Here is a 205,199-nt window from a genome sequence, read left to right on the forward strand (position 1 = left end):
CGCTCGCTTCGGAGGAAGGCGAAGGGGGTTCTTTCGGTGACCATCAAGAGATGGTCGTCTCCGTCTATGATGGGGATGTTGTAGATTTTTCAAGTGCAGTCGAACCTGAGAACCTGTCCGGTCTAAAGAAGATGGTGAAATCAGACGGTGAGGATGATACCATCCAAGTTTCTGCAGAGACCCTGTCGGATGGCCGAATCACAATCAGCCGGCCGGTGAACTTGTATGTGGATGGATACGATTCTTTGAGCGGGGCGGATCAGGATAAAGTGAAATTGGTGATCGACCTGCCTGATGAGTTGGAAGAAGACGCAGCGCGTGTGATGACCATCCAAGGATTGCCGGAAGAGTGCGTTCTTGTCCGGAATTTGGGACCTGTGAGCTTATACGTTGTGGGGACGGACGCTGGAGAAGTGTCTGAACCAGCGAAAGAAAGCATACCAGCGGATCAAAATACACCAGCGGAAGAGAGCACGTCCGTGGGCGAAAATACGCCTGCGGAGGAAAGCGCGCCAGCAGGCGGAAACACATCGGTAGAAGAGAGCGCGCCAGCAGGTGAAAATACATCCGTGGAAGAGAATACAGCGCTGGATGAAGGGCAGAATGGGCCGGTAGAGGGCAATACGACCATACCGGAACCGGCAGGAGAAGAGAGCAGCACCCTGGAGGTATCCGAATAACCGATCAAGACAAAGCAGGAATATCCATAGCGGTAAACGGCTTATTGCCACATCTCAAATCATTTTAATAGCGCCTCGCTCTGTTGCAGGCGCTATTTTTTATGTGAGAATCTTTTGGATTCATTGCAGGAGCTTTGGAACGATGCTGGTAACACAGCATTTGAAGATTTATGGGTTTCTGCATGATAAAGGAGTTTCAAAATGCGGCTCTTTATTGCCATCCGTTTCAGTGAAGCTATCTTAGAAGCACTCTGGTATATAGAAAACCAGCTTTGCCAGCAGGCGTTATCTGGAAATTTTACACGGAAAGAGAATTTTCATTTGACCTTGTCCTTCTTGGGAGATGTTACAGAGGTGGATGCCATTCTACAGGTGATGGATCAGGTGAAATTGCCTGCTTTTCCTCTGCGATTAGAGGGGATAGGCTGTTTTTGCCAAGAAAAGGGCGGGGATATCCTTTGGGCTGGAGTCAGAGAGTCCCAGGGGCTCCGCCAACTGCAAAGTTTTTTAGAGCGTGCCTTGCGGCTCAAGGGGTTCCCGCTTGAGCAGAGGGGGTTTCAGCCGCACATCACCCTAGGAAGAAAGGTAAAATTGTGTGAAGGGTTTCCTTTAGCAGCGTTTTCTGCCACCATCCCCCCAGTGGATATGGAGGTTAGAAAGTTTTACCTGATGCGCTCCGACTCTCCACAGGGAATACTTACATATACGGAAATTTATGAGAGAGAGTTGGAGGGATTGCCAGGCCATTCATACGATTCCGACGAATAGGAGGCGGATAGATGCCGGAGAAAGAAAACGGGATTGTTGTTTATATGCTTCAGTGCATCGATGGGACCCTCTATACTGGATGGACCAACCATCTAGAAAAGCGGCTGGCCGCCCATAATGCAGGCCGTGGGGCAAAATATACACGTTCTCGTAGGCCGGTCCACCTCGTTTATCAGGAAGCGCAGCCGGACCGTTCGGCTGCCTTGCGTAGGGAGGCGGAAATTAAGCGTTTGACCAGGCTGCAAAAGCTGGCGCTAATCCACGGAAGGCCGCTTGATTAAGAGAGATGGATTGTGCTATACTTTTGAAAACAACGATCGATAGAAGGAGGAGTTATACCATGCCATGCATCCAGACGAAAGTCAGCGTTAAAATGACGGAACAGCAGGAAAAAGCGATTAAGGCCAAATTGGGGCAGGCAATTTCCCTAATCCCGGGAAAAAGTGAAAACTGGCTGATGCTCACGTTCGAAGACGGTTGCAAGATCTACTTCCAGGGGGACTGTGACAAACCGGCAGCCTTTGTAGAGGTCAAAATCTATGGGAAAGCCAATGGTAGCGTGTACAACCAAATGACAGCAGCCATTACGGATATTTTGAGCAAGGAGCTACAGATCGCCCCAAACCGTATCTATGTGAAATATGAAGAAGTTGCCTATTGGGGTTGGAATGGAAATAATTTTTAAATAGAGAGATCCGATAAGAGAAAAACGCCTCTGCAATTCGCTAAAATCGCGATTGCGGAGGCGTTTTTTGCGTAGTCCAAAGAGGGCCGGGAAATTTCGCTAGGAATTTTTTGAAATGGAGAGCGCCCTTTATAGCACGTGAATGACCATTTGTAATAATAAGGACAATATATACAAATAGTACTTTTATCCGTTGGCAAATACCAAAAAATAGAGTAGGACGAGTGCCCCCAGAATGATCCGATAATATCCAAATGCTTTAAAATCGTGCTTTTTGATATACCCCATCAAGAATTTGATAGCAAGGACGGAAACCACAAACGCTACAATCAGGCCGGTCAAAAGGATGGCGATTTCCATACCGGTATATGTAAAGCCAAACTTGACCATTTTTAAAAAGCTTGCGCCGAACATCACGGGGATCGCTAGGAAAAAGGTAAATTCTGCGGAGACCGTGCGGGATGCACCAAGCAGGATTCCTCCGAGGATGGTCGCCCCAGAACGGGAAGTCCCAGGGATCAGCGCCAGCACTTGGAACAGACCGATACAAAAGGCAGTGCGGTAGGAGAGATTCGAGAGCGTGCGTACTTTTGGCCTACGGCGTTTGTTCCAATTCTCCACTAAGATAAACAGGACACCATAGAGGATGAGCATGATGGAGACCGTTACATAATTGAAAAAGATGCTTTCGATCATATCATCGAAAAGGAGCCCGATCACCGCCGCAGGCAAACAGGAAACAATAACCTTGCCCCAAAGGGTGAATGTATCACGCCTTTCCGTTGGCGTCTTCTTTCGTGAAAAGGGATTGAGCTTGTGAAAATACAGCACCACAACGGCAAGAATCGCACCTAGCTGGATAACGACCAGGAACATATCCTTAAAGGCCTGCGAAGTGTTGAGTTTGATGAATTCGTCTGCAAGGATCATGTGGCCCGTGCTGCTGATGGGTAGCCATTCCGTGATACCTTCAATGATGCCAAGAATGGCAGCTTTGAGGAGCTCCAGTAAATCCATTGATATACCTCCTAAACGGTTGGTCGTTCTGGCAGAGGGCGCCGTCAGATTGGATGCGCCTCCGGCCGCCGTTATCCATTATACAATGGATGACATAAAAATAAAACGATATTTAGCGATTTCTTAAAAGGATGATCCCGTTTATAAAAAATCCGAATAACATCGAAACAGGTCGAAACTGTGCCTCTTTCACAAAGCGGAAAACAACAAAATCAAAAAAGCTTGCTACCTCGTCTATTGAAAACTTTATTCTGCAAGGCTATAATCCAATTATAGCCTAGAGTTTTCAATATGCCTTTGAAAATGTGGATGGCTTGTAAAACTAGGAGGAGGGTTTCGTAATGTTTGAGCAATTAAAAGAAATGATACGGAATTATGTTCAGGTGGCAGATGAGGATATCCACAGGGATTCCCGATTTGTGGAAGATTTGGGATTCAATTCTTATGAGTTTATGTGTCTCGTCGGAGAGGTTGAGGATGAATTCGACATCGAGGTGGAGGAACGCGAGGCGGCAAAGATCAAAACGGTGCAGGAAGCGCTGGATTACATCGCCACTTTGACAGAAGAATGATTTGTACTTGTCCAGTTCCTTTGGAAGGGCAGGAGCACCGGGCTGCCTATACCTTGCTCGCCTGGGCGCTACATCGTCTACACGGCTTTTCTGGCAGGTTGGTTTTGTCACGGACGCCAGAGGGGAAACCGTTCCTACATGATTTCCCAAAAGTCCGGTTCAGCGTTAGCCATTGCACAGGGATGGTTGCTTGCGCGGTCGATTGCGTGGAAACAGGCGTGGATATCGAAGCGGTCCGCCCATATTCCGAACGCCTGACATACCGGTGTTTGGCTCCGGTTGAGCGGGAACAGCTTTTGGGTGATAGCCGGGAGCGGGAAGAAGCATTCTTTCGCTTTTGGACGTTAAAAGAAAGCTATGGAAAAGCGTTAGGGACCGGGCTTGGGTATCCTCTCCGGGAGGTTTCTTTTCATCTGGGGGACCCCCCAAAGAGCAACGTGCCCGGCTATTTCTTTATACAAAAAGTAATAAATAAAAAATTTATACTTTCTGTGTGCAAAAAAGGAATTCCCCCAGAGCAAACGGTAACCGTCTTACGGCATTTGCCAGAACGGATAGGAGGTATTACTTATGAGGATGGATCAATTGCAAAACCTGAAGGATTTGGTTGACTTTTCAGCTGAGACCTATGGGGAGAAGACTGCAATCCGCTATAAAAAGAAAAAGGAGATCATCGACCGGTCCTATCTGGACCTCAAACGGGACAGCGAGGCGTTTAGCCGGACACTGTTGCAGAGAAATCTCCGCGGAAAGCATGTGGCGCTGTTGGGGCCTACAAGCTATGAGTGGATTGTTGCCTATTTTGGAACGGTGAATTCCGGTGGGGTCGCTGTACCGATCGATAAGGAACTGCCGGCTGCCGACATCTGCGACGAGCTGAATCGTGCGGATGTGGAAGTGTTGGTCTATGACAGTAGCTATGCGGATATTGCCGAGCAGGTGCGGAGCGGCTGCCCGCAGCTTATGATCTATTTTGAGATGCAGCGTGCGGAACATGGCGAGGGGACGCTATCCTTTCACCGATGCCTGGAAGAAACGGCGGGGACGTTTGACGAACCTGTGGATCGGGAAAAGCTCAGCGTGATTATGTACACTTCTGGAACAACTGGAAAGAGCAAGGGGGTTATGCTCAATCATCGGAACCTGATTGATAATGTCGTCCATTTGGAAATGGGCATCGAACCTGGATCGGCCGTATTGATGACAGTATTGCCAATTCACCATGCCTACTGTTTTACCTGCGATATCCTGAAAGGGTTACAGTTGGGGTCAACCATCTGCATTAACGATTCCCTGATGCGCATTGCAAAAAATTTGCAGGTCTTTAAGCCAAATACCATGCTAGTGGTGCCAATGATCGCACAGGTTATGTACAACCAAGTCTGTGAAGCAGCGAAAAAGTCCCTGGTGATCCCCAAAAAGGTGATTGCGAAGGCGGCGTTTGGCGGAAATTTACGCACGATCTACTGCGGCGGCGCGTACCTCAATCCGGAGATGATCGAAAAATTCCGGGAGTTGAACATCAACCTGGTGCAAGGGTACGGTATGACGGAGTGCGCTCCCTGTATCAGCCGCAATTCGGAACAATGTGTCAAAGAGGAATCCGTAGGGAAATTGCTGCCTGGCTGTGAAGCAAAGGTCGTGGACGGAGAAATCTGGGTCAAAAGCAGCTCGGTGATGTTAGGATATTACAAGAACGAAGAGGCTACAAAGGAGACACTGGTGGACGGTTGGCTGCGTACCGGCGATCTCGGCTATGTCGATGAGGACAATTTCCTGTATATCACAGGCCGCAAGAAGAACCTGATTATTCTGAGCAATGGGGAAAATGTTTCCCCGGAAGAGCTGGAAAACCGGATCAGCGAAGACCCTCTGGTCGCCGAAGTATTGGTATATGAGGAGGACGGGCAGATTACAGCAGAGATCTACCCCAACGAGGAGTATGCTGCCAAGAAGCGCATCAAAGATGTCCAAGCAGAGCTTTCTGCACGTGTGGATGCCATGAACCGGGCTTTGCCGATGTTTAAGCAGGTACGCAGGATCAAACTGCGGGAGACAGAGTTTGAAAAAACGACCTCCCGTAAGATCAAACGGCACTACGGGACGGCATCCTCCAAATAGAAGCCAATATAAAAGAATCAGGCGGTCCCTTTTCCAGAGATTTCAGGGGGGAACCGCCTGTTTGGCAAAGGGGATTGTAGAACTTTGTCTCTTTTGTTGCACTGCTCTTGTAAAGTCCTCAAACTTACGTTATAATATACAGGCATAGGTTACAAAAACCATCGCCTTTTGGCGATTCAGTCTATTAGGAGAGGCGGCGTAAGAGTGAGGACAAGGGGGATTCTGCTTGTAGGAAACATGGGCGCAGAACGTGACAATTTGCGCAAATGGTTTGAATGTTCCTATCAAATGTTGGAAGCCCAGAGCCAGGAACAAATATTGCAAGACTTGGAAACCGGCCATAACCGGATTGCCGCCATACTTTTGGGTATGGAGGACCCACAGTTGAACGGATTTGAAGTCCTAGAGCTTCTATCCGAATTGCATTGGACGGATCGGATTCCTGTTGTCACAATTGTTTCCCGCCATTCGAAAAAAGTAGATGAAGTTATCTTACGTGGGTATGGTTTGGGAATGGCAGACGTCATTTGTATGCCATGCCCTGCTGAGGTTGCCCAGAGGCGCATACAGAATATGATGGAACTCTATGCGCACCGCCTCTATTTGGATAAAATAGCCACCTATCAGACACGGGAATTGCGCCAGCAAGAGTGTAAACTACGCCGTACCTATACCTTCATCATCGATGCGCTCAGCACAGCGGTGGAATTCCGGAACGGCGAATCTGGGCAGCACATCCGCCGGATCCGTGGGATTACAGAGGTGCTTTTGCGCCATCTGGCGGTGACCCACCGGGAACTGGGGCTGGGTGAAGAACAGGTGGAAACGATCATTTATGCCGCTGCAATGCACGATATTGGGAAGATTGCGATCCCAGATTCTGTGCTGCTCAAACCTGGGAAATTGACGGAGTATGAATATGCCATTATGAAAAGGCACACGCTCTATGGGTGTGAGCTTTTGCAGAGTTTTGTCTATGAGCAGGACGACGCGCTGGCTACCTGCTGTTATGAAATCTGCCGTTCCCATCACGAACGTTGGGATGGGTGTGGCTATCCAGATGGCCTTGTGGGAAACCAGATCCCTTTGGCGGCGCAGGTAGTTTCCCTGGCCGATGTATATGATGCCCTGGTGAGCAGACGGATCTATAAGCCCCCTTATTCACATAGCCAAGCGGTACAAATGATCCAGGATGGGGAATGTGGCGCATTCAACCCGATGCTTTTGAAGTGCTTTATGGAAGTAGAAAAACAGCTATGTGAACAGTTTGCCTTCCATGCAGCGGAGTGCTCGGATGGCAGCCTTCCTGCATATAGAGGTGCGTATATGGAAATACAGGATAAGCACATTTATCAGGGAGGACCAAGCGGAGAAAACCGATCCCCGGAGGAGATGGCTACATACAACCTATTGGATCAACTGGGGATTTCTTATGAACGCCTGGATCACAGCCCGGCAGCTACCATTGCAGATTGTGAAGAGGTCAAAGACCTTTTAGGGGTGGAAATTTGTAAAAACCTGTTTCTCTGCAACCGTCAAAAGACCCATTTCTATTTGTTGGTCATGCCAGGGAATAAGGCTTTCCATACAAAGGAGCTATCTTCCCAGATTGGAAGTGCGCGCTTATCCTTTGCGGGGCCAGAGGCGCTGGAGGAGATGTTGGGGGTGACGCCGGGCTCGGTAAGTATCCTTGCGTTGATGAACGACCCAGAGCATCAAGTGCAGCTCTTGGTGGACCGGGATGTAGCAGAGGAACCTTTGTTCGGATGCCATCCGTGCCGCAATACGTCGAGCTTGAAAATCCGCACAAAGGACATCTTTGAGGTATTTCTTCCATATACGGGGCATTCACCGACGTTGGTAACGCTTTCGAATGAGTGATTGATTTTCAAATGTAGGACGGGAATTCCCGTCCTTTTTCTTTATAGACACATAAAAAGAGATTGAAGCATAGGATACCAACAGACAACCGAATGGAAGGTGGACAATGCGATGGTGACCATCAGTCTGTGTATGATTGTGCGCAATGAGGAGGCCGTTTTGGAGAGATGCCTGCATTCTGTTTGCAATGCCGTGGATGAAATCATCCTGGTGGACACCGGGTCAGAGGACCGTACCAAGGAAATCGCCCGGTCCTATACGGACCGGATCTATGACTTCGCCTGGTCGGATGATTTTGCTGCGGCGCGGAATTTTTCCTTTTCCAAAGCGACGATGGACTACTGCATGTGGATGGATGCGGATGATGTCCTATTGGAAGCGGATACGAAGGCCCTTCTGGAATTGAAGGAGACATTGGACCCATCGGTGCAGGTGGTTATGCTGCCCTATCACATCGCGTTTGATGCACAAGGAAAACCGACGTTTTCTTACTATCGGGAGCGTTTGATCCGGAATGGCCAGGGGATGCGATGGGAGGGGGCAGTCCATGAGGTCATCACGCCGGTCCAACCGATTGCATATGGGAAGGCCGCCGTCACCCATCAGAAGATCGGTCCTGGGGACCCGGACCGCAACCTCCGGATCTACGAAAAGCAGCTTGCGTTGGGAAAAATACTTTCGCCGCGGGAGCAGTTCTATTATGGAAGGGAACTGTATGCCCATGGAAAATTTCAAGAGGCGGCAGAGATATTCCAGAACTTTTTGGATGGCGGGCGGGGATGGATAGAAAATTCTATTGATGCATGCCGGCAGTTGGCATACTGCCAATATGCGCTCGGCAATGAAAAAGACGCTTTGCGTTCCCTGCTGCGCAGCCTGGAGCTGGATGCACCCAGGGCGGAGGTATGCTGTGATATTGGCAAGCATTTTTTGGATCGGGGGCAATACCAGCAGGCGATCTTTTGGTACGAGACTGCGGCGGGCAGGACGCGGGACGATCAATCGGGGGCGTTTGTCCAGCCGGATTGCTATGATTATATCCCGTATTTGCAGCTATGTGTCTGCTACGACCGGCTGGGGGAATTCGATATAGCCAACCAATACAATGACATGGCATGGCGTTGTAAGCCCGAATCAGAGGCTTGCAGAAACAATCATATTTATTTTATAAAAATACGATAAGAATAGATATCAATCTGTATATTTATTAGCTAGTCTATAAAGTTTCTTGCCCTGTTTTATATGTAAAGATCTGCCTGACGAATGCAGTCAAATATTGCATTTGTCAGGCAGATACATTTTTTGAAAAAAGGAAAAAAGAAAAACAATTATTTTTTTGCACAAATAGCGAATTTTTTTACAGGATTGTGGTTTCAGCCTTGTAGTTCCTTTTGAAAAATGATACTATATACAATATCTTAGGGCGTCTATTGTAAATCATTATGCATATCCGCAGAATCTTGACCCAGAGGTCTTTTTTAAGGGATATGACACGGACGCTCTTTTTGGATTTTTATGAAGGAGGAGATGTTTTAAAAAAATTTTGGAAGCGAAGATATGAAGAAGAGAAACCGTTTGAAAAGGAGGTTTGTTCACAAGTGAAACAGAGAAGAAGGCTTCTTGCATTGCTTCTGGCAAGCACGATTGCTATGGGGAGTTTCACCGGCGCGCTGGCCCTCACCGATGAGGACGTGAAGGACAGCACGGCCGCGCAGACCAATGTGGCGGAGGACGCCACAGAAATGGACCGGCAGATTTTATTCAACGATGACTGGAAATTCTATCTCGGGGATGCTTCGGGCGCACAGGAGAAGAATTTCAACGATTCCAGTTGGCGCGATGTCACCCTACCGCACGACTGGAGCATCGAGCTTGACTTTACCAATGGTGCAACCACTTCCGAGATCGGCCACCTGGCAGGTGGTATCGGATGGTACCGCAAGACGTTCACCCTCCCGCCGGAGATGGCGGACAAGCGGATTACCGTCGACTTCGGCGGTGTCTATATGGACAGTTATACCTATGTGAATGGGGAATTGGTTTCCCGCCATCCGTACGGCTATACGCCGTTCTCCTATGACATCACGGACCTGGTGGTCTGCGACGGCGAGACGGAGAACGTAATCGCGGTACGGGCGGAAAACCGGATCGATAGCATGCAAGGCACGACCAGCCGTTGGTATTCCGGCAGCGGCATTTACCGTGACGTCCACCTGACGGTCACGGAACCGGTGCATGTAGCGCGCTATGGCACGAAGATCACCACGCCGGACCTGCAGGAGGAATACACCTCCGGCCAGGATGTTACCGTGAATGTGGCAACCCAGGTGCAGAACGATTCGGAGGATGAAGCGACGGTCACCGTCCGGACCTCCATGGTGGGCTATGAAGACGAGAGCGTCCTCATTGACCCGGTGGAATCGGAGCCCGTCTCCGTTGCAGCCGGCGAAACTGAGACGGTGGAGCAGGTGCTCTCCGCGGTAGAACCGGCCCTATGGTCCGTGGACGACCCGAACCTCTACAATCTCGTGACAGAGATTCTGGTGGACGGCGTTGTTACCGACCGTTATGAGAGCCGCTTTGGATTCCGTTGGACGGAGTTTACCGTCAACGACGGCTTCCTTCTCAACGGCGAGTGGATGAAGCTCAACGGCATGTGTATGCACCACGACCAGGGCGCATTGGGCGCTGTGTCGAATTACCGTGCCGTCCAGAGACAGATGGAAATCCTCAAGGGAATGGGCGTCAATGCTATCCGCGTCACCCACAACCCGGCGTCCAACGAGTTGTTGCAGGTTTGCGACGAGCTGGGCCTGATGGTCATTGAGGAAGCATTTGACTCCTGGTTCCTTGGAAAGAAGAATTACGACTATGGCGTCCGCTTCTTTGAAATGGAAGCAACGGACCCGACGGCAACGCCCGGCCAGACCTGGGCGGAGTTTGACCTGAAGACCATGGTCAACCGTGGAAAGAACTTCCCCTCCATCATCATGTGGTCTCTCGGCAATGAAATTTATGCCACGGACAATGCAAGAGGTCCCGAGACCGCGCAGAAGCTGTATGATTGGACGAAGGAAATCGACGATACCCGTCCTTGCACGATGGGTGAGGACAAGTTCCGTGAAAGAAGTGCGACGGATACCACTTCCACGTACATTCAGGTAGCGGATAAGATGGATGTCGTCGGTATGAACTATGTCGACCGTTATCCGTATAAATACGATACGCTGCGTGCGACCCATCCGGATTGGATCATTTTCGATTCCGAGAGTTCTTCCGCAACCAAGAGCCGCGGGATCTATGCACACCCGGACAGCGAGGGAACCGGAGACTCCGGCAGCCACCCGGATTACCAGCAGTCCTCCTATGACAACGACCATGTGGGCTGGGGCAGCACCGCAACGCAGAGCTGGACCGCAAACCGCGACCGGAAATTTATTTTGGGCGAATTTGTCTGGACCGGCTTCGACTACATCGGCGAACCGACCCCGTGGAACCAGAATGCGTATGCGCCGCCGAAGAATTCCTACTTTGGTGTTGTGGATACCGCGGGCTTCGTAAAGGACGACTATTATCTCTATGAGAGCCAGTGGACCTCCGTTGAGGAGAACCCGATGGTTCATATCATGCCGCACTGGAATTGGGATGACGCTTCCCTGCGCGCCCAGGTGACGGTGAACGGGGAAATCCCGGTCCGCATCTATTCCAATGCGCGCTCGGTCGAATTGTTCAAGGACGGCGAATCCCTTGGCAAGCAGACCTTTGCCACCATCACCCCGTATCAGGATGAAAAGGGCGAGGATGTTGTCTATCAGGTGAACCCGGACAATGCGAGCAAGCTCTATCTGGAATGGCGCATTCCGTACGAGCCCGGCACCCTGAGGGCTGTGGCATACGACGAAAACGATGAAATCGTGGCGGAAGACGTTGTGACGACCGCAGGCGACCCAGCGGCGATTTCGCTCTCCGCAGACCGCCAGGTCATCGAGTCCGACGGACGCGACCTCTCTTACATCACGGTGGACGTCCTGGACGCAGACGGAAACTTTGTGCCTACGGCGGACAACCAGATGTATTTCAACATCACCGGCGACGGCAAGATCGTCGGCGTGGACAACGGCAACTCCCCGAGCTGGGAGCGCTATAAGGACTACGACGGCGTGTGGAAGCGCAAGGCTTTCAGCGGCAAGGCGTTGGTGATTGTCCAGTCCACCAAGGAAAACGGTTCCTTCACTTTGACGGCGACAGGCGACGGCCTTGCCAGCGACTCGATCACCTGCTATACAACGGAGAATGCGGGCGAGGGCAAGGATATCCTGGGTTATGACAATCCTGGAACCGTTGTGACCAATGTCAACGAGCGGCCGGATCTGCCGGAGACTGTTATGGCAATCTATAGCGACGGCAGCAAGGAAGAGGTCCCGGTTGTATGGGATGAGATTCCGGAAGAGCAGCTGGCACAGCCCGGCACCATCACGGTCCGCGGCGATGTGGACGGCGCAACGGTCGAGATCACGGTCATTGTGAAGAGCGTCCTCGGCGTGCGCGATACCCGCATGGTCACCCGCACCGGCACGGTTCCCACGCTTCCGGAGACGGTCAAGGTCGTGTACAGCGACGGCACCGAACAGAGCATGGCGGTTGCCTGGGAGACCATTACCGAAGAGGAAGTTGCCCAGGAGGGGACCATCACCAAGCTCGGCACCGTGGAGGGCATCCCGGAGGATATGAAGGCGACTGCGTATATCCGCGTAGGGGAACAGTCGGTCCCAGGCGCGAATGTGGCCGTCCGTGCAGCAGGAGAGACGTATCCGAAGGCAAATGCTTCCTATAACGTTGGAACCGGGCATAATATGTCCGACAGCATCAACGATGGAACCATCGCCTTTAGTCCCTCTTGGAACAACTGGCAGAATGGCGGCGTCGGCCTGGAGGATTCCTGGGTAAGCGTCGAATTTGAGGAAGCGTACACGATCAGCAAGGTTGGCGTGCATTTCTTCACAGACGGACAGACCAAGGAGCCGAGAGAGCTGATCGTCCAATACAGCAACGACGGCGCCGATTGGACCAATGTAGAAAATCAGAGCAAAACCTCTGGGTTTAATGTTGCACAGGGAGATGTGAACACCGAATATTCGATCACATTTGACGCAGTGAATGCGAAGTTTATCCGCCTGTCCATGAAGGGGCAAGTGCGCGATGCAAGCACCTTCAAGCCGGTGGGTATTTCGGAACTGAAAGTGTACTCGGATATTACAACCGCGCCGGTGCCGAGCAGTGATGCCACCTTGACGGCATTGCAGCTGAACGGCGAGGATCTGGAAGGGTTTGCACCGACCACCTATTCGTATACATATGTGCTCGGCTACAACGATTCGATCCCGGAGATCACGGCAGTTCCCGCAGCAAATGCATCTGCGTTTGTTGTCCCGCCGCTGACCAACGACGGTTCCGCGAGCATCATTGTTTCCGCGGAAGATGGAACAACCAACCGCTACACCATCCAGTTCCAGCGCAGCGACGCGACGTTGGAGAGCGTGGTACTCTCTGCGGATAAGACGGATCTGGTGGAAAACGAGCTGGTTCCGTTCACCTTGACCGCCACCATGGAAGATGGCACGACCCTGTCCAGCGGCAGCTATACGGTGGAATACACCGTCACGGCGACCGACGCGGAACAAAAGGGTTGGGTGAAATTCAATAACAACGGACAGATCGAAGCGCATACGGCAGGCGCCGTGGAAGCTGTGGCAGAGGTCACTTACCGCGGTAAGACGGTCGCTTCCGAGCCGTTGGCCCTGACGATTGCAGCGGCAACCGAGCCGATTGTCGTACAGTTCTATGATGCTGTTTCGGTTACGACCAAGTTGAACACCGCCCCGGTTTTGCCGGAGAAGGTTACCGCTTACGTGGCGAACAGCTTTGCACGGGAGCTTTCCGTGCAATGGGATGCGATTGATCCCAGCCAGTACGCAGCGTATGGCCAATTTACGGTGGAGGGCACCGTCGAAGGACAGGAGCTCAAACCGACGGCCACCGTCCTTGTAAAAGACGCGATTGCGGCACAGCAGGTTTCCGCAGCTACGCCGTATGGCAATACCCCGTCGCTGCCGGAAATTGTTACGGTTTACAACAGCGATGGAACGACGAACACGGAAGTCCCGGTCACCTGGGAGCCGATGTCCGCAGACGACTTTAAGGTCGAGGAAGGAACCGTCGTGCTGGTCAACGGCGTGGCGGAATTGGACGGAACGGAATTGCCGGTTATTGCGAGCGTCCGTGTGACGAGCCAGGATGTGGTCGTCAGCAAGAACTATGCAGAGCTTCAGAACGGCTACGAGCTTCCGTTTGCCATCGCTTCTTATACCAACGACGTCCCCGAATCGACGGACCGTGTGGATAAGCTGAACGATGGAAAGATCTCCTTTGCAACTTCGGATGCAGAGGGCAAGAACATCTGGTGCGACTGGCAGCGCAATGCTGGCGGTACGGAAAACTGGGTTGCTGTTATCATCGGCAACAGCGGCGCCGTTGTGAACCGCTTTGTGGATACCCTGAAGGTTGGCTTCTATGACGAAGGTTCTTCCGGCGGCACGCAGAAGCCTTCCGATTACCGAGTGGAATACTATACCGGCCCGATCGACTTTACCCTGCCGGATGGCCCCACAACCGCACTGGGCCCGAACAACCCGCGCGGCCATGTCCGCGACATGGCGGACAGCCCGCTGAACGACGACAGCAATTGGCAGGAAGTATCCTATGTGGGCGGCAAGCCCGCGGTAAAGACCGGCGAGATGATGGAAATCACCTTCGACCCGGTGGAGACCTGCATGCTGCGTGTGTACATGACCCCGACAGGGACTGCCTGCCTGGGTGTGACGGAATTGCAGTACTTCGGCAAGGATGCCGTCGCGAAGTCGGACTTTGCCGTCAATGCCATCAAGATCGACGGCGAACCGTTGGCAGACTTTGATGCGTCCAAGATGGAATACACCGTAGAGCTCACCTCCGCGGCGGTCCCGGCCGTAACAGCAGAGGCGACCAACAATGCATCCGTTACAATTGTCCCGGCCGTAAGTGCAAACGGCACAGCGAAAGTGATTATCGCGCCGGAGGATGGCAGCGTTGCAAACACAAAGACCTATACCATCCAGTTCCACAGCGAATCTACGGCGGACACCTATCCTGTAGTGACAGAGCCGGTGGAAGGCGCAACCATTACGACCGACCTCCAGCAGGCGCAGGAAGGCCAGACCGTTACGGTAAACATTGCGGACATCGCTGCGGATAAGCAGTTCCACTCCATTACGGTTGTGGATGCAGACAATAACCCTGTTGATACAACCGAAGTGGTGGCTGGCGAACAGTATACCTTCACCATGCCGGCTTCCGCTGTCACCGTCAAGGTGGTTTTGGAGGATAACGACCCGAATCAGGAACATCTCTTGACCGTTTCTTACTCCGGTAAGGATGTCTCCCTGTGGGTGGACGGCGTCCAGCAGAGCTTTGCAGACAAGATCAACCAGTACCGTGTCAACCTGAAGAAGGGCGAAATCATTGCCCTGACCTTTAAGCCGCGCAACGAAGGCAGAGAGTTCCGCGCGATCCTCTGCAATGATGTAGCACAGGAAGTGACCAACACAACCGAGTATCTGTATACCGGCACCATGGACGGTATGGATCAGGCGTTGAGCTTCACGTTTGATATCGTCTATAAGGAGCTTCTGAAGCAAACCATCGATGCGGCCCAGCAGGAAGTGGACGCGGGCAATACGCAGGGCCTGATCCCGGCGGTTCAGGAGGCGTTTGATACGCGCTTCCAGCGTGCAAAAGAGGTTTATGCAGATCAAGAGGCAACCCAGGCGCAGATCGATGCGGCCCATATGGACCTCATGATGGTTCTACACTTCCTGGACTTCAAGTCTGGCGATAAGACCTATTTGAAGGACTTGATCGACACAGCGGAAGCGCTCGATCTGGATCTGTTTGTAGAGGCAGGAAAGGCCGAATTGGAGGCAGCTCTTGCAAATGCGAAGGGCGTCTATGCGGACGAAAGCGCTTTGCAGCCGGAGGTCGACGAGGCGGCGGAAACGCTCCTCGAAGCGATGCTTGCCCTCGACCGCAAGGCGGACTTGTCGGTATTGAATACCGTCATTGCGAAGGCCGAAGAAATCCTGTTGGTCTTGGACGAGGATTACATCCCCGATGAAGAGGCGAACGAGGCATTTAAGCGCTCCCTTGCCACTGCGAAGTCCCTCACGGAAGAGAGCGGACAGAGAGTGGTTGACGAAGCGGCTGTCGATCTTTCCAATAAGATGGCGGCGCTCCGGCTGAAGGCAGATAAGTCCCTGCTGGAAGAGCTCTTAAAGGAAATGCAGGACGTTGACCCGTCCGATTATACCGCAGAGAGCTATACGCCGTTCGCTGCGGTGATCAAGAGAGCGGAAATCATGTACAACAATCCGATGCTGAGTGTGGACGACGAGCCGGAGATTCAGAGCACGGTGAACGAAGCAAGAGCTCTGTTTACCAAGCTTGTACAGAAGAATTCCGGCAGCAGCTCCGGTGGAAGCCATTCGGGCAGCTCCAATAAGCCTTCCGGAAGCGGTACAACGGTTGCCGTCACCTCGCCGGTCATCACGGCGGCACAGAATGTCCAGACGCAGATCTATGTTGTCTCGGATACGACATTGCCGTTTGCGATCAAGAGAGGCAGCGCCTATTGCTTCAAGATGACTGTAGTTGGCAGCACGACAGCTGTTCCCAGCTTTACCGTTGGCAATGGCGATGTGCTCAAGACGCAGTACGTTGCAAAGGTTGGCAACGACTATTACTTCCGCGTATGGGCTATTGGCACGCCGGGCAGCAGCACAGGCGTCTATACGACCCTGCCAGGACAGAACCCGCAGCTGCACTGTGTTGTGACTGTCAAATAAGAATCGGTTTTTTGCTCCCAATGGGTTTGTAACATCCAATCGGGCAGCGGCGCCCCTGGCCAGAAGGAACTGGCCAGGGGCGCTTTTTCTTGAAAATTTGTGAACTACCCGGCAATCTCCATTTGGGCAGAGCGTTAGGGGGATACCCCAAAACGATTGTGAAAACCAGAATGGAATCAAAAGGCGCAAAACGTGGGGAAGATTCGGCCTGTTTTTGTGGCTGTCAACAAGCTTGCCGCGCGTCTATTGACAAATCGGCATTGTATGGTAGAATAATACTTAAAATTTTTTAATTATATGGGATGGATGCTTGGCTACAAAAGGCTGTGGAGGAAGAATGGAATTGGACTTTTGTGCCGGAAATCCATAAGGAGAATCGCCATGTTGGAGCAAACCTTTCGTGAAATCTATACGAAGTTTAAGCTGAATTTTTATAAAAATATTTTCCACACGATGGATCAATCCAACAATCGGCTGAGTGCTACGGAGGCCTTTTCTGTAGAGGTGATCTATGCAATGAAAGGGCCAACGATCCGGGAGTTTGCCGATTTTGTCAATATTTCGCAGCCGAACGCCACGTATAAGATCAATTCCCTTGTGAGGAAAGGCTATATCAACAAGGTCAATTCCGCGTCGGATAAGCGCGAATACCATCTGGAGGTCACGCAGAAGTTCTTGGACTATTACCGTATAAACGATAGTTATATCCATGAAGTGATGGAAAACATCCGAAAACGTTTTGCCCCGGAAGATGTGAAGCGGCTGGAAGAAATTCTGCGAGTAATTGCGGACGAATTGATGTGACGGGCGGCCATTGGTGGATTCATAACTCCCATGCAAACCGGCCCCGGATGCATATTTTTAGATGTGCTTCAAAAGGAAAAATCTATGATGAGAAAATCCTGTTTCAAACATGGTCTTTGAAACAGGATTTTCTATGGGGAAAAATTGTAAGTCATTTGGAACGCCTCTGCCGCAGGAGACGCCGGGAGAGGCGTTTCAAATGGAAGAGGTCTCGTCCAGCTGGCAAAAAGAAATATGAAATTTGTAAATTTAGTTGAAAAATTGTGCAAAATATGTCATAATGGAGTCCCGTTGAATTGTAATGGCGGAATGACAAATAAATAGGAAATGAGGAGGAGCTTTTGTGGAAAAAAGTAGGAGTAGTTTTTCTGGAAGGATTGGCTTTGTGCTCGCAGCTGCGGGTTCTGCCGTTGGCTTAGGGAATATTTGGCGGTTTCCATATTTAGCGGCAAAATATGGCGGAGGTATTTTTCTCCTGGTTTATGTGATTTTGGCGATTACATTTGGTTTTTCCCTGATGATCGCAGAAATAGCACTTGGGCGGAAAACGGGGCTGAGTGCAGTTGGAGCATATCGAGCGTTAAATAAAAAATATTCCTTTATAGGGACGTTAACGTCCGTTGTGCCGATGATTATTTTGCCCTATTATTGCGTGATTGGCGGTTGGGTCGTGAAGTATTTTGCCGCTTTTCTGAGTGGCCAGGGAAATGCGGCGGCAGGCGAAACCTATTTTGCCAATTTTACGGCTCAAACGGCACAGCCGATCGTTTGGTTCTGTGTTTATGCCATCGCAACAGCAGTCGTCGTGTTGCTTGGAGTGGAGAAAGGCGTGGAAAAGGTCAGTAAGATTCTGATGCCCTTCCTGGTCGTTTTATCCATTGCCGTTGCCGCGTATACAGTTTGCATGCCCGGCGCTATAGAGGGCGTAAAATATTATCTATTCCCGGATTTTAGCAAATTTTCTACTACAACGGTGCTGGCAGCTTTGGGACAACTGTTTTATTCGATGTCCTTAGCAATGGGAATTATGATTACTTATGGCTCCTATATGAAAAAGGATGCGGACATGGAAAAATCTGTGGGACAGATTGAGATCTTTGACACGGGAATTGCTTTTTTGGCGGGCCTAATGATTGTCCCTGCGGTCTTTGTCTTCTCCGGTGGGGACCAAGCGCAGTTAAGCGCCGGCCCAAGCTTGATGTTTATCACACTTCCGAAAGTATTCGCCAGCATGCCGTTGGGCGGATTGATCGGCAGCGCTTTTTTCCTGCTGGTCCTATTTGCAGCACTGACCTCTTCAATTTCCCTGATGGAGACGGTTGTCTCCATTTTGCAGGATAAATTCCAATGGAGCCGCCGTATGGCATGTATGATCGTGATCATTGGAATGCTGCTTATTGGAATTCCGACGTCGCTCGGCTTTGGCATTTGGGACTTTATTCAGCCTTTGGGAATGTCCATTTTGGATTTCTTTGACTTTATCAGCAATAGCGTTCTAATGCCCATCGTGGCTTTCCTGACCTGCATCTTTATTGGGTTTGTTGTGAAGCCCGATCTTGTAGTGGAGGAAGTAAGGCTATCTTCCAAATTTAAGAGGGAAAAACTGTTCCGAGTGATGATTAAGTATGTCGCGCCAATTTTTATTGTTGCAATTCTGGTCAGTTCCGTGCTGAATTCGCTGAGGATTATAACCATCTGATTGAAAGAAAAAGGGACGCCGCCCGGAGTCTATCCGGGCGGCGTCCTTCTGTGTAAAAGGCCTGTGTTTGTATTCAGGAATGCGCAGGCAGGGAAGAAGCTACGTTTATGCTTCCAGACCTTCAAACTGCATGTTGTAATATTTTGCATAGATCCCATTTTTTGCGAGAAGCGTTTTGTGATCCCCGCGCTCCTGAATCCCATCGTCGTCCAGGACGAGGATTTCATCCGCGTTTCGGATCGTGGAAAGACGGTGGGCAATGACAATGGTGGTGCGGTTTTTGGCGAGCCGTTCCAGGCTTTGTTGGATATGCTGTTCACTTTCATTGTCCAAGGCGGAAGTTGCCTCATCGAGGATCAAAATTTTGGGGTTCTTTAAGAATACCCGTGCGATGGATAAGCGCTGTTTTTGGCCGCCGGAAAGCCGTGTCCCGCGTTCCCCAACGTCGGTGTCGTACCCATCCGGAAGGCTGACAATAAAATCATGGATATTGGCATTTTTGGCAGCTTCGATGATTTCCTCCATGGTTGCATCCGGCTTCCCATAGGCGATGTTCTCCCGGATGGTGCCGCCGAACATATAGACGTCCTGTTGGACAATCCCAATCGCGCTGCGCAGGCTTTTGAGGGTTAAACTGCGCACATCCTTTCCGTCTACGGACACAGAGCCCTCCGTTACATCATAAAACCTGGGAAGCAGGGAACAAAGGGTGGTCTTCCCGCCGCCGGACGGCCCGACCAACGCGATGGTTTTTCCCGCCTCGATATGGATCTGGATGTTTTGCAGCACATTGCTGGAATCGTCATAGCTGAACGAAACATTCTGATAGTCGATCGTTCCCTGCACATCGGTAAGCTCCTGTGCATCGGGGGCATCCACAATTTCCGGCTGTGTTTCCACCACCTCTAAAAAGCGCTTGAAACCGGAATAGCCCTTTTGGAACATCTCCGTGAACTCAATGAGCACATCGATGGGGTTGATAAAGATGTTGATGTAGAGCGCATAAACGGCCAGGTCCGTCAAGAGGATATCGCCGCGGGCGACAAAGTAGCCGCCGGACACAAGCACGGTGGTAAATAGAATCCCCTGAAAGAAATTATTCCCCGCGTGATAACTGCCCATGCGCCGGTAGTTCCGCTCCTTGGAGTCGAGGAATTCAAGGTTGCTCTTTTCGAATTTTTTCTGTTCCAATTCCTCGTTGGCAAAGGATTTTACAACGCGAATCCCGGCCAGGCTGTCCTGGACCCGTGAGTTGACGCCGGCGATTTTCCGGCGGTTGTCCATAAAGACCGCGCGCATCTTTTTGTTTTGGTCGATGCAAAAGAGCAGCATGATGAGCGTAACCGCGGCCAGAATCAGCGTCATCGGCACGTTGATCCAGAGCAGGAGCGCAAAGGAGCCGAGAATCTTTAACAGCGAGATGAAAATATTCTCCGGGCCATGGTGTGCCAGCTCCGAGATGTCAAACAGATCCGAGACCAATTTGCTCATCATTTCGCCGGTATTGTTGCGGTCGTAGTATGAAAAGGAAAGGCGTTGGAAATGATCGAACAGGTCCTGGCGCATATCGCTCTCCATGCGCGCGCCCATGACGTGGCCCTGATAGGTGATATAATACCGGCCCAGGAAGCGGAGAAAATACATCACCAACAGCCCAATCGCCATCCAGGGGAGAATCCGATAGATTGCCTGCGCGCCGTGCGCAAAGAGATCCTTGGTGGCCCAGTTTAGAATTTGGGGGAATGCCAGGTCAACTGCGCTGACCAGCAGTGCGCAAAACATGTCCATCCAGAAGACGGATTGATACGGCTTATAGTATTTGACAAATTTTTTGAAAACGTGCATAGTACCTCCTCAATGCAAATGAAAACGATCAGAGGGAAAACTCCCGCACAGCTTCCCTCAAAAGGGAAACATATCCCAAATCTGTTCCAGATTCAGGATATGTTTCCCTTTACAATCGATCAAATAGTTTTTTCGTCCCTTAAACTTTTTCCGGTTCAGGATAGGACTCTCCAAAGGTTTCCACTGTAATGGATTTGATGGTCTGCTCTTCATAAGGCCGGTCGCTGTAATCCCGGCTGACGTTTACAATGCGGTCGGCTTCCTCCATACCGGAAATCACCTTGCCAAAGGCGGCATACTGCCCGTCCAGGTGTGGGGCGTCTTCCACCATGATAAAAAACTGGGAACCGGCGGAGTTGGGATTCATGGCGCGCGCCATGGAAAGGACGCCGCGCGTATGCTTAAGGTTGTTTGGGAAACCGTTTCCGGAGAACTCTCCTTTGATGCTGTAGCCGGGCCCGCCCATTCCGGTGCCCTGCGGGTCGCCACCCTGGATCATAAAACCGGGGATGACCCGATGGAAGATGGTGCCGTTGTAAAAACCCTTCCCAGCGAGGGAGACGAAATTGTTCACCGTATTTGGAGCAATTTCCGGATACAACTCGGCTTTGATAACCCCTTCATTGGTTTCAATTGTGATAATGGGATGCTGCATAGTGCTCTCTCCTTCCATTGACCATTTGCACGATTCTTTATACCATATAGAGAGGCCGGATGGCCTCCCGTTTGAACAGAAAACGCCTTGCGGTTTCTGTTATGGTTTCATGTTCTCCTAGGCGTTGGAAGGCGGCGAACTTTCTGTGATGCCGGATTTCATTTGCGCCAGGAGATACCGTGAAGATATTATAACGTGCTTTTCCGGAATCATCAAGGCGGCGCCACTATTTTTCGATATAGAAAAGGATTTTCTTTTTTCGAGCCCCTATGCTATAATGGAAAAAGCTTTTGGAAAGCTATGACTTGGAAACAGGACCGATTAGGGATTGTCTACCAAGGAGAAAGAGGCTTTCCTTTTTAGGAAGACCGTATCAAACCCAGAGGTTTTCAATTTGCTGGAGAATGGTAAAAAATCGTTTTTCCGCGTTAATAGCGTTAATAGATACCTCTAACGCGGACGGATCATAGGAATCGAAATGCTATCAATGAAAGGGAAGATGTATGTTGAAATTGATCTCCTGGAATGTCAATGGCCTGCGGGCTTGTCTAAATAAAGGGTTTTTGGATTACTTCCACGCGGCAGACGCAGACGTCTTTTGCCTCCAAGAGACGAAAATGCAGCCGGACCAGGCGCAAATCGACCTGCCAGGCTACCAACAGTACTGGAATTCTGCGTTAAAGAAAGGGTACTCTGGCACGGCAGTCTTTACCCGGCTGGAACCGCTTTCGGTACAATATGGGATCGGTGCGGAGGAGCACGAAGGGGAAGGGCGCGCAATCACCCTCGAATTCCCCGATTTTTATCTTGTGACCGTGTACACGCCCAATGCACAGCGCGAATTGGCGCGCATTGATTACCGCATGGAATGGGAGGACGCCTTCCGCGCCTATGTGAAAGGGTTGGATGAGAAGAAGCCGGTGGTGATCTGCGGGGATATGAACGTAGCGCATCAGGAGATCGACCTGAAGAATCCAAAGACCAACCGGGGGAACGCAGGATTTTCCGACCAGGAGCGCGGTAAGATGACCGAACTTTTGGACAGTGGTTTTATAGATACCTTCCGGTGGCTACACCCTGATCTCACGGGAGCTTATACGTGGTGGAGTTACATGTTTCACGCGAGGGAAAAGAACGCCGGTTGGCGCATTGACTATTTCTTGGTTTCGGAACGGCTGCGTGACCGGGTACAGGCCAGCGAGATCCATGCCGAGGTGATGGGAAGCGACCATTGCCCCGTGGAACTCCTTCTGCAAGATGCATCCGGTGGGAAAAGGCTCTCTGTATAACAAGTTCATGGCAGATCGGTAGAAAAATAGCCGGGGGCCCTTTATTTTAGGACCGTCCCGGCTGTTTCATCGATGAACAGCGGCTGACGCCGGATGGATTTATTCGGCGTTGCCATCTTCTTTTTTCTTTTTTGCCGCATCGAGTTCACTTAGAATTCGTTCCACGGTGGTGCGGCGTGCATCCGCCTCAATGGAAAGTTCAATTGCCAGGCGGGAAAGACCCGCTTCCCCTTCTGGTAAAGCGGACTCTACGCGCTTGCAGACATCCTGCAACGCGGTACTCTGTGCAGAGCAGAACCGCTCATACATATTGGCGCTGCTGTTGTCCTCCAATAGCCCTTTTAGAAGCATATCAATGTCGGGGATGGCAAGCACCGGTTTTAGCATGCAGATGACCGTCAGCATGGCCAAATGTTCGCGTGAATATTTCTTCTGTTCCGGGCGTGGAAGCACGCCGTCCTTGACGTAATTATTGATCATGCTGGAGGTTAGCAGGTTGGTATCCTCCGTGCGTGCCAATGGCTCCAATTGCTTATTCATATAGGTCAGGACCTGATCCATATACAGATAGATTTCCGGAAGGCGGTCCCACTCTACCGGACGGTATTGTTGAATTCGTTCGATCCATTCCTGGATTCGATCGACAGCTTCGTTCATAGGAACTCCTTTCTGAGAAATGCTTGTAACGGAACGCAGGTCCGCGCAGGAATATCCCCGGTCGGTCGGACATCCCGGTATACAAACAATTAGGATGTAGATTCATTCTTTTTTTGATTCAGATAACGGCTGGGGGGAACCCCCATGTGCCGTTTGAAAACACGCGAAAAATACAGCTGATCGGAAAAACCAGTGGAATAGGCGACCTCTCCTACGGAAAGATTCCCCGCCTTGAGAAGCGCAGCCGCTTTGTTGATGCGGTAGCGCATTAAATACTCGTTCGGCGGCATGGAGACATGCTGCATGAAAATGCGGTACAAGTGGCTACGGCTGATACCAGCGCTCTCCGCAACGTCCTCGATGTCGATGTCTCTCGAATAGTTATAGTCGATAAATTTGATGGCCTTTTGTACGTACTCATAGCCTGTCGTCCGCTGCGTAGAAGCGTTTCCCAAATGGTCGATCAGTTCCGCCATAAAGAGGTAGAGACCTCCCAGCATGCGGGCTTCGGCAGCAGGGGTGGAACCGGATACATTGCAAATATCGGTTAACAGGCCCTCTAGCTTGCCATCATGTTCATAATGAAAGACAGGATTTTCTTCGTTTAACCCCGTTTGATCCACCAGCTGTTTGGCATCGCTGCCATTGAATCCCACCCAGCAATATTCCCATGGTTCTTCCGTATCCGCGGCATAGGAGGCCACACAGGACGGTACGACCAAGAAGCCGTCCCCGACGGAAAGATTGTATTCATTTCCTTTAACAGAAAAAACGCCGCATCCAGAAACGATATAATGAATTAAATAATGATCGCGGATTGCGGGTCCCCAGCTGTGGCCCGCGGCGCAGCGCTGCACACCGCAACTGTACACCGCAAGCCCCAAATTGTTGTGGTGGGGCACCTTAAAGGAACGCCGGAATTCTTCGTTCGTCATGCCAATCCCTCCAATGAAACGCGGGTGTTGGGTATTTCTATTATAATTCCTCGGGCGCTTTTGTGCAATGACTCTGTGGCAATTATCGAAAAAGAAAACCTAAATTATACCAAAAATTCATTGAAATTGGTCTTGTTATCGGTTATAATATGAATTGTTATTTATGAATTTTTTAATACATAGTAAATATATTGTTTAAAATTGAGATATGCCAGATGTAAAGCACTTAAAGGGTGGTTTGTTTTTCGATCCACCCTATTGTATATTATCTTTAAGGAAGAATGGGGAAATTTAAATGGATCCACAAAATGAAGCATTGCTCTCATTAACAATACTGCTGACCGGCCTTGTGGTGGTATTTGCCGTATTGATCTTTTTGATCTTGATTATCAATGTCTATGGCAATATCATTTACAAGGTAACGCAAAAGCGGCACAAAGGAAAAGACAAAACAGAAGATGTTCGTGCGCCTGTTTCTGCACCGGAACCTGCTCCCATTGAGGTAGAGGAGGGAATCCCCAGCGAGGTGGTTGCGGCCATTTCTGCAGCGGTCTATATGACATGCGGCGATTCCGCTCCCGTGATCCGTTCCGTTAAGCGTGCTGCCACAAATCCGCGTTCCCTTTGGGGGGAAGCGGGCAGGCTGGAAAATACACGCCCCTTCTAAAACAACGATTGATTATGTAAGGAATGTTTTTGTAACGGACAGGCCATTCAGCCTGACACAATTTGAAAAAGAAAGGGCTGACATTTTCAGTGCAAATTATCAATGAATTTGTAAATTCCATTTTGGATATTTTGAGAAGTTCCGGTTTTATGACCAACGATTGGCGCAACTATATCATGATCGGAATTGCCTGTATCTTGATCTACTTGGCAATTAAGAAGGAATTTGAGCCGCTTCTGCTTTTGCCAATTGCGTTCGGTATGATGATGGTAAACCTGTATCCAGCGATTATGGCCGAACCGACAGCCACGGCAAACGGAGGCTTATTCTACTACTTATATCAGGGCGTAAAACTTGGTATTTATCCGCCTTTGATTTTCCTGGGGATTGGCGCCATGACAGATTTCGGCCCCCTGATCGCCAACCCGAAGAGCTTTTTGCTTGGAGCTGCCGCGCAGTTGGGTATCTTCCTGACCTTTATCGGCGCGATCTTTATTGGGAATCTTGGTATCCCGAATTTGTCCTTTACGGCACAAGAAGCTGGTTCGATTGCGATTATCGGCGGCGCAGACGGCCCGACGGCAATCTTTGTGACATCCAAATTGGCCCCGCAGCTCTTGGGGCCGATCGCTGTAGCGGCGTATTCCTACATGGCCTTGGTCCCGATTATCCAACCCCCGATTATGAAGGCGTTGACGACCAAGAAAGAGCGTGCGGTGGTTATGGAACAGCTCCGCCCAGTTTCGAAGCTGGAAAAGATTTTGTTCCCGATCATCGTTACCATCCTGATTTCCCTCTTACTGCCCGATGCGGCAACGCTGGTTGGCATGCTGATGCTGGGCAATTTGATGCGCGAGAGCGGCGTTGTTTCCCGTATTGCTAACACTGCGCAGAATGAATTGATGAATATTATCACGATTTTCTTGGGCGTGACGGTTGGTGCAACGGCGAGCGGTGAAGTTTTCCTGAGCCCGCAAACCATTGGCATTATTATCCTGGGCCTGTTGGCTTTCTGCTTCGGCACAGCCGGCGGCGTGTTGTTTGGCAAGCTGATGTTTATCGCCACAAAGGGTAAGGTAAACCCGTTGATTGGTTCCGCAGGCGTTTCGGCGGTGCCGATGGCGGCGCGTGTCAGCCAAAAGGTCGGCCAGGAGGAAAATCCGGGCAATTTCCTGCTGATGCATGCAATGGGGCCGAACGTTTCCGGCGTAATCGGTTCGGCGGTTGCGGCAGGCGTGTTGATCAGTATCCTCGGCTGATGAAATTTGAAAACGAAATAGGTGTTGAACGAACTGTACCCGCACACTCTTAAAGCGTGCGGGTATTTCATTGAGGGGCACAGTTGTGCTCTGTCTAGGACGTTAGGAGTAAAGATCATGAAGGAACAGACAGCAAATGCAATTTTACAGTGGAAGAAAGCGGTCATGGAGCGGGAGTTTTCCCGGATGAACGGTAGGCAAAAAGAGGCGGTGTTCCATACGGACGGCCCCTTGTTGATCCTGGCTGGTGCGGGAAGCGGAAAGACAACGGTTTTGGTCAACCGCATTGCCAATTTGATCCGCTGGGGCGGGGCATATCACAGTACAGCGCTGCCTCCGGAACTTTCGCAGGAGGATTTGGATCTGCTGCAAGCGGCAGCGGAAGAGGGACGGGCCCTGCCCGATGCGATCCGCGAGCGTTTGGCCGTGGAACCCTGCCGCCCTTGGCAGATTTTGGCCATCACTTTTACCAATAAAGCGGCCGGGGAATTGAAAAACCGCTTGGAGACGATGTTGGGACCGGCCGGGGGCGACATCTGGGCCTCTACCTTCCACTCGACCTGCGCCCGGATGCTGCGCCGGGATGGGGAGCGGCTCGGCTATACCAGCCACTTTACGATTTACGACACCGATGATTCCCGCCGCTTAATCAAGGATTGCCAAAAGGCGCTCAACATCGACGATAAGGTTTTGTCCTATAAATCCATCCTTGCGGCGATCTCCCGCGCGAAGGACAATTTAATTTCTCCAAAGGAATACGAACAGCAGGCGGGCAAGGACAACCGGCTGATCCTGCTGGCACAGGCATATAAGCTGTACCAGCAGCGCCTCAAAGAGGCGGACGCCATGGATTTTGACGACCTGATCTGCAATGCCGTGCGGCTGTTTGAGGAATGCCCGGATGTGCTGGAATATTACCAGGACAAGTTCCGCTATGTGATGGTGGATGAGTACCAGGACACCAACCACGCGCAGTATATGCTTGTGAAGCTCTTGGCGCAAAAGCGGCAGAACCTCTGCGTGGTGGGCGACGATGACCAAAGCATCTATAAATTCCGCGGGGCGACGATTGAAAACATCATGAGCTTTGAAAAAAGCTTCCCGCGCGCGGCGGTGATCCGTCTTGAGCAGAACTATCGCTCCACGCAGAATATCCTGGACGCGGCAAACGCGGTGATCTCCAACAATACGGAGCGCAAGGGGAAGACCCTCTGGACGGAGAACCCTGCGGGCGCAAAGATCGCGGTACACACGGGATACAACGAACAGGATGAGTCGGATTATATTGCCAAGAAGGTTTTGGAGGAGGTAGCCGCCGGCCGGAAATATTCCGATTTTGCCGTGCTCTACCGCATGAATTCGCAGTCGAATATTTTGGAAAAGATGTTCGTGAAGTCCGGCGTGCCGTATCGGATTATCGGCGGCTTGCGCTTCTATGAGCGCAAGGAGATCCGCGACATGATCGCCTACTTGAGCGTCATCAACAACCCCACAGATGAAATGCGCTTGCGCCGGATTATCAACCAGCCGAAGCGCTCCATCGGGGACAAGACCATTGCACAGGCTTCCGAGATTGCGGCTACCCTGGGCGAATCGCTGTTTGATGTGATTTGCCACGCGGATTCCTACGAACCGCTCAAACGTACGGCGCCGAAGCTGCTCCAATTTGCAGAGCTGATGCAGTCGCTCATCGAGGCCTCCAACGACCCGGATGTCAGCCTGAACGATCTATACCATCTCATCTTGGATCGGACGAATTACATCGAAGCGCTGAAGGCCGCCGAAAACGACGACGCGCAGGACCGCATCGACAACATCAACGAATTGTCTTCCAATATCATCAAGTATGAGGAGGACAACGGGGACGAGGCAAGCCTCTCCGGGTTCCTCGAGGAGGTCTCCCTGATGACGGATATCGACAACTTCGACGAAACCGCGGATACGGTGGTTATGATGACCATGCATTCCGCGAAGGGCCTGGAATTCCCCGTGGTGTTCCTCCCGGGGTTTGAAGAGGGGATTTTCCCTGGGTTGCAGGCGATTTACAATCCGAATGAAATCGAGGAAGAGCGCCGCCTGGCTTATGTGGCGATCACGCGCGCCAAAGAGGAGCTCTACATTCTCAACGCGGAAAGCCGTATGATCTTTGGCAGCACCTCCCGCAATAAGCCCTCCCGGTTCATTGCGGAGATCCCGGAGGAGCTGATCGAGCGTTCGCGGACGCGCGAATGGAAAAAGCCGAAGCCCGGGATGGTGCTTCCCACCTCTTCCTATGAGGCGCGGGTGGTGTCCGCCAATGCAGCGCGCCACTTTGGGCCTTCCAGCCTGGAACAGGGCCATGCGCCGTCGGAACCCCTGCGCGTGGGCGACCGCGTGTCGCACCGCACCTTTGGCGAGGGATGCATCCTCACCGCAACGCCGATGGGCAACGATACGCTGTTGGAGATCGCATTCGAACAGGTTGGCACGAAGAAGCTGATGGCCAATTTTGCCCGGCTGACCAAATTGAGTGGAAACCAGTGAGCCCCTTTTATGATGCTTTGCACAGCGAAAAGAACGGGGAGGGGCTGCGGCTTCCCTCTCTTGACAAAGCGCTCCGGCGGCTTTTGGGTTGGAAACCTGCCCGCCGGATGATGTGCTTTCCATAAAAGAAACCCGCCGATCGATGGGGCGGGCGTCAAAAACACGAGCCTGTGAGGTCTTTTCCCCACAGGCTCGTATTTTATGCTCCGACATACGGAGCGATGCAAACGTTTTAGTCGGAACTGCTGGGTTTGCGGTTGCGGCAGTCACAGCCACACCCGGTTTCGCCCACCTTGGGCGGGAAGAATTCATCCGTCGGAAATTCAATGCGGCGGAACATATCGCACGGGTTGTCGCTGGTGGTGACGCACTCCTTTTCCGGGATGCAGAAGTCATAGGCCGGGATCAGCATCTGGACGTTGCGCACAATCTGCACAATGGTGAATACGCCGATGGTGACATAGACATTGCGGCAGGTGTTGGTTTCGAACTGGCCGCCAAAGCGCTGGCAGATGCTGTCCGGGATGCGGCAGCACGCGTCGCAGCAGCCCATCGGACGGTCACAAATGCGCGCAGAGAGGCCGATCGGCTCCGCAACCTGCACCGTGGCCTTGGGTAGGACCCGGCCGCTGGTGAGCTGGGCGTCCACCTCATCGCAATTCAAGTCGGAGCTGAACATCTTGACGTTGCCCTCGCTGCCGAACAGGATGACCTTCTTGTTAAAGACGGATACGCCGCTGACGATCACCGGGCCGCCGCTCGGCAGGGAATAGACGTCCAGGCAGACGTTGAAGAAGAAGGTCATGTCGATCGAATAGAAGCCTTTGTTAAAGGGCACGGGCTCCAGGTCGAGATAGACCGTGATAACCTCCACATTGCGGATACGTACATTGGTTGCTTGTTCGATCAAGTCGTGCTTATCGGGCGTGAAGTAAACGCGAAGGTCCTCTAAGCAGTCTTTATCGCTGCAACTATCGTAGATGCGCATAGCGTCGATGCACACCGCTTCTTTGAAATTCCCGCCTGGTTCCTGCGGCGTGGAGTTGCAATTGTTCTCATCCATGGTAAAAATCCTCCTTACATCTGAAAAGTCGGGAAAAAGAACCCGGCGCGCGGCGTTTCAGACGCACGCACAACCTTGTTTCTCCCTAACAGTTTATGGCAGGCCGCTCTTTTTGCTACTGGAATATTTCAAAAGAAACAGAAGGCGGATGCGCAGGAAGGCAGGCGCCGCGCGGAGCCAAGCGCCATGGGCAAGCGGGTGTGCAGATGTGGGGGATGGAGGCGGCGGGCAAAATCAGGTGGGGCGGATATCAAGGAAAAGTCGCACACAAAAAAAGAGCAGTCATTCAAAAATGACTGCTCTTTTTTGTCCCCTGTCGGGGCGTTGATTGTGTTTCATGAACATTCCGAAAGCGATCGCAGGGATGTCCTTTCCGTCCCCTAGCGGGGGATGGATTGTTTCAAAATAGAATTGCTGTAGCAAGACAGTATTACAATGATTTCTCGTCCCCTGGCGGGGCGTTGATTGTTTCGTGTTTAAAATTCGGCAGTGTGAGCTAGTTTCCGTCCCCTGGCGGGGCAGTAATTTTTTCATGGTGCAATGTCTAAACGAGATGCCTCGCATATTTCCGTCCCCTGACGGGGCGTTGATTGTTTCGATGGAAGAGAAGTAATGCGTCAATATTTCATGGCTTCGTCCCCTGGCGGGGCAGTAATTTTTTTCATGGTGCAGTGTCTAAACGAGATGCCTTGGCTATTTCCGTCCCCTAGCGGGGTATTGATTGTTTCTGGATTTATTCCAAAGACTGTCAGCGGCGGTGGATTTCCGTCCCCTAGCGGGGTATTGATTGTTTCGCACCCAGCCCTCGGCGTAGTCCCACTCCTCCAGTTTCCGTCCCCTAGCGGGGTATTGATTGTTTCTTAGTTGCCTAGGGAAGATTTTGTTTTATGTGGGTTTCCGTCCCCTAGCGGGGTATTGATTGTTTCGTCTGACGGGAGGAACCGCCAGACATGGGAAATGTTTCCGTCCCCTAGCGGGGTATTGATTGTTTCACAAGTGCAGCTATAAACAGCGCGTTTGGAAGCGAATTTCCGTCCCCTGGCGGGGCATTGATTGTTTCTATACACGGATGGGATTGACCCGGAACCGCTATTCATTTCCGTCCCCTGGCGGGGCATTGATTGTTTCGATGCTTACCAGAAGAAAGGATGAACACCATGAAGAATTTCCGTCCCCTGGCGGGGCATTGATTGTTTCGGCAAATGTGCATAAAATTCTCCTGTATTTTTGCCAAACACATCAAATCTGTTTTCATTATAACATGCGTTTTGCTTCAAGTAAAGCAAATTTGCATAAAATTATCCATGAAATCCATCGCTCTTTTGTAACAGTATCGGTGCGAAGCGGCTGAAACTGGGCGCCGCTTACCCCTCCCAACAGACAGCTTCGCACTTTGCAGCCCTCTCTCGGCTTGCGGCTTCCGCTCTCCGGGTTCAAGCTTTCCCATTGGCGCATCCCCCTTGTTCCGCGTGGTGCAAGGTGCAAAATTGCTGCAAAAAAAGGATGCAACTAGGAAAATTTTATTAAGGAATTGCAAAAGATGACAAATTGTGCTAAAATAACAAAAACAGACGCTTGAGCCGATGCGTTTTTATGGAAAGCTCAGCGGGGGAGGAGGTCTTATGGAACGAGAACGGTTTGCGTGGAAATGCCTGCTGCATGCCCTGCGGCCGTATGGCCCGCCGGAGGTGTGGCAGTCGTCGTTTGGGCCGGACATGGAGACGGCGCTTTCGGAGGAAGAACAGGCGCTTTTGCGCCGGGCGTCCGGGATTGTCGTTGGCACGGCAAAGCTGGATGCATCCGAGGGCGGCCTGCTTTCCATCTTCGATTTGCTGGACGGAGGGACGCCGGGCCGGATGTTCCGCCCGGATGCGGTGGAGCGCTTCCAATGTCCGGCGGAACAGGCCGTCCGCCCAGCTGAAAAACAGGAGCGGATGCAGCGCTGCTTGGAGGGGCTGAAGGCGGCGGACGGGCGCATCGAACCCGCCCTGGAGGTTTGCAGGCAGCAGCTTTCCTATTATCCTTCCGGCATCCCAGGGGTATCCCTGTATCAGAAGGCGCGCCTGGAGGTCTGCCTGGCGTGCTGTATGCGCGAAGCGGGGCTGGAATCCCCGTTCCTGCTGGTCTCCTGCGGCTTGCCGGGGATTCAGAAGTTTTTGTACACGATTTCCGGCAAAGGGGTTTTGAAATCCCTGCGGAGCCGGTCGTTTTATTTGGATTTGCTGGAAGAACATCTGATGACGGAATTGCTGGACCGTCTGCACCTCTGCCGGGCGCACCGGCTGTATGTGGGCGGCGGGAGCAGCTATGCCGTCCTGCCCAATACGGACCGCACGCGGGAAACCTTAGAAGCCTGCCTGCGCAGCGTCAACCAGTGGCTGCTCAAGCGCTTTTCCGGCGCGCTGCAATTCCTCTATGCCTGGGAGCCCTGTTCCGGGCCGCAGCTCAAAAACGAGGGCGGGACAGCTTACCAGGAGATCTTTGCCCGGCTGGAAAACAAGCTGAACCAAAAGCGCAACCGCCGGTTTGACGCCAGCGGTTTGACATGGCTGAATTCCCAGGAGATGAGCGACCCGGAGCGGGAATGCCGGGTCTGCGCGGGCAGCAGCCTGCCGCTGGATGGGGACGACCTCTGCCCGGTCTGCCGGGAATTCCGGGATAGCTCCTCCGGCCTTGCTGCCCCGGGAAAGGTGGCGGCCGTCTGCCGCGCAGTTTGGGAAGAGGGCGGCACGCCCCTGACGCTTCCCTCGCTGGATGGGCAGGATTGGTTTGTCTATATGATGGACCGGGCGCAGGCGGACCGCCTCCGTGCAGAACAGCCGGGGACCGTCGTCCGCGTTTATGCGCCGGGTGGCGGGGGCAATGCGGATATTCCGCTTCCGCTCGGCGCTTATGCATATACGATCGATGAAAAAATGGCGACGTTTGAGGGCCTTGCGGCGTGTTCCAAAGGCATCCGGCGTTTGGGCGTCCTGCGGGCGGATGTGGACAACCTGGGCCGGGCGTTCGTCAGCGGGTTCCACCGGCGTTTGCAGTCCGGGGAAACCGGTTCCGGCCTCCCTCTGACGGCGTCGCTCTCGCAGCAGTTGACGCAGTTTTTCAAGGTCCACTTGCAAACGATTTTGCAGGGGACGGAGGGACCGGTCGAGCCATTTCACCTTGTGTGGAACGAAGCGGGAAAACGTTCCCCGCGCAAGGCCATCGTGGTCTATGCGGGCGGGGACGATCTCTTTATTGTGGGCGCCTGGAATGAAATTGTGGAACTGTCGGTGGACCTGTACCGCGCGTTCCGGGGCTTTACCGGGGGCCGTTTGACCTTTTCCGCCGGGATTGGCCTGTTTTCCCCGCACTATCCGCTCTATGCGATGGCAGAGGATACGGCGATCTTGGAGGACGCAGCCAAGGGAATCGACGCCGGGAAAAACGGCCTCGCCCTGTTTGGCTTGGAGCTGCTGCCGGACGCCGGTGGATCGGTGCGGCATGTGGCGCGGCACCTGTACCATTGGGATACCTTTATCGAAGAGGTTGTCACGGAAAAGCTCTATTTGTTGGAGCGCTATTTTGAAATGGACCGGAAGGAACAGAACGGCCGGGGGAGTTCGTTCCTTTACCGCCTGAAGAATTATGCGGAGCAGTTGGATCGAACCCCAGGGCAAACGATCAACGTGGCGCGCTTTGCGTATCTGTTGGCCCGGATGGAGCCAAAAAAGGACAAGCGCGAGCTGTCCGATTTGTATCATGAATTTTCGACAAAGCTGTATCAATGGATCAAGGATGCGGAAAGCCGCAGGCAGCTGCTGACGGCGATGGAACTGTATTTGAACTTGATCCGGACATCACAGGAGAAAGGGGAAGAGCAACCATATGGCGAGTGATTGGAAAGACGCGCTGGGAGGTTTGATCGGGAAAACCCCCGAAGAGGTCGCTCGGACGCAACGGCAGCCCGCCGGCCAGAAGGCGTCCTCCGGCAAAGAACCGCCGGCATTTTTCAGCAGGGACGATTATGTAGATTTGGCCGATCAATGTATGCAGCGGCTGGGAAGGCCCAGTAAAAACAAATGGAATAAGGAAAATGAAATCAAACGAAATTATGGGGAGCTGACCAGCAGCCAGATGCGGAATCTCTTTGCGCTTGTTACGCGGCTCTACAACCGAGTGACCATCGGCGGGGAGATCACCCCCGCGGACATCGGGAGCATCAAGGTGCGGATGGTGTACGATGCGGGACGGAAAGCGGATGTGCAGAGCTTTTTGCAGGAGTCGGGGCTTTTAAGGGGCCTCGACTTTATCGGCACGGATAAAGGGCGCTTCCTGCGGTATGCGCGCTATATGGAAGCGTTGGTTGCCTACCACTATTATTACACCGATAAAAAGGACTAAAGGGGTGGAACGATGTATCAGAAATTGATGATTCAAGGGCAGATTGAAGTGCTGACCGGGTTACATATCGGCGCGTCCGACGTCTATGCCGCCATCGGCGCGGCAAATTCCCCTGTGGTGCGGGACCCAAAGACGCAGTACCCCATCATTCCCGGCAGCAGCTTGAAAGGGAAAATCCGGACGCTCCTGGTGCGGGATGCCGTGGAGGGCTATGTCTTGCCGGAACCGAAGGACGATCCACCCCCAATTGCCCGGTTGTTTGGAAAACCAGCTTCCAGTGCAGAAACAAAGGCGGTGGCTTCCCGGCTTCAATTTATGGATTGCTTCCTGGCCAATGCAGACGAGTTGATGGACACCGGCTTTACAGAGGTCAAAACGGAAAACAGCATTAACCGGCTGACGTCGATTGCCAATCCGCGGCCTTTGGAGCGCGTGATCCGGGGAGCAAAATTTTCCTTTGCGATGATCTATAATGTGGAAAATCCGGCGGAAGTAGAGGAAGATTTCCAAACGCTCGCGAAGGGGATGCAGCTGCTGCAATTGGATTATTTGGGCGGCCATGGCAGCCGGGGCAGCGGACGCATCCGTTTTGAGGAGCTCAAGGTCATCCAGGCGACGGGCAAAACGGAAAAGATCGAAACCCTGCAAAAGACGCTTGAGGGTGTGAAAGATGCGAACGTATTACCTTTATAAATTCCATTTTTATGGGGCGCTCCACATTGGGCCGGACGATGGGCGGAATGTCTTGCAGTCGTCTGGGATTCTGCTACATTCCGATACGCTGTTTTCTGCCCTGTGTATTGAGGCGCTGCGGGACGAAACAGCGCGAAACAGCCTTTTGGAAGAGGCTGCGGCAGGGCGGTTCCTGCTTTCGGACGCGTTTCCCTACCGGGCAGACGAGCTCTTTCTCCCGAAGCCGCTGATCCGCACAGAACAAGGGCTCCGGCAGATGCAGGACCCGGGACAGCGGAAGCTGTTCAAAAAATTGACGTACCTGCCAGCCTCCCTTTGGGATGCGTACTTGGACCTCTGGCGGGAGGGCCGTCCATTCGACGCGGCCGCCTGCCTGCAACAGCTTGAAAACCTGTCCTTTTTGGATGAACGCGCCTGTGCCGCCGTGCGCGGCAAGGAGGAGACCGACCCATACCTCGTGCGGGGGCTGCAATTTAACAAGGACTGCGGCCTATATTGTATTCTGGCTTTTGACGATGATCGTGTGCGCTCCCTTGTGGAAGGCCTTTTGCAATCCCTGTCCTTCAGCGGGGTCGGCGGGAAACGGAGCGTTGGCTTCGGAAAATTCCAATTGGAGTGCTGCGGCGAATTGGCTCAAAGCGCCTGCGAAGCGGCCCGGGTTCTGGGGACATACCTGTCCGGAGAACCCGCCGCCCACTGGATGACCCTGAATACCTCGCTCCCGGCAGAGGACGAGCTGGAGGAAGCGATGGAGCACGCGGAATATTCCCTTTGCAGAAGAGGGGGCTTCGTCCATGGAGGGGGCTACAAAAAGCGGACGGTCTATGCGTTTGCGTCCGGTTCCTGCTTTTCCAAACGGTTTACCGGCCAGGTGCGGAATGTTGCGCCGGAGGGACGCCAACCGGCGCTGCGCATGTTAAAACCGATGTTTTTGGGGGTGGATGTATGAAAGAAACCATCCATATGGTGCTGCGCGTCTTGACGCCGGTCTTTGTGGGATGCGGGCAAAAACTCTTGAAAAAGGAATACATCTATATCCCGAACGAAAACCACGTCTATGTGCCGGACCGGGATCGCTTTTTCTCCTGGCTACAGGAACGGAATCTGGTGGACGCATATACGGATTTCATTCTCAGCAGCGACAACAGCCTGTACCAATGGCTGCTGTCCCAGAAGGCGTCGAAGGAAGAGATTCGCGGATTGGCCGCGTATACGGCGCACGGCGGGGATCGAACCATCAACGGAAAGCCGATCCGCCTGGACGATATCCATTCCATGGTAAAGGGGCCGGGCGGAAAACCCTATCTTCCCGGCAGCAGCATTAAGGGCGCTATGCGGACGGCGCTCCTGAACAAGATGGTTGCCAGCAAGAAGCCGTGCCCATTTTCGGAAGAGGCGTTCCACAAGGGCGTGCAGGAGATAGACGCACGTGTAAAATCCGGGAAGGAACCGCATGGCCGTGCCAGCAAGAGCCTTTTTCGCCGGGAAGCCGGAAACATCGAAGAAGGGCAGTTCCACAAATTGCGGCTGATCAACCAAAAGGGGAAAGAAATCCCGAGCTATAATGCGGTCTGCTCCGCCATGCGCGGGCTGTCGGTTTCAGACAGCCTGCCGGTGGATGCATCCTGCCTGACGCTGTGCCAGAAGCTGGACGTGGGGCCCAGCGGCGGGATTTCCTCCCGCGTGCCCATGATGCGCGAATGCTTGAAGCCCGGCACGGAGCTGCACGCCGCCCTCACCCTGGACGACTGCTTCCTGCGGGAGGCGGGGATGGACCGGCAATTTTTGGTCGAGGCAATCCAGGAATTCTATGCGCTGCAAAACCGGCAGTTCGTCGCGAAATTCCATGGGTTCGAACATGAAGCGGAGGAACGCGGGTGCGTGCTCTATTTGGGCGGCGGGTGCGGGTTCCCCAGCAAAACGATCCTCCAGTCCCTGTATGGGGATGCATCGCTCTCTTGCACCGCAGAGCTGCTCACCTTTTTGTTCCCGGATGGCTACCATGAAACCGACGTGGCCGCCGGGGGTTCCCCGCACATGCTGAAATGCACCAAATGGGAAGACCGCCTGGTCCCCATGGGGAAATGTGAGGTGCTGTTTCCATGACGACGAGCATCCGCCTGGAATTGGAGGAAACCCATCGCGCGCCCCTGGTGGCGGAGGACGCCTATTGCCTGTACGGTTGGCTGATGGAGCAGCTTCCACCCGCTTATGCCGCGTATCTGCATGAGGAAGGCGAGCGGCCGTTTTGCCAATATCTGCTCCCGTCGAGGGACGAACGCCATCGGGCTGTGTATCAATGGACGCTGTTTTCGGAGGACGCAGTGCAGATGGTCGCGCCCATCCTGCTGAACAGCACGTCCTTTCCATTCCGCAGCGGTGGGAAGCAGGTCTGCGTGCGAAGGGCGGAAAAAGAGACGTTCCGCTTTGAAGAGGCGGTCGAGCGCTGTTTTACCGCGCCGGCGCTTCCATCTTCCTATCAGCTGCGCTTCCTGTCCCCCACGACGTTTAAAACCGAAAACCAGTATGCGCTGTTCCCCACCGCAGGGCTGGTGGTAAAGAGTGCGGCCTCGCGCTTTGCGCTGCTGGACAGCGGTGTGACGCTACAGGATGAAGAGGCGCTCCGGCAGCTCGTCGAATCGGCGCGGATCATTGGCTATTCGCTCCACACGCAGAGATACAGCATGAAAGGCGCCGTGATACCGGGCTTTACCGGTTGGATACGGCTGGCCATCCATGGACCAACCTCCATGAAACGGCTGTTTTGGCTGTTGATGTGCGCGCTGCCCCATACCGGCGTTGGAATCAAGACGGCGCTGGGGATGGGCGGCTGTACGGTGGAAGAATCTTTCCCAAAAACAGAGGAGGTTTTTTCATGGAACAGATGAACATCAAGTCCCTGCTTCGCAGCAAGCAGACGCTGCTGGAATCCAAGCTAGATGTGTTGATCAACCATCCGGTCACAAAGGGCGACCACTGCGAGGGGGCCTGGATCGACTTTTTCCGGAGCTTTTTGCCCAGCAAATATGCGGTGGATAAGGGGTTCGTATTCGACAGCAAAGGGGCGGTCAGCGAGCAGATCGATATTATTATCTATGATGCCCTGTATTCCCCGCTGATCTTTGGAACCGATGCGGGCGAAAAATTCATCACGGCGGAAAGTGTCTATGCGGTCTTTGACTCAAAGCAGAAGATCGACAAGGAGACGGTGGAGTACACAAACCGGAAAATCGAAAGCGTGGTGAACCTGCACCGGACATCGCGTAGAATGGTTGTCGCCGGTCGGGGGGTTTCCCCCAGAGACCTGCCGCCCATTCTCGGCGGAATTCTGGCCGCGGCATCCGCTGGTTGGAGCACAGTGGAGTCTTATGTGGAGGACAATCCGAACATTGACATCGGATGCGCGGTAAAATCCGGCTCTTTCTTAGTAAAGCGCGATCCGGAGAGAAATTTCTTATCCATGCTGCACAGCGAGCCGGAGGAAGCGGTTCTCGCGTTCTTTTATATGATTCTGGATGAGCTTTATAAGCTCGGGACCGTCCCGGCGATCGATATCCGCGATTATGCCAACGCGACATTGACAAACGTCCACTTAAAAACGGACGAAGAAAATTTGCAGACGGAGTCATCCGAAAAAACTTCTGAGGCAGATGGTTCTGTCTCGGAAGAGAAGGAAAACCAAGAGGAACCGGCTGTAAAATAAATAACATGTAAATCAAACAAGGCGCCTACCCCACGCAAATGGGATAGGCGCCTTGTTTTGTCCCCTGGCGGGGTAAGATTTCTGTCTTGGAATTGATGGCGTTTGGCTGGATGTAGCAGAATTGCCGTCCCCTGGCGGGGCATGGGGTGTAACGGGAGATGGTAATGACGGTCCATCGCTGATTCGCATTTTCGTCCCCTGGCGGGGTGAGGACTGTTATCCAACGATCAGAGGGCTATCACAATCGAGGTCGCATTTTCGTCCCCTGGCAGGGCGTGGTTGTGATGGTTCTCCAATATTCCTAACATCCCATGACATCCCATAGCCGTCCCCTGACGGGGCATGGGTTGTAACTTCCTAATCTAGTAGAGACTGCAAAAGGATATATATTTCCGTCCCCTTACGGGGAATGCGTTGTAACTGCGGTGCCGGCTGGATTTCGCTGGACTACACCACATAGCCGTCCCCTGGCGGGGTAAGGATTGTAACTCATAATCATATGGACCATACGGGATTGTCGTCCCCTGACGGGGCGTGGATTGTAACCGTACTTCTAACCATGAAACTCGCTGTTGTTTGGCTTTCCGTCCCCTGACGGGGCGTGAGGTGTAACCTCGCATCGTTTGCTAGTACGCCCAAAGCTCAAAAGTTTCCGTCCCCTGGCGGGGTTTGGATTGTAACGGGGAAGTGTTCTTCTTAGATTGGCTCTCCTGCAACGTTCCCGTCCCCTGACGGGGCGTGGGTTGTAACTTTATCTTTTCGAAATATCAGCTTATTTTGCAATAAAGTTTCCGTCCCCTGACGGGGCGTGGGTTGTAACTTTACTCCATATGGTTCCAAGGTTTTCGATACTTTTCCGTCCCCTGACGGGGCGTGGGTTGTAACCTGCCTGAGCTGGTAGGGGTGCGTAAGCAGTCTTTGTTTCCGTCCCCTGACGGGGCGTGGGTTGTAACCTGGCGTAAATGGCTAAACGAGCCGGCGGAAGAAGTTTCCGTCCCCTGACGGAGCGTGGGTTGTAACTCCACCCCTATTATACCCAGAAACCATGCGGGTTGTAAAGGCTCAAAGTGCGAACCTCATAAAAATAACCCCTGTTTTGCCTGGCTTTTAGCAAAAATACCGCTCCATCCCAGGCGCGCTGCGCGGTGCGGACTCCCCGGAAAACGGCTTGTGTACTTGGGGTCCGCACAAAGGCGGTTTTGTGCCCGGGAAACCGCTTTTCTGGTCAGCATTTCGAGGCGGATGCATTTTCCAAACTCTTTTGCAGATGTTTTTCCCAGCCCTTGTGTCGTATGATTTATGGAGGATTGCTGTGTTCAAAACCAGCGTTCCATTGTGGCTCTTTCCTCCAAAGGGCGTTCCAATTTGTGCATAGTCCAGACAAAAAATGGGCATTCTTCCCCTCGTGGGGAACAAATTTTCCGGTTTACATAAAATATTTCATCTGTTCATGATTTATTCATATATATGCGGTATACTTTTAGCACACTCGATAAAAGAGTGCTAAAAATATATTTCAAACCCGCATGAACACTGAATGTGTAAACGATAGGAGGGGTTGAACATGAATGCACAGAAATTCACCCAAAAATCCCTGGAAGCCATCCAGGAAGCCCAAAACCTCGCCATTGAAAACAACAATATGCAGATCGAGGAAGAACACCTCGTGGCGGCTCTGCTGCAACAGCGCGACGGGCTGATCCCGCAGCTGCTGAAAAAGATGCATGTAGACTGCGACGCCGTCCAGCGCGCAGTGGCGGAAAAGATTTCCCGCATCCCGGGCGTGACCGGCCCGGGCCGTGAGGCGGGGAAAATCTATGTTTCCGCAGACGTGGATGCAGTCCTGACTGCGGCGGAAAAAGAAGCCGACCGGATGAAGGACGAGTATGTTTCCGTCGAGCATATCATGCTTGCAATTTTAAACCGGCCTAACAACGCCATGAAGGACGTCTTCCAGCGCTTTGGCATTGAGAAGAACGCCTTCCTGACCGCGCTGTCCAGCGTGCGCGGCAACACCCGCGTGACCAGCGACACGCCGGAGGAAACCTATGACGCGCTCTCCAAATACGGCCAGGATCTGGTTGAACTTGCAAAGAACCATAAGCTCGACCCGGTGATCGGCCGCGACGACGAGATTCGAAACGTCATCCGTATTCTGTCCCGCAAGACGAAGAACAATCCGGTGCTGATCGGCGAACCCGGCGTCGGCAAAACCGCTATTGCGGAAGGCCTGGCACTGCGTATTGTGCGCGGGGACGTGCCGAACAACCTCAAAGACCGCAAAATCTTCTCCCTGGATATGGGCGCGCTGATTGCCGGCGCGAAATTCCGCGGCGAATTTGAGGAACGCCTCAAGGCAGTGCTGAACGAGGTCAAGAAGAGCGAGGGCCGGATTATCCTGTTCATCGATGAGCTGCACACCATTGTGGGCGCGGGCAAAACCGAGGGCTCCATGGACGCAGGCAACCTGCTCAAGCCGATGTTGGCGCGCGGTGAGCTGCACTGCATCGGCGCGACGACGCTCAACGAGTACCATCAATACATCGAAAAGGACCCGGCTTTGGAGCGCCGCTTCCAGCCGGTCATGGTGGATGAGCCGAGCGTGGAGGACACTATCTCCATCCTGCGCGGCTTAAAGGAACGTTATGAGGTGTTCCACGGCGTCAAGATCCAGGATCAGGCGTTGATTGCCGCGGCGACGCTCTCCAACCGCTATATTTCCGACCGTTTCCTGCCGGATAAGGCCATCGACCTGGTGGACGAAGCGTGCGCCATGGTCCGCACGGAGATCGACTCCATGCCGACCGAGCTGGACGAGATTTCCCGCAAGATCATGCAGCATGAAATCGAGGAAGCGGCCCTGAAAAAGGACACCGACCCGCTGACGCAGGAGCATTTGAAGGACATCCAGAAGGAACTGGCGGACCTGCGCGCCCAGTTCAAGGAAATGAAGGCAAAGTGGGAAAACGAAAAGCAGGCCATCGGCAAAGTGCAGAAGCTGCGCGAGGAAATCGAGCAGGTCAATGCAGAGATCGAAAAGGCCGAACGCGCCTATGATTTGAACAAGGCCGCCGAATATAAGTATGGCAAGCTGCCGGAGCTGCAAAAGCAGCTGGCAGAGGAAGAGCAGATCGCGGAAAAGAGCCAGTCCTCGGAGACAAACCTTCTGCGCGACAAGGTCACGGAGGAGGAGATCGCGAAGATCGTGGCCCGCTGGACGGGCATCCCGGTCTCCAAGCTGATGGAGAGCGAGCGCGAGAAGCTGCTGCACCTGGACGACATCCTGCATGAGAGGGTGGTCGGGCAGGACGAAGCGGTGGAGAAGGTCAGCGAAGCGATCCTGCGTTCCCGCGCGGGGATTCAGGATCCGAACCGCCCGATCGGTTCGTTCCTCTTCCTGGGCCCCACAGGTGTGGGCAAAACAGAGCTTGCAAAGGCCCTGGCGCAGGCGTTGTTCGATGACGAGCGCAATATGATCCGCATCGACATGACCGAATATATGGAGAAATTCTCCGTGTCACGTCTGATCGGCGCGCCTCCGGGATATGTCGGGTACGAGGAGGGCGGCCAGTTGACCGAGGCGGTCCGCCGGAAGCCGTACTCCGTCATCCTCTTTGATGAAGTGGAGAAAGCGCACCCGGATGTATTCAATATCCTGTTGCAGGTGTTGGACGACGGCCGCATCACAGATTCGCAGGGCCGTACCGTGGACTTCAAGAATACGATCATCATCCTGACTTCCAACCTCGGCTCCAGCGCCATCCTGGAAGGGATCGGTGCAGACGGCCAGATCAGCGAACAGGCGAAGGAGCAGGTGAACGCGCTGTTGAAGCAGCAGTTCCGGCCGGAATTCCTGAACCGTCTTGACGAGATTGTCTTCTACAAGCCGTTGACGCGCGACGAAATAGGCCATATTGTGGACTTACAGATGGTGGACTTACAGCGCCGTCTGGCGGATAAGCAGCTCGGCGTGAAGCTGACGCCTGAAGCCAAGACGTTCATTGTAGACAGCGGTTATGACCCGGTCTACGGTGCGCGCCCGTTGAAGCGTTTCCTCCAAAGCAAGGTCGAAACCCTGATTGCGAAGAAGATCATTCAGGGGAACATCAAGCCACGTGAGACGCTCCTTGTGGACTATGATGGCAAGCAGCTTGTTGTAAAAGATGAGGGATAATAGAAGCTCATTGAAGAATGGATGCAGTGCAATGTGTATCGCACATTGCACTGCATTTTTCTGCCTTTCGGCTTAACATCCCCTGATCCAACCAGGGGTAAATAAGAAAGCCTTGGCGAAACAAGTTCGTATTAGATGAAGATCGTCTTTGATTCCCAAAAAAATAGATTTCGAGCAAAGCACTCGGGAGTTTTTGCAGAATGTTACAGAAAACCAAAGTGAACTGGTTTACCAGTAGCAGGACAAGCGATGCAAGGATTTTTTCGTATCCGTTCCAGGACTCGGCAAGTACGAACCCCTCTGGGGGTGGGCAAACATTAGGTTACTAGTGATTTTGATTATCGGATAAACGATGGGCTGATGTCAAAATTGCTTTCGGTTCATCGCACGAAATATTGTTATTTTATAAGGAATGCGATATAATGAAACCGGTTATATTCTGGGAAGATTCCCTGGTGTGGAGGAACACCGTATGATTGATAAAGATTTTATAGATCATTTGGAGGAGCAAATCCACCAGACAGTCCAGGACGCCCTGGATCTGAAAGAGACCGTGGTCCGCACAGTGCGGGAAAATGTGGATGCCCATCGAGGTCCGGTCCCGCCCCAAAGACCGGTTCCACCTCGCAGGCCTGCCCCTCCGAAGCCTTATGTATATCCGGGGCGGCCTGTTCCCCGCTCAAATACCCAATTGCGTGTCCGTAGGAACCCGGGAACCTCGATTGCGGGTACCGTCATGGAGATCGTCGGGTTGGCTGGGGCAATCCCAACCGGTCTGGCGTTTGTGATCCTTGCGCTCGCTTCTCTGCTGGCGGGAATGCCCTGGGCCGCGTTTGCGATCTCCAGTGTGGTGCTGGTTCCGCTTTGTGTGGGGTTTACCGTATTGGCTATTTGCGGCGTGCGCAAAGTCCGCCGGAAACGCCGGTTTCAACGGTATCAGGCGCAGTTGAATGGCGATACCTTTTGCTCGCTCGACCTTTTGGCGGCCTCTGTGGGTGAATCAAAATCCTTTGTCATTCGCGATTTGCAGAAGATGATCCGGGACGGCTTGTTCCCGGAAGGGCATATCGATGAGCAGGAGACCTGCTTTATTGCCACGAACGAGACCTATCGGCAGTATCTGCAAGCCCAAGAGAGCGCACGCCGCCGGCAGTTGGAAGAAGAACGGAAAAAGCAACAGCCGGAGGCGGATGAGGCCGGCGAATGTGAGCGGGCGATTGCCGAGGGGCGCGATTATCTCTGGCAGATCCGCGAGGAAAACCGTGCGATTCCGGGAGAAGAATTTTCGCGGAAGCTGTCCCGATTGGAAGAGATCTGCGCGAAGATTTTTGACCATGTGGAGGCCCATCCGCAGAAATTGCCGGATATCCGCAAATTTATGCAGTATTATTTGCCGACCACTTTAAAATTGGTCAAGGCCTATCGCGAGTTTGACGGACAGCCGGTGCAGGGAGAAAATGTCACCAAAGTGAAGGCTGAGATCAGCGATACGTTGGATACGATCAACACCGCCTTTGAGAATCTCCTGGACAGCCTGTTCCAGGATGATGTGATGGATATTTCGACGGATATCTCCGTGTTGGAAACCATGCTCGCGCAGGAGGGCCTGACCGAGGATGCGTTCCGCAAGAAGAAACCGTAAATGAATCGGAGGAAATTGCTATGGACGAGACTTTTCAGGAGCAACCCGTATTGACCTTTGAGCCCTTTGCGGATGAGCCGTCCGCCTCACTGCAAAAGGCAGAACCTGCGCAGGCGCCCACCGAAGCGCCGGTGTTCGACGAGAGCAGCCTGTCGCCGGAAGAGCGCAAAATGGTGGACGATTTTGCCGCAAAGATCGAATTGAGCAATTCCAATATGATCTTGCAATACGGCGCGGGCGCCCAGAAAAAGATGGCGGACTTCTCGGCGGATGCGCTGAACAATGTGCGCACAAAGGATCTCGGCGCGGTCGGGGATATGCTGTCCAGTGTGGTAACGGAGCTGAAAAGCTTTGACGTGGAGGAAGAGGAGAAAGGATTCTTCGGATTCTTTAAACGGGGAGCCAATAAGATGACCGCGTTAAAAGCGAAATACGACAAGGTGGAAGCCAATGTCGAAAAGATTTGCGCGGTTTTGGAGCGCCATCAGGTGCAGTTGCTTAAGGATGTCGCCATGATGGACAAGATGTACGAGATGAACAAGGTCTATTTTAAAGAGCTGTCCATGTACATTTTGGCAGGAAAAAAGAAACTGGCGCAGGTGCAGCAGGAAGAACTCCCCAAGCTCGTGGAAAAGGCTAAGCAGTCTGGCCTGCCGGAGGATGCACAGGCCGCCAACGATCTGAACGCCCTGTGCAACCGCTTCGACAAAAAGCTGCATGACCTGGAGTTGACCCGCATGGTGTCCATCCAGATGGCGCCGGAGATCCGGCTGGTGCAGAGCAACGACACGCAGATGTCGGAAAAGATTCAGTCCACGCTGGTGAATACCATCCCGCTTTGGAAGAGCCAGATGGCCCTGGCCTTGGGGATCGCCCATTCGCAGCAGGCGGCGCAGGTACAGCGCGAGGTTACGGACATGACGAACGAGCTGCTGCGAAAGAATGCCGCGACGCTGAAAATGGCGACCGTGGAGACAGCCAGGGAGACCGAGCGCGGCATCGTGGATATGGAAACCCTGCGCGAAACCAACCAAAATTTGATCTCCACCCTGGACGAAGTGATGCATATACAGGAGGAAGGCCGGCAGAAGCGCCGCGAGGCGGAGGTGGAGCTGGGCCGCTTGGAAAACGAACTCAAACAGAAGCTGCTGGAAATCCGCGGATAATGCGAAAGATAGCAGATCGGCCGCTCCGGTGCATGGACACCGGGCGGCTTTCTGTTTTTCCAATACAAACCATTTGAGAGTCACTGGATTTTTGTGCGGCAGCGTTCTATAATAAGGTAGAACATTTGATTGGAGATGAGCGTATGGAGGGCCCGGATCGTGTGATTCTGCACTGTGACTGCAATGCATTTTACGCATCAGTGGAATGCCTGCTGCATCCGGCTTACCGGGATGTGCCGATGGCGGTCTGTGGGGACCCCGAGAACCGGCACGGGATCATATTGGCAAAAAATGAGCGGGCCAAGCGGTTCGGCGTCCAAACCGCGGAGACCATCTGGCAAGCGCGGCGCAAATGCCCCGACCTGGTGCTCGCCCCGCCGCATCGTGACCAGTATGCCATATATTCCAAGCGGGTCAACGCGATCTATCAGCGCTATACGGATTTGGTGGAGCCCTTCGGCATCGATGAAAGCTGGCTGGACGTCACCGGGAGCCAGAGGCTGTTCGGTTCCGGGCCGGAGATCGCGGACCGCCTGCGCGCCGAGGTCCAGCGGGAGACCGGCCTGACAATTTCGGTTGGGGTTTCCTTCAATAAGATTTTTGCCAAGCTGGGCAGCGACTATAAAAAGCCCGATGCGACCACGGTGATCTCGCGGGAAAATTACAGGGACATTGTGTATCCTCTTTCGGTGAGCGCCCTGCTCTATGTTGGGAAAAGCGCGCGGGAAACCCTGCAAAACATGCGCATCCGCACCATCGGCGACCTGGCCCATGCAGACCGTAAGGCGCTGGTGGCAAGCCTTGGAAAGGCCGGCGGCGAGCTCTACGACTACGCAAACGGGCTTGACAAGAGCCCCGTGAAGAGCATTTATGAGCCGAAAGAGGTCAAGTCGGTGGGAAATGGGCTGACTTTTAAAAGGAACCTGGTCGGGTGGGACGACATCCGGCTCGGCGTTACAGTCCTGGCCGATACCGTCGCAGCGCGTATGCGCCGCAGTGGGGTGAAATGTTATACGGTACAGCTCAATATCCGCAATCCAAGCTTTAAAACCATCTCGCGGCAAAAGCCGCTCGCGGTGCCGACCTTTTTGTCAAAGGAGCTGGCCCGTGCAGCTATGGAGATATTGGCGGATTCGTGGAATCCCAATGCGCCGATCCGCATGTTGACGCTTACCGGGACCAACCTGGTGCCTGCGGATGAAGCGCCGGGGGAACAGCTCAGCCTGTTTGAGCACTCCCGGCAGGAGGAACGCAAAAAGCAGGAAAAGCTGGAGACCACTCTGGACGCCATCCGGGAAAAGTTTGGCAAGGATGCGGTGTCCATCTGCGGGGTGCTGCAAAACGACATCGGCGCGGATTGACTTGCATTCCGGCCAAGGTCTTGCTAAAATGAGGACAAATCAGCGTTCGTCCGGTGTGTTCACCGGACGGATGGAAAGGATCGCGATACCATGCAATACCGTGTGTTTGGAGATACGTATGTTGTGCGCCTGCAAAGGGGCGAGGAGGTGCTCGCCTGCCTGCGGGAGTTATGTGAGAAGGAATCCATCTCGCTGGGGACGGTTTCAGCCATCGGTGCGGTCAACCATGTGGTGGTGGGCGTGTACCGGGTGGATGAACAGAAATATGTTGCCAACACCTTTGACGGCGTGATGGAATTGACCTCCCTGATGGGGAACATCACGGAAAAAGACGGAGAACCCTATCTGCACCTGCACGCCACCTTCGGGGACCTCACCGGAAAGGTGATCGGCGGGCATCTCAACGAGGCGGTGGTCAGCGCCACCTGTGAGCTGTTTGTCCGGAAGGTCGAGGGCCATGTAGGGCGCAGGTTGGACCCGGAGACGGGGCTGAATATCTTTGATTTTTAAGGAGGATCTACCAATGGTCAAGCATATTGTCATGTGGAAATGGAAGGACGAGGTAAAGCAGGACCACCCGGAAGCACTGGTTGCTTCCCTGCAGGAGCGCTTCAAGGCGCTGTTGGGCGTGGTGCCGGGCCTGAAAGAGATTGAATTCGGCGCGAATTACAACGGCGGGGAATATGACATCGCCCTGTACTGCGCGTTTGCGACCAAGGAGGACCAGGACGCCTATCAGACCAATCCGGCGCATCTGGCCGTTGCGGAAATAGTGCGCGCCTCCACCTGCGGACGCGCCTGCGTCGATTACGAAATCGCATAAACGGCGTTGAAAAACCGTTCGCCTGCTTTGTTGGGAAGGATACTTTCCAATGTTTGATAAATATTTGTGAAGAACTTTTTTAGAAATCAAAAAGGGACACCTGGTGTTGCTGTACCAGATGTTCCTTTTTTTCACGGGTATCTAAGCAGATTAGACGCTGTGAAACCCTTTGCCGATGATCTCGCTGGTATTGGAAATGAGGATGAACGCACCGGGCTCCACCTGCTTGATATACTGCCGGAGCTGCACAGCCTGATACCGCTTGAGAACCGTAAAGATAATGTATTTTTTATCATGGGAGAAGGCGCCTTCCGCTTCACAGACGGTGGCGCTGCGGCCAAGCTTATGCACAATGTAGTCGCAGATGGGCTCCGGGCTGCTACAAACCACATTGAAATATTTGCACAGGTTGATGCTCTCAATCACGTTGTCGATCACCAGGGATTTGGAGAACAATCCCAGCATCGAGAACAGGAATGTTTTAATATCGAAAATGAAGAAAGCCGACAGCGTGATCAGCAGGTCGCTCAGCAGGAGTGCGTTGCCGATGTTGACGCTGGTGAATTTCTTTAGGATCATCGCCACGACGTCCGTGCCGCCGCTCGAAGCGCCGATGTTGAACAGAATGGCGGAACCAAGGCCCGGCAGCACAATGGCGAAGATCAGTTCCAGAAGGGGATCGTCCGTCAGAGGCTTGTCCAGTGGCCAGAGATATTCCATCCCCGAAAGCGCCACCGACAGCAGCATACTGGAATAGACAGTGCGTACGCCGAATCCCTTGCCCAAAAAGAGGAATCCTAAGAGCAATAAGACGAGGTTTACAATAAAGTTGACCGTACTGGGGGAGATGGGCATCACCTGGCTGACAACCACTGCCAGGCCGGTCACCCCACCAAACGTGAAATTATTTGGAAACTTGAAGAAATAGATGCCCACAGCCATCAATAGGGTGCTGAGAGTGATGAGTGTATACTCTTTGGCGGCTTTTAGAACAGTTTCTTGGCTTGGCAGAGCGAATTTCATCGCGATCCCTCCGTAAAACGGTGTCGTTTCTTTTATGTTAGAAGAGCAGCAAAATGGTAGTTTTAGCAGTTGCGGCGTTTTGGCCATCCCTTGGAAAAGGTTCGTGATACCGCTTCAGAAATATTGATGGAAAGCCGGACAATGAAAAATCGGTCCGGAGGATTTCTCCGCGCTTCGAGCGCTGTGGGATTCTTATCTTCCGAGGAAAAATTCCCCTTTCTATCTTTATCTTACTATATGGTTCACGTATTTTCAAGAATTCTACGAATGGAAGATAGGGAATCTGCCGATTCGGCTGGCGCGCGGCCGGTATACCTTGAATCAATAGGAAGAATTTGTTATAATACAATCAATTATTGCCGAAAAACAGGGCGAAAAATGCGCCCAAAAGATGGGGATGCGGGTGCCGCCGGCCGCTGCCCGTGCATGGAAACCGGCGGGGAATGGAGTACTTATGGCGAAGGTTACCCTTCTAACGTATACCCCGCAGCCGGAAAAGACGGTCGCGATGGCGGCGAAGCTCTGCTATTCGCCGTCCTCCATCGACCAGATCGGCGAGGGATTGACGGAGGAAAAGACGGCTTCTTTTGTACAGATGTTGGCGGAAATCGGACACGAAAGCCCGATCGAGCACGCCTCGTTTACCTTTGGGATTGAGGGCGTTTCCCGCTCGCTGTTGGCGCAGATCACACGCCACCGCATTGCATCGTTCAGCGTGCAGAGCCAGCGTTATGTCGCGGAGAGCGATTTTGCCTATGTGGTCCCGCCGGAGATCGAGGCAATCCCGGAGGCGAAGGAGGAATTTCTGGCGGCCATGGAAGAGGATCGCCGGCACTATGAGCGCTTGACGGCGCTTTTAATGGAAAAACATCGAAAGGCCCTGCTGGAAGAGGGGAAAAGCGAAAAGGAGGCCGCGCGTGCTGCGGAGAAACGTGCGATTGAAGATGCACGTTTTGTACTGCCGAACGCCTGCGAGACAAAAATGGTCTGCACGTTCAACGCACGGTCGCTCCAAAACTTCTTTGCATTGCGCTGCTGCAACCGTGCGCAGTGGGAGATCCGGGACGTTGCAACACAGATGCTGTTTTTGGTGCGCAAGGTTGCGCCGCATCTCTTTGCAAACGCCGGCCCTGGCTGCCTGCGCGGCATCTGTCCGGAGGGGAAGATGTCCTGCGGAAAGGCAAATGAAGTACGCGCATTCTTCCATTCGGGGGAAGACGCATGAGCGGGAAACTGATTACCTTGGAAGGGCTGGATGGAAGCGGGAAAGCGACGCAGACGGAGTTCCTGTGTAAGGAGCTGGCCGGAAAGGGCGTACGTGTGCGGAAGATTTCATTCCCGGATTATGGGCAGCCCTCTTCCGCATTGGCAAAGATGTATTTGGACGGGAAATTTGGAGAAAATCCGGAGGATGTGTCCGCTTATGCGGCCTCTTCTTTTTATGCGGTGGACCGTTTTGCCAGCTACGCGCAGTTTTGGAAGGAAGACTACCAGAGCGGCGCAGTGATTGTTGCGGACCGTTATTCCACCTCTAACATCGTGTTTCAGATGTCGAAGCTGCCCAGGGACAAATGGGATGCATTCATCCAGTGGGTGCAGGATTACGAATACAACAAACTGGGGCTTCCACAACCGGATTGCACGGTTTATCTGGACATGCCCCCTTCTGTGAGTCAAAAGCTTCTGAGCGGGCGCTATCACGGCGACGAGCGAAAGAAGGATATCCACGAGCGCAATACGGCTTATCTGCGCGCTTGCCGGGAAAGTGCGGCCTACGCTGCAAAAATGCTCGGCTGGCTGGTTATAAATTGCGCAGAGGGCGACAATGCTAAACCTATGGAACAGATTCACAGGGAATTGATGAAAGAATTGGCAGGAGAGATTAACTTATATGTTTAATTGGAAAATTCCAGAAGTTTCGGATCGTGAATGGATGCAGCCGGCGCTTTCCGCGTCCGGCGGAATGGGCAGCGAATTTGCCTTTGGCACCCTATACCTTTGGTCCTGTGCGTATGGCACGCGTGTGTGCCAGCACGACGGGTGGGTGCTGCGGTGTTCCGGGACCGAGGGGAACCGGTTCTATCAGTTGCCGTTGGGACCGGGGGATCTGCGCAGCAAGGTGGAGCTGTTGCTCGCCGACGCAAAGGAAGCCGGATGCAAATTCCGCCTGTGGGGGTTGACCAAACAGGAGACGGAACATCTGGAAGAAGCGATGCCGGGGATGTTCCGGTTCCAATTGGACCGGGATGCGTCGGACTATATCTATGCGTCGCAGGACCTGATCCATCTGGCGGGCCGCAAGTTCCACGGGAAGCGGAACCATCTGGCGCGGTTCCAGCGTTCTTACAATTGGTCCTATGAGGACATTACGCCGGAAAACTATGCGGATTGCAAGAAGATTGCCCATGAATGGTGTGTCCAAAACGGCGGATGCGGCAAGGAGGATGGCACGGACGACGAGACCTGTGCCATCAATATGGCGTTCCGCTCCTTTGAGGAGCTGAAGCTCTCCGGCGGCCTGCTGCGCGTGGACGGCAAACCGGTGGCATTTACCGTTGGCGAGGAGATCAACCCGGAGGTCTACCTCCTTCACTTTGAAAAGGCCCTCAGCGGTTATGAGGGGCTCTATGCCGCCATCAATCACGAATATGCGGCGAACCATCTGGAGAACTACCGTTATATCAATCGGGAAGAGGATTTGGGGATTGAAGGCTTGCGGAAAGCAAAGCTCTCTTACAACCCGGCCATCCTTTTGGAAAAATACTCCGCGACCCTGCTTTCGGAGACGGAGGAAATCACGGAATTGGAACAAGGCGACTGAGTGGAGGCGGTGCGGCGGTGATCGGTTTTGCAAAATGGGAGGACCGTCCGGCTTTGGCGGAACTCTGGCAGGTCTGTTTTGAAGAGGAGCGGCGGTACGCCAATTTCTTTTTCAACAACGCGTTCCGCCCGGAGAACTGCCTGGTCTACCGCGTTGCGGGCCGGCCGGCGGCGATGCTGCATCTGTTGCCGGCGAAGATCGTCTGCGGCGGGAAGCCGGTGCGCATCCACTATGTGTTTGCCTGTGCGACCGCGCCGGAGCACCGTTCCCACGGATACATGAATGCGCTGCTGGCCTATGCCGCGCTGGTGGGTTCCCAGAGGGAGGAGCAGTTTTCCGCGATCCTGCCCGCCAGCCCGGGACTATATGACTATTATGCAAAGTCCGATTACGTCACTTTTTTTGAACGGGACGAATACCGGCTTTCGGCAGAACAGCTGCGGGAAAAGGCGGTTGTTCGGGGAGGACGCAGAGCGTTTACGCCTGCCACGTTGAACCGGATGCGCAGTGCGCTGCTGCGGGATCGGGAAGGGTCCGTCCTTTGGGAGAACGGCGCGTTCTGGTTTGCGGTGGAGGAAAACCGCATTTATGGCGGCAAGCTGGTGTGCGCCGAGGGACCGTCCTATGCGGTGTGCCGGCGGGAACAACCGGATGTCTGTGAGATTACCGAATTCATGAGCGCGCCGGAGCACCTGCCGGCCCTCTTTGCGGCGCTGCTTCAGGAAATGCCTGCCCAGGATTACCGCATCCGGCTTCCGAAGGGAAGCGGCCTTTTTGCAGCGGCGGGCGTGCCCTCCCTTTCGGCTCCAGAACCCGCCTTTTGCGGGATGCTCCGGCCGTTGGACGGCGCTTCTATGGAGCAAATTCACGTTGGAGACCAAAGGCCGTATCTTGGCTTAGGAAAAGACTAAAGATCATCCGCAAGGAAAGGAGCGTTACACAATGATCTATGTATTTTTGGCAAATGGATTTGAAGAAATTGAAGCGCTGGCGACCGTGGATATCCTCCGCCGCGCGGAACTGGATGTCAAAACCGTGGGCGTGGGCGGCAAGGCCGTCACGGGTTCGCATGGAATCCCGGTGACTGCGGATATCGAGGAAAAGGATGTCACGACGGACGACATGGAATTGGTCGTTTTGCCGGGCGGCATGCCGGGCACGCTGAACCTGGAGAAGTCCCCGATTGTGATGGCGTCCGTGCGCTATTGCCTGGATAACAGCATCTATGTGGCGGCCATCTGCGCGGCGCCCTCCATCCTGGGGCATATCGGCGCGCTGAAAGGCTGTACCGCGACGTGTTTCCCGGGGTTTGAAAAAGAATTGGAGGGGGCAAGCCTTTCCTCACAGCCGGTCTGCGTCAGCGGACGCATCATCACCGGCAAGGGCGCAGGGGTAGCGGTGGACTTTGCCCTACGCATTGTGGCGGAGCTCTGCGGCTCGCAGAAATCGGCTGCGATAAAGAAATCCATCCAGTGTCAGAACTGACCCTCCTATAAAGGAAGATCGCATGTATATCAAGAACATCAAGGAACTGAAAAAGAATTTGCGCGCGCGATACCGCCGCTATCGGGAGAAGATGAACGCGGAGCAAAAGATCCGCCTGGACGCCTCGATCCAATGCCGCCTCCTGACGTTGGAGGAATACCTGCATGCAGAAACCCTCTTTATTTATGTCAGCAAGCCCATCGAGGTGGACACTCTGGCGGTGATTAATGCTGCGCTCGCCAATCACAAACGGGTGGCCGTGCCGCGCTGTGTGCCGGATACCTTTGAAATGGAGTTTTATTACATCACCTCCCTGAGCGACCTGGAAAAGGGAACGTTCGGCGTGCTCGAACCCATTGTGGACAAATGCGAGCGCGTGGGGGATTCTTATGGGCGGGCGCTGTGCGTCGTTCCGGGCTTGAGTTTTGATGCACAGGGGTACCGCCTGGGATATGGGAAAGGATATTACGACCGTTACCTTGCGCAGTTCCGCGGGATCACGGTGGGCATATGCTATCTGGGGTGCATCCAATGGAATTTGCCCCATGGGTATTACGACCGGCCCGTCGATATTCTGATCACAGAGAAGTATGTCCGCAGAATTGCGAGGCAGGAGGATACGCCATGAATGACGATAAGCGCAACGAGGAATTGCGCCGGAGGAAAATTGAAAATTTCCGGGTGCAGATTCCCGAGGATTCATTCCCGCAGGAATCAGGCAGATCCCCGCGGGAGGAGCCGCCGGCGATCAATAGTTATAGCCGTCCGGAGAAAAACCACCGAGCGGCGGATGTCCGTATGGCGGAGCGTAAGGCGGCACGGCGGGCGGCAAAGGCCCATAAGAAGCGCAATAAACAAAAGCGTGGCAAGAACAAGCTCTTTTTCCGCCTGGTGTGGCTGATGATGGTGCTGTTCATCGGGGTTGCGCTGGCGCAGTATGCAGTCACCGGTATCAACGATATGTTGGCGATTGGACGCGATGCAGTCAATGTCACGGTTGATATCCCTAAAGGGGCCAGCACTGACCAGATCGCCCAGGTGTTGCAGGAGGCCGGCGTCATCCAGCGCTCAGACTTTTTTAAGCTCTATTCAGCGATGACGAAGGCCGACGGCCATTACAACAACGGTACTTATAAGCTGAACACCAGCATGGATTATGAGGCGATTATCAACAATTTGCAGTCCAATGCCAACCGTGTGGACATCGTCAAGATCACATTCACAGAGGGTATGAACGCGTTGGAGATTGCTCAACTTCTGGAGGAGAACGGCGTTTGCTCCCAGGAGGACGCATTGAACTACATCAACTCCAACGCATTGGATTCGAAGTACGATTTTCTCCAGCAGCTCACCGGCGACCGTTACTATCATATGGAGGGCTACCTCTTCCCGGACACGTATGAGTTTTTCAAGGACGAATCCCCGGAGGATGCGATTTTGAAGCTGGTGAACAACTGCGACCGGAAATTGACCGACGAGATCCGTCAGGAGATCACGGCGAGCGGCATGACCATCGACCAGGTGATGACGCTGGCCTCCATGATCCAAGCTGAGGCCGCGGATGAAGACGATATGTATATGATTTCCTCCGTCTTCCACAACCGTTTGAACAGCGACGGGTCGAATGGGCTCCGCCGCCTGCAATCCGACCCGACCATGTACTATCCGTACCGTACGAGGGATGCTATTCCGGAGGACATCCGGGAGACGTATTCGAGCAAATACAACACGTATGAAATCGAGGGGCTCCCGGCGGGGCCGATTTGCAATCCCGGCTCCAAGGCGATTGACGCGGCCTTACATCCGGCGGATACCAACTACTATTACTTCTGCCACGATGCGGACCGCAATGCGTACTATGCGGAAACCCTGGAGCAGCATCAGCAGAATCTACAGAAGGCGGGGTTGCGATGAGCGATATCAGAGACAACCGGCCGGAGCTGTTGGCGCCGGCCGGGGATATGGAATGCCTGCGTGCGGCGCTGGACTTCGGGGCGGATGCGGTTTATCTGGCGGGCCAGATGTTTGGCATGCGCACGGCGCCCTCCAATTTTACCCGTGAAGAGCTGCAAACAGCGGTCGCCCTGGCGCATGCGCGCGGGGTACGGGTGTATGTAACCTGCAACACGGTGCCGCGCAACAAGGAGATCGACCTGCTCCCGGACTATCTTGCATTTTTGCAGGAGGCGGGAGTGGATGCTCTGATCGTCACCGATTTAGGGGTGATCGACCTCGCCAAGCGCTATGCGCCGAAGGTGGAATTGCATGTCTCCACCCAGGCCGGCATCACCAATTACGCGGCGGCGAACGCCTTTTACCAGCTCGGCGCCAAGCGCGTGGTGCTGGCGCGCGAAACGACCATGGAGGAGATCGCGGAGATCCGGGCGAAAACGCCGAAGGATCTGGAAATCGAGGCGTTTGTGCATGGCGCGATGTGCATGTCGTTCTCGGGGCGGTGCTTACTGTCCAACTATATGGCGGGCCGTGATGCCAATCGGGGCGCCTGCGCGCAGCCGTGCCGGTGGAAGTATGCGTTGGTCGAGGAAAAGCGCCCCGGCCAATATATGCCCATCTACCAGGAGGGGGAGGGTTCCTATATCCTGAACTCCAAAGACATGTGCATGGTGCGCCATCTGCCGGAGCTGCTCCGGGCGGGGGTTACCAGCCTAAAGATCGAGGGACGTGCAAAGTCGTCGTATTACGTGGCGGTGACGACGAACGCCTACCGCTGGGCGCTGGACGAGCTGAAGCAGCATCCGGACATCCCTGTTTCGCCTTGGATTGTGGAAGAGCTGGATAAGATCAGCCACAGGCCCTATAGCACGGGCTTTTATCTCGGCGGCGAGCCGGGCCAGGAGACCGTCCAGGGCGGGTATGTGCGCAATTACGAGGTGATCGCCGTCTGCGAGGACTACCACGACGGCATTGCAATTTTATCACAGAGGAACCGCTTTTTCCGCGGGGAGACGGCGGACGTGTTGGAGGTCGGGGAACAGCCCTTCGACCTGCCGCTGGACGAACTGTTCGATCAGGACGGGCAGCCGATCGAGTCCGCGCCGCATGCGACCATGACAGTCCTGTTAAAAACAGAACGGCCGCTCAAACGCGGGGCGATCCTGCGGCACCGCCGCACAGAGGATTCCTAAGAGTAAGAGGAGGCAATCCATTTGGAAGCTGTACAGACCACTCCAACGCAGAAGGTGCGCTACGATTGGGTGGACGCGCTGAAATTTCTTGGTATTTCGTCCATCTATGTCGGCCATATGGGGGAAGCGGCCGGCGCGCTGTATCCGTTTACGTTTCAGTACTGTGTGGCCTTGTTCTTCTTGGCGTCGGGCTTTTTCGCCCCACACACCGAACAGCAGACCTTTTGGCCGTTTCTCAAGAAGAAGTTTTGCGCCATCGTATTGCCGTACTTTGCGTTCAGCGCCATCAACGTGGTGGTGAATGTGCTCACCTGGGGTTGTTCATTTACCGAATTTGTAGACCTGGTGGTTGCGGTCTTCATGGGCGTGCGGACAAAGACAGCGGCGGCGGCCCTGTGGTTCCTTCCGTGCCTGTTCGTGATTTCGATTGGGCACTACCTGCTGAAGAAACTCCTGCGGTGGGAATGGCTGATGGTCTTGGTGGGCCTCGGCTTTTACGTGGCCACGGAGATCGGCATTCCCTACCGGCCGGTGGGGGAGCCGCGCATGTTCTTCGGCATCGACAGCGCGATGTGCTATATCCTCTACTATGCTTTGGGCGCGGCGCTTTTTCCCTATTTGAAGGACTTCCATTTTCGTTCGTTGAAGCCGTGGGCAAAGGCGCTCTTTTGGGCTGTGACGCTGGCGTGTGCATTTGTCGCATGTGTGGTTTATTTTAAGGGGCCGTCGTTCCCGATTGACGCGCTGCCGTTCGAACTGCCAAGGGCTATCAGTGTGTTTTATTCCGCTGGCTTGGCGCTATCGCTTGTCTTCCTGAATTTTATCGGGGCAAAACTGCTCGCGCATGTGCACGCATTTACGGAAATCGGCCGCAATACGCTGATTCTGTGCGGCACGGAAAATATTATGAAGGAGATTCTCGCGGCTTTGGTCTCCCTGACCGGGTTGAAGCTGGAAATCTCCTCCCATTTTGCCGCTTTCGTCTATGCATTTTTCATTCTGTATCTTTCCAGCCGGACGGTAATCCCGCTGATCCGGGATCATTCCAAAATCCTTTCCGGGACACTCCGGTTCGGGGAATCCTGATGGTTTAAATGTCCTCTTGCCAGGCCATACTGACAAGAGGACATTTTCTATTTGATGGAGAGGAGGAGCGGTATGGAGCGGATCTGTAAACGGACCATCGCCTTTTTCCTGCTTCTGATGCTGGGGATGCTGGTCGCGGTTTTGAGCGTTTTCACAGTGGCCAGCGGGACCACCCTTGCCCAGACCGCCGACCAGCAGCGGAGCTACCGGCTGGAGGTGGCACAGACGCGCGGGACGATTTACGACTGCAAGATGCGCAGCTTCACAGGGCAGCAGACCGAATACGCGGCGGCGATCGTGCCCACCATTGAGGATGCGGCGGCCCTGAGCCGTATCCTAACCCAGCAGGAGATGGCGGACATATACCCATCCCTGACTGCGGGGAAACCGTTCGCCCTGCGGGTAAAGGATTCCTTTACTGCGGAGGGGGCGGATGTCTTTCCTGTGGAAAAGCGGTATACGGACGAGCAGTCCGCCGTGCATGTGATCGGCTACCTGGACGGCGCGGGGGTGGGCGTCTCCGGGATCGAAAAGCTCTTTGACCAACAGCTCTCCCAGGGGCAGGGGGAGATCAGCGTCACGTATCAGGTGGACGCGACCAACCGGGTGCTCGCCGGCGAGGAAAAGACCATCAACGACACCTCCTTCCTCAGCCGCCGTGGGGTGGTTTTGACGCTCGACCAGGAGATTCAAACCATTGCGGAACAGGCGGCCAAAAAGCACCTCAAAAAGGGCGCTGTGGTGGTGACGGAGATCCCCACATGCAAAATCCGCGCCATTGTGAGCCTACCGGATTTTAACCCGAACGATGTGGCCTCCGTGTTGGAGGACGAGGACGCCCCCTTGCTGAACCGCGCGCTGTCCGCCTACAGCGTGGGATCGGTCTTTAAGCTGGTTTCCGCGGCGTCCGCCCTGGAATACGGCATCCCTCCGGAGACGCGCTACACCTGCACAGGCGGCATTCAGGTTTCCGATGGGATCTTCCATTGCTATAACGGGGAAAGCCACGGCGAGGAGGACATGAGCCGCGCGATTGCCCAGTCGTGCAACACCTACTTTGTGCATGTGATGCAGCAGGTGCCGCAGGCGCAATTCCTGCTGATGGCGCAAAATCTCGGCTTTGGCAGCAGCGTGGAAATCGCGCCGGGCTTTTCGTCTGCGGCGGGCGACCTCCCCACACTGGATAGCCTGAACATCCCGAAGGCCTTGGCCAATTTCTCCTTTGGGCAGGGCGATTTGACCGCTACCCCGGTGCAGATTGCGGGCATGGTCAATGCGATCGCCAGCGGCGGGGAATATACCGCCCCGACGATCTACGAAGGGTTTGTCAACGAAAACCTGCAATATCTGGACCGGGCCAAGACACCGGCGACGCGGCGCGTGATGACGGAACACACGGCGTCCCTGCTGCGGTCGTTTATGGAAGAATCGGTCAAAGAAGGGACCAGCGAAAAATTTGCACCTGCCTCCGGCGGTGCGGGTGCAAAGACGGCCACTGCGCAGACGGGAAAATACGAGGACGGCGTGGAAAAGGTCATCTCCTGGGTGGCGGGGTATTATCCCCAGGAGGAGCCGCGCTACGTCATCACCGTGATGGGCGAGGATGGAACGGGCGGCGGGGCCACCTGTGGCCCGGTGTTTAAGGAGATCGCGGACGCGCTGCCGCTGGAATAGCAGAAATCGGGCAGGAAGGCTACCTTTTGCCGGGATGGATTCTTGACATTCCGGCTGTGGACGTTTATAATCAATCTGTAATAAAAAACAGGCGATGACGGGCCGATGCCCCTGTCTGCACGGCAAAAGAGAGGGTCTCCAGGGGAGGAATCTTCCTGGCTGAAAGGGACCTGCCGGAAGCGGCGTGCGGCAAGCCAGCCCCCAGCCCCGCGGCGAGGAACCGCGGCGTTTCCCGCGTTATAGGGATAAGAGCGGCGCCGTTTGGCGCAATTTGGGTGGTACCACGGGTTTTCCCGTCCCATGTGGACGGGGAAGCTCTATTTTTTTGTAGAGGATGGGAGTTTCAAACATGCAGTGGACAGGACTTAATGAGTTGCGCGAAAAATTTTTATCCTTCTTTGAGAGCAAAGGGCATATGCGCCTTCCCAGCTTTTCGCTGATTCCGAAGGACGACAACAGCTTGCTCCTCATCAACTCCGGCATGGCGCCGATGAAGAAGTATTTTACCGGCGAGGTTACGCCGCCGAGCAAGCGCGTCACCACATGCCAGAAGTGCATCCGCACGCCGGACATCGAGCGCGTGGGCATCACGGCGCGCCACGGCACCTTCTTTGAGATGCTGGGCAATTTCTCGTTTGGCGATTATTTTAAGCATGAGGCGACGGCCTGGGCGTGGGAATTCTGCACCAAGGTGTTGGAGTTGCCGGTGGACAAGCTTTGGGTGACGATCTACCAGGATGACGACGAGGCGTTTGACATCTGGACGAAAGAAGTCGGCGTTGCGCCGGAGCGCATTGTGCGCATGGGCAAGGAGGACAACTTCTGGGAGCACGGTTCCGGCCCCTGCGGTCCCTGCTCGGAAATCTATTTTGACCGCGGGGAAAAGTACGGCTGCGGCAAGCCGGATTGCGGCGTGGGCTGCGAGTGCGACCGCTATGTCGAATTTTGGAACGTGGTGTTCTCCCAGTTTGACAGCGACGGCAAGGGCAACTATCCGCCGATGGAGCATCCGAACATCGATACGGGCATGGGTCTGGAGCGCCTGGCCTGCATCATGCAGGGCGTGGACAACCTCTTCCTGGTGGACACCGTGCAAAACATCATGAAGCATATCTGCCGGATTGCCGGCATTCAGTACGGTGAGGACGAGAAAAAGGACATTTCGCTGCGCGTGATTACCGACCATATCCGCAGCACCACCTTTATGATCGGCGACGGCGTCATGCCTTCCAACGAAGGGCGCGGCTACGTATTGCGCCGCCTGCTCCGCCGTGCGGCACGCCATGGCCGTCTGTTGGGAATCAACCACACCTTCCTGGCGGACGTCGCGAACACGGTGATCGACGAGAACAAGAATGCCTATCCGGAGCTCGACGAGAAGCGTGCGATGATTACAAAGCTGATCCATGTGGAAGAGGAGAGCTTTGCCAAGACGATTGACCAGGGAATCCAGATGTTGAACAGCCTGATCGACAAGGACTTCAATGCCTGCCTGTCCGGTGAGGATGCATTCCGTTTGAACGATACCTATGGCTTCCCGCTCGACCTCACCAAGGAGATCGTTGCGGAGCGCGGGATGACGGTCGACGAAGAGCGCTTCCACCAGCTCATGCAGGAGCAGCGCGAGCGCGCCCGCAATGCCCGGAAAAACGCCGGTGCGGACGCTTGGGCGGGCGAAAACGACGTCCTGGCGGATGTGCCGCCGACAGAGTTCCTGGGGTATGAGAAATCCCAGACCGAGGCGACGGTGCTGGCAATCCTGAAGGACGGGGAGCGCGTCGATCATGCAACGGCGGGCGACGAAATCGCCCTGGTATTGGACCGCACGACCTTCTATGCGGAGAGCGGCGGCCAGGTGGGAGACGTCGGCCCGATTTCCTCTGCGGACGCGCTGATTGCCATTGACAATACCACCAAGAACCATGCGAAGAACTTTATCCACCACGGCGTCATCAACGCCGGGACCATTTCGGTCGGCGACCGGGTCCAGACCGAGGGTGATCCGGAGAACCACCGCGCCATCATGCGCAACCACACAGCGGCACACCTGTTGCAGGCGGCGCTGCGCACCGTGCTGGGCGACCATGTAGAGCAGGCTGGCCAGCTGGTGGATGAAAAATATGTGCGCTTCGACTTTACCCATTTTGCCGCTCTCACACCGGAGGAACTCCATCGCGTGGAGACGATCGTCAACGGGGTGATCCTCAGCGGTACGCCGGTCGAATGCCGTGAGATGCCGATTGAAGAGGCCAAGAAGCTGGGCGCAATGGCGCTGTTTGGCGAAAAGTACGGCTCCATTGTCCGGGTTGTCTCCGTAGGGGATTTCTCCAAAGAGTTCTGCGGCGGCACCCATGTAGATAATACGGGCAAAATCGGCCTGTTTAAAATCCTCTCGGAGAGCTCTGTAGCGGCCGGCGTGCGCCGTATCGAGGCGGTCACCGGGTTGAATGCGTTGCAGTATTTGAACGATACGCTCGCCCAGCTCGGCGCGGTTGCTTCCGCCCTGAAGGTGACGTCCGTTTCCGGTTTGGCACAGCGTGCGGAGCAGATGACCGCGGAGCTGAAGGAGAAGGACCGCGAGATTGAATCGCTCAACGCAAAGATGGCCGATATGCGCATCAACGGCCTGTTCGAGGGCGCGAAGGACATCAACGGTGTCCGCGTGATTACAGCGCTCTTCTCCGCGACTCCGTCCAATGCACTGCGCACCATGTGCGATAAGATCCGCGACAACGCGCCAAACGTGGTGGCAGTGTTGGCTGCCACGCAGGACGGCAAGGCGAATATTGCCGTAGCGGTGGGCAAGGAAGCGCAGCAAAAGGGCCTCAATGCGGGCAAGATCGTGCGCGAGGTCGCCAAGGTTGCCGGGGGCAACGGCGGCGGCAAGGCGGAGTTCGCCATGGCGGGCGCCAAGGACCTCACCAAGCTGGACGAGGCGCTTGCAGCCGCAGAGGGCGTTGTCAGCGGGATGATGCAGTAATTTCTTGCGGGGGCTTTCCCCGTATGGTATAATGGTTCCGTTAAAAATCGCATAAAACGTCTTTTTGGATCAAAAGACGGCGAAAGGAGGAAAAATCGTTGGATTGCGTTTTTTGTAAAATTGCGGCGGGCGAGATCCCGAGCAAAAAAGCCTATGAGGACGACCGCATCCTGGCGTTCTACGACCTGGATCCCCAGGCGCCTGTACATATTTTGCTGATCCCGAAGGAGCACATCGAGTCGGCAGCGGACATTACAGAAGAAAACAGCGCGATTGTGGCGCATATCTTTGCGGTGGCGGCAAAACTCGCCAAGGAATTGGACCTTGTGCAGGGATGGCGCGTTGTGACCAACGTGGGCAAGGACGGCGGCCAAACCGTGATGCATATGCATTTCCACCTGTTGGGTGGGCGCTCTATGGCATGGCCTCCGGGCTGATGGCCGGTTTGAAGCGGAAATGGAACGGATTACGCGCTGCGGCGTGTAGGAGAGAGGCGGATTATTTTGAGTGAAAACAAGTATTACCATATGACGATCGCGGGCTGTGAACGCGACCTGCCCATTTGCCCCATCGACGAGCATTTGGACATCGCGGGTTTTGTGATGCTGGGCGATGTGGAAATCACGGAAAAGACTGCAAAGGCGCTTTTGGAGAAATGCCCGGAGCACGATGTGGTGGTGACCGCAGAGACCAAGGGAATCCCGCTGTGCTATGAGATGGCGCGCCAGGGCTGCCGCCGTTATATCGTCGCACGCAAGAGCGTAAAGGCGTATATGCGCAATCCCATCCATGTGGAGGTCAAGTCCATCACAACGGATCATGTGCAGAAGCTCTATTTGGCTGAGGACGACTACAAGGGCCTGAATGGGAAGCGCGTCCTGATTGTGGACGACGTCATCAGCACGGGAGAATCCCTGGCCGCAATGGAAGACCTGGTCAAACAGTTCGGCGGCAATATTGTGGGACGCGCTTGTGTGCTCGCTGAAGGCGATGCGGCGGACCGCAAGGATATCATCTATTTGGAGCCTCTGCCGCTCTTTACGAAATAAGGACGGCAAAAGAATACGTCCCCTGCGGACAAAAGGAACCTCTTTGAGGAGGAATGGACATGCGGCGGCCATTTGCGCTGGTTGGATTCACGTATCTGCTGGCGCAGGTGGCCGCCGTTTTTCTGGGGACCGCTTGGGCTTTGCCGGTGGCTTGTGTGCTGTTGCTTCTCATGGGGGTCACATTGCTTCTTCCGCGCTTGCGCTTGAGCATCTTTCCGGTGGCGCTCTGCGCGGCTTCCCTGGCCTTTGGCGGGTTTGCGGCCCTGGCACCGGCGGTCACTGCGCCCGGGGAGGCGTTGGACAATACGGACGCTGCGATTTCCGGCACCTTTGTCGAGGCGCCATACCGCTCCTATGACAACCGCTATTGTACGGTGCAGGTGGACAACGTGGACGGGAAGCCCGTGGACTTCCGAATCCGCCTCTCCCTTCCGGAAAGTGTGGTCGGAAAGGCCGGGGACCGCTTGGAGGGAAAGGTGCATGTGTATCTTCCGCGCGGTGGGGACGGCTTTTCCAGCCGGAACTACTATGCGTCGCAGGGGATCGCCGCATGTGCCTATCTGTATAGCTATGAACCCTATACGGTTGTCCCACAGGAGCCAGCCTCTTTTTCCCATTGGATGCAGGAGTTGCGCGCTTCCCTTGGAAAAGCAGTCGAGGCGATCTTGCCGGAGGAGGAAGCCGGCCTTTTAAAGGGAATCCTCATGGGCGATTCCTCCGGTATTTCACCGGAGCTTACGGCGGACTTTCGGACCGTCGGCCTTTCCCATGTGATGTCGGTCTCCGGGCTGCACATGACCACCGTGGCGAATTTGCTTCTGGCCAGCCTGCTGGCCCTGCGGGTCCCTCGGAAGGGAAGTGCGGCCATCGCTTCCGTTGGGGTCCTGCTCTTTATGGTGGTGGCGGACTTTGTCCCCTCCGCGACCCGGAGTGGTATCATGTGTCTGCTGTATTTAGCGGGGACACTGCTCTCCCGCCGGGCGGATTCCCTAAATTCGCTGGGGTTGGCGGTTTGGGTGCTGTGCCTGACCAGCCCCTACGCCGGTGCGGATGTCGGGTTGCTGCTCTCCTTCTCCGCCACCCTGGGGTTGATCCTGTGTTCCAACCCGCTCACAGCTTGGCTTGATGCGCGGGTGTCCGGTTTTAAATATGGGAAGCGCCTGTTCCATGCCGTCCACCTGGTTTTGGCGACGAGTGTCAGCGCGACCCTGTTTACCCTGCCCGTGATCGCGCTGACGTTTCGCAGCGTATCCGCGGTAGGGCTGCTGGCAAACCTGTTGGCTTTGTGGCCGACAACATTGCTGCTCCAATTGGGATTGGGAGCGGCATTTCTCCAGCTTTTGTTGCCGGGAACGTTGGCGGCGATGCCGTTGGCCATTCCAGCGGGATGGTTGGCAAAGCTTGTGGAAGGGATTGTCCATCTGCTTGCGCAGGTTCCCTATGCCAGTTTGCCGGTCTCGATGGGGTTCATGCTCTTATGGATTGCGGCTGTGCTGATCCTGCTGGCGGTATGTGTGTGGATGGGGCCTTCCAAACCGCTTTTGCGTACCGCCGCTTGGCTATCCTGCATTCTTCTGTTGGCGGGAATCTTTTCCTATCAAGTCTCCCGGCGGGACATCACACGCATTGCAGTGGCGGATGTGGGGAGCGGGCTGTCGGTAGCGGTGACACGCAACGGGCATGCCCTGGTGGTCGGCTGCGAAGGATATTCCACACAGTCCCTCGAGAACGAATTACAGGGGCGAGGGGTGCAATCCCTGGATGGGATGCTCCTGTTTACCCATTTTGGAGAGGAAGCGCATAACGCTGCCGAGGTGTTGGAGGACTATCCGGCCGACCGGCTGGTATTGCCGTCCGGCTACATGGACGACTTTTTGCAAGCGGAGGCGGCGGAAATCGGAGAAACACACCCGTACCGCGAGGCTGCAAAGCTGACCCTTGGAAGCGCGATCTCTGTGGAGATGGTCAACGGGGCGGCCTTGTTGAACGCGAACGGTGTGACTGTTTTATTCTGCCCAGCCGGTGTACAGGCGGAGAATTTGCCGGAGGCGTGGCGCTCGCCCCATTTTGCAGTGCTGGCACAGGATGTTGAGGGAATCGAAGCGGAATATACGGTGCTGTCCATGGACGAGTCGGATGTGGGTGATGCGGTTGCCGGAAGACAACAGGTAACGGCTACAGCGGGACTTGGTACAGTGGCCATCGAAATCACGGACGGACAAACTTGCCGGATCAGGAGGGATGCATGATGCCGGAAATCACAGAAACCGAATTCAAGAAACAGATCGAGCGAGGAACCTTCGGCTCGCTTTATCTATTGCACGGGGAGGAAAAATACCTGCTCAAGCTCTATGCAAACCGCCTGATCGAAAAAGCCTGCGGGGGTGCGTTTCAGGATTTTAACCTGCAACGGATGGACGGCGGAAGCGTGTCCATCGACGAAATGGCGGCTGCGGTGGAGGCGGTGCCGCTGTTGTCTGAGCGAAAATGTGTGGCGGTGTCCGACCTCGACGTAGAGGCGCGCAGTGCGTCGGACCTTTCGAAGCTTTATGAATTGATCGGGATGGTTCCGGAGAGTACCGTTTTGGTGTTTTATCTGCCGTCCGTCGAGATCGATTATAAAAAATCCGCGAAGTGGAAGAAGTTTTTGGCTGCGGTGCAAAAAGCGGGAAATACGGTTTGCTTTAAGCGGAAAACCCAAGCCGACGCAGAAAAAATGCTCTGTGCAGCCGCTGCAAAGCGCCATTGCGAACTGTCGCGCGCGGATGCGGGGAAGATCATCGAATATACGGGGAACGATCTGCAGGCGCTTTTTCACGAATTGGAAAAGCTCTGCGCCTATGTCGGACCGGGAAAGGAGATCACCCGCCGGGAGATCGATCAGTTGGTCACCAAAAATTTTGAAACCACCGTCTTTATGCTTTCCCGCGCCATTTTAGCAAGGCAATATGACAAAGCCTATTCCATTTTGGACCTGCTCTTTTATCAGAATGAGGAGCCGGTTTCCGTCCTGGCAGTGCTTTCCACGGCTTACCTGGATCTGTATCGCGTGCGCGCGGCCGTACAGAGTGGGGAAAGCGCCCTGGAACCGGCAAAGTATTTCGACTATAAGGGAAAGGAGTTCCGCCTGCGCAATGCGGAACGCGACGGCGGAAGATTTTCCATAGAGATGTTGCGCGAAAGTTTGGATGCGCTTTTAAATGCCGATGTCGCGTTAAAAAGCGCGCGGGGGAATCGCCGCACGGTGATGGAAACGTTGATTGCGCGGTTGCTTTTGATCGCGGAACGGGAAAAATTTGCAGAGTGAGGGGAGCGCAGTGCGTCTGAAAGTCAAAGAGGCCGTGATTGTGGAGGGAAAGTATGACAAGATCAAACTGTCTTCCCTAATTGACGGTGTCATTATCGAGACCAATGGATTTCAGATTTTTAAAGATCCGGAGCAGATGGCCATGATCCGCCGGTTGGCGGAGACACGCGGGATTTTGGTCCTGACAGACAGCGACGGGGCCGGCTTTGTCATCCGCAATTATCTTTCCAGTTCCATCCCGGCGGAACAGATCAAACATGCCTATGTGCCGGATATGTTCGGCAAGGAGAAACGTAAAGAGAAACCCTCCAAAGAGGGGAAGCTCGGCGTGGAGGGCGTGCCGGCCCAAGTGATTTTGGAGGCGTTGCAGCGTGCGGGAGCCACCTGCGGCCAGGAACCAGTGGCGTGCCCCAAACGGATGATTACCAAGACCGACCTATTTGAGGCAGGGCTCTCCGGAGGGGAGAACAGCACGCAAAAGCGCCGGGCGCTGTTGAAACGCTTGAAGCTGCCGGAGCATTTGGCCCCCAATGCCCTGGTCAAAGTGTTGAACAGCTTGATGGGGTATGAAGAATTCTATAAGCTGGTGCAGGAATTGTAGAGTGTCTGAATTCTATTGACCAAAAAATGCAAAAAAATTGATATTTTGTCTTGACATATTCTTGTAATCTATGCTATAATCATTCTCGCTGAATGCGCGAGTGCTGGAACTGGCAGACAGGCACGTTTGAGGGGCGTGTGTCTATGACGTACGAGTTCAAGTCTCGTCTCGCGCACCAAGTTTGAAACCTTGAAACCCGCATGAATGCTGGGTTTTAAGGTTTCTTTTTTTATGTTCGATCAACATTTTGATCAACAATTTTGCAAACTTGATCAACAGAGAGAAATGGGCTTTCCATTTTGTCATAGGAACTCCAAAGTCCGCCGGGTTTACCGGCGGCTTTTTCATTGCCAATTTGTTCAAACAGCAGATCGATGTATTTTTCTTAATACCAGTCCCTTTACTGAATGCCATTCTCCAGCGAAGGGCAAATCCACCAGATTGAACCGAACGATGCGAATGCCCCGCCCATATGCTCCTTTTGCACCCGAAATCATTCCATAAAAACAATCTTTTCGACACAAATAGGTTTTTTATGACTTTGTGAAACTTCCAGATTTATAGTATGATTACGATACGTTCAGGAAAGAGGAGATTGTATGGAAGATTACCGAGCCATTATTGGGGAGAATATTCGACGGCAGCGCAAACGCCGCCACATGACGCAGGAGGACTTGGCGGATCTGACGGGGATGCAGCCTTCCTCCGTAGGAAAAATCGAGCGGGCCCAGGCCAATCCAAATCTAAATACCCTCCTGCGCGTTGCGGATGCGTTGGAAATGGATTTGCCGGAATTGTTGGCAGCTCCATCCTCAGAGAGGATGAACGGGTATCTGCACAATGTCTATTTGCCAGCGCTTCCGGAGCCGAACCGTTCTGCCGCCCGGGCGCTGCTACAGGTTCTGAACGATGTTGTAAATATCGAATTGGACAGCAGTTATGTCCAATCCCTGGTGGCGCAGGTTCTTCGTTTGATCCGCCACAGCTTTTATGAGGTGATTTCTTCCAGGTGTCAAGATACGATGTATCGCGGGCTTCGGGTATACGGGATAAAGGCTACATTTTACGCGATGGGGCGTGCCGAACGGGTCAAAGTGATCCCCGACCTCTCAACAGACCGAAAGGCCGTTGAACGCTTCGTGGCGCAATTGAACCGGAATTTCGTCTCCTATGACAACTTTATGGATCTTCTTGAGGACTTTATGGGCGGCGATGAATGGTAAAAAGTCTAATACATTTCTCATCCTTCCATTATTCAAAAAATCACATATATCGAACATACTATATCATTGAGAAAAATCCGCAAAAGTACAAGAAACAAATACAATAATATACACAATTGTTTGAGAACTATTTGATGAAAATTATAGAAAATGTTATAATCAACTTGTTAGCTTTTTGGCAGCATGGAAAATTCGAAAGGCTAAACGTTTAAAAGGAAGGAATGAGAAAGAGTGAGGAAGGTAAAAAAATGGCTGGCGCTCTTGGTAGCCACAATGCTGGCTTTGCAGCCGTTGGCGTTTCCTGTATCGGCAGCGCCGGCGGATGATGTGGCTCCCCCGGAGGCCTGGGGGCCCATCCCCACGGAAACGCAGTTGCAATACCATGAGGAAGAGCTTTCCGCGTTCATCCACTTCGGCGTGAATACGTTTACCGGTGTGGAATGGGGAAACGGCCGGGAGAATCCAAACGTATTCCATCCAACAGGCTTGGACACGGACCAGTGGGTGAAAGCCCTGAAGGATGCGGGTTTTGAGCGGATCATTATGATCGGCCGCCATCACGATGGGTTCTGCCTTTGGAACAGCGACTACACCACGCAGGACGTTGCCAGCAGCACCGACTTCCAGGCAACGCAGGCTGCCAGAGGACAGTCCGGGGATGTTTTGGAGGGGCTCTCCAAGTCGTGCACAAAGTATGATATGGACATGGGCTTCTATCTCTCCCCGTGGGATGCCAACAATCCCACCTATGGATACGGGAGCGGCACGGACGAGGAAACGGATTCAAATGGCGATTACAACGAATACTACATGAATCAGCTCCGGGAAGTGCTTGGAAACCCGAAGTATGGAAACAACGGCAAATTTGTAGAGGTTTGGATGGATGGCGCCAAGGGAAGCGGCGCCGCCGCCCAGCATTACAAATTCCAGGAGTGGTTTGACCTCATCGAGGAACTCCAGCCCGGCGCAGTGGTGTTCAGCCCGTACGGTTCCACCATCCGCTGGATCGGCAATGAATCCGGCAAGGCGGGGGACCCCTGCTGGTCAAAGCTGGATCAGCAGCGCCAGAGGAACTACTACGATACGTACGGCGGCGATGAAGCGGCCTATTTGAACAGCGGCGACCCCAACGGCGATATTTGGAGCATCGGCGAATGCGACGTCTCCCTGACCTCCGGCTGGTTCTGGAAATCCGGCAAACAGCCAAAGAGCATGGAGGAGCTGACCGACATCTACTTTAAATCGGTGGGACGCGGCCAGCCGCTGCTGCTCAATGTGCCCCCGGATACAACGGGCGTCCTGCCGCAGGACTTCGTCGACCGCGTGGCGGAACTGGGGGAGACCATCCGGGATACGTTCCGCACCGATCTGACCAAACAGGACGGCGTAACCGCAGAGGCCACCGCTGTGCGCGGGAATAGCCCGGACTACGCCGCGTCCAATGTCCTGGACGACGATGCAGACACCTATTGGACCATGGATGACGGCCAAACGACCGGCAGCATTACCATCGATCTGGGCGGGACCAAGCTGTTCGACATCGTCTCCATTGAGGAGTACATCAAGCTGGGACAGCGAATCTCCGAATTTACTGTAGACGTACACACCGATTCCGGTTGGAAAGAGTTTGGCTCCGGCTATACCATCGGCGCAAAACGCCTGGTGCGCAGCACACCGGTCCGTGCCGACCAGGTGCGCATCAATATCACCGGTTCCCAGGCGGTCCCGCTGATTGAAAACGTGGGTGTGTTCAAAGCGGAGGGCGCGTTTGAACAGGAATCCGTTATGCCCGAGGGGTTGTCGATGATCGACGACCGCGAATTTGCGCGGAGCGGCAACTGGAATCTGGAGACCATTGACGGCGTCAACGAAACCGGTATGTGGGCAAATCCCGGCGCGGAAGCCAGCTTCACCTTTACCGGCACCAAGGCATGGATCGTCGGCACGAAGGACCCGAACCACGGGACCATGGATGTGTACGTGGATGGGGATTTGGTGGCTACGCCCAACGCATACCAGCCCAACCGGGCGCTGAAACAGATCCTTTATACGACGGACGACCTGCCCTATGGCGAGCATACGGTGCGCATGGTCTGCAAGAATAAGGCGACCGGTTTGGACGCTGCATTTGTATTGGACAACCAGGGCGCAGGGATGTTTGAGATTGACCCGGCCAGCTATACGGTAAACGAGGCTGGGACACAGGATGTCACCATCAAGCGCGTGGGCGGAACGGACGGGGAAGTGACCGTCGATTTCCAAACCGCACCGGACACCGCTGTCCACGGACGGCATTACAACGATGTGAGCAAAACTGTCACTTTTGAAGACGGCCAGGATACAGCGACCGTAACGGTGGAAGCCATCGAAAACACCGAAGTGACTGGGGACCTTCGCTTCTATGCGGAGATCGTCAACCCGGGCGGCGGCGCCATTCTGGGCTTTAATACCCGCGCAGACGTCATCATCAAGGACAACGACCTTGTCGACAAGAATGCGCTCAAGACGGCGATCGACGCCGCAAATGCAGAAAACGAAGGCTGGTATACGCCCGCCACTTGGGAGGCCTTTGCACAGGCCCGCGAGGAAGCGCAGGCTGTATATGACAATCCGGACGCGACGGGCGAGCAGGTCGGCACGGCGTTAACGAATCTCCAGAATGCCCAGGAAGCGCTGGAGCCGCGCGCGGCCTATACCGCGGAAGACCCGTTTGTGCTACCGAGAACCAGTGAAGGCACCAAATTGGCTGAGGCGGAGTTCTTTACGCTGGTTCCCATCTCCGGGGATAAATATGTGCGGATCGAAGAGGATGACGGGGCGAGCAACGGCAAGAAAGTCGGCTGGATGGAGCCGGGCAACGTTATCAAGCTGCCCTATGTGGCAACCAATGCCGGCACGTATACGGTGAACTGCCGTTACCAAAGCGGCCGCCTCAGCGAAGCGACGGCGAACACCATCAATTGGAGCGGCGAACACATCCAAAGCGGTTCGGTGAGCGTCTATGGCGACAGCAGCGCACCCTATAAGGAGATCCAGTTTGATCTGGTCATCACGGAGCCCGGGGCCGGCGAACTGGTGATTACAGCGGACTCCCATGCGGGCCCGAACCTGGATAAATTTGAATTCACGGCCAAGGATCTGTTGGCGAACACCTATACCATCACCGCTTCCGCAGAAGAGCACGGGATCATCACCCCGTCCGGGGCTGTTTCTGTGGAGGAAGGCGATTCGCAGACCTTTACCATGACAGCGGACCGCGGCTATGAGGTGGCGGACGTCCTGGTGGATGGCCAATCGGCCGGTGCCGTTTCCTCCTATACGTTTGAGGACGTTGCAGGAGACCATACGATTGTAGTTTCCTTCCGCGCGATGGACCATTACGGGGAGAACAATCCCGTTGTCCTGAATCAGGACGTGACACCGGTCCATGTAGAAGCAGAGCTTCTGGAATTTGGCGGCGAGGGCGCCCTTGTAGAGGAAAATTCCTATGCAAGCGGCGGGAAGGCCGTCGGCTGGCTGGGCAATTGCGGCGACCATGGCAACGCATGGCTGAACCTCTGGGTGGAGGTTCCCGCGGATGGCGTTTATGACATCACGCTGTCTTGCATGGCGGGAGCGCCGAACGTCCTCTATTATGAGAACCTCGACAAGACCATCGCCGGCAGTATTTCGTGCGAAAACACCTATCCGAACTTTGCCGAACAGACCATCCAGGTCGAGCTCAAGAAGGGCGTGGACCGTCTGAAATTCTACAACGATGAAACGTCCACCGCCAATTTGGACAAGTTTACGATTACGGCTGTACAACCGGAATTGTCCGTCATTTCTGTGACGAATCCGGAACCGCAGACCGTCGCCTATGGGACTCCCTTTGCAGAGCTGAACCTGCCGGAAACCGTAGAAGTTGCATTGAGCGATGGATCAACGGCGGATGCGGCGGTCGCCTGGGAAGAGGACGGCTATCAGCCGGAGGCGGGCACCTATACGATTCCGGGCGTCCTGACGCTTCCGGAAGGCGTGCAAAACCCGGAAAATTTGCAGGCAGAGGCAACCGTGGTTGTGGAGCCTGAGCAGGAGCCATCCGCTCACCTCTTCTTTGTCCAGTGGAATGAGAACGCGGAATTGGAAGTGGAGGGCAATGTCGAAAGCGTTATCCTAGATAGCGACAGCGTTTACAGCGCAAAGGTGATGGCGAACGAAGCGTTGCAGCTGCACTTCACGCCGGTGGACCGTGTATTCAGCGCGGTTACCTGCAATGGAGAAGCGGTCCCCTTCGAGGCGGACGGTTTCACGTACTCCGTCACCATGCCTAATGAAAATACCAAGCTGTATTTCCAATTTGTGGTGGTCAATAAGACCATTTTGAAGGCCGCTTTGGATGTAGCAAATGCAGTCACGGAAGAAGAGTTGGCCGGCCTTGCGGATACAGTAAGGGAGAATTTCCTGGAGGCGCGGGCTGCGGCACAAGAGGTATATGAGGATGATGCGGCGACGCAGGCGCAGGTCAATGAGGCGTGGAAATGCCTGATCGAAGCGATTCAGTATCTCGAATTTGAAAAGGGCGATGTGGATTCCCTCGGAAAGCTCTTGGAGATTGCATCCGAGATTGACCCCGAGCTCTTTACCGAAAGCAGCTACGAAGGCTTTGAAGAAGCGTACCAGAGCGCACAGGACGTCTATGCACAGGGTGGCGACGCTTTGAAAGCGGACGTCGAGGAAGCGTACCAGGCTCTGGAAGATGCCCTGAATCGGCTGGTCTTCCGGGCAGACCTGAGCAGCTTGCAGTCCCTGGTCGATTATGCGAATTCCCTCCATATGGACGAGTATCGTCCGGAAGGGCAGGAGGCTTTCCAAGAAGCGCTTGCCGCAGCGGAGGCGATCCTGGAACAGGGAGCGGGCGATGTCACACAGGAGGCGGTCGACGAGGCGGCTTTGGCGCTCACCCAGGCAATCAAGGATCTGCGCAAAATCCCGGATCGGGACGCGCTGAAGGACCTGATCGCACAGGTGGAAGGGATGGACTTGAGCGACTATACAGCGGCTTCCGTCCAGGCGTTGAACGCGTCCGTGCATGCAGCAAAGCAAGTTTTGGACGATCCGGAAGCAACGCCCCAACAGGTGGCCGGCGCTTATGACGACGTCGAGGAGAAAGTTGGGCAGTTGGAGACGAAAAAGCACGATGGTTCCCATTCGGGAGGCTCCAGCGGCGGTTCTTCGTCCGGCAGCACCTCTGGAACTGGTACGGCTACAGCCACAACGTCTCCTGTTATCCCGAATATCCCAGTGGCACAGACGCAAGTGTATGTGGTTTCTGACACAACGCTTCCGTTTACGGTAAAGAGAGGCAGCGCGTACTGCTTCAAGATGACCGTGATGGGAAGTGCAACAGCCGTTCCCAGCTTTACCGTGGGCAACGGAGAAGTGTTGAAAACGCAGTTTGTTGCAAAGATTGGCAACGATTACTACTTCCGCGTGTGGGCGACCGGTGCCCCGGGAAGCAGCACGGGCGTATATACCACTCTGCCGGGGCAGAACCCGCAGATGCATTGTGTGGTACACGTTGGATAAAGCGCAGCATACAGGTACTCCCACAAGTACCTTTGATGGTTTCATTTCCTTGCTCTAACGGCTATCCTTTCAAATAGCCGGGCATAAAAACAGAATCCCTGGTCCAATATCCGGACCAGGGATTCTGTTTGTTATAGGGGATCGTGCGGGTGTAAATTCGATTTGTATCGTTGGATCGATTGTTATGTGTGGATCTTTACAATGTCCATATTGATCTTATGCATGGCGACACATTGCACCAAGCCAAATCCAAAGTAGAGGCACGCAGCGGAAGAACCGCCTGCGCTGAAAAAGGGGAGGGTGACGCCCATCACGGGGAAAAGGTTGAGGCACATGCCCAAATTAAACGCCATCTGGGAAGCGATCATCCCAAAGAATCCATAGCAGATGCTGCTGCCGAGCGGTTCCGTGGCATGGCGCGCGATGTGGATCGTGCGCACCAGCAACAGAAAGAGCAGTACGATAATCAGCATGCAGCCGATAAAACCAAGCTGTTCGCCTGCCACGGAGAAGATATAGTCGCTCTGTTGGACAGGGACGCTGCCCTTTTGTACGCGCGAATCCGGCGAGAAGAGGCCACGGCCCCACAACTGCCCGCTGCCGATCGAAATTTTTCCCTGCAACTGCTGTAAGCCCTTGCCCGTGGGGTCGCTCTCCGGATGCAGGAAGATCGTGAAGCGGTCCCGCTGGTAGTCGTCCAACAGGTATCTCCAGACGAATGGAAAGGCCACGCCAATGGCGGCAAACAGCCCGATGAAATAGCGGAGCTGCACGCCAGCCCCGAAGCTCATCGCCAGGAACATGCAGAAAAAGATGGCGGCGGAACCGGCGTCTCCCTGCAGCTGGAACATCACCGCGACCGGAATCAAAGCGTGGAAGCCCAGGAGAACTACATGCAATGGGCGCTCCAATAAACCGCGGTCCTTTAATACGGATAAATGCTTGGAAAAGGTGAGGATAAACCCGATTTTCACCAGCTCGGACGGCTGAAAGGTCCCCAATCCGGGGATGCTGATCCAGGCGCGTGCATTGATGCCGCCAGAATTTTGCACCGCGATGCCGAAAAAGTGCGTATAGATCAGCAGGAAAATACAGAAGCCCGCGATGATATACCATAGGTTTGATAAATCCCGGTAATCGATGAGGGTAATCAACCAGGCGCCGATATAGCCGATCAGAATGGCAATCAGCTGGGTGGCGAAGTACGAACGCCTTCCCGCAGGGGAAGGGACGGTTTTCAAAAGCAATAAGCTATATGCAGAAATTGCGAGCATCACCAGCCAAAGGAACTTGTCCGCCCGCTTAAAATAATCCAAAAAGGATTTTCCCAATCGTTCCATTTGTGTACCCCTTATATTATGTCTCTATAGCCCCGTGTACATAGCTGCGAGGCCCGTATATAAAGAAATCGCGGCATAGCCGCGAATCCTTCTGGCAGTCGGCAAATAAAAATGCTATGCGTTTATTATAGCATAGCATTTTTGAATCCACAATAAACAAATCGTTACAGAAAATCCATCGTATGCAGCAAACGATCGTCCAAAACCGATTGGGTTAGGCTTCGGATGGCTTTTGTAATGTGATAGAGGGAGGCGTGAGGGGAAACGTCACTCGTGCGGTGAAAAGGTCCGCGTCGATTTGGATGGAAAACTCCCCTCCGCAGGCTTCGGTAAAGCTCTTGGCAATCGAGAGGCCCAGCCCGCTGCCTGCGGTCGTACGGGCGGCGTCCCCTCGCACGAAGCGCTCTGTAATATCCACATTGGGATCGAGTTCATACCGGGAGATGTTTTTCAATGCGACGCAGGCGAAGCCGTCCGCCTCGGTGAGGGAGACGAAGACCCGCGTCCCTTCCAACGAATAGCGCAGTGCGTTGGAAATCAGGTTTTGAAATACGCGGTAGAGGCGCCCGCCGTCCGCGGTGATCGTCACCGGTTGGTCGGGAATATCCACCCGGAACAGGAGCTGGGAAGCCTGGACCGCTTCGTCCATATCGGCCAGCGTTTGGCGCACCAGCTTGCCAAGGTCCAACGGCTCCATTTGGAGTTCCATGTTGCCGCTGGCCGCCTTGCTGACGTCGAAAATATCCTGGATCATATTTTTCAGGCGGAGGGATTTTTCGTCCAGAACTTTGATGTAATCCTTTACATGGTCGGGAAGCGTCTCCTCCTGTTTCAACAGATCTACGTAGCTGATAATAGAGGTAAGCGGCGTCTTAATGTCATGGGAAACGTTGGTGATGAGCTCCACCTTCATGCGCTCGCTCTTTACACGTTCCTCCACAGCGGTGTTTACGCCGTGCTCAATATCGTTTAGGGCATGGGCGGCCTCCCGCAGATCGGAATCCTGCGGGAGCAGCAAGGATGCGGTATTTTTGCCTTGCTGAACAGAGGTGATCTGTGTGGTCAGGCGGCCAAGGTCCTGCGCCAGTTGGCGGTGCAGCTTCCCATAACGATATGCAAAATATACCATGAGTGCAATGGTGACCGGAGCCAGCAGCCCTACCGTAAAAATGCTGAGGACCAATCCTACGCTGAACGTGATCGCCTCACACTTGATAAAATCGTCCCAGCGTTCGAGCAGGCGGCGTTCCAGGGGCAGCTTTTGCTCGAACGTTTTTCGGTACTCGGCCCGGCGACGCAACATGGTGCTGATGACATTGCGCCTCCAACTCCCGCGGTTATAGCGCAGATCGATGGCAATCAGATAATAGCCGGGCAGGGAGAGCAGGAAACAGACCACGTTGCCCGGGATGCTACCGCTGACAAACCCCGTAGTGAGGAACAACACAAGGATGGCGAACGCCAGCTTCCATTCGAAATAGAGGTTGGCCGTGTGCGCGGCAATCCGGCGGCTCAGCTCCCGACGCTCTTTTCGCCAAAGGAACGCCAAAACCAACAGGATAGCAGAGAAAGCAATGATGCAAGACCAGATGCGCAGGAACAAAAGCGTTTCCCTTCCCTGCTGGGGAATGTCGTAAAGCGCGCTGGAACCGTCCACCGGCTCCACAGGGATTTGGCGCGCGACCAGGCAGACGCGGAAATTCTCGTAATCCGGGTTGGCCGCCATGTTTTCGTATCCGGGCACATTCCACATGCCGGAGTCGCTGCGGTAAAAACCGTCCCCGTAGACATCGACTGCCACCCCGTCCTTTTCGATGGAGACGGTTTTACCGTCGAAAATCAATCGGAAATTGTATCCCTCCGGCAGATCGCCTTCATAGAGGTTCTCGTGCTCCGTGTCGTTAGAATAGGCGGTTCGATTGGAAGCTGTTCCGATTTGATATAGCAGGTTCCGCGCTGTATCCGCGTTCAGGCCGAACGGATCGTCGGCATCGGAAAAATAGTAGTAGCGGTTTCCATCGGAATCGGAATAGACGGAATCCTGCAGCTCCGTCTCTGCGGCGGTGTCGGAAGAGGACAGCGTATCCATAACGTGCAGGATATGGTTGAGCATCTGGGAAAGTTCGGCCCGGAATGCATTGGTATTCTGATAATCCTCTTGTTTGAGATCGCTAATTTGCTGCATGGCATAATCATAGTTCATCAGAAAAGAGATGCCGAATATGGCGGTGGCGATCAAGATCCCCATACTGAGGAAAAAACTGATGAGGCTGACGATTGCTTTACTTTTTTTCAATTTTGTATCCAATTCCCCATACCACCTTTAGATATTCGGGTTCCTTCGGGTTGAGTTCGATCTTTTCGCGGATGCGCCGGATATGAACCATCACCGTGTTTTCGGCGGAAAAAGCAGGTTCGTTCCAAACGCGGCGGTAGATTTCCTCCGCGGGGAAGATTCGGCCGAGATTGCGCATAAACAAGTCGATGATCTTAGTTTCGGTGGCGGTCAGCTTGACCGGCTCGCCGTCCGCGGTGAGGATATGCTCCTCGGTGTTGTAGCGCAGGCGCCCGTTTACAATCACATGATTGCCCTGCTGCGCATGGATGTCCCCCAGGCTGGTATAACGCCGCAGCTGGGAGCGCACGCGCGCGACCAATTCCATGGGGTTGAACGGTTTTGTCACATAATCGTCCGCGCCCATGGACAACCCCAAAATTTTATCGGTATCTTCACTTTTGGCGGAGAGTACGATGATGGGCAGGTTGCGCTTTTCACGAATCTTCATGATGGCGGACAGTCCATCCATTTTGGGCATCATCACGTCGATGATAATCAGACAGACCGGCTGGCTCATCACCATGTCCAGCGCTTCCAAGCCGTTGTATGCACATAGCACCGAATATCCTTCTTTTTCCAGGTGGATGGCGATGGAGCGGACAATTTCCCGATCGTCGTCCACAACCAAAATACTGCCTTCATTCATAATCTCAGATCCTTTTCACCCAAAGTATGTTCCGTGTCTATCATGATAAGGGAGAATCCTTACAAAAAACGAAATGGATTTCTTAAAGAAATCTTACGGATAACCGTTTCAAAGCGGATTTCCTATACACCTAAAAATAGCCCCATCAGTGCGGGGGTCACGTAGGTTTCGATCACTGCCGCCGCCAGGAGAAGCGGCACAACGACCAGCAGATAGACGCGCCCCGCCTCTTTGAGCGCCTGCCGGAACGAGCGCTCCCGCTGTAAGCAGATTTTGTAGGAGAGCGACCAGCATAAATATAGGCCAAGGGCAAAAGAAACCAGAAGGGCCGGAAGTTCCAAAATGCCGTGAGGCAGAATCCCTATCAAAAACGCCCCCATCCCGATGCCGGTGGTCTGGTAAAGTGCTCCCATCGCTCCCAACACCACCGCGTTGGAAAAGAAGGGGAAGATTGTAAGGAAGAAAAACGGAATGCAGCCGATTAAAATAGAGATCCCAGCTGCATAAAGATTGTTGAGCAAGAGGGTAAAGAACGAGATACCGCCTTCATCAAAAAGTCCTTTTTCTTCAAAACCAGCGGCGATTTGCTGGACGAATTCGTTTAACAACGCTTCTTCGCTGGCCAGCCAAATGCCGGAAAGCACACAAAGGCCGGCGAAGCAGATGCACAGGATCAAAAAGAGCTTTAATAGCTTTTTCCGGAAAAACCGCCCGGTTTCCTGGTATTGTCTGACGATCCACATCGTAAAACTCCTCCTTTTGGTTGTTTGGAACGGGAAGGTACCACCCAAAATAAAAGAAACAGCAACTTACGCGGACGGTACGAGGTTTTATTATAACATAATCCCAAAAAGAAGTCGACGCACGAAACAATTCGCGAATCCCTTTTCTCCCTTGCATGGTTGTGGTATAATTTTGATAATTCTATGATTTAGAGCGCGGTTGAACGGAAAAGACCGCGCGATTTGAAGGGAGAATGGGAATGCTGACGGATATTGAAATTGCTCAACAGACCAAGATGACACCCATCACAGAGATCGCCGCTTCCCTTGGGATCCGGGAAGAAGAGCTGGAACCGTACGGCCGGTTTAAGGCGAAGCTGAACGACTCGCTTTACAACCGCCTCAAGGATCGAAAGGATGGAAAGCTGATCCTGGTGACCGCGATCAACCCGACCCCTGCGGGAGAGGGAAAGACCACCACAACGGCGGGGCTGGGCGAAGCAATGGCAAAGATCGGGAAGAATGCGGTCATCGCCCTGCGCGAGCCGTCCCTCGGGCCGGTGTTCGGCGTCAAGGGCGGCGCGGCCGGCGGCGGTTATGCACAGGTGGTGCCGATGGAGGATATCAACCTCCACTTTACCGGTGATATGCACGCATTGACTTCGGCAAACAACCTGCTGTGCGCCATGCTCGACAATCACATGCAGCAGGGGAACGAGCTGCGCATCGACCAGCGCCGTGTGCTGATCAAACGCTGCCTCGATATGAACGACCGCGCCCTGCGCAACGTGGTGGTGGGGCTCGGCGGAAAAATGAATGGGATTCCGCGCGAGGATGGCTTTATCATCACGGTGGCCAGCGAGGTGATGGCGATCCTCTGCCTGGCTGCCGACAGCTCGGATTTGAAGGAACGCCTGGGGAACATTTTGGTGGCGTATAATCTGGACGGCGAACCGGTATATGCGAAGGACTTGAAAGCGGAGGGCGCCATGGCGGCGCTGCTGCGCGACGCGATCAACCCCAATTTGGTGCAGACGCTGGAAGGAACGCCGGTGATTATGCACGGCGGCCCGTTTGCGAACATTGCCCATGGATGCAATTCCGTGCGCGCGACACGCCTGGCGTTGAAACTGGCGGATTATTGCATCACTGAGGCGGGGTTTGGTTCCGACCTCGGCGCAGAGAAATTCTTTGACATCAAATGCCGCTTGGCGGGGCTGCGCCCGAACGCGGTTGTGGTGGTTGCCACCGCCCGTGCGCTCAAATACAACGGCGGGGTCCCCAAGGCGGAGACCGGGAACGAAAACCTGGAAGCCCTGAAGAAGGGGATCGTCAACCTGGGCGCGCATATCCAGAACATGCGCAAGTACGGCGTGCCCGTGGTCGTGGCGATCAACCGCTTTGACTCGGACACGGATGCGGAACTTGCATATATTGAGCAGTATTGCAAGGAAAATGGCGCGGATTTTGCCCTCAGCGAGGTGTTTGCCAAGGGCGGCGAGGGTGGCATGGAACTGGCGCGCAAGGTGTGCGCCGCCGCAGAGCAGCCCTCCGATTTCCACCCCATTTATGCGGGCGATCTGCCCGTGCGCGAAAAGATTGCAACCATCGCAAAGGAAATCTACGGCGCCGATGGGGTTACCTATACAGCCCAGGCGGAGAAAGCGCTCAAGGAGATTGCAGCGCTCGGCGGCGATGCGCTGCCGGTCTGCATCGCCAAGACACAGTATTCGCTTTCGGACAACGCAGCGCTGTTGGGCCGCCCGGCTGGGTTCCAAATTACCATCCGGGACCTGCGCCTCTCCAACGGCGCGGGCTTCGTGGTCGCTTATGCGGGGGACATCATGACGATGCCCGGCCTGCCGAAGCGTCCTGCGGCGGAGCGGATCGATGTGGATGCATCCGGAAAAATATCTGGTTTATTCTGAGGTGAGAAATTTGACCTATACGACCCATTCCCCAGAGGAAACGGAGAAGCTGGGCGAGGCCATCGCCCAACGGCTTTCCGGGGGAGAGGTGCTGGCGCTGTTTGGCGGTATGGGCATGGGAAAAACCGCCCTGACGCGCGGCCTGGCGCGGGGACTCGGCGTGGAGGCGGGCGTTTCCAGCCCCACCTTCGCGCTGGTACATGAATACCATGGGCGCTTGCCCATCTATCACTTTGACATGTTCCGTGTGGACGGCTGGGACGATCTCTATTCCACCGGCTTTTTTGACTATCTGGAATGCGGCGGCGTGTTGGTGATTGAGTGGAGTGAAAACATTGAAAACGCCCTGCCGGAAAACGCGGTGCGCATTGCGATTTCGCGCGGTGCGGCGGAAGACGAGCGGGTGTTCCAGATCGACGGACTGAACATGGAAGGGATGATTCTTTGAGGATTCTTGCAATTGATTCCTCGGCAGGGGCTGCCTCCGCAGCAATTTGGGAGGATGGCAGCCTACTGGGGGAGTTTTTCACCAATACACGCTTGACCCATAGCCAGACGTTAATGCCGATGATCGGCGGCGTATTGGACTGTGCGCGTGTGCCCTTGGAAAGCATCGACCTGTTTGCTGTTTCGGCGGGCCCCGGATCGTTTACCGGGGTCCGGATCGGCGTGGCCAGCATCAAGGGACTTGCCATGGCCCAGGGGAAGCCCTGTGCAGGGGTTTCCACGTTGGAGGCCATGGCACGCAACCTAGCGCACCTGGAGGGGTTGGTTTGTGCGGTGATGGATGCCCGATGCGGGCAGGTGTATAATGCGCTGTTTCTGGCAGAAAGAGGAACGCTCACGCGTCTGACAGAGGACCGCGCGATTTCGATTGAGGATCTTGCTGCAGAGTTAGAGGAGATGCAAAGAGGAAAATCGCTGTTTCTGGTTGGTGACGGCGCAAAATTGTGCTATAATAAAGAACGATTGCAGGCTTTAGGCGCAAAATTGCCGCCGGAACCCCTTTTGTACCAACGCGCTTGGGGGGTTGCAGAGGTTGCAAAGGACTTGTTCGAGCGAGGAGAAACCCTAACTGCTGCGGCTTTGGCCCCTGTTTACCTGCGGATGCCGCAGGCCGAACGGGAACTGAAAAAACGGCAGGCTGCCCAAATGTAGCCGGAAAGGGGATAAAGATGAAGAAAAGGCCAATTGTTAGCGCCCTTTTGGCCGCCGTCCTTTTGACCTCCAGCTGGAGTCCAGCAGCGTTCGCAGCAACTATACCGGCCGCTGCCCCACAATCTGTTGTGCAACAGGTTTCTATAAGCAATCTGGATCAGGCAAAGGATGCGATCCATCAGGCCCTGTCCAATATGAGCGAGTCCGTTCAGTTAGGACAATACGGGCTGACGGAGCAGGAGTTTTCCGATCTGTACGACGCGATCTTGCGGGAAGACCCCTGGCTTTTCTATGTTGAGGGATGTACGTTCCATGTCAACCGGAGCGGGATTGTTGTCGATATGATCCCACGCAATACATACGACCCGGCGACCGTCCAGACGATGCGGGAAGAGCTGACCCAATCCATGCAGGCTGCGCTCTCCTGTATCGACCCGAATATGACGGCGACCGAAAAGGTGGTGCAGGTACATAATTATCTTGCTTTGACTTGTGCCTATGATTATGAAAACTATCAGACAGATACTATTCCGAGAAGTTCTTATACCGCTTACGGCGCGCTGGTGAGCCGCCGGGCGGTTTGCCAGGGATACTCTCTGGCGTTTGAGCTGCTGATGCAGCAGCTGGGGATCCCGTGTGCGATTGTGGAGAGCGACCCCATGAACCACGCCTGGAACGCGGTGCAGCTCGACGGGACCTGGTACCATGTGGACGTCACTTGGGACGATAGCGCGCCGGACCGGCCGGGCAGGTATTCGGTCGATATGCTGTTGACGAGCGACATGAAGGCAGGAAACAACCAAAACCAGCACAGGAATTGGGAGCACATGCCATCGCCGGCCTATAGCACCATCTTGGATAACATGGATTGGAGGCAGTTCATCTCCCAGATGGAGACAAAATACCGTTCGAATACGGCGTTGACGGTGGATACCTCTTCGTATACTTGTAAAAAGGGTTCAACCTATGTGTTCAAGGTGAACGCTTCGCCCAACCAGATTGTGGTCGCCCGCCCGGTGGACAGCAATGTTGCGCGCGTGAAGTTATTGCGCGCAGAGACAGACGGCTCGTATTATTTCCAGTTGGAGGGGCTCCAGCAGGGAAACACGGAGATTGAAATCATTGCTGAAAGCGGAAGAAGCACGCGGTTCCCATTGACAGTCCAGGGAGACCTTTATCAGAGCGATACCACCGGACAGCTTACCTTGAACCCCGGCCAGACCTACTATTTTAAACTGACCTATAATGGCTCTGGACCCCTGGTGTTGCCCTATGTCAGTTCGGGGGATGGCATTGTGGGTGTGAAATTGGCCAAAACCTCCGGCAACTATGCGATCTATGCGGTTACGGCTGCGGCTACGGCAAACGCTTCCGGGACGCAGACTTACATTTACGCGACCCCAAACGGGGGAACGCCTGTGCCGCAATTTTCGGTCCGGGTTGCCTGAGAAACGATAGAAAGAAGGAATTTGATGATTTTATTAGGAGCCGATCACGGCGGCGTCGGATTGAAAGACGCAATCAAAAACTATTTGGAGCAGAATCACATCGCCTGCAAGGACTTTGGCACGTTTGATACGGAGTCGGTCGACTATGTACCCATCGCCTCCAAGGTGGCGCATGGGGTTGCAAACGGCGAGGGCGAGTTCGGGATCTTGTGCTGCGGTACGGGCATTGGCATGAGTATGGCGGCCAACAAGGTGCAGGGCGTTCGTGCGGCGGTGTGCTCAGATCCTTATTGTGTGGAGATGACCCGCCGCCATAACAACGCAAATGTCCTCTGTATGGGGGGACGGGTGATCGACGAGCAAAAGGCGGTAGAGTTTGTAAAGATTTTCCTGTCGACCGGATTTGAAGGGGGCCGCCACCAGAGAAGGGTCGATCAGATCGCTGCGGTGGAACGCGGAGAGCTGTAAACGGATAGCAGGGAAAGGGGCCGTCCTGCGGCAAAATTTCCCTTTGCGAAATTATAGGACGTTATTCATTACAGAATATAAATGGGGGAAAACAAATGGAAAATCAGGTTTTTGTCATGGACCATCCGTTGATTCAACACAAGCTTACCTTCCTGCGCGATAAGAATACGGGTTCCAAAGAGTTCCGCGAGCTGGTGGGCGAGATCGCTATGCTGATGTGCTACGAGGCGACGCGCGATCTTCCGCTCCAGGAAGTACACATTGAGACGCCGATGGGCGAGGCGACCACCAAAGTGATCGCTGGCCGGAAATTGGCGTTTGTGCCGATCCTGCGCGCAGGCCTCGGCATGGTGGAGGGCGTGTTGGAAATGGTGCCAGCTGCTAAGGTGGGCCATATCGGCCTCTACCGCGACCACAAGACGCTCCAGCCGGTGGAATACTACAACAAACTGCCGCAGGACATCACGGAACGCGATGTGATCGTCCTCGATCCCATGCTTGCGACCGGTGGATCTGCGATTGATGCGATCAGCATTGTCAAGCGCAGCAATCCCAAGAGCATCAAATTCATGTGCATTATTGCGGCGCCCGAGGGCGTCAAGGCGCTGTCTGAGGCGCATCCCGATGTGCAGATTTACTGCGCAGCGGTGGACGATCATCTCAATGAGATCGGCTATATTGTCCCGGGCTTGGGCGATGCGGGCGACCGTATCTTTGGAACGCTTTGATATTTAGGAAGAAATGAAGAAACACCGGCAAGCGACAAGCTTGCCGGTGTTTCTATATGGAAATGTAATTCTATTTTAAATTTTCAATATAGTGTTGGATGCTGTCTTCATCGGTGGGATGCACATCGCTGTAGGTGCGGAACAGGGAAAGGTTTTCCACGTGCCGGAGCGCGCCGCCCGCTTCGATCTGATAAAGTGGGCTCATGGTTTCCATCGAAAGATAGTCCCCATTGCAATAGGTCTCGAAGGAGCTGCCGTAATCGGGATAGGCGGCATCCGAGTATACGAAGTGCTTGATAAGCGTGTACGTCCGGTCAACATAGGCGGCCCAGCCCAGCGTATTGTTTGTGCCCAGTTTGAGCGGCCGGCCGTTCGAGGGGTCGTGCCGTAGGGTGAGGAAGCGGTTGCCAACATAGAGGCGCTCGTCGCGCGGGTCCGTATAGGGCCAAAATGTCAGCACCCGGTTTGGCAGGAGTTCGTCGTCCTCGTCGGCACGGTTCTGCGGGATGATTTCCAGGCCGCCGCCGCGCACCATGGTGATCGGCCAGAGAGACAGCATCTGCCGTTCTTTCGAAAAATTCTTTACACTGTGGACCAGCATGACGTCCGAGGTATTATCCCCCATCACAATTTCCAGGCGGGTTTGCACGTCGTTATTTTTCTGTTTGGCAGAGGAAAATGTCACACCGTCGGGAAGCAGGGCGTAGATGACGGGGTCGTTGTCTGGAAAGTAGGATTCCGGCATCCGTTCTGGGGCGAGCCACAGCCGGTGGCCGCCATAAAAATAACAGGCAGCGCCTTCTGAATAGTAATCGTCCATAAATTCGTTCTGCACTTTAAATTTGCGATCCAAGTCGTTGTACAGAATATTTTCGTTCCCAATAAATCCAAAGCGTACAACGCGCGGTCCACAATCGATGGTTACCACAAGATCAATGACCCCATTGGACAGCTGCACGCACTTTCCATAGTTTTCGAAATCAATTTCCTTAAGATCCAAAGAATGACACGTCCTTCAAATTGGAATTTCTTCTTGCGGTAGCTCCACAAAAGAGACGGAATCATGCTGGAAAGGAAGCTACATGTTGTCCCACACTTTGCATATTCCCGCAGTCCATTCCAGCCCGCACGGGTAAGGATTTGGCAAAAAGAGGGAATACACATCCGTGGATTGGCTCTCTAATTCAATCACATTTTGCGCAATATTGTCAAGAGATAAAATGTCCGATGAATTGGCGATGATCGGGCGTTTTGTCGTCATTTTTGATACATGTAAAATTTCCGCCCCACGGGGATTCATGCCAAGAATCCGCACATAAGGGGGAAAGCTCTGGGTGAGCGCGTTAGTGACCCCCAAAAAGGCGGAAAGAACCAACCGGCGGATCCGCGCCAGGGGATAGCGCTTGGTCTTCACCAAAGCATAGAGCTCTTCCAGGGAAGCGGCCTTTCGAGCCGCGGCATACAACCGGTTTTCCAGCCCTTCGCTGATATCGGGAAGGCAGACAAAAGCTTCCGGTTCCATGGTTCTTAGTTTGGCCAGAATGGCGCGTTCCATCCGCTCCAAGGAGGCGGGCGCATGACCGGCATCCAATTCTGCTTGAAGGATTTCCGCTGCGGGGACGGGCATATAGGGGGCAAAATCCATGCCTCCCGCTGCGAGGGAACGGATATAACTGGCGCTGGCGGTTTCGGCGTCGCTAGTGAAGGAATCGTGCGAAGCGCCAACCCGCTGCATGGTAAACACACGCATAGGGGAGGACTGGGACAGGAGCGCCTTGCAATACTCCACCCCCAGAGTGTTGTTGGGGGTTTGCAGGACTGCGGCGGTTTCTGGGCCGGACAAGCGCGCTAAGGCGCGTTCCCTCGCGCGTGCAAAGGTGCATCCGTTCTGTAGTTCTTCCCGCAAAAGCGGCGGAAATTCTGGAGAAAGCAAATCCTTTGCCGCTTTTATCAGAAGGGCTGCGTTTCCGCATTCACTTCCAAAGCTGATGACGTCTGCTCCCAGGCAATCCAATAAAAAGACGCCGCCCCGCGCAAATGTTTCCGCAGTGCTCATGGCCCAGGGAAGCGGGAGTTCCACCACAAGATCCACGCCGCAGCGCAGCGCTTGCTTGGCCCGCATACGCTTTTCCAGCAGGGCCGGTTCCCCGCGCTGCACGTAGTTTCCGCTCATAACGGCGGCAATATGCGTGGCCCCCTGCCGGCGCGTTTCCTCGACGAGGGCAAGATGCCCCAAATGAAAGGGGTTGTATTCACAAATCATTCCAGCAATCTGCATTTCCTTGGAAAACTCCTTGAATTTGTTCGATTCTTGTACTATTATAATAATACCATATTGTCAGGTTATTTGAACATAAAATTGGTTGAAGAGCGTTTTTTTCTGTTTTATCCAAACGACAATATCGGATGAAAAGAGCAGCGCTGCCGGTCCGGGAGGGAGCTCCCTTGTCATTGGGGACGGTGTGCTGTAAAACAGGAGGAGAGGTTTCCAATGAAAGTTTTGGTTATTAACGCCGGTAGTTCTTCTTTGAAGTACCAGCTGATCGACATGGACAGCGAGCGGATGCTGGCCAAGGGCAATTGCGAAAGAATCGGTATGGACGGCAGCATCTTTATTCATAAAACGTCCGACGGCCGCGGCAAGCGGATGCAGGTGCCCATGAAGGATCACACGGATGCATTTATGCATGTTACGCAGGCATTGACCGACCCCAAGGTGGGCGTCATCAAGAATTTGGACGAAGTCAGCGCCATTGGACATCGCGTTGCACAGGGCGGTTCCAAATTCCGCAAATCCGTTTTGGTCAACGACGAGGTGATCCAGGGAATCCGCAGCCTGATTCCGTTGGCGCCGCTGCACAACGGCCCGGAATTGGATGGTATCCTTGCCTGCGAAAAGGTATTTGGGGAAGATGTTCCGGAAGTCGTGGTATTTGATACTTCCTTCCATTCCACCATGCCGCCCAAGGCATATATGTATGCCATCCCCTATGAGTACTATGAGAAATACGGTATCCGCCGGTACGGTTTCCACGGAACCTCCCACCGGTATGTCAGCCGTCATTGCGCGCATTTGATGCACCAGCCGCTGGAGGACATCAAAATGGTGACCTGCCATATTGGAAACGGCTCTTCGATTGCCGCAATCCAGGATGGCCGTGTTATCGACACCAGCATGGGCTTGACGCCGTTGGACGGCTTTATGATGGGCACGCGCTGCGGTTCTTTGGACCCGTCCATCGTCACATTCCTCATGGAGAAAGAGAATTTGACCCCTCAGCAGATGGACGAAGTCTTGAATAAGAAGTCCGGCCTATTGGGTATTTCTGGGATCTCCAGCGATGACCGCGACGTGACGAAGGCGGCAATTGAGGGCAACCCGCGCGCGATTCTGGCGCATGATATGCTGGCCTATCAGATCATCAAGCAGATCGGCGCGTATGCGGCGGCCATGAACGGCTTGGATGCCATCGTGTTCACCGCCGGCCTGGGCGAGAACCAGCCGCACCACCGTTATGCGATCTGCCGCGGCCTGCGTTATCTCGGCCTGAAGATCGATGCAGAGCGCAACGAAGAGATGGTCGGCGGCAAGGAAGGCAAGATCTCTACGTTTGATTCCCAGGTTGCCGTCTACGTCATCCCGACCAACGAGGAGCTGGTCATTGCGCGCGATACCAAGGTGATCGTGGAAAAGCTGAACTATGCGTCCACAGAAGACAAGACCATTGTTGACCTAGAGGACATCTAAAGCGGTTTGAAGCGCAATGTTCCATTCGTTTTTATGAGAAATACAGCAAAGCGGCGGCGTGAGAGAATCACACCGCCGCTTTTTATCGAATTCCTTTGGCCCTATGGCTGCTTCGCCGCAGAAATATGCAAAAACGGCTGACCCGGTAAAAACCGCCGGGACAGCCATTCTTTTATGCGGATTCGGTTTTTCCGGCCTTCTGCTTTTTGATGACTTTCAGGCGGGAAAACTCCTCGCGTTCCTTTTCCTCCAACGCATCTGTGATGAATTTCACGGTCTCCTCAAAGCGGGGGATCATGATGTTCTTGAGGGCGTTGGCGCGCTTCTGTGTCTTTTTAATGGCGTCTGCCAACCGGTAGACGCTGTTTTCCACCTCAGCCAGCTCTGCCGTCAGCCGCTTGACCTCGTTAAATTTGCTGTAAGCGTCGTCCAGCATGATGTTGGTGGTGTTCAGGCCAAACGGGATCGGGATTTCGCGCGGCGTCAGGGAGACCATGGGGATTTCCACGCCCATGACGCTACGGTAGGCGACGTTCAACCCGTCGTCCAGCGGGACCGTCTGGGAAAGTTCGCCGCAGATACCCAGGGTGATGTTGGCCCTCTGTAGGGCCGCATAAGCATCCTCATAGGTCTGGTCGATTTTCCCTTGAATGGCATTGGCACGGTCGATCAGCGCCATCATTTCGCGGATGAGGATGTTGCGCTTGCGGTCCAACAGTTCAAACCCGGTGCGGGAGAGCTCTAAGGATTTTTTGGTCGCCAGAAGGTTTCCCTTGGTTGGTACAACTTGATTTGCCATAATGGTGCCCTCTTTTCCTTATCAGCCCCGCATCACGGGGTTTGCCCCGCAGCCGCTGGCTGGGACGCCCGTTCTCCCTCTGTTTCAAGCTGCTTTTTGGCCTTTTCATAGTATTTGTCGAGCAGTTCATCGTCCACACGGTCCAACTCCTCGCGTGGAAGCGTGGCAAGCAGCGTCCAGCCGAGATCCAGGCTTTGCTCAATGCTGCGGTTCTCGTTAAAGCCCTGGTTGACATATTGCTCCTCGAAGCGTTTGCCAAATTCCAGATACTTTTTGTCCGTCGGGGAGAGTTCCTCTTCGCCGATGACGGAGGCCAGCGAGCGCGCGTCCATCACCTTGGCATAGGCGGCGAAGAGCTGGTTGGAGAGCGCCGAGTGGTCCTCGCGCGTATATCCGGCGCCGATGCCGTCCTTCATCAGACGGGAGAGGGAGGGCAGCACGGAAACCGGCGGATAGATGCCGCTGTTGTCCAAGGCGCGGTCCAGAACGATCTGTCCTTCGGTGATATAACCGGTCAAGTCGGGGACCGGGTGTGTGACGTCGTCGTTTGGCATGGTCAAAATCGGGATCTGTGTGACGGACCCCTCTTTGCCGCGCACCATGCCCGCGCGTTCATACAGGGAGGCGAGGTCCGAATATAAGTAGCCCGGGTAGCCCTTTCTTCCGGGAATTTCGCCCTTGCTGGAGCTGAATTCACGCAGCGCCTCCGCGTAGGAGGTCATATCCGTCATGATGACCAGCACGTGCATGCCGAGCTCAAAGGCGAGGTATTCCGCGACGGTCAAGGCGCAGCGCGGCGTCAGGATACGTTCGATGATCGGGTCGTTGGAGAGGTTCAAAAACATAACGACCTTTTGCAGCACGCCGGATTCATCGAAGGAGCGGCGGAAATATTCGGCCACGTCGTTCTTGGCGCCCATAGCGGCAAACACGATGGCAAAGTTGTTCTCATTTGCGTCTTTGATCTTCGCCTGGCGTGCAATCTGGACAGCAAGCTCATTGTGCTTCATGCCGGAACCGGAGAAGATGGGCAGCTTCTGCCCGCGGATCAACGTCATCAGCACATCGATGGTGGAGATGCCGGTGTTGATGTAGTTCTTCGGATAGATACGGGAAACCGGGTTGATGGGGGTGCCGTTGATATTGGCGCGCTTAAGTGGGAAAATATCGCCCAAGCCGTCGATCGGGCGGCCTGCGCCGTCGAACACGCGCCCCAAAATTTCCGGGGAGAGGGGCATTTCCATCGGGTGGCCCAGAAGCCGTGTGCGGGTGTTCTGGAGGGAAATGCCGCGCGTTCCTTCAAACACCTGGATGACGACGCGCTTGCCCTCCATCTGTACGATTCGGCCCTGCCGCATGGTGCCGTCATCCATGCGGATGTCGACCACCTCTTCAAAGGAAGCATTTTCTACATCGTCCAGAACGATCAAGGAGCCGTTGATCTCCTTTACGCCGATATAATCTAGTATCATTTTATCACCTGCTTCCTTATGCGTTTACAATGTTGGAAAGAGTTTCGTCGATTTCTTTCATGTAATCGTCGAACATCTCCGGCTTGTTGTTTGGAATATCGTATTTCATTTTGACCAGCTTATCGAACAAGCCGCTCGCAAGGATGCCGGAGATCGGCACGCTGGCCGCGACCAGCTGTTTCGCCTTTTTGTAGAGATGCAGGATGACCTTCATCATCAACATTTGCTTTTCCAGGGGGACGAACGTATCGTCCGCATGGAAGGCGTTCTGCTGGAGGAATCCCACGCGGATGACGCGGGCCGTCTCGATAATCAGCTTCTGGTCGTCCGGAAGGACGTCCGAACCGATCAGCTTGACGATTTCCATCAGCTGGCTTTCCTCCTGGAGGATATGGGAGATGCGCCTGCGGTATTTGACAAAGTCCGCCCCCACGTGGTCCGTGTACCATTGGTCCAGATCGCCGAAATACTCGCTGTAGCTCTGGGTCCAGTTGATGGCCGGATAGTGGCGCGCGTAAGCCAACGCCTTGTCGAGCGCCCAGAAGCAGCGGGTGAAGCGCTTGGTATTCTGGGTGACCGGTTCCGAGAAGTCGGAACCCTGGGGGGATACGGCGCCGATGATGGTGACGGAACCATCGGTCCCATTGAGGTTCTTGGCCATACCGGCGCGCTCGTAGAATTCCGACAAGCGGCTGGGCAGGTAGGCGGGGAAGCCTTCCTCCGCGGGCATTTCCTCCAAACGGCCGCTGATCTCGCGCAGGGCTTCCGCCCAACGGGAGGTGGAGTCGGCCATGATTGCAACGTGATAGCCCATATCGCGGTAATATTCCGCCAGCGTGATGCCCGTGTAGATGGAGGCTTCACGGGCTGCCACCGGCATGTTGCTCGTGTTGGCGATCAACACCGTGCGGTCCGTCATCGGGCGGCCCGACTTCGGATCCACCAGTTCGGAGAATTCGTCCAGAACCTGGCTCATCTCGTTTCCGCGTTCGCCGCAGCCCACATAGATGATGATGTCTGCGTCGCACCATTTGGCAAGCTGGTGCTGCGTCATCGTCTTGCCCGTACCGAACCCGCCGGGAATCGCCGCGGTGCCGCCCTTGGCGATGGGGAACAGGGTGTCGATGACACGCTGCCCGGTGATCAGCGGGACGTCGGTGCGCAGGCGCTCTGCAACGGGGCGCGGAACACGGATCGGCCATTTCTGGCACAGGGAGAGCTCATGGAGCGCTCCCTGGTCGTCCTGCAGGGTGACAATCGTATCGTTCACACGGTACGCCCCGTTTGGCACGACCTTTTGAACAACGCCGCTGATCTGCGGCGGGACCATACATTTATGGCGTATAATGGGCGTCTCGGGGCACTCGGCATAGACGTCGCCCCCCTTGAGCCGGTCGCCCGGCTTGACCGAGAGGGTCACATCCCATTGGCGCTGGGTATCCAGGGAGGGGACAGAGCTGCCGCGTGAAATAAACGCGCCGCTTTCCTCTTCAATCGCCTTCAGTGGGCGCTCGATGCCGTCAAAAATATTGTCGAGGATGCCCGGGCCCAGGGTGACGTTCATCGGGCTTCCCGTCCCTACAACAGGTTCCCCCGGACGGAGGCCCGTCGTCTCCTCATAGACCTGGATGGTGGTGAAGTCGCTGGTGATTCCGATGACCTCTCCCACCAGACGTTCTTTTCCTACATAGACCATTTCCATCATGGAAAAGCTTTGCGCGGCTTTGACGGTGACGACCGGCCCATTGATGCCATATATGACCGTTTCATTTTTCATGTTTGGATCATTCCTTTCCGTCTTGTAGCTGCAACGGTTATCCGGCCAGCGTCAATCCAGAGTTTTCTTCGAACCAGCCGCGCTGGTCCTCCAGCATGGCGTCCAACGTTTCGTCCGCCATGATCCCCATCGCGCTGTTATAAGCGCGCAGGCCGCCGATCCGGATGGTGGGATCGGTTTCAAAGCGGCAGGGCTGCCCAAAGGCTTCGGCAATCTGCTGCTGATAGGGGGCGTCTTCCTTGCGCAGAAGGATGACGGTCCCTTCCTTTTGGAACGCAGAGGAGAGATTGCGCGCATAGGTTTGCAGCAGGGCTGCATACTCCGGCTTTTGCGTGTAAGCGCGGAGTTCCTCCGCCGCGCGGGAAAACACCTGCTCCATAATTTTGCGGCGCTGCTCCAGAAGAGCGCGGCGGCCGTCCATCTCCCGCTGCGCCAATTCGCGGGCGATGCCGCTGCGCATCTGCGCCATTTCTTTTTGAATCAAGTGGTAAGCCTCGGTGAGCACGCCGATTTCTGCCTCGTCGAGCTCCTTTTGCTTAAAGGCGGCGACCTCTTCCTCGATTTTTTTGCGCTGTTCTTCGCCATAATGGAGGATCGCCTGATAAAATTTTCCAATCTTTTCGTCGTTATAATTGATAGCCATGTCAAACCCCCATTCCGCCTGGAAGCGGCCTAAATTTTAATCCCGATGGCCTCGCGGACATAGCGGGTAATGGAATCTTTGGTGCGGCCATTGCCATGCCGGTCGGGGATTTCCACAATCAGCGGGCGCTTGGCCTTGAGCTTCAGGTCATAGATCATCTCCGGACACAATTGGAGCAGGCGCTCGGTAATCAGGATGACCGCCACGTCGTCCATGGCCATTGCTTCGGTCAAAGACTTTTTGACCTCCTCCGGCTCATGGACCACCACGCCTTCGATCCCCGCCAGGCGCATGCCCACTTGGGTGTCCACGTTATCGCTGATGAGATAAAAGCGCATGTAAATCCCTTCCTTCTATCGATGGCATCGGGCGCTTTTCGCTTAGACCTTGTTCAGGATCAGGATGGAAATCAGCAGGCCGTACAGGGCAATACCTTCGCCCAAAGCCACAAAGATCAGGGATTTACCGAACGCCTTCGGGTCTTCGCTGGTCGCGCCGATTGCTGCCGGAGCTGCCGCTGCAACGGCAACGCCGCCGCCGATGCCGGCAAGACCGGTAACCAGAGCCGCTGCAATCAGGCCCAAGCCCTTGGAGTTGTCCACAGGGGCCGCGGCCGTGTCAGAGGTAGTAACAGGGGCTGCCGCCGGTTCGCTGTCTTCTGGGGCAGCGGAAGCGATCATCGGCGCTGCAAAGGTGACGATGCAAACGGCGAGGAACGCAATGAGCTGCGTAGCGACCGCCCGGCTTGTTTTTTTACCGCGCTTGACCGCACGGATGGAAAATGCAACGGAAACAATCAGAAATACAATCGGAACACAGAACAGAATAGTCATGACAAATACCTCCAAATGAAATTTTCGTAGATTTGGAATTTATGTTTGCCGGACCGCAAAGGAACGGCGTTCGGCGAACAGGGAGGGAACACGCAATCTGTGCGCGTTAGGCGTCCCTGCGGACCACAACCGGGTTGAATGGACGGCCGTCCCCGTCGAAGAAACGACTGAACATCTCATAGAATTCAAGTCTGAGCACTTGGATGCCGACCAGCAATCCCTCCAGGCCCATCACGAACACATTGCCGATGATGGCGATCAGCACATAGCCGATGCCGCTGGTCATTTCCGCCAGTGTGAACACCACCAGCATCATGCCCGCATGGACCAGGACAAACGCGCCGACGCGCAGGAAGGACATGGTGTTGGTCGCATAGCTGAGCAGATATTCAAACACCTCGAAGAAATTCTGCATGATGAAGTTTCCCCAGCTTTCCGGCTTCCAATCGGAGCGGCGCTCCACCAAGCCGCCGAGGATCTCGCGGAAGAAAATGACCGCGATCGGCAGGACGATCAGCCCGAGCACATAAGCAGTATTGACAATCTGCCAGCCAAATACAAGCTGCCCGCCAAAGCCGGCGACCAGCGCTGTGTAAAAGACCAGTCCAGCCAAACCATTGGGGCCGAAGAGTGCGTTCTCCCAGTGATGCCTGCGCAAGCTCGAATAGATGTTGATGAGCATGGCGACAACCACCAGCAACATGCCGATGCCCACAGCCGAATAGATAATCAGGTTGGTGGTATTGGGTTCCATAACCTCGATGGGCTTTTCGTCAAGGCCGAATACCGCCTTGTAGAGGGGGTCCAATGCGTGCTCGAACCCAAAGACCGAGCCGAACAAGGTCCCGAAAATGGCGGATGAGATGCCGCATGGGATCAACGCCTTGCCGAGCTTCATCTTTTTCCATTTCCACATTAGCCATCCTACGATGGACACGCACAGCCCCTGCCCGAGATCGCCGAACATAATGCCGAATAAAAGCACATACGTGATCGCCACAAAGGGGGTGGGGTCCACCTCGTCATAGGCAGGAAGGCCATACATATCCACAAAGAACTCAAACGGCTTGAAGACTTTCCTATTCTTCAAGGCGACCGGCGGAGAGTGGCTCAATTCCTCTTCCGCATCTTCAAAGGTATACTCCACAGATCTTAACCCGTCGAGCGCATGCCGGAAGTCCTCCTCGTGGTCTGCAGGGACCCAGCCGGTCAGAATGAAATTGTCATTATACCGTGCGGCATAACGGCGGATACCAAAGTAAACGGATTTTTCCGTTAGGAAGGAGAAGACCTTCTGGCACTCCGCTTCCTCCTGCGCCCAGAGCGTGTCAATTTTTTGATCCACGCGCTGGATGTGCTCGATCTCCTTGTCGCGCAGGGCGCGCAGGGCTTCTGCGCTGCTCTCCGGCGTGCCTTTAAATTCCATAAACCGGGTGCGCTCGAAATAGAGGCTGGAAAAAATCCGGTCTATTTCGCTGACTACGTCAATCGGGGCGAAATAAACGCCCCAATAATGAAGGTTGTCATTGGTACATGGGAAAAAGATGACATAGGGATTCTGCTTATACGCCTGTAATTTTTCGTAGCCCTCTTTCGGGAGAGATCCAAAACGCACTTTGATAAATTTGCATTTGCGGATTTCGTCGAGGTTTAAATCCATGCCGACGAAATGGCTGACCTGTTCAATTTCACGGGTATATTGCTCCACCTCTTGCTGCGCCTGGGTGCGTTCCTTTTGCAGGTCGCCTAGGGAGGTGGCTATGCGGCGAACATAGGCGTCCAACTCCTCGCGTGTGTACTGGATGCCCTCCATATCCTTCTCATCCAATAGCACCAGCTTTTTGAGGGCGCCTTTTACAGCGTCCGTCAACTGCTGCAAAGGAGTGGAGTACGGGTTTTCCTCATTGAGAGGGGAAAAGCCGGATGTGTCCGAATAGAAAGAGAGGGAATTGTCCGGATGGAACACGCAGGATTTGCCGCATATCATAGTCACATGGTCTAATTCGTCCATGCGCCCGATAATGCTCGCTACCTTAATCTTTTGTACAGCCAACCATCACGCCTCCTTTCTTGAAAAATCAGCAACCGTGAGAAGTTTTTGAATTTCTTCTGATGCCAAATGATAGCGGATACCTTCGATAATATTGATGATATCCTGTATCTCGATCTGTGCCAGGAAGATATACGAAAGCATCACAACGGAGGGATGCGTAGAAAAACGGATATCATGCCGGCAGGTCAGATATTTCATCCGGTCTGCCATCTGGTCGATGTACGTATGGGGCACTTTTTTACAGCGTTTCCCAATGGGCGCTTTTGCCATGACATCGAGGACCGCTTCCGGTTCTGCCTCTAGCATCTCATTCAGAAGGCGAGGATGGAGCGTCCCAAAGGGAAGCAACGTGCTGCGGATAAAGTCCGGGCTTTCGCGGTAAACCGTCTTCAGCCGGACAATACGCGCTGCATTGACCAAATCCATATAGGTTTGGAACAATTCCCGCAGCTGGCGGGCCGCTTGGCCATGGGTGTATTTGTCGATGATCTCGAACGCGCTGTTGTATAAATAGGTATACAGGGCGTTCTCAATCCCTGTGTAGTTCATCGGTATGCCCGGAACGGGCCGGAAAGGTTCCATGAGCTTGCGGTAAGGGGTGTGGCTGAGCGCGCTCAGCAGGTCTTCATAGTTCTTGACATGGGCCAACGCATAAAGGTCGATGCGCGTATGGCGGTTCAAAAAAGCGGGGAGCGAGAAGAGGTATTCCTCCGGGTTCCCGGCGTCAAGATACATTAAGCTGTGCAAAATCTGTTCGATTTCGCCGTGTTCCAACAGATAATCGGCAAAATGTTCCCCAACAGAGAGCTCATAACGGCAGAGGGAAGCATAATCTTCGAACAGCTTTTGCCGGAGTTTGCCCTCCAACTGGCCGCGATGGACCTCGTTCTCGTTGATGCCTGCCAAAATGCCGCTGTAGGAAGTGCGGTTTTTGAGATAGCCAGCTACTTCGCTGACCGTTTTGCAGTTCAGCAGATCCCGGTAATTTTCTTCCCGGAGGCGTTTGCCGTACATCGCGCGCGCCTTCGATAAGATGGCATTGGAAGCAAATGAGGAAAGCATGGAATCACTCCCCAATCACTCTGGCCACGAGGGTGCGCACCCATTCGTCGCCCTTTTCTTTATATAGCGCATCCAAGCGCTGCGAGTATTCCCGGTTTTTTGCCTCCTTGCTTTTCCATTCCTCCTCAGCAGCTGCGCGTTCCTGCGGTTCGTTTAAAGCGATGCGTTTACGCGCGCGCGCAAGATACTCTTCACGGATCCGTTCGCGGCGTTCCGCCACCTCTTTTTCGGAGTTAACTTTTTCCAATTGGGCGGCATCCGTGATTTCTCTGGCCTTACGGTCCATATCGACGATTTCTTTTATCATGTCCTGCATGACCGTGCCCCTCCTTCCAAACGGATTGATTTGTTCAGCCGGATCAACCGGCTACAAACGCACAAACAGTTCTGCACTTACTTTGCCACCCTCGGTACGAAGCTGTCAAAATAGGCAGAACTGCGGGCAAAAGCACTTTAAATTTTGCAGATTTTCGACTTGGTTCCTGCAAGATTTCGGCTATATTATAAGCGTTTCAAGTTGCATTTTCAATATGATTTTCGGTAATCTTGCCAAATCCGATGGGGAAGATTTAGCGAGGTTTCCAAATTATTTTATTCAAACTGCCCATGGTACTTTTAATTTTTTAAGCTTTGCATTGGCGCGGGAATCCGGCCGCCGCGATGGATAAATTTGGCAGGCGAATACCGGTTGACTTCCATGACGGGGCCGCCCCCCAATAGGCCGCCAAAATTGAGCTCGTCGCCTGCCGTTTTCCCGATCGCAGGGATCAGACGCACGGCGGTTGTCTTGGAGTTGACCATGCCGATGGCCGCTTCATCCGCGATAATGGCGGAGATCACTTCGGCAGGGGTATCGCCGGGAATAGCGATCATGTCCAAGCCGACAGAGCAAACCGCCGTCATGGCCTCAAGCTTGACCAGGGAGAGCGCGCCGCAGCGGGCCGCATCGATCATACCGGCGTCCTCGGTCACAGGGATAAACGCGCCGGACAAGCCGCCCACGTGGGAAGAAGCCATGATGCCGCCCTTTTTCACAGCGTCGTTCAGAAGCGCCAACGCCGCGGTTGTGCCATGGGCGCCGCAGCTTTCCAGGCCCATTTCCTCCAGGATGTGTGCAACCGAGTCGCCCACCGCCGGCGTTGGGGCAAGGGATAGGTCGACAATGCCAAAGGGGACAAACAGGCGGCGGGAGGCCTCCTGTGCAACCAGCTGGCCCATGCGGGTAATTTTGAAGGCAGTCTTTTTTACGATGTCTGCCACGCCGGAAAGGTCGCAGTCGCCGGCTTTGGCCAGCGCAGCGCGCACCACGCCGGGGCCGGAAACACCGACGTTAATGACGCAGTCCGGTTCACCGGGGCCGTGGAAGGCGCCGGCCATAAAGGGATTGTCCTCCGGGGCGTTGCAGAATACCACCAGCTTGGCTGCGCCGATGCAGTCATGGTCCGCTGTGCGCTCGGCTGTTTCCCGGATGATGGCGCCCATTTTTTCCACAGCATCCATATTGATGCCCGCTTTGGTGGTGCCGATATTGACTGAGGAACAGACAAATTCAGTCTCTGCGAGCGCCTCTGGAATGCTGGTCATCAAAGCATAGTCGCCAGGGCCAAACCCTTTGTGTACCAGGGCAGAATAACCGCCGATAAAGTTGACCCCGGTGGTTTTTGCAGCACGGTCGAGCGCTTTTGCAAAATGCACGGGACTGCTTCCGGGGCAGGCGGCGGCCAACATGGCGATCGGCGTGACGGAAATGCGCTTATGGATGATCGGGATCCCGTATTCCTTGCTGATGTCCTCGCCGGTTTTGACCAGGTTCCCGGCATAGCGGCAGATCTTATCATAGATTTTGTCACAAGCGGCTGTGACGTTGCTGTCGGCGCAGTCCAAGAGGGAAATCCCCATCGTGATGGTGCGCACATCGAGATTTTCATTGTCGATCATATTGATCGTTTCGAGAATATCATGGGAATTGAGCATGTTTGGGAATCACTCCTTATTCTTTCTCAAAAGGCGTATGATCATGAATCCGATTTAAAAAACATCAGGTTTGAAAACCGATATATTTAGTAAAAAGTAAAATGCCCGATGCTGGTCAAATCCGATGCATGGAATTGAAAATATCCTCGTGCATGACATGGATGGTCAAGCCCATCCCTTCCCCAATCGCGGTGAGCGCATCCACCAGATCCTGGAACGGGATCGAACACTTGGAAATGTCCACCATCATAATCATGGCAAACAAGTCTTGCAGGATGGACTGGGTCACTTCCACAACGTTGACATTATTTTCTGCGCAGATGGAGGAAACACGGGCCAGAATGCCCACCATATCCTTTCCAATTACAGTGATAACTGCACGCATTGCTGATAACCTCCTCATTGATTTTTATGATCCGTCTTTAAGAAATGCTCCGGTGCATAAAATCGCCCGGATAATACAAATTCCAGTCCTCATTATGAACGGAAAAAAATCTTCTGTCAAGAAAGGCGGTTTGTCTTTTTTGCGAGGAGCGTATGAGTGCAGGAAAGGGGCCAAAGGGGTACATCCATGGATGGAAAGCGGGGCAAAACAAATCGAAACATTGAACAGAATATCTGGTAAAACTGCGTAAAATCTAACGCTGTAGCAACTTTTTTGTGCAACCCTTGGGGAATCTGTTTAAAATCGGCGGCGTTTTCCAGCGGCAAAATGGGAAGGATTCATCTATAAATAAGGCCGGTTCTATGATAGACTGAATACAAATAAAAGGCGGATGATTCTGCTTAGTGAACATAAAGATAAGAATATCGTTTAGAAAGTGAGTTGGACAATGAAATATCGGTACCTATCTGACTGCCATACCCATAGCGATTGTTCCCCGGATGCTTCCGACCCGACCATGATGCTATGTGAATGCGCCTGCCGGTTGGGGCTTTATGCCTTGACCATCACAGACCACTGTGAATGTAATGTTTACAGGGAAGAGGAATATGACCGTTCTGTCCGGCAATCGTATTTTGAGGCACGGAAAGCCTCGGCTGTTTTCCATGGCCGGCTGCATGTGCGCGCCGGTATAGAGCTTGGGCAACCCATGCAAAACATAGAAGCGGCGGAGGACATCCTCGATGCCTGCGATTTTGACTTTACGCTTGCCTCCGTGCATAATGTGCAAGGGATGCCGGATTTTTATGAGCTGGACTACAGCCAGGTCGATCTTACCAAGACGCTGCATCAGTATTTCGATGAGATTCTAGAAACCATCGAGTGGGGGAAGTTTGATTCCCTTGCGCATTTGACATACCCTTGGCGGTATATTGTTGGCGAACATGGTTTGGCTATCGACGACGTGCAGTTATCGGGGCGGATTGACGAGGTCTTAACAGCGCTGATTAAGAATGGAAAGGCGCTGGAGGTCAACACGAGCGGCCTGCGCCAAAAGCTGGGGGAGACCATGCCGAATTTGCAAATTGTGAAGCGGTATTATGAGTTGGGAGGCAAACTGGTGACGCTGGGTTCAGACGCACACCGTTGGCCGGATGTCGGCGCCGGGATGGAAGAGGGCATGAAGCTTATCCGCCAAGCTGGATTCACCCATTTTGCCCTGTATTCCCATCATGAGCCGAAGCTCCTTCCAATCGAATGAGTACATTTTCAGGGGGCCCTTCCCAATTTTGGGGAGGGCCCCTTGTTGATAAATATGGTTTCGATCCCGTTCGTCGGTTTCATCACGATGAAAACGATATACAACGCAATTCCCATTTATGGCTTATTTTTGGATTGGATATTTTCATTGGTTGGCAATTGTTGTATACTATAATTTAATATCCAACTTTTGAAACACAGGAAGGTCTTATTCCTTAGCCCTTCCCAATAAATAACCGGAGGAGTGAATCTTATGGATCGTCTATTGGAATTGTTAAGCCAGAACGCCCGCTTGACCACCCGCCAGCTGGCCACGATGCTGGACCGCCCGGAGTCGGAAATCTGTAATCAGATCGACGCCTATGAGAAGGCGGGAATCATCCGCGGCTATCAGACGTTGATTAACTGGGAACGCGCAGATGCCAACAAGGCATTTGCCTTGATCGAGCTGCGCGTTACACCGAAGCGCGACCGCGGGTTCGATGAGATTGCGCAGAAAATTATGCAGTTTGAAGAGGTGGACAGCGTCTATCTGATGTCCGGCGGATTTGACCTGGCTGTGATGGTGCATGGGGACACGATGCAGCAGATCGCCATGTTTGTGGCCCGCCGCCTGTCCCTGCTTGATTCTGTGCTTTCCACTGCCACCCATTTTATCCTGACGCGTTATAAGGATGGTGGGGTCGTTCTCAAGACCGAGGACGAAAACGATGAGAGAAGGAGTGTGCTCTGTGATTGACTATAGCACCGTGCTCAACCAAAAGGTGCAGGCGATCAAGCCATCCGGTATCCGCCGTTTCTTCGATATTGCCAATGAAATGGACAATGTGATTTCCCTCTCGATTGGAGAACCGGATTTCACAACGCCGTGGCATGTCCGCGAAGAGGGAATCCGCTCTTTGGAGGACGGGAAAACGTGGTATTCTCCAAACCGTGGCTTTATCGAACTGCGCCAGGAAATTTCGCGCTGGCTGAAGCGCCACTATCATGTGAATTATAATGACAAAGAGGAAATTTTAGTGACAGTGGGTGGCTCGGAGGCGATTGACCTCTGCCTGCGCTCCCTCATCAGCCCGGGAGACGAGGTCTTGATTCCGGAGCCGTCCTTTGTGTGTTATGTGCCGCTGACAGAAATGGCGGGCGGCGTACCGGTTGTTTTAGAGACAAAGGCTGAGGATCGTTTCCGCATCACGCCGGAAGCCCTGCGTGCCAAGATCACCCCGAAGACAAAGCTGCTGATTCTGCCCTATCCGAATAACCCCACGGGCGCAGTCATGCGCCGTGAACATTTGGAGGCGATTGCGGAGGTTGTCCGGGAAAATGATCTGATGGTGCTTTCCGATGAGATCTACAGTGCATTGACCTACGGAGATACCAACCATGTCACCTTCAGCGCGATTGACGGTATGTGGGAGCGGACCATTGTGGTGAATGGGTTCTCCAAAGCATTTGCCATGACGGGCTGGCGTTTGGGTTATGCGGTTGGCCCGGCGCAGATCATCAAGGCGATGACGAAACTGCATCAGTACGGCATCATGAGCGCGCCGACAACGGCACAGTATGCCGCCATTGAAGCGTTGAAAAATGGCGATGAGGACATCGTCTATATGCGCGAACAATACGACATGCGCCGCCGCCTGGTCGTGGACGGCTTCAACTCCATGGGCTTAACATGCTTCGAACCGGAAGGGGCATTCTATGTATTCCCATGCATCAAAAAGACAGGGCTTACTTCAGAGGAATTCTGCGAAAGATTGCTGTATGAGGAGCGCGTCGCGGTGGTCCCGGGGTCGGCGTTTGGAGACTGCGGCGAAGGCTTTGTGCGCGTCTCCTATTCCTATTCCATCAAACATATCACCGAAGCGCTTTCACGTATTGAGCACTTCATCAAACAGTTTGAGTCTTGAGTAGCGCTGTGGTTCCATTGAAGCAAAAGGGACAGGTTTGCCTTTCCGCTTGTAAGACCTATGCGTTTGAAGAGGTCCACGCAGCCCTGCGGGAGCAATTGGACGCGCTGCATGTGGAGGAGCTTTTGTTTCCCGGATGCCGCGTGGTCATAAAGCCCAACCTGGTGATCCGTTCCAAACCGGAAGAGGGTGTGATCACCCATCCGGCCGTGGTGGCAGCTGTGGCGGTGGAGCTTTTGGAGCGCGGCGCAGGGCATGTGACCGTGGCAGAAAGCCCCGGAGGGCCTTATACGCCGCCGCTTCTGCGAGCGATCTACGAGGCAGGCGGATATACGGAGCTGGCCCAAACATATGGATTTTCCTTGAATTTTGATTGTTCCTATGGATCGCTCGAGGCGCCGCAGGGCCAGCGCTGTAAGCGGTTTGACGTCATCCAGCCGGTTTTGGAGGCGGATCTCCTGGTGGACATCGCTAAGCTAAAAACACATGGAATGATGGGGTTGAGCGCGGCGGTCAAGAATTTGTTCGGCTGCGTCCCCGGTTTGATGAAACCGGAGCTGCACTGCCGTTTCCCGGAGCGTGAGGCGTTCGGGGAGATGGTAGCAGACCTGTGTTGCGCCTTGAAGCCCGCGCTCTGTGTGGTGGATGGCATCGTGGGGATGGAGGGTAACGGCCCCACCGGCGGGAAACCGCGGCTTGTGGGCGCATTGGCCGCTTCGCGGGATCCGTTTGCGCTGGATATGGTTTGCGCGTCGTTAGTCCATCAGAACCCCGTGCATGTGCCTTATCTCCGCGCGGGGATGAAGCGTGGCGTGTGCCCGGAGAGCTTGGACGAGCTTTCCCTTTGGGGCGTGCCGGTACAATCGTTGGCAGTTTCCGACTTTATTCAACCGGAATCGTGCAGTGTGAATTTTTTGGATTGGCTTCCGAAGTTTTTACGCCCTTTGGCGGAAAAGGTGGCCACGCCGGTTCCGAAGATCCAGACGAATCACTGTGTCGGATGCGGAAAATGTGCGGAAAGCTGCCCGCAGCACACAATCCGGATCGCCGGCGGCCACGCCGTGATCGACTACCGGAAATGCATCCGGTGCTACTGCTGTCATGAAATGTGTCCGAAGCACGTGATCGACATCAAGCGCTTCCGGCTATTTCGCTTTTGACACAAATACAGAAGATACAAAACATGGGGATTGCTGTGCCGCGCATGGCGGTCCCGATTTTATTGTGGGGGATGGTCATGCGGATCAAGGCGTATGCAAAAATCAACCTGGCGTTGGACATCACAGGTAGGCGGGAAGACGGCTACCACCTCTTGGACATGGTGATGCACACGATTTCCCTATGCGACATCCTCACCCTGCGGCAGGGGGGCGATGGGCTTTCCGTGACCTGCGGGCGGACGGATGTGCCGTGCGGAGAGGAAAACACGGTATACCGTGCCGCGGAGGCGTTCTTCCGGGAGATCGGGCAGCGGCCGAATCTTTCGATCGAGATCGAAAAGCGGATTCCCTCCCAGGCGGGTTTGGCCGGTGGAAGCGCAGATGCGGCCGCTGCTCTGCATGCGCTCAATCGGATGTACCGCGCGGAATTGCCGCTCGAAACGCTTTGTGAAATCGGCCTTACGGTTGGTGCGGATGTACCCTTCTGCGTGTGGGGCGGTTGCGCGCGCGTTCAGGGGATTGGAGAGCGGCTAGAGCGCGCCCCGTTGCTTCCGGGCGGCTGGTTAGTGGTCTGTAAGCCGCCGGTCGGGGTCAATACAAAGGAGGCGTACCGGTTGGCGGACGCCCAGGGAGGAAGCTCCGCGTCGCGCCATACAGCCAAGGTGCTGGAAGCGCTCTCGCGGGGAAACCTTGCGGAGGTCGGCGCATCCTTGGGAAACGCCTTTGAAGATATCTTACAGCTGCCGGAGGTCGAAACCATCAAGGCCGGGATGCGCGGGTGCGGTGCGCAAGGGGCCTGCATGACCGGGAGCGGCTCGGCGGTCTATGGGCTGTTCGATCGGGAAGAACCGGCAGTAGCATGTAAGGAGCGGCTACAAGGCCGGTACCCAGAGACCTTTGTCTGCTGGCCGGTGTCTGTGCCCATGGATTTCTTGGAATAGGACAGGGACCCGGAAAGCGCGTGCTTCCTGCAAGGCAGTGCATAGGAATTTTTATAGAGCATACAAAATCCCCCATACAAAACGGTATGGGGGATTTAAATTTTCTTTTACGATCAGGCAATCGCCAGAACAAAGGACAGCACAAAATTGAGAATCCAAATAGCAGCACCGATCACGAGGCCGATGATACCGGTGACGAAACCTGCCGAGGCCAGCCCTTTTGCGGTGCTCTGTTTGCCGACCCTGCCGGTGGAAATGGCAATGATGCCGAGAATCACGCCAATCAAGGGAATAAACAGGGACGTAAGGATGCTGAGGATGCCCGTCACAAGGGAAATGGTCGCCTTGTTGGTGGGGTTATGTACCGCTACTGGGACGGGAGCGGGTGTGGGGGATTCCTTTGCGAAGGAATCTGCTGCGGTTGCCCCTGTGGGAATCGGTGCTTGCGTCGCAGGAATCTCTTGCGAGAGAAGCCGCACAAGGGTTTGCACCCGGCTGTTCAGTTCGCTTTTCGGCAGCGCGCCGTAAAAACCGGTTACGCCGTGCTCGCCAAAGGATTTGATCCAGGCTTCCAAATGCACGTTTCCCTGCCCGTACTGCAATTTGATGAACTGGGGAGCGGAGACGGCCCCCACCCCTTTTTTCCACACAGTTTCGCCCTTATAGACCGTCTGACGAAACCCTTCCTTCGTGAGAAAATCTTCCGCAATGAATTTGATCAGATCGTCCGGCTTGTTGATGGTGTAATCTGCAATATATCTGGACATGTTCTTCCTCCTTCATTTCTTTGTTTGCATCATAACGGAACATCGGGATTTTGTCAAACTGTTTAGGGACATATTTCCCGTTTCTTTGGAAGGCGATGTATAATTTCAAAAATATGGGGCAATACTCCCGGCATCCAACAGAAAGAGGGACTTGCCATGAAAGTGTTCGAAAAGTCGATCTGCCTTGCAATGATATTGGCCGTGCTGTTTTCCTTCACCGGGTTTGCAGCGCAGTGCGAGGATATTCCGGAGCACGTCCTGCGCCTGCATGTCCTGGCAAACTCCGATTCGCAGGAGGACCAAACGTTAAAATTGCAGGTGCGCGACCGCATTTTGCAGGAGAGCGCGGGGATGCTCGACGGGGTGCGCAACAAGGAAGAGGCTGAACAGCGCATCCGGGAAACGCTCCCGGCGTTGCAGCGCGCCGCCGAAGACGAAATCGAACAGCGCGGCTATACCTATCCGGTTACCGTGGAGCTGGAACAAACCTACTTCCCCACCAGAGAATATGAGCAGGTGACCCTGCCTGCCGGCACCTATGAGGCCCTTCGGGTGTGCATCGGCGCGGCAGAGGGGCACAACTGGTGGTGTGTGATCTTCCCGCCGATGTGCCTTCCGGCGGCAGAAGAGCCGCAGAAGCTTGCAGATGTGCTGGACGCCCAACAGCTTCAGATTGTGGAGGGGCAGAACCGGTATGTGATTAAATTTAAAGCGTTGGAATATTATGAACAGATCAAAGCGTGGCTGGCTGGTTTGTGAGAGCCATATGAAGGAGAAGGAACTCGGTGATGGGTTCCTTTTTTCATATTTCAAATTATTTGCTGCCGGGAACACCGTATAATGGGAAGGAACGAACGATCGGAGGGGTTCATTTTGCTACATTTACTTCTTGGCCGTGCGGGAAGCGGAAAAACGGTACGCCTGCGCAATCTGCTCAAGGAAACGCCGGTGGAACAGCAGCCGGTTTTGCTGGTCCCAGAGCAGGGGTCCTTCCAAAATGAACGCGCGATGCTGCGCCTATTGGGGCCGAAGGAAGCCCAGCGGGTTTGGGTCTTTAGCTTTTCGCGCCTCGCGGATTTTGCTTTCCGCCGGTTTGGAGGGGCGGCTGGCCGGCGCTTGGACGACGGCGGCCGCAGCATCTTTATGAGCCTGGCACTCGAGCAGGTGAAGGACCAGTTGGACTTCTACCGCAAGAGTGCGGAGGATGCGGAGCTGGTCCGGCTGCTGTTGGCACAGGAGGCGGAACTCAAGATGTGTGGCATCCGGCCGTCCGATCTTTTGGAGGCGGTGGAAACGCCGTCGGACCAGCCGTTGTCCAGCACTTTGCAGCAGAAGGCCCGGGAGCTTTCCTTGATTTTGGAGGCTTACGATGCGCTGGTAGCGCAGAGCTACGTGGACCCGCTGGACGACCTGACGCGGCTGAAAGCGCTTTTGGAGCAACATACCCTTTTTAAAGGCTGCGTGGTAGCGCTCGACTCCTTCCAAAGCTTTACGGTGCAGGAATACCAGATCATCGCCGCCATGCTGGAACAGGCGGACGAGGTGTATGTATCCCTCTGTACGGACCGGCTGGACGACCCCGAGCGCGGCATGGGATTGTTTTCCCTGGTACGCCATACGGGGAATACCCTCATCCGGATGGCCAAGGAGCGCGGGGTGCGTGTTGCTGCGCCGGAGGTGTTGGAGCCGGGGAAACGGTTTCACGCCAAGGGCCTTTCTGCTTTGGAGGCGGGCTCTTTTCGGACGGCCCACGGCGCCCCGCAGCCTGCGCAGGGGGTGACCCTCTATGAAGCGAAGGACCTATACGACGAGGCAGAGACCGCTGCGGCTGCGATCCGGCATCTGGTGATGGAAAATGGCTACCGCTACCGGGATTTTGCCGTGATCGCCCGCACGCCGGACCAATACCGGGGGATATTGGATGTGGCTTTGGAGCATCGGGACATCCCCTACTTTATGGATAAGCCCCAGGCGGTGGATGCGGAGCCCCTGATGCGGTTGGTGCTTTCTGCATTTCAGGTGGTGCGCTCCGGGTTTGCCTCTGGCGATGTGTTTGCCTACTTGAAGACGGGTTTGGCCGGCTTTTCCACGGAACAGATTTCCGCGTTGGAAAATTATACCTACTTATGGAATCTGTCCGGCCGGAAGTGGAAAGAAGCATGGGCGGACCATCCACGTGGATTTGTGGAGGAATGGAAGGAGCGGGACCGCGAGCAGCTGGAAGCGCTGAATGAGAGCCGCAGTGCGGTGGTAGAGCCTTTATCCCGGTTTGCCCAGCGGGTGGCGGAGGCCGACGGCGAAGAGATGGCGTTGGCGGTGTACCGCCTGTTGGAGGACGTCCAGGCGGCGGAACATCTAAAAGAATTGGCGGCACGGCTGGCGGCGGACGGAAGGCCGGAGCTGGCGGAACGGCAGCTGCGCCTGTGGGATGTGCTGATGGCGATCCTCGACCAGAGCGCCCTGGTGCTCAAGGGATGCCGTCTGCGCCACACGCGGTATGCAGAGCTCCTGCGTCTGGTGATCTTGGCGAACGACATTGCCAGCATTCCGGAGGGCCTGGACGAAGTGACTGTCGGCGCTGCGGACCGTATCCGCGCGGAGGAACCGAAGGTAGTCTTCCTGTTAGGGGCAGCGCAGGGCGATTTCCCGCTCTCTCCCAGCTCCCATTGTGTGTTCAGCGATGGGGAACGCCGGGAGTTGATCGCGCTCGGCCTGCCGCTGAACGATACGCTGGAGGGCGTTGCCGTGCAGGAACGCTTCCTTGCCTATGCTGCAATGAGCGCCGCTTCGGAGCGATTGTACATCAGCTTTGCCGCGGCCGGCCCGGAGGGCGAGCCAAAGCGCGCCTCTGCGATTGTCACGGAGACACTGTCCATTTTGCAGGGGGTCCCTGTTTACACCCCGTACAGCCTGCCGCAGACTTGGACGGCAAACGCCGCGCAGCCCGCCTTTGCGCTGGCCGCACAGCAATGGCAGCGGAATACGCCGCTTTCCGCAACGATGAAGCAGCTCTTTGCGGAGCGGCCCGGCTATGCGGCGCGCACCGCTGCGGTGGACCGAGCGGCCCGGAAAGGTGCTGCCGGTTTCCAGGACGAGGAGAAAGCGCGGAAGCTCTTTGGCGCAAATATGCATGTATCCGCAACGCAAATTGAGACATTTTACCTCTGCCGGTTTCAATACTTTTGCCGTTATGGGCTGCGCGCCAAGGAGCGCCGCACCGCGGAGATGGATGCATTGGAATACGGGAGCCTGATGCACTACCTTTTGGAGCACATCTTCCGCGAGACGGGCGCGCAGGAATTGCACGCCATGGGCCAACAGGATCTCAAAGCGGAGATCGACCGCCTGTTGGAGCAATATATGGAGACGCATCTCGGCGGATCGCGCAATAAGTCGCCGCGTTTTGCGTATCTGTTTGCACGGCTGTCCGAGTCCGCGCTGGTGATCATTGCGCACATAGCGGAGGAACTCTGCCAGAGCGAATTTGCGCCCGTGGACTTCGAGCTGCCTGTCGGCGAGGACGGGGTGCCCGCTCTGTCGATCCCCCTGCCGGACGGCGGGCGGGTGTCCATCGACGGGAAGGTGGACCGCGTGGACCTGCTCCAACGGGACGGGGTCCAGTATTTGCGCGTGGTGGATTACAAGACCGGCAAGAAGGAATTCAAGCTGTCGGATGTGATCTATGGCGTCAACATGCAAATGCTCATCTATTTGGCGACCTTGAGCGAAAACGCGGAAGCGCGCTATGGCGGCAATCTGGCGCCGGCGGGGATTCTTTATGTGCCCGCATCAAGGCCCACCCTTTCCGTGGCGCGCGGCACGTCAAAGGAAAAGGTGCGGCAGGAAGAAACCAAAAAGCTGCGCATGAACGGCCTGTTGATCGACGACCCAGACATTCTCCACGCGATGGAACCCGACGGCGCGGGGACATACATCCCGGTGACCATCAAAAACGGCGCTCCCGCCCGGCGCGACAGCGTGGTGTCGCCGGGGGAGATGGACGCCATCTTGCGCCGGGTGAAGGATTTGGCCGCATCCATGGCAGAAGAGCTGCACCGGGGCCGCGTGGCGGCGGTCCCGCTCAAGGGCGATACGGACGCCTGCCAGTGGTGCCCGTATTTTGCGGTCTGCGGCAGGGAACAGGAGGACGCCGCGCGGCAGATGGGCAAATGGGACCGCAACGCGGCCCTAGCGGAATTGACAAGGAAGGGGGAGCATACAGATGGGACGGAATTGGACGCCAGGCCAACGGGACGCGATTGAAGCGCGCGGAGGGACGCTGCTGGTTTCCGCCGCTGCCGGTTCGGGCAAGACGGCGGTCCTGGTGCAGCGCGTGATCGAGCGATTGACCGACGAGCGCCATCCGACGGATGCGGACCGCCTTTTGGTGGTCACGTTTACGAAGGCCGCGGCTGCGGAAATGCGGGACCGGATCGCCGCCCAGATCGCCCTGCTGTTGGAAGAAGACCCGTATAACGTGCGTTTGCAGCGTCAGCAGATCCTGTTGGCGCGGGCACAGATCAGCACCATCCACAGCTTTTGCAGCGAACTGGTGCGGGAGAATTTTTATAAGCTCGGCGTGTCGCCGGATTTTCGCATCTTGGACGACGCGGAAATGACGCTGCTTCGCAACGATGCGATGGCGCAGGTGCTGGATGAATATTATGCCCTTTCAGACCCGTCGTTTTTGGAGCTGGTGGACGCCTTTTCCGCTGGGCGTGACGATGCGCGGATTGTCTCAACAGTGGAGACCCTCTATGAATTTGTGCGTTCCCACCCATTCCCGGAGCGGTGGCTGCGCGAAAAGGCCGCCCTCTACCGGGAAGAGCTCCCCGCATCCCAGACCATTTGGGGGGAGACGGCGCTCCGCTATGCGTCGGACGCGGTGGCGTATGCCATCGCCTTGACACAGAACGCGCTGTCCCTGATGCGGCAGGATGAGGCGATCGAAAAGGCCTATCACGATGCGTATGCGTCGGACTTGGCCGGTTTGCTGGACTTGCAGGCGCGCATCGCACAAAAGGATTGGAATGGGCTTGCCTTTGCGTGCGGGGATTTTACCTATGAGAAGCTGAAGCCCCTGCGCGGCTATGGGGACGACCCTTTGAAAAATAAGCTGACGGCTTCCCGCAAAGAGGTCAAGGCCACGGTGGAAAAGCTGGCCGGCCTGTTTCAGGAGAGCGAGCTGGAATGTGCGGCGGACATTGCGCGCCTGGCCCCGCTGGTGGCCAAGCTCTTCGAGGTGACGGTCCGCTTTGGCGAGACGCTCGACCGCTTGAAGCAGGAACGCCGCGCCGCCGATTTTGGCGATTTGGAGCACTGGGCGCTGAAGCTTCTTGTCCGCGACACGCCGGAGGGGGCTGTCCGCACCCCGGAGGCGGAGGAGCTGGCCGCGCGGTTTGATGAGATCATGGTGGACGAGTACCAGGACACCAACGAGGCGCAGGACATGATTTTCCGCGCGGTGTCGCGGGAAGAATCGAACCTGTTTTTTGTGGGGGATGTCAAGCAGAGCATCTACAGCTTCCGGCAGGCCATGCCGCAGATTTTCCTGCGCCGCCGCGCGGCCTATCCGCCCTACGACCGCACGCGGGATGTGTACCCGGCCAGCATTGCGCTGGACCGGAACTTCCGGAGCCGCGCAGGGGTCACCGGGGCGGTCAACTTTGTCTTTCGCCAGTTGATGAGCGTCCAGACGGGCGACCTCGATTACGGGGAGGGGGAGGAGCTGATTCCGGGCGCGTCCTATCCCCCCAGCGCGGAGCCCGACACCCAGCTCGACATCATCGACCTCTCCAAAGGGGACGAGGAAGAGATGGTCCGCGTCGAGAGCCGCCACATTGCGGAGCGCATCCACCGCATGATGGCGGAGGGCCTGCTGGTCACGGAGGATGGGGTGCAGCGCCCCGGCGGTTACCACGACTTCTGCATTTTGCTGCGCAGTGCAAACCGGTACGCAAAGGAGTATGCCAAGGAGCTGCAGCGCCTCGGCGTTCCCGCATGGGCGGATACGGGCGGGGGCTTTTTTGCCGCGCCGGAGGTGGCTGTGGCGGTGTCGTTGCTGCGGGTGATCGACAACCCGATGCAGGACATCCCGCTGTTGTCCGTATTGATGAGCCCCATCTATGGGTTTACCCCGGACGATCTGGCGGACATCCGCATCCGGGAGCGCAAAGAGCCGCTCTACATCGCCCTGGTGCGGGCGGCGCAGGAGGGCGACGGGCGGGCAACGCAGGTTTTGCGGGACATCGAGGAGTACCGTGCTCTGGCCGCCACCCTTCCTTCAGATCGGCTGATCAATCTGGTGTACGAGAAAAGCGGATATCCGGATCTGGTGCAGGCGATGGCAAACGGCGAACTCCGGCTGGCAAATTTGCGCCTGCTGTTGGAGTATGCCAAGAAATACGAGGGTTCCGGCTTCAACGGGCTGTCCGGCTTTGTGCGGATGTTGGACCGCTTGGAACAGCAGGATGCCGACCTCGCCTCAGCCTCCACAGTGGGCGGGGCCGAAGTGGTGCAGATTATGAGCATCCATCGCAGCAAGGGGCTGGAATTCCCGGTCTGTATCTTGGCGGGCTGCTCCCGGCGGTTTAACAAGGAGCGCGGGGACGTTCTGCTGCATCCGGAACTGGGATTCGGCGTGAAACTGCGCGACCCGGAGACCGGCGCGCGGGTGACAACCTTGCCCAGGGAGGCCGCCGCATTGGAGATCGACCGCGGGGAGATGAGCGAGGAATTGCGCGTCCTGTATGTGGCGATGACGCGCGCAAAAGAAAAGCTGCTGCTTGTGACCACGGTGAAAGATGCGGAGAAGACGCTGGGAAAGCTGGCCTCCCGTCTGACCGAAGAGCCGCGCCTACAGCCCTATGTGGTGCGGAGCGCTTCCTGTATCTCCGACTGGCTGCTCCTGTGTGCGATGCGCCATCCGGATGGAGGAACGCTGCGCGAGATGGCGGCGGCGCTGCCGGGCGTCACGGTTTCCTGCGATACCCCCTGGGCGATTCGGATCGTTTCTCCCCCCGCCGCGGAAGAGCAGGGGCAGCCAGAAGCGGAGGCCCCGGCAATGCCCGACCAGGCGCTGCTCCTCCAATTGAGAAGCGAACTGGATTTTGTATATCCCTACGCCGGTTTACGTGGCGTGCCGACCAAGGTGGCGGCCAGCGATCTGGCGGCGGAACCGTTTTCTTTCCAGTATGCCGCCACAGCGCGCCCCGCTTTTTTGAGCAAGCAGGGGTTGACTCCTGCAGAGCGCGGCACAGCGCTGCACCAGTACATGCAGTTCTGCGACTATGAGACGGCGCGCACGCAGCCAGAGCGCGAGTGTGAGCGCTTGGTGAAGCAGGGGTTCCTTTCCCGCGAGGAGGGCGACGCGGTGGAGATGAACCGGGTACAGGCGTTTTTTGCCTCACCCCTGGCGCAAAGGATCCTGCATGCGAAGCAAGTCCTCCGCGAGTACCGCTTTACCGTGGAGATTCCCTCCGGAGAAGTGCAGCCCGGCCTGCCGGAAACGCTCGCAGGGGAGCCGGTGGTGATGCAGGGCGCGGTGGACTGTGCATTTGAGGAGGACGGTAGCCTGGTTATCGTGGATTTTAAAACCGACCACACTAAGGACGAAGCCGCCCTGTGGGAGCGCTACCGGGCACAGTTGGCCCTTTATCGCCGGGCGCTCGCGGTCTGCACCGGCCTGCCGGTCAAGGAATGCCTGCTGTACTCGTTTTATCTGAACCGCGAAATCCGTGGGGAAGGGATGGGTTGATGTGCGTCCATCTTTTGAAAAATTGTCCTTGACAAACGCTGGGCTAGATGGTAAAGTTAGTAGGTAAAACAAAGCGGGGCTTTGCCCACACCTGTGTGGTTCCGTCCGTCATGGGTCAATACGTACACAGAGCAATCTGTGAAATGGGGTATTGATGCGCGAGCGGAAGGATTCTGCCCGCGCTTTTTGTTGCATTCATAAATAACGTGATTTGGAGGTGCTTAACCATTAGCAACAAGGAACTACAGATCAACGAAGAAATTCGTGACAGAGAAGTGCGTGTCATCGGTTCGGACGGCAACCAGCTTGGGATTATGCCCACCGCGAAGGCGTTGGAGATGGCGTTCGGACAAAATTTGGACCTTGTAAAAATTGCGCCGCAGGCGACGCCTCCGGTTTGCAAAATTATCGACTACGGAAAGTACCGTTTTGAACAGACGAAGCGCGAGAAGGAAGCAAGAAAGAACCAGCGTGTCGTCGAGATCAAGGAAATCCGCCTGTCCCTCAATATCGACACCCACGACTTTGAGACGAAGGTTGGCCATGCCACCCGATTCTTGAAGGAAGGCAATAAGGTCAAGGTTTCCATCCGCTTCCGCGGCCGTGAGATGGGGCATCCTGAGCAGGGCCACGAGATCATGCGGCGCTTTGCAGAGGCGCTCAGCGAGCTTGCCAATGTGGAGAAACCGGCGAAGCTGGAAGGACGCAACATGCTGATGTTCCTTGCATCCAAACCCGCTAAATAATCATTATTAAGGAGGAGCATATCATGCCCAAGATTAAAACACACAGCGGCGCGAAAAAGCGCTTCAAGCTTTCTAAGAATGGAAAGGTCATCCGCGCCCACGCCAATAAATCCCACATCCTGAACAAGAAGACCACCAAGCGCAAGAGAGGCCTGCGTCAGACCACTGTGGCGGACAAGACGAATGTACGCCAGGTGAAGCGCCTGGTGCCTTATAAATAATCGAGGCAGCGTTTCGTTTCCGATCAAAACTATAACCATTACTGGAGGTATATAAAATGGCACGTGTAAAAGGCGCGTTGATGACACGCAAGAGAAGAAAAAAGACTTTGAAGCTGGCGAAGGGCTATTTTGGTGCAAAGAGCAAGCACTTTAAGATGGCGAAACAGGCCGTCATGAAATCCGGCAACTATGCATACATCGGCCGCAAGCAGAGAAAGAGAGATTTCCGCCGCCTGTGGATCACCCGGATTTCCGCCGCCTGCCGCATGAACGACATCAGCTACTCGGTGTTCATGAACGGGCTGAAGAAGGCAAATATCGCGCTCAACCGCAAGATGCTCGCTGAGATCGCTGTGAGCGATGAGGCTGCATTCAAGGCGCTGGTTGAGAAGGCAAAAGCCGCAAGATAAAAAAGCTGGAATTGCGCCCGGAAGAGATGCCGGGCGCAACTTTTCGTTATGGGTGAAAATGATGCCGGAAGTGATTACAAGCCGAAAAAATGAATGGGTGCGCCATGCCGCAAAGCTCGCCTCCTCCGCGGAATTCCGGCGGAGCGAGGGCCTTTTTATAATCGAGGGGGCCCGTTTGTGTGCGGACGCTGCGGACAGCGGCATTGCAGTCCGGACGCTGTTCTATACCGAACAGGCAGCGCAGCGGTATGCCTCGTATTTGGAGCGGGTGGTCCCCCGGGCCGCGCGTGCGTATCTGCTGGCGCCGCATGTGGCGGAATTGCTGGCGGAGACCAAGACGACGCAGGGGGTTTTCTGCGTGTGTGAAAAGCGCCCTGGGACGGTGGGGCTGGAGGGGCTTTCCCCCCAAGGACACCTCTTGGCGGTCGAAAATTTGCAGGACCCCGGCAATTTAGGGGCGGTCCTGCGCACGGCAGAGGCATTGGGGCTTTCCGGCGTGCTGCTGGCGGGAAACTGCTGCGATGTGTATAGTCCGAAGGTGCTCCGCGCCAGTATGGGGGCGGTGTTCCGCCTTCCGTTCCGCTCGGTGGAGCGCCTGGCGGATGCGGCGCCAACGCTCCGGCAGACCGGCTTTGCGCTGTATGCTGCTGTGCCAGATCGGACGGCAAAGCGGGTTACGGAGCTCTCCTTTGAAAAGCCCTCCATCATTGCGGTGGGCAACGAAGGGAACGGGTTGGAAGCGGAGACAGTGGCCGCGTGCGGACAAGCGGTGACGATCCCCATGCGGGGGCGCGCGGAGTCGCTCAATGCGGCGGCCTCCGCAGCCATTCTGATGTGGGAACTGATGCGGGATTGAGAGGAGGAGAACAGGATGGAGTTGGACCGGCGTGCCTATTGGATCTGGCTGCAACATGCCCTGCAAGCGGGCAGCAGCAAGCCGCGCCACATCCTGGAATCCTTTGGCAGCATCGAGGATTTTTACCGTGCGGGCCCGCAGGAGTGGGGCCTGCTGGGGATTTTTACACAGCGCGAGCTTTCCGCAATGCGGGAATATCCCCTACAGGAGGCACAGGCCCAACTCGCCCATTGTGCGCAGATGGGGCAGACGGTTCTCACGCCGGAGGACGGGGAATATCCCTTCCTTCTGCGGCAGATTCATAACCCTCCGGCTGTATTGTATGTACAGGGAGAACTTCCGGATTTTGCGGAAGTCCCCGCCATCTCCATTGTGGGGACGCGGAAAGCGACGCTGGTGGGGAAGCGGGTTGCACACAGCTTGGGGTATGGGCTTGCCAAGGGCGGCGCCGTGGTCGTCAGCGGCGGTGCGCTGGGCATCGACACAGCTGCCCACAAGGGCGCGCTGCTTGCGGGAGGAAAGACGGTCTGCGTGCTCGGCTGCGGGATCGATTATCCGTATTTAGCCGCGAATACCTCTTTGCGGGAGGCGATTTCACATAGCGGCGCCCTGCTTTCGGAGTATCCGCCGGGGACACCGGCGCTTCGCAATCATTTCCCCATCCGCAACCGGCTGATTTCCGGACTGTCCGTCGGGACGGTGGTGGTGGAGGCTGCGGAAAAGAGCGGGTCTTTGCTCACCGCGAACAATGCGATCCATCAAAACCGCGACGTCTTTGCCGTGCCCGGCTTGGTCGGGAGCCGTATGTCCCAAGGTCCCAACAACCTTTTGCGCGAGGGAATGAAGGCGGTCAGCTGTGCAAATGACATTTTGGAGGAATATCTTTTCCGCTTTCCAGGAAAAATCCACTTGGAGGAATCGGCGGAAAGTGTTATGCTGATAAAGGCCGCACCGCAGGAGCAGAAACCCACACCGGCCTGCCGAAAAGTGCCGGAGGGCCTTTCAGACGACGCCTCTGCGCTGTTCCAGGCGCTTTCCAGAGAGCCGCGTGCCTTGGCTGAGCTTTGCTCGGAGGCAGGGGTTCCGGCGGCACGCGCCCTTCCAGCGCTTACGGAACTGGAGCTGATGGGTTGCATCCAGGGGTATTCGGGGAGAAGATACGCCTTAAAACATTCTTAGGCTTTATGAAAGCCCGTCCAAATGTCTTGTGGACAGGTTTTCACAAAGTCTAAAGGACTTTGCCATTTTTGGAGATCAACATTGATTTGTAAAACATAGATATATAGGAACGTTGTTGTGCGGGAAGATGGAGTTCCCGCAGCGGTACGGCGGCTGTGCCGTACGAGATGAAAGAGGTGGATAGATAGATGTCGAAATTGGTAATTGTGGAGTCGCCCGCAAAGGCGAAGACCATTAAGAAATATTTGGGCCCTGGATACGATGTGATTGCCTCGATGGGGCATGTGCGCGATTTGCCGGAAAACCGGTTGAGCGTGGATATCAAGAAGGATTTTAAACCGAAGTACGAGATCATCAAAGGCAAAGAAAAATTGGTGGAGGAACTGAAGGAAAAGGCAGAAAAGAGCGATTATGTATTCCTGGCAACGGACCCGGACCGCGAAGGGGAGGCCATCTCTTGGCATTTGGCCTATTTGCTGGACCTCAATACGGAGGACGACAACCGGGTGACGTTCAATGAGATTACAAAAACCGGCGTGACAAACGGGATGGAGCATCCCCGCAGCATCGATATGGATTTGGTCAATGCGCAGCAGGCGCGGAGGATTCTCGACCGGCTGGTGGGCTATAAGCTCAGCCCGTTCCTGTCCCAGAAGATCCGCCGGGGGCTTTCGGGCGGCCGCGTGCAGTCCGTGGCGGTCCGCCTGGTGGTGGACCGTGAGGAAGAGATCCGCAAGTTTGTCCCAAAGGAATATTGGACGATCGATGTGAAGATGATCCCCAAGGGGTCCCGCAAAGCGTTCCCCGCAACATTCTATGGCGACGAGAATGGGAAAATCGAGATTGAGAACAAGGAACAGGCGGATCAAATCCTTGCGGAACTGGAGGGCGCCGAATATAAGATCTCGAAGCTCAAAAAGGGCACGCGCCGCAAATCCCCTGCGCCGCCGTTTATCACCTCCACCCTGCAGCAGGAGGCCTCGCGCCGCCTGGGGTTCCAGGCGCGCCGGACGATGAAGGCTGCGCAGGAGCTGTACGAGGGCGTTGAAATCGAGGGGATGGGCGCGGTCGGTCTCATTACTTACATGAGAACGGACTCCTTGCGCCTGTCGGAGGATGCGCTCAAAGACGCCGCCGACTACATTTTGGAGCGCTGGGGGAAGAAGTATTTGCCGGATACCCCCCGCCACTTTAAGACAAAGAAAAACGCCCAGGACGGGCACGAGGCCATCCGGCCGACGATGCCCAGCCTTTCGCCCGATCAGGTGAAAGACAGCCTGAGTTCGGACCAATATAAACTCTATAAGCTGATCTGGGAGCGTTTCATCGCCTGCCAGATGGCAAACTGCCTCCAGAGCACGACGCAGGCGGAGATTTCGGCCAAGAATTATATCTTCAAGGCGTCCGGCTATACTGTCACCTTCGACGGATTTACCGTGCTTTACGAAGAGAAGAAGGACGAAGACTCCGAGAGCGGCGGGGCGCTGCCGCCCCTCGAGAAGGATATGCCGCTGCGCTGCAAGGAGATCGCAGGCAACCAGCATTTCACGCAGCCGCCCGCCCGCTATACGGAGGCGTCGCTCATCAAGGCGTTGGAGGAAAACGGCATCGGCCGTCCGTCCACCTATGCCACCACGATTTCAACCATCACGGGGCGCGAATATGTGGTCCGCGATGGCAAGGCGCTCAAGCCGACCGAGCTGGGGGAAGTGATCACCAAGCTGATGAAAGAGCGGTTCCCGAAGATCGTCAATGTCAAATTCACCGCACAGGTGGAAGAGGAGCTGGACGAGGTACAGAGCGGGAAGGTCGATTGGGTGGAGACGCTGCACGACTTCTATGGCGATTTCGAGAAGACTTTGAAAAAGGCCAAGGAGGAGATGCAGGGGGTCAAGATCCAACTGAAAGAGGATGAGACCGACATCATCTGCGAAAAGTGCGGCCGCAAGATGGTCGTCAAAATGGGCCGCTACGGGAAATTCATTGCCTGCCCCGGATACCCGGAGTGCAAGAATGTGAAAAAGCTGGTGCAGGAGACCGGTGCAGAGTGCCCCAAATGCGGCGGCAAGGTGATTGTGAAGAAGTCCAAGAAGGGGCGCATCTTCTATGGATGCGCGGAATATCCCAACTGCGACTTCATCTCCTGGGATGAGCCCAGCATGGAGAAATGCCCGCGCTGCGGGAAGACCCTCTTAAAGAAAAAAGGGAAACATCCCAAGTACTATTGCGTTACGCCGGACTGCGGCTATGAGCGCGTGGAAAATCCGGATGAGGAAAATAAGGACGAAGCATAAAAGGAGACGCCGATGAAGATACGAGTGATCGGGGCTGGATTGGCCGGCTGTGAAGCGGCATGGCAGATTGCACAGGCCGGTGTGCAGGCGGAGCTCTGGGAGATGAAACCGCAGAAGTATTCCCCCGCGCACCACAGCCCGGACTTTGCAGAGCTGATTTGTTCCAACTCCCTCAAGGCGGCGCGTGTGGACAGCGCGGCCGGCCTGCTCAAAGAGGAAATGCGGCGGCTCGGTTCCCTGCTGATGCAATGCGCGGATCAATGCCGTGTCCCCGCGGGCGGAGCGCTCGCCGTAGACCGGCACGCCTTTTCCGCGGCGGTGACCAAGGCAATTCGGGAGCATCCGCAGATCGAAGTGCACAGCGGGGAGATTACGGAAATCCCTACGGACGGCGTCAGCGTGATCGCCACCGGCCCGCTGACCTCAGACGCGCTGGCGGAGAAGATCGCCGCCCTTTGCGGCGGGAGTTTGAGCTTCTTCGATGCAGCCGCCCCGATTGTCACAGCGGAGAGCCTCGGACGGGACCGCATTTTTGCCGCGTCCCGCTATGGAAAGGGAGAGGACGACGCGTACTTAAATTGCCCGATGAACAAGGAGGAGTACGAGCGGTTCTATGAGGCGCTGGTCCACGCCGAGCGCGCGCCGGTCCACGACTTTGATGTGGCGGACCCCAAGGTCTACGAGGGCTGTATGCCCATAGAGGTGATGGCGCAGCGCGGACCGGACACCATCCGCTTTGGCCCGCTCAAGCCGGTCGGCCTGCGCGACCCGGCGACCGGGCACCGGCCCTGGGCGGTCGTGCAGCTCCGGCGCGAAGACCGGGAGGGGACGCTCTACAATCTCGTCGGGTTCCAGACGAACCTCAAATTCGGCGAGCAGAAACGCGTCTTTGGCCTGATCCCGGGCTTGGAGCAGGCGGATTTTGTGCGCTACGGAGTGATGCACCGCAACACTTTTTTGAATTCGCCAAAGGTGCTGAACAGCGATTTCAGCTTGCGCGCGCGTCCGGATTTGTTTTTTGCGGGCCAGATCACGGGCGTGGAGGGCTATATGGAGTCCGCCGCGAGTGGAATCCTGGCGGGGAAGAACGCCCTTCGCAGGTTGCAGGGAAAAGAGACCCTTACGCTGCCGCCGGAGACGATGATTGGCGCGCTGAGCCGCTATGTACAAAACGGCGGCGAGGGCGATTTCCAGCCCATGGGCGCAAACTTTGGCGTTATGCCGCCCGTGGTTCCGCATATCCGGGACAAGCGTTCCCGCTATGCGGCCTTTTCCGAACGCTCTTTACAAACGTTAGACGAGTTTCTTAAAAATACATAGAAGATCAGAAATCCAAAGTAGCCGCACTGCGGCGGGGAGGTATCGCGATGAAAATTATTGTGGACGCTTTTGGCGGGGACAATGCACCCCTGGAAATTTTGAAAGGATGTGCCGAGGCGGTAAAGGAGCTGGACATCGACATCCTGCTGACCGGCAGCGAGGCGGAGATCCGGCGTGTGGCAAAGGAGAATGACATCTCCCTGGATCGCATGGAGATTGCGGACACACCGGATGTCCTCACGATGGAGGATCATGCGGGGGCTGTTTTGAAGGAGAAGTCCAACAGCTCCATGGCCCTGGGCCTGAAGTTGCTTGCAGAGGGCAAGGGCGACGGCTTCCTCTCCGGCGGCAATTCCGGCGCACTGGTGGTCGGTACAACGATGATCGTCAAGCGCATCAAAAACATCAAGCGCGTGGCGTTTGCCCCGATTCTACCGAAGAAAAAGGGCTTTTTTATGCTCATTGACAGCGGCGCAAACGTCGACTGTAAGCCCGAAATGCTGCGCCAGTTCGGTGTGATGGGGTCGATCTATATGGAAAAGGTGATGAATGTTTCCAGGCCGCGCGTGGGATTGGCCAATATCGGCACGGAAGAGCACAAGGGCGGCGAGCTACAGCAAGAAGCCTATATTTTGTTAAAAGAAGCGGGGCTACATTTTATCGGAAATGTAGAGGCGCGGGAGATCCCTGAAGATGCGGCCGATGTGGTCGTGGCAGATGGCTTTACCGGTAACATGCTGCTCAAGATGTATGAAGGCGTGTCGATCGCCATGATGCAGATGTTCAAAGAGGTTTTCTTTAAAAATTGGAAGAACAAGCTGGCAGCGTCCATGCTTTTGAAAGATATCAAGGAGCTCAAGAAGACGATGGACTACAACGAATACGGCGGGGCGCCGATCATGGGCGCGGCAAAGCCGGTGTTCAAGACCCACGGAAGTGCGAAGGCGAAAACGGTAAAAAATGCACTCCGCTTGACCAAGTCCTATATCGCCGGAAATGTTGTGGATGAAATCGCCGCTGCTGTGGCAGTCTATAAGGAGAGCCAGGCAAAGGAGAAGCAGGCGGATTAATGGCAGGAGGCCGAAAAATGGACTATCGAGAATTTGAAGAAAAGCTAGGGCACCATTTTCACAACAAAAAATACCTCATCACCGCATTGACCCATTCCTCCTATGCAAACGAAGCAAAGGGCAAGGAAGAGAGCAACGAGCGCCTGGAGTTTTTGGGCGATTCGGTGCTCGGGTTTGTGGTTGCGGATTATCTGTTTAAAAATTACACGCAATTTCCCGAGGGGGATCTCACCAAAAACCGCGCTGCCCTGGTGTGCGAAAAGGCATGCTGCGGCTTTGCGAAGCAGATCGACCTGGGGAATTATCTGCGGTTGAGCCACGGCGAGCAGAATTCCGGCGGGCGCACCCGCTCGTCCATTTTGGCGGATGCGTTTGAGGCGGTGATCGCCGCCATTTACCTGGACGCCGGTATGGAGGAAGCGCGCAAGTTTATCCTCCGCTTTGTCCTGCCCATGCTGAAGGCGCACAAGCCCAAGGCGTTTAAAGACTATAAGACCGCCCTGCAGGAGATCATCCAGCAAAACCCGGAGGAGCATTTGGAGTATGTGCTCACGGGAGAGAGCGGGCCGGACCACGACAAGCATTTTACCGTGGAGGTCCACCTCAACAGCAATGTGATCGGCAAGGGAGGCGGCCGCAGCAAGAAGGAAGCGGAGCAGCAGGCGGCGCGCGAGGCGTTGGAGCTGATGGGCTATTGAGACACGCCAATGTTGCCCTGTTTGTGCCCCACAACGGCTGCCCGCACCAATGCAGCTTTTGCAACCAGAGAAGCATCACCGGGCAGCAGACCCAGCCGGCGCCGGACGATGTGCGTGCAGCGGCCCTTACCGCCATGCGGAGCATCCCCTGTGCAGGACAGGCGGAGATCGCCTTCTTTGGCGGGAGCTTTACGGCGATTGAGCGGGGCTATATGGTTTCCCTTTTGGAAGCGGCGGCGCCGTTTGTCCAAGAAGGCCGCTTTTCCGGGATTCGGGTTTCTACCCGGCCCGATGCGGTCGGTGATGATATCCTTACACTGCTCAAGAAATACGGCGTGACCTCGATCGAGCTGGGCGCACAGAGCATGGACGACCGCGTCCTCGCCATAAACGGGCGGGGGCATACGGCGGCGCAGGTGGAGGATGCGGCTAGGCGCATCCATGCACAGGGCTTTTCCCTGGGCTTGCAGATGATGACCGGTCTTTACGGCGACACGCCCGCAGGCGCGGAATATACCGCGCGCAGGCTTGCGGCCTTAGAGCCCGATACGGTGCGCATCTATCCAACCATCGTGATGCGCGGCACCGAACTGGAAGAAAAATATCGCTCGGGGGCCTATCGCCCGATGGCCTTGGAGGACGCCGTGGAGCTTTGCTCCCGCTTGTTGGCGTTTTTTGGGAGCCGCGGCATCCGCGTGATCCGTTTGGGGCTGCACAGCACGCCGGAGTTGGAGCGCGGCCGCGTAGCAGGGCCCTGGCACCCGGCGTTCCGGGAGCTCTGCGAGAGTAAGCGGATGTTCCTCCGTTTGATGGAAATATTGGAAGGCAATCAAGTTTCAAAAGGAACGATTGAAATCAAAGTGAATCCAAAAATGCAATCGAAAGTGATTGGGCAAAAGCGGGCGAACCTTGATCGCCTGCGGGAGAGAGGGTATTCGGCCCGCGTGACGGCGGACGATACGCTGCCGGAGCATACAGTTACCATTGCCGCTTTGGAGAAGGATGTGACAGCTTGCTTTTAAAATCGTTGGAAATACAGGGGTTTAAAACGTTCCCGGATAAGACGACCCTCAAGTTTGACCGCGGGATTACAGCCGTGGTGGGGCCGAACGGAAGCGGCAAGAGCAATATCAGCGACGCGGTGCGTTGGGTGCTGGGGGAGCAGTCCACCCGGACGCTGCGCTGTACCCGCATGGAGGATGTCATCTTCAACGGCACGCCGGCCCGCAAGCCCCAGGGATATGCAGAGGTCACCCTCACCATTGACAATTCCGACCGGCGGCTGGATTTTGACGGCGACACGGTGGCGATCACGCGCCGGTATTACCGTTCCGGAGACAGCGAATACCTCATCAACAAAGTGGCGGTCCGCCTGCGGGACATCAACGAGCTGTTCATGGATACCGGCCTGGGCCGCGACGGATATTCGATCATCGGGCAGGGCAAGATCGACAGCATTGTCGGCGCGCGCAGCGAGGACCGGCGGGAGATCTTTGAGGAAGCGGCGGGGATTTCCCGCTTCCGCTACCGGAAAGAGGAATCCGAGCGCCGCCTGAGCCAAGCGGAGGAGAATCTGCTGCGCCTGCGGGACATCCTTTCCGAACTGGAAGACCGCGTCGGCCCCCTGAAGGAACAGGCGGAGAAGGCGCAGCAATACTTGGAGTTCGCTTCCGAAAAGCGCACCTTGGAAATTGGCCTGTGGCTGAACACCCTCGAGCGCTCCGGCCATGTCCTGCGGGAGCACGATGATCGCATCGTCATAGCAAAGAACCACTACGACGAGTTGGAAGAGCAGCTGGCGGCGATTGAACAGCAGATTGAGGACAATTTTGCGCAGGCGAACGCATGCACGGCAAAGGTGGACGAGGCGCGCCAGGAAGCAGCCCGCATGGAGGAAGCTGCTGTGGCCAAAGATGGCGAAGGGTCCGTCCTTGCGAACGACATCCTACATAATCGGGAGAACATCGCCCGCATTGAGCGGGAAATCGAGCAGTCCAACCAATCCGGAAAGGATATGGACGAAGAAATCGCGCAGAAGAAGGCGGAAATCGAGGAAAAAGCGGCGTTTATTGCGGAGAAGGAAGCGGAAAGCGCCGCGTGCACCAAGCGCCTGGAGGAACTGCGCCAGGGCATGGGGGAGACGGCGGCGCAAATCGACCGTTATTCCCGCCAGATTGACGAATTGTCTACGGAATCCACCCAGGAAAAGCTGGCCTCCATGACCGCCGCATCGACCATCTCGGAAATCCAACTGCGGATGCAGACAGTGGAACAGACGTTGGCGGAAAAGCGGGAGCGCGCAGAAACGTTAAAACAGAGCGATGCGGACTTTGCCAAGATGCTGGCCGATACGGAAAGCCGCATCCAGGCGCTTTCCAACACGGTCAAAGGATATGAGATGCGGCTGAATTCCCGCCGCCAGCGCGCGGAAGCCGCCAAGCAGCAGAGTGAAAAGCTCCATCTGGACGCCAATGAGTGCGCCCGCCGGGCCCGGCTGTTGGAGGATCTGGAGCGCAATCTGGAGGGCTTTTCCCAAAGCGTCAAGCTGGTGATGAAAGAGGCCAAGCACGGGACGCTTCCGGGGATACACGGGCCGGTTTCCCGCCTGATCAAAGTCCCGCGCGAATATGCGGTGGCGATTGAGACGGCCTTGGGCCCGGCCATGCAGAACATCGTGGTCGGCAGCGAGCAGGATGCAAAGCGCGCCATTGGCTTTTTGAAGCAGCGCGACGGCGGCCGGGCGACGTTCCTGCCGTTGTCGAATATCCGGGGGAATGTGTTGAACGAGCCGGGATTGGAGGAATGCCCGGGCGTGGTCGGCATCGCCGGGAAGCTCTGCACCTGTGACGAGCAGTACAACGGGATCCTGCATTCCCTTTTGGGGCGCATCGTTGTGGCGGAGGATCTGGACGCCGCGACAGCGGTCGCCCGGCGGTACCGCTACCGGTTCCGCATCGTCACCTTGGACGGCCAGGTGGTCAATGCGGGCGGTTCGTTGACGGGCGGTTCCTTGGCGCGCAATTCCGGGTTGCTGAGTCGCGCTTCGGAGATCGAGCGCATCCGGGCGCAGGCGGATCAGCTCCGCGAACAGGCGGAACAGGCGGCCACAGCCCTGCGCGCTGCCAACGAAGAAGCCAGTGCAGCGGAAGCCGCTCTAACCGGTGCGAAGGGCGAATTGGCGACGGCGCAGGAGGAACGCATCCGGATCGAAGCGGAGCACAACCGCGCCAAAGCGGACCGGCAGACCATCGCGGCTGACATCGCCGCCTTGGAACAGGAGAGCGCCGTTGCAGCCGGGCGTCTGGAAGAACAGCGCGCCATCCAGAAGCAGGCCGAGCAGAAGCTGGGGGAGGCAACGCTTCAGATTTCCGTTTTGCAGGGAAAGATGAACGAGATCCGTTCCGGCCGCAGCGAACAGAATCAGCTCTCGGACACGCTGTCCAATCAATTGCAGGAGCTGCGCATCGAGAGTCTCTCCGCGCAGAAGGATATCGAATCTTTGCGGGCAACAATTGCGGACATCGAGCGCCGGAAAGAGGACCGCGCTGGGCATGTTGCAGGGCTGCGCCAGGAGATGAGGCGCGTGCAGGATTCCATCGTATCGTTGCAAACGCGCATCGAGGCGCTCAAGGAAGAGGCGGCGTCCCTGCGGGAACAGGCAAAGGCGTCCACCGCGCGGATCGAGGAGCTCAATGCCCAGCGGATGGCCTTTGAAAAGAAGTCCGCGGAATTGCGGGCCAAGGAGCGGGAGCAATCCAGCGCGCGGGAGAATGTGGGCCATGAGCTGGCGCGCCTGGAAGAGCGCAAAGCCAGCCTGCAAAAGGAATACGATGAAATTATCAGCCGCTTGTGGGAAGAATACGAACTGACCCGGCGCGAGGCCGAGGAGGTCGCCGCCCCCATCGAGGACGTGGGGCAGTCCCAGAAGCGCTTAAACGAACTAAAGGGCAAGATCAAGGCATTGGGAACGGTCAATGTGGCGGCCGTAGAGGAATACAAAGAGGTCAGCGAACGGTATGCATTTATGAACGCACAGGTGGCCGATGTTGAGCAGAGCCGCGACGAGCTGAAGCGCTTGATCGGCGACCTCACCCGCCAGATGCGCGAGCTCTTTATTGAGCGTTTTAAGCAGATCAATACGAATTTTCTACAGACCTTTCAGGAACTGTTTGGGGGTGGGACGGCAAACCTCTCCCTGACCGACCCGGAGGATATTCTCCATTCGGGCATCGAGATTTCGGTCCAGCCGCCGGGCAAGATCGTCACCCATTTGGAATTGCTTTCCGGTGGCGAAAAGGCATTGGTGGCCATTGCGCTGTATTTTGCCATTATGAAGGTCAGCCCGCCGCCGTTCTGCATGTTGGACGAGATCGAGGCCGCTCTGGACGACGTCAACGTCGACCGCTTTGCGGCATATCTGCGGCGTATGACCAACAACACACAATTTATTGTCATCACCCATCGCCGCGGCAGCATGGAAGAGGCGGACGTCCTGTACGGCGTCACCATGCAGGATGAGGGCGTTTCCAAGCTTTTGGAGCTGCGGGCAAGTGAAATCGAACAAAAACTGGGGATGGATGCCGCAAAATAGGCGGCTTCGATCTTTGGAATATTTCAAATAGGCAGGTGTCAACCACATGGGTTTGTTTTCGAAAATTAAAGAAGGATTGAAAAAGACCAGGGAGAGCTTCAGCGCTTCGCTGGACAATATGCTCGGTTCCTATACGGAAATCGACGAGTCCCTCTTTGAGCAGTTGGAAGAGCTGCTCGTCATGGCGGATACGGGCGTCCCGACCGCCGAGCGCATTTGCGAAGAGGTGAAAAAGCGCGTAAAGGCGCAGCGGGTTACCGACCCGACCCAGATCTTTGAGATGCTGCGGGAGACGGTGGCGGAGATGATCGCCGGCGATGAGGAGCTGCATGTCCGCACAAAGCCCTCGATCATCCTGGTGATCGGCGTGAACGGCGTGGGAAAGACCACCACCATTGGAAAGATCGCTTCCCGCCTGCGCCAGGAGAGGAAGAAAGTCCTGCTGGCAGCGGCGGATACCTTCCGTGCAGCGGCGATTGAGCAGTTGGAGGTCTGGGCGGAACGCAGCGGCAGTGAGATCGTGAAACATCCCGAGGGTTCCGACCCCGCCTCCGTTGTATACGATGCGATTGCGGCGGCCAAGTCGCGCGGCACCGATGTGGTGATCTGCGATACGGCGGGACGCCTCCACAATAAGAAAAACCTGATGGATGAGTTGGCGAAAATCAACCGCATCATCGACCGCGAGTTGCCCGATGCGGACAAGGAAGTCCTGCTGGTGCTGGACGCCACAACGGGGCAGAACGCTGTCAACCAGGCGCGCGAGTTCCAGAACGTTGCAAACCTGACCGGCATCGTGCTCACAAAGCTGGACGGCACAGCGCGTGGCGGCGTCGTTTTGGCGATCCGCGAAGAATTGAAACTGCCGGTGAAGTTCATCGGCGTGGGCGAGCAGGTGGACGATTTGCAGCCCTTTGATGCGAAGGCGTTTTCGGAGGCGCTGTTTACACGATAAGGAGGACGCTTGTGAAATATGTGATGGCAACGCACAACCCCAACAAACTGTTGGAATTGCAGCGCATTTTGGAGCCGCTGCACATAGAAGTGACAACGGCGGATCTACAGGAAGTCGAGGAGACCGGGACGACCTTTGCGGAAAATGCCTATCTCAAGGCCAAGGCCGCCTGCGAGCAGACCGGCCTGCCGGCTGTGGCGGACGATTCCGGCTTGGTGGTGGACGCCCTGAACGGGGCCCCCGGCGTCTACTCTGCGCGCTATGCAGGGCCGGACGCCACAGATGCGCAGCGGATGGACAAACTGCTGCACGAGCTGGACGGCGTTCCGGCAGAACAGCGCACCGCGCGGTTTGTCAGCGCCATCTGTGTGGTTTACCCCGATGGGGAGCGCATGGATGTGGAAGGCGTCTGTGAAGGGAGCGTGGCGTTTGCGCCGCGCGGCCATGATGGATTCGGATATGACCCGATCTTTTTGGTGGGCGAAAAAACATATGCGGAGCTGACCCCGGCGGAAAAGGATGCGGTCAGCCACCGCGGAAAGGCGCTGCGGGAACTCGCGGCCCGCTTGGAGGAACGGCATGGGAACTGAGGTGCAGATCCGTGAAGCGACCCACGGGGATTTGGATCGGGTTGTGGAATTGTACGACGCGATCTGCGACTATTTGGACGCAACGTTCAACTATCCCGGCTGGACGCGCGGGGAATATCCTGCGCGTTGGACGGCAGAGCAAGCGTTGGCCAACGGGGAGCTCTATGTCTGTGCCGATGGAGAAGCGTTGCTCGGGACATGCATCCTCAACGGGGTACAGCCGGAGGGTTACCGGGACATTCCCTGGCAAGAGGGGATTTCCCCGGCGGAGGTTTTGGTGGTGCACACGCTTGCCGTGCATCCTGACCACCTGCGGGAGGGCGTTTCCGGGCATCTGCTGCGGTTCGCCGAACAATACGCCCAAGGGCATGGAAAGCGCAGCATCCGCTTGGACGTCTATGAACGGAATGTCCCCGGCGTACGCCTCTATGAACGGCATGGCTACCATGTTGCGGGAAAAACCGATCTGCATTTGGGCGACAATGGCCCACAAATTTCCCGTTGTTACGAAAAGATCATCGATAAAGGAGAAAGACTATGCTGACCAGTAAACAACGCGCATATCTGCGCTCGCTTGCCGTGGATTTGGATACGATCGTCATGGTGGGGAAATCCGGCATGAGCCCGGAGCTGACCAAACAGGCGGACGACGCGCTGACGGCGCGGGAGCTCATCAAGGGGAAGGTCTTGGAAACCGCGCCGCTTTCTTCTCGTGAGGCGGCGGAACAGATTGCGGCAGACGTACAGGCCGATGTGGTGCAGGTGATCGGCTCCAAATTCGTTTTGTACCGTAAAAATGAAAAGGAACCGAAAATCACTCTTCCCAAACCGGCAAAAAAGTAATAAAATAGTGAGGAATAGAGCAGCATGAACCGGATTGCGATCTTTGGCGGCACGTTTAATCCCATCCACAATGGCCATCTGCACATTGCACAGCAGTTTCAAAAGCAGCTGCGTGCGCAGCGCGTGCTGTTTATTCCCACGTTTGTGCCTCCGCATAAGCGGGCCCCGGACCTGGCGCCCGCGGAAGACCGGCTGGAAATGTGCCGTCTGGCGTGCGAAGGAACCCCGTTTGAGGTGAGCGATCTGGAGATCCGCAGGGGCGGCCCGAGCTACACGGCGGAGACGCTCCTGGCTTTAAAGCGCGAATACCCGGACGCGGAGCTCTGCTTTCTCACCGGGGAGGACATGTTTCTGACGCTGGAAACGTGGTACAAGCCGGATGTAATCTATTCGTTGGCAACCATCTGTGCGGCGCCGCGCAGCACGGACGGGTTGGAGAAGCTTCGCGCATATGCGGAGAAACTTGCGCGGCATGGAGCGAAGGTCATTTTGCAAAACATCGACTATTTGCCGGTTTCCTCCACCATGGTGCGCGAGGCGGTGCGCCAGGACCGGGCGATTGATGCGCTGGTGCCTGCAAAGGTGGCGCGTTATATCAGGGAAAACGGCCTGTACCATTGAAACTGAATCAAAAAAGGAAGCGGTAAAATGAGCCATAAGGATTATAAAGCGGTCATCAAACCGTTTTTGAGCGAGAAGCGTTACCGTCATTCTCTGGCTGTGGCGGAGGAAGCCGTGCATCTGGCCAAAAAATATGGGGCGGATGAGGAGAAAGCCTACACAGCGGGAATCCTGCACGACATCATGAAGGATATGCCGCCGGAGGAACAGCTGAAGCGGATGACGCGGTACGACATCGTGCTCACAGAGGTGGAGCGCAGCGGCCAAAAGCTGTGGCATGCGATGCTGGGGGCCGCCTATGTGGAACAGGAACTGCACATCGAGGACCAGGACATTTTAAACGCCATCCGCTACCACACGACCGGACGCGCCCACATGACGCTTTTGGAAAAGGTACTGTTTGTGGCTGATTTTACCTCTTCCGACCGGGACTATCCCGGCGTGGAGGAGATTCGCAAGGCTGCTCGGAAGAGCCTTTTGGCGGCCATGCTTTCCGGCATGACCTATACCATCCAGGACTTGGCTGAGCGCCGCTTAGCGATTCATCCGGATACCATCGCCGCGTACAACGAAGCGGTGTTGGAGGACCGGGCCATTTAATTTCCAAACAAAGGGGAGAAGACAATGACATCATTGGAACTGGCCAAGGAAGCCGTTCAGATACTGGATAAGAAAAAAGGAATGGATCTCAAGCTCATCGGAATCCGCGATATTTCCGTGCTGGCGGACTATTTTGTCATTGCCACCGGTACAAGCAGTACGCACGTCAAGGCGCTGGCGGATGAAGTGGAATTCCAGCTCAAAGAGCGGCATTCGATTGCAACGGAGCACACCGAGGGTTACCGTTCCAATTCCTGGATTCTATTAGACTACGGCAATGTGATTGTACATGTCTTTACGGAGGAATCCCGCGCATTCTACGATTTGGACCGCCTGTGGCAGGACGGCGAAACCGTGGACATCACAGAAATCCTGAAGGCAAACGAAGAATAATTTTTGGGAGCGAAACAGATCATGAACAAATATGACCATAAGCCAATTGAAAAGAAGTGGCAGGATAAGTGGGAAGAAGCGGGTGTTTTTCACGCCTCCAACACGGACATGCACAAGCCGAAGTATTATGCGCTGGTCGAATTCCCGTATCCGTCCGGCCAGGGGCTCCACGTGGGGCATCCCCGTTCCTATACGGCGCTGGACATCGTGGCGCGGAAACGCCGCTTGCAGGGCTATAATGTCCTGTATCCGATCGGCTGGGACGCGTTTGGCCTGCCGACGGAGAACTATGCCATCAAGAACCATGTGCATCCGGCCATCGTAACAGAAAAGAACATTGCGCGCTTTAAGCAACAGCTCCAGTCGCTGGGCATTTCGTTTGACTGGTCCCGCGAGATCAATACGACGGACCCGGACTATTACAAATGGACGCAGTGGATTTTCCTTCAGCTCTTTAAACACGGGCTGGCTTATAAAAAGGAGATGTCCGTCAACTGGTGCACCTCCTGTAAATGCGTGCTTGCCAACGAAGAGGTCGTGGAGGGCGTCTGCGAACGCTGCGGCAGCGAAGTGGTGCACAAGGTCAAGTCCCAGTGGATGCTGAAGATCACCGAATACGCCCAGCGCCTGATCGACGATCTGGAGCTGGTGGATTACCCGGAGCGCGTCAAGGCGCAGCAGCGCAATTGGATCGGCCGCTCTACGGGCGCGGAGGTGGATTTCTCCACCACAACGGGGGACAAGCTCACCATCTATACCACCCGCCCGGACACGCTCTATGGAGCGACGTATATGGTCATTTCCCCGGAGCACCCGATGATTGAGAAGTGGGCGGACCGGATTCAGAATATGGATGAGGTGCGCGCGTACCAGGCAGAGGCGGCGAAGAAGTCCGACTTTGAGCGCACCGAGGTTGCCAAAGAGAAGACCGGCGTCCGTTTGGACGGCGTCATGGCGATCAACCCGGTCAATGAAAAGGAGATCCCGATCTTTATCTCCGACTATGTGCTCGTTTCCTATGGCACGGGCGCGATCATGGCTGTGCCGGGACACGATACCCGCGACTGGGATTTTGCCAAGAAATTTGGCCTGCCGATCATCGAGGTGGTCAAGGGCGGCGACGTGGAAAAGGAAGCCTTCACGGACTGCGCCACCGGCATCATGGTTAATTCCGGTATCCTGGACGGCCTGACCGTCGAAGAGGCCAAGAAAAAGATCATTGCATTTTTGGAGGAAAAGGGCATTGGCCATGCAAAGGTCAACTTCAAGTTGCGCGACTGGGTTTTCTCCCGCCAGCGCTATTGGGGCGAGCCCATCCCGATTGTATATTGTGAGAAGTGCGGCTATGTGCCGCTGCCGGAGAGCGAGCTCCCGCTGCGCCTGCCGGATGTAAAATCCTATGAGCCGACGGACAACGGCGAATCCCCGCTGGCCCATATGACGGACTGGGTGAACACAACCTGTCCGCATTGCGGCGGCCCGGCCAAGCGCGAGACGGACACCATGCCGCAGTGGGCGGGTTCTTCCTGGTACTTCCTGCGCTATATGGACCCGCACAACGATCAGGCGCTGGCCAGCCCGGAGGCGCTGAAGTATTGGTCGCCGGTGGATTGGTACAACGGCGGCATGGAACATACGACGCTGCACCTGCTGTACAGCCGGTTCTGGCATAAGTTCCTCTATGACATCCATGTGGTCCCGACGCCGGAGCCGTATGCAAAGCGCACCAGCCACGGCATGATCCTCGGCGAAAACGGCGAGAAGATGAGCAAGAGCCGCGGCAACGTGGTCAACCCGGACGACATTGTCAACGAATACGGCGCGGACACCATGCGCCTGTATGAGATGTTCATCGGCGACTTTGAGAAGGCAGCGCCGTGGAGCACCTCCAGCATCAAGGGATGCCGCCGGTTTGTCGAGCGCTATTGGAATTTGCAGGGGATCATCTGTGAGGATGAGGGCATCCGCGCAAAGCTGGAGACGCCCTTCCACAAGACCATCAAGAAGGTTACCGAGGACATCGAAAACCTGAAATTCAACACGGCGATTGCGGCGTTGATGACCTTACTCAATGACATTACTGCGGAAGGGTCCATCACTCGCGAGGAGCTGCGCATCTTTACGCTGTTGTTGAACCCGTTCGCACCGCATGTGACAGAAGAGGTCTGGAACGTGATGAACTTCGGCGGCATGGTTTGCGAGCAGGAATGGCCGTCCTACGACGAAGCAAAATGCACGGAAGACACGGTGGAAATTGCCGTACAGATCAACGGCAAGGTGCGTGCGCGCCTGCGCATTGCGGCGAACCTGGCAAAGGACGACGTGTTTGCAGCGGTCAAGGCGGACGAGAAAGTCGCTGCTGAGATTGCCGGAAAGAACATCGTCAAGGAAATCTATGTGCCGGGCAAGTTGGTCAACATTGTGGCAAAGGGTTAAGACTTCATATTTTATAAGGAATAAAGGACTATAAAAGGGGTTGTTCTATGTACAACATGGAATAACCCCTTATTATTTTATTGTAGATAGATGTGATATAAACAAAATAATTTAAATATACAATTATGTATTGACATATGGCGATGTTTTAATGTAAAATTTGAATAAACGTTACTATAAATATGGGAGCTAATGATGAAATACAAAAAATTTTTGCTATTTATAGGCGCTATTTTGATGGCGGTTCTTTTAATCATTTTAGCATCTCTTTTTGTTGGCAATCATGGCGATGATAGCAATTTTCCGGGATCGTCTTCAGTTCCGACGGTAATAGATAACTAATAAAATTGCATTTCTATTGGACAATGCTTTGTAGGAATTGCTGTTGCTCAAATAACGGGAGGACTTTTTTATGTTACAGAATATATTAAATTTGGTGATCTCGGTAGAAGCAATTGTTTTATTGGGCGCCGCGATTGTGCTTTTAATCAAGCTCATTGATAAAGTAAAATAGATAAATTGGGCGTCGGGTATTTCCCCGACGCCCAATTTATCTATACGGATGATTGAATTGCTATAGGACTGCTTTTTCAAAAATGAAAAATTTTATCCCAAGAAAAAGGGTATTGTATGACTAAGATCAATAACACCACCTGCGCTGCAAAGATCGCCGGGATGCCCCACATAAATTTCCGATGCTGGGTTTTGTGATGGATCAACCGCATGGCTGCATACATGCTCACGGAACCGCCCAGGGCGGAAACCCAAAGGAGCGTGGCCTCCGGCACGCGCCAGCGATGCCGCTGCGCCGCACGTTTGTCGTGGATGGTGAGTGCAATGCCGATCAAATTGATGGCGAGCAGATAGATCAAAAGGGTTTTCATGGATTTCCTCCTAAAAAAGCGCCGCACTGGGGGCAGTACCGGCTGTTTGCTTCCACATTGCAGCCGCAGTGCGGACAGCAGCGCCGGCCGCTTTGCCGCAGGAAGGATAACGCGGTTGGGTCCGCCTGTGCGTGGGGATCGCGCTCCAGACGGCGGCCTTCCTCCTTTGAGAGTGCATAGATCGAACCACAGCGCGGACATGTGAGAAAATATCGTTTTTGGAAGCGGAACAGCGGGACAAAAAAGAGCGTGAACTGGTGAAAGCTACAGGTGAGGACCGCTCGTACCATGCCGCAACAGGGCAGCATGCAGCTCCGTTCGCCAAGGTCGCGCATACCACTGACAACGCCAAATAGAAAAAACATCTGCTGCACCTCTTTCCAACCAAGCAAAATGCTATAGCTGTATCCTACATGATTTGCGCCTTTCTGTCAAACGCTTTGCAGTACAATGGGAGGCAGAGATGATGTGCTTTAGATGCGCTGTGCCGGCTTCTCCTTCCATCGTTCTATGCTCACATCTTCCTGTTGCCGTTCGCGGTTCCGAACCTTTAAGAGAAAGGATGAACAAGTTATGGTAATCAAGCTTTTCCACCGCCACAGCCTGCTGGTCTGCATTGGCCTTCTGGCAGGGGTTGTGGCGCTCTGTATGGCGGTTAACTTCTTTGGAAATCAGGAGGATGTTCCAGCACAGGCGCCCCTATTGCCGTCAAGCAGCTTTTCGGACGGGCAGGCGGATTCCTCTGTGCCGGAGATTCCCGTAGAACCCGCCTCAGAGGACGAGATGCGCGCGGTATGGGTGCCCTATATGAGCCTCGACATGAGCCAGGAAAGCGACCGGAGCGAAGCGGCCTTTCAACAGAAATTTGACGCCATTGTGGAAGAAGCAAAGCAGTGCGGGATGAACGCATTGGTGGTACATGTGCGCCCGTTTGGGGATGCGCTCTATCCATCCAACTATTTCCCGTGGTCGCACATCGTAGGGGGGACACAGGGGACGGACCCCGGCTATGACCCGTTGGAATATATGGTGGAGGCCACGCACAAGGCCGGGATGGAGTTCCACGCATGGATCAATCCCCTGCGCATCCAGTCCGGCGGCGATACTCCTTCTACTTTGGCGGCGGACAACAATTATACCGTCTGGCATCAGGATGCCAGCAGGGATGGCTGGACCGTCCAGACCGCGACCGGGAAGTATTATAACCCTGCCTACAGCGGCGTCCGGAAACTCATCGCGGATGGCGTGAAGGAAATAGTGGAAAACTATGCGGTGGACGGCATCCAGTTTGACGATTACTTTTATCCCTCCGAGGATCCTGCGTTTGACGAGGGCGCGTATAATGCCTATGTAGAGTCTGTTTCACGGAGCGGGAAACCGCTGGAATTGCTGGAATGGCGGCAAGCCAACATCAATGCGATGGTGTCGCTCACCTATAGCGAGATCAAAAGCGTGAATCCCGACGTCCAGTTTGGCATTTCCCCACAGGTCAATGTCTCCAACGATCTGAAAATGGGTGCGGATGTCGAATCTTGGTGCTCGGTGCGCGGCTACGTGGACTATATCTGTCCCCAGTTGTATGTCAATTTTGAAAACCCAGTGCTCCCTTATGACGTTGCCGCAGAGCAATGGCGTGAGATGACCACCGACCCCAATGTCAAGTTGTACTTTGGATTGGCCGTCTATAAGGCCGGTTCAGATGCCGACGGCGGCACGTGGAAAAAAGCGGACAATATCCTGGCGCAGCAGGTTGTCCTTGGGCGCCAGGTCAAATGCGACGGGTTTATGTTTTACAGCTGCGAATACTTGGATCACGACCAGACAAGGAAGGAAATGGAAAACGTAATGAAGCAATTCGCCGGTTAAATATTTTCCTGAACCGTACCATAGCAGTTGTTGCCATCCGTTTCACGCAGCAGAACGGGGAGGATTTTCCCGCGCAGGTCCTTAGCGCTGGAGACTTTGACCGGCGTATAATTGGCCGTATAGCCGTCATAGATATGGGGAGCCACTTCCTGTTCAAAGAGAACCGTCTCTACACGCCCCAATTGTGCCTGGAAAAAGGCAGCTTTGGTCTGCTGGGTGGCGGCGATCATCCGGCGGCTGCGTTCCTCTTTGACCCGCTGTGTGATCTGATCGGGCGCGTCGTTTGCCTTGGTCCCCGGGCGGCGCGAATAAGCAAATACATGCGCCTTTGCAAACCTGATTTCCTTGGCGAATGCGAGGGACTCTGCAAACTCTTCCTCGGTTTCCCCGGGAAAACCAACCATAATATCCGTGGTGATGGCGCAGTTTGCAAAAGAGGCGCGCAAGTTTCGGACAATCGTGCGGTATTCGTCGGCGGTATAGTGCCGGTTCATCCGCCGCAGGGTGGCGTTGCAGCCGCTTTGGAGGGACAGATGGAACTGCGGGCAGAGCTTATCCTGCTTTGCAAGGCGCGCGATCACATCCGCGCTGAGCTGCTCCGGCTCCAGAGAGCCGAGGCGTACACGGGCGATCCCCTCCGGCATACAGGCGGCTTCCACGGCGTCGCAGAGGTGCAGGCCAAGCTCCTGCCCATAGGCGGAGAGATTGATGCCGGTCAGCACGATTTCGCGGTAGCCGTTGGCGGCGAGATGTTCGACCTCTTCCCGCAGCTCTTCCAAGGGCTTGGAGCGCACACGGCCGCGTGCATAAGGGATGATGCAATACGAACAGAAACGGTTGCATCCGTCTTCGATTTTGATAAATGCGCGGGTGCGCTCAAAAAAGCGCTCGACCTGCATCGATTCGAACTCCGCCGCCTTTTCGTGCGGGACGATGTCCACGATACGCTGGCGGGAGGAGAGGTATTGCAGAATATCCGGGACAAGGGAGTGGCGGTTGGAGTTGCCCAGCACGATGTCGGCGTCGGTCAATTGCTCCGCCAGTTCCGGGAAGGCCTGCGGCATGCAACCGGTCAGCACAATGACAGCGCTGGGATTTCCGCGCCGTGCACGATGCAGGGTCTGGCGGACCTTGTGATCGCTGGTGGAGGTGACCGTACAGGAATTGATCAGCACAATGTCGCTTTCCGCCGCGCTTTCACATGCTGAAAAGCCCGCGCGGACGAGCTGATCGAGCATGGCCTGCGATTCGTATTGGTTGACTTTACAGCCCAGAGTGATGACGCTTACTTTCATTTTATCGCTCCTAATAATTTACAAATTTTGTATTGACCGATTACAGCAGGTGCGTTATTATGAGAAAACAAAGAATGACATCAAAGTGGAGGTTTTTAACATGAGTCAGATACAAGTGATGCTTACCAGCATCGAGGAGGTCAAGAACTTCGTTTCGCTTACGAACAAATATGCATTCCCGATCCAGATGACAACGGAGAAATATAAGATCGATGCGAAGTCCATCATGGGAGTATTCAGCCTGGATCTGTCGAAGCCGATCAACGTCGTAGTCGAAAGCGACGCGCCGGAGGTACAGGATTTTCTTGCACAAGTAGTGCAGTTTCAAGTGCATTGATAAATAGGTTGAAAAGCTCAGCCATCCGGCTGAGCTTTTTCTTTTGATGTTTGATAAGAAAGGACGGCCCTATTCGCCCAATTTTTCACTCAAAGTACTCCACTCGAGAAACAATTCCTCGTTTTTCGCTTTCAATTCCTCCAATTTCTTGGAAAGCTCCAGCATGGCCTGGTAGTCGCTTACAATCTCCGGGTTTTCCAGCTCTGCCTCCGCCTCCGCAATGGCCTGCTCGGTCTCTTCGATCTGCGCTTCCAAGCGGCGGACAGCGGCGCGGTCCTTGCGGATGGCGGCCTCGCGCTCCTTGCGGAGCTTGTATTCGTTGACCTTCGGAGCAGCCTTCTGCGTCTCTTGGACGGCGACCGCTTTGGCCTTTTCCAAATAGCTGTCGTAATTGCCAATGTATTCCTTCACGCCGGTTTCGTCCAGATAGTAGACGCGGTCGGCGATCTTGTTGATTAAATAACGGTCGTGCGAGACGATCAGCAACGTCCCCTCATAGCTCTGTAAGGCCGTCTCTAACGCCTCACAGGAGCCGATGTCCAGGTGGTTGGTGGGCTCGTCCAACAGGAGGAAATTGTCGCGGGAGAGCATCAGGCGCAATAGCAGAACGCGCGCCCGCTCTCCACCGGAGAGGGCGGAAACGCTCTTGAACACGTCCTCCCCCTTGAACAGGAATACCGCCAGTGCGTTCCGGATTTCCGTCTGCGTCATCTGGGGATAGCTGTCCCAAATCTCGTCCAACACCGTTTTTTCCGGATGCAATCCCTCCTGGATCTGGTCGTAATAACCCGTTTCGATCCCCGCGCCAAAGCGGACCTCGCCCTTTGTAGGGGAATGGATGCCCAGGAGCGTCTTGAGAAGCGACGTCTTCCCGCAGCCGTTGGGACCGATCAAAAAGACGCGCTCCCCACGGCGGATGTGCATATTCACATGTTGGAACAACTGTTTGTTGTCAAAGGAGAGAGCTAGATCGTCCACCATCAGCACGTCGTTGCCACCGCGCTGCCGGATTCCAAAATCAAAGTGGATGGATTCAACCTCTTCGTCCGGCCGTTCCAGCGTGCTCTCCAGGCGTTCAATCATCTTCAGCTTGCTTTCCGCGGTCTTGATGTTCTTTTCGCGGTTCCATTGCCGTTGTTGGGCGACAATGCCCTCCAACCGGTGGATTTCCTTGGTGGTGTTTTCGTACTTGCGCTGAACGGCCAGGTTGTCCTCTTCCTTTTGCCGGAGATAATTGGTATAGTTCCCCTTATAAAGCGTGAGTTTGTGATTTTCCATCTCAAAGGTACGGTTGGTGATGCGGTCGAGGAAGTAACGGTCATGGGAAATCACGATGAACGCGCCGGAATAGGCCCGCAGGAAATCCTCCAACCATTCCACGGACGTGATGTCCAGATGGTTTGTCGGTTCGTCCAGGAGCAAAAGATTGGCGCCACAGAGCAGCATTTTGGCGAGCTGAAGCTTCGCCTTCTGGCCGCCGCTCAACACGCCGATCGGCATTCCCATCTGCGCGTCATCAAACCCCAACCCTAGAAGGGTGGAACGCGCCCGCGCCCGGCAGGTGAGCCCGCCCAACCGGACGAACTGGTCGTTGAGGAGCGCTTGGCGCTCGATCAGCGCGTCGGTGGGATGCGCCTGCAATGCCAGGTTGATTTCTTCCAATTCCTTCTCCATTGCGAGCAGATCGGAAAAGACGGTGAGCACCTCGCTGTAGGCGCTGCGTTCCAAATCGCGGCAGACGTGCTGTTCCATATATCCCAGCACAGTGGCATTGGCCTTATAGATATTGCCGCTGTCGGCGTCGAGTTCCCCGGTTAAAATCTTAAAGAGGGTGGTTTTCCCGGAGCCATTGACCCCAACCAAGCCGACGCGGTCGTTTTCCTGAATCTCAAAGGAAGCATTGCGAAATACAAGGTCGGTGCCAAAGGATTTATTCAAATTGCTTGCACTCAGCAAAGCCATGGAAATTCTCCTTTTGTGGGCAAAGATGCCCGGTCATAAAAATAGGGAACGCCCAAAGACGTTCCCTTCCATTATAAAGAATTCCCAGCATGAAATCAAGATAGATGCTGCTTTAATACCTCGATGGATTTTTGCTGCCCCCGGATGAATTCCTCTGCGAGCTTTTTGGCCCCGGCATCGGCTTCATCCAGCTGGTTCAGCTTTTTGGTCATATCCACGATGCCCATGGTGGTGCCGTTGATCATCATCTCCGCGATATGCGTGGGGGAGGAATCTATCAGCGTGTTCATTTGTACTGAGCCCCACAGCATGGCTTTCTTCATGGCGGATTCCGCATCCGGGGTTTCGCCGGCCTCTGCAAGCATACGCTCGGTTTTGACAGCAAGCCCTTTGTAGGTTTGGCGCTGGCGCTCGATTTCTTCGCGCAGGCTTTCGTCTTTGACTTTTGGGGTGACCAGGTTGGTCGCTTCAATCCCCATATGGGAGGCCTCATAGAGTTCCTTTAACAGCTGGACATTTTGATTTTGGACCATACTTTTTGCCGCCTTTCTGTTTTTGGTTAGTATGTGCGCCGGCATGCCCGTTTAATCTGGCTTTTTTTCGGGGAGGATGGTATAATACAGTTCAGTGTAAGCGGCAGCGAACTTCAAATGATTTTTCCCAAGAGGTTTTGATGCAGCAATCAGCTGCAAATTCCCGGCTGCGATCGAAACACATGGGACAGACCGCCTGATGCAATGGCCTTATCCCTTCAAACGACGGGATTCAAACGTCAAAAGATGTGAAACGTGTTATAATAAAAAGAACGGTATCTAGCAAGAAAATGAGGTGTATGAATGATGCGAACAGGTATTTCCACAGCCTGTCTTTATCCTTTGGAGTTGGAGCGCTCCTTTCAAACGCTTCTCTCCCTGGATTTTCGTTTGTTTGAGGTGTTCTTAAATACTTTTTCAGAGTTTACGCCGGATTATCTGCGGCAACTGCGCAATGTGGCGGATGCATACGGTGCGGAGATTAAATCGGTACATCCGTTTACCTCCGGCTATGAAGGGTTCCTATTGTTTTCTGAATACGAACGCCGGTTTGAGGATAGTTTGGAGTTTTATAAACAGTATTTTGATGCGGCAAACTGTCTGGGTGCTTCGATTGTGGTGCTGCACGGGCAAAGGGACTATGCCAATGCTGGCATTTCCGAAGAGACCTATTTTGAACGGTATGCGGCGCTCTATGCGTTGGGGCAGTGCTACGGCGTAACCGTTGCGCAGGAAAATGTCAATAAGTTTCGCAGTGAGTCCCCTGGGTTTCTCCGGCGGATGCGCGCGTATCTGGGGGATACGTGCGCATTTGTGATCGACTTGAAGCAGGCAGTCCGCGCAGGGCAGGACCCTTTTGCGGTCTGTGAAGCCATGGGGGAGCGGATTGTCCATGTGCATATCAACGACAACGCCCCCGGCTACGATTGCCTGCTGCCTGGCCGCGGGACCGTGGATTTTCAGCGGTTCCGGGAGATGCTGCTCGGTTTTCATTACCAAGGAGATTTGATGATTGAGGTTTATCGCAAGAACTTTTCGGCCCTTTCGGAATTGCAGGAGGCAAGGGACGTTGTACAACAGCTCGTATAAAGGAAAAAGCGACCCTTTTCGGACAAAACATCTTGCATTTTTTCTCATAAATATGTTACAATTTGATAAAATCATACAATTTCTTGTGGAGGGGTAATAGCTGTGAAATGTCCGTATTGTGGTTATGATGAAAGTAAAGTGATCGATTCGCGCCCAACGGACGAAGGGGAACGTATTCGGCGGCGTAGGGAATGCTTAAAATGTGGGAAACGTTTCACAACTTATGAGGTCATCGAGACAGTTCCGATCATTGTCATTAAAAAGGATAAATCCCGCGAGAGCTTCGACCGCAATAAGTTGTTGAATGGCCTTTTGCGCGCCTGTGAGAAACGCCCGGTTTCCATTGATACCTTAGAGCGTGTTGTGGATGAAATCGAGGGAAGCTTGCAGAATTCCTTGGATCGCGAGGTCCCATCAAGCCTGATTGGAAAGTACGCGATGGAGAAATTGAAAACCATCGATGAGGTTGCATATGTGCGCTTTGCCTCTGTGTATCGTGAATTCAAGGATATTGCAACCTTTAAAGAAGAATTGGACCGGATGATGAAAGCCCGCAGGGATTGATTGTATACGAGAGAAGATGGCGCAGTTTTGTGCCATCTTTTTTATGGAGGGATTGCCATGGCGGTTGTAAATCCAAAGGTGGACGGTGGGAAGCCGTTTGATTGGGGAAAGGCATCCGCAGATTATGCAAAATATCGGGACATCTATCCCGAAATGTTTTACCGGCAGATTTTAGACGCCGGCCTATGTGTACAGGGGCAAACCGTTTTGGACTTGGGGACGGGCACGGGGGTTTTGCCGCGCAATCTGTATTGCTATGGCGCGCAGTTTGTAGGGATCGATCTTTCACCGGAACAGATTGAACAGGCCCGGCGGCTCGCAAAACAGGCGGGTATGCAGATCGATTTTTTTGCTTGCCCGGCGGAATCCGTGGATTTTCCGGATCATACTTTTGATGTGGTCACAGCGTGCCAGTGCTTTTTCTATTTTGATGCAAAGAAGCTTTTGCCAAACTTGCGGCGGATGCTCCGGCCCGGGGGACGGCTTGCGATCCTCTATATGGCATGGCTGCCGGGGGAGGACCCGATTGCACGTGCAAGCGAGCAATTGGTACTCCGCTATAATCCGTCGTGGAGCGGCGGGGGAGAGACCAGGCATCCCATCGAACTGCCTCCTGAAACCGAGATGTATTTTACGGTCGAACAGGAATACCTGTTCGATTTAAAGATTCCGTTCACCCGGGAAAGCTGGAACGGCAGAATGAAGGCATGCAGAGGGATCGGGGCGTCCCTCTCTGAAAAGGAAGTAGCGGCGTTTGAAGAAGCACATATGCAGCTTTTGCAGCAAATTGCGCCGGAACATTTTTTCATTGAACACTATGCGGCGATGACCGTTTTGCGCGTTAAAAAATAGGCCGGCCAGTGAAGCATTTTGGCCGTTTGCGAGGTTTATATATCGGAAGCCATGGTGCGCCTGTTCAGACAGAAGTGTGTTAGATGTTGTGCTGGATCGCCCACAATGGTTACAAAGGGATATAAACATATAAAAAAGACAAGCTGGGAAATCTTTTCCCAGCTTGTCTTTTTTATATAACCCATTGCCAATTATTCCACCAAGGGAATAGACGATTGCTCTTCTGTAGACGGTTCCGCAGGTTCGGAAAGCAACGCATCCGGATTTTCCGGACCCTTGCTGATGACGATGACCACCTGAGACCCATAGGGAAGTTCGCTCCCTTCCTCCAAGCCTTGGTAGCCGATCGCATAACCGGATGGAATCGTATCGCTGAATGCTTCGGCCTTTGTAGGGACAAAGCCTGCCGCGGTAACCGTTGTGGAAGCATCCGCGAGTGTTTTCCCAGCGATGGGCGGCAAGGTGCGGATCTCCGGACCCTTGCTTACCACCACAACGATGGAGCCGCCGCGTTCCATTTCTTCCCCAGGGGCAGGCGATTGCGAGATGACCTCCCCCTCCGGAACCGCATCGTTGAATTCTTCGGAGGAGCGGAGCACTTGATAGTCTGCCCCGGAGGAAGTGACCTCAATTAAGGAATCGTAGTTCTGCCCGATTAGGTTCGGAGCTTCGATCTTATCGTTTGGAATGGCCGACTCGCCAGGGGTTAACTGTAGCATAGCCGTTTCTTCGCCGCCGGATGCGTCGGAAGAGGATAAACTGGTTTCGGCTCCAGACTCCAGCCCTTCAGAGGTCTGTGTTTGGATAAAAGGCCCTCCATAAGAAAGCCAAATAACGCCGACGGCTGTAAACAAGACCAGCGCCACCAAGCAAGGAATTAACATCCAGGCCGCCGTGTGTTCTTTCTTTTGGGGAGGTTCCCGATTTTCGAGCCCTTGCGAAAGTTCCGGCCCCTCGATTGTAGCTGTAATCGTTGGTGCAGCGGAAAGCTCGGCACGCAACCGCTCAAATGTAGTTGTGCGTTTGTCCGGCATAACCTGCAGTGCATTCGCCAATGCTGTCACCACATGGGGCGGAATGGTGCGCAAAATATTGGTCGGAATCAAAAGCCGCGGGTCTTCCCGCCGCTTGAGGGCGTCCTGTGGCAATTCCCCGGTCAATGCAAAAAATAGGGAAGCTGCAAACCCATATACGTCCGTTGATTCATCGGGCACATACCCCATCACATACTGCTCGATGGCGGCACACCCCGGCGTCAGATCGGCCGGAAGATCGGCATCCGCACGGCGGACCGGCGCAATGCAAAAGCTTCCCAGGACCATCCTTCCATCCTTCATGATGCGCAGCGTATCGGGGGAAATCCCCAAATGGCTGATCTTTGCCGTATGCATGGTGCTCAGAGCGGAAAGGACCGGCATAAAAAGCTGCCGGGCGGCGTTCCAGTTGAGGTTGCCGCCGCTGCGTTCGACATAATAGCGCAGTGGAATGCTGTCGTGCCATTCGGATACGGTGTAAGCAGTGTGATTCTCCTCGAAGATATCGTAAATCTGGACAATTGTGGAGAGTTCCCGCAAATGGGCAATATCACGTGCATAGCTGAGAAAATCCGCAAGGTATTCGTTGAATGCCACTTCGTTGCCCGGCAGAATACGAATATCGGCCTCGCCGTCCGTACGTTCGCATAGGCTCTGCGGGAAGAATTCCCGCACTTCTACAGGCAGGCGGAGCACCGTATCGTATCCAATATAGGTCATGCCTTCGCCGTTGTTGGATTTCATACGTCCAACAATGTACCGGTTCTGTAACATAACCCGCAGAGGCAAGGCATGCGGCGCCTGTGGCTCGCCGGACTGGCAGCCGCAATTGGGACATTCACTTTTTCCGGCTGTATCCGACATACAGTTCATGCACAGGTTTTCATAACCAGCCATGTCGTTTCCTCCACTTCTGTGGAACCGCATGGTGGGGCGGCCGCTCTTTGCCGCCCGGTCCTTCATCCCCTTTGGTTGTTTGATGGGAAAGACCTTTCCAGGAAGCGCCCGCTTCCCGGTTCCTTCGACGGTTCCTAAACTTTATACATTACTATTGTTGCTGAAAGGAACCGTTTTTATTCCTCGTCGTCTTCGTCTGCGTTCTCCCAGTTGTGCCATACGTTCTGCACGTCGTCGTTGTCTTCCAAAGCGTCCAACAGGCGGCGCATCTTAGTGATGGCGTCCTCATCGGTCAGGGTGGTGTAGGTACTCGGCACCATTTCCACTTCCGCAGAGACGAATTCATATCCCTTTTGCGTCAGGTCGTCCAGCACGCCGCTGAAATCATCCGGCTCTGTATAGATCTCGAAGACATCCTCGTCCGCCTGGAAATCGGAAGCGCCCGCTTCGAGGCAGTCCTCCATGACCTTGTCCTCTTCCAATCCCTCACGCTCGATGACGAGTACACCCTTCTGCGAGAACATGAAGGAAACGCATCCGGAGGTCCCGAGGTTTCCGCCAAATTTATCAAAGTAATGGCGCACATCGCCGGCCGTGCGGTTGCGGTTATCGGTCAAGGTTTCGACAATCACCGCGATGCCGCTGGGACCATACCCCTCGTATGTAATGTTTTCATACTTGGCGTCGTCCCCTTCGCCCGCTGCCTTTTTAATGATGCGTTCAATATTTTCATTCGGCACATTAGCCGCCTTTGCTTTGGCAATACAATCCTTCAATTTGGAGTTGGAAGCCGGGTCCGGGCCGCCGCCCTCTTTTACCGCCACCGCCAATTCGCGTCCGATCTTTGTAAAGATCTTGGCTTTTGCGCCGTCTGTTTTTTCCTTCTTCCGCTTGATATTATTCCACTTCGAATGGCCTGACATAGAAAAATCCTCCTGCCTGTTCCAGATGGCTGGCGATCAAACCGTCTTCCAAGGAGCCCCCAGCCTACTGTGTTTTTATACGTTTACAATACGTTTTATCATATCACAATTTTTTATACCTGACAAGATAATAACAACCCATCGGGAGACATTCCTCTTAGAAAATCCTCTCGAAAGGGAAGAGACACCCTCAAATCAGTGTCCGGCCGTCGCAGTATTTGCATTCGAGCATATCGCCTGTTTCGAAATAAAGCCGCGGCAGATAGGGCTCCGTCTTGGTAATGCACTTGGGGTTGGAGCATTCCACCGGGTGGGAAGACTGCGTCGGCGGCTTTTTGCGCTTGTACTGGGGATTCATCAGCATGCTGAAGATCAACGCCATGCGCGCATACATCCCATAGACCGTCTGTTTAAAATAAGCGGCGCGCGGGTCCTCATCCACGTCCGGCGTAATTTCGTCTACGCGCGGCAGAGGATGCAGCACCTTCAAGTCCCGTTTGCCCATGTTCAATTTTTCCCGGTCGAGTACGTAGACGCCCTTTTGCGCTTCGTATTGTTCGCGGGTCGCGAAACGTTCCTGTTGGATGCGCGTCATATAGAGCACGTCCAGCATGGGCATTGCTTCACTCAGGCTGGAAACTTCCACATATTTGCACCCGGCGGCGTTCATGATGTCCTTGACATAATTGGGCAGGGCCAATTCCGGCGTGGAAATCAAAACAAAGGAGTTGTTGTGGTACCGTGTCATGGTCTTAATCAGCGAATGCACGGTGCGCCCGTACTTGAGGTCGCCGCATAGGCCGATGCACAGGTTGTCCAAACGTCCCTTTTCATTATATAAGGTAACGAGATCCGTCAATGTCTGCGTCGGATGCAGGTGCCCGCCGTCGCCCGCGTTGATGACCGGGACACGCGAGTACATCGCTGCGGCTTCCGCCGCGCCTTCCAGCGGATGGCGGACCACCAAAATGTCCGCGTAGCCGCTTACAACCGTCACCGTATCCTTCAAGCTCTCGCCCTTGCTGACCGAGGAGCTCTGCGGATTGTCAAAACCGATGATCTCGCCTCCCAAACGGAGCATTGCCGTTTGGAATGACATCTTTGTGCGGGTTGACGGTTCATAAAACAAGGTTGCCATGATCTTGCCGCGGCAGGACTCGCAGTATTCCTTTGGATAATTTCGAATCTGATTGGCCAGCGCGATCATCTCACCGATCTCCGCCAAGCTGGATTGGTCCAAATCGATCATGTTGCTGATCTGCACAATGCCTCCCAGCTTGCTGAGCTTTACCTCGCCGTGCAATTTGCTGATATCCAAGCATACCACCCCATTCTTATTTTTTCCATTCTATCACCCTTTCCTGCATTTTACAAGCGCATTCCCGTCAAAGCGCACAGTACGGCCAGATATTGACAGGCTGAAATTAACAGAACGACTCTTGACAATTCTCCGGCTTTTTCGTAAAATGTGTTATCAGATATTTAATGTAGTTAACTTTTTTAAATGGATGGCCACATGGGACATGCGGCCACATAGCGGCCTAAAGGCCAGAAGAGGGTGTCATATGAAAGTCGGTTTAGACGTCGGCTCCACGACCATCAAGTGCGTGGTTCTCGACGACCAGAACAACATTGTTTATAAGTCCTATGAACGCCATCTTTCGCAGATTACGGAGAAGATGAGCGAGTTGCTCACCAAAGTGCGCGATGAGGTCATCCACGGCACGGACGCACAGATTACGGTTTCCGGTTCCGCTGGGATGGGCGTGGCGGAAACCTGTAACCTGCCCTTTATGCAGGAGGTCTATGCGACGCGCATCGCCATCGGCAAATTGATCCCGGATGCGGACGTTATTATTGAGCTGGGCGGCGAGGACGCCAAGATCCTGTTTTTGTCCGGCGGCATGGAAGTCCGTATGAACGGTACGTGCGCTGGTGGAACGGGGGCCTTCATCGACCAGATGGCGACCCTGCTGAATGTATCGCTCGATGAGATGAACGAGCTGGCGGCGGAGTATGAAAAAATTTATACCATCGCATCCCGGTGCGGCGTTTTCGCCAAATCGGACATCCAGCCGCTTTTGAACCAGGGCGCGCGGAAGAGCGATATATCCGCCAGCATCTTTGCCGCTGTTGCCAACCAGACCATCGCCGGGCTTGCACAGGGACGGCAGATCAAGGGCAACGTGGTTTACCTTGGCGGACCGCTTACGTTCCTTTCGGGTTTGCGCGATGCGTTTGACACGGCGTTAAAGGTGAAGGGGCTTTGCCCGGAGAATTCCCTCTATTATGTGGCGCTCGGCGCTGCATTCAGCAGTGCGACTTCCATTGACCTAGAAACGGCTTTAAAGAATATTGCAAACTATGGAACAAAAGCGGCGTTCCTCTCCATTGAACCGCTGTTCAACAACGAAGAGGAATATGAGGCTTTCCGTAAGCGTCACGAGGCGTGCAAAGCGCCGCGGGGCGACATCGCCTCCTATCAGGGGGAGGCCTATCTCGGCGTCGATGCGGGTTCCACCACCGTCAAAACCGTGTTGCTCGGCAAGGACGGGGAGATCCTCGATTCGATGTATCAGAGCAACTCCGGCAACCCGGTCCCGATCATCCGGGAATATTTGTTGGGGCTGTATCACGATCATCCCAATATTCAGATCCGCTCCTCCGCCGTCACCGGATACGGGGAAGAGCTCTTGAAAAACGCATTTGGAATTGACTGGGGCATTGTGGAAACCGTCGCGCATTTTACGGCGGCCAAGCATTTCCTGCCGGATGTGGATTTTGTCATCGATATCGGCGGCCAGGATATGAAATGCTTCAAGATCCGCAAGGGCGCCATCGATAATATCTTTTTGAACGAGGCTTGTTCTTCTGGATGCGGGTCCTTCTTGCAGACCTTTGCCAACACATTGGGATACAGCATCCAGGACTTTGCAAAGCTTGGGTTGTTTGCCAAGCATCCAGTCGATTTGGGTTCCCGCTGCACCGTGTTTATGAACTCTTCGGTCAAACAGGCGCAGAAAGACGGCGCGACAACCGAAGATATTTCCGCGGGCCTGTCGGTCAGCGTTGTAAAGAATGCGATTTATAAGGTCATCCGTGCTTCTTCCGCGGAGGAACTGGGGAAAAATATTGTTGTCCAGGGCGGCACGTTCCTGAACGACGCGGTCCTGCGCGTCTTTGAAAAGGAACTCGGCGTAAACGTCGTGCGCCCGGATATCTCCGGGCTGATGGGCGCCTATGGTGCGGCGCTCTATGCGATGAATAAGGCTGGCAAGGCCAGCACGTTGTTGTCTTTGGAAGAGCTGGAGAACTTTACGCACGAAGTCCGCGTGACCTCCTGCGGCTTGTGCAACAACCATTGCCGCCTGACCATCAACGTCTTTGGCGGAAACCGCCGGTTCATCGGCGGAAACCGCTGTGAAAAACCCGTAACAAAGCGTTCCAATCAGAGCGAACAGAACATGTATGCCTTTAAACTTGAAACGCTCCGTTCATATCTTCCGGTGGAGGGGCCGCGCGGCAAGCTGGGCCTTCCCATGGGATTGAATATGTACGAACTGCTGCCGTTCTGGTATACGTTCTTTACCAAGCTTGGGTTTGAGGTGGTTACGTCCCCGCTCTCCTCGCGTGAATTGTATATCAAGGGACAGAGCACCATTCCGAGCGACACGGTCTGCTTCCCTGCAAAGCTCATGCATGGGCATGTGGATGCGCTGATTGAGCAAGGCATCCAGAATATCTTCTATCCGTGTATGTCCTATAACTTTGACGAGAAGTTGGGGGACAATCACTACAACTGCCCGGTGGTGGCCTATTACCCGGAGGTCATTTCTGCGAATATGGCCAACCTCAGAGGATTGACGTTTATCCACGATTATGTCGGCATTCACCGCAAGCGCGACTTTCCCAAGAAAATGCACGCCATTTTAGCGCAGTATTTTGACGGCATTTCCCTGCCGGAGGTGAAGCAGGCCGCGAAAGACGCTTACGCCGAATACGACGCCTATATGCAGAAGATCCGCGAGAAGGGCGACGAGATGATCGCGCAGGCCCGTGCGGAGGGGAAGCCGATTATCATTTTGAGTGGCCGCCCGTACCACCTCGATCCGGAAATCAACCACGGAATCGACAAGCTGATTACCAGCTTGGGCGCGGCTGTTATTTCGGAGGATGTCATCAGCGCCAAAGAAACGAAATTTTCAGTCGGCGTCTTGAACCAGTGGACGTATCATGCGCGCCTGTATGCAGCCGCTGAATATGTGGGCAGCCAGAAGGATATGAATCTGGTGCAGCTCGTCTCCTTTGGCTGCGGTGTGGACGCCATTACGACGGACGAGGTGCGCAGCATTTTGGAATCCCATAACAAAATCTATACACAGATCAAAATAGACGAAATTACGAACCTTGGCGCAGTCAAGATCCGCCTGCGCAGCCTGTTCGCCGCTCTGGAGGGCTGAGCCCCATCCGAAAGGAGAATACTATGGCAGAATTGAAATTCGATAAAACGGGCCGTCTCCTGTTTACCAAGGAGATGAAAAAGGAATACACCATCTTATGCCCGATGATGTTGCCCATCCATTTTGAGCTGTTTGTGGACGTGTTCCGCAGCTATGGCTATAAGGCAGAGCTGTTGACTACAAGCGGGCCAAACATCGTGCAGGAAGGGCTTAAATATGTGCACAACGACACGTGCTATCCCGCCCTGCTGGTGATCGGCCAGTTCATTGATGCCCTCAAAAGCGGCAAATATGACCTGGACCGCACAGCGTTGATTATCACACAGACGGGCGGCGGCTGCCGTGCGAGCAATTATATTCACTTGTTGCGCAAAGCGCTGCATAAGGCGGGTTTTGATCAGATCCCTGTCATCTCGCTGAACCTTTCCGGCCTGGAGCACAACCCCGGTTTTTCGATCACCTTACCGATGATCCGCAAGATGGTAGCGGCTGTCATCTACGGCGACGCACTGATGCTGCTGAATAACCAAGTAAAGCCCTATGAGGTTGAACCCGGCGCCAGCAAGCGCATGGTCCAGAAGTGGACGGCCGAACTGTGCAAGCAGTTCCGTCACAGCGAGGGCATGGGCCTGAAAAAAGAAGAGGCGAACCTCCAACGCATCGTGAAGGATTTTGCCTCGATCCCGATCAAGAAGACGCCAAAGATCAAAGTGGGCATTGTGGGCGAAATTTATGTCAAATACGCGGCGTTCGCTAACAACCATTTGGAGGATTTCCTGGCGGAGCAGGGCTGCGAGGTCAACGTGCCTGGTTTGATGTCGTTTGTTCAGTTTAAAATTGACAACCGCCTTGAGGACATCAAGCTCTATGGGGGCAGCAAAGCGAAGTATGCGGTGGTGAATGTCCTGATGGAATATGCTACCAAAATGCAGGATGCTTTAATCCGGGCGGTCAAGACCGAACCGAAGTTTTATGCACCGGCGTCTTATGAGCATATTAAGAGCCTTGTCAAAGGCGTGATTGGATATGGCGACAAGATGGGGGAGGGCTGGCTTCTCACGGCCGAGATGCTGGAGCTCACCGAAGCGGGATATGAAAACATTGTCTGCGCGCAGCCGTTTGGCTGCCTGCCGAATCATATCTGCGGCAAAGGGATGATCCATCGGCTCCGCGAAGTTGCCCCGAATTCGAATATTGTCCCGATCGACTACGACCCGAGCGCTACCCGCGTCAACCAGGAAAACCGCATCAAGTTGATGCTGGCGGTTGCCCGCGAAAAAATGGCTGCTGCCGGGGAAGGAAAATCCGAGTGACGGTTAGGCATATAGATAGTCCATCGTATCATAAAAATAGCAGAAGGCACCAAACGAAAGACCGTTTGGTGCCTTCTTAACGTAGAATCGTTTTTCTATTTATTTGCTTGCCCCATAGGAAACAGGGATTCCAAGAGAGTGGCTTGTCATGCATTGACGTCGCTTTGCAGGCCCGTGATTTCCTGGCCTCCACGCCGAAGCTGTACTTCTACTTGTACGTCGTATTCCGCTTGGTCCATCTCTTCCCTCCAGTTTGCCTCATGCTGTTTCCAGTACGTCGGCTGGGATTGATAGAGCCGGCGGCCAAAATTGAAAATGTCGCTGTGGTTGTCTTCGATGCATATGGAGATGGCTTCCATGCAATTCTGCGTTAGCTGTTCCTCTAACAGTTCGCCGATTTTCTCATACATCTTGCTGTCCAGGGATTTTCCGCTTGGCATATCCGCCGCGCCAATGGTAGCGCCGCATTCGACCTCAATGGAAAAGCGTGGTTTTTCCCCAATAATTTGCGGGGAAATCTTTGTAGAGGCTTCCTCTAATTCCAATGTCACTTTTCCGATTTCCGGAGATTGGACGACTGCCGTCCCATTGTGGAGCTTTCCAGTGATCAATAAAAGCCCCCTTGTCTCTTGTTCATCGAGATCAGCTACCAGCTGATCGCCGGAAAAGACCGCCGTGCCACTGGATACGATCGATTCTCCATCCTGCATCACAATGGGAAGATAGGGGGAAGACCCTTCTCCGCGCAGCTGGTTGATCACATCCAACATCTCTGTCTGGACAGTCTCCCCATTATACTTTCCACCCTTGGCCAGCTCTGCGATATCGCGCGCCTGGATATATTTTCCGTCCTCCTGCTCCGTGCTGAGGATGTCTTCGGCGGAGGAATCGGCCATGAGGACGTTCACAGTGGGATGGGATTCCGGATAGCGGATAAAAAAATCCATTACGTTGCTAAGCCCTTCTTCGGCACAGCCGCGTCCCAGAACCAAAACCAGGCTATGGCTATAAAGCGGTTTCTTCCCGTTGGCGAGCGTGATGGCACTCAGGGCGTCCATGGCGGAATCCCCTTCGCCGTTCATGAGGGACACGGTATTTTCCTCCTGATCGCTCACCTTTGTGACCTGCACGGTTGCCCGGTAGACGCCATCCTCGTAGTCTATGCCAATCCCCTGAATCAATAGCCGTTGGCTCAACTGCACCTGATAGCTGCATCCTTGCAGGGAAAGGCAGGAAATGAGTGCAAATGCCACGGCAAGGCCTTGAATCACAACCTTTCTCACGCCGATCCCTCCCCTTTTTGTGCTTTCTCAGGGACGCGCTTTTTCTTGCGAATCAGATCTACAATCAGCAGGACGAGCGGAATCCCCACAGCCGCCGTGATGGTGATTGTAAACAGGAGAGGAACGCCATAGAAGACCTTTTGCAGGGGCAAGGAATACGTCACCGCTACGGCTAGGGCCGCCACCAACAAGGAGGCCACGGGCAAAGCAATACGGCTTGTCTTTTTGTTGGCGACTTTGCGCAGGCAGGTCATAAATAGATAGGCGTCGGTGGACATTTGGATAAAGGGCCCGGCGACCCAGATCGTAATAAAGACCACGTCGAGGCGTTCCAAAACGCCCGCATCCGCTAGCGAAGCAGCTGTATAGACAGGAAACAGTTGATTTTTCAGATAACTGCCGCCCACACCCACCATACCTAACAATAGGAAGATCATCAGGCAGTAAATGCCGGTATTCCAGATGCAAAATTTGAGCTTCTTTTTTCCGCTGACCCGGGGGAGAAGCAGCGCCATAGTGGAAAATCCAGTGCTTCGTGCCAAGAAAAGGGCCGTGCCGGTGAAAAGCTGTTTGGGGCCATTGTAAAGAAATGGATCATAGTTGATCCACTGGATTTTTGGCAGAAGCGCCACGCCAATCCATACCATGCCGATGAGAATGATCGCCAGGGCAAATCCAGCGGTGCGGGCAATGGCCTCGATCCCCAGATAGGCGGCATAACAGACCACGGCGACAAAAGCCAATGCGACCAACCAGACGGGCATCAGTGGCTCCATGATGTTATTGAGGAAAATTTGGAAAAAGGAGAGGTAGTAGCTGTCAATCGCCATAAAATACAGTCCATAAAACACGGCGAGCAGGATGGCGCCGGGCTTTCCGACAAGACGCTCCCCGGTCTCTAGCACGTTTTCCTGTGGATTGCGGCGATGCAAAAAATAGAGCGGCAGAATTAAGACAAAATTTAAGACCAATGCCAACAGTGCAGAGAGAATATTGTCCACCATATTTTCCCCGCCGCCCAACAGGGTGTTATGCGTGAGCATAATCACGCTTTGATTGACAAATAGAATGGAAAAGAGCTGCCCTGCGCTGATACGATATTGCTTTTGCATCATACTTGCTTCCCTTTTTGATCTGGATTTTTGATTTCGGAGCCGGGCATATTTTGCACCATTTCAATATCCTTGGAGAGGATCTTCCAGCTTGCGCGCACGAGAACGTCGCGCATACTGTGAAGCTTAAACGGAGAGAGGGGAGCGCTGAAGGGGATCTGATAGACCATCTCGGCGCAGATATTGACCAGCATCACCATTAGACAGAGCGCCAGACCCCAGAATCCCAGTGTGCCGCCAACCACAATAAAGATAAAGCGCATGATGGTGACTGGACCATATAGGGTGGGCGTTACATAGGAGGCGGTTGCGGTTAAGGCAATCACCATAAGCGTAGGCGCGCCGACTAACCCCGAGGATACGGCTGTTTCGCCGATTACCAGAGCGCCCACAATGCTGACAGCATTGCTCAGAGGCTGCGGGACACGAAGCCCTGCCTCACGCATGATCTCATAGAGAAAATGGATCACAATGGCCTCCAGCATAACGGGAAACGGCGTTGTTGCCTCCGCTTGCGCAATTTTGAGCATCAGTTCCTCCGGGAGCAATTCCGGGTGGAAGGTCGTTGCGGAGACATAGAAGCCCGGCAGGAATACCGCTAGGAAGAAAGCGAAGAATTTGAGCCAGCGGGTAAAGGTGGCATAAAATGGCCGGAATGCATAATCGTCAAAACTCTGAAAATTCTCGATAAAAAGGTGAGGAACAATCAAAACATTCGGAGTGCCGTCGATGATGATCGCAACACGGCCTTCGTTGATTTTTCCACACACAGTGTCCGGGCGTTCCGAGAGGCCGACCCCGCTAAATATGAAATGGCTATGTTTCCGGACAATCTGCGGGGAGACATAACCAGCGGCCAAAACGGTGTTGAGCTGTAGATCCTTAATCCTCTTTTTTACCCGTGAAAGGACTTTTGGGGAAACGGTATCCCGCAGATAGCAGACGCAAATATTTGTTTTGCTCTCCTTTCCCACAGTAAAGATTTCAAATTTTAGTTTTGGGGTGTGCATCCTTCTGCGGATCATGGACATGTTGATTAAGAACGGTTCGACAAAGCCTTCCCGGGACCCACGCTGCGTCATCTCATTTTGGGGCTCGGAAATGCCGCGGAACGAGAACCCCTGCACGCTGAAGGCCATCATGCGGATGCAGCCGTCGATGGCGATGAGAGCAAACCCATTCATCAATTTTTGTATCGCCGCGTCGTATGTGTCCACTTCTGCCTGATCGACTGTGGCCAGTGTATTGTCTCGAATGTATTCAAATTTTTTGACAGGGTCCTGTTCCAGAATGGCCGCATGTAGGATGGGGTTCATGATGCCTTGTACAATCACCTGTTTATTGACCAAGCCCTCCAAGGTCAGCAAGGCGGCGTCCGTCCCTGTAATCTGAAATTTACGCACGATAAAGTCAGCGCTTCCATCAAACTGCTGATTGAAATACGCCAGATTTTCTTTTAAAGATGCCGTCATCATCGCAATCACCTCATCGAGGTTAACTTTGCCAAATTCCGTTGGTTTTATGCATATCCCGTCCATTGTAAAACGTTTCGCATAATTCTGACGGCTTGGGTTCATACTGAAATAGGAAAACAAAACGATTTGGATGGTGACATGGCAATGACGATTTCTCTTATCCGTACCCTGCTGCTATACATAGTGATTATTGTAGCAGTCAGGCTCATGGGCAAGCGCCAGATCAGCGAATTACAGACCAGCGAGCTGGTGGTCACGCTCCTAATCTCTGACATTGCGGCGATCCCCATGCAGGATACGGGACAGCCGTTGGTGAGTGGGTTTATCCCGATCGCAGTCCTGGTGATGTGCGAGATTGTTGTCTCGGTTTTAATGCTCAAGATCCCGAAATTCCGCCGCGTGGTGTGCGGCCGCCCAATTGTTGTGATCAGCGATGGGAAGCTGATTCAATCTGAGATGAAGCGCCTGCGCATGTCTACGGAGGACTTGGGGGAACAATTGCGGCAACGGAATGTCTTCAGCCTGGATGACGTCGCTTATGCGATTATCGAGACGAACGGCAAGTTAAGCGTCATCAAAAAGCCGGATAAGGAAACCCCGACGGTCGGGATGATGGGGGTCGCTTTGCCGAATACGGGCATTGAAACGGTGGTCATCAGCGACGGTATCCTTTCCGAATTTGCCATGAAGCTATGCAATAAAAGCCCGGAATGGATTCGTGGGATTTTGCATGCCAAAAATATCCGCCAGGAAGATGTGTTTATTATGACCGCGAACACAAAGGGCGATTACAATATCATTCCAAAGGAAAGGGGGACATCGTTGTGAAGCGGCTTTGGGCGGCAGTGGCAATTCTGGTTGTAGTGACTGGATTGTGTTGGTGGGGTGTACACACCACCATCGAACTTTCCAATGAACTGAGCGGCACGCTGCAAGAAGCACGCAATGCTGCAGAGCAAGGAGATTTTGAGCGTGCTGCCGGTTTAAGCAACCAAGCGGAGGAAAATTGGCGGAAATTCCATAAGACGCTGTCCACGTTTATTCAGCACACACGCTTGGAGGCGATTGACCTCTCTCTTGCATCTCTCTCCCCGTTGATTGAACATGGGGCAGTTGATGAATTCAGCTCGGAATGTGCGCGCGCAGCCGCACAAATTGCCAGCTTGCAGGAGGCGGAGCTGCCCATCTTGGAGAATATCCTTTAGCCGCATGGATTTATTGCAACAGAAAAGGAGCTGTCTGGCTGTAAAAACGCAGCCGGATAGCTCCTTTTTATGTTCCGCTTTATATTAAAGAATGGAAGAACGTGCGGGTACAACAAAAGGCCCAGTAGCTATTCAGTGGGACAACCCTAATACCCGCTGGGCATTCTTATAATAAATATTTTCTTTTTCGCGATCGGTCAAATGGGTGCGCTCGATGAATGCAAATTCGTCGCAAGAACGGCTCCACGGGCAATCGCTGGCGAACAGGACGCGCTCAGACCCATGCTTGGAGACCAGGCGCTCAAACTGCTCCGGGGAGCACAGGCGGGCGGACATCGCGGTGTCGATGTAAAGCGGTAAGCCGGCGACATACTCTTCCGCCTCCTGATAGCGTGCCATCCCGCCCATATGCGCGGCAATCACTGTCATGTGCGGGAAGAGCTTGACCACTTTGGCCACTGCCTGCGGCGTGGCGTGAATCAAATCAGGGGAGAGGGGGTCCCAGCCCGTGTGGAACGTTACAGGCAATCCCAGGGAGGAGATGGCATCATAGATCGGGAACATTTTGGGATCGTCAATGAGAAAGCCCTGGTAATCCGGATGTAGCTTTACCCCATATAGGCCGAGGTCCTTAATCCGTTGCAGCTCGTCGAGTGCGTCCGGCGCGTCGGGATGGACGGAACCGAAGCCATAGATGGTAGGATCATCGATCGAAGCGGCCCAATTGTTGACTACGGTCTGTTGGGTCGGCTTGGTGGCGATGTTCATCGCCATGGCCGCATCGACGCCCCAGCTCTTCAGTTTTTCCTTTGTATCGGATAGGGTGCCGTTTGTAAAATAAGGGCTTTTGCAGATGTTGGCGAGATTGGTTAGCGCTTTTTGGGCGATTTTTTCGGAAAACATGTGAACATGTGCATCAATCAGCATGACAAAACTCCTGTTCTGAAAGGACAGCGGCCTGCATTCCAAAAGGTTTCCAGAGGGAAGAAGGAAACAGACCTGTCCGGGATTACAAAAAAGATGCGGGCGCAACGCACCCGCATCTTCCATATGCAAAGCTAATATAGCTTGCCATATTTTGTTTTATCAGTCGCTGCTGAACGGGAGCAGCGCAAGATGACGGGCGCGCTTAATCGCAACCGTCAGCTGACGCTGATGGCGCGCGCAAGTGCCGGTTACTCTGCGGGGCAGAATCTTTGCTCTCTCAGAGATAAAGCGGCGCAGTTTTGCGACATCCTTGTAATCAATGGTCTCGATCTTATCTACGCAGAAGCTGCAAACCTTTTTGCGGCCTTTGCGTCCACCCGGACGGCGGTTATCGCGCTCGGGTCTATCACCGTATGCCATAACGGAAACCTCCTTTTTTCAGTCTTTTCAGTCAAATGGAATTAGAACGGCAGATCATCGTCGGAGGGAATCTCCTCAAAATCACCCGTATTGCCGCTTGTGTAAGCGGGAGCGGGCTGTTCTGGGATCGGCTCCATTCTGGAGTGATAATTGTTCTCGTAGTTGCCACCGCCATAATTTCCTGCCGCGTAACCGCCTCCAGCGGAGGAATCACGCTTTGGCTCGGCAAAATGGACGTTGTCCGCAACGATTTCGAAGGCTTTGCGCTTATTGCCCTGGCTATCCGTGTAGGTGCGCGTTTGAATCGAACCCTGCACAGCCACCAGCTGCCCCTTGCGGAAGTATTTGCATACAAAATCCGCGGTGCTCCGCCAAGCGACAATATCGATGAAATCGGTCTGCCGGTCGGAACCGGCCTTTACATACGAACGGTCCACAGCGAGTGTAAAACTCGTCACAGAAATATCGTTGGCCGTATGGCGCAACTCTGGGTCAGCCACAAGGCGGCCCATCAAAACAGCAACATTGAGCATTCAGATCACTCTTTCTTTGCCTTTTCCGGCTCTTTCTTGATGATCAAGGAACGAAGAACACCGTCGGTGATCTTGTAGATACGGTCCAGTTCTGCGGTGAAGGCAGGCACGCTCGTGAAATCGATCAGAACATAATAGCCCTCCGCCTCTTTGTTGATGAGGTATGCAAGTCTGCGCTTGCCCCACTCATCCACGCCGTCGACCGTACCGTTTGCAGCGATCAGATCCTTGAACTTCTGGACCAAGGATGCGATGCCGTCCTCTCCCAACTTGGTGGAAAGAATGAAAACGGTCTCATAGGAATTTGTTACTTCTGGCATTGTATTGCACCTCCTTTTGGACGTTAGGCCCCGGATAGAACTTCCGGAGCAAGGATAGAAAGCCAAGAATATGGCTAACAGACATAATTATAACAGCGATAAACCGATGCGTCAACTAAAATTTTACAGGGTTTTGCTGATTTCCTTTAGATATGCCCGGAAAGCGCTTCCAATCTCTGGGTGCTGAAGCGCAACCTCGACCGAAGCCTGCATGATGCCGAGCTTATTGCCCATGTCGTAGCGTGTGCCGGTGAAATCCACCGCAACCATCCCTTTGTTGCGTGCCATGGTCCCCATCGCGTCGGTCAGCTGAATCTCCCCGCCGGCGCCGGGATTTGTGTTGTCCAAAATGTCGAAGATGTCCGGAGTCAGGACGCAGCGGCCCAGGATGGAAAACAGAGAAAGGATCTTATCCGGCGTGGGCTTTTCCACCATATCCGTACACTTATAGTAATTGTCGTGAATCGGCTCGACTTTCAGGGAGCTGTATTTTGTAATCGCTTCCGGCGTCACTTCCTTCACGCCCAACACACCGAGGCCGAACTCCTCGTAGGCGCGGATGAGCTGGCCGCAGGCCGGGTCCTCCCCGATGATGACGTCGTCGCCGTATAGGACGGCGAAGGGCTCGTTACCGACAAAGGAACGCGCGCAGTTGACGGCATGTCCCAAGCCGCGCGTCTCCTTTTGGCGGACAAAATAGATATTGGCCATATGGGAGATGTCCACGATCTCTTTGAGAATCTTTTCCTTTTCCGGGCCTCCGCTGGTCAAACGCGCCTCCAATTCCGGGACGCGGTCGAAGTGGTCTTCAATCAGACCTTTCCCGCGGTTGGTGATGATGAGGATGTCTGTGATGCCGGAGTGGACCGCCTCCTCAACGATGTATTGAATGGCAGGTTTGTCCACGATCGGGAGCATTTCCTTCGGCATGGATTTGGTGGCCGGAAGCACACGTGTGCCCAAGCCGGCAGCGGGGATAACGGCTTTTGTTACCTTCACTGGGATTCCTCCTTAAAGTCATGATGGAACGTGCGTAGCGCCTGTGTTTTTCTGTCCTTAGCCTATGTGTAAAGAATCGCAGTATACTTTCCTGTGCGATGGGATTCTACTTTTCATTTAATAGAGAAAGAGCTGAGGGAGATAAACCACAATCATATAACAAATCAACAGACAGATGGCCAGGGAGGTGTTCACACCGCCGTGCAGCTGCAAACGGACGGCATAATCCGACGGGTCGGGGTTTTCCTCCCGGAGCGTGCGGATTTTGCGGATACAGTGGTTCATATACATGCGGTTTCCATTGAATCCGACAAACAGCATGAGAGCAAACCGGAGCAGAGAGAGCAGGCTGGGGGCCCATACCAAGAAAATCTGCCAGGGAGCCTGCTGCATCAGCAGCGCCATGAACTGGACCGACTGTTCCATGGTCGGGTAGGCGGCGTTGATATCCACGCCGACCTGCTGCATCAGATCCATAATGATAGGCGTGGCAAAGCGATAGGAGATAAAGGTGGAAAGCACATAGATCAGCAACATAATCCCCGTGAAAATGGCGCCCCATTTATATTGTTTGCGGTAAAGCATCCAACCGCCAGAGCAGAGAAACGCGGAAAAATTGAACCGGTTCCGATGGTAGCGCTTCCGGTTGACAAAGGCCGGAATATAATATTGGGGATTGGTTTGTACAAATTTCGCTGCATCGCCCGCCGTGACGCCGTCTCCGAGGGGTTCCTCCGGTCTAACGCCGCCCATAGGGTCGAAGGCGAACGGGTAAGGGCCGCTGTACGGGGCGTTTGGTGCGCCAGGGTTTTGATAGGGCGGGGAATTCGGCACGCCGGGATTCTGATAGGGAGAAGCATTGGGGTTCGGTGTCCCGTATGGGGAATATCCTCCATTTGGTGAGGCACCTTTGCTTGCTCCACCGCTTAACAGCTGACCACATTGGTCGCAAAACAGCGACTCACGGGCATTTTTCTTGCCGCAGCGTGGACAGACCTTCCCTTCGGCGTCTGTTTCCGTTTGCTTTTCCGGGGGCTTCCATGCATCCGGTGTTCCGTGCTTTTCTTGAAAAATACAATGTCCAGCTTGCTGATAGCAGGCACGATGATAAGGCGCGCCGCATTCCGGACAGACGACAATGTCGTCGTCAGAGGTAAACGGTTTGCCGCACACAGGGCATTTCAAACCGGTATAATCCATTCTGTGTCCTCCTTGTTGGGGCCCTTTTTGACCCACAGTCCATTAATATAGTATTCTATCGTTTTTTAGGAGAAACTGCAAGGTTTCCAAGGATAAGTTTTCAGCCTATTCACAGTTTTTCAAAAATCCGGAAATCAAGCGCATGGTTGGCTGGCTGCCATCGCATTCAAGCGGAGAAAGGGCCATACAAAAAACAGCCCTTGGGAATTCCCAAGAGCTGCTTATTTTTCTATAAAAGATTACAGGTTTTCCTTAAAGAATGCCTCCAGTGCGGGAGCAGCCGTATCCTCGTCTGCACCTTCCACACATACGGTGACGGTCTCACCCTTCTTAGCCGCTAAACCCATGACGGAGAAGATCTTTTTGGCGTCTCCGCTTTTGTCGTCCTTTTTGATCGTGATTGTGCTGGCAAATTCCTTTGCCTTTTTGACAAGCAATCCTGCCGGTCTTGCATGGATGCCTTCCGCGTCGGTGATGACATACTGAAATTCCTTCATCTTAAATATCTCCTTGTCTATCAATTGGTTCCAATGGCTCACAAGATGCCCAGAGGGACCTGTTATTATTCTTATTATAGAAGGAAAATTGGGCTGGGTCAAGGGATTCCCACCGGGATTTTGCAGGGGATTGGAAAAAGTACAGAAAGGCTGAAAGCGGCCCAATTTTACAATTTGCTCTCCTTCCTGGAAAGCGAGCCGTTGGAAATTAGCGCCCTTCCTTGATCGGCTTTTTCAGCAGGGCCAAGAGGAGCATGGCGACGACGGAGCCGATCAAGAGGGATACCAGGTACATGGGCCAATTTTGGACCACAGCGAACACGAAGATTCCACCGTGCGGCGCCGGAAGCGTACAGCCGAACAGCATGGAGAGCGCACCGGCCACAGCGGAACCGACCACGCAGGACGGGATGACGCGCAGCGGATCGGAAGCGGCAAAGGGGATAACGCCTTCTGTGATGAACGAGAAGCCCATAATATAGTTGGTAACGGTTGTCTGGCGCTCTTTTTCGGTAAAGCGGTTTTTAAAGAACGTAGTGCACAGGGCAACGGCAAGCGGCGGAACCATACCGCCGATCATCACGGCAGCCATAACGCCGGAGGAGACCGGGTCGCCGGCGGCGTTGATGAGGGAGGCTGTGCCAAATACATAAGCCGCTTTGTTGAACGGTCCGCCCATGTCGATGCTCATCATGCCGCCGACAATCGCGCCGAGGATGACGCCGCTGGTTGCATTCAAGCTGGCCAGGGCATTGCTGATCCACAGATTCAGCGCTGACACAGGAGGATTGATGATAAACTGGATGATGACGCCAATCGCCAGGATGCCCACCACGGGATAGATCAGGACCGGCTTGGTTCCTTCCAGAGATTTCGGCAGCTTGGCGCAGAGCTTCTCCAGGCCGAGCATCAAATACCCGGCTATAAAGCCGGCGATCAATGCGCCGAGGAAACCGGAGCCGCCGGCGTTGGCCAATGCGCCGCCCACAAATCCTACCGCCAGTCCGGGGCGGTCCGCGATGCTCATGGAGATGAAGCCCGCGAGGATGGGCAGCATAAAGCCAAACGCCGCGTTGCCGATGGTCTTAAAGAGCGCCGCCGCCGGGGAATTCATGCCGAAGTTGGCCGGGTCGCCGCCCGGGGCTAGGATGGTGTCGAGAAGGAAGGCGATTGCAATTAAGATGCCGCCGCCGATGACAAAGGGAAGCATGTTGGAGACGCCGTTCATCAGATGCTTGTAGATCTGGTGGCCGATCCCCTCCTTCGCGGTGCCGGTTTCCGCCTGGGCATGGCCGCCCTGTGCGTGGAAAACCGGCGCTTTACCGTCGAGGATGGTCTGGATCAATTCCTGCGGGCGGGAGATGCCGTCGGACACCTGGGTTTGAACGACCGGCTTGCCGTCAAAACGGGGCATATCCACTTTTGTATCCGCAGCGACAATGATTCCGTCCGCAGCCGCGATTTCTGCCTGCGTCAAGACGTTTTTCTTGCCGCCGGAACCGTTGGTTTCCACCTTGATGGTCACGCCCATCTGCTTGGCCTTTTCCTCCAGGCTTTCCGCCGCCATGTAGGTATGGGCAATTCCGGTCGGACAGGCCGTTACAGCGAGGATGCGGTAAGTACCCGGTGCAGCTTTTTTCGCCTCTTCCTCTTTTTTCTCCGTTTCCGCTACCTTCTTGTTTTCGGCTTCGTCCACCAAACGGAAAAATTCTTCTTTGTCCTTTGCGTCGATCAGGCCCTGGCGGAAATCGTCGTCCATCAGCAGGACGCTCAGACGCCCCAGAACGTCCAGATGGATATTGTCCTCCGTGTCCGGCGCGGCGATCAGGAAGAACAATTTGGCCGGTTCGCCGTCCAGGGAGTCAAAGTCCACGCCGTCGCGGACGACGATCACGGCAAGGCCCGCGCTTTTGACCGCTTTGGTTTTCGCGTGGGGAATGGCGACCCCCTCGCCAATTCCTGTGGAACCGATGGTTTCACGCTTTAAAACGCATTTTTTGTACTCTTCCTTGTCGAGTATATTTCCAGACCGCACCATCAGGTCCACCAGGAGGTCGATTGCCTCCGCTTTGCTTTTGGGGGTGGCATTCAGATCCATTGCGTCTTTGTTCAGAAGTTCCGTAATACGCATAACAAGTCCTCCTATTAAAAATCTCAAGCTATTACATGGTTTTTAAAAGCGCCCGGATGTCATCGCCGCTGGCCAGCCATTCCTGGAAGGCCGAGGCACTGCCGGCGGCCAGGCCGGTCTGAAACGCGGTTTCGTAGTTTTGCGAAGAGAGATAACCGGCAAGGAATCCGGCGACCATCGAGTCCCCCGCGCCAACCGAGTTGACCACATGGCCCTGCGGGGGCAAACGCTTGTGGATGCCGCCGCCTTCATCCACCAGGATGGCTCCGTCGCCCGCCATGGAAACCAGGACGTTGCGCGCACCCATCTGCTGAAGCTTTTGCGCGTGGGAGATAATGGCCTCGTCCGTCGTAAGGTGCTGCCCAAAGAGTTCACCCAATTCGTGGTTGTTGGGCTTAATCAGGAAGGGCTGGTATTTTAAGACATTCCGAAGCAATTCCCCGGTGGCGTCCACCACGGCATGGATGTTCCGGCCCTGTAGATGCTCCAAAATTTTTTCGTAGATGTCGGCAGGCAGGGTGTTGGGGATGCTTCCGGCCAGGACCAAGCCGTCGCCATCGGAGAGGTTCTCCAGTTTTGAGAACAGGTCCTGTAAATTCTGTGAACTGAGACGCGGGCCCTGTCCGTTGATTTCGCTCTCTTGTTCGGCTTTGATTTTGACATTGATCCGCGAAAACCCTTCCTGGACCTGGATGAAATCGTTGCGGCAGCCGCAGGCGTCAAGCAATCTCTGGATTTCAGTTCCGGTAAAACCGGCGATAAACCCGAGTGCTGTGCTCTCAACCCCCAAGTTGCGCAGGACGATCGAGACATTGATCCCCTTACCGCCGGGATAGAGCTCCTCTTTTGCTGTGCGGTTGACGCTGCCAAGTTCCAGGGTGGGGAGTTTTACAATGTAGTCGAGAGAGGGGTTGAATGTTACGGTATAGATCATGAGGACGTTTGCTCCTTTCCAAGGTCTGTTTCAATCACGGTCGTGTGGGAGCGGAGTTGTTTATCCGGTAAAGCAGTTGTGATAACAGCGGCTTGGGATAGATCCGCGAAGATGACCGAATACAATTGATTGTATTTGGAGGGGTCCGCCAGCACATAGCGCTTGTTGCAGCGCTGGATGGCTTCGGTTTTCACGCGGGCCTCTTCGATGTCCGGCGTACTGAATCCATCGCCGGCGCGCATGCCGTTTGTCCCGAAAAAGCCGATGGAAAAATGATACCGCTGAAGGCTGTGCACGGCTTCCGTCCCGACAATCGCCTCCGTGACCGCCTTGATCTTTCCCGATAGGATGTAAGCTTTCAGCCCTTTTTCCGCAAGCTTCCGCGCGTGGACAATTCCGTTCGTCACATAGACGGCGTCCTGTTCATGGAGGTAGTCGATCATCCGCTCGGTGGTAGTGCCTGCATCCAGGAACACAAAATCGTTCTTATGTACCAGGGAGGCGGCACATTGCGCGATGCGGTTCTTTTCCTCCACATGGAGGTTGTGGCGGACAGAGGTTTTGTCCTCTGTCATCTGGTAGACGCCGTTGATAGAGGTGGCCCCGCCGTGGACCTTGGTCAGTTTTCCCATCCGGTGAAGCGCCGTCAGGTCGCGCCGGATGGTGGATTCCGAGCTGTTCAGGAGTTCCGTCAATTCCAAAACCGATACGGCCTTTTTTTCCTCCAGAAGTTTGAGAATGGCGGCATACCGTTCTTCTGTCAACATTTCGATCACTTCCTTTGTTCATATAATACAGTCAATATCAGTCAAAGTCAATTGAAATCGATCAAAAACATGACGAAAAACGAACGGATGAGTTATGCAAAACAAACAATCTACAAAGATAACGCGGTGTATTCTGTGAAAACTAACGGGTAACTTGAACAGGTTTGGCTGAAATTGACCGAATGGGTTTGGAGGAGGTGCGCCCAAATCCAAGCATGCGCCTAGTTGTATTTTGCCTGCGAATCGGATATGATAGATTCATACAGAGATCGCTGTCTACAGAAGTTTGTGCGAAAAGAGAGCGATTATGAGCGAACGAAAGCGGTTTTCCAAAACCGGCTTTGGATATAAGGAAAAGAGGATGCAGAATGGTTACGCAAGATACATTGCGGAAATATGCGGAGTTGGCCGTGCGGGTCGGGGTAAACGTGCAGCCGGGACAATTGATGGTTTTGGCGTCCCCTGTGGACTGCGCGTTCTTTGCCCGCCTTTGCGTGGAAGAGGCTTACCGGGCCGGAGCGGGGGAAGTCCGCGTCAATTGGACGGATGAATACACGGACAAGCTGCGCTATGAATACGAAGAACAATCGTCGATGGCTTCTATAGCCCCTTGGCGGATCCAGCAGAAGCAGGATGACATTGACCGCCGCTGCTGTTTTTTGCACATAAAGTCCAGCACACCGGGGCTGCTGGCGGAGATTCCCGGAGAAAAGCTTCAGGCTGTGCGCGTTGCAGAGGAGCTTGCCTTTGAGAAATTTGAATATTACACCATGGCAAACCATGGGCAATGGAGCATTGTGGCTGTGCCGTCCATTGCATGGGCCAAAAAAGTGTTCCCGGAATTGGAGGAACAGGCGGCATTGGACGCGCTTTGGGACGCCGTCCTCGCTGGGGTGCGGATTGGCGGAAACCGCGACGCTGTCGCGGAATGGCAGGCGCACATTACCCGTTTAGCGGAAAACAGCCGCAAATTAAATGCCTATCATTTCCAGGCGCTGCACTTCCGGAACGGTATCGGCACCGACCTCACGGTCGGTCTGGCCAAGGGGCATATCTGGGAGGGAGGAAGCTCCCGTGCAGACAACGGCGCGGTATTCGTTCCGAACATGCCGACCGAGGAGGTGTTCACCGCCCCGGATAAATGCCATGTAAACGGGCGCGTCTACGCAACAAAACCGCTCAATTACCAGGGAAAGATGATCCGCGACTTCTGGTTCGATTTTCGCGATGGAAAGGTCTGCGCATACGGCGCCAGCGAGGGCGAAGATGTGCTAAAGAATCTCGTGGAATTTGATGAGGGCAGCGCTTACCTCGGCGAAGTGGCGCTGGTGCCGGACGATTCGCCCATTTCACGTTCCGGATTATTATTCCTGACAACCCTGTTCGATGAAAACGCCTCCTGCCATCTTGCGTTGGGCGCATCGTACCCGGAAAATATCGAGGGTGGGGCGGCGATGGACCGCAAACAATTGGAGGCCGCCGGCGCCAATCAATCCAAGGAGCATTGCGACTTTATGTTCGGCAGTCCGGACATGCAAATCGACGGCATCCTTTCCGATGGAAGGGAGATCCCCGTATTTCGCAACGGTGTTTTTGCTTTCCCAGAATGAGGAATGATCCATAGAAAAATGACGATGTAAAGGAGTGAGCTTTAATGGTAAACATTCAAAAAGCAGCGATGATCGGTTGTGGTGCGGTGGGCGCGACCTCCGCGTTCAGCCTGATGCAGAGCGGACTATTTTCGGAACTGGTGTTGATCGACGCCAACCAGCAAAAGGCGGAGGGGGAAGCGACCGACCTCAGCCATGGCCTTCCCTTTGGCCGTCCCATGAAAATCTATGCCGGTACCTATGACGACCTGGCCGATTGCTATTTGATTATCATCACGGCGGGCGCGGCGCAAAAGCCGGACGAGACCCGTATCGACCTGGTCAATAAAAATGTGAAGATTTTTAAGAGCATTATCCCGGAGATCGTAAAGCGCAACACGGAGGGGATTCTGCTGGTGGTTTCCAATCCGGTGGACATCCTGACGTATGTGACGTTGAAGCTCTCCGGGTTCCCGACAAACCGGGTCATTGGCTCCGGAACCGTGCTGGACACAGCGCGGTTGAAATACCTGTTGGGCGAGCATTTGCAGGTCGATAGCCGCAGCATCCATGCGTTTATCATCGGCGAGCACGGCGACAGCGAGCTGGCGGTTTGGAGCAGTGCGAACGTCTCGGGCGTGGATTTAAACCATTTCTGCGAATTGCGCGGCCACTACAACCATATGGAGGCCATGGAGCGCATCTACACCGATGTGCGCGACAGCGCCTATGAGATCATTGAGAAGAAGGGCGCCACCTATTATGGCATCGCCATGGCGGTGCGCAGAATCTGCGAGAGCATCATCCGGAATGAGCACTCCATTTTGCCGATCTCCAGCCTGATCTGCGGCCATTATGGGCTGGAAGATGTGTGCATGGGCGTACCTACCGTGGTAGGGCGCAACGGTGCAGAGACCGTTTTGGATATTCCGCTCAACGGCTTGGAGCAGCGCAAACTGATGGCTTCTGCCGACGCGCTTCGCAAGGTTCTGGATGGAATTGAGTTGTAACGGTTCCGGCCAATAGAAAAAAGCAACGGTGCCCCTGGGCTGTTTTCCGACAGCACAGGGGCATTTTGCATAAGAATTTGTATAGAGCATTGTGGAATCTCGATGACGTGTGTCTTGACAAATTTTTTAGGAAGGGATTATAATAAAAAAGATAGCATAGGCTAACTTTTGCCGATGGTATACGATTCAGGAGAGAGGGATTGTGGGAATATGACGTTGGATGAATTGAAAATTGGTCAAAAATCCCGAATTCTTGCGGTAAATGGGCAGGGGGCTTTGCGCCGCCGTTTGCTGGACATGGGATTGACGCCGCATACGGAAGTCATGGTGCGCAAGGTAGCGCCCATGGGGGACCCGATTGAATTGCATTTGCGCGGTTATGAGTTGACGCTCCGCATCGAAGATGCGAAGAACATCGAAGTGGAGGAGGTATAACCGTGATTTTTGCATTGGCTGGAAACCAAAACTGCGGAAAAACGACCCTGTTTAACCAGTTGACCGGCTCAAACCAACACGTCGGAAATTTTCCCGGCGTCACAGTGGAGAGCAAAGAGGGCGTGATCCGTGGCTATAAGGACGCTACGGTGGTAGACCTTCCAGGAATCTATTCCCTGTCGCCCTATACCGACGAAGAGATCGTCACACGCGACTTCCTTTTAAAAAATAAACCGGACGGGATTATCAACATCGTGGATGCAACCAATATCGAGCGCAACCTTTATTTGAGTATGCAGCTGATTGAGTTGAATATCCCGATGGTAATCGCCCTCAATATGATGGACGAGGTCCGCGCGAACGGCGGGACCATTAAGATTGACAAATTGCAGGAGGAACTCGGGGTGCCGGTGGTCCCGATCTCGGCCAGCAAAAACGAGGGCATTGACGAATTGATCGAGACCGCTGTGCGGACCGCGCAAAACCGCCAATATCCACGGCGCCAAGATTTTTGTTCCGGCGCGGTACATAGGGCGATCCACTCCATTGCGCACCTTGTGGAGGACCACGCGGAACGCATCCAGACGCCGTCTCGGTTTGCTGCCACCAAACTGGTGGAGGGCGACGAGCCCATGTTGAACGCCTTGAACCTCTCGGACAACGAGAAGGATATGGTGGAGCACGCCGTCACCGAAATGGAGCGCGAGCTCGATACCGACCGTGAAGCGGCCCTGGCCGATATGCGTTATACGTTTATCGACCGCCTTTGCGCCGACAGTGTGGTAAAATGCGGGGAAAGCAAGGAACATGCGCGCAGCGTAAAAATGGATAACCTTCTGACCAACAAATACTTGGCCATTCCGATCTTCCTTTTGATTATGCTGCTGATCTTCTGGCTGACCTTTGGGGTTATCGGCAGCTTCTTGAGCGACCTGCTTTCCCAGGGCATTGATTTTGTCACAAATGTGGTCAGCGATGCGCTCACCGCTTATGGGATTAATCCCGTGGTGCATTCCCTGGTGATCGACGGCGTTTTTGCGGGTGTGGGAAGCGTGCTCTCCTTTATTCCCACGATTGTGGTGCTGTTTTTCTTCCTTTCTATCTTGGAGGACAGCGGTTATATGGCGCGTGTGGCGTTTGTCATGGATAAACTCCTGCGCAAGATCGGCCTTTCCGGAAGAAGCTTTGTTCCGATGTTGATTGGATTCGGCTGCTCGGTCCCCGCGATTATGGCGACGCGGACCCTGTCCAGCGAGCGGGACCGGAAGATGACGATTCTGCTCACACCGTTTATGAGCTGTTCGGCCAAGCTTCCCATTTATGGGATGATTACGATGGCGTTTTTCCCCAAGTATCGCGCCCTGGTGATGATCGGGCTTTATGTGTTGGGGATGGTCGTCGGTGTTTTGATGGGGTTACTTCTGAAAAGGACGTTGTTCCACGGCAAGCCCGTGCCGTTTGTTATGGAACTTCCGAACTACCGGCTGCCCAGCCCCAAGAGCGTCGGCATGCTGCTGTGGGATAAGGCGAAGGACTTCTTGACCCGCGCCTTCACGGTGATCTTTGTTGCGACCATCATCATCTGGTTCTTGCAGAGCTTTGACGTCCGTTTAAATCCCGTTTCCGCAGGGGATGACAGCATGTTGGCGGGGATCGGCCGTTGGATTGCTCCCATTTTTGCGCCGCTTGGCTTTGGCGATTGGCGCGCCTCCACCGCATTGCTCACGGGATTCAGCGCAAAGGAGGCGGTGGTCAGCACCTTTGCCGTCCTGACGGGCTCGAATACGGCAAATATGTCGGCCGCCCTTTCGTCCATCTTTACGCCGCTGACTGCGATTTCCTTTTTGGTATTTACCCTGCTTTATACCCCGTGCGTCGCGGCGATCAGCGCGGTCCGGCGTGAAATGAACAGTGGCAAAGCGGCGGTCGGCGTGGTGTTTTTGCAGACCGGCGTCGCGTGGGTGGTGGCCTTTATCGTCTATCATATCGGGCTGCTGTTTGTGTGACATCGAAAGGACGATTGTATGCATGCGATTGATTTTGTCATTCTTGCGGTGATTTTTGTGTTGGTGGTTTTTGCAGCGCGTTACGCTTGGAAGCATCGGAACACCTGCTGTGGCAACTGTTCCGGCTGCTCGCACTGCAACGCCTGTGAGAACGCTCACAAACCAGAAAAAGAATAGCGCATAAAAACGGAGGGCCGCCCATGCATTGGACGGCCCTCCGCAGCGTTGTTATTCCAGCGGGATACCGAGTTCGTCGATCTTCTCGCGCAATTTTAAAAAGTCTTCAAATGCGCCGGGCTTGCTGCTGGGGTTGCGCAGGAGCGCGGCCGGGTGCAGCGTCGCCATCATCCAGACGCCATTTTTTTCGGTAAACACGCCGTGTTCCCGCGTGATTTTGAAGTCGGGCCGGATGAGCTTCATGGCGGCGATCCGGCCGAGGCAGACGATGATCTTCGGGCGGATGAGGTAGACCTGGTTGCGCAACCAGCCGATGCAGGTTTCCTGCTCTTCCGGGAGGGGATCGCGGTTTTGTGGGGGACGGCATTTCACGATGTTCGCAATATAGATGTTCTTTTGGCGGTTCAAGTCCACGGCGTCAAGCATCTTGTCCAGAAGCTGTCCACTGCGTCCGACGAACGGTTCCCCCTTTAGGTCCTCCTGTTCGCCCGGCCCTTCACCGATGAACAGGATTTTTGCTTTTTTGTTTCCAACGCCAAACACCAGGTTGGTCCGCCCGGAACACAAACCGCATTTTTGGCATCCCATGCAGGCGGCCTCCAACTCATCCCACGTCTGGTACATGCTTTTCCTCCCTCTGTGATGGATTTCCACTCCATTTCGTATGTTTCAAATTATTATAGCACGAAATATTCCCCAGGAAAAGAAGGGAATTCCGTTGAATTTTCTTGCGTCCTGCGGTACAATAAAGCCATAACCCATTGCTTTAAAAGGCAAGCTGCTTATTTAATAAGATTTAGGAGATGGATGCTATGAAAATTATGGTAGAAACTTCCGCGCGTCATGTGCATTTGACGCAGGAGCATTTGGATATTCTGTTTGGAGAAGGTTATGCTCTCACACCGAAGAAGGATCTGTCCCAGCCGGGCCAGTTTGCCTGCGTAGAGAAAGTGGAAGTGGTTGGCCCCAAGGGTTCGCTGAAGATGTCCATCCTCGGACCGGTCCGTCCGGAGACGCAGATCGAGATCTCCAAGACGGAGACCCGTACTCTGGGCATCGATGCGCCGCTGCGCATGTCCGCCGATCTGGAGGGCACGCCGGGCTGCAAGATCATCGGGCCGAAGGGCGAAATCACCGTCGATAAGGGCGTCATCGTTGCAAAGCGCCATGCCCACTTTACGCCGGACGACGCAAAGGTCTTTGGGGTGACCGATGGCCAGGCGATCCAGATCAAGCTGGACTACAATGGCCGCTCGTTGATCTTCGGCGATGTGATTGCGCGCGTCAGCAAGACGGCTGGCTTGGCGGTGCATATTGATACGGACGAGGCCAATGCCGCAGGCTTGACCGGTACGGTAGACGGCGAAGCCATTATCGGTTAATTCTAAACCGCTTTTCTGGAAGAGGGTTGCTGTTGATTGACAGTGACCCTCTTCTTTTTATCGCCAAATTGACCTGGTTAAAATTGCACAAATTGGATATTGTGAAAGATACAGATGTAATTATAATGAAAAACAACATGGGAAAGCCCTTGTTCCATCGGATGGAGTTTTGGCGCCGGGTCATCGGGAAATATGGTTGCAAACATATTTCCTCCAACGGGGAAGCCCTCGCAACAGCGTGTGTGCTTCTCTATGCGATGTATGAAATAGGAGGAAGTCATATGCAGAACGACCGTTACGAATTGAACAAACAGCTTGCCCAAATGCTCAAAGGCGGGGTGATTATGGATGTCACAACGCCGGAGCAAGCGAAGATTGCAGAAGCGGCAGGGGCTTGCGCGGTGATGGCTCTGGAGCGCATCCCGGCGGATATCCGCGCGGCCGGCGGCGTCTCCCGCATGAGCGACCCAAAGATGATCAAAGGCATCCAGGGAGCGGTGTCCATCCCCGTCATGGCCAAATGCCGGATTGGACATTTTGCAGAAGCGCAGATATTGCAGGCGATTGAGATCGACTATATCGATGAAAGTGAAGTCTTATCCCCGGCGGACGATGTCTATCACATCGATAAGACGAAATTCCAAGTGCCCTTTGTCTGTGGCGCCAGGGACTTGGGGGAGGCGCTCCGCCGGATTGCAGAAGGAGCGTCCATGATCCGCACAAAGGGCGAGCCCGGAACCGGCGACATTGTGCAGGCGGTCCGCCACATGCGTCGGATGAACGCAGAGATCGCCCGCTTAACTTCGATGCGCGAAGAGGAACTCTTTGAAGCGGCCAAGGAGCTGCAAGTCCCCTATGAACAGGTCCAGTTTGTCCATAGCCACGGCAAACTCCCGGTCGTCAATTTTGCAGCGGGCGGCGTGGCGACCCCGGCGGATGCCGCGCTAATGATGCAGCTCGGCGCGGAAGGCGTGTTTGTAGGGTCTGGGATTTTTAAATCCGGCAATCCGTCCAAGCGGGCAGCGGCCATTGTCAAGGCGGTGGCAAATTATCAGGATGCGGACCAGCTGGCAAAGCTCTCCGAAGACTTGGGGGAGGCCATGGTCGGAATCAATGAGCAGGAGATCGAAGTGTTGATGGCGGAGAGGGGACGGTAACCCATGCGGATTGGCGTGTTGGCAGTGCAGGGGGCGTTTGCGGAGCATATCGCCATGCTGCAAAAATTGGATGCCGAGCCGTTTGAAATCCGCCAAAAGCGGGATCTGGAACAGCCCTTTGACGGCCTGATCCTTCCAGGCGGAGAGAGCACGACGATGGGCAAACTCCTGCGGGAATTGGGCCTTTTGGAAGATTTGCGAATGCGGATTGCCCAGGGGCTTCCAGTCCTGGGCACCTGCGCTGGCCTGATTCTCTTGGCGGAGAAGATTGCCAACGATGCACATACCTATTTTGGAACGCTGCCGGTCACGGTGCAGCGGAATTCCTATGGGAGGCAGCTCGGGAGCTTTTCCCAAACGGCGGATATAAAGGGAATCGGCCCGTTTCCGCTGGTGTTTATCCGCGCGCCCTCCATCGAAGCGATGGGCGCGGGCGTGGAAGTCCTGGTGGAGATCGATGGCAAAGCCGCTGGCGTGCGGTATGGGAATCAAATCGGGGTTGCGTTCCATCCCGAATTGACCGGGAATCCGGCCGTTCATCAGCTTTTTCTACAGAGGATTGAAGACTCCAAGATATAAACAGAAGCCATGTGGATATTCTCCACATGGCTTCTGTCAGTTTGCTCAGGTTTATTTGTGATAGGTTTCTACAATGTCCGTTACAGCTGCGATAACATAATCCACCTGCTCGTCCGTCATGGTGGGATAGAGCGGGAGGGAGATGATCCGTTCGAAATGCTTCTGCGCCATCGGGAAGTCGCTGTCCACAAAGCCGAAACGCTTCTGATAAGCCGACATGTTGTGTACCGGGATAAAATGCACGCTTGTGCCGACGTTGCGCTCGTTGAGTTCCACGATGAATTGGTCGCGGTCGATGGTCAGCAACTCCGGTACAATGCGGAGCACATAGAGGTGCCAGCAGTGGGTGGTATAATCCGGGACAAACGGCGGGTCCAATGCGTCGATCTTCCCGAACGCCTCCTGATATTTGGCGGCAATCTTCAGGCGGGCGGCCTGCATTTCCTCCAAACGGGAGAGCTGGACCAGACCCAGGGCCGCCTGAATATCAAACATGTTGTACTTGAAGCCGGGTTCTGCAATATCGTATTTCCAGGAGCCGCCCTTTGCATAGCGGTTCCAGGCGTTGTGGCTCATCCCCTGGCCGGAGAGGATCCGTGCGCGCGCGTCGATCTCGTCGTCGTCGGTGACCAGCATACCGCCGTCGCCCGTGCAGAGGTTTTTCGTGGCATAAAAACTGTAGGAGGCCGCGCCCTGCAGTTTGTTGCCGATCAGACGGCCCTTGTAGCGGCTCCACAGCGCATGCGCCGCATCTTCGCTCACAAACAGGCCGTGCTTGTCCGCAATCGCATAGATGCGGTCCAGGTCGCAGACTTGGCCGCTGTAATGGACGGGAACGATGGCCTTTGTCCGGGAGGTAATCTTTTTCTCGATCTCATCCGGGTCGATGCAGCCGGTTCGGTAGTCGATGTCGGCAAATACAGGCGTTGCTCCTGTATGGATGATGGTGCTTGCGGTGGAGGCGAACGTCATCGGGGTGGTGATGACCTCGTCGCCGGGGCCAATCCCCTTTGCAAGCAACGCAATGTGAAGCGCCGCCGTGCAGGAGTTCATGGCGACAGCGTGTTTTGCGCCGAGATAACCGGCGAATTCCTGCTCAAACCGGTTGGTGCGGGGGCCTTTGGCGACCCAGCCGGATTTCAACGTTTCCACGACCTCGTTGATTTCTGCGTCGGTGATGTCCGGTACATTATAGGGGATAAAGTCGTCCCTTCTCTGAAAATCACTCATGAATCGATTGCCTCTTTTTCTCACAAAATATGGGCATGCTGTCTGACGTGCAGTCCGCTGTGGATTTTCCTGCAAATTTACGGGGAACCACAGCGCCACACTGCATATTTTACGCCCAATATACGGTTTTACTAATAATTACGTGTAAATCATAATACGATTGATACCTATTGTCAACACTAATTGCATGGCGAAAGATTGACTAAAAAGGGCCTTCGAGATATAATGTTAGGGAATAAAAGGCGGGAAGAATCGGGTAAAATAGGAAAAAACGGCGGGTTCTTTCTGCTGAAAAGGAATGGGGCTTGTTCGTGGAGAATACCGCAAACGACACATTTTTTGTTCACCCGAGCGCATGTGTGGACGAGAACGTCCAGATCGGGGAAGGGACAAAGATCTGGCACTTCTGCCACATCAGCCAGGACGCCTCCATCGGAGAACATTGCTCAGTGGGGCAGAACGTCTTTGTTGCGCCTGGGGTGAAGATCGGGAACTTTTGCAAGATTCAGAACAATGTCTCCGTATACGACGGGGTGGAGCTGGGCGACTATGTGTTCTGCGGGCCGTCCATGGTTTTTACCAATGTGCAGCGGCCGCGCTGCAAGTATCCGCAGGCGGGACATCAGTTCTATCTCAAGACGCCGGTATGCGAAGGCGCCAGCATCGGTGCAAATGCAACCATCGTGTGCGGACACCGCATCGGCCGGCATGCGTTTATTGCAGCCGGAAGCGTGGTCACAAAGGATGTGCCCGATCATGCCATCATGATGGGCGTCCCGGCCAGACAGCGCGGATGGGCCTGCGAATGTGGGGAAACGCTGGATGAAGCGCTCCGTTGCCCCAAGTGCGGCAGAAAGTATCGCCAAGGTCCGGACGGCCTTGAGGAGGTAACCGAATAAATGCAGAAGATTGTTTTTAACGATTTGGAAGCGCAATATGCGCATTTAAAAAAAGAGATTGACGCGGGGATCGCTTCGGTGATCGAAGGCTGTCACTTCATTTCCGGGCCGCAGGTGGAAGAGTTGGAAAAGGCGCTCTGCGCCTATACCGGCCGGAAATACTGCGTAACGGTTTCCAGCGGGACGGACGCCCTGCTGATGCCGCTGATGGCTTGGGGCATCCACGAGGGCGACGCGGTGTTTGTGCCGGGCTTTACCTTCTTCGCTACGGCGGAAGTGGTCAGCCTGACCGGGGCGACGCCGGTGTTCTGCGATATTGATCCGCATACGTTCAACATGGACCCCAATTCCCTGAGCGAGCAGATTGAGCGCGTGCTCCGGGAGGGAAAGCTCACGCCAAAGGCGGTCATCCCAGTGGACCTCTTTGGCCAACCGGCGGAGTTTCCCAAGATTGAAGAGATCTGCCGGGAACACCACCTTCTGGTGATGGAGGACGCCGCGCAGGGCTTTGGCGGCGCGATCGACGGGAAGCGCGCATGCTGCTTCGGCGACGTCTCCGCGACGAGCTTTTTTCCGGCCAAGGTGCTGGGCTGCTATGGCGACGGCGGAGCGATCTTTACCGACGACGAAGAGATGTATCAGAAGCTGGTTTCCATCCGCGTCCATGGAAAGGGCTCCTACAAATATGAAAATGTGCGCCTCGGATTGAACGCTCGTCTGGATACCATGCAGGCAGCGATTCTGCTTCCGAAACTCCGCGCCTTGGACGGCGAAATCGAGGTGCGCAACCGGATGGCCGCGCGCTACTCCGAGAAGCTGGAGGGCGTGGTGGAGCCGCAGAAGGTTTTGGATGGATACTTCTCCAGCTGTGGGTATTATACGGCGCAGGCAAAGGATGGAGCGCACCGCGATGCAATCATGGCAGGGTTAAAGGAGAAGGAAATCCCGACGATGATCTATTATCCCATCCCGCTGCATCTGCAAAAGGTTTATGAATCCCTTGGATATCAGAAAGGCGATCTGCCGGTCTGCGAGGCGCTGTGTGAACGCGTGTTCAGCCTGCCGATGCACGGCTATCTGACGGAGGAGCAGGTCGACTTTATCTGTGATACGATCAAAAGCCTTTGATAATAGAAAGAATTTAAAATAAGGTAGGTATGAAAGATGTCTGATGTAAAAAAGCAGCTGCTGGATAAAATTGCAAACAAGACCGCAGTGGTCGGTATTGTGGGCCTGGGCTATGTGGGCCTGCCTCTTGCGACGGAGTTCGCCAAGTCCGGCTACAAGACCATTGGCTTTGACGTACAAAGCAAGAAGGTAGATTTGGTCAATGCAGGACATAACTACATTGGAGACATCGTGGACGATGTTTTCAAAGAGGTTGTGGAGTCCGGGAAGCTTTCCGCCACATCCGATTTCGCGTTTATCAAAGATGTGGACGCGGTTGCCATCTGTGTTCCGACCCCGTTGGACAAGTACCAGCAGCCGGACATCAGCTATGTAAAGGGTTCCACCGAGTCTGTTGCAAAATATTTGCATCCGGGCATGGTGGTCATTTTGGAATCCACCACCTATCCCGGTACGACGGAAGAGCTCTTGAAGCCCATTTTGGAGGCCACCGGTTTGAAATGCACGGAGGACTTCTATCTGGCCTTCTCGCCGGAGCGCGTTGATCCCGGCAATAAGCAGTATAAGACGAAGAATACGCCGAAGGTCATCGGCGGCGTGGGACCGGATTCCACAGAGGTGGCGGCTACTTTGTACCGCAATGTCCTGGAGGGCGGCGTCTACGAGGTTTCTTCCCCGGCGGTAGCGGAGATGGAGAAACTGCTGGAGAATACCTACCGCAATATTAACATCGGCCTGGCCAATGAGATGGCGATCATCTGCAACCGCATGGGAATCAATGTCTGGGAAGTGATCGACGCGGCAAAGACAAAGCCGTACGGCTTCCAGGCGTTCTATCCGGGCCCGGGCCTCGGCGGGCACTGCATCCCGCTCGATCCGTTCTATCTGGCTTGGAAGGCGCGTGAATACGACTATCACACCCGTCTGATCGAGACGTCCGGTGAAATCAACACCGGCATGCCGGAGTATGTAGTGGATCGTGCGATGAAGGTCCTCAACAAGAATAAGATCGCCATGAACGGCGCAAAAGTGCTGGTCCTTGGCGTGGCTTATAAGTCGGACATCGACGACTATCGCGAGAGCCCGGCGCTGAATGTGATCGACCGCCTGAACGAGCAGGGCGCTGTTACGACGTTCTATGATCCGTATATCCCGGAGTATAAGCACAAGGGCGTTGTGCATACGGGCGCCAAGGAGCTCACGGACGATATGCTGAAAGCGGCGGACATCGTGATTATTTGCACCGCGCATGCGTGCTTCGATTACGACCGCATTCAGAAGTGCAGCAAGGAAATTTTTGACACCCGCAATGCGATGAAGGATGTGAAGGACCGCTCCAACATTGAGCTGCTGTAAGGTTTGACGATTGGCAAAATTCCCCCGTTTTCGCGACGGGGGAATTTTTTCCAACATGTGTTTAGAGGCTTTTAGAAGCGTTCTATGCAAAATTTCCGTTGTAACTACTGCGAATACGAGAGGATGGTATCAAATGAATAAACTTCGCTTTGCCCTCATCGGCTGCGGCCGTATTTCGAAAAATCATATTGTTGCTTCGGCTGAAAATAAAGACATCTGTGAATTGGTTGCCGTCTGCGACCCGGTGACGGAGCGCGCGGAACAGAAGGCAGCTCAGTACGAGGAATTGATGGGCGTGCGCCCTGCCGTCTATGCGGACTATAAAAAGATGCTGGAAGAGATGGAGATCGACTGCTGTGCGATTGCGACGGAGAGCGGATACCATGCGGAGATCGCCCTCTACTGCATCCAGCACGGAAAGCATGTGTTGGTGGAAAAGCCTATGGCGCTCTCCACCGCTGATGCAGAAAAGATGATCGCGGAGGCAAAGGCGCACAAGGTCACCTTGGGCGTATGCCATCAGAACCGCTTTAACGCACCGATCCAGCAGCTGCACAAGGCGTTGGAGGACGGCCGTTTTGGAAAGCTGGTCAACGGCACAGCGCGCATCCTTTGGAACCGCACAATGCCGTACTATGAGCAGGCCCCGTGGCGCGGTACCTGGGCGCAGGACGGCGGCACGCTGATGAACCAGTGCATTCACAACATCGATTTGCTCCAGTGGAGCCTCGGCGGGGAGCCGGATACGGTCATGGCGATGACCGGCAATTTCCTGCGCGACATCCAGGCGGAGGACTTCGGCGCGATCCTGATCCGCTTCAAGAACGGGGCGATCGGCATCGTGGAAGGGACCGCCTGCGTGTATCCGAAAAATTTGGAGGAAACGCTTTCCATCTTCGGTGGGACCGGCACGGCGGTCATCGGCGGCCTTGCGGTCAACCGCGTGCAGACTTGGAACTTTGAAACGCCTGCCCCGCAGGACGACGAAGTGGCAAAGATCAATGGCACGGACCCGAAGGACGTCTACGGCAGCGGCCATACGCCCCTGTACGCCAATTACATCCACGCCATTGAAAATGGGGTGGACCCGTTGGTGAGCGGCACGGAGGCAATCAAGGCGATGAAGATCATCCTGGCTGCCTATAAATCCCAAAAGACCGGCCAGCCGGTCAAATTCGACGATCTGGAGTTTTCCACGCTGGATATGCAGGATTCCGACGTGCGTTGGCACAGGGGGTAAACCATGAAAGTAATCACGGTAGTCGGCGCACGCCCGCAGTTTATCAAAGCGGCGGTGGTTTCGGAGGCCTTAAAGGGCGTGTGTGAAGAAAAGATCGTGCACACCGGCCAGCACTATGACGCCAACATGTCCGATGTGTTTTTCGAAGAGCTCGGAATCCCGAAGCCTGCTTACAATTTGGGTGTCGGTTCCGGCACACACGGCCACCAGACCGGCGAAATGCTGATGAAGATCGAAGACGTCCTGCTTGCGGAAAAGCCGGATGTGCTTTTGGTGTATGGCGACACCAATTCCACAATCGCGGGAGCGCTGGCGGCTTCTAAGCTGCACATCCCGGTGGCCCATGTGGAAGCGGGCTTGCGTTCGTACAACATGCGGATGCCGGAAGAGCAGAACCGCGTATTGACCGACCATATTTCCCACTGGCTGTTCTGCCCCACGCAGACCGCTGTGGACAATTTGAAAAAAGAGGGTATCGTGCAGGGGGTTCAGCTCACAGGAGACGTGATGTTGGATTCGGTGCTGCACTTCCTCGAGGTGGCGCGCCGCAACCCACAAAAGACAGCGATCTTTGAAGCGCTTGGCATTGCGCCCAAGCAGTACCGCCTGGCCACGCTGCACCGCGCAGAGACCACGGACGGCGGCCTGGAAGCGATTGTTCGCATTTTCCGGGCATTTGAGCAGCTTCCCCAGCGGGTGCTGATCCCGATCCATCCGCGCACACGCAAGCTGGCGGAACAGGCGATTGCCCAGGAAGGGTTCCACAACATTCAGCTGATCGACCCGGTCGGCTATTTGGAGATGCTCCTGTTGACCTCCAACGCCTGCCAGGTATTGACCGATTCCGGCGGCCTGCAAAAGGAAGCCTGGTTTATGGAGGTCCCGTGCATCACCCTGCGCAAGGAGACGGAATGGGTGGAGACGCTGGACGGAAACTGGAATGTGCTCGCAGATCTGACCACGGAGGATATTTTGCAAAAGGCGCTGCACACAGTGCCCGACCCAGCGGCGCGCGGGAAGCTGCCGTTTGGCGATGGGAAGGCCAGCCAGAAAATCGCAGAGGCATTGAAAAGAGAGACGGAGTGAGTTTCATTTGAATATCGTCTATATCAACCATTATGCCGGTTCCGATAAACACGGCATGGAATACCGGCCGTATTTTATGGCGAAGCGCTGGGTGGAGGCCGGGCACAATGTCACCATTGTGGCGAGTTCCTATTCCCATCTGCGCACGAAGAATCCCGATATGCGCGGGCAAGCGACCATGGAGGAGATGCACGACGGCATCCGGTATTTTTGGATTGCGGGGCCTTCCTACCAGGGGAACGGCTTGGGGCGCATAAAAAATATGCTCTCCTTCCTCCATGGGCTGAAAAAGTACCGCAAACAGATCGCGGCGCAGGGCAAGCCCGATGCGGTGATCGCATCCTCGACATATCCGCTGGATATTTATCCCGCCCGCAAGATCGCGAAGGAGTCCGGCGCCCTGCTGATCTACGAGGTGCACGACCTTTGGCCACTCAGCCCTATCGAGCTCGGCGGGATGAGCCCGCACCATCCCTATATTGTTCTGATGCAGATGGCGGAGAATTACTGCTATAAACATAGCGACTATGTGGTGTCCCTGCTGCCGTGCGCGGAAGGCCATATGAAGGAGCATGGCCTTGCCGGCGGAAAGTTTGTGTATATCCCCAACGGGATCGTAAAAGAGGATTGGGAGAAAGAGCCTGCCAATCCTCCGGTTTATGCGGACAAACTTGGACAGTACCACCGCGACGGTTGGTTCCTGATCGGCTATACCGGCGCCCACGGGATTGCCAATGGGTTGGACAGCTTTGTGGAGGCAGGGAAAGCTCTTCAAGGAAAGAAGATCAAACTCATCCTGGTGGGGCAGGGCCCGGAACGCGACCGCCTGATTCAGAAGGTCAAGGACCTCCACCTCGAAGAAAATGTAGAACTGTTGCCGGCGGTCAAGCGCGATGCAGTGCCGGAGCTTTTGGCGCAGTTTGACGCCCTGTATGTGGGATTGCAGCGGCAGCCGCTGTTCCGCTTTGGCGTGAGCCCCAACAAGCTTATGGACTATATGATGGCGGGGAAGCCGGTCATCTTTGCCATAGACGCGGGCAACGATATGGTGGCGGATGCTTCGTGCGGAATTTCCATTGAACCGGAAAACAGTGCGGCGATTGCAAAGGCGGCCATCCAGCTTGCGGAGACGCCGCAGGACCAGCTCCAGAAGATGGGGGCGCGGGGCAAAGCGTACATTTTGGAACACCACGAATACGGTGTTTTGGCAAAACAATTTTTGGACGTCTTCTCTTTGCCAAAGAGGGAGAAGTGAGTTTTATCCGAAGCAGGCAGGGCTTTCAGGCTTTCTGCCTGCTGTTTTGTCCTTGCAGGCATTTGTACAGGGAACGATACGGCGGTCTAGGTACAACGGGTCGTAATAGGAAAAAAATTGTAAAAATTTTAGAGCGCCCCTTTACAAATGGAAATCCTTGTGCTATGATTATATTCAGTAATAGGAATTGTTATCAATTATTAATCTGTTACATTCTGGCACAGAAGGAAGGTGCAGATGCCTCAATGGAGAAACGACAGAACTTTAGCCGGAAGCGGGAAGCAATTTTGATGACCATTCGCAACGCCAAAATTCATCCCACAGCGGAATGGGTCTATCAGCAATTGAAACCCCAGTATCCCGACTTGAGTCTGGGAACGGTCTATCGCAACATTGCGCAGTTCAAAAACGATGGGATTATCAATAGCGTTGGCGTGGTAAACGGCCAGGAACGCTTCGACGGCGATATACGGCCGCATACGCATTTTATCTGCACAAAGTGCGGTGCAGTCATTGATATTCCGGGGGAATTTGTTGGAGCCCGGATTGGCAAGCAAGTGGCTAAGGAAAATGGATTGTTTGTGGAAAGCTGTGAAGTGATTTTTCGCGGCACCTGTTCCGATTGCATGAAAAGACAAGAAAGTCTTTCCTAATATTTTAATTTGTATGGAGGAACCTATCATGAAAAAATTTGTGTGTTCTGTATGCGGTTATGTCTATGAAGGTGAGCAGGCTCCGGAGTTCTGCCCCCAGTGCAAAGCGCCGAGAGAGAAGTTCATCGAGAAGAAAGAGGGCGCTTCCTTTGCTTGCGAGCATGAGATCGGCGTTGCGCAGGGCGTAGACAAGGAAGTCTATGACGGCCTGGTAATGAACTTCAACGGCGAGTGCACCGAGGTTGGCATGTATCTGGCAATGAGCCGTCAGGCAGAGCGCGAAGGCTATCCGGAGGTTGCGGAAGCGTTCAAGAGATATGCATTCGAAGAGGCAGAGCATGCTGCGAAGTTCGCAGAGCTGCTCGGCGAAGTAGTTACCAACAGCACCAAGAAGAACGTCGAGATGCGTGCAGAGGCTGAGGCGGGCGCTTGCGAAGGCAAGCTGCAGATCGCAAAGCGCGCGAAGGAACTGGGCTACGATGCAATCCATGACACCGTTCATGAGATGGCTAAGGATGAGGCCCGCCATGGCGCTGGCTTCAATGGCCTGCTGAAGAGATACTTCGCGGACTAATTGTACATTTCTCTTTCTACATAGGGAATAAAAGGGGCGGAATGGCACTTGCTGTTCCGCTCTTTTTTTCTTTGCCCCGGGGCTATGGGGGCTCTCTCAAAAACGGGAGAAAAGGGTTGCCAGAGTGATCAAAGGTGGTTTATACTAAGATAGATTTGCGCCGTTTAAAGCAAAGCGACGGCGATGGTTCCCTGCGCCATGGGCGATGGAGCGCCATTCTTTCATAAAATAAGGGGGGACGCGATGTGGAAACGTATGATATAGCGGTACTCGGCGGTGGAGCCGCTGGGCTGATGGCCGCGGTTGCCAGTACAGAGGCAGGGCACAGCGGTTTGCGTGTCCTTGTATTGGAAGGGAATGCACGGGTCGGGAAGAAACTCTTGGCGACGGGCAATGGGCGTTGCAATTTGAGCAACCGCCATGTGGCCCCTGCGCATTACCACGGAGATACAGGACGCGCCGCTGCCCTGCTGAAGCGGTTTCCACCGGAAAAGGTGGCCGGGCAGTTTGCCTCCATGGGATTGCTCTGCCGGGAGTTGGAGGAAGGCCGTTTGTATCCCTATTCCCTCCAGGCGTCTTCTGTGTTGGAGATTTTGCGTCTCCATTTGGAGCGTCAAAGGGTGGAAGTCAAATGCGAACGTCTGGTTACGGGGATACACCGGGAGAAGGAAGGCTTCCTTCTTCAAACGGGAACAGGAGCTTATCGGGCCCGCAAGGTCATCTTTGCCACAGGTGGACTTGCCTATCCACAGCTTGGGGCGAATGCGAGCGGGTATCAGCTGTTGGAAAAGCTGGGGCACAGCATCGTCCCCCTGCGGCCAGCGTTGGTGCAGATCCGGACGGAACCGAAGCGCGCGAAGCCCTTAAAAGGGATGCGGAGCCATGCGGAGGCCACTTTGCTGGCCGATGGCACCCCCCTCCAAAAGACCAGCGGGGAAGTTCAGTTTACGGAACACGGCCTCTCCGGAATCTGCATTTTTGAGCTTTCCCGTTTGGCCGGGCAATGCTTGGAACAAAAGAATAAAAAAGTGGAGGTAGCTTTGGATCTGATGCCGGAGTATACGGAATCACAGATCGCTTCGCTGCTTTACCAGGCCGTCGAGCGCCTCCCCACGCTCCCTAGCGGTGACCTGTTGGGGGGAATGCTGAACCGGAACGTGGGGCGGGAGCTTTTGCGCGTTGCGCTCCCACAGCTCCCCAAAACAGCTGGACAGTTTTCCAAGGGACAGTTGGGGACTGTCAGCAGAACGGTGAAGAATTTCCGGTTCCCCGTGGTGGGGCTGCTGTCGTGGGACAGCGCACAGGTTACGGCCGGAGGGGTGCCGCTCGCAGAGGTCGATTGCCGGACGATGGAATCGCGAAAATGCAGGGGCGTTTACTTAACAGGGGAATTGCTGAATGTGGATGGAGATTGCGGCGGGTATAACCTCCACTGGGCGTGGAGCACGGGAATGGCCGCTGGGCGCGCTTGTGCGCGCTCTTTACTGAATGGAATGCCGGAGGAATAAAGACGATGGTCTATCGAATTGCAGATATTCATTTGCCGCTGGACGGGACGATGGAGGACCTGTCCAATCTCGCGGCGAAACGGCTGGGGGTGTCGCCGGGGGAAGTGCGGAATCTAAGGCTGTGCAGGAAGTCTGTGGATGCGCGCAAAAAGAGTGAGGTCCATTTTACGTGTACGGTGGAATGCGAGTGCAGCCGGGCGCGTATCCGGGGAGACCGCAAAATTACAGAAGCGGTTCCCTATCGCTATGAGCTGCCGGACAGCCGTCCGCTTCCCATGCGCCCCGTGGTGGTTGGATTTGGTCCGGCCGGTCTGTTTGCCGCGTTGATTTTGGCCCAGGCCGGGCAGCGCCCAATCGTGATCGAGCGCGGGGAGCCGGTGGAAAAACGGCAAAAAGCGGTGGAGCATTTTTGGAAGACGGGGGAGCTGCAGCCGCAGAGCAACGTGCAGTTTGGCGAAGGCGGCGCAGGGACTTTTTCCGACGGAAAGCTCAATACCGGGACAAAGGACCCGCGCGCCCGGAAGGTGCTGGAGGAATTGGCGCTGGCCGGGGCCCCGGAAGAGATTCTGTATATGGCGAAGCCGCATGTCGGGACGGACCGGCTGCCCCAGACGGTCAAAAATATCCGGGAAACCATCTGCAAACTGGGCGGCGAAGTGCGGTTTGCGTCGCAAATGACCGGACTGCTCTGCAAAGAAAATCAAGTGATAGGAGTGCGCATCCAGCCGGCCGAAGGCAATCCGTATGTGTTGGAAACCCATCATGTGGTGCTGGCGGTGGGGCACAGCGCCCGCGATACCTTTTCGATGTTGGAAGAGATGGGCATCCCCATGCAGCCCAAGCCGTTTTCCGTTGGGGCGCGAATTGAACATCCGCAGGAGCTGATCAACCGGGCGCAATACGGCCACTTTGCGCAGCATCCGGCTTTAGGAGCGGCCGATTACAAATTAGCGGTTCACCTTCCCAGCGGCCGGGGCGTGTATACGTTTTGCATGTGCCCAGGGGGCCAGGTGGTTGCAGCTGCCAGCGAAGAGGGCCGGTTGGTCACCAATGGAATGAGCAATTTTGCACGCGACGGGGAAAATGCCAATGCCGCGCTGCTCGTCGGGATCGGTCCAGAGGATTTCGGCTCGGATGGGCCGCTGGCAGGGGTAACCTTTCAGCGTAAATTGGAGGAGAAAGCATTCCGTTTAGGGGGTGGCGGGTATGCCGCGCCCGTACAGCGCGTGGAGGATTTTCTACAAAATAGGGCCTCCAAACGGCTGGGAGATGTCAAGCCCACGTACCGGCCAGGGGTGACGCCTTCTGCGCTGGACGGCTGCCTGCCGTCTGAGCTCACCGAGGCGATGAGGCAGGGAATTGTACAGATGGAGCGGTACTTGCATGGCTTTGCCTATCCGGATGCGCTCTTAACAGCAGTGGAGAGCCGCAGTTCCTCCCCGGTGCGCATTTTACGCGGGGAATCGCTGGAATCCCCCGTGGTGAAGGGGCTGTATCCATGCGGCGAGGGCGCCGGTTATGCGGGCGGCATTGTCTCCGCCGCGGTGGATGGAATCCGCTGTGCAGAAAAAATTTTAGAGCATTCCTAAAAGGTTTCTATAAAACAAAACGGCATTTGCTTTTGCGAATTCATACGCAGAAAAGCAAATGCCGTTTTCTTGTGTGGCGTTTCTAACGGACATAGGAGACGTCGTCTGTGCGGCGCGGCGCAGGGGCGTCGGCGTGCTCCTTTGGATAACCGAGCGTGATACAGCTATAGGGGATGTATCCCTCGGGCAATTTTAAGCGGGACTGGATGGCAGGGGTGCGCAACACATCGCGCACGCAGCCGATGAAGCACGTCCCCAAGCCGTAAGAATGCGCGGCCAGCATCAAGTTCATGATGGCGCAGCTGGTGTCCTCCGGGGCAAAGCGGGCGTCTGCCGGAGCGGAGAGAACAATCACAGTCGGCGCTCCATAGAAGGGGTCGTCTGTGGCGTCCTGCATGGCGGCACGGATATCGGCAAGAAGCGCCTTGTTTTGAATCACAGTGAAGTGACGGGCCTGACGGCCCATAGCGGACGGCGCATATTTCCCCGTTTTCAAAATGTCGGTCAGTTCCTCTTCGCTGACCTGTTCACTGCGGTAGGAACGGATGGAACGGCGTTCCATCAACGCTTCCACCGTATGGTTCAAGATCATGGCAAAACCCTCCTTTTTGATATTGTAACCATTATATTCTACCAGTTTTTGTTTCGCAAGGGTTTCTTCGTTAAGAACGAAAGGCTTTCTTGAGTGATATTTGTAACCAATATGACAAACCTTTAACTGCCCTTTTGTGGCAGATCTTGTTATAATGGGGGAGCGGAGGGATGAAAAACAAAGACAAGGGAGGTATTTGAATGAAACGAGCGAAATATGTTCGCAGAGGAAACGGTGGGAAGGTAGTTTCAATTTTGACAATTTTACTGCTTTTTGCCCTGTTTTCAGCGACTTGCTTTCCACTTTCTCGTGCGCTTCAAAAGGTGGATTCCCCATCGCTTTCTACCTTAGCAGGCCAGGTAGCGATAGAAGGGGCATTGTCCGCTAAACCGGAAATCGTCGCAGAAAGCGCTCCAGCTGTAGAAATCGCTCCTGAAAAACAAGCCTTACCGAATGATCCGTATCCGCTGCTGTATACCGAAAAGATTTCCCCAAAAGAAGACGATTCAAAAGAAAAAATCGCCTATCTGACCTTTGACGATGGGCCTTCCGATTTGACCATCCCCCTGTTGGATGTGCTGGATCGCTATCAGGTCAAAGCGACGTTTTTCCTGGTTGGAAAAACAGGCGAAGAGGATCGTAAAGCTATGCGCGAAATTGTGAAGCGCGGCCACGCCATTGCCGTACATAGTTATTCGCATGACTATCGGGAAATCTATGCTTCGGTCGATGCGTATTTAGCGGATTTTGCCAAGATGCACGACCTGATTTTGAAAGAAACCGGGGTGGATACCCCCCTCTATCGATTTGCTGGGGGAAGTATCAATTCCTACAACCGCGATACAGCAAAGGCGATTATTGAGGAAATGAACCGCCGGGGATATACCTATTTTGACTGGAACGTTGATTCCGGGGATGCGACCAGGGGGACGACCGCCCAGCAGATCTATCAGCACGCGGTAAATGATAGCAAGCAATTCCGCCGTCCGGTCATCCTGTTCCATAATACGGGCACGAAAAAGATGACGTTGGAACAGATCCCAGCGATCATTGAGGCGCTTCAGAAGGAAGGGTACCGGTTTGATGTACTGAAAGCGGATACACCACCAGTGCGGTTCCGAATCCCAGAAACGGCCTGAATAGAAAAGGAAAGCAACCTTCGGGAAGCAGAATGGAGAAATGGATTTCAGAGTTTAGGCAATGAAACAAAAACAGGCGCCTTCAGCGGAAAGTCTACCGCTGAAGGTGCCTGTTTCTTTTTGGGGAAAATCAGGATGTTTGCAGGGAAGTTGCCTCCTGTTTTGCCCGATGCTCAGCGAGAAGGAGATCGACCACACGCCCATAGCTTCTGACGCCATCCTGCTGCCGGTTGGCTTTTAAATAAGCATTGTTGACCTGGTTGGCCACTTCTGCGACTGGGCTTTCAAATTGATCCCAATAGGCGTTATTGGCGTTGAGATCCATGCGGACCCCTTCCCCTAAGGAAGCGGAAATCTCCTGCGCCGCCTGCGGATCTTCTGCAAAAAGCGCATTGAATACATAGATATAGGCCAGCATTTTCCCGGAGTATTGGAACTCCGCGCTTTCGCTATGTACACAGGCAAGGTAAGCGATAAAATTGGCCTCGTCTTCCCGCATGAAGCCGCTCAGATGGGCGAGCTCGTGGCACATCGTGGAGGGAATAGAGTAATCGGGAATGTCAATGTTGACATTGGCTTCAAAAGTAAAGGGAAAAAAGATGCCCGTAATCTGGCAAGCGGATAGGGCCCTGGAAAAAAAGACTGGTTTGGGGCCAAGGTAGGTGCCGTCGAGCAGGGGATAGTCGGCGGAAGCCGCCCGCATAGCGGAACGGGCTTGTTTCGCTGTGCCATTGACGGAAGCGTCAAGCGTTGTGATTCCATTTGCGTCGGTCTGCACCTGCTGGCGCAATGCAGTAACGTCGCCGGCCAACGACTGGCAGAGCTCCTGCAATTCCTCTTTCGAGGATGGTTGGATACGCAGGCCGGAGGTTTGCGCAAAGGTGTAGCGGCTGTAATTGATCCCACAACAGATGGTGAAAAGGAACGCCAGAAGGCTGATGGCGCAGAGCGCATTTCGAAAGAAGCGGCAGAGGGTTTCCCTGCGGCTTTCTCTATGTTTTCTCCATTGGATAAAGAAATAAATCAAATAGCCGAGGCAAACCGGAATGGCCGCAAGGACAAGCATCTCCCCAATGGAAGAATACGGAATGCAAAAGGAGAGAAGGTTTCCCCAGTGGGAGAGCCAGCGATAGGGACCGGTGGCATACCATTCTGCAAACGATGGAACGGCACGGGAAAACATAAGGAGCAGAAGGGAGAGAGGAAGAAACAATACAGGTATCCAAGGACGCAAGTTTGGCAGACGGAGCCGTTTCACGAAAAAAGCCTCCTATCCAAAAGGAATGTTTAGGACTGCATTCAAATGGTACCCTGGGGAAATATCACCAAGGGATTACCCTTCTATTTTAACATATTGTCGAAAAATGTACAAACTTTAAATATGCACATATTACTAAAATTTTATGAGTTACTTAGATGCAAGGAAATTTTTTCAAATTAGAGCCTATTTTTTCTAATTCGACATAAACACAGATGGATAATGTATTATCATTTTTAACATAAAGTTAACTTTGCTTTAACAAATAGCCAATAGAAATTAGTAACTAAATTTTAATGATTGGCAGGTTGCTGAAATGACAATTGAAAACTTCATGATGTTGCTTTGTGGACTGGGACTCTTTCTGTATGGCATGAAACTGATGGGCGATGGATTGGAATTGGCGGCCGGTTCCCGACTCAAGACGATGATCGAACGGCTGACAACCAACAAGTACATGGGGGCCCTGATCGGCTTTGCAGTAACCGCGGTGATCCAGAGCTCTTCCGCCACCACGGTCATGGTTGTGGGCTTCGTAAATGCCGGCTTGATGACTTTGGCGCAGGCGGTTGGCGTGATCATGGGCGCCAATATCGGCACGACGGTGACCGGCTTTATGATTGCCATCAAGCTCAACAGCCTCGCACCAATTGCGATTTTCTTGGGCGTTGTCATGATCATGTTCTGTAAAAAGAACAACCATAAGCACATCGGACAGATCGTCTGCGGCTTTGGCATCCTGTTCTATGGGATGACCGTAATGAGTACGGCAATGGAACCGCTGAGCGAATCGGAGTTCTTCCGGAATCTGTTTGTGCAGATGCAGAACCCGCTTTTGGGCCTGCTGATCGGTTTGGTGTTCACTGCATTGATTCAAAGCTCCTCTGCGTCCGTGGGCGTTTTGCAGGCGTTGGCTGCATCGGGGGCGATTGGCCTGGATTCCGCCATCTATGTGATCTATGGCCAGAACATCGGGACCTGCGTGACCGCGATCATGGCCAGTGCAGGTACAACGAAGACGGCAAAGCGTACCGCAACGGTACATCTGTTGTTCAACGTCATTGGCGCAACCCTCTTTACCTGCATCACCCTGTTGACACCGTTTACCAGCCTAATCAAGAGCATTTCGCCGAACAACGTGATGATGCAGATCTCGATTGTACATATTATCTTTAATATTGTGACGACATCCATTCTGTTGCCGCTGAGCAACTATTTGGTAAAGCTTGCTTGCAAAATTATCCCCGGGGAGGATCGCCAGAGGGAGAACCTCAGCCTCCAATACCTGGATCAGCGCATCCTTAACACGCCCCCCATTGCCGTAGCACAGGTACTTAAGGAAGTGGAACGCATGGGAAAATTGGCGCGAACCAACTTTTTAAACAGCATGGAAGCCCTCTTTTATAAGGACACGGAGAAGCTGGAAGAGGTCGGAGAGAATGAAAAGGTCTTAAACTTCCTCAACCAGAAGATTACGGAATATTTGGTCCAGATCAACGGATTGGAATTGCAAGACCCGGACCGGGAAGTGATCGGCGCCCTGTTCCATGTGGTGAGCGATTTTGAACGGATCGGGGATCACAGTACCAATATTGGCGAAATGGCACAGATCATCATCGACAATAAGGCGTCTTTGAGTGAAGCAGCGGCCAAGGAACTGAAACATATGCAGGATCTTGTGCTTACAGTTTTGGATGACTCCATACGCCTCTTTGAGGATGGAGGCCGAAACAAGGAGTTGGCGGACCAGGTCAACCGTATCGAACAGACCATCGACGACGAGACGGAGCGGCTCAAGGAAAACCACATCCAACGTCTCACCAATGGCACCTGTACGCCGCAGTCCGGCGCCATCTATAACGATATGCTGATGAACCTGGAACGTATTGCCGACCATTCGACCAATATCGCATTTTCCACAGAGCATATTGAGCATTTACCCGCAAAGGGGTTGTTGCCAACCCTTACCAATGTGACCGCATAAGGGATTGTATAAAAGCCGGGGACAAGCGTTCCCGGCTTTTCGTACTTTTCAAAGCGCGAATGGCATTTTCAGTTGCGATAAAAGCGTAAAAATGGTACAATACTATCCTAAGAAATCGGTAAAGTGAGACGCGAGAGGAGGCTGCGTTTTGAATTTGTATCTGAAACAGGATACGGAGGCAAATGCGGGCCTTTTTACGGTCTATGATACTTGCGGCCGAGTCTGCTATCGCCTTTCCGGGGATGCACAAACCCTTGGAGGAAAAATGTATCTGTACGACTCCAACGGTGTGGAGGCAGCGCGGGTCACCCATATGGGGCTGGCAGGCATTTCCCGCTATACCATCGTGGTGGCGGAGAAGGAACGCGCGCGGATCTTACAAAACCTGGCTTCTTTGAAGACGCCGTTCCGCATCCGCGGGATTTCTTGGAGGCTGCGCGGAGATATGGCCCTGCGCTCATTTGACGTGGTCGATGCGGAGGGCCGGGTGGTCATGTCGCACGGACGCTGTTGGGAGTCCAGCGGGGAATGTTTTGCACTGGAGATTGCGGAGGCGGAGAATGCCGTATTGTGCATCTGCATCGCCGCAGTGATCGACAGCAGTGCGCAGGCTGGCTCTGCTGTGGCCTTGCCGGTTTGAGATCTTTGCGCCCATTGACAAAATGGGGCGCAAATGGCATACTATAACATATATTTATTTGTAGCATCTTGTAAAAAACGCCGCCGCGCTCCTTGCTTCAGCGCCTGCGGCGATTGTGTTGATTAGGGGGAACATGCATGAGCAGGGAATTGGCAAAGACCTATGACCCGCAGGAAGTGGAGGATCGGATTTACGATTTCTGGCTGAACGGCGGTTATTTCCATGCAACGGTCGATCCGGAGAAAAAACCTTACACCATCGTCATCCCGCCGCCCAATATCACCGGCCAACTTCATATGGGACATGCGATGGATGAAACCCTTCAGGATATTCTGATTCGTTGGAGAAGAATGCAGGGGTATTCTGCGCTTTGGCTCCCCGGCACGGACCACGCCTCCATCGCGACAGAGGCCAAGATCGTGGAGGCGATGCGCCAGGAGGGACTCACCAAAGAGGACCTGGGGCGCGAGAAGTTCCTGGAACGCGCCTGGGCGTGGAAAGAGAAATACGGCGGCAGGATTGTAGAACAGCTCAAAAAGCTGGGCTCCTCCTGCGATTGGGAGCGCGAACGCTTCACCATGGACGAGGGCTGCAACAAGGCGGTTCGTGAGGTGTTTGTGCGGTTATATAATAAGGGCCTGATTTACCGTGGCGAGCGGATCATCAACTGGTGCCCGCATTGTAAGACCTCCATTTCCGACGCGGAGGTGGAATTCGCAGAGAAGGACGGCAATTTCTGGCACATCCGCTATCCGTTTAAGGACGGCAGTGGGTATTTGGAGCTGGCCACCACCCGACCGGAGACGATGCTGGGCGACACCGCCGTGGCGGTGCATCCGGACGACCCGCGCTATAAGGACATCGTTGGCAAGATGCTGATCCTCCCGTTGGTTGGCCGTGAGATCCCGGTGATTGCGGATACCTATGTCGAGCAGGACTTTGGGACCGGCGTGGTGAAGATCACCCCCGCACACGACCCGAACGACTTTGAAGTCGGCCTGCGCCACAATCTGGAAATCATCAATGTGATGAACGATGACGGCAGCATTAATGAAAACGGCGGGAAGTTTGCAGGAATGCCCGGCCTTGAGGCGCGCAAACAGATCGTCAAGGAGCTGGAAGAACAGGGCTTCCTGGTGCGTATCGAGCCGATCAAGCACAATGTCGGCAGTTGCTACCGCTGCCACACCGTGGTGGAGCCGCGCGTTTCGAAGCAGTGGTTTGTAAAGATGGAACCGCTGGCAAAGCCGGCAATCGAATGCGTCCGCGACGGACGTGTGCGCTTTATTCCGGAGCGCATGGAGAAGATCTATTTCAATTGGATGGAGAACATCAAGGATTGGTGCATTTCCCGCCAGCTCTGGTGGGGACACCGCATCCCGGCGTGGTACTGCGAGGATTGCGGGGAGACGATTGTCGCAATGGATGCGCCGCATACATGCCCCAAGTGCGGCTCCGGAAAGCTGCACCAGGATGAGGATACCCTGGATACTTGGTTCTCTTCCGCACTGTGGCCGTTCTCGACGCTCGGCTGGCCGGATCAGACAGAAGACCTCAAGTATTTCTATCCGACGGATACACTCGTGACGGGCTATGACATCATCTTCTTCTGGGTTGCCCGCATGATCTTCTCCGGTATGGAGCATATGGGCGAGCCACCCTTTAAGACGGTCTTTATCCACGGCCTGATCCGTGATGCCCAGGGGCGCAAGATGAGCAAATCGCTCGGCAACGGCATTGACCCGCTGGAAGTGATCGCACAGTATGGTGCGGATGCGCTGCGCTTTACGTTGGTGACGGGAAACAGCCCCGGGAACGACCTGCGTTTCTCGCAGGAGAAGGTGGAAGCCAGCCGGAATTTTGCGAATAAGATCTGGAACGCATCGCGTTTCATTCTGATGAATATCGATGGCCGCGATGTCCCCAACCAGCTGCCTGAAAAGCTGGCATTGGAAGACAAGTGGATTGTCAACCAGTTTAATCAGGTTGTCAAAGAAGTCACGGATAACCTTGAGCATTTTGAAATCGGCATTGCCGTACAGAAGCTGTACGATTTCCTCTGGGACGAGCTGTGCGACTGGTATATTGAGATTGCAAAGATCCGTTTGCAGTCCAGCGACGAGTCGGCCGCCCAAGCAGCGCGCCAGGTGCTGGTTTGGGTGATGACGGGAACGCTCCAGCTGTTGCATCCGTTTATGCCGTATATCACGGAGGAGATCTGGCAGTCGCTGCCGCATGAGGGCGAGTCCATTATGGTCTCCAAGTGGCCGGTCTATGAAGAAGCGCATTGCTTCCAGCAGGCCGCCTCCGATATGCAGGGCATTATGGATGTCATCCGCGCAGTGCGCAACCGCCGTTCGGAGATGAACGTGCCCCCGTCGAGAAAGACGCATCTGTACATTGCGACTGCGGCGGAAAAGGTGTTCCAGGAGGGCGCTCCGATCATCGAGCGTTTGGCCTTTGCCAACGGGGTGGAAATTGGACCCGCATTCGAGATCGAAGGCGCGGTGAACATTGTCACCAGCGGCGCGAAGGCATATATCCCGATGGACGAACTGGTGGATAAGAAAGCAGAGCTTGCCCGCTTGACGAAGGAATTGGAGTCGGCACAGAAGCAGTATGCGACGACACAGCAAAAGCTGAGCAACGAGAAATTCCTTTCGAAGGCCCCGGAGAACGTCGTGGAGGGCGTTCGCCAGAATGCAGCGAAATTGAAAGAGCACATCGCGTTGATTCAGTCCAGCATCGATGCGCTGTCGAAATAAGATTTTTGCAGGAAACGAGAGAGGCATGCTTTCCAAAGCGGAAGTATGCCTCTTTCTGCAATACTGCATGATAAGCAGGAAGGGAATGCCGCCGGAATCCGATGGCTTTCGACTGCGCTGGTTTGAGACCATTCGTTGTGGATGGAAAGGAATCGAAGGATATTTGGGCGTTTTCCTGAATTTTTTTGGAAGGAAAGTGGGGGTACAATGACCTATGAACAAACCTTGGAGAGGATTCACGCGTTTCCACGTTTTGGCGGTTCGCCCGGGGTGGAGCGCGTCCGGAAACTCTTGGCACAGCTGGGGAATCCCCAGGATCGTTTGAAATATATTCATGTGGCAGGTACAAACGGGAAGGGCTCCACCTGCGCGATGATTGCATCCGTATTGCAAAAAGCAGGATACCGGACGGGCCTTTTCACGTCCCCATTTCTCAGCGATTTTTGTGAGCGCATCCGAGTGGATGCTGAAAAAATCCCAAGGGAATCGCTTGTCGAGATTACAGAGGGGGTGCTTCCGGTTGCACAGGGCTTGATTGAAAACGGGGAAGCCCTCACGGAGTTTGACTTTACCACCGCACTTGGCTTCCTGTGGTTTGCACGCCAGCAATGCGATTTTGTCGTTTTGGAAGTGGGGCTGGGGGGGCGAAATGACGCGACAAATGTGATCGGAACGCCGCTGGTGTCCGTTATCACGTCCATCTCCCTGGACCACACCAGCGTACTGGGTGATACAGTGGAGCAGATCGCTGCGGAAAAAGCGGGGATTATCAAGCCGTATGGGGTGACGGTGGCTTATGGCGATCAATTGCCCGGCGCAATGGAGGTGATCCGGCGCGCAGCGATGAAGCAACATAACCGGCTTGTGGAGGCCGCGCCTTCCGTACTCTCGGTGGTTTCCAGCGGGCTGCATGGGACGGAACTGCGCTATGAGGGGCTCTCCTTGCACTTGCCCCTTTTGGGAGAATACCAGGTGAAAAATGCCGCCACCGCTTTGGCTGCCCTTTCGGTTGTACAGGAACACGGCTATTCGATCCCCGACCAAGCGCTCATGGAGGGTTTCGCTGCGGTCCGTTTCCCCGCCCGTATGGAACTGCTGAGCGAAAATCCTTTAGTTTTCCTGGACGGCGCCCACAATCCAGACGGAACGCATGCGCTTGCAGAGACACTTCGGAACCATTTGGCGGGGCGCTCCTTGGTGGGGCTGATCGGCATGTTGGCGGATAAGGATGTCCACACGGCGGCTGAAAATTTGGACGGGCTCTTCGAACAGGTGGTGACGGTCACACCCGACAATCCGCGCGCCATGCCCGCCGAAGAGCTGGCGGCCATCTGGCGTGTACGTGGGACGCCAGCATACCCTGTGGAGGGTGTATCCGCGGCTTTGGACAAGGCGCTTACCCTTTTAAAGGAAAACGGTGCGCTGGTGATTTGTGGTTCGCTGTTCCTCGCGGGAGAGATTCGCCCGATTGCCCGAAAGCGGTTGCGGGAAAAAGTCGGCTTGCCCGCAGATTTCGAGTAAAATTTTAGCAAAGACCCTTTATCTTTATAGATAAAGGGTCTTTTTGTATACCTACGAAGAAGAAGCATAGAACGCCTTTCTGAAAAAAGTTTTTCCTTCGTATAAAAAGGCAAAAAGTGGGAATCCTTTTTGAATGGTCCAAGATATCAAGAATGGATACATAGGAGGCAATCGAATGGGTGTCAGGCTGATTTTAAAAGACGGCTGTCTTACGGCTTTGCTCAGCGGGGAGATCGACCACCATGTGGCAAGGGAATTGCGGGAGGAGATCGATGGAACGGCAATGCGGACAAGGCCAAGCGTGTTAAAACTGGATTTTTCCGGTGTGCAATTTATGGACAGCTCCGGGATTGGATTGATTATGGGACGGTATAAATTGATGCAGACGTGGGGTGGCAACGTGACCATTGCCAATCTCCCGCCCAAATTGGAGAAGATCGTGTCCCTCTCCGGCCTGCGGGATCTCTGTAGCGTTGTAAAGGAGGTGAAGGAAGTTGAAGGCGAAGAATGAGATGCGCATTTCATTTCCAAGCAATTCCAACAATGAAGCATTTGGAAGGGCGGTTGTCGCCGCATTTGCCGCGCAATTGGACCCCACGATCGACGAGTTGAGCGACATCAAAACCGCTGTTTCGGAAGCGGTCACAAATTGCATTGTACATGCCTACCGGGATACGATTGGGATGATCTACATAACGGCAAAATACGATGGCCATGGAACCTTGCAGATCAAAATCCGCGACAAGGGGTGCGGCATTGCAGATGTGGAACAGGCTATGCAGCCGCTCTTTACTACGGCCGGGGAAGAACGCGCAGGTTTGGGCTTTGCTGTGATGGAGAGCTTTATGGACAAGCTTCGCGTCACTTCGAAACTGGGGTCTGGAACCACCGTCACCATGCAGAAGAACCTTGCGCGGCGTGTGATGAAGAATGGATAGGGATCAATCGATACAGGAAAACATTGGCTTAGTACATGCCTGCGCCAAACGGTTTAAGGGGCGCGGGATGGAGTATGACGACCTTTTCCAGGCGGGATGTTTAGGTCTGGTCAAAGCGGTGGACCATTTTGACGAGAGCCGCGGCCTCAAATTTTCCACGTATGCAGTGCCGGTTATCCTGGGCGAGATGCGCCGTCTTTTCCGGGACGGCGGCGCTGTAAAAGTGGGCCGCTCTCTGAAAGAGCTTTCCATTCGCGCCTCCCGAAAGGCGGCGGAATTTGCAGAAAAGGAGGGGCGTTCTCCGACCGTCGGAGAGCTTGCAGAGCTTTTAGGGGTGGAACCGGCGGAAGCGGCGCAAGCGCTCGGTGCAGCGCAGATGCCCCTCTCCTTGACCGCTTCCGAAGAGGATGGGGGCGGACAGATGGATATCAGCGTCGAGGGGGAGGATGAGAAGATCGCGGAGCTGCTCTCTTTGAAACAGGTGGTAAAGGAATTGCCTCCGCGCGACCAAAACATCATCTATTTCCGGTATTATAAGCATCGGACGCAGACCGAAACCGCGCAGGCGCTGGGAATGACGCAGGTGCAGGTCTCCCGGAGGGAAAAGGTGATTTTGCAGGAACTTCGAAGAAAATTGGTTTAGGGGACAGCATTTTCGTTTGAAACAGAAGAGGAGTGTGTTGGGCTTCCAAAGAAAAAGCAGTGCCATGCCCAAGGAGAGGGCAGCGCACTGCTTTTCTGTTTTGGGACAGAGGTCAAGCACGGACCTCGATGCGCTCCAGGCGGCTTCCCAGTCGGCTGAGGATTTCATTGGAAATCGTGCCGGACTGCTCAGCCAAGTCGCTGGCGGAAATCTGTTGGATGCCGGAGCTTCCGATCAGGACGGCTTCATCCCCCGGCGCCACATTTGGAATGCCGGTGACATCGATGAAAAGTTGATCCATACAGATGCGTCCAACGATGGGGACCTTTTGCCCATGGAGAAGCGCATATCTGGTCTGGGAGCCATTGCGTGGAATCCCATCCGCGTAACCGATGGAAACAACGGCAATGGTCCGCTCGGAAGCAGCCGTAAATGCCCGGCCGTATCCGGCGGCTTCACCGGGAGACAATGTTTTGACGCATTCTACCCTGGCTTTTAAGGAGAGAACCGGCCGCAGGTCGGCGGCTGCGCGCACACGATCGTTCGGACGGCTTAGGACTCCATAGAGTGCAATGCCGGTCCGCGCATAATCGAAGGAAGGTTCATAATCGTTCAAAATTCCGTAGCTGCTCTGGATATGTGTTTTAAACCCGTATATGCCGCTTTTATGGAGCACATCCACCACGGACCGAAACCGCTTGATTTGCAGCTGGGTAAAGGCGCGCTCCTCCGCTGTTGTCCCGTCGGACACGCACAGATGGGAGTAGACGCCGGTGATTTTCAAATGGGGAAAGCTCCAAATGGCGCGGATTTTTTCGATTGCATCGCTGCGTTCCCCCAAACGCCGCATACCGGTGTCGATGCCCACATGTACCGGAAGTGCCTTTCCATAGTCGTTTAAAACCTGGGCATAGGGATAGTCGATGACCGTTTGGACGAGGTTGTAATGGGCCAGTTCATTGAATTGGGAGGGATGGGTATAGCCCAATACGAGGATCTGTCCCGTAATGCCGGCCAGCCGGAGTTCGATCCCTTCCTGCACGGTGGCAACACAAAAATCGGAGATCCCCATATCCTGTAACGCTTTGCCGACGAGGGCCGCGCCATGGCCATAGGCGTTCGCCTTGATCGCTGGCATCATGGCGGTATGCTTTGGAAGAATCCGCTGAAGTTCTCGGACATTATGGGCCAAGTTTTCCCGGCTCAGCTCGATCCAGGCCCTACCTTTTTGGCACATACCGCGTTCCTCCTTTCCTTCAAAAATAAGACGGCTGCCACCAGCCCAAGCGATACAACGCAGACAGCCGAATAGTGTATCATTGAGTTTTCAACAAACAGCTTAGTTGTGCCGGTGATTTTGGCAGCTCCGCGCACAAGAACGATCACAGCCGGATGGATCAGATAGAACAGGGTGCAACCGCCGTGCACCCAACGGGGTGCTTGTCCGGGTATCCGCAGCAACATTTGGAACAGAAAATACAGGACTGGCAACAGAGAAAGATACATGCTGTTGTGCCGTTGCAGGTGCAGAAGATCGGTCAAATACCCTTCGATCAGCAAGAAAACGACAGAGATCGGAAGCCCCCACCGGCAAGCGGTTTTGGAACAGCGGTTTCTGGGATTGGCAATGGCCATGCCGAGCAATAGATAGATGGGTGCGAAAAAAATACCGTTGCGCGTATAATTGCTGATGGAGAAGATGCCGTCATAACACGCTTTAAGTGCGGGAATCTGCTGGATTAGCCCATAATAGCTGTCACCGGCAAGGCCAATCAGATAAGCAATCCCTGCGTAGATCCACCCAGCCCGCATGGACCGCTTGGCGAGGATCGCCACAAGGAGGCACCCGAGGATTACCGCCGGAAAGTACCACAGATGGTAAAACGTCCCATCAAATAGAAGGGCTTTAAAAAATTCCAGTACGTTTTTGGGAAGGTTCCCTGCATACCAATTGATCGGGAAATAGAAGAGGGTGGCAGCCAGATAGAGCAGCGTGTTTTGTCTTAAGAATCGGACGAGGCGGCGCTTGTCCCGAAATCCGCTCTTCGCATACGGCGCCAATACAAAGAAGCCGGTTGTCATCAGGAAAAAGGGAACCGCTATACGGCCGAGACAGTAGGTGAACAGGACGTCCCCCACGCGGTTCCAAGTCGAAAAGGGGGCGATGTGGATTGCCGCAACCATCAGGGCGGCGGGAATCCGGAACAGGTCCACACCTGCGTAATTTTTAGCCTTCATGGGGACTTCTCCAAAGGGTCAGAACGATGCCGCCCGCGTTGGTGCCGGAGAGGGAATAGGACATCGAGTCCGGGATTTCCACCGTTGTTTCTGCCTGCTTTTCCATGGGAACATAGAACAGTTCAAAGTCAATCCCACGCAAGCGATACGAAAACGGATGACCGGGAGCGGTGGCGTTTTTTAAAAAGGAAAGATACTCTTCCAAAACCCAATGCTTCTCTGTGATCACAACCGAATGGGGAACACCGACGAAGCGGAAGTGCCATGGCTCCGCCGCGATGCCTGTCAAGGATTCCTTGCCGCTGAGATACCGTTCTATAAATCCAAACTGCGGAGCCAGTTGCCGGAACTTTTGGAAGATGCCTGTGTGCGGAAAGTCCGGACAGATAAAATCAATCCGGGCACTTTGTGCCGCCAGATCAATGGCGAGCCCGGTCTGATGTTCACTGTGTCCGGGGAGGGCGACATACTTCTGGGTGAATGCCAGCCCCTCCTTTGCCTGCGTATCCCTCCAGATTTCCTCCTGTTCTTCCTGGGTGCGGAAACCGCTGACAGCGGTCACCTGTTTCCAACCGTCGAGGGTGGCGATTAGACGTTGCAGAGACTGTGCGGCATGGGACTGCAAAAGAATGTCCGGTTGATCGGGAAGCGCTGGGGTCATCTCCGGGAGCACTGGAAATGGGGGCAGGGGATGTCCGGGAGCAACCAGAAGAAGGTCGCCGTGAGAAATATTCTCCTGCCTGAGAAGAACCGGTTTCATATGGATACCCCCGTTTCCAATAGACGTTGGATGATCTCTGTGAAGGAGAGGCCGATTTCTTTCAGCATATTGGGATAGCGGCTGTGGGAGGTAAATCCGGGAATGGTGTTGACCTCATTGAAGTAAATGCGGCCCTCCGGCGTCAAGAACAAGTCCACCCTGGCGAATCCATTGCATCCCAAAATGCGGAAAATCTTTTTGGCGACCGACTGAATCTCTTCTGTCTTATGGTCCGATATGCGGGCGGGAACATGGATTTTTGCGTGCTTTAACGTGTATTTTTCCGTATAGTTGAAGAAGCCGCCGGAAAGCTCAATTTCATCCACAGCGCCGACGGTTAGATGGTCCGTCCCCAGGATGGCGCATCCCACTTCAAACCCCGGGATGGTTTCTTCTAGGAGGACCGCCGAATCGTGCAAAAATGCATGTTCGATGGCGGGAAACAGTTCCTCAACGGCGTGTACTTTGGTGATGCCAAAGGAGGAGCCCGATCGGACGGGTTTTACAAACAGGGGATAGCCCAGCGTTTCTGCGGCTTGTTGAAGCGATTCCCTGTTGAACGGGGGCCGGACCAAAAAGGACAGGGGAACGGCGATCCCTTCCGCCGCCACCAGGCGATGGGCCATTTCTTTGTTCATACATACAGCGGAACTCAAGAGATCGCATCCGACGACCGAGATACCGGCCAATTCCAAAAGCCCCTGTACGGTTCCGTCCTCTCCGTTTTTCCCGTGGAGGATGGGGAGCGCTGCGTCCAAAGAAACCGTCTGTAGAATGCCGTTGTCCATATAATGAAATCCGTGGATGGACTGATCTGTGGAGGGAAAGATCGGGATGCAGAAGTCCTCCGAAAACCAGCTATCGTTTAGAATGCGCTCTGGGTCCCCGCGGTACCAAAACCATTGGCCGGTATGCGGATGAAGGCCAATCCATATGCATGCATAAGCAGACGAATCTATATGGGTAATCACGGAATAGGCGGATTGTAGAGAAACACTATATTCTGTGGAACAGCCGCCAAACAAAATGGCCAGTTTCTTTCTGCGCTCCGAACACTCCAGAGGTGTTTGACTGGTGTGCAGGTGTTGAGACAAATTTGTGAGATCATCGGGGGATGGAGCGACCGTTGTCCGATGAAAGGTGTTCATTTGTAAAGCCTCCTTTGGGAAAGACAACAGAGAAGCGTGCCGTTCCCCTGTGTCCAATCGTACAGAAATACATATTTTAAACAGAAACGAAAAAGATCGCCCCTGTTCGGTCTTTATTCTACCGAACAGGGGCGATCTTTCCTTTAAGATTCACTTGTCGACTTCTTAAGAAACCAAGAAGGACTTATTAAGATTTTCTGAAGGTTATAAATAGAGGTTCATCCATTTTGCATCTACAAAACGGCCGTCCTCTAAATGGAAAAAGCGGGGATAACACCCGACCTCTTGAAAGCCATAGCGCTGATACAAACGGATTGCACGCACATTTTCGGCATTGACCGTCAGGCCGATCACTTGAATTTGTTTGGAATTCCGGGCAAATTGCAAGAGCTGCTCCATCAATGCCTGGGCGATTCCCGTCCCCCAATAGGACTTCCTTGCCGAGATGGACAGTTCACTCGTATGGCAGAGGCGCAGCGCTTCCGCTGCGGTGAGATTCCCCATGGCGGCCAGCTGTCCATGCACATATACGACCAGCAAAATACGGTTGGAGGATTGGAAACTTTTAATGTAGGCTTCCTCCTCGGCGGCAGACATGGAAAATGTGTCTTTGCCGAAGGTCAAAAAGTCGCTCTCTCCTCCGATACAACGGAGATAGTCGATCATATCTTCCGCATCGGAAGGAACCGCTTCCCGCAATTCGGCGGGTCTGCCATCCTTTAGAGAAAAGATCATCCTTTATACCTCTCGCAAATCCTTTAAGTCATAAGGGGTCTGCTGATAAACATAGTAGTTCAGCCAATTGGCAAAGAGCAGATGCGCATGGCTGCGCCAAGTAAAACGCGGCTGCAAGCTGGGATCGTCATTCGGAAAGTAGTTTTCTGGAATGTGTGGCTTTAATCCTTTGCGCACATCGCGGAAATATTCGTTGGCCAGGGTGTCGCGATCGTATTCGCCGTGCCCGGTGACAAAAAATTGGCGCCCGTCCTTTTTGGCCACCAGATGGACACCGGCCGCGCTGGAGGTGGACAGGATCATCAGTTCATCGTGCTGTTTGATGTCGTCCCGACGAATTTCCGTATTTCGGGAATGCGGGACATAAAAGCTGTCGTCGAACCCACGAACCAATGGATGGTGTGGGTCCAACACACGGTGCAGATAAACGCCGCTCAATTTTTGTGGCAATTGATATTTGGGGATTCCATAGTGATAGTAAAGCCCGGCCTGCGCGCCCCAACAGATATGTAGGGTGGAGTAGACGTTCTTCCGGCTCCAATCCATAATCTCACAGAGCTCCGGCCAGTAGTCCACCTCTTCGAACGGCATGTTTTCAACGGGTGCGCCTGTGATAATCATGCCGTCGAATTTCTCGTTTTTCAAATCCTTAAAGGTTTTATAAAAGGTATTGAGATGGGAAGCAGAGGTGTTCTTCGAAACATGGGAGGCCATCTGCATCAATTCGACATCAACCTGTAACGGCGTGTTGCTCAAAACGCGCAGCAATTGCGTTTCGGTTACGGGTTTGATCGGCATCAAGTTGAGAATGACAATCTTGAGTGGACGGATATCCTGCATATTGGCGCGTTCATGCGTCATGACAAAGATGTTTTCTCCCTCTAATACTTTAATAGCGGGCAATTCCGCTTGTATTTTAATAGGCATATTATTTCGCTCGATTCTTTTTGGATTTTGGGGTATAATCGAAAGGTAAATAGGACATATTACTTTTAAGTATACCAAATTGACAGGAAAACCGCAATATAATTGGTAGAAAGGGACAGACATAAAATAAATGTAAAAAAAGCGTTGACATTGGGGAACGAGTGTGATATTATAGTGAAGCCGTCGAGAGAGACAGAAAAAATGCTTGACACCATAAAGCGAATGTGATATGATGTTAAACATCACCTCTGAACTTGATCGAAGAGGCGAAGGACCTTGAAAATTAAACAACGTTACGAAATGAAGGACCCGTAATGACTTTGAGAGAGACGGGAACATCCGGAAGGATGTGAACGGAACTTTCGGACGAATGAGAATCCAGACTCAACAAACTGGAATACACGTTAGTGTATCGAGATAGAGCTTTTCAAAAACTCTAAAGATTTAAACGCTCCTCTGGGGCGATTAAATACAATTTTTAGAGAGTTTGATCCTGGCTCAGGACGAACGCTGGCGGCGTGCCTAACACATGCAAGTCGAACGGACGAGAGGGAGCTTGCTCCCTCAAGTTAGTGGCGGACGGGTGAGTAACGCGTGAGTAACCTGCCTTTCAGAGGGGAATAACATTCTGAAAAGGATGCTAATACCGCATAACATCGTAGTATCGCATGGTACAGCGATCAAAGGAGCAATCCGCTGAAAGATGGACTCGCGTCCGATTAGCTAGTTGGCGGGATAAAGGCCCACCAAGGCGACGATCGGTAGCCGGACTGAGAGGTTGATCGGCCACATTGGGACTGAGACACGGCCCAGACTCCTACGGGAGGCAGCAGTGGGGGATATTGCACAATGGGGGAAACCCTGATGCAGCAACGCCGCGTGAAGGAAGAAGGTCTTCGGATTGTAAACTTCTGTCCTCAGGGAAGATAATGACGGTACCTGAGGAGGAAGCTCCGGCTAACTACGTGCCAGCAGCCGCGGTAATACGTAGGGAGCGAGCGTTGTCCGGATTTACTGGGTGTAAAGGGTGCGTAGGCGGATCTGCAAGTCAGTAGTGAAATCCCAGGGCTTAACCCTGGAACTGCTATTGAAACTGTGGGTCTTGAGTGAGGTAGAGGCAGGCGGAATTCCCGGTGTAGCGGTGAAATGCGTAGAGATCGGGAGGAACACCAGTGGCGAAGGCGGCCTGCTGGGCCTTAACTGACGCTGAGGCACGAAAGCATGGGTAGCAAACAGGATTAGATACCCTGGTAGTCCATGCCGTAAACGATGATTACTAGGTGTGGGTGGTCTGACCCCATCCGTGCCGGAGTTAACACAATAAGTAATCCACCTGGGGAGTACGGCCGCAAGGTTGAAACTCAAAGGAATTGACGGGGGCCCGCACAAGCAGTGGAGTATGTGGTTTAATTCGAAGCAACGCGAAGAACCTTACCAGGTCTTGACATCCTGCTAACGAGGTAGAGATACGTTAGGTGCCCTTCGGGGAAAGCAGAGACAGGTGGTGCATGGTTGTCGTCAGCTCGTGTCGTGAGATGTTGGGTTAAGTCCCGCAACGAGCGCAACCCCTGCTATTAGTTGCTACGCAAGAGCACTCTAATAGGACTGCCGTTGACAAAACGGAGGAAGGTGGGGACGACGTCAAATCATCATGCCCCTTATGACCTGGGCTACACACGTACTACAATGGCCGTTAACAGAGAGAAGCAAAACTGCGAAGTGGAGCAAAACTCTAAAAGCGGTCCCAGTTCGGATCGTAGGCTGCAACCCGCCTACGTGAAGTTGGAATTGCTAGTAATCGCGGATCATCATGCCGCGGTGAATACGTTCCCGGGCCTTGTACACACCGCCCGTCACACCATGGGAGCCGGTAATACCCGAAGTCAGTAGTCTAACCGCAAGGGGGACGCTGCCGAAGGTAGGATTGGCGACTGGGGTGAAGTCGTAACAAGGTAGCCGTATCGGAAGGTGCGGCTGGATCACCTCCTTTCTATGGAGAAACGATTGGTTGGAAGACTGATCTAATCCAAGGTCAGGCATTACGGAAACATTTCAAAACGTTGTTTAATTTTGAAGGCCCTTCAAGGCTGAGCCTTGACGCACGGCCCGCCAGGAAGCTGGCAGGAAGTGGGAAGCTGAGAGAGGCGGG

General features: G+C 54.4%; 172 protein-coding genes, 1 tRNA gene, 1 rRNA gene and 1 CRISPR repeat array (1 of these 175 cut by a window edge). Of the genes, 118 read left to right on the forward strand and 56 right to left on the reverse strand.

What is annotated here, in order from left to right; translation table 11 throughout:
* The 4 genes from I2G69_RS01005 to I2G69_RS01020 form a co-directional block, all read left to right on the forward strand.
* On the forward strand, positions 1-680 hold the 3' portion of the coding sequence (locus I2G69_RS01005; protein WP_195560046.1) for a hypothetical protein. It extends 79 nt beyond the left edge of the window; 680 of the gene's 759 nt are visible here — the last part of the coding sequence; the start codon falls outside the window, past its left edge; its stop codon occupies positions 678-680.
* A 201-nt stretch (positions 681-881) separates the two neighbouring features.
* Positions 882-1,448 (forward strand): RNA 2',3'-cyclic phosphodiesterase, encoded by a 567-nt coding sequence (thpR, locus tag I2G69_RS01010; RefSeq protein ID WP_087230142.1) that lies wholly within the window; start codon positions 882-884, stop codon positions 1,446-1,448.
* An 11-nt stretch (positions 1,449-1,459) separates the two neighbouring features.
* On the forward strand, positions 1,460-1,729 hold the full coding sequence (locus tag I2G69_RS01015) for a GIY-YIG nuclease family protein (protein WP_087230145.1): 270 nt from the start codon (positions 1,460-1,462) through the stop codon (positions 1,727-1,729).
* A gap of 59 nt (positions 1,730-1,788) precedes the next feature.
* Complete coding sequence (locus I2G69_RS01020) at positions 1,789-2,133, forward strand: phenylpyruvate tautomerase MIF-related protein (protein ID WP_087230148.1); 345 nt, start codon at positions 1,789-1,791, stop codon at positions 2,131-2,133.
* Between the two features lie 186 nt (positions 2,134-2,319).
* Here I2G69_RS01020 and I2G69_RS01025 read toward each other — a convergent pair whose 3' ends face one another.
* Positions 2,320-3,150 carry an undecaprenyl-diphosphate phosphatase gene (locus I2G69_RS01025; RefSeq protein ID WP_087230150.1) on the reverse strand — a complete coding sequence of 277 codons (831 nt, stop codon included), beginning with the start codon at positions 3,148-3,150 and terminating at the stop codon, positions 2,320-2,322.
* Between the two features lie 341 nt (positions 3,151-3,491).
* Here I2G69_RS01025 and I2G69_RS01030 point away from each other — a divergent pair, with 341 nt between their 5' ends.
* From I2G69_RS01030 to I2G69_RS01065, 8 genes are all read left to right on the forward strand, one after another.
* The gene (locus tag I2G69_RS01030; protein ID WP_087230153.1) at positions 3,492-3,722 is read left to right on the forward strand and encodes an acyl carrier protein; all 231 of its coding nucleotides are present in this window, start codon (positions 3,492-3,494) and stop codon (positions 3,720-3,722) included.
* Between the two features lie 218 nt (positions 3,723-3,940).
* A complete protein-coding gene (locus I2G69_RS01035; RefSeq protein WP_172749512.1) occupies positions 3,941-4,333 on the forward strand; it encodes a 4'-phosphopantetheinyl transferase family protein in 393 nt (130 codons plus the stop codon).
* Entirely contained in the window at positions 4,293-5,843 is a 1,551-nt protein-coding gene (locus tag I2G69_RS01040; protein WP_419761416.1) for an AMP-dependent synthetase/ligase, read from the forward strand. Before I2G69_RS01035 ends, I2G69_RS01040 begins: the two co-directional genes overlap by 41 nt.
* Positions 5,844-6,080: 237 nt before the next feature.
* On the forward strand, positions 6,081-7,724 hold the full coding sequence (locus I2G69_RS01045; RefSeq protein ID WP_087230159.1) for an HD domain-containing phosphohydrolase: 1,644 nt from the start codon (positions 6,081-6,083) through the stop codon (positions 7,722-7,724).
* Between the two features lie 111 nt (positions 7,725-7,835).
* Entirely contained in the window at positions 7,836-8,906 is a 1,071-nt protein-coding gene (locus tag I2G69_RS01050) for a tetratricopeptide repeat-containing glycosyltransferase family 2 protein (protein ID WP_087230162.1), read from the forward strand.
* Between the two features lie 416 nt (positions 8,907-9,322).
* Positions 9,323-16,660, forward strand: coding sequence for an Ig-like domain-containing protein (locus tag I2G69_RS01055; RefSeq protein ID WP_195560047.1), 7,338 nt, complete (start codon positions 9,323-9,325; stop codon positions 16,658-16,660).
* A gap of 381 nt (positions 16,661-17,041) precedes the next feature.
* Entirely contained in the window at positions 17,042-17,464 is a 423-nt protein-coding gene (locus tag I2G69_RS01060) for a MarR family winged helix-turn-helix transcriptional regulator (RefSeq protein ID WP_087230168.1), read from the forward strand.
* A gap of 343 nt (positions 17,465-17,807) precedes the next feature.
* Complete coding sequence (locus I2G69_RS01065) at positions 17,808-19,163, forward strand: sodium-dependent transporter (protein ID WP_195560048.1); 1,356 nt, start codon at positions 17,808-17,810, stop codon at positions 19,161-19,163.
* A 105-nt stretch (positions 19,164-19,268) separates the two neighbouring features.
* Here I2G69_RS01065 and I2G69_RS01070 read toward each other — a convergent pair whose 3' ends face one another.
* Both I2G69_RS01070 and I2G69_RS01075 read right to left on the reverse strand, forming a co-directional pair.
* Complete coding sequence (locus tag I2G69_RS01070) at positions 19,269-21,008, reverse strand: ABC transporter ATP-binding protein (protein ID WP_191441352.1); 1,740 nt, start codon at positions 21,006-21,008, stop codon at positions 19,269-19,271.
* Between the two features lie 139 nt (positions 21,009-21,147).
* Entirely contained in the window at positions 21,148-21,663 is a 516-nt protein-coding gene (locus tag I2G69_RS01075) for a peptidylprolyl isomerase (protein WP_087230177.1), read from the reverse strand.
* 506 nt (positions 21,664-22,169) lie between these two features.
* Here I2G69_RS01075 and I2G69_RS01080 point away from each other — a divergent pair.
* A complete protein-coding gene (locus I2G69_RS01080) occupies positions 22,170-22,952 on the forward strand; it encodes an exodeoxyribonuclease III (protein ID WP_087230339.1) in 783 nt (260 codons plus the stop codon).
* Between the two features lie 99 nt (positions 22,953-23,051).
* Here the strand turns inward: I2G69_RS01080 and I2G69_RS01085 are convergent, their stop codons facing one another.
* Both I2G69_RS01085 and I2G69_RS01090 read right to left on the reverse strand, forming a co-directional pair.
* Entirely contained in the window at positions 23,052-23,609 is a 558-nt protein-coding gene (locus I2G69_RS01085) for a DUF1836 domain-containing protein (RefSeq protein ID WP_191362270.1), read from the reverse strand.
* An 89-nt stretch (positions 23,610-23,698) separates the two neighbouring features.
* Complete coding sequence (locus tag I2G69_RS01090) at positions 23,699-24,544, reverse strand: AraC family transcriptional regulator (RefSeq protein ID WP_191362269.1); 846 nt, start codon at positions 24,542-24,544, stop codon at positions 23,699-23,701.
* 295 nt (positions 24,545-24,839) lie between these two features.
* Here I2G69_RS01090 and I2G69_RS01095 point away from each other — a divergent pair, with 295 nt between their 5' ends.
* From I2G69_RS01095 to I2G69_RS01105, 3 genes are all read left to right on the forward strand, one after another.
* Positions 24,840-25,211 carry an OadG family protein gene (locus I2G69_RS01095; RefSeq protein ID WP_191362268.1) on the forward strand — a complete coding sequence of 124 codons (372 nt, stop codon included), beginning with the start codon at positions 24,840-24,842 and terminating at the stop codon, positions 25,209-25,211.
* Positions 25,212-25,300: 89 nt separating this feature from the next.
* Positions 25,301-26,470, forward strand: coding sequence for a sodium ion-translocating decarboxylase subunit beta (locus I2G69_RS01100; RefSeq protein ID WP_419761397.1), 1,170 nt, complete (start codon positions 25,301-25,303; stop codon positions 26,468-26,470).
* 117 nt (positions 26,471-26,587) lie between these two features.
* Positions 26,588-28,993: an ATP-dependent helicase gene (locus I2G69_RS01105; RefSeq protein WP_191441349.1), complete on the forward strand. Its 2,406-nt coding sequence runs from the start codon at positions 26,588-26,590 to the stop codon at positions 28,991-28,993.
* A 232-nt stretch (positions 28,994-29,225) separates the two neighbouring features.
* Here the strand turns inward: I2G69_RS01105 and I2G69_RS01110 are convergent, their stop codons facing one another.
* Entirely contained in the window at positions 29,226-30,056 is an 831-nt protein-coding gene (locus I2G69_RS01110) for a hypothetical protein (RefSeq protein ID WP_243254722.1), read from the reverse strand.
* A 695-nt stretch (positions 30,057-30,751) separates the two neighbouring features.
* Positions 30,752-31,253: a CRISPR direct-repeat array (repeat unit 33 nt; unit sequence GTTTCCGTCCCCTAGCGGGGTATTGATTGTTTC).
* Between the two features lie 425 nt (positions 31,254-31,678).
* On the opposite strand from I2G69_RS01110, the gene cas10 reads away from it, so the two are divergent.
* The 13 genes from cas10 to I2G69_RS01175 all read left to right on the forward strand — a co-directional run bounded on the left by cas10 (position 31,679) and on the right by I2G69_RS01175 (position 47,998).
* Positions 31,679-33,931 carry a type III-A CRISPR-associated protein Cas10/Csm1 gene (gene cas10 / locus I2G69_RS01115; RefSeq protein ID WP_195560049.1) on the forward strand — a complete coding sequence of 751 codons (2,253 nt, stop codon included), beginning with the start codon at positions 31,679-31,681 and terminating at the stop codon, positions 33,929-33,931.
* On the forward strand, positions 33,921-34,436 hold the full coding sequence (gene csm2, locus I2G69_RS01120) for a type III-A CRISPR-associated protein Csm2 (protein WP_087230194.1): 516 nt from the start codon (positions 33,921-33,923) through the stop codon (positions 34,434-34,436). Before cas10 ends, csm2 begins: the two co-directional genes overlap by 11 nt.
* A 12-nt stretch (positions 34,437-34,448) precedes the next feature.
* Positions 34,449-35,129, forward strand: a complete 681-nt coding sequence (csm3, locus tag I2G69_RS01125; protein ID WP_195560050.1) for a type III-A CRISPR-associated RAMP protein Csm3 — start codon at positions 34,449-34,451, stop codon at positions 35,127-35,129.
* Positions 35,107-36,078 (forward strand): type III-A CRISPR-associated RAMP protein Csm4, encoded by a 972-nt coding sequence (csm4, locus tag I2G69_RS01130; RefSeq protein WP_195560051.1) that lies wholly within the window; start codon positions 35,107-35,109, stop codon positions 36,076-36,078. Before csm3 ends, csm4 begins: the two co-directional genes overlap by 23 nt.
* Positions 36,075-37,235, forward strand: coding sequence for a type III-A CRISPR-associated RAMP protein Csm5 (csm5, locus tag I2G69_RS01135; RefSeq protein ID WP_195560052.1), 1,161 nt, complete (start codon positions 36,075-36,077; stop codon positions 37,233-37,235). The genes csm4 and csm5 overlap by 4 nt, the downstream gene beginning before the upstream one ends.
* Entirely contained in the window at positions 37,232-38,017 is a 786-nt protein-coding gene (cas6, locus tag I2G69_RS01140; RefSeq protein ID WP_195560053.1) for a CRISPR system precrRNA processing endoribonuclease RAMP protein Cas6, read from the forward strand. Before csm5 ends, cas6 begins: the two co-directional genes overlap by 4 nt.
* Complete coding sequence (locus I2G69_RS01145) at positions 38,005-38,832, forward strand: DUF6602 domain-containing protein (RefSeq protein ID WP_195560054.1); 828 nt, start codon at positions 38,005-38,007, stop codon at positions 38,830-38,832. The genes cas6 and I2G69_RS01145 overlap by 13 nt, the downstream gene beginning before the upstream one ends.
* A gap of 1,564 nt (positions 38,833-40,396) precedes the next feature.
* Positions 40,397-43,006 (forward strand): ATP-dependent chaperone ClpB, encoded by a 2,610-nt coding sequence (clpB, locus tag I2G69_RS01150; protein WP_191441343.1) that lies wholly within the window; start codon positions 40,397-40,399, stop codon positions 43,004-43,006.
* A gap of 472 nt (positions 43,007-43,478) precedes the next feature.
* Positions 43,479-44,648 carry a 5-bromo-4-chloroindolyl phosphate hydrolysis family protein gene (locus I2G69_RS01155; RefSeq protein WP_195560055.1) on the forward strand — a complete coding sequence of 390 codons (1,170 nt, stop codon included), beginning with the start codon at positions 43,479-43,481 and terminating at the stop codon, positions 44,646-44,648.
* Positions 44,649-44,668: 20 nt separating this feature from the next.
* Positions 44,669-45,814, forward strand: a complete 1,146-nt coding sequence (locus I2G69_RS01160; RefSeq protein ID WP_195560056.1) for a toxic anion resistance protein — start codon at positions 44,669-44,671, stop codon at positions 45,812-45,814.
* A gap of 143 nt (positions 45,815-45,957) precedes the next feature.
* On the forward strand, positions 45,958-47,175 hold the full coding sequence (gene dinB, locus I2G69_RS01165; protein ID WP_191441869.1) for a DNA polymerase IV: 1,218 nt from the start codon (positions 45,958-45,960) through the stop codon (positions 47,173-47,175).
* Positions 47,176-47,265: 90 nt separating this feature from the next.
* Positions 47,266-47,685, forward strand: a complete 420-nt coding sequence (locus I2G69_RS01170) for a PPC domain-containing DNA-binding protein (RefSeq protein WP_087230221.1) — start codon at positions 47,266-47,268, stop codon at positions 47,683-47,685.
* 13 nt (positions 47,686-47,698) lie between these two features.
* Entirely contained in the window at positions 47,699-47,998 is a 300-nt protein-coding gene (locus tag I2G69_RS01175; RefSeq protein ID WP_191362259.1) for a Dabb family protein, read from the forward strand.
* A 150-nt stretch (positions 47,999-48,148) separates the two neighbouring features.
* Here I2G69_RS01175 and I2G69_RS01180 read toward each other — a convergent pair whose 3' ends face one another.
* Entirely contained in the window at positions 48,149-49,021 is an 873-nt protein-coding gene (locus I2G69_RS01180; RefSeq protein ID WP_195560057.1) for a YitT family protein, read from the reverse strand.
* Between the two features lie 454 nt (positions 49,022-49,475).
* On the opposite strand from I2G69_RS01180, the gene thyX reads away from it, so the two are divergent.
* From thyX to I2G69_RS01275, 19 genes are all read left to right on the forward strand, one after another.
* Positions 49,476-50,246 (forward strand): FAD-dependent thymidylate synthase, encoded by a 771-nt coding sequence (gene thyX / locus I2G69_RS01185; RefSeq protein WP_191362258.1) that lies wholly within the window; start codon positions 49,476-49,478, stop codon positions 50,244-50,246.
* Complete coding sequence (locus I2G69_RS01190) at positions 50,243-50,920, forward strand: dTMP kinase (protein ID WP_195560058.1); 678 nt, start codon at positions 50,243-50,245, stop codon at positions 50,918-50,920. Before thyX ends, I2G69_RS01190 begins: the two co-directional genes overlap by 4 nt.
* Positions 50,913-51,842, forward strand: a complete 930-nt coding sequence (locus I2G69_RS01195; RefSeq protein WP_087230236.1) for a DUF2156 domain-containing protein — start codon at positions 50,913-50,915, stop codon at positions 51,840-51,842. Before I2G69_RS01190 ends, I2G69_RS01195 begins: the two co-directional genes overlap by 8 nt.
* A gap of 17 nt (positions 51,843-51,859) precedes the next feature.
* The gene (locus I2G69_RS01200; RefSeq protein ID WP_195560059.1) at positions 51,860-52,753 is read left to right on the forward strand and encodes a GNAT family N-acetyltransferase; all 894 of its coding nucleotides are present in this window, start codon (positions 51,860-51,862) and stop codon (positions 52,751-52,753) included.
* 31 nt (positions 52,754-52,784) lie between these two features.
* A complete protein-coding gene (locus I2G69_RS01205; RefSeq protein WP_195560060.1) occupies positions 52,785-53,327 on the forward strand; it encodes a DJ-1 family glyoxalase III in 543 nt (180 codons plus the stop codon).
* 22 nt (positions 53,328-53,349) lie between these two features.
* The gene (locus tag I2G69_RS01210) at positions 53,350-53,955 is read left to right on the forward strand and encodes a 5-formyltetrahydrofolate cyclo-ligase (protein ID WP_087230244.1); all 606 of its coding nucleotides are present in this window, start codon (positions 53,350-53,352) and stop codon (positions 53,953-53,955) included.
* Positions 53,952-55,241: an endolytic transglycosylase MltG gene (gene mltG / locus I2G69_RS01215; RefSeq protein ID WP_191395242.1), complete on the forward strand. Its 1,290-nt coding sequence runs from the start codon at positions 53,952-53,954 to the stop codon at positions 55,239-55,241. Before I2G69_RS01210 ends, mltG begins: the two co-directional genes overlap by 4 nt.
* Positions 55,238-56,473, forward strand: coding sequence for a peptidase U32 family protein (locus tag I2G69_RS01220; RefSeq protein ID WP_195560061.1), 1,236 nt, complete (start codon positions 55,238-55,240; stop codon positions 56,471-56,473). Before mltG ends, I2G69_RS01220 begins: the two co-directional genes overlap by 4 nt.
* A gap of 21 nt (positions 56,474-56,494) precedes the next feature.
* Positions 56,495-57,559 carry an acyltransferase family protein gene (locus I2G69_RS01225; protein WP_195560062.1) on the forward strand — a complete coding sequence of 355 codons (1,065 nt, stop codon included), beginning with the start codon at positions 56,495-56,497 and terminating at the stop codon, positions 57,557-57,559.
* 72 nt (positions 57,560-57,631) lie between these two features.
* The gene (locus I2G69_RS01230) at positions 57,632-59,233 is read left to right on the forward strand and encodes a peptidoglycan D,D-transpeptidase FtsI family protein (RefSeq protein ID WP_207740514.1); all 1,602 of its coding nucleotides are present in this window, start codon (positions 57,632-57,634) and stop codon (positions 59,231-59,233) included.
* 349 nt (positions 59,234-59,582) lie between these two features.
* The gene (gene alaS, locus I2G69_RS01235; RefSeq protein WP_195560063.1) at positions 59,583-62,213 is read left to right on the forward strand and encodes an alanine--tRNA ligase; all 2,631 of its coding nucleotides are present in this window, start codon (positions 59,583-59,585) and stop codon (positions 62,211-62,213) included.
* Positions 62,214-62,311: 98 nt separating this feature from the next.
* Positions 62,312-62,650: a histidine triad nucleotide-binding protein gene (locus I2G69_RS01240; RefSeq protein ID WP_191362252.1), complete on the forward strand. Its 339-nt coding sequence runs from the start codon at positions 62,312-62,314 to the stop codon at positions 62,648-62,650.
* 90 nt (positions 62,651-62,740) lie between these two features.
* Positions 62,741-63,262: a phosphoribosyltransferase family protein gene (locus tag I2G69_RS01245; RefSeq protein ID WP_191362275.1), complete on the forward strand. Its 522-nt coding sequence runs from the start codon at positions 62,741-62,743 to the stop codon at positions 63,260-63,262.
* 59 nt (positions 63,263-63,321) lie between these two features.
* On the forward strand, positions 63,322-65,511 hold the full coding sequence (locus I2G69_RS01250; protein WP_195560064.1) for a ComEC/Rec2 family competence protein: 2,190 nt from the start codon (positions 63,322-63,324) through the stop codon (positions 65,509-65,511).
* Positions 65,511-66,569, forward strand: a complete 1,059-nt coding sequence (gene holA / locus I2G69_RS01255; RefSeq protein WP_191395246.1) for a DNA polymerase III subunit delta — start codon at positions 65,511-65,513, stop codon at positions 66,567-66,569. The genes I2G69_RS01250 and holA overlap by 1 nt, the downstream gene beginning before the upstream one ends.
* Before the next feature lie 10 nt (positions 66,570-66,579).
* Positions 66,580-67,170 carry a toprim domain-containing protein gene (locus tag I2G69_RS01260; RefSeq protein WP_330610096.1) on the forward strand — a complete coding sequence of 197 codons (591 nt, stop codon included), beginning with the start codon at positions 66,580-66,582 and terminating at the stop codon, positions 67,168-67,170.
* A 94-nt stretch (positions 67,171-67,264) separates the two neighbouring features.
* Positions 67,265-67,348 (forward strand) — tRNA-Leu (locus I2G69_RS01265).
* 421 nt (positions 67,349-67,769) lie between these two features.
* Entirely contained in the window at positions 67,770-68,393 is a 624-nt protein-coding gene (locus I2G69_RS01270) for a DUF6514 family protein (protein ID WP_195450452.1), read from the forward strand.
* A gap of 231 nt (positions 68,394-68,624) precedes the next feature.
* Positions 68,625-73,961 carry an alpha-L-fucosidase gene (locus I2G69_RS01275; RefSeq protein ID WP_195560065.1) on the forward strand — a complete coding sequence of 1,779 codons (5,337 nt, stop codon included), beginning with the start codon at positions 68,625-68,627 and terminating at the stop codon, positions 73,959-73,961.
* A 182-nt stretch (positions 73,962-74,143) separates the two neighbouring features.
* On the opposite strand, the gene I2G69_RS01280 is transcribed toward I2G69_RS01275, so the two are convergent.
* The 4 genes from I2G69_RS01280 to I2G69_RS01295 all read right to left on the reverse strand — a co-directional run bounded on the left by I2G69_RS01280 (position 74,144) and on the right by I2G69_RS01295 (position 79,028).
* On the reverse strand, positions 74,144-75,301 hold the full coding sequence (locus I2G69_RS01280; protein WP_087232737.1) for an FtsW/RodA/SpoVE family cell cycle protein: 1,158 nt from the start codon (positions 75,299-75,301) through the stop codon (positions 74,144-74,146).
* 214 nt (positions 75,302-75,515) lie between these two features.
* The gene (locus I2G69_RS01285) at positions 75,516-77,609 is read right to left on the reverse strand and encodes a sensor histidine kinase (protein WP_195560066.1); all 2,094 of its coding nucleotides are present in this window, start codon (positions 77,607-77,609) and stop codon (positions 75,516-75,518) included.
* Positions 77,584-78,285, reverse strand: a complete 702-nt coding sequence (locus I2G69_RS01290) for a response regulator transcription factor (protein ID WP_195450455.1) — start codon at positions 78,283-78,285, stop codon at positions 77,584-77,586. Before I2G69_RS01290 ends, I2G69_RS01285 begins: the two co-directional genes overlap by 26 nt.
* A gap of 122 nt (positions 78,286-78,407) precedes the next feature.
* Positions 78,408-79,028, reverse strand: coding sequence for a stage II sporulation protein M (locus I2G69_RS01295; RefSeq protein ID WP_195560067.1), 621 nt, complete (start codon positions 79,026-79,028; stop codon positions 78,408-78,410).
* Between the two features lie 239 nt (positions 79,029-79,267).
* Between I2G69_RS01295 and I2G69_RS01300 the strand changes: the two genes are divergently transcribed.
* From I2G69_RS01300 to upp, 6 genes are all read left to right on the forward strand, one after another.
* Positions 79,268-80,935, forward strand: coding sequence for a formate--tetrahydrofolate ligase (locus I2G69_RS01300; RefSeq protein WP_087232748.1), 1,668 nt, complete (start codon positions 79,268-79,270; stop codon positions 80,933-80,935).
* Between the two features lie 10 nt (positions 80,936-80,945).
* Positions 80,946-81,383 carry a tRNA (adenosine(37)-N6)-threonylcarbamoyltransferase complex ATPase subunit type 1 TsaE gene (gene tsaE / locus I2G69_RS01305; RefSeq protein WP_087233061.1) on the forward strand — a complete coding sequence of 146 codons (438 nt, stop codon included), beginning with the start codon at positions 80,946-80,948 and terminating at the stop codon, positions 81,381-81,383.
* A complete protein-coding gene (gene tsaB, locus I2G69_RS01310) occupies positions 81,380-82,093 on the forward strand; it encodes a tRNA (adenosine(37)-N6)-threonylcarbamoyltransferase complex dimerization subunit type 1 TsaB (protein WP_087232751.1) in 714 nt (237 codons plus the stop codon). The genes tsaE and tsaB overlap by 4 nt, the downstream gene beginning before the upstream one ends.
* Positions 82,094-82,110: 17 nt before the next feature.
* On the forward strand, positions 82,111-83,541 hold the full coding sequence (locus I2G69_RS01315; protein WP_195560068.1) for a transglutaminase domain-containing protein: 1,431 nt from the start codon (positions 82,111-82,113) through the stop codon (positions 83,539-83,541).
* A 24-nt stretch (positions 83,542-83,565) separates the two neighbouring features.
* The gene (gene rpiB / locus I2G69_RS01320) at positions 83,566-84,009 is read left to right on the forward strand and encodes a ribose 5-phosphate isomerase B (RefSeq protein ID WP_087232757.1); all 444 of its coding nucleotides are present in this window, start codon (positions 83,566-83,568) and stop codon (positions 84,007-84,009) included.
* A gap of 95 nt (positions 84,010-84,104) precedes the next feature.
* Entirely contained in the window at positions 84,105-84,737 is a 633-nt protein-coding gene (gene upp, locus I2G69_RS01325; RefSeq protein WP_087232760.1) for a uracil phosphoribosyltransferase, read from the forward strand.
* Between the two features lie 70 nt (positions 84,738-84,807).
* Here upp and I2G69_RS01330 read toward each other — a convergent pair whose 3' ends face one another.
* A complete protein-coding gene (locus tag I2G69_RS01330; protein ID WP_087232763.1) occupies positions 84,808-85,737 on the reverse strand; it encodes a hypothetical protein in 930 nt (309 codons plus the stop codon).
* Between the two features lie 78 nt (positions 85,738-85,815).
* Positions 85,816-87,015 carry a tRNA(Met) cytidine acetate ligase gene (locus tag I2G69_RS01335; RefSeq protein ID WP_087232766.1) on the reverse strand — a complete coding sequence of 400 codons (1,200 nt, stop codon included), beginning with the start codon at positions 87,013-87,015 and terminating at the stop codon, positions 85,816-85,818.
* Positions 87,016-87,228: 213 nt separating this feature from the next.
* Here I2G69_RS01335 and I2G69_RS01340 point away from each other — a divergent pair, with 213 nt between their 5' ends.
* Entirely contained in the window at positions 87,229-88,485 is a 1,257-nt protein-coding gene (locus tag I2G69_RS01340; protein WP_087232769.1) for an acetate/propionate family kinase, read from the forward strand.
* Between the two features lie 172 nt (positions 88,486-88,657).
* On the opposite strand, the gene I2G69_RS01345 is transcribed toward I2G69_RS01340, so the two are convergent.
* From I2G69_RS01345 to I2G69_RS01395, 11 genes are all read right to left on the reverse strand, one after another.
* Positions 88,658-89,284: a V-type ATP synthase subunit D gene (locus tag I2G69_RS01345; protein WP_087232774.1), complete on the reverse strand. Its 627-nt coding sequence runs from the start codon at positions 89,282-89,284 to the stop codon at positions 88,658-88,660.
* Between the two features lie 32 nt (positions 89,285-89,316).
* Positions 89,317-90,756, reverse strand: a complete 1,440-nt coding sequence (locus I2G69_RS01350) for a V-type ATP synthase subunit B (protein ID WP_087232777.1) — start codon at positions 90,754-90,756, stop codon at positions 89,317-89,319.
* A gap of 16 nt (positions 90,757-90,772) precedes the next feature.
* A complete protein-coding gene (locus I2G69_RS01355; RefSeq protein ID WP_087232780.1) occupies positions 90,773-92,533 on the reverse strand; it encodes a V-type ATP synthase subunit A in 1,761 nt (586 codons plus the stop codon).
* A 37-nt stretch (positions 92,534-92,570) separates the two neighbouring features.
* On the reverse strand, positions 92,571-93,176 hold the full coding sequence (locus I2G69_RS01360) for a V-type ATP synthase subunit E (RefSeq protein WP_207740515.1): 606 nt from the start codon (positions 93,174-93,176) through the stop codon (positions 92,571-92,573).
* A gap of 29 nt (positions 93,177-93,205) precedes the next feature.
* Positions 93,206-93,514 (reverse strand): V-type ATP synthase subunit F, encoded by a 309-nt coding sequence (locus tag I2G69_RS01365; RefSeq protein WP_087232783.1) that lies wholly within the window; start codon positions 93,512-93,514, stop codon positions 93,206-93,208.
* 42 nt (positions 93,515-93,556) lie between these two features.
* On the reverse strand, positions 93,557-94,009 hold the full coding sequence (locus tag I2G69_RS01370) for an ATP synthase subunit C (protein WP_087232785.1): 453 nt from the start codon (positions 94,007-94,009) through the stop codon (positions 93,557-93,559).
* 106 nt (positions 94,010-94,115) lie between these two features.
* Entirely contained in the window at positions 94,116-96,062 is a 1,947-nt protein-coding gene (locus I2G69_RS01375) for a V-type ATP synthase subunit I (RefSeq protein ID WP_195560069.1), read from the reverse strand.
* 3 nt (positions 96,063-96,065) lie between these two features.
* Positions 96,066-97,124 (reverse strand): V0D/AC39 family V-type ATPase subunit, encoded by a 1,059-nt coding sequence (locus I2G69_RS01380; RefSeq protein WP_191395254.1) that lies wholly within the window; start codon positions 97,122-97,124, stop codon positions 96,066-96,068.
* A gap of 4 nt (positions 97,125-97,128) precedes the next feature.
* A complete protein-coding gene (locus tag I2G69_RS01385) occupies positions 97,129-97,440 on the reverse strand; it encodes a hypothetical protein (protein ID WP_087232795.1) in 312 nt (103 codons plus the stop codon).
* A gap of 299 nt (positions 97,441-97,739) precedes the next feature.
* A complete protein-coding gene (locus tag I2G69_RS01390) occupies positions 97,740-99,098 on the reverse strand; it encodes a PFL family protein (RefSeq protein ID WP_087232798.1) in 1,359 nt (452 codons plus the stop codon).
* Positions 99,099-99,213: 115 nt separating this feature from the next.
* A complete protein-coding gene (locus tag I2G69_RS01395; RefSeq protein WP_087232801.1) occupies positions 99,214-99,483 on the reverse strand; it encodes an ACT domain-containing protein in 270 nt (89 codons plus the stop codon).
* A 448-nt stretch (positions 99,484-99,931) separates the two neighbouring features.
* Here I2G69_RS01395 and I2G69_RS01400 point away from each other — a divergent pair, with 448 nt between their 5' ends.
* From I2G69_RS01400 to ispE, 5 genes are all read left to right on the forward strand, one after another.
* The gene (locus I2G69_RS01400; RefSeq protein ID WP_087232804.1) at positions 99,932-100,744 is read left to right on the forward strand and encodes a histidinol-phosphatase HisJ family protein; all 813 of its coding nucleotides are present in this window, start codon (positions 99,932-99,934) and stop codon (positions 100,742-100,744) included.
* 252 nt (positions 100,745-100,996) lie between these two features.
* Entirely contained in the window at positions 100,997-101,482 is a 486-nt protein-coding gene (locus I2G69_RS01405; RefSeq protein ID WP_087232807.1) for an Lrp/AsnC family transcriptional regulator, read from the forward strand.
* Positions 101,478-102,650, forward strand: a complete 1,173-nt coding sequence (locus I2G69_RS01410; protein WP_275532227.1) for an aminotransferase class I/II-fold pyridoxal phosphate-dependent enzyme — start codon at positions 101,478-101,480, stop codon at positions 102,648-102,650. The genes I2G69_RS01405 and I2G69_RS01410 overlap by 5 nt, the downstream gene beginning before the upstream one ends.
* A gap of 8 nt (positions 102,651-102,658) precedes the next feature.
* On the forward strand, positions 102,659-103,810 hold the full coding sequence (locus I2G69_RS01415; RefSeq protein ID WP_195560070.1) for a DUF362 domain-containing protein: 1,152 nt from the start codon (positions 102,659-102,661) through the stop codon (positions 103,808-103,810).
* A 23-nt stretch (positions 103,811-103,833) separates the two neighbouring features.
* Complete coding sequence (ispE, locus tag I2G69_RS01420) at positions 103,834-104,751, forward strand: 4-(cytidine 5'-diphospho)-2-C-methyl-D-erythritol kinase (RefSeq protein ID WP_195560071.1); 918 nt, start codon at positions 103,834-103,836, stop codon at positions 104,749-104,751.
* A 113-nt stretch (positions 104,752-104,864) separates the two neighbouring features.
* Here ispE and I2G69_RS01425 read toward each other — a convergent pair whose 3' ends face one another.
* Complete coding sequence (locus tag I2G69_RS01425; RefSeq protein WP_191395258.1) at positions 104,865-105,518, reverse strand: DUF4190 domain-containing protein; 654 nt, start codon at positions 105,516-105,518, stop codon at positions 104,865-104,867.
* 156 nt (positions 105,519-105,674) lie between these two features.
* Between I2G69_RS01425 and spoIIR the strand changes: the two genes are divergently transcribed.
* From spoIIR to leuS, 22 genes are all read left to right on the forward strand, one after another.
* Entirely contained in the window at positions 105,675-106,277 is a 603-nt protein-coding gene (gene spoIIR / locus I2G69_RS01430; protein WP_195560072.1) for a stage II sporulation protein R, read from the forward strand.
* Between the two features lie 114 nt (positions 106,278-106,391).
* Complete coding sequence (locus tag I2G69_RS01435; RefSeq protein WP_195560073.1) at positions 106,392-109,781, forward strand: PD-(D/E)XK nuclease family protein; 3,390 nt, start codon at positions 106,392-106,394, stop codon at positions 109,779-109,781.
* Positions 109,741-113,274, forward strand: a complete 3,534-nt coding sequence (gene addA / locus I2G69_RS01440) for a helicase-exonuclease AddAB subunit AddA (protein WP_195560074.1) — start codon at positions 109,741-109,743, stop codon at positions 113,272-113,274. Before I2G69_RS01435 ends, addA begins: the two co-directional genes overlap by 41 nt.
* Before the next feature lie 206 nt (positions 113,275-113,480).
* Positions 113,481-114,020, forward strand: a complete 540-nt coding sequence (infC, locus tag I2G69_RS01445; RefSeq protein WP_191362230.1) for a translation initiation factor IF-3 — start codon at positions 113,481-113,483, stop codon at positions 114,018-114,020.
* 23 nt (positions 114,021-114,043) lie between these two features.
* A complete protein-coding gene (gene rpmI / locus I2G69_RS01450) occupies positions 114,044-114,241 on the forward strand; it encodes a 50S ribosomal protein L35 (protein WP_085531901.1) in 198 nt (65 codons plus the stop codon).
* 56 nt (positions 114,242-114,297) lie between these two features.
* Complete coding sequence (gene rplT, locus I2G69_RS01455) at positions 114,298-114,651, forward strand: 50S ribosomal protein L20 (RefSeq protein ID WP_054323670.1); 354 nt, start codon at positions 114,298-114,300, stop codon at positions 114,649-114,651.
* Between the two features lie 61 nt (positions 114,652-114,712).
* Entirely contained in the window at positions 114,713-115,507 is a 795-nt protein-coding gene (locus I2G69_RS01460) for a TrmH family RNA methyltransferase (RefSeq protein WP_243254724.1), read from the forward strand.
* A gap of 15 nt (positions 115,508-115,522) precedes the next feature.
* Positions 115,523-116,686: a DNA-processing protein DprA gene (gene dprA, locus I2G69_RS01465; protein ID WP_191362229.1), complete on the forward strand. Its 1,164-nt coding sequence runs from the start codon at positions 115,523-115,525 to the stop codon at positions 116,684-116,686.
* Between the two features lie 188 nt (positions 116,687-116,874).
* Positions 116,875-118,980: a type I DNA topoisomerase gene (gene topA / locus I2G69_RS01470; protein WP_195560075.1), complete on the forward strand. Its 2,106-nt coding sequence runs from the start codon at positions 116,875-116,877 to the stop codon at positions 118,978-118,980.
* Between the two features lie 12 nt (positions 118,981-118,992).
* Entirely contained in the window at positions 118,993-120,300 is a 1,308-nt protein-coding gene (trmFO, locus tag I2G69_RS01475) for a methylenetetrahydrofolate--tRNA-(uracil(54)-C(5))-methyltransferase (FADH(2)-oxidizing) TrmFO (protein ID WP_195560076.1), read from the forward strand.
* Between the two features lie 47 nt (positions 120,301-120,347).
* Positions 120,348-121,370, forward strand: coding sequence for a phosphate acyltransferase PlsX (gene plsX, locus I2G69_RS01480; protein WP_195560077.1), 1,023 nt, complete (start codon positions 120,348-120,350; stop codon positions 121,368-121,370).
* A gap of 17 nt (positions 121,371-121,387) precedes the next feature.
* Positions 121,388-122,068, forward strand: a complete 681-nt coding sequence (gene rnc / locus I2G69_RS01485; RefSeq protein ID WP_191521039.1) for a ribonuclease III — start codon at positions 121,388-121,390, stop codon at positions 122,066-122,068.
* Positions 122,065-123,090 carry a radical SAM protein gene (locus I2G69_RS01490; protein WP_195560078.1) on the forward strand — a complete coding sequence of 342 codons (1,026 nt, stop codon included), beginning with the start codon at positions 122,065-122,067 and terminating at the stop codon, positions 123,088-123,090. The genes rnc and I2G69_RS01490 overlap by 4 nt, the downstream gene beginning before the upstream one ends.
* Positions 123,081-126,659 (forward strand): chromosome segregation protein SMC, encoded by a 3,579-nt coding sequence (smc, locus tag I2G69_RS01495; protein ID WP_195560079.1) that lies wholly within the window; start codon positions 123,081-123,083, stop codon positions 126,657-126,659. Before I2G69_RS01490 ends, smc begins: the two co-directional genes overlap by 10 nt.
* A gap of 46 nt (positions 126,660-126,705) precedes the next feature.
* Positions 126,706-127,614 (forward strand): signal recognition particle-docking protein FtsY, encoded by a 909-nt coding sequence (gene ftsY, locus I2G69_RS01500; RefSeq protein WP_191362226.1) that lies wholly within the window; start codon positions 126,706-126,708, stop codon positions 127,612-127,614.
* Between the two features lie 11 nt (positions 127,615-127,625).
* Positions 127,626-128,204 (forward strand): XTP/dITP diphosphatase, encoded by a 579-nt coding sequence (locus I2G69_RS01505; protein ID WP_087232854.1) that lies wholly within the window; start codon positions 127,626-127,628, stop codon positions 128,202-128,204.
* Positions 128,194-128,748: a GNAT family N-acetyltransferase gene (locus I2G69_RS01510; protein ID WP_172749635.1), complete on the forward strand. Its 555-nt coding sequence runs from the start codon at positions 128,194-128,196 to the stop codon at positions 128,746-128,748. Before I2G69_RS01505 ends, I2G69_RS01510 begins: the two co-directional genes overlap by 11 nt.
* Positions 128,742-129,047, forward strand: coding sequence for a YhbY family RNA-binding protein (locus I2G69_RS01515; RefSeq protein WP_087232860.1), 306 nt, complete (start codon positions 128,742-128,744; stop codon positions 129,045-129,047). Before I2G69_RS01510 ends, I2G69_RS01515 begins: the two co-directional genes overlap by 7 nt.
* A gap of 24 nt (positions 129,048-129,071) precedes the next feature.
* Positions 129,072-129,668: a nicotinate (nicotinamide) nucleotide adenylyltransferase gene (gene nadD / locus I2G69_RS01520; protein WP_195560080.1), complete on the forward strand. Its 597-nt coding sequence runs from the start codon at positions 129,072-129,074 to the stop codon at positions 129,666-129,668.
* A gap of 27 nt (positions 129,669-129,695) precedes the next feature.
* Complete coding sequence (yqeK, locus tag I2G69_RS01525; RefSeq protein ID WP_087232866.1) at positions 129,696-130,268, forward strand: bis(5'-nucleosyl)-tetraphosphatase (symmetrical) YqeK; 573 nt, start codon at positions 129,696-129,698, stop codon at positions 130,266-130,268.
* Positions 130,269-130,292: 24 nt separating this feature from the next.
* Complete coding sequence (gene rsfS, locus I2G69_RS01530; RefSeq protein ID WP_087232869.1) at positions 130,293-130,661, forward strand: ribosome silencing factor; 369 nt, start codon at positions 130,293-130,295, stop codon at positions 130,659-130,661.
* A gap of 21 nt (positions 130,662-130,682) precedes the next feature.
* A complete protein-coding gene (gene leuS, locus I2G69_RS01535) occupies positions 130,683-133,097 on the forward strand; it encodes a leucine--tRNA ligase (RefSeq protein ID WP_195560081.1) in 2,415 nt (804 codons plus the stop codon).
* A 590-nt stretch (positions 133,098-133,687) separates the two neighbouring features.
* Here leuS and I2G69_RS01540 read toward each other — a convergent pair.
* Complete coding sequence (locus tag I2G69_RS01540) at positions 133,688-133,981, reverse strand: DUF1294 domain-containing protein (RefSeq protein WP_191362223.1); 294 nt, start codon at positions 133,979-133,981, stop codon at positions 133,688-133,690.
* Positions 133,978-134,346 (reverse strand): zinc ribbon domain-containing protein, encoded by a 369-nt coding sequence (locus I2G69_RS01545; RefSeq protein WP_087232879.1) that lies wholly within the window; start codon positions 134,344-134,346, stop codon positions 133,978-133,980. Before I2G69_RS01545 ends, I2G69_RS01540 begins: the two co-directional genes overlap by 4 nt.
* A 208-nt stretch (positions 134,347-134,554) precedes the next feature.
* Here I2G69_RS01545 and I2G69_RS01550 point away from each other — a divergent pair, with 208 nt between their 5' ends.
* Complete coding sequence (locus tag I2G69_RS01550; RefSeq protein ID WP_195560082.1) at positions 134,555-135,847, forward strand: glycoside hydrolase family 10 protein; 1,293 nt, start codon at positions 134,555-134,557, stop codon at positions 135,845-135,847.
* Here I2G69_RS01550 and mtaB read toward each other — a convergent pair.
* A complete protein-coding gene (mtaB, locus tag I2G69_RS01555) occupies positions 135,844-137,142 on the reverse strand; it encodes a tRNA (N(6)-L-threonylcarbamoyladenosine(37)-C(2))-methylthiotransferase MtaB (protein ID WP_195560083.1) in 1,299 nt (432 codons plus the stop codon). The two genes, I2G69_RS01550 and mtaB, sit on opposite strands and share 4 nt — an antisense overlap.
* Positions 137,143-137,242: 100 nt before the next feature.
* Here mtaB and I2G69_RS01560 point away from each other — a divergent pair, with 100 nt between their 5' ends.
* A complete protein-coding gene (locus I2G69_RS01560; protein ID WP_195560084.1) occupies positions 137,243-137,479 on the forward strand; it encodes an HPr family phosphocarrier protein in 237 nt (78 codons plus the stop codon).
* 69 nt (positions 137,480-137,548) lie between these two features.
* Here the strand turns inward: I2G69_RS01560 and abc-f are convergent, their stop codons facing one another.
* Positions 137,549-139,441 (reverse strand): ribosomal protection-like ABC-F family protein, encoded by a 1,893-nt coding sequence (abc-f, locus tag I2G69_RS01565; RefSeq protein WP_191448273.1) that lies wholly within the window; start codon positions 139,439-139,441, stop codon positions 137,549-137,551.
* A gap of 95 nt (positions 139,442-139,536) precedes the next feature.
* Positions 139,537-139,974 (reverse strand): hypothetical protein, encoded by a 438-nt coding sequence (locus I2G69_RS01570; protein ID WP_191405537.1) that lies wholly within the window; start codon positions 139,972-139,974, stop codon positions 139,537-139,539.
* 303 nt (positions 139,975-140,277) lie between these two features.
* Between I2G69_RS01570 and I2G69_RS01575 the strand changes: the two genes are divergently transcribed.
* From I2G69_RS01575 to I2G69_RS01585, 3 genes are all read left to right on the forward strand, one after another.
* On the forward strand, positions 140,278-141,063 hold the full coding sequence (locus tag I2G69_RS01575) for a sugar phosphate isomerase/epimerase family protein (protein ID WP_243254726.1): 786 nt from the start codon (positions 140,278-140,280) through the stop codon (positions 141,061-141,063).
* 102 nt (positions 141,064-141,165) lie between these two features.
* Positions 141,166-141,627, forward strand: a complete 462-nt coding sequence (gene nrdR, locus I2G69_RS01580) for a transcriptional regulator NrdR (RefSeq protein ID WP_087232897.1) — start codon at positions 141,166-141,168, stop codon at positions 141,625-141,627.
* A 57-nt stretch (positions 141,628-141,684) separates the two neighbouring features.
* On the forward strand, positions 141,685-142,479 hold the full coding sequence (locus tag I2G69_RS01585; protein WP_195560085.1) for a class I SAM-dependent methyltransferase: 795 nt from the start codon (positions 141,685-141,687) through the stop codon (positions 142,477-142,479).
* Between the two features lie 191 nt (positions 142,480-142,670).
* Here I2G69_RS01585 and I2G69_RS01590 read toward each other — a convergent pair whose 3' ends face one another.
* The 3 genes from I2G69_RS01590 to pyrB all read right to left on the reverse strand — a co-directional run bounded on the left by I2G69_RS01590 (position 142,671) and on the right by pyrB (position 146,582).
* Positions 142,671-144,410: a PASTA domain-containing protein gene (locus I2G69_RS01590; RefSeq protein ID WP_195560086.1), complete on the reverse strand. Its 1,740-nt coding sequence runs from the start codon at positions 144,408-144,410 to the stop codon at positions 142,671-142,673.
* 176 nt (positions 144,411-144,586) lie between these two features.
* Complete coding sequence (locus tag I2G69_RS01595; RefSeq protein WP_087232906.1) at positions 144,587-145,333, reverse strand: YebC/PmpR family DNA-binding transcriptional regulator; 747 nt, start codon at positions 145,331-145,333, stop codon at positions 144,587-144,589.
* 190 nt (positions 145,334-145,523) lie between these two features.
* Positions 145,524-146,582, reverse strand: a complete 1,059-nt coding sequence (gene pyrB / locus I2G69_RS01600; RefSeq protein ID WP_191395316.1) for an aspartate carbamoyltransferase — start codon at positions 146,580-146,582, stop codon at positions 145,524-145,526.
* Positions 146,583-146,898: 316 nt separating this feature from the next.
* Between pyrB and I2G69_RS01605 the strand changes: the two genes are divergently transcribed.
* Positions 146,899-149,793 (forward strand): acyl-CoA dehydratase activase-related protein, encoded by a 2,895-nt coding sequence (locus I2G69_RS01605; RefSeq protein ID WP_191395276.1) that lies wholly within the window; start codon positions 146,899-146,901, stop codon positions 149,791-149,793.
* A 23-nt stretch (positions 149,794-149,816) separates the two neighbouring features.
* Positions 149,817-151,106, forward strand: a complete 1,290-nt coding sequence (locus tag I2G69_RS01610) for a 2-hydroxyacyl-CoA dehydratase (RefSeq protein ID WP_087232912.1) — start codon at positions 149,817-149,819, stop codon at positions 151,104-151,106.
* Positions 151,107-151,252: 146 nt separating this feature from the next.
* Here I2G69_RS01610 and I2G69_RS01615 read toward each other — a convergent pair whose 3' ends face one another.
* Genes I2G69_RS01615 through I2G69_RS01625 form a run of 3 tightly spaced genes read right to left on the reverse strand, consistent with a single transcriptional unit; the run spans position 151,253 to position 154,976 of the window.
* Positions 151,253-152,389 (reverse strand): Ger(x)C family spore germination protein, encoded by a 1,137-nt coding sequence (locus I2G69_RS01615; protein WP_195560087.1) that lies wholly within the window; start codon positions 152,387-152,389, stop codon positions 151,253-151,255.
* Positions 152,386-153,504 (reverse strand): GerAB/ArcD/ProY family transporter, encoded by a 1,119-nt coding sequence (locus I2G69_RS01620; protein WP_195560088.1) that lies wholly within the window; start codon positions 153,502-153,504, stop codon positions 152,386-152,388. The genes I2G69_RS01615 and I2G69_RS01620 overlap by 4 nt, the downstream gene beginning before the upstream one ends.
* Positions 153,501-154,976 carry a spore germination protein gene (locus tag I2G69_RS01625; protein ID WP_191395279.1) on the reverse strand — a complete coding sequence of 492 codons (1,476 nt, stop codon included), beginning with the start codon at positions 154,974-154,976 and terminating at the stop codon, positions 153,501-153,503. The genes I2G69_RS01620 and I2G69_RS01625 overlap by 4 nt, the downstream gene beginning before the upstream one ends.
* Positions 154,977-155,114: 138 nt before the next feature.
* Between I2G69_RS01625 and I2G69_RS01630 the strand changes: the two genes are divergently transcribed.
* Both I2G69_RS01630 and I2G69_RS01635 read left to right on the forward strand, forming a co-directional pair.
* Positions 155,115-155,804, forward strand: a complete 690-nt coding sequence (locus I2G69_RS01630; protein WP_243254734.1) for a DUF421 domain-containing protein — start codon at positions 155,115-155,117, stop codon at positions 155,802-155,804.
* Positions 155,801-156,181 carry a DUF4363 family protein gene (locus I2G69_RS01635; RefSeq protein ID WP_191362213.1) on the forward strand — a complete coding sequence of 127 codons (381 nt, stop codon included), beginning with the start codon at positions 155,801-155,803 and terminating at the stop codon, positions 156,179-156,181. Before I2G69_RS01630 ends, I2G69_RS01635 begins: the two co-directional genes overlap by 4 nt.
* A gap of 132 nt (positions 156,182-156,313) precedes the next feature.
* On the opposite strand, the gene I2G69_RS01640 is transcribed toward I2G69_RS01635, so the two are convergent.
* The 10 genes from I2G69_RS01640 to I2G69_RS01685 form a co-directional block, all read right to left on the reverse strand.
* Positions 156,314-157,108: an amidohydrolase family protein gene (locus I2G69_RS01640; RefSeq protein WP_243254735.1), complete on the reverse strand. Its 795-nt coding sequence runs from the start codon at positions 157,106-157,108 to the stop codon at positions 156,314-156,316.
* A 159-nt stretch (positions 157,109-157,267) separates the two neighbouring features.
* Positions 157,268-157,528: a 30S ribosomal protein S18 gene (gene rpsR, locus I2G69_RS01645; RefSeq protein WP_087232927.1), complete on the reverse strand. Its 261-nt coding sequence runs from the start codon at positions 157,526-157,528 to the stop codon at positions 157,268-157,270.
* A gap of 41 nt (positions 157,529-157,569) precedes the next feature.
* Positions 157,570-158,061 (reverse strand): single-stranded DNA-binding protein, encoded by a 492-nt coding sequence (locus tag I2G69_RS01650; protein ID WP_087232930.1) that lies wholly within the window; start codon positions 158,059-158,061, stop codon positions 157,570-157,572.
* Positions 158,062-158,066: 5 nt separating this feature from the next.
* A complete protein-coding gene (gene rpsF / locus I2G69_RS01655; RefSeq protein WP_087232933.1) occupies positions 158,067-158,381 on the reverse strand; it encodes a 30S ribosomal protein S6 in 315 nt (104 codons plus the stop codon).
* Positions 158,382-158,504: 123 nt separating this feature from the next.
* Positions 158,505-159,380 (reverse strand): UTP--glucose-1-phosphate uridylyltransferase GalU, encoded by an 876-nt coding sequence (galU, locus tag I2G69_RS01660; protein ID WP_087232936.1) that lies wholly within the window; start codon positions 159,378-159,380, stop codon positions 158,505-158,507.
* 117 nt (positions 159,381-159,497) lie between these two features.
* The gene (locus I2G69_RS01665; protein ID WP_195560089.1) at positions 159,498-160,580 is read right to left on the reverse strand and encodes an RING finger protein; all 1,083 of its coding nucleotides are present in this window, start codon (positions 160,578-160,580) and stop codon (positions 159,498-159,500) included.
* A 239-nt stretch (positions 160,581-160,819) separates the two neighbouring features.
* Entirely contained in the window at positions 160,820-161,077 is a 258-nt protein-coding gene (locus I2G69_RS01670) for an HPr family phosphocarrier protein (protein ID WP_087232942.1), read from the reverse strand.
* 208 nt (positions 161,078-161,285) lie between these two features.
* Positions 161,286-163,208, reverse strand: coding sequence for a PTS fructose transporter subunit IIABC (locus tag I2G69_RS01675; RefSeq protein WP_191395283.1), 1,923 nt, complete (start codon positions 163,206-163,208; stop codon positions 161,286-161,288).
* Positions 163,209-163,239: 31 nt separating this feature from the next.
* Entirely contained in the window at positions 163,240-164,142 is a 903-nt protein-coding gene (pfkB, locus tag I2G69_RS01680) for a 1-phosphofructokinase (protein ID WP_191395284.1), read from the reverse strand.
* Positions 164,139-164,909: a DeoR/GlpR family DNA-binding transcription regulator gene (locus tag I2G69_RS01685; protein ID WP_191395285.1), complete on the reverse strand. Its 771-nt coding sequence runs from the start codon at positions 164,907-164,909 to the stop codon at positions 164,139-164,141. Before I2G69_RS01685 ends, pfkB begins: the two co-directional genes overlap by 4 nt.
* A gap of 368 nt (positions 164,910-165,277) precedes the next feature.
* Here I2G69_RS01685 and I2G69_RS01690 point away from each other — a divergent pair, with 368 nt between their 5' ends.
* From I2G69_RS01690 to I2G69_RS14495, 5 genes are all read left to right on the forward strand, one after another.
* Positions 165,278-166,519, forward strand: a complete 1,242-nt coding sequence (locus I2G69_RS01690) for an aminopeptidase (RefSeq protein ID WP_195560090.1) — start codon at positions 165,278-165,280, stop codon at positions 166,517-166,519.
* 44 nt (positions 166,520-166,563) lie between these two features.
* A complete protein-coding gene (locus I2G69_RS01695; RefSeq protein ID WP_087232957.1) occupies positions 166,564-167,508 on the forward strand; it encodes an L-lactate dehydrogenase in 945 nt (314 codons plus the stop codon).
* Positions 167,509-167,718: 210 nt separating this feature from the next.
* On the forward strand, positions 167,719-167,943 hold the full coding sequence (locus tag I2G69_RS01700; protein WP_087232960.1) for a FeoA family protein: 225 nt from the start codon (positions 167,719-167,721) through the stop codon (positions 167,941-167,943).
* 2 nt (positions 167,944-167,945) lie between these two features.
* Positions 167,946-169,949, forward strand: a complete 2,004-nt coding sequence (gene feoB, locus I2G69_RS01705) for a ferrous iron transport protein B (protein ID WP_195560091.1) — start codon at positions 167,946-167,948, stop codon at positions 169,947-169,949.
* A gap of 18 nt (positions 169,950-169,967) precedes the next feature.
* Positions 169,968-170,126: a FeoB-associated Cys-rich membrane protein gene (locus tag I2G69_RS14495; protein WP_191362205.1), complete on the forward strand. Its 159-nt coding sequence runs from the start codon at positions 169,968-169,970 to the stop codon at positions 170,124-170,126.
* Positions 170,127-170,177: 51 nt separating this feature from the next.
* Here I2G69_RS14495 and I2G69_RS01715 read toward each other — a convergent pair whose 3' ends face one another.
* Positions 170,178-170,750 (reverse strand): uracil-DNA glycosylase, encoded by a 573-nt coding sequence (locus tag I2G69_RS01715; RefSeq protein WP_087232969.1) that lies wholly within the window; start codon positions 170,748-170,750, stop codon positions 170,178-170,180.
* 188 nt (positions 170,751-170,938) lie between these two features.
* Between I2G69_RS01715 and I2G69_RS01720 the strand changes: the two genes are divergently transcribed.
* From I2G69_RS01720 to pdxT, 3 genes are all read left to right on the forward strand, one after another.
* On the forward strand, positions 170,939-171,508 hold the full coding sequence (locus I2G69_RS01720; protein WP_191521024.1) for a PduL/EutD family phosphate acyltransferase: 570 nt from the start codon (positions 170,939-170,941) through the stop codon (positions 171,506-171,508).
* A 281-nt stretch (positions 171,509-171,789) separates the two neighbouring features.
* Positions 171,790-172,665: a pyridoxal 5'-phosphate synthase lyase subunit PdxS gene (gene pdxS / locus I2G69_RS01725; RefSeq protein ID WP_191395288.1), complete on the forward strand. Its 876-nt coding sequence runs from the start codon at positions 171,790-171,792 to the stop codon at positions 172,663-172,665.
* A 3-nt stretch (positions 172,666-172,668) separates the two neighbouring features.
* Complete coding sequence (pdxT, locus tag I2G69_RS01730; protein WP_195560092.1) at positions 172,669-173,244, forward strand: pyridoxal 5'-phosphate synthase glutaminase subunit PdxT; 576 nt, start codon at positions 172,669-172,671, stop codon at positions 173,242-173,244.
* A 51-nt stretch (positions 173,245-173,295) separates the two neighbouring features.
* Here pdxT and I2G69_RS01735 read toward each other — a convergent pair whose 3' ends face one another.
* Positions 173,296-174,474 (reverse strand): DegT/DnrJ/EryC1/StrS family aminotransferase, encoded by a 1,179-nt coding sequence (locus tag I2G69_RS01735; protein WP_087232977.1) that lies wholly within the window; start codon positions 174,472-174,474, stop codon positions 173,296-173,298.
* 311 nt (positions 174,475-174,785) lie between these two features.
* Between I2G69_RS01735 and I2G69_RS01740 the strand changes: the two genes are divergently transcribed.
* The 10 genes from I2G69_RS01740 to I2G69_RS01785 all read left to right on the forward strand — a co-directional run bounded on the left by I2G69_RS01740 (position 174,786) and on the right by I2G69_RS01785 (position 185,762).
* Positions 174,786-175,373: an acyltransferase gene (locus I2G69_RS01740; protein ID WP_087233089.1), complete on the forward strand. Its 588-nt coding sequence runs from the start codon at positions 174,786-174,788 to the stop codon at positions 175,371-175,373.
* On the forward strand, positions 175,374-176,501 hold the full coding sequence (locus I2G69_RS01745; RefSeq protein WP_195560093.1) for a DegT/DnrJ/EryC1/StrS family aminotransferase: 1,128 nt from the start codon (positions 175,374-175,376) through the stop codon (positions 176,499-176,501).
* A gap of 36 nt (positions 176,502-176,537) precedes the next feature.
* A complete protein-coding gene (locus I2G69_RS01750) occupies positions 176,538-177,857 on the forward strand; it encodes a nucleotide sugar dehydrogenase (protein ID WP_087232983.1) in 1,320 nt (439 codons plus the stop codon).
* Positions 177,858-177,990: 133 nt separating this feature from the next.
* On the forward strand, positions 177,991-179,097 hold the full coding sequence (locus tag I2G69_RS01755) for a Gfo/Idh/MocA family protein (RefSeq protein WP_191362200.1): 1,107 nt from the start codon (positions 177,991-177,993) through the stop codon (positions 179,095-179,097).
* 3 nt (positions 179,098-179,100) lie between these two features.
* Positions 179,101-180,183, forward strand: a complete 1,083-nt coding sequence (gene wecB, locus I2G69_RS01760) for a non-hydrolyzing UDP-N-acetylglucosamine 2-epimerase (RefSeq protein ID WP_195560094.1) — start codon at positions 179,101-179,103, stop codon at positions 180,181-180,183.
* Positions 180,184-180,190: 7 nt separating this feature from the next.
* Positions 180,191-181,438, forward strand: coding sequence for a glycosyltransferase family 4 protein (locus I2G69_RS01765; RefSeq protein WP_195560095.1), 1,248 nt, complete (start codon positions 180,191-180,193; stop codon positions 181,436-181,438).
* A gap of 245 nt (positions 181,439-181,683) precedes the next feature.
* A complete protein-coding gene (locus tag I2G69_RS01770) occupies positions 181,684-182,091 on the forward strand; it encodes a Fur family transcriptional regulator (protein WP_087232994.1) in 408 nt (135 codons plus the stop codon).
* 28 nt (positions 182,092-182,119) lie between these two features.
* Positions 182,120-182,665 (forward strand): NADH peroxidase, encoded by a 546-nt coding sequence (locus I2G69_RS01775; RefSeq protein ID WP_191362196.1) that lies wholly within the window; start codon positions 182,120-182,122, stop codon positions 182,663-182,665.
* 245 nt (positions 182,666-182,910) lie between these two features.
* Positions 182,911-184,173: an NAD(P)/FAD-dependent oxidoreductase gene (locus tag I2G69_RS01780; protein WP_195560096.1), complete on the forward strand. Its 1,263-nt coding sequence runs from the start codon at positions 182,911-182,913 to the stop codon at positions 184,171-184,173.
* A 5-nt stretch (positions 184,174-184,178) separates the two neighbouring features.
* Positions 184,179-185,762 (forward strand): NAD(P)/FAD-dependent oxidoreductase, encoded by a 1,584-nt coding sequence (locus I2G69_RS01785; protein WP_195560097.1) that lies wholly within the window; start codon positions 184,179-184,181, stop codon positions 185,760-185,762.
* An 82-nt stretch (positions 185,763-185,844) separates the two neighbouring features.
* On the opposite strand, the gene I2G69_RS01790 is transcribed toward I2G69_RS01785, so the two are convergent.
* Positions 185,845-186,354, reverse strand: a complete 510-nt coding sequence (locus I2G69_RS01790; protein ID WP_191362193.1) for a nitroreductase family protein — start codon at positions 186,352-186,354, stop codon at positions 185,845-185,847.
* Positions 186,355-186,554: 200 nt separating this feature from the next.
* On the opposite strand from I2G69_RS01790, the gene I2G69_RS01795 reads away from it, so the two are divergent.
* Positions 186,555-187,493 carry a polysaccharide deacetylase family protein gene (locus I2G69_RS01795; RefSeq protein WP_191362192.1) on the forward strand — a complete coding sequence of 313 codons (939 nt, stop codon included), beginning with the start codon at positions 186,555-186,557 and terminating at the stop codon, positions 187,491-187,493.
* 130 nt (positions 187,494-187,623) lie between these two features.
* Here I2G69_RS01795 and I2G69_RS01800 read toward each other — a convergent pair whose 3' ends face one another.
* The gene (locus I2G69_RS01800) at positions 187,624-188,751 is read right to left on the reverse strand and encodes a DUF3810 domain-containing protein (RefSeq protein WP_191362191.1); all 1,128 of its coding nucleotides are present in this window, start codon (positions 188,749-188,751) and stop codon (positions 187,624-187,626) included.
* Between the two features lie 316 nt (positions 188,752-189,067).
* Between I2G69_RS01800 and I2G69_RS01805 the strand changes: the two genes are divergently transcribed.
* The 7 genes from I2G69_RS01805 to I2G69_RS01835 all read left to right on the forward strand — a co-directional run bounded on the left by I2G69_RS01805 (position 189,068) and on the right by I2G69_RS01835 (position 197,242).
* Complete coding sequence (locus I2G69_RS01805; RefSeq protein WP_195560098.1) at positions 189,068-190,735, forward strand: Na/Pi cotransporter family protein; 1,668 nt, start codon at positions 189,068-189,070, stop codon at positions 190,733-190,735.
* 148 nt (positions 190,736-190,883) lie between these two features.
* The gene (locus I2G69_RS01810; protein ID WP_191362189.1) at positions 190,884-191,375 is read left to right on the forward strand and encodes an LURP-one-related/scramblase family protein; all 492 of its coding nucleotides are present in this window, start codon (positions 190,884-190,886) and stop codon (positions 191,373-191,375) included.
* 137 nt (positions 191,376-191,512) lie between these two features.
* On the forward strand, positions 191,513-194,140 hold the full coding sequence (locus I2G69_RS01815) for a valine--tRNA ligase (RefSeq protein ID WP_195560099.1): 2,628 nt from the start codon (positions 191,513-191,515) through the stop codon (positions 194,138-194,140).
* 207 nt (positions 194,141-194,347) lie between these two features.
* Positions 194,348-195,661 carry a bifunctional folylpolyglutamate synthase/dihydrofolate synthase gene (locus I2G69_RS01820; RefSeq protein WP_195560100.1) on the forward strand — a complete coding sequence of 438 codons (1,314 nt, stop codon included), beginning with the start codon at positions 194,348-194,350 and terminating at the stop codon, positions 195,659-195,661.
* Positions 195,662-195,836: 175 nt separating this feature from the next.
* On the forward strand, positions 195,837-196,172 hold the full coding sequence (locus I2G69_RS01825) for an STAS domain-containing protein (protein ID WP_191395301.1): 336 nt from the start codon (positions 195,837-195,839) through the stop codon (positions 196,170-196,172).
* Positions 196,156-196,599, forward strand: a complete 444-nt coding sequence (spoIIAB, locus tag I2G69_RS01830; protein WP_279323426.1) for an anti-sigma F factor — start codon at positions 196,156-196,158, stop codon at positions 196,597-196,599. The genes I2G69_RS01825 and spoIIAB overlap by 17 nt, the downstream gene beginning before the upstream one ends.
* Positions 196,592-197,242, forward strand: a complete 651-nt coding sequence (locus tag I2G69_RS01835) for a sigma-70 family RNA polymerase sigma factor (protein WP_087233038.1) — start codon at positions 196,592-196,594, stop codon at positions 197,240-197,242. Before spoIIAB ends, I2G69_RS01835 begins: the two co-directional genes overlap by 8 nt.
* Positions 197,243-197,354: 112 nt before the next feature.
* Here I2G69_RS01835 and vanT read toward each other — a convergent pair whose 3' ends face one another.
* The 6 genes from vanT to metA form a co-directional block, all read right to left on the reverse strand.
* Positions 197,355-198,479, reverse strand: a complete 1,125-nt coding sequence (gene vanT, locus I2G69_RS01840) for a serine racemase VanT catalytic subunit (protein ID WP_191362186.1) — start codon at positions 198,477-198,479, stop codon at positions 197,355-197,357.
* Entirely contained in the window at positions 198,446-199,480 is a 1,035-nt protein-coding gene (locus tag I2G69_RS01845) for an acyltransferase family protein (RefSeq protein ID WP_195560101.1), read from the reverse strand. The genes vanT and I2G69_RS01845 overlap by 34 nt, the downstream gene beginning before the upstream one ends.
* Entirely contained in the window at positions 199,470-200,240 is a 771-nt protein-coding gene (locus tag I2G69_RS01850) for a D-alanyl-D-alanine carboxypeptidase family protein (protein ID WP_191395303.1), read from the reverse strand. Before I2G69_RS01850 ends, I2G69_RS01845 begins: the two co-directional genes overlap by 11 nt.
* Positions 200,237-201,388, reverse strand: a complete 1,152-nt coding sequence (gene vanG, locus I2G69_RS01855; RefSeq protein WP_195560102.1) for a D-alanine--D-serine ligase VanG — start codon at positions 201,386-201,388, stop codon at positions 200,237-200,239. Before vanG ends, I2G69_RS01850 begins: the two co-directional genes overlap by 4 nt.
* A gap of 204 nt (positions 201,389-201,592) precedes the next feature.
* Positions 201,593-202,123, reverse strand: coding sequence for a GNAT family N-acetyltransferase (locus I2G69_RS01860; RefSeq protein ID WP_191362182.1), 531 nt, complete (start codon positions 202,121-202,123; stop codon positions 201,593-201,595).
* Positions 202,124-202,126: 3 nt separating this feature from the next.
* On the reverse strand, positions 202,127-203,050 hold the full coding sequence (gene metA / locus I2G69_RS01865; protein ID WP_087233055.1) for a homoserine O-acetyltransferase MetA: 924 nt from the start codon (positions 203,048-203,050) through the stop codon (positions 202,127-202,129).
* 475 nt (positions 203,051-203,525) lie between these two features.
* Here metA and I2G69_RS01870 point away from each other — a divergent pair.
* Positions 203,526-205,040, forward strand: a 16S ribosomal RNA gene (locus I2G69_RS01870).
* Positions 205,041-205,199: the final 159 nt, after the last annotated feature.

The sequence above is a fragment of the Anaeromassilibacillus sp. D41t1_190614_C2 genome (genome assembly GCF_015558525.1).
Lineage (GTDB): Bacteria > Bacillota > Clostridia > Oscillospirales > Acutalibacteraceae > Anaeromassilibacillus > Anaeromassilibacillus stercoravium.

Excerpts from the sequence above, each read along its gene's own strand:
- thpR (WP_087230142.1), top strand. The coding sequence starts at position 882 with ATGCGGCTCTTTATTGCCATCCGTTTCAGTGAAGCTATCTTAGAAGCA.
- I2G69_RS01015 (WP_087230145.1), top strand. The coding sequence starts at position 1,460 with ATGCCGGAGAAAGAAAACGGGATTGTTGTTTATATGCTTCAGTGCATC.
- I2G69_RS01020 (WP_087230148.1), top strand. The coding sequence starts at position 1,789 with ATGCCATGCATCCAGACGAAAGTCAGCGTTAAAATGACGGAACAGCAG.
- I2G69_RS01025 (WP_087230150.1), bottom strand. The coding sequence starts at position 3,150 with ATGGATTTACTGGAGCTCCTCAAAGCTGCCATTCTTGGCATCATTGAA.
- I2G69_RS01030 (WP_087230153.1), top strand. The coding sequence starts at position 3,492 with ATGTTTGAGCAATTAAAAGAAATGATACGGAATTATGTTCAGGTGGCA.
- I2G69_RS01040 (WP_419761416.1), top strand. The coding sequence starts at position 4,293 with ATGAGGATGGATCAATTGCAAAACCTGAAGGATTTGGTTGACTTTTCA.
- I2G69_RS01045 (WP_087230159.1), top strand. The coding sequence starts at position 6,081 with ATGGGCGCAGAACGTGACAATTTGCGCAAATGGTTTGAATGTTCCTAT.
- I2G69_RS01050 (WP_087230162.1), top strand. The coding sequence starts at position 7,836 with ATGGTGACCATCAGTCTGTGTATGATTGTGCGCAATGAGGAGGCCGTT.
- I2G69_RS01060 (WP_087230168.1), top strand. The coding sequence starts at position 17,042 with ATGTTGGAGCAAACCTTTCGTGAAATCTATACGAAGTTTAAGCTGAAT.
- I2G69_RS01070 (WP_191441352.1), bottom strand. The coding sequence starts at position 21,008 with ATGCACGTTTTCAAAAAATTTGTCAAATACTATAAGCCGTATCAATCC.
- I2G69_RS01075 (WP_087230177.1), bottom strand. The coding sequence starts at position 21,663 with ATGCAGCATCCCATTATCACAATTGAAACCAATGAAGGGGTTATCAAA.
- I2G69_RS01085 (WP_191362270.1), bottom strand. The coding sequence starts at position 23,609 with ATGAACGAAGCTGTCGATCGAATCCAGGAATGGATCGAACGAATTCAA.
- I2G69_RS01090 (WP_191362269.1), bottom strand. The coding sequence starts at position 24,544 with ATGACGAACGAAGAATTCCGGCGTTCCTTTAAGGTGCCCCACCACAAC.
- I2G69_RS01095 (WP_191362268.1), top strand. The coding sequence starts at position 24,840 with ATGGATCCACAAAATGAAGCATTGCTCTCATTAACAATACTGCTGACC.
- I2G69_RS01105 (WP_191441349.1), top strand. The coding sequence starts at position 26,588 with ATGAAGGAACAGACAGCAAATGCAATTTTACAGTGGAAGAAAGCGGTC.
- I2G69_RS01110 (WP_243254722.1), bottom strand. The coding sequence starts at position 30,056 with ATGGATGAGAACAATTGCAACTCCACGCCGCAGGAACCAGGCGGGAAT.
- cas10 (WP_195560049.1), top strand. The coding sequence starts at position 31,679 with ATGGAACGAGAACGGTTTGCGTGGAAATGCCTGCTGCATGCCCTGCGG.
- csm2 (WP_087230194.1), top strand. The coding sequence starts at position 33,921 with ATGGCGAGTGATTGGAAAGACGCGCTGGGAGGTTTGATCGGGAAAACC.
- csm3 (WP_195560050.1), top strand. The coding sequence starts at position 34,449 with ATGTATCAGAAATTGATGATTCAAGGGCAGATTGAAGTGCTGACCGGG.
- csm4 (WP_195560051.1), top strand. The coding sequence starts at position 35,107 with ATGCGAACGTATTACCTTTATAAATTCCATTTTTATGGGGCGCTCCAC.
- csm5 (WP_195560052.1), top strand. The coding sequence starts at position 36,075 with ATGAAAGAAACCATCCATATGGTGCTGCGCGTCTTGACGCCGGTCTTT.
- cas6 (WP_195560053.1), top strand. The coding sequence starts at position 37,232 with ATGACGACGAGCATCCGCCTGGAATTGGAGGAAACCCATCGCGCGCCC.
- I2G69_RS01145 (WP_195560054.1), top strand. The coding sequence starts at position 38,005 with ATGGAACAGATGAACATCAAGTCCCTGCTTCGCAGCAAGCAGACGCTG.
- clpB (WP_191441343.1), top strand. The coding sequence starts at position 40,397 with ATGAATGCACAGAAATTCACCCAAAAATCCCTGGAAGCCATCCAGGAA.
- I2G69_RS01155 (WP_195560055.1), top strand. The coding sequence starts at position 43,479 with ATGATTGATAAAGATTTTATAGATCATTTGGAGGAGCAAATCCACCAG.
- I2G69_RS01160 (WP_195560056.1), top strand. The coding sequence starts at position 44,669 with ATGGACGAGACTTTTCAGGAGCAACCCGTATTGACCTTTGAGCCCTTT.
- dinB (WP_191441869.1), top strand. The coding sequence starts at position 45,958 with ATGGAGGGCCCGGATCGTGTGATTCTGCACTGTGACTGCAATGCATTT.
- I2G69_RS01170 (WP_087230221.1), top strand. The coding sequence starts at position 47,266 with ATGCAATACCGTGTGTTTGGAGATACGTATGTTGTGCGCCTGCAAAGG.
- I2G69_RS01175 (WP_191362259.1), top strand. The coding sequence starts at position 47,699 with ATGGTCAAGCATATTGTCATGTGGAAATGGAAGGACGAGGTAAAGCAG.
- I2G69_RS01180 (WP_195560057.1), bottom strand. The coding sequence starts at position 49,021 with ATGAAATTCGCTCTGCCAAGCCAAGAAACTGTTCTAAAAGCCGCCAAA.
- thyX (WP_191362258.1), top strand. The coding sequence starts at position 49,476 with ATGGCGAAGGTTACCCTTCTAACGTATACCCCGCAGCCGGAAAAGACG.
- I2G69_RS01190 (WP_195560058.1), top strand. The coding sequence starts at position 50,243 with ATGAGCGGGAAACTGATTACCTTGGAAGGGCTGGATGGAAGCGGGAAA.
- I2G69_RS01195 (WP_087230236.1), top strand. The coding sequence starts at position 50,913 with ATGTTTAATTGGAAAATTCCAGAAGTTTCGGATCGTGAATGGATGCAG.
- I2G69_RS01205 (WP_195560060.1), top strand. The coding sequence starts at position 52,785 with ATGATCTATGTATTTTTGGCAAATGGATTTGAAGAAATTGAAGCGCTG.
- I2G69_RS01210 (WP_087230244.1), top strand. The coding sequence starts at position 53,350 with ATGTATATCAAGAACATCAAGGAACTGAAAAAGAATTTGCGCGCGCGA.
- mltG (WP_191395242.1), top strand. The coding sequence starts at position 53,952 with ATGAATGACGATAAGCGCAACGAGGAATTGCGCCGGAGGAAAATTGAA.
- I2G69_RS01220 (WP_195560061.1), top strand. The coding sequence starts at position 55,238 with ATGAGCGATATCAGAGACAACCGGCCGGAGCTGTTGGCGCCGGCCGGG.
- I2G69_RS01230 (WP_207740514.1), top strand. The coding sequence starts at position 57,632 with ATGGAGCGGATCTGTAAACGGACCATCGCCTTTTTCCTGCTTCTGATG.
- alaS (WP_195560063.1), top strand. The coding sequence starts at position 59,583 with ATGCAGTGGACAGGACTTAATGAGTTGCGCGAAAAATTTTTATCCTTC.
- I2G69_RS01245 (WP_191362275.1), top strand. The coding sequence starts at position 62,741 with ATGACGATCGCGGGCTGTGAACGCGACCTGCCCATTTGCCCCATCGAC.
- I2G69_RS01250 (WP_195560064.1), top strand. The coding sequence starts at position 63,322 with ATGCGGCGGCCATTTGCGCTGGTTGGATTCACGTATCTGCTGGCGCAG.
- holA (WP_191395246.1), top strand. The coding sequence starts at position 65,511 with ATGCCGGAAATCACAGAAACCGAATTCAAGAAACAGATCGAGCGAGGA.
- I2G69_RS01270 (WP_195450452.1), top strand. The coding sequence starts at position 67,770 with ATGGAAGATTACCGAGCCATTATTGGGGAGAATATTCGACGGCAGCGC.
- I2G69_RS01280 (WP_087232737.1), bottom strand. The coding sequence starts at position 75,301 with ATGGAACGATTGGGAAAATCCTTTTTGGATTATTTTAAGCGGGCGGAC.
- I2G69_RS01290 (WP_195450455.1), bottom strand. The coding sequence starts at position 78,285 with ATGAATGAAGGCAGTATTTTGGTTGTGGACGACGATCGGGAAATTGTC.
- I2G69_RS01295 (WP_195560067.1), bottom strand. The coding sequence starts at position 79,028 with ATGTGGATCGTCAGACAATACCAGGAAACCGGGCGGTTTTTCCGGAAA.
- I2G69_RS01300 (WP_087232748.1), top strand. The coding sequence starts at position 79,268 with ATGCTGACGGATATTGAAATTGCTCAACAGACCAAGATGACACCCATC.
- I2G69_RS01315 (WP_195560068.1), top strand. The coding sequence starts at position 82,111 with ATGAAGAAAAGGCCAATTGTTAGCGCCCTTTTGGCCGCCGTCCTTTTG.
- rpiB (WP_087232757.1), top strand. The coding sequence starts at position 83,566 with ATGATTTTATTAGGAGCCGATCACGGCGGCGTCGGATTGAAAGACGCA.
- upp (WP_087232760.1), top strand. The coding sequence starts at position 84,105 with ATGGAAAATCAGGTTTTTGTCATGGACCATCCGTTGATTCAACACAAG.
- I2G69_RS01335 (WP_087232766.1), bottom strand. The coding sequence starts at position 87,015 with ATGCAGATTGCTGGAATGATTTGTGAATACAACCCCTTTCATTTGGGG.
- I2G69_RS01340 (WP_087232769.1), top strand. The coding sequence starts at position 87,229 with ATGAAAGTTTTGGTTATTAACGCCGGTAGTTCTTCTTTGAAGTACCAG.
- I2G69_RS01345 (WP_087232774.1), bottom strand. The coding sequence starts at position 89,284 with ATGGCAAATCAAGTTGTACCAACCAAGGGAAACCTTCTGGCGACCAAA.
- I2G69_RS01350 (WP_087232777.1), bottom strand. The coding sequence starts at position 90,756 with ATGATACTAGATTATATCGGCGTAAAGGAGATCAACGGCTCCTTGATC.
- I2G69_RS01355 (WP_087232780.1), bottom strand. The coding sequence starts at position 92,533 with ATGAAAAATGAAACGGTCATATATGGCATCAATGGGCCGGTCGTCACC.
- I2G69_RS01360 (WP_207740515.1), bottom strand. The coding sequence starts at position 93,176 with ATGGCTATCAATTATAACGACGAAAAGATTGGAAAATTTTATCAGGCG.
- I2G69_RS01365 (WP_087232783.1), bottom strand. The coding sequence starts at position 93,514 with ATGCGCTTTTATCTCATCAGCGATAACGTGGACACCCAAGTGGGCATG.
- I2G69_RS01370 (WP_087232785.1), bottom strand. The coding sequence starts at position 94,009 with ATGACTATTCTGTTCTGTGTTCCGATTGTATTTCTGATTGTTTCCGTT.
- I2G69_RS01380 (WP_191395254.1), bottom strand. The coding sequence starts at position 97,124 with ATGCTTTCCTCATTTGCTTCCAATGCCATCTTATCGAAGGCGCGCGCG.
- I2G69_RS01385 (WP_087232795.1), bottom strand. The coding sequence starts at position 97,440 with ATGCAGGACATGATAAAAGAAATCGTCGATATGGACCGTAAGGCCAGA.
- I2G69_RS01390 (WP_087232798.1), bottom strand. The coding sequence starts at position 99,098 with ATGCTCAATTCCCATGATATTCTCGAAACGATCAATATGATCGACAAT.
- I2G69_RS01395 (WP_087232801.1), bottom strand. The coding sequence starts at position 99,483 with ATGCGTGCAGTTATCACTGTAATTGGAAAGGATATGGTGGGCATTCTG.
- I2G69_RS01400 (WP_087232804.1), top strand. The coding sequence starts at position 99,932 with ATGAAATATCGGTACCTATCTGACTGCCATACCCATAGCGATTGTTCC.
- I2G69_RS01405 (WP_087232807.1), top strand. The coding sequence starts at position 100,997 with ATGGATCGTCTATTGGAATTGTTAAGCCAGAACGCCCGCTTGACCACC.
- ispE (WP_195560071.1), top strand. The coding sequence starts at position 103,834 with ATGGGGATTGCTGTGCCGCGCATGGCGGTCCCGATTTTATTGTGGGGG.
- I2G69_RS01425 (WP_191395258.1), bottom strand. The coding sequence starts at position 105,518 with ATGTCCAGATATATTGCAGATTACACCATCAACAAGCCGGACGATCTG.
- spoIIR (WP_195560072.1), top strand. The coding sequence starts at position 105,675 with ATGAAAGTGTTCGAAAAGTCGATCTGCCTTGCAATGATATTGGCCGTG.
- addA (WP_195560074.1), top strand. The coding sequence starts at position 109,741 with ATGGGACGGAATTGGACGCCAGGCCAACGGGACGCGATTGAAGCGCGC.
- rpmI (WP_085531901.1), top strand. The coding sequence starts at position 114,044 with ATGCCCAAGATTAAAACACACAGCGGCGCGAAAAAGCGCTTCAAGCTT.
- rplT (WP_054323670.1), top strand. The coding sequence starts at position 114,298 with ATGGCACGTGTAAAAGGCGCGTTGATGACACGCAAGAGAAGAAAAAAG.
- I2G69_RS01460 (WP_243254724.1), top strand. The coding sequence starts at position 114,713 with ATGCCGGAAGTGATTACAAGCCGAAAAAATGAATGGGTGCGCCATGCC.
- dprA (WP_191362229.1), top strand. The coding sequence starts at position 115,523 with ATGGAGTTGGACCGGCGTGCCTATTGGATCTGGCTGCAACATGCCCTG.
- topA (WP_195560075.1), top strand. The coding sequence starts at position 116,875 with ATGTCGAAATTGGTAATTGTGGAGTCGCCCGCAAAGGCGAAGACCATT.
- trmFO (WP_195560076.1), top strand. The coding sequence starts at position 118,993 with ATGAAGATACGAGTGATCGGGGCTGGATTGGCCGGCTGTGAAGCGGCA.
- plsX (WP_195560077.1), top strand. The coding sequence starts at position 120,348 with ATGAAAATTATTGTGGACGCTTTTGGCGGGGACAATGCACCCCTGGAA.
- rnc (WP_191521039.1), top strand. The coding sequence starts at position 121,388 with ATGGACTATCGAGAATTTGAAGAAAAGCTAGGGCACCATTTTCACAAC.
- ftsY (WP_191362226.1), top strand. The coding sequence starts at position 126,706 with ATGGGTTTGTTTTCGAAAATTAAAGAAGGATTGAAAAAGACCAGGGAG.
- I2G69_RS01510 (WP_172749635.1), top strand. The coding sequence starts at position 128,194 with ATGGGAACTGAGGTGCAGATCCGTGAAGCGACCCACGGGGATTTGGAT.
- I2G69_RS01515 (WP_087232860.1), top strand. The coding sequence starts at position 128,742 with ATGCTGACCAGTAAACAACGCGCATATCTGCGCTCGCTTGCCGTGGAT.
- nadD (WP_195560080.1), top strand. The coding sequence starts at position 129,072 with ATGAACCGGATTGCGATCTTTGGCGGCACGTTTAATCCCATCCACAAT.
- yqeK (WP_087232866.1), top strand. The coding sequence starts at position 129,696 with ATGAGCCATAAGGATTATAAAGCGGTCATCAAACCGTTTTTGAGCGAG.
- rsfS (WP_087232869.1), top strand. The coding sequence starts at position 130,293 with ATGACATCATTGGAACTGGCCAAGGAAGCCGTTCAGATACTGGATAAG.
- leuS (WP_195560081.1), top strand. The coding sequence starts at position 130,683 with ATGAACAAATATGACCATAAGCCAATTGAAAAGAAGTGGCAGGATAAG.
- I2G69_RS01540 (WP_191362223.1), bottom strand. The coding sequence starts at position 133,981 with ATGAAAACCCTTTTGATCTATCTGCTCGCCATCAATTTGATCGGCATT.
- I2G69_RS01545 (WP_087232879.1), bottom strand. The coding sequence starts at position 134,346 with ATGTTTTTTCTATTTGGCGTTGTCAGTGGTATGCGCGACCTTGGCGAA.
- I2G69_RS01550 (WP_195560082.1), top strand. The coding sequence starts at position 134,555 with ATGGTAATCAAGCTTTTCCACCGCCACAGCCTGCTGGTCTGCATTGGC.
- mtaB (WP_195560083.1), bottom strand. The coding sequence starts at position 137,142 with ATGAAAGTAAGCGTCATCACTCTGGGCTGTAAAGTCAACCAATACGAA.
- I2G69_RS01560 (WP_195560084.1), top strand. The coding sequence starts at position 137,243 with ATGAGTCAGATACAAGTGATGCTTACCAGCATCGAGGAGGTCAAGAAC.
- abc-f (WP_191448273.1), bottom strand. The coding sequence starts at position 139,441 with ATGGCTTTGCTGAGTGCAAGCAATTTGAATAAATCCTTTGGCACCGAC.
- I2G69_RS01570 (WP_191405537.1), bottom strand. The coding sequence starts at position 139,974 with ATGGTCCAAAATCAAAATGTCCAGCTGTTAAAGGAACTCTATGAGGCC.
- I2G69_RS01575 (WP_243254726.1), top strand. The coding sequence starts at position 140,278 with ATGATGCGAACAGGTATTTCCACAGCCTGTCTTTATCCTTTGGAGTTG.
- I2G69_RS01585 (WP_195560085.1), top strand. The coding sequence starts at position 141,685 with ATGGCGGTTGTAAATCCAAAGGTGGACGGTGGGAAGCCGTTTGATTGG.
- I2G69_RS01590 (WP_195560086.1), bottom strand. The coding sequence starts at position 144,410 with ATGGCTGGTTATGAAAACCTGTGCATGAACTGTATGTCGGATACAGCC.
- I2G69_RS01595 (WP_087232906.1), bottom strand. The coding sequence starts at position 145,333 with ATGTCAGGCCATTCGAAGTGGAATAATATCAAGCGGAAGAAGGAAAAA.
- pyrB (WP_191395316.1), bottom strand. The coding sequence starts at position 146,582 with ATGATCGATTTGGACCAATCCAGCTTGGCGGAGATCGGTGAGATGATC.
- I2G69_RS01605 (WP_191395276.1), top strand. The coding sequence starts at position 146,899 with ATGAAAGTCGGTTTAGACGTCGGCTCCACGACCATCAAGTGCGTGGTT.
- I2G69_RS01610 (WP_087232912.1), top strand. The coding sequence starts at position 149,817 with ATGGCAGAATTGAAATTCGATAAAACGGGCCGTCTCCTGTTTACCAAG.
- I2G69_RS01620 (WP_195560088.1), bottom strand. The coding sequence starts at position 153,504 with ATGATGCAAAAGCAATATCGTATCAGCGCAGGGCAGCTCTTTTCCATT.
- I2G69_RS01625 (WP_191395279.1), bottom strand. The coding sequence starts at position 154,976 with ATGATGACGGCATCTTTAAAAGAAAATCTGGCGTATTTCAATCAGCAG.
- I2G69_RS01630 (WP_243254734.1), top strand. The coding sequence starts at position 155,115 with ATGGCAATGACGATTTCTCTTATCCGTACCCTGCTGCTATACATAGTG.
- I2G69_RS01640 (WP_243254735.1), bottom strand. The coding sequence starts at position 157,108 with ATGCTGATTGATGCACATGTTCACATGTTTTCCGAAAAAATCGCCCAA.
- rpsR (WP_087232927.1), bottom strand. The coding sequence starts at position 157,528 with ATGGCATACGGTGATAGACCCGAGCGCGATAACCGCCGTCCGGGTGGA.
- I2G69_RS01650 (WP_087232930.1), bottom strand. The coding sequence starts at position 158,061 with ATGCTCAATGTTGCTGTTTTGATGGGCCGCCTTGTGGCTGACCCAGAG.
- rpsF (WP_087232933.1), bottom strand. The coding sequence starts at position 158,381 with ATGCCAGAAGTAACAAATTCCTATGAGACCGTTTTCATTCTTTCCACC.
- I2G69_RS01665 (WP_195560089.1), bottom strand. The coding sequence starts at position 160,580 with ATGGATTATACCGGTTTGAAATGCCCTGTGTGCGGCAAACCGTTTACC.
- I2G69_RS01670 (WP_087232942.1), bottom strand. The coding sequence starts at position 161,077 with ATGAAGGAATTTCAGTATGTCATCACCGACGCGGAAGGCATCCATGCA.
- I2G69_RS01675 (WP_191395283.1), bottom strand. The coding sequence starts at position 163,208 with ATGCGTATTACGGAACTTCTGAACAAAGACGCAATGGATCTGAATGCC.
- pfkB (WP_191395284.1), bottom strand. The coding sequence starts at position 164,142 with ATGATCTATACCGTAACATTCAACCCCTCTCTCGACTACATTGTAAAA.
- I2G69_RS01685 (WP_191395285.1), bottom strand. The coding sequence starts at position 164,909 with ATGTTGACAGAAGAACGGTATGCCGCCATTCTCAAACTTCTGGAGGAA.
- I2G69_RS01690 (WP_195560090.1), top strand. The coding sequence starts at position 165,278 with ATGGTTACGCAAGATACATTGCGGAAATATGCGGAGTTGGCCGTGCGG.
- I2G69_RS01695 (WP_087232957.1), top strand. The coding sequence starts at position 166,564 with ATGGTAAACATTCAAAAAGCAGCGATGATCGGTTGTGGTGCGGTGGGC.
- I2G69_RS01700 (WP_087232960.1), top strand. The coding sequence starts at position 167,719 with ATGACGTTGGATGAATTGAAAATTGGTCAAAAATCCCGAATTCTTGCG.
- I2G69_RS14495 (WP_191362205.1), top strand. The coding sequence starts at position 169,968 with ATGCATGCGATTGATTTTGTCATTCTTGCGGTGATTTTTGTGTTGGTG.
- I2G69_RS01715 (WP_087232969.1), bottom strand. The coding sequence starts at position 170,750 with ATGTACCAGACGTGGGATGAGTTGGAGGCCGCCTGCATGGGATGCCAA.
- I2G69_RS01720 (WP_191521024.1), top strand. The coding sequence starts at position 170,939 with ATGAAAATTATGGTAGAAACTTCCGCGCGTCATGTGCATTTGACGCAG.
- pdxS (WP_191395288.1), top strand. The coding sequence starts at position 171,790 with ATGCAGAACGACCGTTACGAATTGAACAAACAGCTTGCCCAAATGCTC.
- pdxT (WP_195560092.1), top strand. The coding sequence starts at position 172,669 with ATGCGGATTGGCGTGTTGGCAGTGCAGGGGGCGTTTGCGGAGCATATC.
- I2G69_RS01735 (WP_087232977.1), bottom strand. The coding sequence starts at position 174,474 with ATGAGTGATTTTCAGAGAAGGGACGACTTTATCCCCTATAATGTACCG.
- I2G69_RS01745 (WP_195560093.1), top strand. The coding sequence starts at position 175,374 with ATGCAGAAGATTGTTTTTAACGATTTGGAAGCGCAATATGCGCATTTA.
- I2G69_RS01750 (WP_087232983.1), top strand. The coding sequence starts at position 176,538 with ATGTCTGATGTAAAAAAGCAGCTGCTGGATAAAATTGCAAACAAGACC.
- I2G69_RS01755 (WP_191362200.1), top strand. The coding sequence starts at position 177,991 with ATGAATAAACTTCGCTTTGCCCTCATCGGCTGCGGCCGTATTTCGAAA.
- wecB (WP_195560094.1), top strand. The coding sequence starts at position 179,101 with ATGAAAGTAATCACGGTAGTCGGCGCACGCCCGCAGTTTATCAAAGCG.
- I2G69_RS01770 (WP_087232994.1), top strand. The coding sequence starts at position 181,684 with ATGGAGAAACGACAGAACTTTAGCCGGAAGCGGGAAGCAATTTTGATG.
- I2G69_RS01775 (WP_191362196.1), top strand. The coding sequence starts at position 182,120 with ATGAAAAAATTTGTGTGTTCTGTATGCGGTTATGTCTATGAAGGTGAG.
- I2G69_RS01785 (WP_195560097.1), top strand. The coding sequence starts at position 184,179 with ATGGTCTATCGAATTGCAGATATTCATTTGCCGCTGGACGGGACGATG.
- I2G69_RS01790 (WP_191362193.1), bottom strand. The coding sequence starts at position 186,354 with ATGATCTTGAACCATACGGTGGAAGCGTTGATGGAACGCCGTTCCATC.
- I2G69_RS01795 (WP_191362192.1), top strand. The coding sequence starts at position 186,555 with ATGAAACGAGCGAAATATGTTCGCAGAGGAAACGGTGGGAAGGTAGTT.
- I2G69_RS01805 (WP_195560098.1), top strand. The coding sequence starts at position 189,068 with ATGACAATTGAAAACTTCATGATGTTGCTTTGTGGACTGGGACTCTTT.
- I2G69_RS01815 (WP_195560099.1), top strand. The coding sequence starts at position 191,513 with ATGAGCAGGGAATTGGCAAAGACCTATGACCCGCAGGAAGTGGAGGAT.
- I2G69_RS01820 (WP_195560100.1), top strand. The coding sequence starts at position 194,348 with ATGACCTATGAACAAACCTTGGAGAGGATTCACGCGTTTCCACGTTTT.
- I2G69_RS01825 (WP_191395301.1), top strand. The coding sequence starts at position 195,837 with ATGGGTGTCAGGCTGATTTTAAAAGACGGCTGTCTTACGGCTTTGCTC.
- I2G69_RS01835 (WP_087233038.1), top strand. The coding sequence starts at position 196,592 with ATGGATAGGGATCAATCGATACAGGAAAACATTGGCTTAGTACATGCC.
- vanT (WP_191362186.1), bottom strand. The coding sequence starts at position 198,479 with ATGTGCCAAAAAGGTAGGGCCTGGATCGAGCTGAGCCGGGAAAACTTG.
- I2G69_RS01845 (WP_195560101.1), bottom strand. The coding sequence starts at position 199,480 with ATGAAGGCTAAAAATTACGCAGGTGTGGACCTGTTCCGGATTCCCGCC.
- I2G69_RS01850 (WP_191395303.1), bottom strand. The coding sequence starts at position 200,240 with ATGAAACCGGTTCTTCTCAGGCAGGAGAATATTTCTCACGGCGACCTT.
- vanG (WP_195560102.1), bottom strand. The coding sequence starts at position 201,388 with ATGAACACCTTTCATCGGACAACGGTCGCTCCATCCCCCGATGATCTC.
- I2G69_RS01860 (WP_191362182.1), bottom strand. The coding sequence starts at position 202,123 with ATGATCTTTTCTCTAAAGGATGGCAGACCCGCCGAATTGCGGGAAGCG.
- metA (WP_087233055.1), bottom strand. The coding sequence starts at position 203,050 with ATGCCTATTAAAATACAAGCGGAATTGCCCGCTATTAAAGTATTAGAG.